The following is a 221992-nucleotide window of genomic DNA, read 5'->3' as shown; positions in this document are numbered from 1 at the left end:
GCCGGGCAGCACCGACATCGTGTGTCCCGCCCCCACCTTCAGGCCGGCGAGGTAGTCCGGCGAGCCGAGGACGACGAGCCGGGCGGCTCGGGCGGGCGTGAGCGTCAGGTCCTCGGCGAGCACTCCCGAGAGGGCGACCGCGTCGGCGGCCCCGCCGATGATCCGATTGCCGGTCAGCGACGACGGCAGCAGGGTGTCGCTCGAGATCCGGAGTGGATGGCCGGAGGCGCCTTCGACGGTGTTGCCGGTCACGACGAGACGACCGAGCGGCGAGAAGCGCGGAGTCGAGAGCGACGAGATCTCGACGTCCCCTCCCGTGAACCGGTTCCCGGTGATCCGCACCGTCGGGAAGATCGAGTAGTCCTCGGCGTCGTTCCGCGACGTCAGCGTGAGCCCGCCGTCGAGATCGGAGTCGACCAGAGTGACGTCACCGGAGAGGTAGGTCGCCCTCCCCGGCTGGAGGATCGCCGAGGACTGCAGGGAGAAGGGCCCGCCGGCGTTGACCTCTCCGTACCGGATCTGCGTGTGGGTCCCCGAGAACGCTCCGAGACCCGCCCCGAAGTACCCGTCCTGCACCGTGATCCCGTTCCAGTCCCCCGGGGCCGGAGTCGTCGCAGCACCGTCGCCGTTCGAGTCGCCACCCGCCGAGTCGTCCCGGATCGAGGTGATCACGACCGGCGCCGCGGCGGTGCCCTGCGCGAGGATCCGGCTCGGCGCGTCGACGACTCCGAGCACCGATCCGGGCTCGCCCTTGACGATCGCACCGGACTCGAGGGTGAGCGTCGCGCCCTCGGCGACGAAGACACCGCCGCCCCGGATCACGTGGACGCTGCCGGCCGTCCAGGTCTGATCGGTCGTGATGTCGTCCGAGACGACCACGACCGGCAGAGCCGCGTCGGCCGACGCTGCGGGAGAGAGCGCCGTCGCGGCGACCAGCGCGCCGGCGACGAGGGCGAGAGCGGTTCGGAGGCGCGACACGGGGAGCTCCCTTGATCGGCGGTGCGGAGAGAACGGCTGCGCACTCGAGCGGGTGCGGCTCCGACAGTAGAGCTCCGCGGCGGCGAGCGATCTCCCCCGAGAAGGGGTCAGCCCGGCGCAGCGTCCGCGCCGGTCAGCGCCCGGCGCGCTCCGACGCGACGCGCACCACGGCGTCGATCAGCGACGACGCCGAGCGCTCGTCGGCGACGACGTCGACGCGCAGGCCGGAGGCCCGGGCGTCCTTCGCCGTCTGCGGGCCGATGGCCGCGACCAGGGTCGTCTCGGGCACGGGGCCCAGCTGCAGCTGCACCTGCTCGGCGACGCTGCCCGAGGTCACCAGGATCGCGTGCACGGCCCCGCTCGCGACGTCCGAGACGACGCGGTCCTCGACCTGCACGCCCACGGTCCGGTAGGCGACGACCGAGCGGACGTCGTGACCGATGCGGGTCAGGCCCTCGGTCAGCAGGGGCTTCGCGATCTCGGAGCGGAGGGTGAGCACGCGGAGCGGATGACGTCCGCCGGTCGCCTCCGACCACTCGGCGAGGAGGCCGCGGGCCGAGTTGTCCTCGGAGGGGACGAGATCGACGGAGTAGCCGGCCGCGACGAGCGCCGCCGCCGTGGTCTCGCCGACGGCGGCGACCTTGGTGGTCGGAGGAACGGTCGTGCGCAGGAGCGAGAGCACGTCGACCGTCGTCGCGCTCGTCACGGTCATCCAGTCGAAGGCGCCGGCCTCGAGATCGGCGAGCGCCTGCTCGAGTGCCGGGAAGTCGTCGGTCGGCGCGAAGTTGATCATCGGGGCGACGAGGGGCGAGGCGCCCTTCGCGCGCAGTGCGGCGGCGACTCCGTCACCCCAGGGACCTCCGCGGGGGACGAGGATGCGCCACCCCTGCAACGGCTTCTCCCACTGGGAGTAGGCGGCGGGGACGATCACGAAGGGGCTCCCAGAGGTGCGAGTTCGGCGGCACCCGCACCGAGAAGCGCCTCGGCGAGCACAGAGCCGCAGCGGAACGCGGCTTCGACGACGGGCAGTTCGCGACCACCATACTGCGAAACCGCCAGATGTCGACCTCCGCCCCCCGAACCGTTACCGATCCGCTCCGACACCGATCGCGAGAGGGACGCGGTCCCGTCGGTCGCGAACACGACGCCGTGCAGCACGACCTCGTCGCCGTCCACGGACGCCGAGGCGCCGATCGGCGCGGCGCACCCCGCTTCGAGCGCGGCGAGCAGCGCACGCTCCGCCGTGATGGCGGCGCGCGTCTCCACGTGCTCGACGGCGGCGAGGGCCGCTCGGAGCTCGTCCGACGGCTCCTCATCGCGCACTTCGATCGCGAGAGCGCCCTGCCCGGGAGCATGCGGCGACACGTCGAAGTCGAGCAGCTCGGTGATCGCCTCGGTGCGACCGAGCCTGCGGAGCCCCGACACGGCGAGCACGATGGCGTCGAGGGGAGCGGCGCTCTCCTCCGTCACCCGGCGCAGCCTGGTGTCGATGTTGCCGCGGATGTCGACGATCTCGAGATCCGGCCGGGCGGCGAGCAGCGCCGCCCGGCGCCGCGGCGAGCCGGTGCCCACCCGGGCGCCGGCCGGCAGGGTCGCGAGCGTCCGGCCGTCGCGCGCGCAGAGGGCGTCGCGCGGATCCTCGCGCTCGGGCACCGCGCCCAGCAGAAGGCCCTCGACCGGCGCGGTCGGCAGATCCTTGAGCGAGTGCACGATCGCGTCGCAGCGGCCGGCGAGCAGCGCGTCGCGGAGGGCGCTGACGAACACGCCGGTACCGCCGAGCGACGCGAGCGATCCGCGCATCCGGTCGCCGTCGGACTCGATGCGCACGAGTTCGACGGGGACACCCGCCGCGGCGGCCATGCGGTCCGCCGTCATCCGGGTCTGCGCCACCGCGAGCGCGCTCGCGCGGGTGCCGACTCGGATGCTCACGGAACGAGGCCGCGCATCACGGGGCGACCCCGGCGAGAGCGGGCTTGAAGCCGGCGCGGACGTTCTCGCAGCAGCCGGGGCGGCACACGTCGTACCAGGGGCCGAGCGCCGTCATCGACGGCCGCTCCTCGGTCGGCGTGCCGTTGATCCGCTCCAGGACGAGGTCGACCAGGCCCGCGACGTAGACCGGGTCGGTCCCCGGCGTGGCGACGCGGATCGCGACCAGCCCGTTCTCCTCCGAGGTCTCGAGCGCCTCGTTGTCGAGGTCCCACATGACCTCCATGTGGTCCGACACGAAGCCGAGCGGCACGATGACGACGGCCTTGCGCCCGCGCGCGGGCAGCTCGGCGATCGCGTCGTTGATGTCGGGCTCGAGCCACGGCTGCGTGGGCGGGCCGGAGCGCGACTGGTAGACGAGCTGCCACGGCACGTCCACGGTGGTGGCGGCGGCCATCACGACCTCCGCGACCGCGAGGTGCTGCGCCTCGTAGGCTCCGCCGGGTCCGAAGCCGTTCACATCGACGACCGTGCCGTCGTCGTGCCGCTCGTGCGGCCCACTGCGCTCGGCGTCGGCCATCGGGATCGAGTGCGTCGAGAACAGCACCTCCACCTCGGTGGAGAGGTCGAGGCCCGGGAGGCGCCCCTGCAGCTCCTCGAGACCGTCGTGCAGTGCCGTGACGAACGGCATGACGAACCCCGGGTGATCGAAGAACTGCCGGACCTTATCGATCCGCACCTCGCCCTCGAGGCCGGTGGCGTCCAGCGCTGCGGCGTAGTCCTCGCGGTACTGCCGGCAGGACGAGAAGGAGGAGTAGGCGCTGGTCGCGATCGCGATCAGGTTCGAGAAGCCGCGCTCCTTCGCCTCCGCCACCGCCTCGCTCATGTAAGGGGCCCAGTTGCGGTTGCCCCAGATCACCGGCAGGTCGATGCCCCGGTTCGCGAGCTCGGCCTCGAGAGCGGCCTTCAGCGCGCGGTTCTGCGCGTTGATCGGGCTGACACCGCCGAAGTGGCGGTAGTGGTGGGCGACCTCCTCGAGGCGCTCCTCCGGGATCCCGCGGCCGCGTGTCACGTTCCGGAGGAACGGGATGACGTCGTCCTGCCCCTCGGGGCCGCCGAAGCCGGCGAGGAGGATCGCGTCGTAGGCGACGGGCACCTCGACGTGCTCGGGTCCGGAGGACGCCGCGGGCGTCGCCCCGCGGACGAGGATCTGAGCGGAGTCGGGGGTCGTGTCGCTCATCGGAGCACCTCTGCGATCTGGTCGGCCTCGATGCGCCGGCCTGTGTAGAACGGGACCTCTTCGCGCACGTGCCTGCGCGCCTCCGTCGCACGCAGATCGCGCATGAGATCGACGAGATTGACGAGCTCCTCGTCCTCGAGGGCGAGGATCCACTCGTAGTCGCCGAGCGAGAAGGAGGCGACCGTGTTGGTCAGCACGGAGCGGAAGCGGGAGCCCTGGCGGCCGTGCTGCGCGAGCATCGTGCGCCGCTCCTCCTCGGGGAGGATGTACCACTCGTAGGAGCGGACGAACGGGTAGACCGTGAGCCAGCGGGCCGGTGCCTTGCCGCGCATGTAGGCGGGCAGGTGGTTCGAGCTGAACTCGGCGTCGCGGTGGACGCCCATCGCGTTCCACGTCGGCAGCAGGCCTGCGAGCAGCACGGTCCGCCGCAGTTCGCGGTACGCGCGCTGGAGCTCCTCGGGCTCGGAGCCGGTCAGCCAGAGCATGAGGTCGGCGTCGGCCCGCAGCGCGGACACGTCGTAGGTGCCGCGAAGGGTGACACCCTCGTCGGCGAGCTTCGCGACGACGGACTCGTACTGCTTCACGGCCGTGGTGGCGGGGGCGGGGACGGTGAACGGACGTGCGGGATCCCTGCGGAGAACCGCCCAGAGCGTGTATCCCAGCGCCTGATCGGCGGGAGCCTGATCGGCGGGGGGCTGCGGCGCCGGAACGGCGGCGCTCGTGTCGGGGGCGGACTGAACGGGACCCGCCGGATCGGCGGTCTGATCGGTCATTGACCCATCATCCCTCCGCCCGTGCGGATGCACAAAAGCGGCGGAGGCTCTGGCGCCGGGGCCCTCCGGCCGCTAGCGCCGGAGCGGCGTCAGTCCTCGGTGACCGCGCGGACGATGCCCCAGGCGACCAGCCCGACCGCCGCTGCCGCACCGGCGGCGCCCGCGATCAGCGCCGTCGGGTTCTGCCGGCGGACGACCTGGATCTTGCGCTCGAGCGTGCGCTGCGCGTGCCGGAGCTTGCGGGGCACGTTCACCTTGTACTCGATGGCGTCGAGGGTCGCCGCCAGCTCGGTGCGCGCCCGCACGATGTCGGCCTTCAGCTGGTCGGGCTTGAGCTCGGCGGGGTCGACGAACCGGGGGGTGGTGGTGGATACCGCGCGATCAGTTGTCATAGCTGCCGACTCCCTTGAACGCCTGGACGTCCTTCTTGATGCTCTCGATCGAATCCTGCGGCACCGGCGGCACCGCCTTCTTGATCGACCTGACGCCGATCAGGGCGAGCACGACGGCCACCAGCAGGAAGAACACGGTGACGATCAGGGCCGACAGCCACGCGGGGAGCCACGAGGCGATGCCGATGATCGCGAACGTGACCAGCGTGGCCCAGGCGGTGAGGAGGAAGAACGCGGCGACGGCGAACAGCGCCACCGCGAGTCCTGCGCTCTTCGCCTTGCCCGACAGCTCGTTCTTGAGCGAGGCGATCTCGGCCTTCACGAGCTCGATGACGAGACCGGGGAGGTCGCCGACCAGCTCGCCCAGCGACCGGGCGTTCTTCGGATTGCGTTCGTTCACCACGGGAGCTCCTCGAGGGTGGGACGGGCCGGCCCTGGGCACCGGGCCGAGGGGATGAGGACTACGCCTTGCTGGTGGAGGAGGACGACGCCGCGCCTCCGGAGCCGGCCGATGCGGCGGCCTCGTCGACCTTGGCCGCGGCCTCGCGCGCAGCGGCGGTCGCCTCGGCGTCGGTGGCGCCCTGGCTCTTCCTGCTGCCGGAGACCGCCTTCACGACGACCGATCGCACGACCTCGTAGGCCTTGTCCGAGACGGTGCTGAGCTGCGTCTTCGCCGCTCCGCCGACCGCTCCCGCGACGTCCTGCACCGGCTGAGTCTGCCAGAACCGGTTCGCCGCCGCGGCGATCTGCTCGTACCGCTTGCGGCCGGCCCGTGCTCCCAGCACGTATCCGGCTGCGGCTCCTGCCACGAAAAGAATCTTGCCCTTCACGCCTACTCCTCGTCCTGACCCGCTCGTGCGGCTCGTTCACGCGGTCGATGACCACTCGTGTCGGGGCACGCCGCGCTCACGCGGATGCCTGCGACCCAGAGTAGCCGTCACCGTCATATCCTTCGCGCGGAATGCCGACGCCTTGACGCACCAGTCGGCGCCGGATAAGAGCCGAGGTCTCTGCGGCGTGCGGCAGGACGGAGGCGAGACCCGTGCCGGCCAGCCAGGTGCCGGTGACCGCGACCCCCTCCACCGGAGCGAGGGCCTCGCGGAACGCGTCGAGGTGCGCGCGCCGGCCCAGAGCCGCCGCGGGCCTGACGTTCGCCCAGCGCACGCGCGCGGAGTCGAGGAGGGACGCGGGGTCGAGCTCCAGGCCGAGCAGCACGGAGGCGTCCCGCAGGGCGATCGCCGCCGCCTCCGCGTCGCTCGCGCCCTCGAGCGGCGGCCGCTCGCCGGGTCTGCCGTAGGAGAGGCGGAGCACGTGCCTGCCGGCGGGCAGGCTGCGCGCGAGCCACTCCCACTTCGCGGTGGCGTGGGTGAGGGCCTTGGCCGTCACGTCGCCGGCGGTCGGGGCGACCAGCACTCCGGAGCCGCGGGGTGCCGCATCCAGGCGCGGATCGTCGACGACGAGGGTCACGAGCTCGACGGAGTCGTCGGTCGGCTCGCCCTCGTCCCGCACCGCGGGCACGAGACCGGCGAGCAGCGCGCGCGCGTCGCGCTCGGGAGTCGCGACGATGACGGAGCGGGCCGAGAGCCGGCCGTCGGCGGTCTCGAGCCGGAAGAGCCCGTCCGCGTGCCGGTCGAGGCCCGTCACGACCGCACCGACGCGGATCTCGCCCGACAGGTAGTCGATCCGCGCCACGAGGGCGTCGACCAGTCGGTGCATCCCGCCGTCGATCCCCCGGACCGCGACTCCTGCCGGCAGATTCGCGCGGAGCGCCGAGACCGCCCCCGCGAGCGAGCCGCGGCGGGTGATCGCGCCGTTCAGGCCCGGGGCGGCGACCTCGACGTCGATGTCCTCGGGCCGAGTCGAGTAGACCCCCGAGACGACCGGCGCGACCAGGTCCTCGAGCACGCGCACGCCCATCCGGGTGCGGACGAGCTCGGCCAGCGAGTGGGCGCGGCCGATGCGCAGCACCGGCATCAGCCCGTCGAGCCAGGCGCGGGCCGCACCGCGGCGGCCGATCGCGCGGACGACGTCGGGAGCCAGCGGGATGCCGGGGATCCCGAGGATCCCCGCCCGCGGCGACGGGACGGAGCGGCCGCCCGAGAGGTGCAGCCACGAGCCGCCGGTGCTCGGCTCGACCACGGACTCGACGAGGGGGCGCCCGTCGATCATCAGGGCCGAGAGCGCCGCCTCGACGTGACCGCCCCGAGTGGCGAAGCTCTCGGCTCCCGCGTCGAGCACGACTCCGGCGATGTCGAGCGGAGCGACGGAGCCGCCGACCCGCTCGCCCGCCTCGAGCACGACGACGCGCAGACCGATCCGGAGGCACTCGGCCGCAGCGGCGAGCCCCGCGACACCCCCGCCGACCACCACCACGTCGTAGTCGGCGGCGGGACCCTCCGCGGTCACGGCCGCCAGTCGTGCACGTGCGCGACCAGGCGCGTGAGCACGTCGGGATCGGTCTCGGGGGGCACGCCGTGCCCGAGGTTCAGCACGTGGGCCGGTGCGCTCAGCCCGCGGAGGAGGACGTCGTCGACGTGCGCCGCCAGGACCTCCCAGGGGGCCGACAGCAGTGCGGGGTCGACGTTGCCCTGCACGGGCACGAATCCGCCCAGCCGGTGGTTAGCCTCGTCGAGCGGGATGCGGTAGTCGACCCCCACCACGTCGGCGCCGATGCCGTGCATCGCCCCGAGCAGCTCGCCCGTCCCCACGCCGAAGTGCACGATCGGCACGTTCCTGCGGATCTCGCCGTGGTCGAACGCGAGATCGCGCACGTGGCCGAGCGCGCGCGCTGAGGCGGGGGCGACGTGGGCCGTGTAGTCGGCGAGCGAGAGGGCGCCCGCCCAGGAGTCGAAGAGCTGCGCCGCACTCGCCCCGGCGAGCACCTGCGCACGGAGGAAGCGCCCCGTGACCTCGGCGGTCCACTCCATGAGCCGCGACCACGCCTCCGGATCGGAGTGCATCAGGGTGCGGGCGCGGATGTGGTCCTTCGAGGGCCCGCCCTCGACGAGATAGGCGGCGAGCGTGAAGGGCGCACCGGCGAAGCCGATCAGCGGAGTGTCGCCGAGCCCCGCGACCGTGCGGCGCACACCCTCCCGGATGGGCTCGAGGGTCTCGTCGAGGACCGCGGGGTCGATCGCGCTCAGCTCCTCGACATCGGCGGCGGTGCGCACCGGCTTCTCGAGCACGGGACCGCGGCCGGGCACGATGTCGACGCCAACGCCCGCCAGACGCAGCGGGATGACGATGTCGCTGAAGAAGATCGCCGCGTCCACGCCGTGCCGGCGCACCGGCTGGAGGGTGATCTCGCTCGCGAGGGCGGGGTCGAGGCACGCGTCGAGCATCCGGGTGTCCGTGCGCAGGGCCCGGTACTCGGGGAGGCTCCTCCCCGCCTGGCGCATGAACCAGACGGGAATCGACTCCGGCCGGTCGGAGCGGTAGGCGCGCAGCAGCGAGGAGTCGGCGGTGCGCCCGGAGGCGAGAGGGTGCTGCTCGTCGAGCAGGCCGGCGGTGGGGGAGGTCACCGCGGCATTATTCCAGGCGCATCCGTGCATTCTTCCTCCGTCTCGGAGGTGCTGCCCATCGGCCGCGCGTACACTGCCCAGGTGCTTCTGTGTCTGACGGCGTCGCACAAGAACGCCAGCTTCGATCTCCTCGAGAAGCTCTCCGTCGACTCCTCCGCCGTGGCGTCCGCGCTCGCGGACGGCATCGACTTCGTCTCGGGGGCCGTGGTCGTCGCGACCTGCAACCGCTTCGAGGCCTATCTCGACATCGACGAGCCGCTGACGGCCGCGCAGGCCGTCGCGGTCGAGGCCGCCACCGCCGCGGTCAGCTCGGCGACCGGCGTCGACCAGGAGGATCTGCGCGGGAGCGTGGACGTCGTCTCGGGCGACCGCGTCGCCGAGCACCTCTTCGCCGTCTCGAGCGGACTCGAGTCGGTCGTGGTCGGCGAGGGCGAGATCGCCGGGCAGGTCCGCCGCTCGCTCGAGGAGGCGCGGCGCCTGGGCACCACGTCGTCCGAGCTCGAGCGGCTCTTCCAGCGGGCCTCGCAGACCTCCCGCGGCATCAAGAACCGCACCGGCCTCGGCAGTGCCGGCCGCTCGCTCGTGCGCCTGGCGCTCGATCTGGCCTCGAGCCGCATCACCGACTGGCGCGCCGCCCGGGTGCTGCTCGTCGGCACCGGCAGCTACGCGCGCGCCACGGTCGCCGCGCTCCGCGATCGCGGAGTCGTCGACATCGCCGTGCACTCCCCCTCCGGGCGCGCCGAGGGGTTCGCCGCGCGGCGGGCGCTCCGGGCGATCGATGCGGCGAGCCTCGCGGTCGAGGCCGTCGCCGCCGATGTCGTCATCACCTGCACCACGACGCAGGAGCCGGTGCTCGACGCGGCCCTGCTCGCCGACGGCCGACTCCGCGGCGCCTTCCTCGAGCGTCAGCTCGTGATCGACCTGGGGCTCCCCCGCAACGTCGCGGGCGACGTCACCGGTCTCGCCGGAGTCGAGCTGCTCGACCTCGAGACCATCAGCCTGCACGCCCCGCTCGAGGTGCTCGACGCCTCCACTCAGGCGCGAGCGCTCGTCGACAAGGCGGTGCGCAAGTTCTCGGACGTCGCCGACGAGAAGAGCCTCACCCCGGCGGTCGTCGCCCTGCGCGCCCACGTGTTCGACGCCCTCGACGCCGAGATCGAACGTGCACGCTCCCGCGGCGACGACGACGGACGCACGGAGCAGGCCCTCCGCCACCTCGCAGGTGTGCTGCTGCACACGCCGAGCGTGCGCGCCCGCGACTACGCCCGAGCGGGCGAGCAGGAGGCGTACCTCACCGGACTCGAGGCGCTCTTCGGCATCCAGGTGCCCGCCGAGCCCGCCGTGGCGCGCCCGCTCGACGAGACCGGCGAGTCCGCAGCGACCGCATGAGCGCGCCCGGCCTGCGGCTGCCGTTCGAGGCCGCGCCGATCCGCACCGAGCGGCTCCTGCTCCGGCCGCTGAGCCTCGAGGACGCGGCCGACCACGCGAAGTACCAGGGCGATCCGGAGGCGGTCCGCTACCTCCGCTGGCCGGTGCGGACGCCCGAGCAGTCGCGGGCCCACCTGCTCGTGCGGCTCCCGTCCGATCGCCTCGCGGCGGACGGCGACGTCGTCGTGCTCGCGATGGTGCCGGCCGACGGTCCGTCCGCGGGACGCGTGATCGGCGATCTGACCCTCATCGTCTCCTCGGCCGCCCAGGGCGCCGTCGAGATCGGCTGGGTGCTGCACCCCGAGGCGCAGGGCCTCGGCTTCGCGACCGAGGGCGCCCGGGCGCTCCTCTCGCTGGCGTTCGACGAGCTCGGCGCCCACCGGATCGTGGCGCAGCTCGACGACCGCAACACCGCCTCCGCCCGCCTGTGCGAACGGCTCGGCATGCGCCTCGAGGCGCACCACCTCGAGGACGAGCACAGCAAGGGCGAGTGGACCTCGACCCTCGTCTACGCGCTGCTCGCCCGCGAGCGCTGACCCCGCGCGCTCAGGCGCCGCGCAGACCCGTGAAGAGGTACGACTCGAGGTCGGTGAGCGGGATGCGCTCCTGCTTCATGGTGTCGCGGTCGCGCACCGTCACCGCGTCGTCCTCGAGGGAGTCGAAGTCGACCGTCACGCAGAACGGCGTGCCGATCTCGTCCTGGCGGCGGTAGCGGCGACCGATCGCCCCGGAGTCGTCGAAGTCGACGTTCCAGAGCTGGCGGAGCCGATCGGCGACCTGTCGCGCGAGCGGCGAGAGCGCCTCGTTGCGCGAGAGCGGCAGCACCGCGACCTTGACCGGCGCGAGACGCGGGTCGAGGTGCAGCACCGTCCGGGTCTCGACCTTGCCCTTGGCGTTCGGCGGCAGCTCCTGCTCCTCGTAGGCGTCGACGAGGAACGCCATCAGCGCGCGCGTGAGACCGAAGGACGGCTCGATCACGAACGGCACGTAGCGCTCGTTCTTGTTCTGGTCGAAGAACGAGAGGTCCTTGCCCGAGTGCTCCATGTGGGTCTTGAGGTCGAAGTCGGTGCGGTTCGCGACCCCCATCAGCTCGCCCCACTCGCCCGAGGCGAAGCTGAAGCGGTACTCGATGTCGACCGTGCGCTTGGAGTAGTGGGAGAGCTTGTCCTTCGGGTGCTCGTACTGGCGGATGTTCTCGGGGTCGATCCCGAGGTCGACGAACCAGTCCCAGGCGAGCTGCATCCAGGTCTCCTGCCACTCCTCGTCCGTGCCGGGCTCGACGAAGAACTCGAGCTCCATCTGCTCGAACTCGCGGGTGCGGAAGATGAAGTTGCCGGGAGTGATCTCGTTGCGGAACGCCTTGCCGATCTGGCCGATGCCGAAGGGCGGCTTCCTCCGCGCGCTCTGGAGCACGTTGGCGAAGTTCGTGAAGATGCCCTGCGCCGTCTCGGGCCGCAGGTAGTGCAGGCCCGACTCGTCGTCGACGACTCCGAGGTAGGTCTTCATCAGGCCCGAGAACTGCTTGATCTCGGTCCACTGGCCGATCTTGTCGGGGTGCTCGGGGTCGGGGATGTCGGCGAGGCCGTTCACGGGCGGGTGGCCGGTCACCTCCTCGTACTTCTCGAAGAGGTGGTCGGCGCGGTAGCGCTTGTGCGTGACCAGCGACTCCGTCAGCGGGTCCGAGAAGACCCCCACGTGACCGGAGGCGTGCCAGATCGCCGTCGGGAGGATCACGGCCGAGTCGAGGCCGACCACGTCGCCGCGGCCCTGCACGAACGCCTTCCACCACTGGCGCTTGATGTTCTCCTTGAACTCCACGCCGAGCGGGCCGTAGTCCCAGGCGGAGCGGGTGCCCCCGTAGATCTCCCCCGACGGGAAGACGAATCCCCGGTGCTGGGCGAGGGTGATGACCTTGTCGAGGGTGGTGGTGGGTTCTGCCACGGGGAGCTCCTCAGCTGTTCGGGCGCACGGGGCCCTGACGCGCGCCGGCTGCGCGCGTCCTGTCTTGTGTGCATCCATGGTAGCCGCGGGCATGATGGCCGGATGAGCAGCCTCCCGCCGATCCTCGTCTCCGCCGTCGCCGTCGTCCGCGACCGGCGGCTCCTGATGGTGACCGCGCGCGGGCGCGACGTGGTCTACCTGCCCGGGGGCAAGGTCGATCCCGGCGAGACGGGTGCGGAGGCGGCCGCTCGCGAGGCCGAGGAGGAGCTCGGCGCGGCGCCGACCCGGCTCGAGGAGCTCTTCACCGTGCGGGAGCAGGCGCACGGCGAGCCGGAGGGCCGGGAGGTGCACATGACGGTCTTCGCCGCCGAGCTGGGCGCCGAGCCGCGGGCGAGCGGCGAGATCGACTCCCTGCACTGGATCGACTCGAGCCAGGCGCACCGCTGCCCGCCGGCCGGCGTCGCCACGCTGACCCGCCTGCGCGCCCTCGGCCTCGTCGACTGACGACGCCGTCGTCGGGAGGCGACCGGGGCGGCTAGCCTCGTGCCGTGGAGACGAGACGACGCGCGAGGGACCGGACGGGGAGCGAGGGCGGGCAGCGGCTCGAGGCGGTGCGGATGGATGCGGCAGTGCCGATCCTGCGGATCTTCTCGGTCGCGAAGGCGGGCGAGTTCTACGTCGACTACCTCGGCTTCACGGTCGACTGGGAGCACCGCGCGAGCCACGAGGCGCCGCTGTACCTGCAGGTCTCGCGCTCGGGCCTCCGGCTCCACCTGAGCGAGCACCACCGCGACGGCAGCCCCGGAGCGGCGGTGCACGTCGCACTGCGCGGAGTCCGCGAGCTGCACGCCGAGCTCGACGCGAAGGAGTACCCCTACCTGAACCCGCGGATCACCAGGACGGCGTTCGGGTTCTCGCTCGATCTGATCGATCCGTTCGGCAACCAGCTGCGCTTCGCCGAGGCCGTACCGGAGCCGAGCGCCTCCTGAGAGAGCGGTGGTCGAGCGTTCACCGCCCGTCCATTCGATTCGAAGTGCGGTCGCCTAGCGTGGCGACGATGGCACTTCGGGGGACGACGGAACGACCGAGCAGGGTCGGGGCCACGGGGCGGACGCGCTGGGCGCTCCTCCGGGCCGGGCACGTCGCGCCTCTCGCGATGGGCACGGTCGCGTCGACCGCCGTCCTCATCGGCTCGCTGGGAGTCGGCTACCTGCCCCGCGACTCGTCGCTCCGGGCGTGGCCGCTGATCGCCGCGATGCGCTCCACCGGGTGGCTCACCGAGGCGAGCGCGATCGCGGTCGTGGGCGGCGGCGTCCTCCTCCTCGTCGCGTGGCTGCGGCTGCGCTCCGTCGCCCTCGACGACCGGCCCGGCTCGCTCCGGGCGGTCGTCGTGGCGGCCGTGGCCTGGGCGATGCCCCTGCTCATCGCCGTGCCCCTCTTCAGCCGCGACATGTTCTCCTACGTCGCCCAGGGCCGCCTGATGACCCAGGGGATCGATCCCTACACGAACGGGGTGGCGACGCTGCCCGGCTGGTTCGCGCTCGGCGTCGATCCGCTCTGGGCCGACACCCCGACGCCGTACGGGCCGCTCTACCTGCTCGCCGAGAAGACGGCCGTGCAGCTCGCCGGCTGGACCGCGCCCGAGCTGTCGATCGCGATGCTCCGCGCCCTCTCCGTCGCCGGAGTCGCGGTGCTCGCCGTCTACGCGATCCGCCTGGCACGCCTGCGCGGGCTCTCGACCTCGCTCACCGCGTGGACCGTCGTGGCGAATCCGCTCACCCTGGTCCTCTTCGTCGTCGCCGGGCACAACGACTCGGTCATGCTCGCCCTGATCCTCGCGTCGCTCTACTACGGCCACACCGACCGGAGGATCGTCGCCGTCGTGCTCATGGGCGCCGCCATCGCGGTGAAGCCCGTCGCGGTGATCGCGCTGCCGGTGCTCGCGCTGCTCTGGCTCCGGCACGACTCCTCGCTGCGCGAGCGGGTCAGGGCCTGGGTCTGGAGCGGCGTCGGCGCGCTCGCGTTCGTCGTCGTGATCGGTCTCGCGGCCGGAGTCGGGGTCGGCTGGGTGGTCGCGATGGTCGTGCCGGGCACGATCCTGCACTGGTACGCGCCGATGTCGTTCGTCTCGGTCGTCGTCTCGAGCGCGGTGGAGCTGACCGGGCACGATCCCGGAGTGGCGGTGACGCTCGTCAAGATCCTCGCGCTCGCCGTCGCCGCAGGCATCGCCGCCGCGCTGATGCTCACGCGTCGGGCGATCGATCCCCTCGCCCGGCTGACGAGCGCGCTTCTCGCGTTCGTGACCGCGTCGACCGCGATCCACCCGTGGTACGCGCTGTGGATCCTGCCGATCGCGGCGCTCTCCCGGCCCTGGACGAGCGCCCACCGCCATCTCGCCGTCTACGCCACGATCTTCCTGATGTGCGTGACCCTGTCGGAGCCGGTCGACGGCGGCGGCGGGATCGTCGACCAGGTCCCGGCGCGGGTCGCGACGATCGCCGCGATCGCCGTGGTGGGGCTGTACATCGTGCTCGGCTACTCCGAGGAGGAGCGGGTCGACCCGCGAGGCCTGATCCGGGCGGTCCCGTTCGGCTCGGAGTTCGTGCGACGGGTCAGCGGGGGGCGCCTGGGCGGCGTCCTCGTCGAGTCGCACGCACGGGAGTAGCGCGCGGGCAGCTCGCGTCAGGAGTCGGACGCGCCGCGCCTGCGGCGCTCGATCGCGGCGTCGGCCGCGGCGGCCGCGCCGTCGGGGTCGCCCCCGCCGATGACTCCGGAGAGGGAGGACAGCCAGTCGGCGTCGTCCCGGTGACCGCTCAGCGCGCCTGAGAAGAGAGGCAGCTCGCTGCGGGTCGCATGGATCGCGTAGTCCTCGCGGGAGTAGCCGTTGTCGGGCACGACGGAGGCTCGCCGTGCGGTCGGGGCGTCGCCCCGCCCGTCGAGATCCTCGTCGTGACCGTCCTGGTCGCCGTCGGTGTCGAGCACGGGCCCCTCCTCGGATCAGCGCCGCGGCGTCGGTGCCGTGCGCTCCGTCAGAGTACCCCCATCACGGGGTATCGGCCTCGTCGTCGTGGGCTCGGGGCAGCGGTCGCCAGACGACCACCTCGGTGCGGCGCTGGGCGCGGGTGCCGTGCCGGAGGGTCACGACGTCCCCCTCCAGACCCGCGGCGAAGACCCGGCGCCCCGGCCGGTTGAGCAGCTCGTCGGCGAGCGCGGACTCGAGCTCGCGGACGCGCTGCGACAGCGAGAGCACCTGGTTCTCGAGCTGCAGGATCCGCGCGATCCCCTCGAGGGACACGCCCTCGGAGGAGAGTCGCGCGACCTCCCGCAGCTGGACGACATCGCGCATCGAGTACCGGCGCGAGCGACCGGCGGTGCGGGTCGGGCTGACCAGACCGAGCCGGTCGTACTGCCGGAGGGTCTGCGGGTGCATGCCGGCGAGATCGGCGGCGACGGCGATCGCGAAGACGGGGGTGCTCTCGTCCACGTCCCCTCCTCTTCTCTCCGACCGCCGACCGGCCGGCCACCGCTGGTGGACGGCGGCGACCGGCTCCGCCTAGTAGCGGGCCTTCTCCAGGATGTCCTCGCGCGGGTTCTCCGCGGGCTCCGCTGCCGCGAAGGCCTCGAGGGCGTCGCGAGCGGCGGAGGAGAGGTGGTCGGGCACGGCGACCTGGATGACGGCGAGCAGGTCGCCCGTGCCCTTGCCGGTCGCCACCCCGCGTCCCTTGACCCGCAGGACGCGGCCGCTCGGGGTGCCGGGCGCGACCCGGAGCTTCACCGGGTCGCCGCCGAGAGTCGGCACCTCGATCGTCGCGCCGAAGACGGCCTCGACGAAGGTGACGGGAACGGTGACGCGGAGGTTCAAGCCGTCGCGTTCGAAGACGGGGTGCTTGCGCACGGCGACGGTCAGGACGAGATCGCCCGCTTCGCCTCCGTCGGGGCTGGGCCGCCCCTTGCCGCGGACGCGGATCTTCTGCTGATCGGCGACTCCGGCCGGGATGCGCACCGACAGTGCGCGGCCCTCGCCGGTCTGGAGCTGCACGGTGTCACCGCGCGTGGCGGTGCGGAAGTCGATGGTGGTGCTGGCGGTGATGTCGGCGCCCTTCTGCGGGCCGCCGAAGCCGCGGAAGCCGCCGCTGGGCTGCCCGAAGCGGCCGCCGCCCGCGTTGCCGAACATCCCGCCGAGGATGTCCTCGAAGCCGGCGGGCGGTCCCTGCTGCGTGCTGTAGCCGCTGCGTCCGGCGCCCTGGTTGAACACGTTGCCGAACACGTCGTCGAAGCCGCCGGGCTGGCCGCCCGCGGTGAACCGCGCGCCCCCGCCCATGGCCCGGATCTGGTCGTACTCCTTGCGCTGGTCGGCGTCGGAGAGGACGGTGTACGCCTCGCTGATCTCCTTGAAGCGCGCCTCGGCCTTCGCGTCACCCGGGTTGGAGTCCGGGTGGAACTGGCGCGCGAGCTTGCGGTAGGTCTTCTTCAGATCCGCGGCGGAGACGTCCTTGGACACGCCGAGGACCTTGTAGAAGTCCTTGTCGAACCAATCCTGGCTGGCCATGTGCCTCTTCCTGTGTCGAGTGCTGCGAGGGACCCCGGCCCGGCGACCCGGGTGCGGGCGCCGGGCGGGGTCCTCCGCGGTGGTGCGTGAGGGGGGATCAGTCGGCGGGAACGGCCACGACCACCCGGGCGGCGCGCAGCAGCGAGCCTCCGAGGTAGTAGCCCGACTCGACGACGTCGGCGACCGTGGAGGTCTCGGCGCCGGGAGTCGGCTGCTGGAAGATCGCCTCGTGGATGTTCGGGTCGAACAGATCGCCCACGGCACCGGTCTTCACCAGGCCGAGCTTCTCCATCCCGCCGCGCAGCTTCTGCGCGATGGCGGTGAAGGGGCCGCCCTCCGCCAGGTCGCCGTGCTTCTCGGCGCGGTCGAGGTCGTCGAGCACGGGGAGGATGACCTTCACCGCGTCGCCGATGGCCCGCTCCTTCTCGACCTGGCGGTTCAACTCGGTGCGCTTGCGGTAGTTCGCGTACTCGGCGGTCACCCGCTGGAGATCGGCGAGGTGCTCCGCCGCGAGCGTCTCGGCGTCGGACTGCCCCGAGAGGAAGGAGAGGTCGGCGTCGGAGAGGGTGGTCTCGACGTCGGGGCCCTCGGCCTCGATCAGGCCCTCGGAGTCCTGAGCGGCCTCGGCCGCCTCGGATCCCGTGGCCTCAGCACCGGTGGCCGGCTCCTCCTCGGGCACGCCCTCGCCCTGGGGCTGGTTGTGGCGCCCCATGACTACTTCGTGTCCTTCGGCTCGTCGTCGTCGATGACCTCGGCGTCGACGATGTCCTCGTCGTCCTTCTTCTCCTCCTCGGCCGGGGCGTCCTGTGGGGCGCCCTGGTCGGCCGACTGCTGCGAGTAGATGGCCTGGCCGATCTTGGTCTGCGAGGCGTTGAGCGCGTCGAACGCGGTCTTGACGGCCGTGTCGTCGTCGCCGGCGAGCGCGGTCTTCAGAGCGTCGACATCGCCCTGGACCTCGGACTTGACGTCCTCGGGCAGCTTGTCCTCGTTCTCCTTGATCAGCTTGTCGATCGAGTAGGCGAGGGTCTCGGCGTTGTTGCGGATCTCGGCGGCCTCGCGGCGCGCCTTGTCCTCTGCGGCGTGCTCCTCGGCCTCGCGCACCATGCGCTCGATGTCGTCCTTCGGCAGCGACGAGCCGCCGGTGATCGTCATCGACTGCTCCTTGCCGGTGCCCTTGTCCTTCGCGGACACGTGCACGATGCCGTTGGCGTCGATGTCGAAGGTGACCTCGACCTGCGGGATCCCGCGGGGGGCGGGGGCGATGCCGGTCAGCTCGAAGGTGCCCAGGTTCTTGTTGTCACGGGTGAACTCGCGCTCGCCCTGGAACACCTGGATCGCGACGGACGGCTGGTTGTCGTCGGCCGTGGTGAAGGTCTCGGACCGCTTGGTCGGGATGGCCGTGTTGCGCTCGATGAGCTTGGTCATGATCCCTCCCTTGGTCTCGATGCCCAGCGAGAGCGGTGTGACGTCGATGAGGAGGACGTCCTTGCGCTCGCCCTTCAGCACTCCGGCCTGCAGGGCGGCGCCGACGGCGACGACCTCGTCCGGGTTGACGCCCTTGTTGGGCTCCTTGCCGCCGGTGAGCTTCTTCACGAGCTCGGCCACGGCGGGCATGCGGGTCGAGCCGCCGACGAGGACGACGTGCGCGATGTCCTCGACCTTGACTCCGGCCTCGGCGATGACGTCGGTGAACGGCTTGCGGGTGCGCTCGATCAGGTCACTGGTGAGCTCCTCGAACTTGGCGCGGGTGAGCGTCTCGTCGAGGTTCGCGGGGCCGTTCTCAGTGAGCGAGAGGTAGGGCAGCTGGATGCTGGTCGAGGTGCTCGAGGAGAGCTCCTTCTTCGCCTGCTCAGCGGCCTCCTTGAGGCGCTGACGGGCGATCTTGTCCTTCGAGACGTCGACGCCGGTCGAGTCCTTGAAGCGCTTGACCAGGTAGTCGACGACGCGCTGGTCCCAGTCGTCGCCGCCGAGGCGGTTGTCGCCGGAGGTGGAGCGCACCTGGATGGTCGAGAAGTCGTCGTCCTTGCCCACCTCGAGGAGGGAGACGTCGAAGGTTCCACCGCCGAGGTCGAAGACGAGGATGAGCTCGTCCTCCTTGCCCTTGTCGAGGCCGTAGGCGAGCGCCGCCGCGGTGGGCTCGTTGATGATGCGGAGGACGTTCAGGCCGGCGATCTCGCCGGCGTCCTTCGTGGCCTGGCGCTCGGCGTCGTTGAAGTAGGCCGGGACGGTGATGACCGCGTCGGTCACCTTCTCGCCCAGGTACTGCTCGGCGTCGCGCTTGAGCTTGCCCAGGATGCGGGCCGAGATCTCCTGCGGGGTGTACTTCTTGTCCTCGACCGCGAAGGTCCAGTCGGTGCCCATGTGGCGCTTGACGGAGGCGAGGGTGCGGTCGACGTTGGTGACGGCCTGGCGCTTGGCGGTCTCGCCGACGAGTACCTCGCCGTCCTTGGTGAACGCGACGACGGACGGGGTGGTGCGGAAGCCCTCGGCGTTCGCGATGACGGTGGGCTCGCCACCTTCGAGGACGGCCACGACCGAGTTGGTGGTTCCCAGGTCGATGCCTACGGCACGGGACATATGCGTGTTTCTCCTTCGCGAGCGGCCGTCGGGCCGTTCAATCAGCTGGTGGGACGAAATCCTCTGCGGGAGTTGAGTCCCGCTCGCTCAAGTTTACGCACCGGGTGGTCGGAGTCAAGTCGAGAGTGCAGAACCTGAGTCGAGTCGACTCAACTCTCAGGAACCGGACTCCGCGGCGGGGCTTCCCGGTGTTCACCTGCGCGGCCTACGGTGATCGCATGCCTACGGTGATTGCATGACAGACCGCACCAGCCGCTGGCCGGTTCTCGCCTGGGGACTCTGGGACTGGGGCGGATCCGCCTTCAACGCGGTGGTCACCACCTTCGTCTTCACCGTCTACCTCACCACCGACGGGCTCTTCGGGACGCCGAGCGGCGTCTCCGCCGCGCTGGGCTGGTCCCTCGCGGGCGCGGGGCTCGTCGTCGCGCTCATCGCGCCGATCACCGGCCGGCGCGCCGACCTGGGCGGCCGCCGCCGACGGTGGCTGGGGATCCACTCCGCCGTGGTCGTGGTCTGCATCCTGCTGATGTTCTTCGTGCAGCCCGATCCCGCGTTCCTCTGGCTCGGGCTCGCCCTGCTCGCCGTCGGCACGGTCTTCTTCGAGTTCGCGAGCGTCAACTACAACGCGATGCTCACCCAGGTCTCGACGCGCGCGAGCATCGGCCGGGTCTCGGGCTTCGGCTGGGGGATGGGCTACGTCGGCGGGATCGTCCTCCTGCTCATCGTCTACTTCGGCTTCATCTCGCCCGAAGTGGGACTCTTCGGCGTGACGGGCGAGGGAAGCCTCGACGTGAGGGTCTCGATCCTGCTCGCCGGCCTCTGGTTCGCGGTGTTCGCGCTGCCCGTGCTGGTCGCCGTGCCCGAGACGCCGGCCACCGCCTCCGGAGCGAGCCGCGTCGGCCTGATCGCCTCCTACCGCGCGCTCTTCCGCCAGATCAGGGGTCTCTGGCGCGAGAGCCCGAGCACGGTCTCGTTCCTCATCGCGAGCGCCGTCTTCCGAGACGGGCTCACCGGCGTCTTCACCTTCGGCGGCGTCCTGGCCCAGGGCACGTTCGGCTTCGACGCCGGAGAGGTGATCCTCTTCGCGATCGCAGCGAACGTCGTCGCGGGGGTCGCCACGATCTCGGTGGGGGCGCTCGACGACAGGATCGGTCCGAAGGCCGTCATCGTCGCCTCCCTCGTCGGCCTGGTGATCTGCGGGACCGCGGTCTTCGTCCTCCACGACGGCGGCGCGACCGTCTTCTGGATCTTCGGGCTCCTGCTCTGCCTGTTCGTCGGACCCGCCCAGTCGGCGAGCCGCAGCTACCTCGCGCGCCTGATCCCGGAGGGGCGCGAGGGCGAGATCTTCGGCCTCTACGCCACGACGGGCAAGGCGGCGTCGTTCCTGGCGCCCGCCGCGTTCGCGGCGTTCGTATCGGTCGCCGCCGTCGCCTCGGGCGGCGACGAGGCGAACGTGCAGTACTGGGGCATCCTCGGCCTGGTGCTGGTCCTGGCGGTCGGGCTGGTCCTCCTGCTGCCGGTGCGACGCCCGCCGTCGAGCACCGCGACTCCCGCGCCGTCGGAGCGCGACGCCTCGCCGCTCCCCTAGAGTGTCGGAGCCGCCCGCCGCGGCGAGAGGACGACCGGCCCCGCCGGGAGACGGAGGAGGACGCGATGGCGCGAGGCGAGACGGCCCCCCGGAGGCCCGAGCGGCACACCCGCACCTCCGACGCCGCGGTCGACACGCCGTCGACGAGCCCCGCCTCCGAGTGGCCCACCGCCTCGGCCGCCGCGCCGGCCGATCGCTCCGATGCCGCCCGCCCTGCTGCCGCCCGCCCTGCGTCGATCCGCGTCAGGAAGAAGCGCAGGGCCTCCGGAACGGCTCGCGCACGCCGCCTGGCGAAGCGCGTCGGCTACACCGCGCTGGTGATCGCCCTGCTCGCGGGCCTCGCCGTCGTCGTCGTCCTGATCGTCGCTCCGCACCACCTCTTCTGAGCCCTGTTGTTCTGGGCCCCGCTGTTGTGGGCCCCGCTGTTCCGAGCACCGCTGTTCCGACCCCCGCTGTTCCGACCCCCGCTGTTCCGACCCCCGCTGTTCCGACCCCCGCTGTTCCGAGCCCCGACGGACGTCGGCGGCTCAGGTCGCGAGCCAGAAGACGATCAGCAGCAGCGTCACCAGGAACCCGGTGAGGAAGTTCAGCGCGAGGAAGCGCTTCCAGCCGGCGTTCGCGCGCTCGGCCTCGGCATCGGTGAGCGAGCGGTACGGCCAGATGCTGACGGCGTACGGCACGGCGAGGATCGCGGCGAGGGTGCCGGGCCACGGCAGCAGGAGCAGGAGCAACCCGCTCGCGACGTAGGCGCCGATCGCGAACCGGGTCGTCGTCTTCGCGCCGATCACGGTCGCGATCGACCCGATGCCGCCCGCCCGGTCCGCGAGGATGTCCTGCACGGCTCCGAACGCGTGGCTCGCGATCCCCCAGAGGAAGAACGCGACGAGCAGCGCCACGAGGCCGGGCGTCACCACCGTGCCCGCGAGGGCGATGCCGTAGACGGCGGGGCTCACGAAGTGCGTCGCCGAGGTCAGCGAGTCGATGAACGGGCGCTCCTTGAAGCGCAGTCCGGGAGCGCTGTAGGCGATCACTGCGAAGACGCTGATCGCCAGGACGAGCCACGACAGCGGCGACCCGAGCAGCACCAGGGCCACGAGGAACGGGACGTTCGTGACCACCGCGGCGACCAGGGTCGCGCGATGCTCTCCTCGGTCCAGGACCGCTCCCTCCACTCCGCCCTTGCGGGGGTTCCGGAGGTCGGACTCGTAGTCGAAGACGTCGTTGATGCCGTACATCGCGAGGTTGTACGGGATCAGGAAGTACAGGGTGCCGAGCACGAAGGCGAGGTCGATCTCGCGTGTGGTCAGCAGGTAGGCGGCCGCGAACGGGTACGCCGTGTTCACCCAGCTCAGCGGGCGGCTCGAGACGAAGAGCGCGCGGATCCGCTTCACTGCTCGCTCCGTCGCCGCGACGGCAGGAGCGCCCAGAGCGCCGGCAGCAGCAGTGCCGCCGCGATCGCGTACGCGAAGTCCTCGATCGGCGCCACGCCGATCCGGATCCCCGAGATGAGCTCGTCGTCGTAGGCGACCAGCAGGCCCACCCCGATCATCACGTTGTCGAAGACCGCCGTCATCACCAGCAGCACGACGAGCGTGCCGAGCAGGGCGGCGGGCCGGAGTCGTCCGCGCCGCCACGCGATCACCGCGACCGCGAGCACCACGGCGAGGAACACCGCGTTCAGAAGGGCGTAGGTCATGCGCGCACCTCCGCTCGCGTGCGGTCTCGGTCCCGGGCGCGGTTCGAGAGGAATCCGTGCACGTCCATGCTCAGGTAGCAGAGCAGTGTGAGGAAGAGGACCTCCTCGATCGGCAGCTCCGGCGTCAGCTGGATCCCCGTCATGTAGGGCGTCTCACCGCGGAAGAAGACGCCGAGGCCGATGCCGACGAGATCCCAGACGAGGAAGAACGCGACGCCGACCGGCAGCACGATCGCCGCGCGGCGCGCGTCGGCCCAGAAGAACAGGCGGAAGCGCCTGTCGAGCACGACCATCCCGGTGATCGAGACGGCGAGCGCCAGCAGGTAGACGACCCCCACCGCCTACTCCCCCGCGACCGCGAGCGACGCGGCGCTCGGCGCCTCCGTCACGATCGGTGCGACAGGAGGAGCGGGAGCATCGCGCACCGGGAGCGGCTCCGTCGAGACGTCGCCGCGCACGCGCTTGAGCATCACCTCGGCGCTGATCAGGCACATCGGCAGCCCGATGCCCGGGATCGTCGAGCTGCCCGCGAAGAGCAGCCCGTCGACGTGGGCGCTGACGTTGCCCGCCCTGAAGAACGCGCTCTGGCTGAGCACATGGGAGGGGCCGAGCATCGATCCGCGCCACGCGCCCAGATCGCTCTCGAAGTCGGCCGGCCCGATGGTGCGGCGGACGACGATGCGCTCGGCGAGATCGGTCGCACCGGTCCAGGTCGCGATCTGCTCGATCACCGCGTCGGCGATGGCCTCGACGCGTGCATCCCCCGCGCCGTCCACTCCGCCGTGGCCGATCGAGGTGTCGGCCGGGATCGGCACGAGGACGAAGAGGTTCTCGTGCCCCTCCGGAGCGACTCCCGGGTCGGTCGCGCTCGGTCGGCAGACGTAGAGCGAGGCGGGGTCGGGCACCGTCGGGTGCTCGCCGAAGATCTTGCCGAAGTTGTCCTGCCAGTCCTCGGTGAAGAGGAGGGTGTGGTGCTCGAGCTGCGGCAGCTCGCCGCGCACGCCGAGGAGGACGAGCACGGCGCTCGGGCCGGGCTCGCGCTTCTCCCAGTACGACGGGCCGTAGGTGCGCAGCTCGTCGGGCAGCAGCGACTGCTCGGTGGTGAAGAGGTCGGAGGCGTTCACGACCAGGTCCGCGGGCAGTCGCTCCGCGCCGTCGGGGCCCTCGAACTCGACCCCCACGACCTCCGCACCGCGGCGGCTGCCTCGGGGAGCGCGGGCGGTCAGGATCCGCGTCGCCGGCGACGAGGTGCGGATCCGCACCCCCGCCTCCTCCGCGACCTCGGCGACCGCCTCGATGAGGCGGGTGAACCCACCCATCGGGTAGAGCACACCGTCGGCGAGATCGAGGTGGCTCATCAGGTGGTACATGCTCGGCGCCGAGAACGGCGAGGAGCCGAGGAACACGGCCGGGTAGCCGAGGATCTGCCGCAGCCGGTTGTCGGTCACCGCGGTGCCGGCGAACGTGTCGAGGGGCGTCAGGAGGAGGCGGCCCAGCTTCCCGGTGCGGCTGAGCACGTCCCGGCGCAGCAGCGGCAGGAACGAGGAGAAGCTCGTGTAGAGGAAGCGGCGCTTGGCGACCTCGTAGGTGTCCCTGGCCGACTCCAGGTAGACCCGCATCCGGTCGCCGGCACCCGGTTCGATGCTCTCGAACAGGGCGATGTTCGACTCGTAGTCGGCGAGCACGTCGATCGGCTCGTCGACGCCCTCGCTGTAGACGCGGTAGCCGGGGTCGAGCTTCACCAGGTCGAGCCGCTCGGCGGCGCTCGTGCCCATCAGGCGGAAGAAGTGGTCGAAGACCTCGGGCATCAGGTACCACGAGGGCCCGGTGTCGAAGCGGAATCCGTCGTGCTCCCACGATCCCGCACGACCGCCCACGACCTCGCGCTGCTCGAGCAGCGTGACGTCGTAGCCGTCGCGGGCGAGGAGGGCGGCGGAGGCGAGCCCGCCGATCCCGCCGCCGATCACGACCGCGCGGTGCGACCCGGCCTGCGAGCGCGTGGCTCTCACCGGGCCCGGGCCCAGTCGCGGCCCGAGGGTCGAGACGGCCGCGCGGGCGGCGAGCGCCGCCTTCGTCGCCGTCGGCACACTGACCCGCGCCTGCAGGAGCTGCTCGGCGGGGGTCTCGCGGATCCGGTCGGCGAGCGCGGCGAAGAGGGAGTGCGCGAGGCGCACGGCGCGGCGGCTCGAGCGCGGGAGCTCGGGCACGATCGCCGCTGCCGCCTCGAGGTCGGCGTCGAGGTCGGCCAGGAGCACCGCCTTGTCCAGCTCCGAGAACGCGCGCGGGTCGACCCCGGGGAAGTAGCTGCGCCCCAGGCCCTCGACGTCGACGGCGAGGTCGCGGAGGAAGTTGACCTTCTGGAACGCCGAGCCAAGTCGGCGGGCGCCCGCGACGAGGCGGTCGCGCTGCGCCGGTGAGACGAGTCCGGCGTCGGGCGCCGCGAGGAAGACCTGCAGGCACATCAGCCCGACCACCTCGGCCGAGCCGTAGACGTAGGCCTCGAAGGACTCCGGCGTGTGCACCGTCCGGCGCAGGTCGGCGCGCATCGAGGCGAAGAACGGCAGGGTGAGCTCGGCGCCGAATCCCGTCGCGCGGGCCGTGCGGGCGAAGGCGTGGATCACCAGGTTCGAGCTGTAGCCGGTCAGGAGCGCGCGCTCGGTCTCGGCCTCGAACGCGTCGAGGGCCTCCTCGACGGCGGTGCGATCGAGCCGGGCCTCCTCGGCGACGCCGTCGACGATCTCGTCGGCGACGCGGACGAGGGCGTAGACGTCCTCGACGCGCTCGCGCACGCCGGGCCCGAGCAGGCGCGTGGCGAGCCCGAAGGACGTGGAGTAGCGCTTGATCACCTGCGCCGACGCCTCGTGCGCGACGCGGTCGTACAGTTCGCTCTGCCGGCTCATCGTGCCACCGTACGGCGGGAGTCGGCGGCGAGCGTCATCGGAGCGGCGGGCCGCGCGTGGCGGGCGCTCATCGGGTCCGCTCCACGACGCTGGCGACCAGCGGGCGCACCTCGATGCGGAACGCCTCCGGGACCACGGGTGCGGCGAGCGCCTCCCAGGCCCGGCTCGCGAAGTCGGCGGCCAGTGCCTCGGCGTAGCTGCGCGCGCCGCACTCCTCGAGGATCCTGCGCACGCGCTGGGCGGTCTCGTCGCCCAGGTGCTCGTCGCCGATCAGGCCCTCGATCTCGGGCCAGCAGTCGGTGTCGGCGGCGTGGGCGATCAGGACGGTGCGCTTGCCCTCACGGAGGTCGCCGAGCGTGGTCTTGCCGGTCTGCCCCTCCGAGCCGAAGACTCCGAGGAGGTCGTCGACGATCTGGTAGGCGATGCCGATGCACCGGCCGAACTCGCCCAGCGCCGCGACGACCTCGTCGTCGGCCCCCGCGAGGACCGCGCCCGCCTGGAGCGGCGCCTCGAACGAGTAGACCGCCGTCTTCAAGCGCTCCATCTCGAGGACCTCGTCGACCGAGGGCATCCCGGGCATGAGCGAGAAGTCGACGTCGGCCAGCTCGCCGGCCGCGGAGGCGAACACGGCCTCGTCGAGCAGGGTCAGCAGCCGCGAGCGCACGACGTCGTCGGCGCCGACTCCCTCGACGAGACGGTGCGCGCCGGTCAGCGCGAGGTCGCCGGCGATGACCGCCACCGAGGTCCCGCGATGCTCCGCGATCGGGATGGAGAGGCCCGCCGTCGTAGCCTCGTCGCGGTAGCTGCCCGAGACGTTGGGGCCGCCGCGGCGGACGAAGTCGCGATCGATCACGTCGTCGTGCACGATCAGCGCGGTGTGCAGCAGCTCGAAGGCCGCGCCGAGGTGGGCGGCCGCCTCCGGATCCCGACCGCCCAGGGCCTCGTAGGCCGAGATCACCATCAGCGGCCGGAAGCGCTTGCCCCCGCGGGTGTTGGCCTCGAGCGTCTTCCACAGGGTGAGGTAGCGCGGGCCGAGCCGGCCGGCCCGCGCCGTTGCGAGCGAGAAGAACCGGTCGAGGACGGCGTCGACGTGCTCCTGCCGTCTTCGGGACAGAATCACGGAGTCACGCGTATCCACAGACCAGAGGCTAACAAACTCGGTTCTCTAGCAATAAGCCGGCTGAGTTCTGGGATCGTGCTTGACTTACCGTCATGACTTCGGGAGGAATCGCGGTGCTGACCGACCAGATCGAGCAGGTGGTCCTCCTCAACGAGTCGGGGTCGGCAGTGGGCGTCGCCGACAAGGCGACCGTCCACGACACCGCCACCCCGCTCCACCTCGCCTTCTCCTGCCACGTGTTCGCCCCCGACGGAGCACTGCTGGTCACCCGGCGTGCGCTGGGCAAGCTCACCTGGCCCGGCGTCTGGACGAACTCGTTCTGCGGCCACCCCGCTCCGGGCGAGCGCATCGAGGACGCGGTCGTGCGCCGTGCCGAGCGCGAGCTCGGGGCGCGACTCGAGACGCTCGAGGTGGCGCTGCCCGACTTCCGCTACCGCGCCGTGGACGCCTCCGGCATCGTCGAGAACGAGATCTGCCCCGTCTACACCGCGACGCTGTCGAGCCGCGACGCGCTCGACCCGCGGATCGACGAGGTCATGGACTACGAGTGGGTCGACCCGGAGGCGACGCTCGCCGCTGTGCGCGCGACCCCGTGGGCGTTCTCGCCCTGGCTCGTGCTGCAGCTCCCGCGCCTTCTGGGCTGAGCGCCTGCCGGCCCGCAGGCGTCAGTCGGAGTAGACGTCGGTGCGGTGGAAGTTCAGCGACGAGCGCGACGCGGTCGGGCCGCGCTGCCCCTGGTAGCGCGAGCTGTACTCGGCCGAGCCGTACGGCTTGTCGGCGGGCGAGCTGAGGCGGAAGAAGCACATCTGCCCGATCTTCATGCCCGGCCAGAGCATGATCGGCAGGGTCGCGACGTTGCTGAGCTCGAGGGTGACGTGACCGGTGAAGCCGGGATCGATGAATCCGGCCGTCGAATGGGTGAGGAGGCCGAGCCTCCCGAGCGAGCTCTTGCCCTCGAGCCTCGCCGCGATGTCGTCGGGCAGCGAGACCTCCTCGTAGGTCGATCCGAGCACGAACTCGCCGGGGTGGAGGATGAACGCCTCGCGCGCCGGCGTCTCGACCAGGCGCGTCAGCTCGGGCTGGTCCTCGGCCGGATCGATGTAGGGGTAGCGGTGGTTGTCGAACAGCCGGAAGAAGCGGTCCAGGCGCACATCGACGGAGGACGGCTGGATCATCGCGGGGTCGTGCGGCGCCAGACCGACGCGGCCGGAGGCGAGTTCGGACTTGATGTCGCGGTCGGAGAGCAGCACGAGGAGATCCTAGCCGCGAGCCCGTTCGGCGCCGTCCGCGTGCCTTGCTACGATGGTCCGGTGCGCCTCCAGGGGCGCCGCGCGAGTGTAGTTCAATGGTAGAACTTCTGCTTCCCAAGCAGATGGCGCGGGTTCGATTCCCGTCACTCGCTCCCCGAGTCCCGGCCCCGCCTCCGCCCGACACGCCGAGCGGATCGGCGTGGAGACGCCGATCCCCGCCGATCCGGTGCAGGCTGGACGTGTGAGCGAGCTCGTGCAGATCCCGTCGCCGGGCGTCGCCCTCGAATTCGGGCGGCCCGGCCGCCCGGTCGTGGTGGTGCTGCACGACGTGTTCGGCCGGCTGCCGTGGATGGAGCCGTTCGCCGAGGCCGTCGCGAAGCACGGCTACCACGTGCTCGTCCCCGACCTCTACGACGGCTGGGCCACCCTCGCCCCCGAGGACGCGCGGGACCTGGCCGCGATGGCCGCTCAGGACAGGGCACTCGCCTCCGTCGTCGACGCGGTGCGCTCGGGAGTCGCGGCGGGCGCCGAGCGCAGCGGCATCGTCGGCTTCGGGTTCGGCGGGCGACTCGGGCTGCTCGCCGCTGCCACCGGCCTGGTCGACGCGGTCGTCGCCTACTACGCCACCCTCGGCCGCGACGAGCACACGCTGATCCCCTGCCCGGCGCTCCTGCACTACGCGCAGCGCGACGAGTGGCCGGAGGGGGACGACCCCGAGTCGTTCGTCGGCCGGCTCAAGGAGGCGGGCACGCCCGTCACCGCCCACACGTATCCGGACACGCGGAGGCACTTCGCGAACGGCAACCTGCACGACTCGATCGACCCGGCGTCAGCGGCGCTCGCCTACGCGCGGACCCTGTCGTTCCTGAATCCGCAGCTCATCGACTACTGAGGCTCATCGACTACTGAGGCTCATCGACGACCGAGGCTCGACGACGGGGGCGGTCGGCTCGTCGGGTCAGCCGTCGACGTCGTGCAGGTGGTGCCGGACGTCGTGGAGGTAGTACCGCGCCATGGTCGCGACCGTGAAGGAGGCGCCGTCGCTGCGGCGACCCGGTCGCTCCCACTGGGCGCCCGACACGCCCTCGAAGGCCGCGGCGATCAGATCCGCTTCCTCGACCAGCTCCCGGCCCACGACGAGCGGGTCCTGCCGGTCGTAGCGCTCCTCGACGGCGGTGACGTCCTGATCCCAGTTGGGGAACAGCGGGTCGTCGTGCTCGAGCATCAGGCCCAGGCGCATCCGGTAGATCCGGTGCACGTCGCGCACGTGGGCCGCGTACTCGAGCGGCGACCAGGTCTCGTCGTCCGGACGACCCGCTGCGCCCTCGCGCTCGAGGACGTAGGGCCAGGCGGCCGCGTTCTCGCGGATGAGGTGGGCGACGTCGACGGGGTCCACGAGGGAGGCGTCGAAGCCGCACTCGAGGCAGGGGCGCTCGGCCGCCCACGTCCAGTCCTTGGTGTCGGGAACGATCGGCATGACTCCAGGGTAGGGCGGCGGCGTCGCGCGGCACGGCGCGAGCCGGCCATCCGGCGTCGTGCTCCTGCCACGTCTCAGCAGCGGGGGTGACCGGCGAGGACCGCGTTGCGCTCGCTGTCGACCGACCACGGCAGCGTCGGCGTCCCCTCGGCCCCCGCGGCCTGGGCCACGGCGATCGCGGCGAGTCCGCGCGCGGCCTCGGCGGCGAAGTCGGCTCCCGCGGTCGAGCTGTTGAAGGACACGGCGACCGTGAGCCCGGAGCCGGGATCGGAGTAGGCGGCGGTGACGAAGCCCGGCGCGATCCCCGAGAAACCGAGCATCGGCCCGGCCTGGTGGCCGCCGAGCCCGGCGAGGAGCCAGTCGGGTCGGCCCTGCCCCTGGGGAACCGGCTCCGACCAGACGGCGTCGCCCGTCGGATCGGTCGCCAGGCCGACCGCGAGGCGGCGGAGGTCCTCGAGGTCGGTGACGGCGCCGCCGGCCGCGCCGAGAGCGGACGGCGACGCCGCGCCGACATCGCGCCGGACCCCGCACTGCACCGATCCGTCGGGCGCGAGCGCCGCCGAGTAGCCGCGCGGAGCGGGAGCCGGCAGGTCGACCTCACGGGCCGAGGGCAGCTCCGTGCTCCGCAGTCCGTAGCGGGGGACGACGTACTCGTCGTAGAGGGAGGCGACACTCCGGCCCGTCGCCTCCGAGACGACGAGACCGGCGAGCAGCGGCCCTGTCGAGGAGTCGGACCACGACTCCCCCGGAGCGGCCGCCGGCGACCGGACCTGCGCCGCCGAGATCAGCTCCATGGTGGGCCACTCGCGGGTGGGGTTCTGGATGACCGTCGGCCAGAGCACCGAGCGGAAGTCGGCGAGACCCGAGGTGTGCGCGCAGAGCTGGCGCAGCGTCGATCCGCCGATCCCGGGGAGCGAGCTCAGCGACTCGGCGATGTCGGCGTCGAGATCGACCCGGCCCTCGTCGGCGAGCGCGACGACGACGCTGCAGGTCATCGCCTCGGTCCCGCCCGTGCCCAGCCGGACGGAGGCGTCGGTGGTCATCGGAGTCGGGTCACCGTCGCCGAGGGTGCCGATCGCGGTCTCCCAGCCCCCCGCCCAGGGCGACCAGACACCGGCGACGGCGCCGGTGGCTCCGGCCGCGCCCTGCGCCTCGCCGAGGAAGCCCGAGAGGGCGATCGCGAGGTCGTCCGGCACCGGGCCCGCGGGAGCGTCGGGAACGGAGGAGGCGACTCCTCCCGTGCAGCCGGCGAGAGCCAGGACCAGCACGGGCACCACGAGCGCCCCGATCCGTGACCGTCTTCGTCGCACGACCATGCCCCTCGACTCCCCCCGGATGCCCTCTGGAATGCTGCTCACTGAGCTAGGGCCACCCTACGGGGCGGCCCTGAGGCGCCCGCGACCGGGACGGGCGCTGAGCGGATTCGTGTCCCGACCGTGACACGCTCCCCGCTCCGGGTTCCCAAACCGGCCGGGTCGGGGCTCCGAAGAGAGGATGTGGAGCGCGGATGCGCTGCTCGGAGGAGGTCAGTCGACGATGTTCACTTCACCCAACCGGCTGATCGGCACGGTCTTCGGAGCCGTCTACGTCGTCGTCGGCCTGCTCGGCTTCGTCGTCACCGGAGGCGTCGCCTTCCTCGCCACCGACGGTGGGTTGCTCCTCGGCATCTTCGAGGTCAATCCGTTCCACAACGTCGCGCACCTCCTGATCGGCGGCGCGCTGCTGATCGCGGGCCTGTCGACGGCACCGGCCGCGAAGACCGTCAACACGACGGTCGGCGCCGCGTACCTGCTCCTGGGTCTCGTCGGCTTCTTCCTCGTCAACACGTCGCTGAACGTGCTCGCGCTGAACACGGCCGATCACGTCCTCCACCTCGCCAGCGCCCTCGTGCTCCTCGGGGTCGGTCTCGGACTCGAGAAGCGCATCAGGCCGCGCGCGGCCACCGCATGACCCGGGGCGGCAGCGCCGCCCCCCTCCTACTCCGTCCGCCGCGGGCCCGCCGTTTTCCGCGGCGGACGGACTGCACGGCCCCGGACGACACGATGCGGTGTGTCGATCCGGGGCCTCCTCCTCTCCCGCCCCCTCAGGAGTCGTGATGACCGTCGTCGCCCGCTGCAACACCGCCCTCGTCGCCCTCGGCGCGGGCCTCGTGCACGTCTCGCTGGCGGCCGGCCGGGGCGACGCGGCGACGATCCCGCTCGCGGCCCTCGGACTCGTCGAGATCGCCTGGGCGGTCGCCGTCCTCACGCTCGGCCGCATCCCGGCGCCTCGTGCGGCCCTCGCGGTGGCCGCGGCGTCGACGGCGGGCCTCGTGCTCGCTGTGGCGGCGGGCCTGCTCCGCGAACCGCTGCCCACCCTCGCGGCAGCGCTCCTGCAGCTCACCGCCGCCGTCCTCGTCGCGTGGAGCCTCCGGCCGGTGCGGGGCGCCGAGAGGCCCGCCTCCGCCTCCCGCACCGTCGCCGGCCTCCTCGCGGGGGCGCTGGCCGTCTCCGCCCTCGCGACGCCCGCTCTGGCCGCCTCGTCCGAGGGCACGTCGGACATGGGCGGCATGATGACCGTGGTCGACGAAGGGCACGGGCACTGAGATCGCCCCTGGTGGGTCCGAGGCCGCTCGACTACGGTTAGGGCAACCTAACAAGCCGGACGGAGGCGATCGTGACGAATGTGATCCCGTTCTCGCAGGCGCTCCGTGAGCGGATCGGCCAGTCGGGAGCCGACGACGAGGGCGCGGTGTTCATGACCGCGCTGATGACGGGCTCCGGCAGCCGCGACGACTACATCGCGATGGTCTCGCAGCACTACTTCGTCTACGAGGCCCTGGAGGCCGTCGCCGACTCGATGACGGGCGATCCCGTCGCGGCCCCCTTCATCTCGCCGAAGCTGACGCGACTGCCGGCGATCGCCGAGGATCTCCGCTTCCTCGTCGGCGAGGACTGGCAGGAGCGCATCCGCCCGATGCCCTCGACCGCCGCCTACGTCGAGCGGATCCGGACCGTCGCCAGCGGATGGAGCGGCGGATTCGTGGCTCACCACTACACCCGCTACCTCGGCGACCTCTCCGGCTGCGCCATCGTGCGCGCGCTGCTCCAGCGCCGCTTCGGGTTCGAGACCAACGGTGTCGGGTTCTACCTGTACGGCGAGATCGCGACCCCGTCGGCGTTCCGCGCGGTCTACCGCGACCAGCTGGACGCGGTGGGATGGGACGACGCCGAGCGCGACCGGGTCATCGCCGAGGTGGCGGAGGCGTACCGCCTCACGACGGAGCTGTTCCGCGAGCTCGCGCGGTCGCGCGTCGCCGCCTGACGCGCCTCCTCCGCCCGGATCAGGCCGACTCGGCCCGGATCAGGCCGACTCGGCGTCGGCGACGGCGGCCGGCTCCGCCCGCCGCTCCGCCATGAAGCGCAGCACGTCCTTGTCGACGATGATGTCGCTCGGCCGCAGCGGCCGGGTGAGGTAGAGGCCCCCGAGACTCGTGATGCGGCTGAGCGCCACATAGGTCTGACCCGGCGCGAACGCGCGCTGACCGAGATCGACGACCGCGGCGTCGTAGGTCTTGCCCTGCGACTTGTGGATCGTGACCGCCCAGGCCAGCCGCAGCGGGAACTGGGCGAACTCGGCGACGATCTCGCGGGTGAGCTTCTTCGTCGCGGCCGAGTACGAGTAGCGGTAGCGCTCCCACGTCGCCGGCTCGACCTCGTGGACCTCGCCGTCGACCTCGACCCACACCGTGCCGGCGACCTTCGTCACGCGGCCGATCGTGCCGTTGACCCAGCGCTGCTCGGCGTCGTTGCGCAGGAACATCACGTGCGCGCCGATCTTGAGCTCGAGACTCTGATCGGCCGGGTACGCCCGGCCGCCGAAGTCGCCGCTGATCTCGGCCGTCGCCGTCTTCAGCGGGCCCTTCAGCCGGGCGAGGGCGGTCTGGTTGATGCGGTTGACGGTGTCGTTGCGGGTCGCGAGGGTGATCGCCTCGTTGTCGGGAGGGGTGCGCGCTCCCGCCTCGTTGAGCACGTCGGCGATCTCCTTCGTCACCATCCCGAAGCGCACGGCGTTGAGCATCCACTTGAAGCGCTCGTCGCTCTGACGGTGGATGCGGCCGAGCTCGACGATCCGCAGCGGCGCCTCCTGCCAGACGAGAGCGTCGAAGAACCAGAGCGAGCGGTAGCGGTCGGCGAAGTACGCGCGCTCCTCCGGGTCGCCGGGGACGGGAGCGAGCTGGAACGGATCGCCGAAGAGGACGACCTGGACGCCTCCGAACGGCTCGGACCGGCGCTGGCGCGCCTGGCGGAGGCTCCGGTCGATGCCGTCGAGCAGATCGGCGTTGACCATCGAGATCTCGTCGATCACCAGGGTGTCGATCGTGTTCAGGAGCTTGCGCAGCTCGGGCGGCTGGTCGAGGTCGGAGTCGGCGATCACACCGATCGGCAGGCGGAAGAGGGAGTGGATCGTCTGGCCGCCGACGTTCAGGGCGGCGACGCCGGTCGGCGCGCAGATGACGATCTGCTTCTCGGTGTTCCAGCTGAGGTGGTTGAGGAGCGTCGACTTGCCCGTGCCCGCGCGGCCGGTCACGAACAGGTGCTCGCGGGTGTTCTCGATGAGGTCGAACACCCGCTGCTGCTCGTGGGAGAGGGTCGGCTGGGTCACCGGTCCACTGTACCCGCGGGTCCGGCGGCGCGACCGGCGCGGCCACGGGTCGCCGACTCCGGTGGGCTGTGGAGGAGCCCCGGCGTCAGCCGCGCTTCTGCAGGGCGGCCAGCCGGTCGTTGTAGGCCGAGAGCTCGGCCTCGCCCGTGCGGTCGGCCTGGCGGTCGCGGCGCTTGGTCTCGCGCGCGTCGGAGCGGCTCCACATCATGGCGACGATGATCGCGAGCGCCAGCGTCGGGATCTCGCCGATGCTCCATGCGATGCCTCCCGCCGCCCGCTGATCGGCCAGGGCATCGGTGCCCCAGCCCATCGCGCCGTACCAGTCGGCCAGGAGCAGCCCCTCGCCCGTCATCAGCGCCAGCCCGAAGAACGCGTGGAACGCCATCGTGACCAGCAGCAGCAGCAGGCGCATCGGGTAGGGGACGCGGTGGACGCTGGGGTCGACTCCGATCAGCACGCTCACGAAGAGGTAGCCGGTGATCAGGAAGTGCACGATCATCCACTCGTGCCCGATGTGGTCGGTCGTGGCCCAGCGGAAGAGCGGGGAGTAGTAGAACCCCCACAGCGATCCGACGAACAGCAGGGCGGCGACGATCGGGTGCGAGATCGCGGTCGCGAACCGCGAGTGCACGGCCAGCAGCACCCACTCCCTCGGGCCCCGCGAGCCGTCGGTGCGCCGGGTCACCGCGCGGGCGATCAGCGTCACCGGCGCCGCGGGGACCAGGAGGAGCGGGACCGCCATCGTCAGCACCATGTGCGAGAGCATGTGGGCGCTGAACAGGTACTTCTCGTAGGCGTTGACCCCGCCGTTCGTGATGTACGCCAGCAGGAGCATGCCGGCGATCCAGAGGACCGTGCGGTGCGGCGGCCAGCGGTCGCCGCGGCGGTGGAGGCGGACCACCCCGGCCACGTAGAACGCGATGCCGAAGGCGCAGACGAGCAGCCACACGAGGTCGACGTTCCAGAGCGTGGCGAAGTTCAGCGCACTCGGCTCGGGCGGGAGCGCCTCTCCGGTCAGGAGCTCGGCGGGGGTGGGGTCGGTGAGCTGCGTGGCCGCGATCTGGTCGACGGGCGTCGCGGTGCGCGCGAGCGCGGCGGCGACTCCGGAGGCGATGCCCATGAAGGCGATCTCGGCGCCGACCAGCCACCAGAAGCTGCGGCCCCCCTCGCCGCCGGCCGCGCGCATCCGGGAGATGAGGACGCGGCGCTGCAGGACGCCGAAGAGGCCGAGGACCACGAGAACCGCGACCTTCACCAGCACGAGGATCCCGTAGCCCGTCAGCAGGTTGTCGAGGGTGGCCAGCCGGAGCTCGGCGCTGATGTAGCCGGAGGCGGCGACCACGACGAAGCTGACCAGCGCGAGGCTCGAGTAGCGCTCGATCACGGGCAGCAGCCTCGAACCGCCGAGGAGCGGTCGGAGCACGATGACGGTGAGCAGCCCGCCGAGCCAGATCGCCGCGAAGACGAGGTGCAGGCCCAGCGCGGTGACCGCCGCGTCGTGACCGCTCGTCCCCGCGGCATGACCCTGCTGCGCCATCGGCAGGAGGGTGAGCAGCGCGACGGCGGTGACGAAGACGAGCGCGGTCTGGTTGCGGACCGCGAAGCAGAGCACCGTGACGACGGCGGCCAGGAGGGTCGTGACCAGCCAGGCCTGCCCGACGGGGATGCTCCCGATGAAGTAGCTGAGCTTGGTCCCGAAGTCGCGATCGAAGCTCAGCGGCGTCTGGGTGACGTTGAGGAAGGTGAAGAAGCCGGTGACGGCGGCCGCCGCGGCGAAGAAGGCGGCGCTGGCCGCTGCGACGTCGAGCGCGACGGTGTACTCGGTGCGGGGCTCCGGCTGATCCGTCGCCCGCTCCTCGGAGGCGCGCGGGTCGCGACCGCCGGAGCGGGGCGCGCCCGGGGCGCCGGCGCCGACGAGGGCCGGGCGCTCGGCGGCGACGCGGGCCGACGCGGAGCGGGCGGACCGGCGGGTGGCGGCATGGGGGCTCAGCGCGAAGAGCGTCAGCACGAGCGAGCCGATCATGCCGGCGGCACCGAGATTGACCGCGAGCTTCGCCAGGGGGAGGCCGTAGCGGACGACGGGCCCGGGATCGTTGAGCAGCGGCGCGTCGGCACCCCGCCCGAACGCCAGCGCCGCGAGCAGCGCCGCGAGCGCCGCGGCGACGAGGAGCAGCGCCGGGGCGGCGATCCGGACGGTTCGATTCACCCGTCAAGCCTACGTTCTCGCGGCTGATGGGGAGCCTGGACGTGCAACGACGACGGCCCCGGCAGGAGCCGGGGCCGTCGTCGGAGTGCGGAGGCGGTGACTACTTGGCCGCGGCCTTGAGCTTGGTGCCCGCCGAGACCTTGACCGAGTGGCCGGCGGCGATCTGGATGGTCTCGCCGGTCTGCGGGTTGCGGCCGGTGCGGGCGGCGCGGGAGGTGCGCTCGACGGCGATCCAGCCCGGGATGGTGACCTTCACGTCGTTCGAGACGGAGTCGGCGAGGGTGGAGAAGAGCGAGTCGAGGACGCCGTTGACGGCGGCCTGGCTCTGGCCGGAGTCCGCGGCGATCTTCGCGACGAGCTCGGTGCGGTTGAGCGACTTGTCAGCCATTGGAGTGTCCTCCCAGGACGTTCGCGCTGTTGAGAACAGCTGGTGGTTGTGGATCGTCCTCGGCCGGGGACGGACTCCCTCAACCGGTCGGACCGTCCGTAACCTACCAGCCCCATCCACGTTTCCTCGCGAAACACGTGCTCAGAACCGCGGAATCACGGCGATCGGCGCCGACGAGCGGTCCTGCGGCGCCGATCGGCCTCCACAGGAGCCCCTTCCGCGACGGGTCCACCGATCGGGTGAGCGCCGGCCCGCGACCGTCCGCGGATCGCGAGGATCGGGTCATGTCGATCACCGCACTCTCCCCCCCTCCCGTCCTCGAGCCCGCCGCGCCGACCGCGGGCCCGCCCTCCCGAGTGCTGCGGCGGCCCCCGACTCGAGAACCGGGGCTCACCGCTGTGGCGCTCGGCCTGCTCGCCCTGACCTCCGCCGTGCACCCGCTCTGGGTGCTCGCCTCCGCGGGCCTCGCCCTGGCCGGGGCGGTTCACGGAGTCGTCGCGCTGATGCGACCCGGCGAGCGCCGGTGGGGCGCCGTCGGGCTGACGAGCGCCGTGCTGGCGTTCGCGGTGGCGTCGGTCACGGTGCCTGCGGCGCTGCGGGGCGCGGCAGCGGCTCTCGCCTGGGTCGCCGCCCTCCGGCCGGGAGGTGCGTGAGCCGTGGCGCGCTGCCCGGGGTCAGGCCCTGTCGCTACACTCGCGGCGGCCCGCGCTCGAGCGGGCCGGGAGGGCGGCGACCATGGCGCAGACGACGGACGGCTGGATCACGACGGCGATCTGGTGGCAGGTCTACCCGCTCGGCTTCGCCGGTGCCGAGGCGACGGCGATCGAGGGGCCAGGTCCCGGCGACGAGCCGCGGCACCGCCTCCTCTCGATCCTGCCCTGGCTCGACGACCTGCTCGCGCTCGGCTGCAACGGGCTGCTCCTCGGCCCGGTCTTCGCCTCGATGACCCACGGGTACGACACGGTCGACCACTTCCGGGTCGACCCGCGCCTGGGCGACGACGGCGACCTCGACGAGCTGATCGCCGCCTGCCGCGCACGCGGCATCCGCGTGCTGTTCGACGGCGTCTTCAATCACGTGGGCAGGGATCACCCCTGGTGGCGCGAGGCGGTCGCCGCGGGCCCCGGGTCGCCCGCTGCGGCGCGGTTCTCGCGGAGCGAGAGCTCGCGCGAGGTCGACGGGCTGCTGGTCGACGTCTTCGAGGGACACGAGGCGCTGGTCGAGCTCGACACCGCGAACCCCGAGGTGACCGAGTACGTCTCGTCGGTGATGGCGCACTGGCTCGAGCGCGGCATCGACGGCTGGAGGCTCGACGCGGCCTACGCCGTCCCGCCGGCGGCCTGGCGCTCGGCGATCGATCCTGTCCGCGAGCGGTTCCCCGAGGCGTGGTTCGTGGGCGAGGTCATCCACGGCGACTACTCGGCCTACGTGCGCGAGTCGGGGCTCGACTCCGTCACCCAGTACGAGCTGTGGAAGGCGGTCCGCTCCTCGATCGAGGAGGGCAACCTCTTCGAGCTCGACTGGACGTTGCAGCGTCACGGCGGGTTCCTCGACGAGTTCCTCCCGCTCACCTTCATCGGCAACCACGACGTGACCCGCCTCGCGAGCGCCATCACCGATCCGAGGCACCACGGCCACGCGACCGCGATCCTCGGCTTCGTCGGCGGCGTCCCGAGCGTCTACTCGGGCGACGAGCGCGGGCTCGAGGGAGTGAAGGAGGAGCGCGCCGGAGGCGACGACGCGATCCGTCCCGAGTTCCCGGCCGACCCGGGCGCCTGGAGCGGCGGGGAGGCCTACCGCGCCCACCAGGAGGTCATCGCCTTCCGGCGTCGCCATCCCTGGCTCGTCGACTCGAGGACGCGATCGGTCGACCTCTCGAACACCGCGGCGCTCCTGATCGCGGAGGGCCCCGACGGCGAGACCGCGCGACTCGGGCTCAACCTCGGCGACGACCCCGTCACGGTCGGCGGAGTCGTGGTCCCTCCGCACACGTGGGTGCTGCAGGACTGACGGCGGCGCCGAGCGTCCCCTACGCTCGGGGCATCAGCGGGTCGCCCCGCGAGAGCCCGTCCGGCGCACGCCGGACGCGACGAGGAAGGACGGTCGGCCGTGCAGGACGAGTCGGCGCTGCAGGACCAGCGCGGGAAAGAGACGACCGGCGGCCCGACCGGACTCGAGCAGGCGTTCGCCGCGCCGCAGGATCCCCTGGGCGACCCCGGCCCGGGAGAGCGCAGCGGACTCTCGAGCCGGATCGCCGAGGAGCTCCTCGACGGCGGCGCGGAGGTGATCGGAGCCGACACCGTCGGGACCGACCCGAACGGATCCGAGACGCCCGGAGCGGACACGTCCGGAGCGGACACGGCCGCCCCTCCCGTGCTGCGCGCGGTCGAGATCGACGACCCCGCACGAGCCGTCGGCGACGACCCGGCGAACCCGATCCACGGCTCGACGGCCGCCGAGTTCGAGCGGCGCTGAGCGCTCCTCCGCTCGCCTACGCCTCGGACGATCCGGCGGAGGGCCCGACCGAGAGGGCGGAGCTCACGAACCTCACCAGGCTCACCAGGAGCAGCTCCTTCGACTCGGCCCGGCGGTACTCGTGACCCTCGCCGTCGAGCTGCAGGTAGGTGACGGGTCGGCCGAGGTCCTCGAGCGCGGCGACGATCTGCCTCGCCTCCCCGATCGGCACGTTCGTGTCGAGCTCGCCGTGGACCACGAGCAGCGGCACCTCGATCGCCGACGCGCTGCCGAGGGGTGAGAGGCGCTCGATCAGCTCGGCGTCGTGCTCGGGGTGACCGTACTTCGTGACGGCCGCCGAGGCGATCCACGGCTCGGTGTCGCGGTAGAAGGTGCGCAGGTCCGACATCCCGCAGATGTCGACTCCTGCCGCGAAGACACCGGGCGAGAACGCGAGGGAGGCGAGGGTCAGGTACCCGCCGTAGGAGCGGCCGGTGACCGCGATCCGGTCGGGATCCGCGATCCCGGACTCGACGAGGAAGGAGGCGGACGCCAGGACGTCGTCGAACGCGTCCGAGCGCTTCTCGACGTCGTCGGCGTGCACGAAGTCGCGGCCGAAGCCGGAGGACCCGCGGACGTTCGGTGCGAACACGGTGACCCCGGAGGCCGCCACGGCCTGGTGCTGCGCCGCGAACGTCGGGCGCTCCTGCGACTCCGGACCGCCGTGCAGGCTCAGCATCGCGGGACCGGGGCCCTCGACCCCCGGCGCGCGGTAGAGCCACCCCGAGAGGGCGAGCCCGTCACGGCCCGTGAAGCGCTCCAGCGTCGGTACGACCAGCGGCTCGGCGGGCAGGGCGGGCACCTGCGTCAGGCGCGACCACTCGTGGGTCGTCGTGTCCATGCGCCACAGCTCGCGCGGCCGCTCCGGCCCCTCGACACCGAGGACCACGCTCCCGCCGTCGCGCGAGAGCACCGGAGTGGTCGCGACCAGCCCGGGGAGACCGGCGACGGGGACGCGCGCTCCCGTCGTGGTGTCGAAGAGCTCGATCTCGCTCGAGCCGGCGACGTTCCACACCAGCATGAGGAGCCGACCGGCGTCGTCGGCGTCCAGGCCCTCGAGCTCGGCGTCGTCGCGGGCGGCGAGGCGCCGGATCCGGCCGCGCCAGCCGTCGGGACCGAGCGGCATCGCGACCAGCTGCCGCCGCGGCAGATCGACGTCCGTCGCCAGGTAGGCCACGATCGGGCTCTCGTTGTCGTTCAGGGCCGAGGGCCGCAGGAGTGCGACATCGGTCGAGCCGGTGCCGGAGTCGGGGAGCAGCGCGTGGTTCTCGTTGGTGAGGCGGTCGACGACGACGCAGTACTGGTGGCCGCGCTGACCGTCGCGGACGACGACGAGGCGCTCCTCGACCGAGAGGTCCAGGACCGAGATGAGGTCGCCGTCGACGAGCGGCTGGCGCTCCCCCGAGGCGGGATCGACGAGGAAGGAGCGCGTCGGCTGCTCGGGCTCGGCCGAGGGGATCGTGACGACGACGTGGTGCCCGCTGCGCGTCCACGGGCCCAGCTCTGCGTGGGCGTCGCGGGAGCCCGCGATGCGGCGGGCGTCGGTGCCGTCGGGCCGGACGACCCAGACCTGGGTGCGCACGCCTCCGTCCGTCGCGACGAGGCACGCGAGCCAGGCGGAGTCGGCCGACCACGAGACCGAGACCACCGGATCCTCGGTGAAGCGGATGCAGCGCGCCTCGGGGGGCTCACCGTCGAGGACCACGTCCTGGAGCCACACCTCCGGGGTGCCGCTGCGGTCGCTGATGAAGGCCATCCGCGCGGCGTCCGGGGTCATCGTGGGGCCCCAGCTGCCCCAGGCGTGCACGAGCTCGAGTCCGAGCTGCTCGGCGGCGGCGAGCCGGTCGGGGGCGAGGAGCGTCATGACTCCATCCTTCTGCACCGGCCGGGCCCGGTGTTGCGCGGCGGGCGAACGGGGTGCGAACAGCGGCTCAGCCGACTCCGTGCTCCTGGAGCCACATCTCGAGGAGGGCGAGCTGCCAGAGCTCGTTCGATCCGAGGCGGGTGCGTGTCGCGTTCGGGTCGGCCAGGAGGGAGTCGACGGTCGCGGGATCGAAGACCGCGCGGGCTCGGGCCGACGGATCCGTCAGCGCCGCGCGCACCCGCTCGAGGTACGGGCCCTCGAGCTGACGGATCGCGGGCACCGGGAAGTAGCCCTTGGTGCGGTCGATCACCTCGTCGGGCACGATGCCGCGCACCGCGCGCTTCAGCACGCCCTTGCCGCCGTCGGCGAGCTTCAGCTCCGGCGGGATGCGGCCGACGAGCTCGACGAACTCGTGATCGAGGAACGGCACGCGCGCCTCGAGACCCCAGGCCATCGTCATGTTGTCGACGCGCTTCACCGGGTCGTCCACGAGCATGACGGTCGTGTCGTTCCGGAGCGCTGCGTCGACGGAGGTGTCGGCCCCCGGCCGGCCGAAGCGCTCGGCGATGAAGGCCGTCGCCGCGTCCTCCCCGCGCCACTCGGGGGTGAGCAGCGCCTGGAGCTCGGGGAACCGCCGGTCGAAGAACACCGAGGCGTACGCCTCCGCCGCCCCTGCGCGCGGGACGTCCGAGAGGGGCGGGTACCAGTCGTAGCCGCCGAGGACCTCGTCGGCGCCCTGCCCGGACTGCACCACCTTCACGTGCTGCGAGACGTCCTCGCTGAGCAGGTAGAAGGCGACCGCGTCGTGCGACACCATCGGCTCGCTCATCGCGGCGATCGCCCCGTCGATCCCCGGCAGCAGGCGCGAGGAGTCGATCGCGATGCGGTGGTGGTCGGTGCCGAAGCGCTCGGCGACCAGGCCCGAGTACTCGAACTCGTCGCCCGACTCGCCTCCCGCCGAGTCGAAGCCGATCGAGAACGTCTGCAGCCCCGTCTGACCGGCCTCGGCGAGCAGCGCGACGACGAGGCTCGAGTCGATGCCCCCCGAGAGCAGAACGCCGACGGGCACATCGGCGACCATGCGGCGCTCGACGGCGGTGCGGAACGACGCGATGAGCGCCTCCTGCCAGTCGCGCTCCGACCAGTCGGCCCGCGAGGGGTCGCGGGCGAAGACGGGCTCCCAGTAGACGTGCTCGTGACGGGAGCCGTCGGGCTCGATCACGCGGACCGTCGCGGGGGGCAGCTTCGTGACTCCGGAGAGGATCGTGCGGGGCGCCGGGACGACGGAGTGGAAGCTCAGGTAGAACATCAGCGCAGTGCGGTCGATCGAGGTGTCGGCGACCCCGCCCGCGAGCAGCGCCTGCACCGTGGAGGCGAAGCGGATCCGCTCGGGCGTCTCGTCGAGGTAGAGCGGCTTGATGCCGAGGCGGTCGCGGGCCATCACGACGCGGCCCGAGACGTGCTCGACGATCACGAAGGCGAACATGCCGAGGAAGCGGTCGACGCAGTCCGTGCCCCACTCGGCGTAGGCCTTGCCGATCACCTCGGTGTCGGAGTGGGAGAAGAAGCGGTGGCCCTTCGCCTCCAGCTCGGCGCGCAGCTGCTCGTAGTTGTAGATGCAGCCGTTGAAGACGATCGAGAGCCCGAGCGCGGAGTCGATCATCGGCTGCGAGCCGGCGGGCGACAGATCGATGATCGACAGCCTGCGGTGGCCGAGAGCGACCGGCCCGCGGGCCCAGAGGCCGTCGCCGTCGGGCCCCCTGTGCACCATGCACGCCGTCATCCGCTCGACCGCGGCGGCGTCGGCGCGCCGCCCGTCGAGCCTGATCTCGCCGCCGAGTCCGCACATGCGTCAGGCCCCCACGATCCAGGTGTCCTTCGCGCCGCCGCCCCGCGACGAGTTGACGATCATGCTGCCCTCTGCGGCGACCCTGGTCAGCGCGAGGTCGGCGAGCCGGATGTCGCCCGGCCCGGTGCCCGTGACGAAGACGAAGGCGCGGAGGTCGACGTGCCGGGGCTGCAGCTCCGTGCCCGAGAACGACGGCAGCGACGACAGCCGCACGACCTCCTGGGCGACCCACGCCTCCGGTTCGGCCGCGATCGCCGCGCGCCGCTCGGCGACGCGCGAGGCCGCGGCGGAGGGGCCGATCATCACGCCGCGCCCGCCGTAGCCGTCGACGGGCTTGGTCACCAGCTCGCCCACCCGCTCGAGCACGATGCGGCGCTCCGCCTCGTCCTCCGGACGGTAGGTGGGCACCGACTCGAGCAGCGGGCGCTCATCGAGGTAGTAGCCGATGAGCTCGGGCACCGCGCAGTAGAGCGCCTTGTCGTCGGCGATGCCGTTCCCGGGCGCGTTCGCGAGGAACACGCCGCCCGCCGACGCGACCACGAGCACCTCCTGCCCGATGGCGCGATCCTCGGCGACGAGGTCGGCGAGTTCGACGTCGAGCCGGAGGTAGAGGGCGTCGACGACGACCCCGCGTGCGCGGACCCGCCCGCCCTCGACCGTGAGATCCTCCGCCTCGAGCAGGAGCATGCCCGCGCCCTCGGCAAGAGCGCGGTGCTCGAACCAGGCCGAGCTCGACGCCCCGCTCGAGAGCAGGGCCAGCACGGGCTCGGGGACGCGCTGATCGACGCCGTGCAGAAGCGTGCGTCGCAGCTCGGCGAACGCGCTCGACGGGTCGAGCAGACCCTCGGGCCGCGGCAGGTCGGGGAGGAGGTCGTCGACCAGCGAGCGGATGCCCATCGCGTAGGCGAGACCGCTGGGATTGCGCAGGTTGTCCTCGAGCACGCGCCAGCCGCCGAACTCGTTGCGGACGAGATCGAAGCCCATCACGGCACCGCGGACGGTGCCCGGCGGGAGGCGGGTCGCCTCCTCGCGCCAGCCGGCGGTTCCGCGCAGCGTCCGCACGATGCCGTCGCTCTGCGCCCTGCCCTCGCCGTAGGCGTCCTGGAGGAAGCACTCGAGCGCGCGCGCCCGCTGCTCGAGCCCCGCCGCGAGCTCGGACCACTCGTGCGACTGGAGCACGCGCGGCACGAGGTCGACCGGGAACGGGCGGTCCTCGTCGCCCAGGCGGAAGGTGATCCCCGCGGCCTCGACCAGGCGGTCGCGGGACTCGTGCAGCTCGCCGAGCCGCTCGGTCCCGAGATCGCGGAAGTGCTCGAGGATCGGCTGGTAGGCGCTGCGGGGCCGGCCGCCGGTGGCCACGGCCTCGTCGCCCGCCCGCACCCGGTAGGTGCGCAGGCTCGGGGCCGGCAGGATGGGCCCGCTCGCCGGGCCGTGCGTCTCGGCGACCACCGAGTCGACCACGGCGTCGAGCGTGCCGCGCTCGGCGAAGACGGCGCGCTGGCGGTCGGCCGAGTTGCCGCGGGCGATGAGCGCCTCGGCGAGATCGCGCACCTGCTCGAGGTCGCCGAGCTCGTCGAGCGCGGGCTGGAGGCGCGCGATCATGCTGCGCAGCGCCTCCGCCGCGGGGACGGGCCGGGGGTGCTCGGTGTGGTCGAGGAGCTGACCGACGAGGCCGCCGCGGGCCGCCTGCCACGTCGCCGCCCGCTGGATCGGCGGCGGGGTGTGCCGGAACGGCCGCCCGGCCTCGATGTCGAGCTCGGCCGCCCGCACGAGGCCGCGGAAGAGGCCGGCGACCAGCACCGCGTCGTCGACGATCGGCATCGCGTCGCAGACCCGCAGCTCGAGCGTGGGGGCGTGCGAGGAGGGGCGGACGTCGAAGTACGCCATCTTGGAGTCGGCGATGACGCCGGTCGCGATCAGGTCGTCGAGCAGGCGGTCGTACTCGGCGGCGGAGGCCAGCGGCCCGGTCGCCCCCGCGCTCGGCCAGCGCTGCCAGATGATGGTCCGGATGCTGGCGTAGCCCGTGTCCTGGCCGTTCCAGTAGGGGCTGCTCGCGCTCGCCGAGAGCAGCACGGGCAGGTCGCGCGCGATCCGCTGCGAGATCTGGATGGCGAGCTCGCGATCGGAGACGCCGACGTGGATCTGCGTGCCGCAGATCAGCTGCTCGTCCACGAGCATGCGGTACTGCTCCTGCATCCGCCCGTAGCGGCCGGTGCTGGTGAGCTCGAAGTCCTTGTGCTCGGATCGCGGTGCCGTGCCGACGGCGGCGATGCCGATGCCATCGGGAGCCGCGGCGTCGATGACCGCCTTCCGGAGCGTGATCAGCTGCTCGCGGAGCCCGTCGAGCGAGTCGACGACGGGCGTGTTGGTCTCGACCGTGGTGCGCTGAAGCTCGGCCGAGAAGCTCTCCTTCGGCAGCCGCGCCAGCACCTGGGGAGCGTGCGCCGAGAGCTGCCTCGTCTCGAGATCGATCAGATGGAGCTCTTCCTCGGCACCGAGTGTGAGTTCTGCCCGCATGCGCCCACCGTACGACGCTCATGTTTCGGGCAGCTACGGGTTGCCTGCACCTCGGATCGGTGGGTGGGCGCCCGTCAGCGCGCGGCGCGCCCCCTCAGCTCGATGTCGATCTGCGACGCGTCGAGGGCGGCGAGCACCGATTCGAGCACGTCGGCGTCGAAGGTGCCGTCGTCGCGCGCGTCGAGCAGGGCCGAGCGCTGAGCCGCGATGACGGCCAGGCGGTGGCGCCTGGCCGCCTCGAACGCCGCGGTCCCGCGCTCCTCGGTCGCGGGCGGCGGCTCCTCGATCGCCTCCGCGCTGGTCTTCAGGAGGGCGAAGACCCGCGAGCGCTCCTCGTCGGCGTCGCGGGCGAGCGCCTCCCGGTCGACAGGGGGAGCGATGCGGCGCAGGAGCGGCCCGATCGTGCCGCCCTGCAGCGCGAGCGACATCGTCGCCACCGCGAAGGCGACCAGCACGAGCACCGACCGCTGCGGCGTGCCCTCGGGCAGCGTCTGAGCCGCCGCCACGGTGACGGCTCCCCGCATCCCCGCCCAGACGACCGCCGCGCCCTCCCGCCAGCCGAGGGGTGCGCGGACGAAGTACTCCATGTCGGCCAGGATCCGGGTCAGCCGGACCGAGAACCGGTCGAGATCGCGTGCGGAGCGCGCGCGGCCGCGCTGGGACTCGAGGGTCTCCTGCCGGCCCTCCGGCGTGTTCATCCGCTCGTGCAGATCCTCGACCCGGGGCCGCATGCGCTCGCGCAGCCGCGACCTCCCCGCGAGCACACCGAGAAGCGGAGCGACGTAGGCCGCCCGCACGAGGATCGTGAGCAGCAGGGCGCCGGCCGCGACCAGGACAGCGGGCCCCACGCCGGCGTGGTCCTCCTCGACGCTCGTCACGATCGCCCTGACCTGCAGGCCCATCGTGAGGAACACGGCCCCCTCGAGGACCAGCTCGACCGTCCGCCAGTTCTGCGAGTCCGAGAGGCGGTTCTGCGGCGAGAGCTCGCGCGGCGCCCGGATGCCCGTGACGACTCCGGCGACGACGGCGGCGACGAGGCCCGAGCCCCCGAGGAGCTCCGCGGGGACGGAGGCGAGGAAGGGCACCGTGAACGACAGGATCGTGTTGACCGTGGGGTCGCTCAGCCGCCGCCGCACCGCCAGGTTCAGCCAGCCGGCCAGGGCGCCGATCGCGACGGCGACCGCGACGGAGTAGGCGAAGGAGCCGACCGCTCCCCAGAGCGAGAACCCGGCGGCGGCCGCCGCGATCGCGGTGCGCAGGAGCACGAGCGCCGTCGCGTCGTTCAGCAGGCTCTCGCCGTCGAGCATCGCCACGACGCGCCGCGAGACGGTCGTGCCCTTCACGATCGAGGTCGCCACCGCGTCGGTCGGGCTGACGATCGCGCCGAGGGCCACACCCCACGCGAAGCCGAGATCGGGCAGGACGAGCAGGAAGAAGAGGCCGAGCACGAGCGAGGTGCCGATCACGAGCAGCACCGAGAGGCCGCTGATGGCGCCGAACTCGCGACGGAAGTTCATCGCCGGCATCGACACGGCGCTCGAGTACAGGAGCGGGGGCAGCACGCCCTGGAGGATCCACTCCGGTTCGATCTCGACGGTGCCGACCAGGGGGAGGAAGCTCGCGCCGACTCCGATCGCGACGAGGACGAGGGGCGAGGCGATGCCGAGGCGGGGGCCGAGGACCGCGGAGGCGGCGATGACCACCAGCGCGGTCACGATCACGACGAGGAGTGCGGTCACCGGCCCAGCCTGGCAGCGATCGGCTGCGACCGGCGCGACGCGTCAGTCGGCCGGGAGCTCCCCGTCGCCCGTGCCGCTGAAGTACCGCCGGGTGAGCTGCACCGTGAGCGCGAAGGACGCGCCGGTCGCCCGCAGCTCCTGCGGAGTCTCCTCCGTGATGGTCCCCTCGTAGGACACGCGGTTGTACCCCTCGGCCAGAGGGAGACCGTCGACCTGGAGGCGCGACGCGTCACCGAGCAGCCACGTGATCGAGGCCGCGTCGCCGGGTCCGGCGCCTCCGAAGACCTCCGGGCCGGCCAGCAGATCCTGTCCGCCGACGGCGTCGACGACCGATCCGTCGGACGACTGCAGTCCGTTGCGCGCCAGGAACGCGTCGACCTCGGCGGCGGCGGTGCCCTGGTCGGCACCGTGCACCGCGTACACCACAGCCCCCTCGAGGAGGCAGACGGTGCTGTACTCGGCGCCGGTGGGGACGAGCGAGATCCCCGTCGGGCCGCCCTCGGCGAAGCACCAGTCCTCGTCGGCGCGCGCGATCTCCTCGACCCCGTCGGTCGCCTCCAGCTCGAGAGCCGCGGCGAACTCCCGCGCCGCCTCCTCGCGGGCGCGGGTCACGAGCGGAGAGGTCGGCGAGGGGCCGGGGACGTCGGGCGTGCACCCCGTGATCGCCGCCAGGACGACCGCCGATCCGGCGATCAGAGCCGCAGCGCGGATCCTCATGCCGTCTGGCGCACGCCGAGCCCCTCGATCACCTCGACCCCTGCCAGGCGCCCGAGCACCGCACCGGGGAGCACGATCTTCGATCGGCGGACGCCGCTGCCGATGACGACGGCCGGACGCTCGAGGACCCGTGCGTCGACCAGGAGCCGCCACGAGGCGGGGAGGCCGATCGGCGTGATGCCGCCGTACTCCATGCCCGACTCGGCGACGGCGCGCTCCATCGGGAGGAACGAGGCCTTGCGGACGTCGAGGAGGCGGCGGACCGCTCCGTTGACGTCGGCGCGCGAGTCGGCCAGCACCACGCAGGCCGCGATGCGCTCCTCCCCCGCCCGGGATCCTGCGACGACGACGCAGTTGGCGAGATCGCGCTCGTCGAGTCCGTAGCGCTCCTTCGTGGTGGCGGTCTCGGAGTCGGCGGCGTCGATCTCGACCACGCCGAGCTCGGTCAGCAGGGCGTCGCGCTCCGCCCCCGCGAGGACGGCCGGGGCGAGGAGGTCGGGACGATCCGCGGCGGGCAGGGTCGTCAGCGAACCGAGCGAGAGGGGCATGGCGGACTCCGAGGGGTGCGAGTGAGGCGGACGGGGGTCTCCATCGTCGCGCAGAGCGGCGTCAGGCGGGGCGACCGGCGGTGTCCGGCCCGATCCGCCCGGCCTGCACGTCGTCGAAGAAGTCGGGGCGGAGCACGAGCCGCTCGATGGGGAGGCGGCCGGAGGTCCAGCCGTCGCCGAGGGGGTGCGCGGGGTCGAGCCGGACGTGGCCCGGGGTGGAGGTGCGACCGAGTGCGGCGGCGACCGTGCGGTCGGGGTCGTAGAGGGCGTGCTCGACGAGCGGAGCGAAGACCTCGTGGGCGGCGAAGACCTCGGGGCGTCCCAGGAGGACGGGCACGAGATCCTCCCCCTCGCGCAGCCCGTGGGGCCACCAGCGGAACCGCTCGACGAGCTCGTGGCACGAGATGCAGTTCGGCGAGAAGAAGACGAGGTGCGTGGGAGGCTGCGCGAACTCGGCCAGCGCGATCCGCTCGCCCGAGAAGGTGCGCAGCTCGAGGCCGTCGGCGCTCGGCGCCACGGCGACCTGCGGCGCCGGCGCCGGCGCGCGCGTGTCGCGCCGATCGCGGACGAGGACGAGGACGACCGCCGCGAGTGCTGCGGCGAGCGCCGACGCGGCCGGGCTCGCGACCCCGGAGCCGGGCACCGCCAGCAGGGCGGCGGGCGCGGGGCCGGCGAGTCCCGCCAGCGCGAGGGCGAGCAGCACGGCGTTGCGCACGACCGTCCGCCCGGTCATCCGCGACTCGCCGAGACCGCCGAAGCACTCGCAGTCGACCGGCTCCGGCGCGAGTGCCGCGCGGACGGCGACCACGAGGAACACCGCGTAGAGCAGCGCCGCGGCCGCGAGGGCGGCACGGTGCAGCGGCGACGGAGCGAGGACCACGCCGAGCCCGAGCACGATCTCGACGACGGGGAACACCCGGGCGACGAGCGCTCGACGCGACAGGAGCGCCGGGAGTCCGAGGGCTGCGAGGCTGGCGCGGAAGGCCTCGGCGCGCCCGAGCTTCAGGGAACCGCTGACGACGAGGACCGCTCCCGCGGCCCATCCCGCGATCGCGAGGATCGCCTCCGGCATGGTCATCCCCTCCATGGTCGTCCGCCCCCGTCCTGCCGCCGCCCGCTGTGCAAGCTACCGGAGCGGAGCGGCCCTCGGGCGCGAGCGGCGGGGAACGGCGGACAGGAGGGCGCGCTCAGGAGTCGAAGCCGAGCCCGAGGGCGTCGAGCGTCTTCAGGAGGAGGTTGCGCCTGCCCCCGTCGTGGTCGGCGCGGTCGAGCGACCAGCGCGTCGCCTGGATCCCGATCGACGCGAGAGGCTCGGGAGGGAAGGGCAGCGGCCGGTTCCGCACCATCGCGAGCTCGGTCCGCTCGGTGCGCTCGCCCGAGAGCAGATCGAGCATGACGTCGGCGGCGAAGGCGGTCGTCCCGACTCCGAGTCCCGTGTAGCCCGCGGCGTAGGCGACGCGGCCCCCGAGGGCCGTGCCGTAGAACGCGGCGAACTGGGTGCTCGTGTCGATCACTCCGCCCCAGCGGTGGCTGAACCGCAGACCCTCCAGCTGCGGGAACGTGGTGAAGAAGTGCGAGGCGAGTGCCCGGTAGGTCTCGGGGCGCTCCTCGTAGCTCGAGCGGATGCGCCCGCCCGGGTGGTAGACGGCGTCGTAGCCGCCCCAGAGGATGCGGTCGTCGGCGGTGCGCCGGTAGTAGTGGAACTGGTTCGCGACGTCGCTCAGCCCCTCGCGCCCCTCCCAGCCGAGAGCGGCCGACCGGGCGGAGTCGAGCGGCTCGGTCATCAGCACGTAGTCGTAGACCGGCACGGTCATCAGACGCGTCCGGGCGAGCAGCGACGGGAAGGCGCTGGTGCCGAGGATCGCCTGATCGGCCGTCACCGACCCTCCGGCCGCGCGCACCCGCACACGGTCGCCGCTCGCCTCGAGACCGAGGACCCGGCTGTCCTCGTGGACGACGACGCCGAGCTGCTCGGCGAGGCGCGCGAGCTCCCGCGCCAGCTTGCCGGGATGCACGAGCGCGCACTGCTCGGCGGGCGCGGCCAGGCCCGCGAGGAAGGTGGGCGAGTCGACGACGGCGCGCACCGCGGCGCCGTCGAGGAACCGGCCCCCGGCGACCCCGTCCCCCTCGGCGAGCCACTCGACCTGGTGCTCCTCGACCGCGACCGCGAGCGAGCCGGTGCGCTCGAAGTCGCAGTCGAGGTCGTAGCGCGCGACCGTCTCCTGGATCCCGTCGAGGTTCTGCACCCCGAGTCGCTCGAGGGTGTCGAACTCGTCGGGCCAGCGGGCGAGTCCGTTCTCGCGGCCGTGGGTGAGGCTCGACTCGACGAAGCCGCCGTTGCGTCCGGAGGCGGCCCAGCCGATCGACCGCGCCTCGAGCAGCACCACCCGGCGCCCGGGATCGCGTTCCTTGGCCCGCACAGCGCTCCAGAGACCGGAGTAGCCCCCGCCGACGACCACCAGGTCGGCGGTCGAGGAGCCGGAGAGTCGGGCGCGGGCCGGCGGGGCGTCCTCGAGCCAGAAGACGCCGCGGCGGGTGGTGGAGAGGGAGTCGTCCACGAGCGCCGGCGCGGGGGCCTCACGTTCGAATACCGTTGTCCTTGTGGGCATAGTGCCTCTATTACGACACCGAACGAGCATTTTGGCAACCGGATCCGTCGACGCGACCGCATCGCTGCGCAGGCACCCGGTCGCGGGTCGCCCCTCCGTCCTACACTGCGGAGGAGATCGGAGGGGCCATGGCAGGACGCGACGACGTCACCCCCGGCATGCGGATCGCCGCGGCCTGGAGCTGGCGCTTCCTCGCCGTCGCCGCGGCCCTCTCCCTGGTCGTCCGACTCGTCTCCCTCGTCCCGGTGGTCGTCGTGCCGGTGCTGATCGCGCTGCTGCTCACCGCTCTGCTCACGCCCCTGCGCGACCGGCTCGAGACCCTCCGGTGGCCGCGCTGGCTCGCCGTCCTCGTCTCGATCCTCGCGCTGCTCCTCGCGCTCCTCGGCCTGATCGCGCTGGTCGTCGTGCAGTCGCGCAGCGGCTTCAGCGGGATCGGGCAGCGGACCCTCGACGCCGTCGACGACGTGGAGCAGTGGCTGCAGGGGCCGCCGCTGTCGTTCAGCGACGTGCAGCTCGGCGACTGGGCGCAGCAGGCCGTCTCGTGGGCCGACATGCAGGCGGCGACGGTCGCCTCCGGTGCGCTCGCGGTCGGCTCGCAGGTCGTCGAGGTCTTCGCCGGCACCCTGCTGACGCTGTTCTCGCTGATCTTCCTGCTGCTCGACGGCCGGCGGATCTGGGACTGGCTCCTCCGTCTGCTGCCCGCGAGAGCGCGGCCGCCGCTCGAACGGGGAGGCGCGGCCGGGTGGCGGACGCTGAGCCAGTTCGTCCGTGCACAGCTCGGCGTCGCGGCGATCAACGCGATCGGGATCGGCATCGGCGCCCTGGCCCTGCAGCTCCCGCTCGTCGTCCCCATCGCGATCGTCGTGTTCCTCGGATCCTTCGTGCCGATCCTCGGAGCGATCATCACGGGTGCGCTGGCCGCCCTGGTCGCCCTGGTCTTCAGCGGACCGGTCGCCGCGATCGTGATGATCGGCGTCGTGGTGCTCGTGCATCTGCTCGAAGGGCACGTGCTGCAGCCGCTCATCCTCGGGACCGCGGTGAAGGTGCATCCGCTCGCCGTCGTGCTGGGCGTCGCGACCGGCCTCGAGGTGGCCGGACTCGCCGGTGCGCTGTTCGCCGTGCCGGTGATCGCGACGGTCAACGCCGGGATCACGGCGATGCGCGAGGACCCTGCGTGAGCGCGTTCGACCCCGACTCCCTGCCGGGATCGGTCGTGCTGCCGGCGCTCGCCTGCCCGGTCTGCGCAGGCGCGCTGGCGCCCGACGCGCTGCCCCGGCCCTCGCTCCTGCGCTGCGCTCTCGGGCACAGCGCCGATGTCGCGCGGCAGGGGTACGCGTCGCTGCTGCGGGGGCGCCACGCCACCTCCGGAGACACCGCGGCGATGGTGCAGGCGCGCGAGGAGCTGCTCGGCTCGGGGCACTACGGGCGCATCCAGGCGGCCGTCGCGGAGGCGGTGCCCGCCGAGGCGCGGCTCGTCGTCGATCTCGGCTGCGGCACCGGGGCCTACCTCGCGGCGGTGCTCGAGGCCCGACCGGAGGCGTGCGGGCTCGGGCTCGACCTCTCGGCGGCGGCGGCTCGACGTGCCGCGCGCGCGCACCCGCGGGCCGCGATCGCGACCGCCGACCTCTGGCAGCCGCTGCCGCTCGCGGACGCGTCCGCAGACGCGCTGCTCACCGTGTTCGCGCCGCGGAACGCGCCGGAGATGCTCCGGGTGCTGCGGCCCGGAGGCGTCGCAGTCGTGGTGACACCGCGCGAGCGGCACCTGCACGAGATCCGCGACGACCTCGGGATGCTCGGGATCGACGCGGGCAAGGCGGAGCGGCTCGACGAGCAGCTGGCGGGGTTCTCCCTGGTCTCGCGAGTGGAGCTGGACTACACGGTGGCGATGACTCCGGGCGAGCTGCGGGCGGAGGTGCTGATGGGGCCGAGCGCGCACCACGTCGACGCCGCCGCGCTCGACGCGGCACTCGCGGAGCAGCCGGACGCGACTGCGGTCACGGTCGCCGTGACGGTGTCGGCGTTCCACCGGCCGCCGGCGGGGTGAGCTCGGGCTGACGGGGTGAGCTCGGGCTGACGGGTGGGCTCAGTACGACTCGCGGTGGCGCTCCTGGTCGACGACGGCCTCGCGATCGGAGAGGCGGCGGAGCCCCGCGAGCGGCTGCGCCATCCGGTGGTTGCCGCGGAGGACCGGCTCGACGCGGTCGAGGAACGCCCAGTAGCCCGCGGTCACCGGGCACGCGTCCTCGCCGAGGCGCACCTTCGGGTTGAAGCGGCAGCCGCCGCAGTAGTCCGACATCTTGTTGATGTAGGCGCCGCCCGACGCGTACGGCTTCGTCGCGACGATCCCCCCGTCGGCGTGCTGCGACATGCCGATCACGTTCGCCGGCATCACCCACTCGGTGCCGTCGACGAAGACGTCGACGAACCAGTCGTTGAGCTGCCCCGGCTCCCAGCCGCGCTGCAGACCCCAGTTGCCGAGGACCATCAGGCGCTGGATGTGGTGCGCCCACCCGTGCCTCCGGACGTCGTCGAGCGTCTCGTGCAGGCAGTTCGCCTCGATGCCCGACGCGTCGAGGGTGAGCAGCGCCTCCGGGAGCGGCGTCGTCGCGCCCAGCGCCGTGCTGCGTTCGCGGTAGCCGGGCCCGAGGTGCCAGTAGAGGTGCCAGACGTAGTCGCGCCAGCCCATCACCTGCCGGACGAATCCCTCGACGCCCGAGAGCGGTGCGCCTCCGGAGGCGTACTCGGCCTCCGCCGCGTCGACGACGGCGCGCGGGTCGAGCAGCCCGAGATTGAGCGGGGCGCTCAGCAGCGAGTGCGCCATGGTCCAGTCGCCCGAGAGCATCGCGTCCTCGTAGGTGCCGAAATCGCCCAGGCGCGACGTGACGAAGTCGGCGAGCGCCGCCTCCGCCTCGGCGGGAGTCGCGGCGAAGCGGCGCGGACCGTCCTCGCCGACCAGGCGCACCGCCCCCTCGCGCTCCCACCGCGCCAGGTCGGCGCGCACCTCCTCGTCGATGTCGTCCTCCTCCGGCCACCACGGGTCGGGCAGGCCGAGCCGCGAGGCGCCCTTGGGCGGCGGGTTGCGGTTGTCGTGGTCGTAGTTCCAGCGGCCGCCCTCCGGCTGATCGCCGCGCATCAGGACGCCGGTGCGCTCGCGGCTCCACCGGTAGAAGTCCTCGAGCAGGAGCCGGGAGCCGGCGCGCGCGAGCGCCCACTCGCGGAAGTCCTCCTCCTCGGTCACGAAGCCCCGGCTGGGGAGGATGCTCATCCCGAGCCGGCGCGCCGTCCGGCGCCCACCCCGCGTCGGCGGATCGATCACCTCGAGGTCGTCGCGACCCGCCAGGCCCTCGGCGAAGGTCTCGGTGCGGACGTACTCGACCCGGTCGCCGAGCTCGCGACCGCGGTGCCGCAGCGCCGAGAGCAGCAGCTGGGCCTTCGCCCGGTGGATGGGCCGCCGTCCGAACGCCGATCGGGCCTCGACGAGCAGCATCGGGCCGCCGTCGTCGAACAGGGGTCCGAGCTGGCCGATGACACTCCAGCGGGTTCGGGTCGGTGCGCTCATCCGGGAAACGCTAGGCACTGGGACTCCTCGCGGAAAGGAGTTGCGCCGGCGAGGACCGGCACGGATGTGCAGCCGCAACGTCTTGCACCGCCCGCCCCGATGCAAGATTCTCGGGAGTGAACAACCCTGAAAGGGGCGCGTCCCGCACGGTGCGCGCCGACTCCCGACGCGATGAAGCGAGGACCCCCGTCATGGCACACGACGACGAGACCGGCCGGAACGACCAGGCCGGCGCCTACGACCAGGCCGGCGACAACGACCAGGCCGCCGAGACCGACCAGGCCGCCCGGCGCGGCCGGCACCTCGCCGACGAGGCGAACACCACCGAGACCCCCGACGGCGAGTACACCTCGACCGACGGCGTCTCGCACACGGCCGGCGACGAGCAGGGCAGCTACGTCGACACCTCCGAGCACGAGGAGGACACCTCGGTCGAGGGCAGCTACGTCGACACCGAGGCCGCGCACGCCGACTCGGACGTCGAGGGCGAGTACACCGACCGCGACGAGTGAGCGCCCCGGCTCCGGGGCTCAGCGCGAGGGCGCACCCCGGAGCCGGACCAGGCGGTAGGCGATGCCGACCGCGAAGACCGCGACCCCGCCGAGGATCGACGCGAGCGGCAGGGTCGCGACCAGCAGCACGCAGCCGAGCGCTCCGCCGACCGCGACGGCGCGGGGATACCGCCGGAACCGCCGCTCCTGGCTGAACGCCGACAGGTTGGCGACCAGGTAGTACACGAGGACCCCGAACGACGAGAAGCCGATCGCCGAGCGCAGGTCGACGGTGAGCACCAGCGCGATCACCACGACGCCCAGGACGATCTCGGCGCGTCGCGGGACGCTGCGGACGGGGTCGATGCGGGCGAGGGGCCGCGGCAGATCGCCCTCGCGCGCCATCGCGAGGCTCGTGCGCCCGATGCCGGCGATCAGCGCGAGCAGCGCACCGAGGCTGGCCGCGGCCGCCCCGACGCGGACGACAGGGCCGGTCCACGGCCAGGCCGCGGCGGCGTCCACGAGCGGCTCGGTCGACTCCGCGAGCCGATCGGGACCGAGGGCGGCGAGGAGGGACGCTCCGACCACCGCGTAGACGAGCACGGTGAGGGCGAGCGCGCCGAGGATCGCCCGCGGGATGGTGCGGGCGGGGTCGATCACCTCCTCCCCCATCGTCGCCAGGCGCGCGTAGCCCGCGAAGGCGAAGAACAGCAGACCGGCCGACTGCAGCACCCCGTAGGCGTCGAACGCCGAGTCGCTCCCGATCGCCGGTGCGGGCCCGCCCGAGACGGAGGCGGCCACCGCCACCGCGAGCACCACCAGCACGATCGAGACGATGATGCGCGTGGCGAGCGCGGTGCGGGTGACTCCGAGAGCGTTCACGGCGACCAGGGCGGCGACGGCGAGCGCCGCGACCGGCCGCTCCCACCCCGGAGGCGCCGCATAGGCCGCGAAGGTCAGCGCCATCGCCGCGCAGCTGGCCGTCTTGCCGATGACGAAGCCCCAGCCCGCGACGAACCCGGGCCACTCGCCGAGGCGCTCGCGGCCGTAGAGGTAGGTGCCTCCCGAGCGCGGGTACTGCGCGGCGAGCTGCGCCGAGGAGGAGGCGTTGGCCCAGGCGACGAGTGCCGCGAGCGCGAGGCCCGCGAGCAGCCAGGTGCCCGCCGCGGCGGCGGCCGGGGCGAAGGCCGAGAAGAGTCCGGCGCCGATCATCGAGCCGAGGCCGATCGCGACGGCGTCGCCGGTGCGGAGGCGGCGCTGCAGCGAAGGCGGGTCGGTCACGCGACGTTCCTACCGCATCGGGGCGAACGCGACGTGCCGGAGGGGCGAGCTCGGGCCCGTCGGATCGCCGTCGGCTCGCAGGAACGGGCGGATTCCGCGAGTCGAACGTGATCCTGCGAGCCGGAGAGGTCCGCGGGGAGGATCAGCCGTTCCCGTTCCCGTTCCCGTTCCCGTTCCCGTTCCCGTTCCCGTTGCCGTTGTTCCCGTTGCCGTCGTTGCCGTTCCCGTTCCCGTTGCCCGGGGAGTCGGCGGCGGGCTCGGTCTCGACGGGCGCCGGGTCCTCCTCCGGCTCCTCCTCCTCGGGCTCGGTCTCCTCGGGTGCAGGCTCCTCCTCCGGGGTGTCGACCGGTGCCGGAGTCTCGACGGGAGTCTCCTCGACCGGCGCCTCCTCGACGGGCGCCTCCTCGGCGGGCTCCTCCTCGACGGGCGTCTCGTCGACCGGGGCCTCCTCCTCGGGAGTGGTCTCGTCGGCGGGCGTCTCGGCGGGCGCGGGCACCGCGGCGAGCAGTGCGTCGAGATCGGCGCGCACCGTATCGACCTCGATCTGGATCTCGGCGCCGCGGTCGGCGGTCACCCCGCCTCCGGACACCGCGGCGTCGAGCGCCGCCTCCAGGGCGTCGAGCTCGGTCAGGGCGCCGGCGTAGTCGTCGACTGAGGCGCGCTCGGCGACCGCCACGACCGCCTCGTCGAGGGTCTGCGCCGTCGTGTCGTCGATCGAGGGGTCGGCCGCCGAGCAGCCCGCCAGGACCAGGACGGCAGCGAACACCATCCCCGCTCGAGGTCGCAGCGCGCTCACGGGCGGATGCTCTCGCGCAGGCGCTGCAGGTGATCGCCGAGATCTCCGTCGACCGCGGGGAGCGGAGCCTGCTGATCGCCGCCGAACAGGATGACCGCGAGCCCGACGGCCACCGCGACCAGGGCGAGGACGAGCACCAGCAGCCACGGGTTGGGCCCGCCGCGCCTCGCCGGAGCCGGCGGGACGGGCGTCACCGGGGCCGGGGTCACCGCAGCGGGGGTCGCGGGAGCAGCTGTCGCCGAGGTCGCCGGAGCCCCGACGGGATACACCGCGGTCGCGTCGGCGGCGGCGGGCATCAGCTCGGTCGCAGCGCCGGTCGCCGGCATCAGCTCCGTCGCGGCACCGGGCGTCGGCATCAGCTCCGTCGCCGGGCCGGCAGGTGCGCCGAGCACGTCGGGCAGGATGATCGCCGTCGGCGGACCGTCCCGCCGCGGGTCGATGAGAGCGCGCGCCGACTCCGCGACCTCGATCGCCGTCGGCCGCTCCTCCGGCTCGCGCCGGGTCATCGCACCGAGGAGGGACGACCAGCCGCCGCCGAGCGACTCCGACACCTCCGGATCGCGCAGGAGGCGCGCCATCGTCACCTCGATCGCGGAGCCGGTGAACGGTCGGCGCCCGGTCAGGGACTCCAGGAGCACCAGGCCGAGGGAGTAGATGTCGCTCGCCGAGGTCAGCGGATCACCGTGCGCCTGCTCGGGGCTGAGGTAGGCGGCGGTGCCGATCAGGGTCCCGGGCGACGTGATGCGGGTGGCGTCGATGAGGTAGGCGATGCCGAAGTCGGCGAGCTTGGGCCGGAACTCGCGGCTCGTCAGCGGGCTGGGCACGAGGAGCACGTTCGACGGCTTGACGTCGCGGTGCACGACTCCGGCCGTGTGGACGGTGTGCAGGGCCTCCCCGAGATCGGCGGCCATCGACGCGACGTCGTTCGGTGCGACCGGTCCGGAGGCGAGACGCTCCGCCAGACTCGGCCCCTCGGCCAGCTCCATCACCATGTAGGCCTGACCGCCGGTGTCGTCGCCGCCGTCGTCGGCGTCGTAGAGAGTGACCAGGGCCGGGTGGTTGAGCGCGGCGAGCAGGCGGATCTCGGAGGACTTGCGCTGCAGATCCTGCGCGTCGTCGATCCCGGGGGCGAACATCTTCAGCGCGACGGAGCGGCCGAGGATCTCGTCGCGGGCCCGGTACACGGTCGCCATGCCGCCCTTGCCGATCAGCTCCTCGATCGTGTAGCGGTCGCCGACGGTCGTTCCGACCACGCGGGTCTCGCCCGTTCGATGGGATGCCACTGTTCCTCCTCGCGCGGGTGCGGACGTCCGGCTCGCACCCGGCTGCGACCTCCGCCCCAGGGTAGTACGTCCACCCTTCGGGGTGCAGTGCTCGGCCGGGGGCTGGCGGAGGCGCTCCCGGGAGCTGTCAAGCAGGTGCCGGGTGCCGGCACCGCACGTAGCGTGGAGGGCTCCGACGAAGGGTGACGACTATGGACGACGCAGACCAGGGTTCGACGATCGGCGCTCCGGACGGGGCCGCCCCGGCCACGTCGACGAGCAGCGAGCAGGTGCAGAAGGACCGCGCGGAGTCGCCGGGCAGCGAGCGCGAGACCGAGGCCAAGCAGGACCAGGACCAGACGACCACCAGGACGGAGACGACGGGCTCTGCGGACATCACGACGGTTCCGGGAACGGGTGGACCGGACGACGTGGGCACGGTCGAGGTGGACCCCGACGAGGTCTCCCTCAACGGCAAGCCGTTCCCCGGTCATGCCGGATCGAAATGATCCGGCACGACCGGGGAATGTGCCCTTCACCCGGCTTCGCCGGAGGGGGTCACGCCGGATCGAAATGATCCGGCACGACCCGGGAATGTGCCCTTGAGCGACTCCGCCGAGGGAACCCGTTCTCGCCGAGGTGCCGCGCTCTGAGCGGTGCCTCGGCGAGAACGGGTTCCCTCGCGCTAGAGGGCGAGCGGCGTCAGCAGTGACGGGTCGTGGCGGTCGACCGTGCGGGAGTTGTTGACCCGGCGGTCGACGGGGTAGGCCGTGATCGTGCCGGCGACGGCCACCGAGGCGCGGTCGAGCGTCGCGAGCATCTCCTCCGCAGAGGCGAGCGGCTCGGAGCTGAGCCACTCGTCGCGGACATCGGGCGTGAGGAAGACCGGCATGCGGTCGTGCACCTCTCCGGAGGCGTCACGGGCCTCGCGGGTGATGATCGTGAACGAGACCTGCCACTCCTCCGCCACCTTGCGCGCGGTGTACAGGCCCGCCGCCGCGAGGATCGGCTCGTCGCCGTGGAGGAAGAAGGGCTGCTTGCCGTCGGCCCGTGCCTCCCACTCGTAGTAGCCGCGCATCGGCACGATGGCCCGCTGCTTCGCGAAGGCGCTGCGGAAGAGGCCGTTCGACGCGACGGACTCGAGGCGGGCGTTGATCGGCGAGCGCCCCTTGCCCTTCGACCACGCGGGGGTGAAGCCCCACGAGGCGAGCTCGATCTCGCGCTCGGCGGCGTCGTCGCGCACGCGCTCGCGCACGATCGGCGCCGAGTCGGTCGGCGCGACGCTGAAGTCGGGCGCCCAGTCGGACGCCCTGCCCCCCGCCGCGACGAACTCGCGGATCAGCTCGTCGGTCTCGGCATCCATCGCGAATCGTCCGCACATACGGGCAACGCTACGCCGCACCTCCGACAGCGGCACGTGGCAGCGGAACCTCGCGAGCACCGCCGCGGCGGATCGTGGCGACGGCGAGCCCGGCGACCATCACGGCGCCTCCGATCAGCTCGCCGAGCGACGGCGCCTCGCCGAGCAGCGCCCACGCCGAGAGGACGCCGATCACCGGGACCAGCAGCGTGAACGGCACGACCGCGGCCGCGGGATAGCGGGCGAGCAGCGAGTTCCAGATGCCGTAGCCGATCAGGGAGGCGAACACGGCCGTGTAGAGCGTGCTGAGCACCGCGGCGAGCGACAGACCCTGCAGCGCCGTCGCGATCGCGGGGCCGCCGTCGACGAGGAGCGACAGCAGCAGCGCGGGCACCGGGACCACGAGGGCCGACCACACCACGAGCGAGAGCCCGGAGGCGCCCTTGGCCCGGCGGGTCAGCACGTTGCCGATCGCCCACGAGAGGGCGCCGCCGACGCAGACGACGAACGGCAGCCAGGGCGCGACCGCCCCGTGCGAGACGGCGACCACGACGAGACCCGCCACCCCGACTCCGAGACCCGCGAGCTGGCGCGGAGTCGGCCGCTCGCGCAGCGCGACGGCGGCGATCAGCACGGTGAAGACGATCTGCGCCTGCACCACCAGCGAGGCGAGCCCGGCGGGCATGCCGAGCGCCAGGGCGAGGTAGAGCAGGGCGAACTGGCCGAAGCTCATGAACGCCCCGATCAGCGCGACCGTGCGGAACGGCGCCTCCGGTCGCTTCACGAAGAACACCGCCGGCACCGCGACGGCCGCGAAGCGCAGGGCGAGGAACAGCAGCGGCGGCACGTCCGCGAGCCCTACGTCGATGACGACGAAGTTCAGCCCCCAGAGCACGACGACGACGAGGGCGAGGAGGCTGTGCCGGCGGGTCATGCTCCGAGCCTCGCGCAGATGAACCGACAGCACCAGCGAGGTCTCCTACCGCCGACCCGGTAGCGTTCGTTCATGATCGAACCTGCGGCACTGCGCGCCCTGATCGCCGTGCGCGACTGCGGCACCGTCGCCGCCGCCGCCGAGGCGCTCGGCTTCACCCCCTCGGCCGTCTCGCAGCAGCTCAAGCGGTTGGAGCGGCAGTCGGGTGGATCCGTCGCCGAGCGGTCGGGTCGCACCGTGTTCCTCACCGAGCACGGGCGCTCCCTGGCCGACCGCGGCGAGCGCCTCCTCGCCGAGCTCGAGTCGCTCGAGCACCTCGGCGTCGCGCCGGCGGAGGAGGTGACGGGCACCCTGCGCATCGTCGCGTTCTCGACGGCGATGCGCGGCCTCCTCGTGCCGGCGCTGGCCGGGATCCGCGAGCGGGCGCCGCGCCTCCGGCTCACGCTCGACGAGCTCGACCCGTGGGAGGCGTCGGGCAGGCTCGAGCGCGGGGCCGCGGACCTCGCGGTCCTGCACGACTGGCCGGGACTCTCCCTCGACCTGCCGGCGTCGATCGAGAGCGAGACGCTCCTCGAGGACCGCGCCGACGTGCTCCTCCCCCGCGCCCACCCGCTGTCCGGGAGCGCCGAGATCGCGCCGAGCCGGCTGGCCGACGAGACCTGGGTGAGCATCCCGGCCGGAGCGATCTGCCACGCGTGGCTGCTGCGCACCTTCGCCGGCACCGGGCGCCAGCCCGACATCGCGTTCTACGACGAGGACTTCAGCACCCACATCGCGCTCGTCGAAGCGGGAGCGGCGGTGGCGCTGGTGCCGCGGCTCGGGCGCGAGCCGCTCCCGGAGGCGGTGGTCGCGGTGCCCGCGGTCGACCCTGTCTCGACGCGCGTCGTCAGCGCGGCGTGGCGGCGCTCGGGCAGCGGGAGCCCCGCGCTCGCGCTCGTGCTGGAGGCGCTGCGCGCGGTGGCGGCGGACCCCCGGTGATCGAGGAGAGCGGCGCGGGCTAGCGGGTGGCGACGAGCATGGCGTGGCCGTCGGTCGTCGAGACGCGGACGGTCGCGTAGCCGTCGGCCCAGTCGACCTCGAGCTCGCGGCCCTCGGGCTGCAGGTGGACGGCGCGCGGTCGCGACCCCAGGCGCAGCGACACCGGCACGTCGACGAGCGGGAACGCGTCCTCGACGACGTCGAGGCCGAGCTGGCCCGGGCCGTGCGCGGCCGTCGCCGTCGCCACCCGCGCGGCGACGAAGCTCAGCAGGTGCACGACGACCGCGTCGTCCGTCTCGACGACCGTGGTCTCGAGGTGCACCGGACCGCCGGCGCGCACCAGCGGCTCCGGCAGCAGCCGGTCGAGCACCGCCCGCACCAGGTCGCGGAACGCCGGGGCGCCGTGGGCGCCGAACGTCTCGAACGCCGCGGTCGACGAGACGGCGACCGATCCGCTGACCGCCAGGGCCGACCAGGGCGACACCTCGAGGCTCGGCGGCGTGTACTCGTGGCCGCTGAAGCGGTCCCAGGTGCGCTCGAACGGCGGCTCCACCACGTCGACCAGCGAATCGGCCGGGGCCTCGACCCGGAGGCGCAGCGACCGCTCGTACTGCACGTGGTCGAAGCCGTGCGTGCCGGCGACCCCGTCGCGCGGGCGGAGGAAGACGTGGCTGAACGGCGACGGCCCCTCGACGCTCAGGCCGGGGATCTCGAGAGCCTCGAGCCCCGTCGCGCCGGACCGTGCGCCGCGGCTGACGAAGACCGCTCCGCCCGCGGCGATCCGCTCGCGCAGCACGGCCGCCAGAGCGTCGTCGATGAGCGTCGTCTCGGGCACGATCACCAGGGAGTGCGCCGAGAGCTCGGCCCCGGGCGGGACGAGGACGAACTGCTGCCGCAGCTGCTGCAGCGAGCGCACCACTCCGAAGCCGGCGGCTCCCGGGTCGTCGCCGAGCGAGGGATCGACGATCACCGCGATGTCGGCCTGCGGGCGGCCGTCGCGCACGAACGGCTCCGAGGCCGCGATGTGCGAGTAGACCGACCCGATCAGCTCGTAGGTCACCGGGTTCAGCGCGCCGGACGGGTGCAGGAGGTCGCCCACTCCCCCGGTCATGCCCTGCGCGAGGATCTGCGAGCACTCGTAGAGCAGCGCCGCGCGCGGCTTCAACCCGCCGTTGTCTCCCCAGCTCTTGTAGAAGCGCCCGGTGTGACTGAGCGTCGGCTTGTCGAGCGGGCGGACGAAGCGCGAGACGTAGGGGAAGTAGCTGTAGCCCCAGCCGCCGGAGGGGAGCGCCTCGATCTCGATGTGCCGCACGAAGCCCGACTCCTCGGCCAGCGCGGTCTTCGGGCGGCTGTTGAACCAGACCCCGGAGGCGACGTCGTCGGCGAGGTGCGGCTCGACCAGATCGCGGAACCTGCCCATGTAGGCGTGGGCGACCTGCCGCGCGTAGGTGCCGCGGTCGACGGCGTCGGCGGGGTCGAGGCCGGCCGCCGCCATCCCCGCCTTCGCCCAGACGGAGGAGCTCGGCTGGTCCCAGCACATGTCGAGGAAGAGACCGTCGAGCGGCGCGAACCGGTCGATCACCGCCTGGACCTGCTCGACGAGGAACTCCTGGTAGGGGCTCGACATGTCGAGGATCTGCCAGCCCGCCTCGTAGGGCAGGCCCGCCCCGAACTTCACCTGCCTGCCCGTCGCGTCCAGTGCGATCCACTCCGGGTGCAGGTCGGCGGCGTACTCGTCGCACTGCACGCTGAGGTAGATGGGTGCGCGGATGCCGACGGCGTGCAGCGCGTCGACCTGCCGGGCGAGCAGGTCGAGGTCGCCGGCGAGTCCCGGATGGCGCTCGTCGCGGCCGGTGTCCGACTCCGACCCGTCGGCGGTGCCGAAGTAGAGGCGCCCGTGGTGGCACTTCGCGAAGACCGTGACGCTGTCGACTCCCGCCTCGACGAAGGTGCGGGCGAACGCGTCGGGGTCGAAGGCGGCGCCGACTCCCTCGACGGCCGGCCCGGTGTGGAAGTCGAGGTGCACCGTGCGGTGGGGGAAGGCGTCGAGCGCCGCGGGCGTGGTGGAGGTCATGACGGATCCTTCGAGATCAGAGGAGGGTGCGAGCGAGGAGCGGGTCGGCGCGTCACTGAGGGCGGACGCGCAGGGTCGTGACTCCGCCGTCGACGGAGAGGGAGGTGCCGGTGGTCGACCCGGAGGACGGGCTCGCCAGGTAGGCGATCGCGAGGGCGACCTCCTCCGGCGACACCATCCGGCCGGTCGCCTGGCGGGCGTCGAGGGCGCGGCGCTCGGCTGCGGGGTCGTCGAAGCCCTCGAGCATGCGGGCGACGAACGGGGTGTCGACCGTGCCGGGGCTGACGCAGTTGACCCGGATGCCCTCGCGGACGTGGTCGGTCGCCATCGCGAGCGTCAGGCCCCAGACCGCGCCCTTGCTCGCCGAGTAGAGGGCGCGCTGCGGGAGTCCGTTGAAGGCCGCGATCGAGCATAGGTTGACGACCGAGGCCGCCCCGGAGCGGCGCAGCAGCGGCAGCGCGGCCGAGGTGACGCGGGCGATGCCGACGACGTTGACGTCGAGCACCCGGTGCCACTCCTCGGGGTCGACCCGCTCGACCGTGCCCACCGCGCTGATGCCGGCGTTGTTGACGAGCACGTCGAGCGCCCCGGTGCGCCGGGCGAGCTCGTCGAGCGCGGCGATCACGTCGTCGCCGTCGGTGACGTCGCAGCGGATGCCGGTGAGACCCTGCGGGAGATCGTCGACGGCCCGGTCGAGGACGATCACGCTCGCCCCCCTGCGGGCGAGCTCGAGAGCGGTGGCCAGTCCGATCCCGGAGGCGCCGCCGGTGACGGCCGCGACGAGACCGGAGAACTCGGGGGTGCTCACGACGCCTGCTCGAAGCGGTGACGGGCCGTGCCCAGGCCGTCGATCGACAGCTCGACGACGGAACCCGCCCGGAGGTAGGGGTGATCAGGCAGCCCGAGGGCGACGCCGGCCGGCGTCCCCGTGTTGATCAGATCGCCGGGGTGCAGCACCATGAACCGGCTGAGGTACCAGACCAGGTGGGCCACCGGGAACACCATCGAGGCGGTCGTGCCGTCCTGCCGCAGGACGCCGTCGACCGAGAGCCGGAGCCCCAGATCCTGCGGGTCGGCGACGGAGGCGGCGGGCGCGATCCACGGGCCGAGCGGGTTGAAGGTCTCGCAGCTCTTGCCCTTGTCCCACTGGCCGCCGCGTTCGAGCTGGAACTCGCGCTCCGAGACGTCGTGCGAGAGGACGTAGCCCGCGACGTGCGCGAGGGCGTCCTCGGGCGAGTCGAGGTAGCGCGCCGTCGTCCCGATCACGACGCCGAGCTCCACCTCCCAGTCGGTCTTGGTCGAGTCGCGCGGGATCAGCACGGGGTCGAACGGCCCGCCGATCGTCGACGGGTCCTTCAGGAACACCACCGGCTCCGCCGGCAGCTCGGCGCCGGTCTCGGCCGCGTGGTCGCGGTAGTTCAGGCCGATGCAGACGATCTTGCCCGGCGCGGCGAGCGGGGCTCCGACCCGCATCGCCTCGGCGTCGGGGAGGGGCGCGAGGCGACCCTGGGCGTGCGCCGCCAGGGCGTCGGCGAGCGAGACCTGCCGGAGCTCGGCCGGGGTGATGTCGGAGAGCACCGGTCGCAGGTCGAAGGCGACGCCGTCGACGGACAGGACGGGCACCTCCGCGCCCCGCGGACCGAGCCGCTGCACGACGGCTCCCGCGGGGAGGGGCTGGGGGGTCTGGCGGTGGTTCACACGGTCTCCTCGATCGATGGCGTGGCGCGAGTGCGCCGTTACAGTGGCGGGATGAACGCTCAGACGCCCCCGGAGCCCGGGTCCGCGCGGAGGAGCGACGCGCGTGCGTCCTCTCCGCGGTCGCAGACCGACGTGGTGGTCGAGGAGATCAAGGCGATGATCATCAGCGGCCGGCTGGCCCCGGGTTCGCGGCTGCCGATCGAGAAGGACCTGGCGACGCTCCTCGGCGTCTCCCGGAGCCCGCTCCGGGAGGGTGTGCGAGCACTGGCGATGATGGGCGTGCTCGAGAGCCGCCAGGGCGACGGCACGTACGTGACCTCGCTCGACGCGTCGCTGCTGCTGGCGCCTCTCGGATTCCTCGTCGACCTGCAGTCGCCCGACGAGGCGGCGAACCTCGCGTCGGTCCGCCGCCTGCTCGAGGTCGAGGCTGCCGCGCGAGCGACGCTCCGGATCACTCCGGAGGAGATCGCCGACGCGGAGGAGCTGCTGGGCTCGATCGCCGAGATCGTCGACGCACCGGTCGAGGGCCACGACGCGGCGATCATGGATGTCGACATCCGCTTCCACCGGCTGATCGCCCGGGCCTCGGGCAACGCCGCACTGGAGGCGCTGATCGAGGCCTTCGCGAGCCGCACGGTCAGGGCGCGCACCTGGCGGGCGCTCACCGAGCAGGGCGTCGTGCCGCGCACCCACCGCGAGCACCACGACATCGTCCGGGCGCTCGCCTCCGGCGACCCCGACCGCGCGCGGCTGGCGATGTCGGTGCACCTGATCGAGGTCGAGGACTTCATGGCCGCGCACCCCGAAGCGACCTGACGCCGCGTCACTTCAGGCCGCGTCACTTCAAGAACAGCTCGATGACCGGCACCGCGACGTCGGGTCGCACGACCGGCAGGGTGAGCGTGAGCGTGCCGGGGGCCTGCCCGCCGATCCCCGTGGTGAGCGGCTTCACGTCGGGGTCGATCTCGCGAAACGGGATCTCGGAGGCGTCGTTCAGCAGCTGCGCGTAGGCGACCCGCCCCGCCAGACCCGGCAGGTGCACGTGCTCGAACGGCCACGCGAACAGGTGCAGGTAGAGGCGGTCACCGCGCTGCGTGTAGCGGGAGTCGACCGGCGGCGTGAACTCGGAGGCGCCGGCTCCGTAGATCGAGCGCGCGTGCAGGTGCATCCAGTCGCCGAACGCCGAGAGCGTGCCGAGGGCGACCGGATCGAGCTCGCCCCGCCCGTTGGGCCCGACGTTGAGCAGCATGTTGCCGTTCTTCGAGACGCCGTCGATCAGCATCCGGATCACGAGCTCGGGCGCCTTGTGGTTGTGGTTGTCGCGGAAGTAGCCCCAGCTGCCGTTGATCGTCTGGCACGCCTCCCAGGCGACAGGCACTCCGTCGACCTCCATCGGCCGGTCGGGCTGGTACTGCTCGGGGGTGACGATGTCGCCCGGGATCTCGAGGCGGTCGTTCACGACGATCCCGGGCTGCAGCTCGCGGGTCAGCGCCATCAGCTCCTCCGACCCCCAGTCGTCCCTGCCCTTGCCGCCCCAGACGGGGTGGTGGTGGTCGTTCGCGTAGGAGAAGTCGTAGAAGAGGTAGTCGATCCGCCCGTAGCCGGTCAGCAGCTCGCGGATCTGGCCGTGCAGGTACTCGCGGTAGCGCGCCATGTCGCGGCCCTCATCGAGCGCGGCGATCTCCTCCGGCGAGTCGTCCCGCCGCGGGTGGCGCCCGTCGATGGTGAAGTCGGGGTGATGCCAGTCGAGGAGCGAGTGGTAGAAGCCGACCTTCAGACCCTCGGCGCGCACGGCGTCGACGAACTCGCGGACGAGGTCGCGGGCCGCGGGCGTGTTCATCGCGGTGTAGTCGGTCAGCGCCGAGTCCCAGAGGCAGAAGCCCTCGTGGTGCTTCGTGGTCAGCACGACGTAGCGCATCCCCGCCTCGCGGGCGGCCCGAGCCCAGGCCCTCGGGTCGTAGAGGTCGGGATCGAAGTAGGCGGCGTAGCGCTCGTACTCGTCGGTCGGGGTCTTCTCGAAGTTCATCACCCACTCGTGCCGGGCGGGGAGGGCGTAGAGCCCCCAGTGGACGAACATGCCGAACCGGTCGTGGGTGAACCAGGCTGCAGGGGCAGAACTCATGGTCGAGTGTTCCTTTCAGGAGGTGGAGCGAGCGGAGGTGGAGCGGAGGAGCGCGGCGCCGGCCGCAGCTCACTTGCCGCCCATGCCGCTCGAGAGCGCGATGCCCTTCACGAGGTAGCGCTGGAGGAGGATGGCGAGCCCCGCGGTCGGGATCATCGAGATCGTCGACGCCGCCATGATCAGCTGCCACTGGCGGCCGCCCTGGCCGAGGAAGTTGTTCAGGCCGAGGGGCACGGTGGCGTAGGAGGCGTCGTTGATGACGATCAGCGGCCAGAGGAAGCTGTTCCAGTAGTTGATGAACGTGAAGACGACCAGCACGGCGATGGTCGGCTTGACGACCGGCACGATGATGCCCAGCAGGATCCGCAGGTGCGAGGCGCCGTCGAGCTTGCCCGCCTCCTCCAGCTCCATCGGCACCGACAGCATCGCCTGGCGCAGGAGGAAGGAGCCGAACGCCGTGAACGCCCACGGCACGATCAGGGCCTGGTAGGAGTCGACCCAGCCCAGCTGCGTCATGAACAGGAACATCGGGATGACGACGACCTCCTGCGGCACCATCAGGGTGCCGAGGAAGACAAAGAAGATCCCGTCCCGGCCGCGGAACCGCAGGCGCGAGAAGGCGTAGGCCGAGAGGACGCTGGTCACCACGACGAGCAGGGTGCCCAGGACCGAGACGATCGCGCCGTTGATCATGTACGTGCCGAACGGCACGTAGCTCCAGACGTCGGCGTAGTTCTCCCAGCGGATCTCGCTTCCGAGCAGCGACGGAGGCGACGAGAAGACCTCGGCTCCCGGCTTGAGCGACGTCGAGACCATCCAGATCAGCGGCACCATGAACAGCAGCACGAAGATCGTCAGGAGCACCTGCGAGAGGATGTCGTTCCTCCGGCGCCGGCGCGCGAGGGCCGACAGCGACAGCGCCGACGATCGGGCGGCGGCATCGGCCGATCGGGTCGCCGTGCGGCTGCGCGGGGCGGCGATCGAGGCGAGGGAGGCGCGCTCACTCATAGTGCACCAGCTTCTTCTGGGCGAGGAACATGAGCCCCGTGATCGCCAGGATCATGATGAAGAGGATCACGCCCACCGCCGAGGCGAGGCCGAGGTTGAAGTACTGGAAGCCCGTCCGGTAGAGGTACATCACCATCGTGGTCGTCGAGCTGTCCGGCCCGCCGTTGGTCAGGACGAACGGCTGGGCGAAGACCTGGAAGGAGGTGATCAGCGTCATCGTCGCCGCGAAGAAGATCGACGGCGACATGAGCGGGATCTTGATGCTGAAGAACCGCCGGAACGCTCCCGCTCCGTCGATCGAGGCGCTGTCCATCAGCGTCTCGGGGACCGCCTGGAGCGAGGAGGAGAAGATCAGCAGGTTGTAGCCGAAGCCCTGCCACAGCGACATCAGCACCACGCAGAGCATCGCCGTCGAGGTCGAGCCGAGGAAGTTCGGCGCCGAGACTCCGAACACCGACTGCCAGATGCTGTCGATGAGACCGCTCGGGATCAGCATGATCTGCCAGACCGCGGCATTGGCGACCATCGGCGTGACGACGGGGATGAACAGGAGCACCCGGTAGACGTTCCCCCCGCGGATCCGCGGCGAGATCCAGGCCGCGATCGCCATCGAGAGCGCCAGGTTGATCGGCACGTAGACGACGACGAAGAGGAGCGTGTTGCCGATCGTCCTGAGGAACGCGGGGTCGCGGGTGAGCAACTGGACGAAGTTGTCCAGCCCCGTGAAGGTCGGCGAGCCGGCGAGCGGCCACACCGTGAAGGCCACCGCGACCGAGGCGAGGATCGGCAGAGCGGTGAAGATCGCGAAGCCGCCGAGGCTCGGCGCGAGGAACGCCGCCGCGGCAGGCCCGTCCCCCCGCCGACGCCGTCGCGCGCTGGTGGGGGCGGGTGCCGGCGGCGGGCCGGCGACCGCCTGGCCCGTGGCCGGGGAGGTGGCGAGTGTCATGGCGCTCCTTCGCGTCGTTTCTCGAGGGGGGTGCGGCGGTGCCGCGGCGCAGTCGGGGCGGGGCGCTCGGAGGTGAGCGCCCCGCCCCGATCACTCAGCCCGCGCTTCCGCTGCTGCTCTGCACGCTCTCGAGGAACGAGGTCGGGTCGGTCTGGCCGTTGATCACCGAGATCGAGCCCTGCGAGTAGCTCAGGCCGTCCTGCGTCCACGTCGGGGTGGAGAGGTAGGGGACGCCGGTCTCCAGCGCCGCCTCGAGGGTCGGCTGGGCGCCCTCGACCGCAGAGGCGTACCAGGTCGACTGCTCGGAGGTGCGAGCAGGGAACGCGCGTCCCGCCTCGCCGAGCGAGGCCTGGGCCTCGGTGCCCGTGATGATCGCCAGCGCCTTCGCGGCGACCTCGGGGGTGCTGCACTTGGTCGTGATGCCGAAGCCGGAGCCGCCGATCGCGGTGGCCGCGCCCTCGTCGCCCACGGGGACGGTCACGATGCCGATGTCGAACTTGGCCTGGTCCTTCGCGTTGATCATGTCCCAGGGGCCGGTGACGTACATCGCGGCGTTGCCGCCGAGGAACTGCGACCCGTCGCTCGAGTCGGTGGCGAGCTCTGCGGCGACGCCCTGCTCGTTGACGAGGCCCGCGTACCAGGCCATCGTCTTCTCCTGGCCGGGGCTGGTGAGGTTGAGCGTGCCGTCCTCGGTCGCCGCCTGGTCGCCTCCGATGGTCGGGCCCCACTGGTTCAGGGCGTCGATCTGGTTCGTGGTGGCGAAGCCGTACTTGCCGTCCTTGGTCAGCGCCTTCGCCGCCGTCTCGAACTCCGCGATCGTCCAGCCGTCCTTCGGGTTCTCGAGGCCGGCCGCGGCGAACATGTCCTTGTTGTAGAAGACGACGTAGGGGCCGAGGTCGTAGGGGATGGCGAGCTGCTCGCCTCCGGCCTGGAGCGCGCTGATGATCGAGGGGTCGAAGTCGGCGGTGTCGATGCCGGCCGCGTCGAGCTGGTCGTCGAGCGGGATGAAGTAGTTCGCGAACTGCTGGACGCGCGCCATCTGGAGGCCCGCGATGCAGGGCGCGTCGTTGCCGGCGAGGGTGGTCGGCAGCTTCGTCCAGTAGTCGGCCCAGGCCGCCGTCGTCAGCTCGACGGTGATCGTCGGGTCCTCCTCGTGGACCATGTCGGCCAGCTTCTGCCAGGCCGCCGTCTCGACCTCTGAGCCGGCCCAGACCGACCAGTTGATCGTGGTGTTGCCGTCGGCGTCGGTTCCTGAGGACCCTGCCGAGCTGCATCCCGCGAGCGGGAGCGCGAGGGCCGCGGCGATGGCCGCGAACCGGAGATGCCTGAGTGTCACTGTTCCTCCTCATTGAGGTGTCCGGGCGGCTCCGCGGCTGTGCGGTGCCTCCTGAACGGTGGTCATCGATCGAAATGGATCAGATGATTCTTCAGTCTGCGAGCCTCCATCGCGGCTGTCAAGGAAATTTCAGCCCCTGAGGGTCCCTGAAGATCACGATTGATAGTATCTATCCAGCAATTGCACGCCGACCGCACGATCGAAGGACGATGATGACCACTTTCGACAGCCCGCTGCACCGCACCCGCCTCGCCGAGGTCGCGCGCGTGATCGACGAGGGGCCGCTCAGCGCCTCCTGGGAGGCGCTGACGACGACCCCGCCGGACTGGTACGTCGACGGCAAGTTCGGCGTCTTCATCCACTGGGGCCCCTACGCCGTGCCGGCCTTCGGCTCGGAGTGGTACCCCCGCAACATGTACCTCGAGGGGACCCCGGAGTACGCCCACCACCGCGCGACCTACGGCGACCAGTCGGAGTTCGGCTATAAGGACTTCATCCCCTCGTTCACGGCCGATCGGTTCGACGCCGCGGAGTGGGCGAGGATCTTCCGCCGGGCGGGCGCCCAGTTCGTCGTCCCGGTCGCGGAGCACCACGACGGCTTCCCGATGTACGACTGCTCGTTCACCCGGTGGAAGGCGACCGAGATGGGCCCCCGCCGCGACGTCGTCGGAGAGCTCGCCGACGCCGTCCGCGCGCAGTCGATGGTGTTCGGCGCCTCCTCGCACCGAGCCGAGCACTGGTTCTTCTTCAACGGAGGCACGGCCTTCGACAGCGACGTCACCCAGACCGAGAGCCTCGACCTCTACGGCCCCGCGCAGCGCGAGGAGACCCAGCCGAGCAAGGAGTTCCTCGAGGACTGGCTCGTGCGCACGACCGAGCTCGTCGACCGCTACCGCCCCCAGCTGATCTGGTTCGACTGGTGGATCGAGCAGCCGGCCTTCGCGCCGTACCTGCAGACGTTCCTCGCCTACTACTACACCCGCGCGATCGAGTGGGACCGCCCGGTGGCCGTCAACTACAAGTACGACGCGCTGCCCGCCGGAACGGGCGTCTTCGACGTCGAGCGCGGCCAGCTCGCCGAGACCCGCGCCGACTTCTGGCAGACCGACACCTCGGTCTCGAAGAACTCGTGGAGCTACGTCGACGGGCACGACTACAAGCGGACCGACGACCTGATCGCCGACCTCGTCGACATCGTCAGCAAGAACGGCGCGCTCCTGCTCAACATCGGCCCGAAGGCCGACGGCACGATCCCCGCGCCCGAGGTCGAGATGCTCGAGACGATCGGCGCGTGGCTCTCGCGCAACGGCGAGGCGATCTACGGCTCCCGACCGTGGACGATCGCGGGAGAGGGGCCGACCAGGGTCGCGGAGGGGGCGTTCACGGACACGCACCGCTCCCCCTTCACCGCCGAGGACATCCGCTTCACCGCCTCGCGCGGACACGTCTACGCGACGGTCCTCGCCCCGGTCGGGGCGACGGTCGGGATCGGCTCGCTCGGATCCTCGTCGGGGCTCCTGGCGGCCGAGATCGAGAGCGTCGCGCTCCTCGGGCACGACGGCCCGATCACCTGGCGGCGGGAGGCGGGCGCCCTCGTGATCGAGGTCCCCGAGCAGGCCGTCGGCACGATCGCGGCGTTCCGCGTGACGCCGCGGGTCGAGGCGACGCGTCCGCGCCGCATCGACATCCTCGGGCTCGGCGACTGAACGCGATCGGCTCCTGCCCGAGCAGCGGGCAGGAGCCGATCCTCACGCCGACGCGCGCGCCGAGGCCTCGAGCGCCGCGGCGATCAGCGCGTCGTCGAAGCGGTAGAAGTCCTGGGCCGTCCCGCCCCAGAGGCGAGCGGAGTCGGCGTCGCTCCAGCCGCCGGTCACCTCGTGCAGCGCCGCCCAGATGCGGTCGTAGCCGCCGGCCGTCAGCGAGACCGGCCAGTCGCCTCCGTACATCAGGCGCTCGGCGCCGAACGACTCGAGGGCGTGCTCGATCACGGGGGCGAGCTGGTCCGTGGTCCAGGCCGCGGCGTCGGCGGTCGCCGAGTAGAGCCCGGAGACCTTGCCGAAGACCCGCGGGTTCTCGGCGCCTCGGGCGATCAGAGAGCGCCACGGCTCGCTCGACGGGAGGCCGATCGGCGGCTTCGACAGATGGTCGATGACGATCGACAGGTCGGGGTGCCGCTCGGCGAGCACGGGCAGGTGCTCGAGGTGCCGCGGCAGCACGGCGACGTAGTCGAAGGGGATTCCGGCGGCCTCGAGCACCCCGAGCCCCTCGTCGACATCGGGGCGGAGGATCCAGTCCGGATCCGGCTGATCGTGGATGAGGTTCCGCACGCCGACCACGTGCGCGTCCCGGCGCAGCTCGACGAGGCGGTCGTGCGCCTCCTGCGGGCGGTCGAGCGGGACGAAGACGACCACTCCGACGATCTCGGGTGCGGACGCTGCGACCCGCAGCATCTCGTCGGTGTCGGCGGCCTCGTCCGCCGACTGCACCAGCACGGTGGCGTCGACCCCCGCGGCGCGCAGCTGCGGTCTCAGCTCGTCGAAGCCGATCGAGCGGTCGATCTCGGGCAGGTGCGGACCCAGCCAGTCGTAGCGGGCCTTCGTCCTGTCCCAGACGTGCTGGTGCGCGTCGACGACGAGCGCGGGGGCGCTGCTCACGCGACACCGACGCGGGTCGCGTGAGCCGAGTGCTCCTCGAGCGGCACGACCGGAGTGGTGACGACCGGGTGGGAGCGCCCGGCCCAGTAGCTCCCTCCGGGGAAGGTGTACTCGTCGAGCGTCGACTCGAACATCTCGGCGCTGTAGCCGGGGGCGCCGGGCAGGCGGTAGGCGCCGTCCTCGACGATGCAGGGCTCGACGAAGTGCTCGTGCAGGTGGTCGACGAACTCGGTGACCCGGCCCTCGAGACTCCCCGAGACCGCGACGTAGTCGAAGACCGACAGGTGCTGGACCAGCTCGCAGAGGCCGACGCCTCCGGCGTGCGGGCAGACGGGGACCCCGAACTTCGCGGCCATCAGGTACACGGCGAGGATCTCGTTGACGCTGCCGAGCCGTGCGGCGTCGAGCTGGCAGAAGTCGAGCGAGCCGGCCTGGAACATCTGCTTGAAGAGCACCCGGTTCATCCCGTGCTCACCCGACGCCACGCCGATCGGCGCCACCGCCCGGCGCACCGCCGCGTGGCCGAGGACGTCGTCGGGGCTCGTCGGCTCCTCGATCCAGAGGGGCTGGAACTCGGCGAGCGACTGCACCCACTCGATCGCCTCCGGCACGTCCCAGACCTGGTTCGCGTCGATCATCAGGTCGGCGTCCCAGCCGATCACCTCGCGGGCGATGCCCAGTCGCCGGTGGTCGTCGGCGCGGTCGGCGCCGACCTTGAGCTTGATGTGGCGGTAGCCCTGGTCGACGGCCTCCTGGCAGAGGCGCCGCAGCTTGTCGTCGCTGTAGCCGAGCCATCCCGCCGAGGTCGTGTAGCAGGGGTAGCCGTCGCGCTCCAGCTCGGCGATGCGCTCGCCGCGGGTGGGCTCGAGGCCGCGCAGGAGGTCGAGCGCCTCGTCGCGGGTCAGCGCGTCCGAGAGGTAGCGCAGGTCGGCCGCGTCGACCAGCTCCTCCGGGGTCATCTCGACCAGGAGGCGCCAGAGCGGCTTGCCCGCCACCCGCGCGGCGAGGTCCCACACGGCGTTCATGACGGCCGCGAGAGCCAGGTGGATGACGCCCTTGTCGGGGCCGAGCCAGCGCAGCTGGGAGTCGCTCTGGAGGCCGCGGTACACGCCTCCGAGGTCGGCGACGAGCTCGCCCACGTCGCGACCGATCAAAGGCTCGGCCCGCTGCAGGGCGGCCGCCACGCAGAGGTCGTTGCCGCGCCCGATGGTGAAGGTGAAGCCGAAGCCCCGCAGCTCGGGGTCGTCGGTGCGCAGGACGACGTAGGCGGCGGAGTAGTCGCCGTCCTTGTTCATCGCGTCGCTGCCGTCGGCACTGAGGGAGGTGGGGAACCGTACGTCGTACGCGTCGACGGCTGTGATGGTGGTCATGCGGGGAGTCCTCTCGTGGTGGTGACGGCCTCGAGGCCCGGGCGGGCGCCGCGGACCTCCGGGCGGAGCAGGCCCTCGTCGACCAGGTCGGTCCAGAGGGCGGCGGGGACGTCGACCGAGGCGCGCCGCGCGTTCTCGACGGCCTGCGCCCGGGTTCGCTGGCCCACGACCACCGAGACGACGGCGGGGTGCAGCCACGGGAAGGCCAGGGCGGCCTCGGGGAGGGTGACGCCGTGCCGCTCGCAGACATCGGCGAGCACGTTCGCCCGGCTCACCAGCTCCGCGGGGGCCGAGTCGTAGTCGTACTTCGCGTCGGCCGGCGGTCGATCGCGCGAGAGCAGGCCGGAGTTGTAGGCGCCCGCGATGACGATGCCGACGCCGCGCTCCTCGGCGAGCGGCATCAGGTCGTCGAGCGCGCCCTGCTCGAGCAGCGAGTACCGGCCCGCGAGCATGACGAGGTCGATGTCGGCCTCGGCCACGAACCGCGCGGGGAGCGCGGACTGGTTCATCCCCGTGCCGATGGCGCCGATGACTCCCTCGTCGCGCAGCCGCGCGAGAGCCGGGAGTGCCTCGGCGATCACCTGGTCGCCGAAGTCGTCGGGGTCGTGCACGTAGACGATGTCGATCCTGTCGAGGCCGAGGCGCTCGAGGCTGGCCTCGAGCGAGCGCTTCACGCCGTCGGCACTGAAGTCCCAGCGCCGCACGGTCGAGGCCGGCACGGCGAAGCCCTCGGTGTCGTCGCGCTCGGCGCCGCGCGGATCGGGATTGGGCTCGAGGAGCCGGCCGACCTTCGTCGAGATCGTGTACTCGTCGCGGTGCCTGCCGCGCAGCAGCGCCCCGAGGCGGCGCTCGCTCAGGCCGAGTCCGTAGTGGGGGGCGGTGTCGAAGTAGCGCACCCCGGCGTCCCAGCTCGCCTCGAAGGCCCCGGCGACGTCCTCGTCGCTGGTCGGCCGATAGAGGTTGCCGAACTGGGCGGCGCCGAGCCCGAGAGCTGTGACGGGAACCCCGTGGCCGACGATGGTGCTGTGCATGGATCCTCCATGATCGCGATAGATATGATGATTCAACACTCACTGGTGTCGATTACTCAACCCTCCCCGGCCGATCCGCCCGGGCCGGGCTCATTCAGCAGACAAGGCCGCCCGAGCCTCGACGATCGCGCGGTCGAGTCGCGACGCCCCGTCCACTCCGCGCCAGACGACGTCGTCGACGAGGCGGTTGAGGATCTGCACCAGCTCCGGCAGCTCGGGGATCATCGGGAGCGGCCGGGAGGCGCGATGCGCCTCCTCGAACAGCGAGACGGTGCTCGAGGCGGCGAGCACCCGGGGGTCGCGCCAGGTGTCGAGCCTGGTCCCGGAGGAGCCCGCCAGCGTCGTGCGCACGTCGGCCTCGGCCGTCGCGAGGCGGCGCACCGCGTCCCAGGTCTCGGGCACCGAGACCGCTCCGGCCGTCACGGCGAGCGCCCAGAAGGCGTTCACCACCGGGAGGGCCGTCCCGTCGGCGAGGGCGGGCGCGAGCCCGACGCCGACCCGCCCGTGCACCGCGCTGCCCGGGCCCTGGGCGCGCTGCGCGTAGCCGGCCCAGTTGACCATCAGCGCGACCCGGCCGTCGGCGAAGGCGGCGCCGCTGCCGACGCTGTCGAGCTCGCCCGACCACGGAGGCACGCGGCCGGCGACCACGTGCCCGCGCAGCCACGCGAGTGTCCGCAGCCCCGCCTCCCCGCCGAAGCCGGGTGCGCCGTGCTCATCGAGCACGTCGGCCCCGCGCACGCGGAGCTGGGTGACGAAGTCGTAGACGTTGTTGTGCCCGTCCGGCGCCCCCGCGAGCACCGTGCCCCAGAGCTGCTGCTCGGGGCGGGTGAACCAGGCTGCCTGGCGGTCGAAGTCGACCCACGAGCGAGGAGGCTCGAGGTCGCGCCCCGCAGCCTCGCGGTAGCGCGCCCGCTCCTGCGGCGAGTCGTAGAGGTCGCTGCGCCACACGAGCAGCGGCGGTCCGTCGTGGAAGGGCACGCCCCAGACCGCGCGGGCGTGCGAGGGGACGGCGAAGGCGACCACCTCGGTGAAGGCGGACGACCACGCCGAGGGCCAGCCGTCGAGCGGCGCGCCCTCGAGCAGGTCGTCCAGCGGCCTGATCGACGCGTTGGCCGCGAGGCGCGGGAGCCAGTCGGCCGGGACGAGCACGAGATCGGCGCTGCCGTCGACGCAGACCGGGGTCTCGAACAGGGCGTGCTCGAGCTCGGGGAGGCCCAGCCAGTGCTCGTCGAGGATCAGGCCCGGGTCGACTCCGGGCCCGCGCTGCGCGGCGATCGACGCCTGGAACCCGTCGCCCGAGCGGCCCCAGAGCGAGGCGGTCACCGCTGCACCGGTTCGGTCGCGGTCAGCAGAGCGAGATCGGCGCGCCGGGGCAGCCCCTCCCAGTCGCCGGGGGCGAGGCACTGGAACGCCCCGACCGTCACGGCGGTCTCGAGGCAGCGGTCGACAGGGAGCCCTCGGACGAACTCCGCGAGGTAGCCGGCGACGAAGGCGTCGCCGGCGCCGACGGTGTCGACCACGGACACGCGCACCGCCGGCACGCGCCGGTCGACACCGTCGACCACGGCGACGCAGCCCTCGGCGCCGAGCTTGACGACCGCGTGGCGGGGGCCGAGCCCCGCGAGCGACCGGGCCAGCTCGAGCGGGTCGTCGTCGACGTCGGCGCCCACCAGCAGGCGCGCCTCCTCCGCGCCCGCGAAGATCAGCGTCGCGGAGGCGGCGACGTCGCGGTACGCCGCCGCGGCGTCCCTCCCGAGCCAGAGCGAAGGGCGGTGGTTGACGTCGAACGAGACCGGCACCCCGGCCTCGACGGCCAGGCGGACGGCCTCGCGCGCCGCGTCGCGGGCCGAGTCGGACAGCGCGAGGGTGATCCCCGTCACGTGCAGGCAGGAGGCGCCGCGGATCAGCTCGGCGGGCACGTCGCCGCGGCCGAGGCGGCTGCCCGCGCTGTGCCGGCGGTGGTAGGTGACCCGCGCGGTCACGGGAGTGGGCCGCTCCTTGATCATCAGCGCGGTCGGCGCCTCCGGATCGCGGCGCACCACGAGGTCGACGCCCTCGCCGCGGAGCTCGCGGACGACGCGCTCGCCCGCGCTGTCCGCACCGACGACACCGATCCAGGCGGCCGGCGTCCCGAGGCGCACCAGGGCGACGGCGACGTTCGACTCGGCCCCGCCGATCCCCACCGCGACGCTCTGCGCGTGCGCGAGGGAGCCGTCGGTGTGGAGGAGGGCGAGTGTCTCGCCGAGCGTGACGACCGGGCCCTCGGGCACGCGATCCGTCGCGACGGGGCGCGCGGGAACGGCCCTGACCCGCTCCACCGCCGCCCGCGCACGCTCCGCGAGTGCTGCGGAGTCGCCCTCGGCGATGTCGGACCGCGAGGCGAGCCAGCTGGCGCCGACCGCCATCACGAGGGGGCTGGCGAGGAGGCGGCGGGCCTCGTCGATACCCACGCCTCCGCTCGGGAAGAAGCGCACGTCAGGGAAGGGCCCGGCGAGCGCCTCGAGGGCGGGGAGGCCGCCGAGGAGGGAGGAGGGGAAGAACTTCACGATCGAGAGCCCGAGACCGACGGCGCGCTGGAGCTCGGTGGCCGTGGCGATCCCGGGCAGTGGGAGGACGCCCAGGGCGAGGCAGCGCTCGACCACTGCGCTGTCGAGGCCGGGGCTGACGACGAACCGCGCCCCCGCCTCCGCGACCTGGTCGACCTGCTCGACGGTGAGGACGGTGCCCGCGCCCACGACGAGATCGCCCCGGCTCGCGAGCATCCGGAGCGACTCGAGACCGGCCGAGGTGCGCAGCGTCACCTCGACCGCGCCGACCCCCGCCGCGACGAGCGCGTCGCCCAGGTCGTCGGCGCGCTCGACGTCGTCGATCACCACGACCGGCACCACCGCCGTGCGGGCCAGCGCCTCGGCGACGGCCGTCATCGACTCCTCGGGGCCGCTCACCGGCCGAGCCACCCTCCGTCGACCGGGAGGGTGATCCCGCTGACGTAGGCGGAGGCGTCGCTCGCGAGGAACACCGCCGCGCCTCCCAGATCCTCCGCCGCTCCCCAGCGACCCGCGGGGATGCGCTCGAGGATGGAGCGGGAGCGGTTCTCGTCGTCGCGCAGGGCCGCGGTGTTGTCGGTCGCGATGTAGCCGGGGGCGAGGGCGTTCACCCTGACTCCTCTGGCGGCCCACTCGTTCGAGAGCGCCCTGACGAGCCCGGCGACCGCCGACTTCGAGGCCGTATACCCGGGGACGGTGATGCCGCCCTGGAAGCTCAGCAGCGAGGCGGTGAACACGATCGAGCCGCGGCCGCGCTCGAGCATCGGCCGGGCGAGCACCTGGGTGAGCGCGAAGGGACCGGAGAGGTTGACCTCGAGCACGCGGTCCCAGAGCTCGAGCGGATGCTCGGCGGCGGGGACGCGCTCGATGGTCCCCGCGTTGTTGAGGAGGACGTCGATCGGCCGACCGAGGTCGTTCAGCGCGGCACCGAGCTCGAGGGTGGCGTCGCGGTCGGAGAAGTCGCAGCCGATCCCGCGGAAGTCGCGGCCCAGGGCCCGCACCCGCTCGCCGATCTCCCCGCCGTCGGCCGGCATCGCCGCGCTGACGCCGACGATGTCGGCACCGGCGCGGGCGAGCGCCTCGGCCATGGCGAGCCCGATCCCCCTCCGCGCCCCGGTGACGACGGCGAGGCGGCCGGTGAGGTCGAACGGCCCGGTCATCGCGCACCCTCGGCCGACGGCGCCCCGCCGACGTCGATCAGGATCTTCATCGCCCGACCCGCGTCGAGCTCGGCGAACGCGTCCTGGACCGCGGCGAGCGGCTCGATGCGGGTGATCAGCAGGTCGGCGGGCACGACTCCGCGCGCGAGCAGCTCGACGGCCGTCTCGAAGTCGGCCCGCTCGTAGACGCGGGCCCCGATCAGCGTGAGCTCGCGCCAGAACACGCGCTGCAGATCGATCGGGCGAGGCTCGGTGTGGATCGCGACGACGACGACGCGGCCGCGGACGCGCGCGAGCGACGTCGCTCCGAGCACGGCCGCCGCGGCTCCGGAGACCTCGAACACGACGTCGGCGCCCGCACCGCGAGTCCACTCGTCGACCCAGGCGACCTGGTCGACGGCGCGCGGGTCGAGCACCTCGAAGCCGAGCTCGGCGACGGCGGCGCGGCGGGTGGCGTCCAGCTCGACGACGACGACCTCCGCTCCGAACTCGCGGGCGGTCGTCGCGATCAGCACGCCGATCGGGCCGCCGCCGATCACGACGGCCCGCTCTCCCGGAACGAGCCCCGAGCGGCGGACGTCGTGCACCGACACAGCGACCGGCTCGACGAGGGCGGCGTGGTCGAGGCTCAGCCCGTCCGGCAGCCGGACGAGAGTCCGGGCGGGGACGTTCCAGTACTGCTGGAGCGCACCCGGGGAGTCGATCCCGATGAAGTCGAGGTTCTGGCAGATGTGCTCATTGCCGGCGAGGCACGCCTGGCAGGTGCCGTCCCAGTCCAGCGGCATGACGGTGACGCGGTCGCCGACCGACCAGCCGTCGACTCCGTCGCCGATCGCGGCGATCGTGCCGCTCATCTCATGACCGATCACCGCGTCGTGGGCGACCCGGCCGTCCATGGAGCCGTGGAAGATGTGCAGATCGGTGCCGCAGAGACCGACGAAGCCGACCTCGATCTCGACGGAGCCGGGCTCCGGCGCCCGCCTGACCTCGTCGACCACGGCGAAGCTGCGGTCTCGGCGGTACTGGACGGCGCGATACGGATCGGTGAGCACGGTGTCTCCTTCGACAGGCTGATTCATATTACGTATCAGCCTATATCGGCCCGCCCGGGAGGCCAAAGCCCGCCCGGCTCCGCTTTGCTCACATCTTTGCCGCGGCCGACCCGCACGCGGGTCAGTCGGAGGAGCGCACGACGCGGCTCTTCGCCGACCAGAAGCGCATCAGCGCGCCCGCCAGGATCGACCCCGCGGCCCCCGCAGCCAGGTCGCCGAGCGTGTCCTCGTAGGCGACGAAGATCGTCGGATCGACGAAGCGGTGACCCGCCCACTCCCCCCACTCCCAGACGACGCCCGCGGTCGTGCCGAAGCACGCGCACAGCACGACCGCCGGTGCGAGCGGCCCGCGATCGCCCGCCACGGCGGGCACGACTCCGGCCCGCGCAGCGACGACGTAGGCGACGGCCGCCACCAGCCCGTTGAGCACGAAGTGCACCACGACGTCCCACCACGCCCACGCCTGGTACAGGTCGAGCACGCTGCTCCAGGAGGCGACGAGCAGGGCGCCGCCGAACGCCGCGTCGAGCGCGGGGCGGATGCCGAGGAAGCGCGGGATCACGAGTCCTATCGCCGAGAGGGCGAAGACCATCACGTCGACGAAGCCCCAGCCGATGCCGGCCGCGACCATGCTGGCCACTCCGGCGAGCCGGACCGCGTCGGCGAGCCACTCGCCGCGGGTGCGCGGGGGCTCGAGGAACGTCTCGACGAGAGCGGCGCCGCTCACGACGTCGCAGCGAAGCGCAGCAGCGCCTGCACCGGCTCGTGGTCGGAGGGGGCCGCGCCGTCGTAGCGCACGGCGTTGATGCCGGCCGCGACGACCTCGAAGGCTCCGGCCGAGACGGCGAGCCAGTCGATCCTGCGCCCCGGCTTCGGCGGGTGGTAGTTCGAGTAGGTGCCCCACGACGGGCTGAGGTGCCGGCCGGCCACGACCCAGGAGTCGGCGAGCTGCGCGCCGTCGAGCAGGGCGCGGTAGGGGGCTGTCCCCGCATCGGTGTTCGCGTCGCCCATCACGATCGCCGGGCGGCCGAGCGCGGTCACCCTCTGCGCGATCAGCTCGGCCGAGCGCAGACGCGAGCGCCGCGAGAGGTGGTCGAAGTGCGTCGACACGACCGTCAGCTCGCGGTTCGTCCCGTAGTCGGTGAGTTCGGCGATCACCGCGGTGCGCGGGATCCTGTTGCCCCAGGTGCGCGAGCCAGCGGTGTCGGGAGTGTCGGACAGGGCGATCTGCGACCAGTCGCGCACCGCGAAGCGGCTGCGGTCGACGAACAGCATCACCCGCTCGCCTCCCCGGTCGGGATCGCGGCCGAACCCCATGCCCTCGAAGGACGAGCCGAGGACGTCGTGCACCAGTGCGGCCTGGTCGGGCAGCGCCTCCTGCACGGCGAGGATCGACGGGCGCTCGGTCTCGAGCAGGCGGCGCACCAGCGGCGCACGGCGCTCCCACTGGTCGACCGAGCGCGAGGTGAGCCGGGGCATCCTCCGACGGATGTTGTAGCTCATCGCGTGCAGGTCGGGCGCCCCGGTCGGACCGATCAGAGGCGTCGGGACGGTCATGCTCTCAGCCTAGGCGGGCGCCGACGGGTCGCGGTGAGGGTTGCGGAGGCGGCCACGCGCCCACCTACTCTTCGGAGATGACCCTCTCCCCCGCCCTCTCGGCGCTCGCCGACGAGTCCTTCGTCTCGCTCACCACGTTCCGCAGGTCCGGAGTCGGGGTGTCGACTCCGGTCTGGATCTCGCGCGACGGCACGGAGCTGATCGTCACCACCCCGCGGAAGAGCGGGAAGGTGAAGCGCCTGCGCAACGACCCCCGGGTGACCCTCGTCCCGTGCGACCGGCGCGGGAGGGTGAAGGAGGGAGCGGCGGTCGTCGAGGGCTCCGCCCGCATCGTCTCGGACGAGGAGACGGTCGAGCGGCTCGGCAAGGTCTTCGCGCGCAAGTACCGGCTCGAGTACCGCGTGTTCCTCTTCATCGAGGGGATCGTCACACGAGGGGACCGCACCCGCGTGATGCTGAGGATCTCGGACCGCTGAGCGGCCCTACACGCTGCGGGCCCGCGCAGGAAGGGCCTCCGGAGCGCGTCGCGCCGGGTCTAGCGTGGGGGCGATCGATCGCCGGTGCGGTTGCGCGCGACCGCTGCGCACACCGGCGCACGCAGAAGGAGCACGTATGAGCATCGGAGCAGGCATCTTCCTCCTCGTCGTCGGCGCGGTCCTCGCGTTCGCCGTCGACGTCCAGCTGGCCGGAGTCGATCTGAAGCTGATCGGCTACATCCTGATGGCCGCAGGGGCCGTCGGCCTCGTGCTCGGCCTCGTCCTGATGACCCGCCGGCGCCAGGCCGTGTCGACCACCCGCTCGGCGGTCGACCCCGCCAGCGGCGAGCAGGTCACGCGCCGCACGAGCGAGAGCGACGGACCGGTGGTCTGACGCACCGGAGAGACACGCACGAGGGGCGGGACCGGCCGAGCCGGTGCCCGCCCCTCGCTGCGTCCGCAGCGGGGCGCCTACTCGTCGGCGTCGCCGCCCGAGACCGTGTCGGTGTCGCCGCCGCCGGGAGAGTTGTCGGTCCCGGAGCCGTCGGGGAGCTCCTCGGTCTCGTCGCCGTCGTCGCCGGTGGGGCGGGTGTCCTTGTCCATGGTGGTCTCCCTTCGGCCGGCGAGAGGCCGCCGACGCCTCCACTCTCCTCCGGGCCCGCGGGGCCGGGCAGGGGGTAGCGGAGGCGGCCCTCACGTGTCAGGAGGCCGGTGCGGCGTCCCGCCTCAGGCGGCGTCGTCCCAGCCGAGGTTCGCGGCCATCAGGCGCAGCGTCACGAGCGTCCGCTCGTAGTCCTCCTCGGTGAGGCCCGTCATGACCGCGGTCCGCTCGGCGCCGACCACCTCCTCGAGTCGCCCGGTCGCGACGGCGCCGCGGTCGGTGAGCGAGAAGAGCTCTCCCTCGACCGCCACCCAGCCGCTCTCGACCAGTTCGGCGAGGTGGACGACCGCGCCCTCGCCCTGCGGCTCCTCCTCGCTCGGCGGTCGCAGGAACGGCGCGAGCACCCGGTCGAGCTCGGCGGCCGGCGACGGCCCGCGCCGCAGGGTCTCGAGCAGCTGCCACTGCCTCCGGGTCACGCCGTGCTCCTCGAGGATCAGCGCGAAGCGCTCCTCGATGAGGCGGTCGACGAGCGCCAGCCAGTATCCGATCGGTCGTTGATCAGCCATGCCGTCACGATACGCCGGGGCACAAGGCCCAGCGCAGAACGCCCCGCTTCCGCTTGACTGGACGCGCTCCGCCGACAGACGGCGGCACCCGGGAGGCGACATGGCGAACCACCGTTTCGAGCTGCGGTCCGGCCGCGGGATCGGCGTCTCGGCGGCGGGCGATCCCATCGCCGACCGCCTCGTGGTCTTCTGCCACCCCACCCCCGGAGCGGGCGGCTTCGATCCCGATCCGCTCGTCACCGGCCCCTGGGGGCTGCACCTGCTCATCCTCGACCGCCCGGGCTACGGCGCCTCCGACCCCGTCGACGCGGCGCACGGCAGCGTGCAGGACCGCGCCGACGACCTCGCGGAGTACCTGCGCCGATCCGAGCGCACCGCGCGCATGGTCGACGGCGCCCGGTTCGGCAGTGTCGGCGTGGTCGGCTGGGGCTCGGGAGGCGTCTTCGCGCTCTCCCTCGCGGCGCGCCACCCCGATCTGGTCGATCGTCTGGCGATCGTCGGCACGCCCGCGCCCCCCCAGGCCGGCGTCCTGGTCCGCCCGACCGACGCGTGGGAGCGCCGCGAGGTGCTGCCCGGCGAGGACGCGGCGGCCATCGGCGCGGCGCTCCCCGCCGACGTGCCGGGGATCGACTCGCTCGGCATCGAGTCCGGCGACCCGGTGCTCGCGGCGCACGGCGGGGTCCGCAATCGCCTCGAGCGCATGCTCGGCGAGGGATGGCGGCAGGGGCCGGGCGGCGCCGCGACCGATCTCGCCGCCCTGCGCGACGGATCGTGGGCCGACGAGCTCGACCGGGTGACCGCCTCCGCCCTCATCGTGCACGGCGACGCCGACCCGGTCGCGAGCGCGGAGGACGGCCGCTGGTACCGCGGCCGCCTCGCCGACGCGCGGACCGCGACCGTCGACGGCACGGGGCGCCTCGCCCTCGTGCGCGAGTGGCGGCGGATCCTCGACCACGTCGCGCCGCTCGAGCGCGGCGCGGAGGACAGATGACCCAGCGGCCACTCGGCACCGGCCCGCTCGTGCTCGCCTCGGCGATGGCGGTGTCGGGAGTCGTCCACCTCGCCCACCCGAGCACCTTCGACGCGGTCGTGCCGCGCGGGATGCCTGGGTCGGCCCGCGGCTGGGTCCTCGCCTCCGGTGCCGCCGAGATCGCCTGCGCGGCGGCGATGCTCTGGCCGCCCACGCGGAGGGCCGGCGGCCTCGCCTCCGCCGCGCTGATGGCCGCCGTGTTCCCCGGCAACGTGCAGATTGCCCGGGATGCGCGACGCCCGCGCACCCGCGCGATCACGCTCCTGCGCCTCCCGCTGCAGATCCCGCTCGTGCTCTGGGGGCTCGAGGCGGCGCGGTCCACGGGGCGCTGAGCACCCGGCGCAACCCCACGCGGCCGCGTCGGACGCGCTGATACCGTCCTGGGATGAGCGACCAGACGGCGGACGATCGCCGAGACCAGTTGACCAGTGCGCCGAAGGCGACCGAGGCCGATGCCGCTCCCCGCATCGACGTCTCGACGACCGATGCGGGCGACACGCACATCGAGATCCGCGACGACGCCGCCGTGCGCCCGGGCCGGATCGACGACGACGAGGACCAGGACGAGAGCGGCTCGGATGTCTGAGCGCCGCCGTGCCGCGATGGTCTACAACCCCGTCAAGGTCGACCTCGAGGCGGTGAAGGCCGCGGTGACGCGCGCCGAGGAGGCCGCGGGCTGGGACGAGACTCTGTGGTTCGAGACCTCGGTCGAGGATCCGGGAGCCGGCCAGACGCGCGAGGCCCTCGAGGCCGGCGCCGACATGGTGATCGCGGCCGGAGGCGACGGCACCGTGCGCGTGGTCGCGGAGGCACTGCAGGGCTCCGACGCCTCGCTGGCGCTGCTGCCCTCGGGGACCGGCAACCTGCTCGCCCGCAACCTCGACCTGACCCTCGACGACGTCGACAACGCCCTGACCGTCGCCTTCACCGGCAAGGACAGGCCCATCGACGTCGGCATGATCGAGATCGAGACCAGCGAGGGCCGCGACCGACGCGCCTTCGTGGTCATGGCCGGGCTCGGGATCGACGCGAAGATGCTCGCGAACACCGACGACGACCTCAAGAAGCGCGCGGGCTGGCTCGCCTACGTCGACGCGCTGCGGAAGGCGCTGCTCGACAAGAACCAGCTCGAGTTCCGCTACCGCCTCGACGGGTCCAAGACCCGCAAGGTGCGTGCGCACACGATCATCGTGGGCAACTGCGGGTCGCTCCCCGCGAACATCCTCCTGCTGCCGGACGCCGCGGTGGACGACGGCGAGTTCGACATCGTCCTGCTGCGCCCCGAGGGCTTCGTCGGCTGGGTGCAGATCATCTTCAAGGTGGTCTGGGAGAACGGCGTCCTCCGCCGGACCGGTGTCGTCGGGCAGAAGCTGATGGGTCTGACGAAGGAGGTGGCGGCCCTGCGCTACGTGAAGGGCCGCGAGCTCGTCGTGCGGCTCGATCGCCCGCAGGAGATCGAGCTCGACGGCGACCCCTTCGGCTCGACCTCCGCGTTCCGCACCTGGATCGAGCCCGGCGGGCTCACGGTCAGGGTGCCCGCCTGATCAGGACGTCTGATCAAGACGCCTGATCAGTACACGTCGTCGCCCCAGCTCGGCGCGACGACCGGGCCGGCGTTCGGCGCGGAGGCGGTCGCCGACAGCTGCACCCGGCCCGGGACGGTCGCGGTCAGGGTGTAGGCGAGCTCCGGAGTGGCCTCGAACAGTCCGAGGGCGGGACCCCGCCAGGTGAAGACGTACTCGACGGCGCCCTTCAGGTCGGCCGTCGCGGTCGTGAAGCTCCAGCCGGCGCCGGTGAGGGCGATCGGGCGGCCGCCGACCCACGTCGACGCGGGGTAGCGCACGCGCACGGCGAGTGTCGCCGCGGGGGCGCCGACGCGGATCCGGATCCGGGTGTCGATCCCGGTGCGGTGGCCGGCCGCGTCCCAGTGGGCGCGGCTCTGCCAGACGTCGAAGACGAGGGCGGCGGGAGTCCTCGGCGGAAGCGCGGCGTACTCCGGTGCGCGCGACGGCGCACCGGAGTCACCTCTCAGGGAGGTCGTGGGCACAGGGGTACTACTCCAGGGTGGCGGGTGTTGTGGGGGTCCGCTGACCGGGGCAGGGAGTTTCGGGTTCCCGCCCGGCTCGAGCGCGGAGCACGGAGGCGCGGTACTGCAGTGCGGCTTCGGGTGCCGCACCCCATTCATGCGCCTGCATGGACATCGTGACACTAGTGCGAATTCCGTCGAGAAGGCAATGAGATCCGCACAGTTCTCGGTGATTCGCCCTCTTGGGGGGGCATTTACCTTTGCAATACCCCGCGGCGGCAACGGATTTCGCAGTGGGAGCGCCTGACCGAGCTCGTCCGCCCGCGGCGCGGGCCGGTCCCGTCAAGCCGCGGCGCGGGATCCGCCGCTCGCGTACCTTTCCCCCATGGGCTTCTTCGACCGCACCGACCCCGTGACCCCGCCACGAGAGCCTCGGCCCGAGCAGCCGCCGACGGTGTGGCGGGACGGCCTCGGCCGCTTCGCTCTCCGCTGCCTCCAGGTGATCATCGTGCTCTCCCTCGCGACGGTGCTCGTGCTGGCCATGACGCAGCTGACGCTCGTGCTGATCCCGGTGCTGATCGCGCTCATCCTCGCCTCCGCGATCTACCCCCTCCTGGCGTGGCTGCGCCGGAAGGGTGTGCCGTCGATCCTCGCGACCTGGCTCGCGCTGCTCAGCATCCTGGCGGTCCTCGGAGCGGTCGCATGGCTCATCACCGTCGCCGTGCGCAACCAGTGGGACGAGCTGGTCAGCAGCGCCTCCGACGGCATCGCCTCGCTGCAGGACTACGTGCAGCACCTGCCCTTCCAGATCGACGAGCAGCAGATCGCCGACGCCCAGCAGAGCGTCGTCGACTTCCTCACCTCGAGCTCCTTCGGCTCGGGTGCGCTCGCCGGCGCCGCCGCCGCCGCGAACTTCGTGACCGGTCTCGTGCTGATGATCGTCGTGCTGTTCTTCTTCATGAAGGACGGGCCGAAGATCTGGGAGTTCCTCCTGCGCCCCTTCACCGGGTCGAGCTACGACCGCGCCCGCCGGGTCGGCGACAAGTCGGTCGACGTGCTGGGCAGCTACATCCGCGGCACGGCGATCGTCGCGGCGGTCGACGCGATCGGCATCGGAGTCGCCCTCGCGATCCTGCAGATCCCGCTCGCCATCCCGCTCGCCGTGGTCGTGTTCCTGACGGCCTTCATCCCGATCGTCGGGGCGACGGCGGCGGGGATCCTGGCCGCACTCGTCGCTCTCGTCTCGGCGGGACCCGGCCCTGCGCTGATCGTGATCATCGTCGTCATCGGGGTCAACCAGCTCGAGGGCAACTTCCTCCAGCCGGTCGTGATGGCCCGCTCGCTCAAGCTGCACCCGCTCATCGTGCTGATCGCCCTGACCATCGGCACCGTGCTCGCCGGCATCGTCGGAGCCGTTCTCGCGGTGCCGATCGCAGCGGTCGTCTGGGGCATCGTCTCGGTCTGGAACGGGCCGGACCGGCCCGCGGAGCCGGCGCGGCAGAAGCGGCGCGAGACCGTCTGACGGGCTGCCCCCCGTTAATGCCGGACCCTCGAAAAGGGGACGCGGGCGTGGCAGGATCGCTTCTGCGACGGACCCGATACGCCGCACAGGACCTCCGGCCGGAGCCCTCCCCACCCTTCGGGAACGACCACCACGACAGCCTCAGGGCCGCCGACCGATGATCCCGTCGCGCAGCGCCTGACGACGGAGCGCGATCTTCGTGCTCACGCTCATACCGGCAGCCCGGTACTTCGCCCGGGCACTGCGCAGCGAGCTGCGCGCCGCGTCCTGCGTGACGCCCAGCTCGGTCGCGACCTGCTTGAGCGAGGACCCCTCGACGTACAGGCCGACCACCTGCCGCTCGCGGTGCGTCAGCGAGCCGACCGCGGAGTCGCCCAGCAGCGCGCGGGTCTGCGCCGTCACGAACCTGCCTCCGTCGGCGGCCCGGCGGATCGCGTCGATGATCACCTCCGTCCGCTCGCTCTTGACGAGGTAGCCGGAGGCGCCCGCCGCGAGCGCTGCGGTGATGGTCGCCGCATCCGAGTGGGTGCTGATGATGATGACCGCCGCGCCGGCGGCGGTGATGGTGCGGATCTTCATCCCGAGGTCGAGGTCGTCGCCCAGCTCGATGTCGAGCAGGACGACGTCGGTCGGGAACCGGGGATGCGCGAGCAGCGCGGTCCAGCTGCTCGCGGTGGCGACGACGCGGATGTCGGAGTCGGAGCGGTTGATCCACTCCGTCAGCGCACTCAGCAGGATCGGGTGGTCGTCGAGGATGGCCAGGTCGATTCCCGGGCTGTCGGTGAGGGTCATGGGGCCGGCTTCCGCGCGAGGTGGTGGTCGAGGTGAACGGCGGTCCCGCCCGGGTGGACGACGACGCGGGAGCTGCCCAGTTCGCCCAGGATGCCCCAGATCGCCTGGTCGAGATCGCGGGGCCTTGCTCCGCGAGCCGTCACGGTGATCCCGACGGCGGCGGGTCCCGGCGGCCCCGGGGCGAATCCGAGCTCTATCTCGGGTCGCACGACGGCGGCCGGCGCCGTCAGCAGCCAGAGCAGCGAGAGGAGGCGCCCCCTGGCGGACGCGTCGAGCACCCCCGCGAGTCCGGCCGGATCGTCGATCGAGACCGCGTCCGAGAGGTGCGACGACTCCTCCACGGCGATCCGGAGCCAGGTCCGGTCGCGACTGAGGGCCAGCACGCCGCGGAGCTCGTCCCCGAGGATCCGTCCGCGCTCGCCGAGCGCCGGATCCAGCGGAGCGGATCCGGGGTGCCGAGTCACCTCCTCGAGGAGCTCCTCGACCCGCGCGTCGACGCGCGACAGCTCCGACGCCGCGAGGCTGCCGGGGCCGGTGGCGGGTGCGTCGATCATGCTGTCGATGAGGGTGCGGTCGAGCTTGCGGTGGACGTGGTCGTCGAGCGTCGAGAGGATCACGGCGCAGACGGCGAGGGGCGCGAGAGCGGTCAGGATGTTGTTCGAGGGGTACGTGGGGCGATCGGGCAGCAGGACCACCTGCAGGAGCACCACCGCGGCACTCGTGGCGATCAGGACGACGATCGCCGCAGTGGTGCGCGAGAGCGGATGGAACGACACGACTCCGAGCGCGGTCGCCGCGACTCCGATGCAGACCGAGGGGTAGTAGAACGGCGCCGAGTCCGACAGAGCGACGTCGGCGAACTCCATCCCGAGTGCCACGACGTCGATCGCCACGATGCCCGCGAACAGGGGGCGGGGCAGGTCGCCGCGCCGCCGGATCGCGACTGCGACCGCGACGGAGAAGCCGAGCAGCACCAGCACCCAGGCCGCCGCCGTGAGCGCGCCGACCGCTCCGGCGTTCACCCCCCAGACGAACGAGACGATGCCCCTGACCGTCAGGAGGACGCCCATCCCGACGAAGCCGACCCCCATGTAGCTCGCGCTGAGCTGGTGCGCGCGCTGGATCCGCGCGCGCACCGCCCGCAGGGTCGCGGGTCCGTGCTCGGCCGCGCGCACGAGGGCGAGGAGCGTCCCCTCCTCGCCGTCCCCGCGCCGGTCGCTCATCGGGGCACGCTCAGCAGGACCGTCGTGCCGGCGCCCGGCGCCGAGAACACCCTCACCGCTCCCCCGACGGCCTCCATGCGGCCGATGACCGACTCGGCGAGCCCGAGTCGCCCACCGGGGACCGCCGAGAGGTCGAAGCCGGTGCCGGCGTCCGAGACCGCCACGCGGACCTCCTCCGCGCCCCTGGCGAGGGTGACGTCGGCCGCGAGCACCCCCGAGTGCCGGCGCACGTTCTCGAGGCACTCGCCCGTGGCCCGGGCGAGCGCCTCCATGCTCGCCTCGGGGAGCCGGATCGCGTCGTCGACGTGCCAGACCACATCGAGGTCGAGCGAGCGGAAGCGGCGCTCGACGGCGGCGAACGGCTCCGGCAGCTCGGCGCGGCCCGAGACTCCCGCCGACGGCGGCAACGAACCGGTGTCGTCGAGACGCCTCAGCAGGTCGAGATCGGCGGCGGCCTGGGCGCGGAGGGTCTCGGCGGGGACGCCCTCGCCGCGGTGGGCGACCAGGGTCAGCGTCGCGAGGATCGTGTCGTGCATCAGGCGGGCGTCGTAGCGGCGCCGCGCCTCGCTCTCGCTGGATCGCCGCTCGGCGTCGTGCGCGGTGAGCAGCCGCTCGGTCCCGATGTCGGCGCGCTCGACGCTCGAGGCGAGCCAGCGCGCCGCCGACACCAGCACGATCCAGCACGCGATCACCGACACCGCCACGAAGGCGGCCCGTCCCGACTCCCAGCTCGCCGCCGCACTCAGGGCGATCACCGGGAGGCAGGCGGCCGACGCGATCAGCGGCAGGCGGCGGGAGGCGCCGAGCGCCATGAAGGCGCACGGCAGAGCCATCGAGGCCAGCATCGTCACGGCGGCGAGGACCGCCGGGGCGCGGTCGTCGACGCCGGGGATCAGGAACGCGACCAGCGCGAGCGCACCGAGCGTATAGCCGGCGACCACGACGCGATCGGCCTCCAGTCGCAGCACGTGGCGCCCGAAGAGGACGACCGTCGCGGCGAGGAGGAGGATCAGGATCGGCGCGGTCCCCGCCAGCTCGCGGGGCGGGAGGATCAGCAGGTTGGCCGCGGTCGCCCCGAAGAAGACCCCGCCGGCCCGGCGGGCGGCCCGCACGCCGACCTCGGTCTGCTCGCGCCGGAGGTCGCTGCGCTCCGGCGCGATCGCTGGTCCGCTCGTGGGGGGCATCGTCGTCTGGCCTCGCCGGAAGGGGGCTCCCGACGCCTGCGAAGCGGCGGGAGGCGGTGGACGGGGAGGCGTCCGCCGGCGGACGCCCTCGGGTGCATGCTGCCACACGGAGGGGTCCGAGCGGGACGCCCGCCGCGCCCGAGTGCGACGGGCGGTCGCGCTCGACCGCTCCGATCGCGTAGGCTGGGGACATCTCCTGGGCGATCGCCCGAATTCCACGGCTGAGAAGTCGCACCACGACGAAGAGACTCAGCCCCTGATAGAAGCCGCAGTGATCGAGCGCATCAACCTCGATCAGCCGGTTCGAACGCCCGCCTCGCACGCGGGTACCGCCCTTCACAGGACGCCGCGGAAGCCGCGCCGTTCCTCGTTCGACCCCCGCACCACCGACTCCGTCGGCTCGCGGGACGTTCTCCCCCGCGGAGACGTTCTCCCCCGTGGAGATGTCCTCCGCCCCCACAACGACCCGAACGACTCCCTCCCGACGCGTGATTCATCCGCGCAGAGGCGGAGCCGAGCGGGTACCGCACACTCGTGCGGAATCTAGACGACGTCCGCTCCGGCAGACGTCACCATCACGTAAGGAAAAGACATGCCTACTGGCACCGTTAAGTGGTTCAACTCCGAAAAGGGCTTCGGCTTCATCGCTCCCGACGACGGAGGCGCCGACGTGTTCGCGCACTTCTCCGCCATCGCGAAGCAGGGCTACCGCGAGCTCGTCGAGAACCAGCACGTCGAGTACGACGTCGAGCAGGGCCGCAAGGGCCCGCAGGCCGCGAACATCCGCGGCGTCGGCGAGTAGTCTCCGACTCCGTTCTTCGAACCGCCGACGCCTCGTCGGCCGTGATCCCAGGATCCGGCCGGCGGGGCGTTCGTCGTTCCCGCACTCCGCCCGGCCCGGCGTAGGCTCCAAGCGGCGTCTCCTCCCGGCGTCGTCGTGAGCAGCACAGGAGCGGAAGCGATGGGACTACTGATCTACGGGCCGCAATCACTCGAGATCGATCTCGAGGATCGCCTGCTGGCCCACCTGAAAGTCGCCATGTTTACGAAGATGCGCCGCAACGAGTCGTTCAGCCTCTCGTGGAGCGAGTCGCCCGCGACCGGCTCCGGGCGCAGCTCCGTCTGGGTCCACCCGACCACGCCGCTGCACTTCCGCTTCGCCGGCAGCAAGCGCCCCGCGCTCAACCGCACCTGGATCGAGCAGCTCGTGGCCGGCGCGAACAACACGGGAGAGATGGTCGTCTCGCCCGAGCCCGCCGACGACGAGGGCTGAGTACGACCCTCAGTCCACGCAGGGCTCAGACCGCACAGGCCTCAGACCACGCAGGGCCGGGCGGTGTGCACCAGCTCGTCGTGCGGCAGCTCTCGGAGCCGCTGCGCGATCTCGCCACGCGCCGCGGTGTCGACGCTCGCCCGGGCGTACTCCTCCGGCCACAGCGGCGTGACCGTCACGAGCTCGGCGTGCCCGGTCGCCAGGTCCATCCGCTCGGGGAGCCCCGCACCGCGCAGGCCCAGCAGGACTCCGACCGCGCCGTCGCGATCGGTCCACGACTCCGGCGCAGCGGCACCCCTGAGGAGCGCGGTGTCGAGCCCGGTGCGGCAGCAGACGCCCTGCTGGGCGGCGAGCCGTGCGGACTCGTAGAGGAGCCGGAACTGCCAGTGGTTCCAGAGCTCTGCCGTGGGCACCCCGCGCAGCGCGGAGGTTTCGAGGCACAGCTCGAGTCCGAGCCCCGTGCCCGGGCTGGCGAGGCGGTCGAAGGGGTCGCTGAGCCCGTCGGTGGCCAGCACCACGGAGGCGCCGCGATCGACCCGGAGGAACGCCCGGTGATCGGTCGGCCAGCGGGCCCCGCCGCGGGTACCCGGATCCTCGGTCGAGACGACAACGGTGCGGTCCAGCTCGCCGATCGCTCGCCAGAGCTCGGCGCGATCCTCCGCGACAGCCTCCGCGAGCGCACGACGTTCGTCGGGCGTCCAGCGGTCCTCCCGGGTGCGGTTCAGGAACAACGACATGGCACTCCCCGTCCGCGCGACCGATCGGGCGCGCTCCCGGCACGCTACGGGGCGCGCCGGGACGCCTCCTCCGAGCAACCGGGGTACTTCCTGGACGCGGCGCGCGACCCGGGCCTCGTCCGGGTCGGATCAGGCGAGGGGGTCGACGCCGTTCTGGCGCCAGCGCTCGTCGGCGAGCTGCCCGGAGGAGCCCTCCGCGCTGAGCGGGCGGGCCTCGCGCGCCGCCTCGGCGGGGACCGCGCCGAGGGAGGTGCCGCTCCCCTCCGCTGTGCTGCCGGGGGCGAGCAGGCCCTCCTCGTCCTCGGAGTCGCTCACCTCGTCCTCCGGCGCGTTCTCGGAGCCGCTCTCGCTCATCGGGTCGTAGCCGTGGTCGGGGTCGCGGCTCTCGTCGGCGGTCGTGTTCTCCTCGACCTCGGGGCCGGCGGGGCGGACGTCGTCGGGGGCCTCGGCGTCCGGTCCGCTCGGGTCTGCACCGCTCGGGTCTGCACCGCTCAGGCCTTCGCCGGTGAAGCCGGAGAACTCGGGGGTCGTGTCTGCGCTCATGGGGGCACCTCCGCCGGTCACGGTAGCACCGGCCGGGCGGGCGCTCGGAGGGGTGGACGGCGGCCCAGCACCTAGGCTCGATCGGGAGCCGGACGACGGCGCGGAGGGCGGGAACGATGCGACGACTCGGATACGAACGGTTCGGCGGACCGGACGTGCTCTCGTGGCGGAACGCTCCCGTGCCGATGCCGGGGCGGGGCGAGGTTCTCGTGCGCACCCGCGCCGCGAGCATCAACGCGACCGACGAGAAGATCCTCGCGGGCAGCGCCCGGATCATGAAGATCGGCAAGCGCCGCCCCTTCGGGTTCGGACTCGACATCGCCGGCACGGTGGAGGCGCTCGGCCCCGGGGTCGGCGGCGTCGCGATCGGCGACCGCGTCGTCGGCATGACCCGCGACGGCGACGCGTTCGCCGACGCCTCGATCGCCCGCGCGAGCGCGCTCGTGCCGGTGCCCGACTCCCTCGACTTCGCCCAGGCGGTGACCCTGGCCATGTCGGGGGGCACGGCGATCGGCGTGGTCGACGCGCTCCGGGTCGGCCCGGGTGAGCAGGTGCTCGTCGGAGGCGGCTCGGGAGCCATCGGGTACCTCACCGTGCAGCTTCTGGTGCGCGAGGGCTGCCCCGTCGCCGCGACCGGATCGGCCGCCTCCGCGGGCCTGCTGAGGAGCCTCGGGGCCGAGCCGCACGACTACCGCGCCCTCGATCTGAGCGTGCTCGCCGGTCGCTTCGACGCGGTCGTCGACATCTCCGGCCACCTCCGCGCGGCCGACGCCGGGATCCTGCTGGTCGACGGCGGCCGCTTCACCACTCTCGTCCCGAGCGGGCCCGCGCTCGGAGCGCAGGCGGCCGGCGTCGTCCGTCGCGGCGGCCCGCGGGTGCAGAACCTCATCCTCACGGCGACCGCGGAGCGGATCGGCCGCGCGATCGCACTGGCCGCGGCCGGCGAGCTGCGACCGCAGCCCGGGGCCGTGCATCCGCTCGAGGACGTCGTGGACGTGCTCGCCCGCCGAGCCGCCGGCGCGGACGGGACGATCGGGAAGATCGTGTTCACGGCGGGCGACGACGCCCGGCTGACCTGACGACGGCAGGATCGCCGACGGCGACGGCCTGGAACAGTACCGGCAGCGGGGGCGGCCGACAAGCACGAGAAGCCGCGGGACCGGCCCCGTCAGGATGGACGCATGCCCGCAACCCCCCGCTCCTTCCCTTACCCGCTCGGCGTCTCCCTCCGCGGTGACGACGGCGCCAACGTCGCCCTCTACTCCGAGACCGCGGACAGCGTCGAGGTCTGCCTCTTCGACGCCTCCGGAGCCGAGACCCGCGTCACCCTGACCGACCGCACCGGTCACGTCTTCCACGGCATTGTCCCCGGCATGGGAGTCGGCACCCGCTACGGCCTGCGCGTCGACGGCCCGTGGGACCCGGCCAACGGACTCCGCCACAACGCCGCGAAGCTCCTGCTCGACCCGCACGCCACCGCGATCGAGGGCGGCTACACCTGGAGCGAGGACGTCTTCGGGCAGTTCTACGAGGACGCCGACACGCGCAACGACGCCGACGACGCGTCGGCGGTGCCGCGCTGCGTGGTGACCGACCCCGCCTCCTTCGACTGGAGCGGCGACGTCGCGCCCCGGATCCCGCTCGAGGAGACCGTCGTCTACGAGGTGCACGTGAAGGGCTTCACCAAGCTGCACCCCGACATCCCGGAGGACGTCCGCGGCACCTACCGCGGGCTGGCGCACCCCGCCGCGATCAAGCACTTCACCGACCTCGGCGTGACCGCGGTCGAGCTGCTCCCCGTGCACCAGTTCGTGCAGGACTCGCACCTCGAGGAGAAGGGCCTGCGCAACTACTGGGGCTACAACTCCCTCGGCTTCTTCGCGCCCCACAACGAGTACTCGCACGCGGGCGACGACGGCTCGCAGGTCGACGAGTTCAAGGCGATGGTCAAGGCGTTCCACGAGGCGGGGCTCGAGGTCATCCTCGACGTGGTCTACAACCACACCGCCGAGGGCAACGACAAGGGGCCGACGCTCTCGTTCAAGGGCATCGACAACGGCTCCTACTACCGCCTCGTCGAGGACGACCGCGGCAACTACTTCGACACCACCGGCACCGGCAACAGCCTGAACGTCGCCCACCCCGCGGCACTCGGTCTGATCATGGATTCGCTGCGCTACTGGGTCACCGAGATGCACATCGACGGCTTCCGCTTCGACCTCGCCACCACCCTCACCCGCCAGACGGGCGAGGCCGAGGTGCACAGCGCGTTCCTCGACCTGATCGCGCAGGACCCGGTGCTCGCACCCGTCAAGATGATCGCCGAGCCGTGGGACACCGCGGGCTACCAGGTCGGCGGCTTCCCGGCCGACTGGTCGGAGTGGAACGGAAAGTTCCGCGACGACGTGCGCGACTTCTGGCACGGCGCCGACTCGGTGCTGGGCACGACCGCGCAGCGGATCCTCGGCTCGCCGGACGTCTACGAGGCCGACAAGCGCAGCCCCGTCTCGAGCGTCAACTTCGTCACCGCGCACGACGGCTTCACCCTCGCCGACCTCACCGCCTACTCGCGCAAGCACAACGCGGCGAACGGCGAGGACAACAACGACGGCGAGAGCGACAACCGCTCCTCGAACAACGGGGCGGAGGGCCCGACCGAGAACGAGGCGGTGAACGAGCGCCGCGCGCGGATGCGCCGCAACTTCCTCGCGACGCTCCTGCTCTCGGCGGGCGTCCCGATGATCCTCGGCGGCGACGAGATCGCCCGCACCCAGGGCGGGAACAACAACGCCTACTGCCAGGACGACGAGATCTCGTGGTTCGACTGGGAGAACGCCGACCGCGAGCTGCTCGCCTTCACCCGCGAGCTGATCGCGCTCCGCGCCGCCCAGCCGGCGCTGCGCCCGAAGTGGTTCAGACGCGCCCCCGGCGACGGCGGGCCCGACACCGTCGACATCCTGCGCTCCGACGCCGAGGGCTTCGCCGACGAGGACTGGGACAACCCCGACGCGCGCTCGATCGCGTTCGTCTTCACCCACGAGGGCAGCGACTCCTTCGCCCTGCTGATGAACGCGGCCGAGAACGGCGTCGAGTTCACCGTCCCGAAGGCGCCGGGCGCGGAGTGGACGCTCGCCTCCTCGAGCGACCCCGGTCAGGTCGTGGAGGGCGAGGTCACCACGCTCATCGTGCGCGACGGCTCCTTCACCCTGCTGCGCTCGGCCGCATGAGTTCCGGCCGGGCCCTGCGACGCCTGCGCTTCACCGGGCGCATCGCGGGGTTCGGCACGGCCTCCGGCACGCGCGTGGTGCTGGGGCTGTGGCAGACGACTCCCTTCGGCGCCTTCGCCGACGCGATGGTCGAGCGGGGCGACGGGCACCGGATGCTCGTCGCGCCCTCGCCGGAGGTCGCCGAGTTCATCGCCGACACCTACGCGTTCGACGAGCTGCGGGTCGAGCCGGTGTCGTGGCGCCGCATCGACGGCGGGCTCGCGGCCTCGGCCGGCCCGCTCTCCGTGTCGCTCCGGCTGGGCGGCCCGACGCCGCTGGGGAGGCTGCTGCGCATCGTCCCCGGACCGGTCGCCGAGCATCCGGTCTGGCTCACCGCGATCTCGCCCGTCGCGTCTCTGCTGGTCGAGGGAGTCGGCACGGCGGGATCGGCGGGTCACGGCCGCCGCGAGTACTACGGGGTCCGCACGATCCGGCGGATCCACGGGGTCGAGGCGACGCTCGAGGGAGCCGACCTCGGCGGGCTGCGGCCGCTGTCGCCTCCCGTGCACTTCGGGTTCTCGTCGGCGCCCGCCACCCCGGCGATCGTCGACGTCACCACCACGATCGCGCTCCCGCGCGATTCGAGACCGGCGCCCACCGCGCCACGAGAGAGAGGACGCTCCTCATGAAGAAGGGCGACACGATCAGCTGGAACACCTCGCAGGGCGAGACCCACGGGGAGCTCGTCGAGAAGAAGACGAAGGAGTTCCACTTCGAGGGCCAGAAGTTCAACGCCTCGGACGACGACCCGTACTGGATCGTGCAGAGCGAGAAGACCGGCGCCAAGGCCGCCCACAAGGAGTCGTCGCTCACGAAGAAGTAGGACGTGTACTGACTCAGGCGTCCCGCGCCGTGAGGTCGAGGAGACTCCCGACGAGCTCGACGAGCGCATCGGGGGTCTCGATCTGCGGCAGGTGCCCTGAGTCGGGGATCACTGCGAGGCGCGCTGCCGGGATCGCGGCGGCGTACGCCTCCCCCACCGCGGGGTCGCCGATGCGATCTGCGTCGCCCCAGACGACGAGCGTCGGGACCTCGATGCGCGGGAGCCGGTCGGCGAGCGTCGGGTCGGTCATGTCGCCTCCGTAGTACGCGATGACCGGACGGTTCGCGGCCATCACGGCTCGGGCCTCGGGAGGGAGCGCCTGCGGGTCGATCCCGAAGCGCTCGGGATCGTGGTAGCTGCGTTGAGCGAGCTCGGCGGGTGTCAGAGAGAAGAAGTCGGCGTAGGGGTGGCCGTCGACGACCAGGCCGACGGCGTCGATGACGACGGCGCCCGAGACACGCGGAGATCGCGCGGCGGCGATCTCGGCCGCGATCCAGCCGCCGATGGAATTGCCGGCGACCGTCACGTCCTCGAGGTCGAGCCGCTCGAGCAGGCGGAGGTAGAGCGCGGCGAGATCGCGGACGCTCGCCACCGAAGCGGCTCGCGGGGTGCCGTCGAAGCCGGGATGAGCGGGCACGAGGACCCGTACGCCGCGGGCCTCGGCGAGCAGGCCCGCCCAGCGCAGCACGGTGGCGGTCCCACCTCCGCCGTGGAGCAGCAGGATCGTGCGACCCTCGCCGACGGCGGTCAGGCGCAGGGTGACGCCGTCGATGTCGATGTCCTGGGTGGTGGTCATGCCGATCTCCTTCTGAAGGTTCCTGATATACGGAACCTTATACGAGCTATGAGCCGTGATACAAGGAACCTGATACCTTGGCTCGCATGGCCACGACAGTCGACGACGTCGCCCTCGCTGTGAAGCGGCTGCAGTGGCGGCACCACCGCGACGCGAACCGGCGCCTCGCCTCCCTGCGCCTCTCCCTCGTGCAGTGGGACGTGATGCGGCACCTCGACCGGGAACCCGACGCCTCCCTGCACCGTCTCGCCGTGCTCACCTTCCAGACGGATCAGGCCATGGGCGAGCTCGCGCGCCGGATGATCGACCGCGGACTGCTCCGCCGCCGTGAGGGCACGGGACGCATCGTTCGGCACGAGCTCACCGACGAGGGCGAGCGCCTCCGGTCGGACGGCGCCCGGATCGTGCACGGCGTGTTCGACGAGACCGTCGGCCGCCTCGACGACGAGGAGCGCGCCACGCTGCTGCGGCTCGCGACCCGCGCCCTCGGCGACGACGCACCCTGAGCGCGCGGTCGGCGGGCCGGCCACTCGCTCGGCCCTCCGATCCGGCGGAGAAGGCCCGTCCGAGCACTGCTCGACGGGCCGTTTGTGACGGGTCGATCCGCGTCGGACGGATCCAGCCGGGCTGCTCCGGATCGAGTAGCCCGCTTGCGGGCGCATCGAGATCCGCGTCCCTCAGAAGGCGCGGTCAGCGGTCCGAGCTGCTGAAACGGGGGTTCTCGATACGCCTCTGCGGGGCTGCGGGCTCGACCAGCATGGATGGCGGCGGGCGCAGTCTTCTTCTCTCCTACTCAGACGCGAAACGACCACGCCGCTCGCTACGCCGTCGCGGGCTTCGCACTCGACCAACGGGGCTGTGCGGAGCACACTGGCGGAATGAGCAGCGACGACGACGTGCGCCGGCTGGCGCTTCAGCTCCCGGGAGCCGAGGAGCGGACCGCCTACGGGACACCGGCCTTCTACGCGGGGCCCATGATGTTCGCGCGGCTGCATCAGCAGCCCGGAGTGCTGGTGCTGTGGCGGGCCGACCTCGGCGAACGCGAGGCGCTTCTGCAGAGCGACCCCGACGCGTTCTTCACCACGAGCCACTACGACGGGCACCCGAGCGTGCTCGTGCGCCTCGACCGCGTCGCGTCCGACCGCCTCGCCGAGCTGCTCCGCGAGGCCTGGGACGCCCGCGCCCCGAAGCGCCTCCGCAACGAGGCCTGACGCTCGAGGCGCTCACCGCGCGCGACAGCGGCGCTCAGAGCCAGCCGCGCTCAGAGCCAGCCGCGCTCCTCCGCGACGAGGACCGCCTGCTGGCGGGTGCGAACCGCAAGTTTCGCGAGCACGGCCGAGACGTGGTTGCGGACGGTGCCGGGAGCGAGCGACAGGGCCCGAGCGATCTGGCCGGTGGTCTCGCCTCGACGGCCCGCGCGCAGCACGTCGAGCTCGCGGTCGGTCAGGGGGCTGCGCTGGTCGCTGAGCGCGTCGGCGGCGACCTCGGGGTCGACGTAGCGGCCGCCCGCCGCGACCCGGCGGATGACGGCGGCCACCTCGTGGGCGTCGCGCGACTTGGGGAGGAAGCCCGAGACTCCGGAGGCGAGAGCTCGGCGCAGCACACCCGGTCGCGCGTGCCGCGTCACCACGATGCACCGGGTCGCGACGGTGCGGAGCAGCCTCTCGGCGACGTCGACGCCGTCGAGCCCCGGCATCTCGAGGTCGAGGAGGCAGATGTCGGGAGCGAGACGGGCGGCCTCGACGAGCGCCTCCTCGCCGTCGGCGCACTGCGCGACGACCTCGATGTCGTCCTCGAGAGCGAGGAGCGAGGCCAGCGCCGAGCGGATCATCGCCTCGTCGTCGGCGATCAGCACGCGGATCACGGCTCGAGCCCCGCCGGCACTATGACCGTCACGCGGAACGCCTGCCGGCCGCGATCGACCTCGAGGGTGCCGCCCGCCTCGGCGACGCGGCGGGCGACGCCCTCGAGCCCCGCGCCTCCGGAGTCGTCGGCGGGCGCCTCGGACTCGGGATCGTTCTCGATGTCGAACCGCCACGACGCCTCCGCGGGCTGCAGCGAGAGCCGCGCCCAGTGCCCGCCGCCGTGGCGGAGGACGTTCGTGGTCGTCTCGCGGACGACGGGGCCGAGCACCGCGGCCGGCGCGAGGTCGGCGGAGGGATGCACCGACGCCTCCGCGGAGACGCCCGCCGCCCGCAACAGGTCGACGGCGTTCGCCAGCTCGTCGCCGAGCGGCACCGAGCGGAACCGGGTCGCGAGATCGCGCGTGCCCTGCCGGGCCTCGTCGACGCTGGTGCGTGCGGCGCGCAGCTGGGCGAGTGCCGCCTCCGGATCGGCCGCCATCAGACGCTCGGCGAGCTCGAGCTGCAGGGCGATCACCTGCAGGTGGTGCCCCTGCAGGTCGTGCACGTCGGTCGCCACCCGGAGGCGCTCCTGGGTGGCGCCGAGCCGCGCTTCGGAGGCCCGCGCACGGTCGAGCATCGCGAGGACGTCCCACCACCAGAGCGAGAGCACCGTCATCGCGGGCAGGGCGGTCGAGTAGAAGCCCAGGAGGAGCGCGCCCTCGTGATCGGTGCGGATCGCGCCGAGCCGCAGGTCGATGATCCAGAGCGCGGCCAGCACGGCGGTCGCGGCGATCACGATGCGGACGCGGAGGCCGGGACCCCAGTCGAGCAGCACGAGCACCTGCACCACCGGGAACGCCGCCATGACCCACGAGCCCGTGACCACGGCGGCGAGCGCGCCGTAGCCGACGGCGATCGCCAGGGGCACGAGGGAGCCGGCCGAGAGCAGCGGTGTGCTCGATCCCGAGCGGAGGCGGTAGCCCAGCAGCAGAGGCACCTGTGCGGCGAGCCAGACGAGCCCGCCGAGACCGACCGCGGCGACGGCGGCAGGGCCGGCGGGGAGCTGCGACGACGTCCAGACCAGTACGAGCACGGTGTCGAGGAACAGGACGCCGGTGAGGGTGTACCACCAGGTCGCGGTGATGCTCCGGGTGAGCAGCACGGTCGAGCGCGCGACGTCGATCCCGGGCCCCGCCTGCATGCTCACGCGCCCACCCTACGGGCGTGACAGATGTCACGGATCGGACGGGAGGAGCGCCCGCCCGGCGGTGACAGAGGGGCACTTCCGTCGCCTTCCGGACCCCGCTGGACTGGAGGCACGACAGGACGAACCCGTCCCCGACTCGTCAGGAGCCCGCCATGAGCGTCATCACCACCTTCCAGGATCTCGTCGCGCAGGTCCCCGACCTCGTCCAGCCGATCATCGTCGCCGCCGCCGGGGCGGTGCCGTTCGTCGAGGGCGAGGGGGCGGCCACGATCGGCATCATCGGAGGCGTGCACCCGGTGATCGCCGCGCTCGCCGCCGTCGTCGGCAACTTCGCCTGCGTCGCGCTGGTCGTACTGCTGAGCTCCGGGGCACGGCAGGCCGTCGTGAACCGCAGGCGAGTGTTGGTCACCGCCGGCGGCCCGGGCGAGCCCGCCCCCGCGCCGACGCCCCGCCGGGCGAAGTTCCAGCGCGCCTTCGAGCGCTACGGGGTTCCCGGAGTGAGCCTGCTCGGCCCGCTGCTGCTGCCCACTCAGTTCACGGCCTCGATGCTGGCGGCCGCCGGGATCGAGCGGGTGCGGATCCTCGTCTGGCAGGGCATCGCCATCGTCGCGTGGACGACGATCGTCTCGGTCATCGTGTCGGGCGTGCTGTCGACGGTCGGCTGACGCCCGGGGCAGTGCGACCCGTCGCAGACGGCCCGTCCGAGCGCTGCTCGACGGGCCGTCTGCGACGTGTCAGAGCGCGCCGACGAGGTGCCCCTGGCGGCCGTCGCGCGCGAAGACCGGGATGACGTCGAGGGGCGCAGCGGCGGAGATCCACTGGCCACCGTCGTACTCGGCGCCACTGGACAGCTCGGTCCAGCTCGCCCCCGCCGGGAGGTAGACCTCGCGCGAGACCGCCCCCGCCTCGGTGACCGGCGCGACGAGCAGGTCGGGGCCGAACAGGTACTGGTCGGCGAGGGTCCAGGCGATCGGATCCCCCGGGAACCCGTGGAAGACGCCGCGCATGACCGGCTGACCGGCCTCGTGCGCCTCCCGCATCACCTCGCGCGTGTAGGGCCGGAGCAGCTCGCGCAGCCTCAGGAGCGCCTCGAGCACCGGAGTGGTCTCGTCGCCGAAGCTCCAGATCTCGTTCGCGGCTCCCGACGGGGCTCGCCGCGAGCCGTCCGCGGCCCGGACGGGTTCCGACGGAGCCCGGTCGCCGTGCAGGCGCATCACCGGGCTGAAGGCTCCGAACTGGAACCAGCGCACCAGGAGCTCCCGGAACGCCGGGTCGCCCGGGTCTCCTCCGGCGAAGCCGCCGATGTCGGTGGTGAACCACGGGATGCCCGCCACTCCCATGTGGATGCCCGCCGTGATCTGGTGCCGCAGGTCGGCGAACGTGGAGTGGATGTCTCCCGACCACACCAGTGCGCCGTAGCGCTGACTGCCCGCCCACGCGGTGCGGACGAGGTTCACGATCTCGGTCTCGCCGCCGGCCCGCTGCCCCTCGTAGAACCCTCGGGAGAACGCCTGGGGGTAGATGTTGCCGACCTGCACGGTCGGACCTGCGGCGTAGCGGTAGTTGTCGTAGTCGTAGACGCCGAACTCGGGCTCGGCCTCGTCGAGCCAGAACAGCCGGATGCCGTGCTCTCCGTAGTTGCGACGGCACGCCTCCCAGACGAAGCGGCGCGCGTCGGCGTTGGTCGCGTCGTAGAAGGCGCTCGGACCCTCGAACTGCATGTGCAGGTCGAGGCCGCGCTCGGCCTTGACGAGGAGGTTGCCCCTCTTCATCGCGACGTAGTTCTCGGACTCGACCGAGACCTGCGGCCAGACCGAGACCATCAGCTCGATCCCCAGCTCGCGCAGCTCCGCGACCATCGCGGAGGGATCGGGCCAGAACTCCTCCTCGAAGCGGAAGTCGCCCATGTGCGGCCAGTGGAAGAAGTCGGCGACGATCACGTCCATCGGCAGCCCACGGCGCTTGTGCTCCCTGGCGACCTCGAGCAGCTGCTCCTGGTTCCAGTAGCGCAGCTTGCACTGCCAGAAGCCGAGCCCGTGCTCGGGCATCATCGGCACGTGGCCGGTGGCGTCGGCGTAGGCCCGGGTGATGGCCGCGGGGGTGTCGCCCGCGGTCACCCAGTAGTCCAGCTGCTTCGACGACTCCGCCGTCCACTCGGTGCGGTTCGAGGCGAACGTCGCCCGGCCGATCGCGGGGTTGTGCCAGAGGAACCCGTAGCCCCGGCTCGAGAGCACGAACGGCACGCTCGACTGGGAGTTCCGGTGCGCGAGCTCGAGCGTGCATCCCTTGAGGTCGAGGATGTCCTGCTGGTACTGCCCCATCCCGTAGAGCTTCTCGTCGGCGGCCGTCTCGAAGAGGGCGGTCAGCCGGTAGTCGCCCCCGAGGTGCGGTCGCTGCTCGCGAGCGCGCAGCTTGAGAGCGCCTCCGCTGCCGAGCTCCGAGAAGAGGAGCTCCCCGCGGGCGTCGAAGAAGGAGAGCGCACAGGAGGTCTCGTGGTAGCCGGTCTGGTACCCGTAGCCCTCCTCCTGCTCGAGGACGACGGTGAGACCGCCGTTGCGGAGCGTCGCCCGCGAGCCCTCGATCCGCACCTCCGGCTCGATCGGCTCGGGCGCGACGAGCGCCCAGTCGGTGTCGAGCACCTCGCCCATCCTGACGGCGCGGACCCGGACGCTGTCGGCTCCCCACGGCTCGACGACGATCGTCTCGCCGTCGCCCCGCCAGACGAGGCGCGTGCCCTCGAGGTCGAATGCCTGCTGGTTCATCTGTTCCTTCGAGTCGGTCATCTCAGTCCTTGACCGCGCCCGCGGTCACGCCTGCCGAGACGTAGCGCTGCGCGACGATCAGCAGGACGGCGGCGGGGATGGAGGCGATCACGGCGGTCGCCATGATCCCGTTCCAGTTGGTGGTGGTCGATCCGATGTAGCGGTAGAGCCCGAGCGTGAACGGGACGATGCTGTTGCCCGACGTGAGCGAGTTCGCGTTGAGGAAGTCGGCCCAGGCGAACAGGAACGAGAACAGCCCCGCGGTCACGATCGAGTTGCGGCTGAGCGGGATCACGATCGAGACGAACGAGCGCCAGTTGCTCGCACCGTCGATCCGCGCAGCCTCGATCAGCTCGTCCGGGATCCCGAGCATGAAGGCGCGCAGGATGATCACCGCGAACGGGACCGACGCGGTCGCGTCCGCCAGGATCAGGCCGGGATAGGTGTTGAGCAGCCCGAGCGCGTTGTAGATCGCGAACAGGGCGGTCACCAGGACGATCCCGGGGATCATCTGCGCGAGCAGGAACACGAACATCACGAGGCCCGTGCCGCGCACCCGGAACTTCGCCATCGCGAAGGCGGCGGGGAGCGCGATGGCCAGCGTGAGGATCACGCAGCCGATCGAGATCACCAGGCTGGTGATCAGGTTCGGCAGCTGGGTCGAGAAGGCCTGGACGTAGCCGTCGAGCGTCGGGTCGGAGGGGAACAGGCTCGGCGGGGACTGGATGAGGTTCTGCGGCTTGGTCAGCGAGACGTTGACCATCCAGTAGAGCGGGAAGAGCAGGAACCCGCAGAGGACCATCGCGATGACGACGTCGATCCCGCGTCGCAGCGGGGTGGTGATCTGGTTCATCCGAAGGTCTCCTTGCGCTGAGCGCGGATGTAGACGACTCCGAAGACGAGGGCCACGATCACGAGGATCTGGCCGGCCGCGGCGCCGACGCCGAACTCGAGGTCGGTGAAGGACTGCTCGTAGGCCCAGGTCGCGAGCGTGTGCGAGCTGTTGGCCGGGCCGCCCTTGGTGAGGATCCAGATCACGTCGAACACCTTGATCGTGTAGACGAGACCGAGCAGGAGCGTCACCGAGGTGACCGGTCGCAGCAGCGGCCAGGTGATGCTCCAGAAGGTGCGCCAGCGGCTCGCTCCATCGAGCGCCGCCGCCTCGTAGAGGTTCTCGGGGATGCCCTGGAGACCACCGTGCAGCAGCACCATGTTGAACGGGATGCCCAGCCAGATGTTCGCGATGATGACCGCCCAGAGCGAGACCGACGGGTCGGTCAGCCAGCCGATCTGGGAGCCGAGCGCGGCGTTGAGGACTCCGAACTGCTGGTCGAAGATCCAGCGCCACGCCGTCGCCGAGACGATCAGCGGCAGCAGCCACGGCAGGAGGATCAGCGAGCGGAACGTCGCCGACAGCGGGAAGCGGCGGCTGAAGAACAGGGCGAGGGCCATGCCGATCGTGAACTGGCCGGCGAGCGACACCACCGTGAAGACGACCGTGTGCCAGGCGATGCTGCCGAAGATCGGGTCGGTGACGACGGTGAGGTAGTTGTCGAACCCGACGAACGGGGCATCACCCGTGACGAAGGCGGCCGGTCCGAAGTCCTGGAAGCTCAGGACGACGCCCCGGATGATCGGGTAGACGAAGAAGACGGCGAGGAAGACCACCACGGGCGCCATGAAGGCGATCGCGGCGAGCCTCAGGTGGGAGCGCGGCCGACGGCGGGCGGGCGGCCGGGTGGCCGCCTCGCCCGCGACCGGCGCCGTGAGGACGGCGGGGTCGGTCATCCGCTGCTACTCCAGGCTCGCTGCGGCGTCGTCGAGAGCGGCCTGCGGCGTCTTCGAGCCGGTCAGAGCCTCCTGGAGCGCCGTCCACAGCGCCTTCGAGGTGTCGGGGTAGGCGACGCCGAGATCGCTCGTGCGTCCCTGGGCGACCGAGATCGCCTCGACCCACGGCTCGAGCGCCGGATCCTCGGTCGCCTGCTCGGCGGCGGCATCGGCGTACGGCATGATGTACGACTGCCCCGCGGCCCAGGCCTTGAGGTTGTCGGGCTCGATCATGCACTGCGCGAACTCGGCGGCGAGCGTCTGCTTCGCCTCGTCGGAGGCGACGACCTCGACGAACTCCCCACCGAGCGGGCTGGGAGCGGCGCCGCCGTCCTTCGCGGGGATCGGGACGACTCCGTAGTTCATGCCGGCCTCGTCGAGGGCGGAGAGCTGCCAGGTGCCGTTGACCATCATGCCGAGCTTGCCGGCGAGGAACTGGTCGCGGACGTCCTGCTGGTTCGCGTTCACGTTCGCCTGCGAGGCCGAGCCGTCCTGCACGAGGTCGGTCCAGAGCGCTAGCGCCGACACGGCGTCGTCCGACGAGATGTCGTCGAGCGTCGCTCCCGAGCCCCAGAAGAACGGGAGGAACTGGAAGGTGCCCTCCTCCGTGGCGTTCGCCGAGAAGCCCAGGCCCTTGACGTCGCCCGAGGTGAGCGCGGCCGCCGCGGCGGACAGCTCGTCCCACGTGGTCGGCGGCGTGACTCCCGCCGCGTCGAGGAGATCCTTGTTGTAGAAGAGCGCGAGCGTGTTCGCTCCGATCGACGAGCCGTAGGTCTTGCCGTCGAGCTGCCCGGCGGCGAGCACGTTCGGCAGGACGTCCGACGTGTCGAGCCCCGAGACCGAGTTGTCGACGAGGAGGCCGGTGTCGGCGAACTTCGCCACGTTCGGGTTGTCGAGGATGACCAGGTTCGGGGTGGTCTTCGACGAGGCGGCCTGCAGCAGCTTCGTCGTGAGGTCGGGGTCCGAGGTCCGCTCGAGGGTGACGCCGGTCGACGTCTCGCAGGCGGACAGGAGCTTCCCGTAGGGCGACGACTCGTCGTACTGGGTGAAGCCGTCCCAGATGGTCAGGGAGCTGTCCGAGCTGTCGGAGCCTCCACCCGCGCTGCACGCGCTGAGGGCGACTCCGGCGAGGAGGACGAGGGAGGCGGCGCCTGCTGCTCGTCGGGTGCTGTTCTTCACGGTATTCCTCTCTGAATACGGTCGGTTCGAGCGGTGGCTCGTGCCGGAGGGCGTGCTCGGAGGGGATCCGTCGGTGGCATCCGCTCGAGAACGTGGCGAGCCTAACTGAGTTGGAGAACCGGTTCAATAGATTTCGGAGAACCGGTTCTCCAGCGCACCGCGGAGAGCGAGCGACGGGCGTCGGGAGTCAGGATCCGGCGGGCCGCCGCGACGCGAAGATGCTGCGCTTCTCCCCCGCGACGAGGGGAGCCGTCGTGCCGAAGTCGTGCACCACGGCGGGCAGGAGCTCCGTGACTCCGGGGGCCGCGACGCCCGAGAGCTCGTCGAGCACGAGGTTGACCGCGCGGGAGACCATCTCCTCGCCCGGCAGATCGATGACGGTGACCGGCCGCTCGGCGTTCCTCATGACCGCCTCCGGTGCGACGGTCAGGATCGAGCAGTCATCCGGAATGGACAACCCGAGCGCCATCAGCCGCTCGACGAACGGCTCGAGCTCGCCGGGACCGTGAGTGATCACCGCGCTCAGCTCGGGCAGCACCGTCTGGGCCTGCTCGAGCCACACGTCGATGTCCTCGGTGCTCGGGATGACCGCGCCGCGCACTCCCCGGATCCTGCACTGATCGAGGAACCCCGCGCGGAAGCGCAGGGCGAAGGCGTACTCGCGCCCGTGGACGTCGGGGCCCAGTCCGAGGACCGCGATCTCCTCGTGGCCCAGCCCCACGAGGTGATCGACGGCGACGCGCCCCGCGCTCTCGAAGTCGAGGTCGATCGCGCTGAACGGGCCGCCCTCCCCCGGGTACCCCACGAGGGCGGTCGGCAGGCCGATGCTCGCGAGCACCGGCAGACGCGGGTCGTCCTGCCGGATGTCCATCACGACGAGCGCATCGGCGAGCACGTCGCGCGCCAGCTCGTCCTCGCCGGTGCCCATCATCAGCAGATCGAAGCCGCGGGCGCGGGCCGCGTACATGGCCGCGCGCACGAAGCGCATGAAGACGTCGACGTCGGTCTGCCGCGACTCCGGGTCGACGGAGGCGAAGAAGCCGAGGATGTTCGTCCGCCGCAGCGCGAGCGCCCTCGCCATCGGGTCCGGACGGTAGCCGAGCCGCGCGACGCTCTCGAGGACCCGCCGGCGCGTCGCCTCCGGCAGCTTCTTGTTGCCCGAGAGGACGTAGGAGACCGTGCTCCGTGCGACCCCCGCATCGGCCGCGACGTCCCGGATGGTCACCATGTCCTCAGCGTAACCAGCGCGGAGTGATCGTCGGCCCCCGAGACGACCGGGCACCCGAGGCGCATGATGGTCGGCATGAGCGATCAGCCCGAGCGGTGGACCCGTGCGACGACCTACCCGGACATGTGGACCGACCCCGAGGAAGACCCCCGCGAGGGCGTGAGCCCCGACGGAGAGCTGCCCACCCTCCAGGACTACCTGTCGGCCTACCGGCAGACGCTCGTGATGAAGTGCGACGGGCTGACTCCGGAGCAGCTGGCCCGGCGCTCGGTACCCCCGTCGACGATGTCGCTGCTCGGACTCCTCCGCCACCTGGCCGAGGTGGAGCGGGACTGGCGTGGGTGGCTCACGATGGAGGCGCCTCCCTCGAAGATCTACGGCGCCCGCGACGCCGACTTCGACGGGGCGGTCGGCGACCAGGAGGTCGTGGATGAGGCGCTCGAGTCGCTGCGGCGGGAGCAGCGGGACACCGACGCCGCGCTCGCCGAGCACTCCGACCTCGGCGAGCGGGTCGGACGCGACGGGATCGCGATCCGGGAGCTGCTCGTGCACCGGATCGAGGAGTACGCCCGGCACTGCGGGCACGCCGACCTGCTGCGCGAGTGCGTCGACGGCCGCGTCGGGCAGTGACGGGCAGGGACGGGAAGGGAAGGGCAGGGAAGGGCGGTGAAGGGCGGTGACGGCGGCGCGCCGTCAGCCGGGCGGAGGGACCGACGTCAGCGGCGGTCGAGGAGCGCGACCAGGGCCGGTTCCACCTCGGCCTCGGTGATGTGGCCCGCGACGACGAGCTCGGCGAGACCGTGGACCGCCCCCCAGACCGCGGTGGTCAGCGCGGCGACCGCTGCGGAGGAGGCGTCCGCGGGCAGGAGCGCGGCGGCGGCGCGGGCGAGGACCTCCTCGACCTGGTCGATCAGCGGAGCCATCGCGGCGCTCGGCGACCCCGGGACGCAGACCTCGGGGTCGTAGACGACCCGGAAGCGCTCGGGGTGACGGGCGGCGTAGCCGACGTAGGAGACTCCGATCAGCACCGCGCCCGCCTGGGCCGACCGTCCGGCCGCCCGCCCCTGCGCCTCGGTCACCGCTGCGAGCAGCTCGGCCATGCTGACCTCGCTGAGCCGCTTCAGCAGCGCCGTGCGGTCGCCGAAGTGATGGTAGGGCGCGTTGTGGCTGACCCCCGCCGCTCGCGCGACCTCGCGCAGGCTCAGCGTGGCGTGCCCCTGCGTGCGGAGGAGCTCGAACGCGGCCGCCTCGAGAGCGGGGGCGAGGTTCCCGTGGTGGTAGGCGGCAGGTGATCTTGACACGAGCAACATCGTAGCCCTAGCCTCGGAACCGCTGATATGGACACTGTCCACATTCTGGGCGTCGTCCAGATCGGCACTCATCCCAGATCGGCATTCAGCCTTGGAGGAACCGTGCACACCCTGATCATCGACGGACACCCGAACCCCGGTTCGCTCTGCGCCGCGCTCGCCCGGAACTACGCCGACGCCCACGGCGACGCGAGGGTCCTCGCCGTGCGCGATCTCGAGTTCGACCCGGACATGCGCTTCGGCTACACCCGCCGGCAGGAGCTGGAGCCCGATCTCGAGCGGGCCTGGGAGCTGCTGGACGAGGCGCGCCACGTGGTCGTCGTCACGCCCGTCTGGTGGGGCTCGGTTCCCGCCGTGCTCAAGGGGTTCTTCGACAGAGTCCTGCTGCCGCGCCGCGCCTACCGCACGAAGGAGAACGGCTTTCCGGAGGGACTGCTGACCGGGCGGACGGGTCGCGTGATCGTGACCTCCGACTCGCCGCGCTGGTACCTGCGGCTGGTCGGGGACACCACGGTGCGGCACGTCCGGCAGACGACCCTGCGCTTCTGCGGGGTCCGGCCGGTGCGGGCGACCCGGTTCGGGCCGGTGAAGGCATCGACTCCGGAGCAGCGGGACACGTGGCTGGCCGAGGCCGGCCGACTCGGCCGACTCGATGCGAAGCGGAGCGGTCGCCCCCGTCAGCGCGAGCGGCGCACCAGCTCGTGCACCCAGGCCAGCTTCTCGGCGATCACCGGAGTGATCACGAACGGGTAGAGGTCGTCCTTGCCCATCGAGCGGTTCACGCTGTTGAGGGCGAGCGAGAAGGCGTGCCACCGGCTGAGGATCTCGGGCATCTCGAGCCCCGACACCCGCTCGGCGCCGGTCGCGTGCTCGCTGCCGACCAGCGACTCCGGGATGCGGCCCCACGGACCGGCGACGCTCACGCCGACCGTGGCCGTCGTCTCGAGCGCGTCGGTGATGTGGAGGTAGTGGGCGAACGTCTCGGCGAAGTCCTCCCAGGGGTGGGTGGTCGCGTACTGCGAGATGTGGTCGCGCGCCCAGTCCTCGCCCGCCGAGCCGCCTCCGTAGTGGGAGTCGAGCGCCGCGGCGTAGTCGGCCCTCTCGTCGCCGAAGAGCCCGCGGAAGGCGGGGACCAGGTCGGTGCCCTCGACGAGCAGCTGCCAGTAGTAGTGGCCGATCTCGTGGCGGAAGTGGCCGAGCATGGTGCGGTAGGGCTCGCCGAGGCGCGCCTTGAGGGCCTCGCGGTGCGCGTCGTTCCCCTCGGAGAGGTCGACGGTCACGACTCCGTCGGCGTGCCCCGTGGTGACGTTCTGCCCCTGCGCGGACGACAGGAGCTCGAAGGTGAGCCCCGCGGAGCCGGTGCGGCGCTGCACGGGCAGGTCGAGGTGGCGCAGCTGGCGCACGAGGCGCCGCTTCGCGAACTCGGCGACGGTCAGCTGGCTCAGGGTCGCCGCGTCGTAGACCGCGGGCCGCACGCCCGTGAGAGCGCACGACGCGCAGGCGCCGCCGGTCCCCTCCCCCGCGAGCCAGCTGCAGCCGATGGTGTCGCGGTAGCGGCAGAGCTGCCGCCCCGCGGCCTCGGCCAGCTCGTCCCCGTCGAGGTCGTAGGCGAGTGCGGTGCGGCAGCGGAGGCACACCGCGTCCTCGAACTCGACGCGGGCCTCGCAGTGGGGACAGCCGAACACGCGCATGCCCTCGACCCTAGCCAGCCGCGCGGGCGCCCGTGGGGGGTTGCCCGAACCGACTAGGCGATGCGGATCAGCTTCTTGTTGACGAACTCCTCCAGTGCGCTCCGGCCCATCTCGCGGCCGGTGCCCGAGCGCTTCACGCCGCCGAACGGGAGCTCGGCGGCATCGCCGAGGACGAGGTTGATCCAGACCATGCCGGCGTCGATCCGGTCGGCGAGACGCAGCGCCTGCTCGCTGTCGGTCGTGTAGAGGTAGGAGCCGAGGCCGTAGGGCGTGTCGTTGGCCAGCGTGATCGCCTCGTCCTCGTCGTGCACCCGGTAGAGCGCCGCGACGGGGCCGAAGAACTCCTCGCGGTAGGCGTTCATCGCGGGGGTCACGTCCTCGAGGACGGCGGGCGGGAAGAAGTTGCCGGTGACCTCGCCGCTCGCGCGCACCGTCGCGCCCTGCTCCACGGCGGCGGCGAGCTGCGACTCGAGCCGCTCGGTGGCGGCGGAGGAGGAGAGCGGCCCGAGCAGCGTCCCCTCCGCGAAGGGGTCGGCCGGCTGGGCGGCGGTGAACGCCTCGGTGAACTTCGCCGCGAACTCGTCGTAGAGCTCGTCGATGACGATGAAGCGCTTGGCGGCGTTGCACGACTGGCCGTTGTTGTCGAGCCGGGCGGCGACCGCGTCCTCGACCGCCTTGTCGAGGTCGTCGGTCGACAGCAGGATGAACGGGTCGGAGCCGCCCAGCTCGAGCACGACCTTCTTGAGGTGACGGCCGGCGATCTCGGCGACGGCCGCTCCCGCGCGCTCGGAGCCGGTGACCGAGACCCCCTGCACGCGCGGGTCGGCGATGACGGTCGCGGCCTGGTCGTTGCTCGCGTAGAGGTTGACGTAGACGCCGGAGGGGGCGCCCAGCTCCTCGGCCGCGGTGCGGAAGATGTCGGCGATGGCGGCCGCCGACTCCGGGCACTGCGGGGCGTGCTTCAGCAGGATCGTGTTGCCCGCGACGATGTTCGGCCCCGCGAAGCGGGCGACCTGGTAGTAGGGGAAGTTCCAGGGCATGATGCCCAGCAGCACGCCGAGGCCCGCGCGGCGGACGAACGCGGAGCCCGTGCCGTCGGAGAGCGCGATCGGCTCGTCGGCGAGGAAGGCTTCGCCGTTGACGGCGTAGTAGCGGTAGATGTCGGCGGCGAAGCCGACCTCGCCGGCCGCCTGGTCGAGCGGCTTGCCCATCTCGCGCACGATGATCTCGGCGAGTGCATCGGCCCGCTCGACGTGCAGGTCGGCCACGCGCGCGATCAGAGCGGCGCGGGTCGCGACGGGGACGGTGCGCGACCAGGAGGTGTAGGCGTCGTGGGCCGACCCGATCGCGGCGGTCAGCTCGGCGTCGTCGATGCCCGGGTACTCGCTCAGAGTGGTGCCGGAGGCGGGGTCGATCACGGCGTAGTGGGTGCTCATGCGGGCAGTGCTCCTTCGCGGTGGTGGGCTCGCGCCCCGGTGTCGTGCGGGGCGCCGTCGTCCTCGTCGAGGATCTCCTGCGCCAGTCGGCGTCCGACGCGGATCGCGCCGTCGACGTGCTGGTAGCCCTCGGCAGCGAGGTCGCTCGACCCGAAGCGGAGGGGCCCGACCGGCTCGAGCTGGAGCGCGCCGTAGCGGGTCAGCCCGCCCAGGTCGAAGCTCGCGGCGTAGGCGCCCTGGGTCCACTCCTCCGAGGCCCAGTCGCTCTCGTAGTAGACGACGGGATCGAGCGCGGCCGGGCCGTAGTAGGCGGCCAGGGAGTCGAGGATCGCGGCCTTCCGCTCGGCCTCGGGGAGGCGCAGCATCCGGTCGGCCTTCTCGTCCGAGACGAAGCCGACCAGGGTGCCGCGCTCCTCACCGGCGTTGGAGTTGTCGTAGGCCTCGTGCACGAGCGCGTGCGGGCTGAACGCGGTGCCCGACAGACCGTCGGCCCGCCAGAACGGCGTCGCGTAGGTCGCGTGGACCTTGATCACGAGCCCGAGCGACTGGTGCTGCAGCGCCTGCTGGCGCAGGCGCGGGAGGGGAGGATCGAACGCGATGCGGCCGACGAGGTTCGGCGGCACCGCGACGATCGCGTGGCGGGCGTGCACGGTCAGCGCGTCGGTGCGCACCTCGACTCCCTCGTCGGTCCAGTGCACGGAGCGGACCGGCTGCCCGAGGAGGACGCGCTCGGCGCCCAGCCGCTCGGCGAGCAGCTCGGGAACCCGCTGGAGCCCGCCGAGCACGCGCTTGTCGAGGATGAAGTCGGCGTCGACCAGGTGGCTGAACGCGCCGGCGCTCGCCGCCATCAGGAGCGCCTGCAGCAGCGAGAAGGAGTGCGCGGGCTTGGTGAGCATCGCGTCGGCGACGAAGAGCGCGATGTTGGCGCGCGCCTCCGCGTCGTCGGTCTGCTCCTCGAGCCAGGCGCTGAAGCTGATGCGGTCGTAGTCGTGGGCGAGCGGATGCGCCCACGGCGCGGCCGGGTCGGTCTCGGCCACCAAGCGGTCGAGCAGGGCGATCAGGCGGGCGATCTCGGCCTCGGTGGCCGCGGTGCCGGGGAAGATGTCGCCGGTGAAGCGGCGCGCCCGGCCGTCGGCGCCGATGTAGACGCTCTCGCCGTCGCGGTAGCGGGAGTAGGTGTCGAGGCCGAGCTCGGCGAGGGTCTCGAGCAGGGCGGTCTGGTCGGGCGAGACCCACTGCCCGCCGATCTCGAGCAGCTGGCCCTCGACCTCGCGCGTCTCGAGCCGGCCGCCGACGCGGTCGCGGGCCTCGAGGACGACGACGCCGCGGCCCTGCTCGTGCAGGCGGAGGGCGGCGGTGAGCCCGGTGGCTCCGGCTCCGATCACGACGACGTCGTGCTCGATTCGGGTCATGACAACTCTTTCCGTCGGCGATCGCCGTATTGCGCAAGGGATCACGGATGATTTTGGCACAGGAACAGCCGAAATGGGCGGTGCGCTGGCAGCAGCCCGGTATTACATAGGCGTGCTATCTTTATGGCTCTGGGGCTCCTGTCCCCGAGAAAGGTCCCACGCCGTGACCACCTCCTCCTCCCCCGCAGCAGGCGGCTCGATCCTCAAGCAGCCGCTCGCCGTCTGGGCCGTCGCCTTTGCCGCGGTCATCGCCTTCATGGGCATCGGCCTGGTCGACCCGATCCTCCCCGCGATCGCCGAGAGCCTCGAGGCGACGCCGACCGAGACCTCGCTGCTGTTCACCAGCTACCTGGTGATCACCGGTGTCGTGATGTTCTTCACCAGCTGGCTCTCGAGCCGCATCGGCGCGAAGAAGACGCTGATGATCGGCCTCGTGCTGATCGTGGTGTTCGCCGCTCTCGCCGGCACCGCGGGCAGCGTCGAGGGTGTCATCGGGTTCCGCGCCGGCTGGGGCTTCGGCAACGCGCTCTTCATCTCGACCGCGCTCTCGACCATCGTCGGCGCGGCCAGCGGAGGCTCGTCGGCCGCGATCGTGCTCTACGAGGCCGCACTGGGCATCGGCATCGCGATCGGGCCGCTGCTGGGCGGCCTGCTCGGCAGCGTCTCGTGGCGCGGACCGTTCTTCGGCACCGCGGTGCTGATGGCCGTCGGCTTCGTCGCCATCGCGACCCTCCTCCGCGAAGACGGACCCCGCCCCGCGCCGACCCCGCTCTCGGCTCCCTTCGCCGCGCTGAAGGTCCCGGCGATCCGCACCCTGGCCGGCGCCGCGCTCTTCTACAACATCGGCTTCTTCGTGTTGCTCGCCTACACGCCCTACCCGCTGGGGCTCGACGAGATGGGCCTGGGCTTCACCTTCTTCGGCTGGGGTCTCGGAGTCGCGATCACCTCGGTGTTCGTCGCGCCGCTGCTGACGAGGCGGTTCCCCCGCACGCTCGTCCTGCGCGCCGTGCTCGTCCTGCTCGCGCTCGACCTCGTCGCCGGTGGCCTGGCGATCTCGTCGCGGGTCGGGCTCATCGTCTGCATCATCGTCGGCGGCCTGCTGCTCGGCGTCGTCAACACCGTGCTCACCGAGTGCGTGATGGAGGCGACAGACCTCCCGCGGTCCGTCGCCTCCTCCGCCTACTCGGGTGTGCGGTTCCTGGGCGGTGCGATCGCCCCGCCCGCCGCCTCCGCCCTCGCCGCCGCGATCTCGCCCGCGTTCCCGATGTACGCCGCCGCGGGCGCCGTGCTGGTCGCGTCGCTGATCGTGCTGCTCGGTCGGCGCACCCTCGCGCGCGCCGACTCCCACGGCGAGGAGCCGGTGGTCGTCGAGGCCGAGTCCATCACGTTGGGCGAGTAGCCGACCCCTGTCGTATCGCGACCCCTGGATCCGCGAGCGCAACGCGGAATCGCGTGCCAAGCGATTCCGCGAAGCGAACGCACGACGCTCTGCGGTACTTCACCGCCTCGAGAAGCCGACTGCGGGAGGGGCGGCGGGGACGCCCCTCCTAGAGAGCACTGCCGAGCTGGGGGTAGACCGCCTCAAGAGGGCCGGACAGCCCGGCCTTCACCTGGCGGCTGGTCTCGTCGGCCAGGACCTCGAAGGCCCCGGACTCGAGTCCGTCGTAGGTCTGCCCCACGACGTCGACCGGGCTCGACTTGGGGCCCTCGACCCCGGCGGCCATCGGGGTGTCGACATAGCCGACGTGCAGGCCGAGCACGTGCACGCCCTGCGGCGCCAGCTCGAGCCGCAGCGAGTTCGTGGCCGACCAGAGCGCCGCCTTCGAGGCGCTGTAACCGCCGGCCACCGCGAACCAGCTCAGCGCGGAGTGGACATCGACGATCGCCGCGCCGTCGGCCTCGACGAGACGCGGCGCGAACGCCGTCGCGAGCAGCACCGGCGCGAAGAAGTTCGTCTCCATCACGGCGCGCAGCTCGTCGGCGCTCAGCTCGAGGAGGCTGCGGCTCGCCGCGGAGACACCCGCGTTGTTGACGAGGACGGTCACGTCGGGCGCGGCCTCGACGGCCGCGCGCACCGACTCCGCGTCGTTCACGTCGAGCACGAGCGGGACGATCCGCTCGTCGCCCCACTCCTTCGGGCGGCGGGCGGCGGCGTAGACCTTCGCGGCTCCGCGCGCGAGCGCCTGGGTGACGAACTCGGACCCGAGACCGCCGTTGGCTCCGGTGACGAGGACGACGGCTCCGTTGAGTGATGACATGGTGGGTGCTCCCTGGGCTCGGGTCGCGACGTCCGCGACCAGTGCTCTCGACAACCCGGATCCAGTAGGTTGGTATTCCCAACTCACTCGCACACCGAAGGAGCACCGATGGCCGCCCTCGAGATCACCCCCCGCGTCTGCCCGATCGCCGCCGGCCTCGAGGTCCTCGGCGAGCGCTGGAGCCTCCTCGTCCTCCGCGAGATCGCCTTCGGAGTGCACCGCTTCGACGGCATCCGGGCCTTCACCGGAGCTCCGCGCGACATCCTGACCGCGCGCCTGCGCAGCCTCGAGGAGCACGGGGTCATCGAGCGGATCCGGTACTCCGAGCACCCGCCGCGCTTCGAGTACCACTTCACCGAGGCGGGCCGCGAGGCGGTGCCGGTGCTCATCGCCCTCGCCGCGTGGGGCGAGCGCTGGGCGCGCGACCCCGAGGCGCGGCAGCCCTACGCGCACGACTGCGGCGCCCGGCTCGATCCGCGGCTGCACTGCGCGGAGTGCGGCGAACCGATGGGCGCCGACTCGATCGAGCTCGTCATCGGCTGAGCTCGTCGTCGGCTGAGCTCGTCGTCGATTGAGCTCAGGCCGCGACCTCGAACATCCGCGGCCGCAGCGGAGCCGTCAGCGGATCCGCGGCGCACGCCGCCAGCGCCGCCGCGAGCACTCCGGGCGCGGGTCGCGGAGAGCGCACGTACACGTCGACCCCCGCCGGGGTGAACGGAGTGCGCGCGAACCGCGTCAGCGCCCACCCCGCCTCCGGATCGGCCGCGACGAACGACCACCGGCTGCGCGCGAGAAGCGTCAGCGGCTCGACCCCGCGCCAGCGGAAGCCGAGCGGATCCGCGGGGTCGGGCGCGTCGATCCCGACCACGTAGCGCGTCGAGCGCCTCCCCCGCCAGCTCACCACGTCGCCCACCTCACCGCTCGGCAGCGGCGCGTAGGTGATCGCGACTCCGGCCCGCGAGCGCCAGAGCGGCAGACTCGACCCGCGCACGAACCACGTGCCCGTGGCCAGCGCCTCCCGGTCGATCACCGCAGGGCGTGCTCGACGTTGGAGCGGGCGAGCGCGATGGCCTCGCCCGCGCCCCCGTTCATCACGATCTTCGACATCGCCAGCGCGAAGCCCTTCACCTGGGCGCCCGTGATGGTCGGCGGCAGCGAGAGGGCGAGCGGATCGGTCACCACGTCGACGAGGACCGGTCCGCCGTCGGCCAGCGCCTCGCGCAGCGCGCCCTCGACCTCGCCCGGATCCTCGACGCGGATGCCGCGGATGCCGATCGCGGTCGCGACCTGCGCGTAGTCGACCATCGGCACGTCGACCGCGAAGTCGGGGAAACCGTCGACCAGCATCTCGACCTTCACGAGCCCCAGCGTCGAGTTGTTGAAGACGACGATGGTCACGGGCAGCCGATAGGCGGCCACTGTCACCAGCTCGCCCATCAGCATCGACAGTCCGCCGTCTCCGCTCAGCGACACGACCTGCCGGCCCGGGTGCGAGAGCTGCGCGCCGACCGCCTGCGGCAGGGCGTTCGCCATCGATCCGTGCAGGTAGGAGCCGATCAGGCGGCGCCGCCCGTTGGGGGTGATGTAGCGCGCCTGCCAGACGTTGCCCATGCCGGTGTCGGCGGTGACGATCGCGTCGTCCGACAGCAGTCCGTCGAGGGTGGAGGCGACCAGTTCGGGGTGGATCGGGCGCCGCTCCTTCACATCCGTGTACTTCCCGACGACTCCGGTGACGAGCTTCTCGTGCTTCTTCAGCATCTTGTCGAGGAAGCGGTGGTCCTTCCGCTTCACCAGCGGAGTGAGGGCGGTGAGCGTGGCCGCGACGTCTCCGTGAACCGGGTGCGCGACGCTCACCCTCCGGCCGAGCTTCGAGGCGTCGGAGTCGACCTGGGCGATCACGACCTCCGACGCGTCGGGCAGGAACTGCTCGTAGGGGAAGTCGGTGCCCAGCAGGATCAGCAGGTCGGCGTCGTGGATGCCGGCGTGGGCGGCTCCGTAGCCGAGGAGGCCGGTCATGCCGACGTCGTAGGGGTTGTCGTACTGGATCCACTCCTTGCCGCGCAGCGTGTGGCCGACGGGAGCGCCGACCAGCTCGGCGAAGGCGACGACCTCGTCGTGCGCGTTCTGCACTCCGGCTCCGGCGAAGATCGCCACGGTCCGGGCCTTGTCGATGGCGGCGGCGAGCGCCTCCACATCGGCCGCCGCCGGCACCAGGGTCGGAGTCGCCGGCAGCACGAACGCCGGGAACTCCCCGACCGCGTCGAGCTCGGCGATGTCGCCCGGGAGGGTCACCACGGCCACCCCGCGCAGGGCCACCGCACTGCGCATCGCGGCGTTGACCACGCGCGGCGCCTGGGCGGCGGTCGAGACCAGCTCGCGGTAGTTCGAGCACTCGACGAAGAGCCGGTCGGGGTGCGTCTCCTGGAAGTAGGAGGAGCCGATCTCGTTGCTCGGGATGTGGCTCGCGATTGCGAGGACGGGCGCTGAGGAGCGGTGCGCGTCGTAGAGGCCGTTGATCAGGTGCAGGTTGCCGGGGCCGCAGCTGCCCGCGCAGACCGCGAGCCTGCCGGTGAGCTGGGCCTCCGCGCCGGCGGCGAACGCGGCCGCCTCCTCGTTGCGCACGTGGATCCAGTCGATGCCTCCCTTCGCCGAGCCGCCGCTGCGGCGGACGGAGTCGACGATGGGGTTGAGGGAGTCCCCGACGATCCCGTAGATCCGGGAGACCCCGGCGTCGATGAGCTGAGCGATGAGCTGGTCCGCGACCGTCTTCTGAGCCATCTCCCTATTCGACTACCGACGGCAGCGGATCCGCTACCGGGTCGAGGAGAACAGCGGGACGCACACGCGCGGGCCCGTCTCGCCCTAGCCTGGGCCTGATCCTGTCACCGCTGCCTCGTCTGGAGTCGCTCATGAACCGCCGCCGTTCCTCCCTCGCCCTCGCCGCAGTGCTCGCGCTCGGCCTCACCGGCTGCTCGGGCCTGAACAGCCTGATGGGCGGCGAGACCCGCGACGAGTCGTCGGGCGAGATCACCGAGGGCGGGACGACCGACGTCTTCCAGCTGCGCGTCGGGGACTGCCTGAACGACGAGCTGACCGAGACCGCGACCGAGGTCACCGACGTCCCGACGGTTCCGTGCACCGAGCCGCACAGCTACGAGGTCTTCCAGAACGTCACGATGGCCGAGGCCGACGCCTACCCGGGAGAGGACGCGACCGTCGCCCAGGCCGAGACCGACTGCACGGCCGCGTTCGAGGGCTTCGTCGGCCTGAGCTACGAGGAGTCGCAGTACGACTTCAGCTACTACTACCCGACCGAGCAGAGCTGGGGCGGCGGGGACCGCGTCATCAACTGCCTGATCACCGACCCGGCGGGCCCGAACACGGGCAGCCTCGCGGGCGTCGCCGCCTGATCCCGTCGACCGGCGGTCAGGGAGCGGAGGGGCGCGGGAACAGGCGCAGCAGCAGGCCCGAGACGATCCAGATCGTCGCGATGCCGACGACCAGCCAGCCGGCCGGCAGCCCCGAAGCGGCACCCGCGAGCACCGCACCGACCGCGGCGGCCGCGGCGCGCAGGCCGGCACCGATGGTGAACACCTGCGAGCGCACGGTCGCCGGGCTCTCCTGGTCGCGCAGGAGCAGCATCGCGGCGTTCGCCGGCGCCGTGAAGATCCCGGCCGCGGCGAACGCGGCGACCGTCGCGATGATGCCGAGGTCGGGTGCCGCCACCAGCAGCGAGACGCCCGTCGCGACGAAGCCCGCCCCCATCACCCAGGCGGGCGGCCGGTGCGTCCACCTCCGGGCCGCAACGGCGATCGCGCCGACCAGCCCGCCGACGGCGAAGGCGGTGAGGATCCAGGCGGCGGCAGCCGTGGTGCCGAGCCGCTCGATCGAGAGGCCGATCGCGGCGACCCCCGCGGCGCCTCCTCCGACCTGGCTGAGCGTGCCCGACAGGGTCACCACGGCGATCGGCCGATGGCGGACGAGGTGCGTGATCCCGGCGGCGATGGTGGCGCGGACCCCGATCGTCGGGGCGGGGCGCGCGTCCATCACGAGGACGAGCGAGCCGAGGACGCCCACGAGCGCCAGCCCGGCCATCGCGAGCATCGCGACGCGCGCCGAGCCGACTCCGATCGCGAGCCCGGCGATCGCGGGGCCGCTGATCGAGGAGACCGTGTACGAGAGCGAGTCCTGCGCGTAGGCCCGGCGCGGATCCGCGATGGCGCTCGTGACGAAGCTCGACATGCCGCCCATGTAGACCGGTGTCGAGAGTCCCGCGAGCACGAGCAGGAGCGCGATCAGCGGAGTCGGGACGTCGCCGAGGAACGCCGCGAGGGCGAAGGCGGCGGCGGTCGTGATCGCCGCCGCCACCAGCAGACGGCGCGGGCGCCGGATCCGGTCGAGCACCGTGCCCACGAGCGGAGCCGCGACGACGCTGGGGAACAGCGCCGCTCCCGTCAGCAGGCCGCCGAGCGCGACGTCGTCGAGCCGTTCGACGGCGAGGACGGGGAGGGCGACGACCATCCCCGCGCTCGCGAGACGGAGGGGGATGGACGCGGCCTGGTAGGTGAACGCGCTCATGCGGATCCGGAGGTCATCACCCTCGATCGTGTCACGGCTTCGGGGGCCGTCGTGCACGCACGACCTCCCGGACTCACGGCAGGAGGATCACCTTGCCGTTCAGCGTGCGCGACTCGGCGAGCTCGAGGGCGGCGACGACCTCGGTGAGCGGGAAGCGCGCGGCGATGTTCGCCGTCACGGTCCCGTCGGCGAGGAGCGCGAAGAGCCGGCCGAGATCCTCCTGGAGGCGGGCGCGGAAGCGCGCGGGACGCAGGGAGTGCCCGGCCCAGAAGTTGTAGAACGTGGCGCTGCGTCCGTTGGGCGCGAGGTTCCAGAGCGCGATCCGCCCGAGCGCCCTCATGAACGGCACCGCGACGCTGCCGGTGGTCGGGGCGGAGGCGATCGCGTAGGCGACGAGCGCACCTCCGGGGGCCAGGAGCGACCAGGCGACGCGGGTCGTCTCTCCGCCGACGTTGTCGAACGCCGCGTCGACCCCGCCCGGTGCGAGTGCGCGCACGGCGGCGGCGAGGTCGGGATCGGCGTAGTCGACGGGATCGACTCCCGCGGCTCGCAGCGCCTCGTGGTGACGGGGAGACGCGGCGCCGATGACGCGGATGCCCGCGTGGCGCGCGAGCTGGATCAGGATCCCGCCGACTCCGCTGTTCGCCCCGAACAGCAGGATCGTGCCGCCCCGCCGGACGCGGGCCGACCGGTGCAGCATCTGCCACGCGGTGACGCCGTTGACCGCGACGGTCTCGGCGTCCTCCGACGCGACGTCGTCGGGCACGAGGACGCACTCGAGCTCCTGGACCAGCGCGTACTCGACCCAGCCGCCCGTCTTCGTGATCGAGGCGACCCGCCGGCCGAGGAGTCCGCGGTCGCCTCCCGCGCCGACGCCGACGACGCGGCCGACGAGATCGTAACCGGGTGTGAACGGGAAGGCCGGCTGGTCGTAGTAGCGGCCGCGGCGCATCGCCTGCTCGGCGAACGAGATGCCGGTGGCCTCGACGGCGACGAGCAGCTCGCCTGCGCCGGGCTGCTGGAGGGGCACGCGCTCGAGCTCGAGGCCCGACGGCTCGACGAGACCGGGGAGGACGATGCGAAGGGCGGTGGCGGGGAGAGTGGACATGTGACTGATCGAACACTAACAACTTGGGGCTGTCAAGGATCCGAGCGCATCCGCCTCCCCTTCAGCACCAGCTGGACGGCGGCGAGCACGAGCAGGCCGGCGAAGAGGTACCCCGAGAGGCGGGCCGGCAGCAGGAACGACAGCGCGACTCCGGCGAACGAGAAGGCCGTCGCCGTCAGGCCCACGACGAGCCCCGCCCGCACCTCGAGCAGCCCGCGCCGGGCGTTCGCGATCGAGCCGGTGATCGCCGTCGGGATCATCGCGGCGAGCGAGGTGCCCTTCGCGAGCAGATCGGCGAGACCGAACGCGCCGACCAGGACGGGCACCGCGATCGCGCCCCCGCCGATGCCGAAGAGACCGGAGGCGACGCCCATCCCGATGCCGAGCCCCGCGAATCCCGGCCAGACCCCCCAGCCCTCCGCGACCTCACCCGTCTCGTTCGAGCCGAACACCGCCATCCGCACCGCCGCCGCGAGCAGCAGGGCGACGAACAGCCAGCGGAGCACGCCGAGCGGGAGCCGTGCCAGCAGCCAGGAGCCGCCGACCGCGCCGAGCACGGCGGCTGCGGCGATCACCGCGGCGGGGAGCCACGCGACCTGACCGGCGAGCGCGTAGCCGAAGGCGCCGGCGACCGAGGTCGGCGCGATGGCCAGCAGCGACGTCGCGGAGGCGCGGCGCTGGTCCATCCCCGCCCAGGCGATCAGCATCGGCACCATCACGATTCCGCCGCCGACCCCGAAGGCGCCCGAGAGCACTCCGCCGATCGCGCCGATGAGCGCGAGCACCAGCATCGTCCTCGCACGGAGGGGGGCGGCAGTGGCCTCGGGGGTCGCGTCATCCGTCACGACCCCATGCCACCACAGCGGCGACGGGAGGGCGAACCGCAGCCCCGTCGCACGGCCGAAACATGGGATGCGTAGCCTCCTGGGTGGCGGGACGCGGCCGGGGGGCTCATCGCGGGGAGGGGCACGGGCATGGGACGTGTGGCGGCACTCGCGATCAGGGCGGTCTTCGAGCGGGAGGCGCGGCGCACCGCCGCGGCGATGCGCCCGAGGGTGCCCGAGGGCGTGACCCGGGTCGCGGAGCCGATCCCCGCCCGGGCGGGAGCACCCGCGACGACCGCGGACGTGTTCCGCTCACCGGGAGCGGGTGCCCGCGCGACCGTGGTCTGGATCCACGGCGGCGGCTGGGTCTCCGGCCACCGCCGCGATGTCGAGCCCTACCTCCGCCTGCTCGCCGGCGCCGGCTACACGGCCGTCGGCCTCGACTACGGGCGCGGGCCCGAATCGGTGTACCCGACCGCGCCACGGCAGCTCCTCGCCGCGCTCGAGCACCTGCGGCGCAACGCCGGCCGACTCGGGATCGCCCGCGACCGCATCGTGCTGGCCGGCGACTCCGCGGGCGCGCAGCTGGCCAGCCAGCTGGCCACCGCGATCACGAACCCCTCCTACGCGCGCGACGCGGGGCTGACCACGACGCTCCCGGTCGACGCCGTCCGCGCGGTGGTGCTGCACTGCGGCGTCTTCGACCTGCCGGCGCTGGCGACGGCCACCGGAGTCGCCGGCTGGGGCCTCCGCTCGGCGCTGCGCTCCTACACCGGGCAGAGGAACTGGCCGGAGTCGACGGCGGCCGCGCAGATGTCGACCATCGACCACGTGACACCGCGCTTCCCTCCGGTGTTCATCAGCGGAGGCAACGCCGACGCCCTCACGGCCGGCCAGTCCCGCCCGTTCGCGGCCCATCTGCGCTCGCTCGGCGTCCCCGTCACCGAGCTCTTCTGGGGCGAGGGCCACGAGGCGCAGCTCGGACACGAGTACCAGTTCCACCTCGACCTCCCCGACGCCCGGGCCGCCCTCGACCGCACGCTCGCCTTCCTCGCCCACGCCACCTCCCGCTGACGAGGCGCCTCCTGGCAGTTCCCTGGACGCTGTGGGACTCGGCGTGACGATCGAGCGCCGGCGCGCGTCCTACCCGCAGAACCGCCCGATCGGAGTGATCGGGGAGCGAGCGAAAGAGGAGACCATGGCCGAGAGCATCACCACCACCACCAGCGGCGCTTCCGGAGCCGGCGCTTCCGGAGCCGGACGCACCGTCATCGACGACGGCGTCATCGCGAAGGTCGCCGGCATCGCCGCCCGCGAGGTCCCCGGTGTGCACGCCCTCGGTGGCGGAGCCGCCCGCGCGATCGGCGCGCTGCGCAGCGCGATCGGGACGGACGACCGCGGCCAGGGCGTGAAGGTCGAGGTCGGCGAGCGCCAGGTCGCCGCCGACGTGGTCATCGTCGCCGAGTACCCCGCGCCCCTCCAGGACGTCGCCGAGGGAGTGCGCTCGGCCGTCGCCGGCGCGATCCAGCAGATCGTCGGGATGGAGGTCGCAGAGATCAACGTGACCGTTCAGGACGTGTTCATCCCCGAGGCCGACGCTCCGGAGGCCCAGCCGCGGGTCGCCTGACCCCCAGAAGTAGTCCATACGTACGACGCCTCGCGGTCGGAGGGCCGCGAGGCGTCGTCCGTGCGCCAAGATCGAGAGCGCGCGATCCCCGGACCCGGATCCCTGTCCCGCCCGATCCCGAATCCGAACAGGAGGTGCGTCGTGCAGCAGGACAGCGCCCGACCCCTGCAGGTCGACGATGCCGTCGCTCTCGTCGCCATCCTCGCCGCCCTCGAGGCACTGGTCGCTGCGGGGCGCCTCGCCGACTCCGAGGTGGACGTGCTGCGGCACGGCCTCGAGCTGGGCGGCACCGTCCTCCTCGGCTCGGACGCGGACGAGATCGCCGCCGCGATCGGCGCTCTGAACGGGCGACTCCGTGACTCGATCGGCTGACCCCTCCGACCCTCGTCGCGCAGTAGTCTGGGCTGACCCACCGATGAGGGACAGCCGTGGGTGGCCAGGTCGCGTGTCGACCGGCACTGACGGGGAGGACCACCGGTGAACGGAGACCACTACGTGCTCCTGACGGCCACCCCGTGGGACGACCGCACCGAGATCATCGGCGTCTACGCCTCCGAGGCCTGGGCCAGGGAGGCCGCAGCAACGTGGCTGCGCGACCCCGACCGGGAGGCCTTCCCCCGCTGCGTGATCGAGGCCTGGAGCGGGGCGCACCTGCTCGAGCGCTCCGTGATCGAGGGGATCACCGGCGAGGAAGTCGACGAGGGCGCGCGGGCCGACTGACCGACCAGGGCTCGAGCAACCAGTGCGACGGCCTCGTGAAGTCCGGAGGCAGCACCGTCGCCGCATCGCCCCGCATGCTCGAGACCTGCGACTGGGTCAGGTAGATCGCCTCCGAGAGGTCGGCCCCCGAGACGTCCGCGTCGCGCAGGTCGGCCCCGAGCACGTCGCAGGCGCGCAGATCCGCCCCGCGCAGGTCGGCGGCGAGCAGCAGAGCGCCCCGCAGGTCGACGCCGCGCAGATCGGCGCCGGCGAGGGAGGCCCCGGCCAGGTCGGCGCCCGGGACCAGCTCGGCGCCGCGGCGGAGGCGCCCCGACGGCCGACCCGTCCCCCTCGCTCCGCCGCGCCCCGCCCGCGCTGCAGCACTCGCGGTGATCAGGACGGGGCGCGACGCCGCGAACTCGGCGTCGACGTCGAGCGCGAGGACGTCCTCCGCCCGCCCGAGCGTGAGCGCGTGCACGGCGTCGAACCGGTCGCGCAGACTCGCGCGGGCCGCCGCATCGCCGCCCGGCAGAGCCAGCGCCGACTCGAGGTACCAGAGCAGCTCGTGCAGTCGCCGCATCAGGGGGAACACCGCGAACATCCGGCGCCGGACCTCCTCGTCACCGCGCCACGAGACGCCTCCGAACGTCTGCATCGAGACCTTCTGGCCCGCGCCGAAGCAGTCGAAGACGGTGCAGCCCACGAAGCCGCGCGGCCGGAGGGTGCGGTGGACGGAGCAGGAGTCGTCATCGTCGAGGTTCACGCAGGGGTCGCCGGCGGCCTTGTCGAGCGGGAAGTCGGCCGAGCGCGAGAACGCGAGCGCGACGCAGCACAGGGCGAAGCAGCGGGAGCAGTCGGCGCCGAGATCCTCCCGGCGCCCGAGATCGACCCGGGTGCGTGACATGAGCCCCGAGCCTACGCTCGGGTCAGTGCGCGAGGGCCAGCACCGCGACGACGACGGCGCCGAGTCCGACGATGCCCGCCAGCGAGACCAGGCTCTGCCGCCAGCTGAGCCCGGCGCGCGCGACCGCGATCAGGGCGATGCCGGCCAGGGTGACGACGTAGACGCCGACGGCGATGCGCAGCGCCGCCAGCGGTTCGAGCCAGCCGAGGACGGCCGCGAGCAGCGCGAGGACGGGGAAGGACGCCGAGGCCAGCGCCCCGGCGGCGATCTGCAGCATCGTCCGGACCTCGGCGCCGGAGGGGAGGGCGGCGTGCGCGACCTGATGGGCGATGATCTCGGCCACGAAGCCCGCGGCCGAGATGCCGATGATCGAGACGATCAGGCTGTTGAGCGCGTGCCCGGCGTCGGGATGGTCGTCGACGGCGTAGATCATGACGACGGCGAGTCCGGTGAAGGCGGCGTACACCCGCTCCTTGAGCGCTCGCGCGATCTGGTCGAGCGGAGCGCCGTGGCCCCGCCCGCGGCGGCGCGAGCCGCCACGGAAGCCGGTGCGTGCGTCACCGGGAGCCGCCGATTCTCCCGTCACGTCAGTAGGAGCCGGAGTCGACGCGGGCGGCGGAGGAGTCGCCGGCGAGGCGGGCCGCGAGGTCGCCCAGGATCGTGGCCGAACCGCTCGTGCCGAAGCGCGTCACGCCGAGCGCGCGGTAGGCGAGGAGCGTGTCGAGGTCGCGGACGCCTCCGGACGCCTTCACCTGGACGGCGTCCGAGACGGCCCCGCGCATCAGCCGCAGGTCGTGCTCGTTCGCGCCGCCGCCTCCGAAGCCCGTCGCGGTCTTGACGAAGTCGGCGCCCGCTCGCTCGGACGCCTCGCTGCCGGCGACGATCTGCTCGTCGTCGAGGTAGCTCGTCTCGAGGATCACCTTGACGACGTGGCCGGGGGCGGCCTCGACGACCGCGCGGATGTCGTCCTCGACGTCGGCGAGGAGTCCGCTGCGCAGGCGGCCGATGTTGACGACCATGTCGAGCTCGGCCGCGCCGTCGGACAGCGCCTGGCGTGCCTCGGCGACCTTCGCGGCGGTCGAGGTGGTGCCGTGCGGGAACCCGATGACGGTGCCGACGAGGACGCCGGAGCCCTCGAGGCGGGCGACCGAGTGCACGATGTCGGAGGGGCGCACGCAGACGCTGAAGACCCCCGACACGCGGGCCTCGTCGAGCTGGGCGTCGACCTCGGCGCGGGTCAGCTCGGGCTTGAGGATCGCGTGGTCGATGAGCGCCGCGACCTCGGCGACGCTCGGAAGGCTGGTGTCGGTCATGCCTCCATGTTAGGAGGGGCGACCGACCCGCCGCCCCGGGCCACCGGGCCCCACCCGCCCCAGCGCGGCTCCTGGACGAGCGAGACGGGCCTCCCCCGCCGATCCGTCACGAACGGCCGCCTTCGCCGAGCCGAGGGAGCCACGTGCGCCGGATCGCCCTGAGAAGAGAGGGACAGCCTGAGAAGAGGTGGACAGCAAGCCGGACGTGCGAGCGCATCGCGAAATCGCGTGCCAAGCGATTTCGCGCAGCGGACGCAGGACGCTCTGCGGGACCCGGCCACCTCGGCGAGCCGACTGCGGCGAGGGGCGGCGGGGACGCCCCTCGCACGGGAACGCCGAAGGCCCCGGATCGCAGGATCCGGGGCCTTCGGTCGTTCACGCAGCTAGCACGCTGGGAGAAACCGGCGCGTTGCGCCGGTCTCTACCAGCTCGACTTGGTGATGCCGGGCAGTTCGCCGCGGTGGGCCATGTCGCGGAAGCGGACACGCGAGATGCCGAACTTCGAGAGGTTGCCGCGGGGGCGGCCGTCGACGGCGTCGCGCGAGCGGACGCGGACGGGCGACGCGTTGCGGGGGAGCTTCTGGAGGCCGACGCGGGCCTCCTCGCGGCTCTCGTCGGTCCCGGCCGGGTCGACGAGGGCCTTCTTCAGCTCTAGGCGCTTGGCCGCGTAGCGGTCGACGACGATCTTTCGCTGCTCGTTGCGGGCGATCTTGCTCTTCTTAGCCATACTTAGCGCTCCTCGCGGAAGTCGACGTGCTTGCGCACTACGGGGTCGTACTTCTTGAGCACGAGACGGTCGGGGTCGTTGCGACGGTTCTTCTTGGTCACGTAGGTGTAACCGGTTCCTGCCGTCGAACGGAGCTTGATGATGGGACGGACGTCCTGCTGCTTTGCCATTAGATCTTCACCCCACGAGCGAGAATGTCCTTGACGACGGACTCGATGCCACGGGCGTCGATGACCTTGATGCCCTTGGCCGACAGCGTCAGGGTGACGTTACGGCGGAGCGAGGGGACGTAGTACGTCTTCTTCTGCACGTTCGGGTCGAAGCGGCGCTTGGTGCGCCGGTGCGAGTGCGAGATGGCGTGTCCGAAGCCGGGGACGGCTCCGGTCACCTGGCAGACTGCTGCCATAGTTTCCTCCATATGTGGTTACCGTGGGCCACGCGCGGCACGAGGCCTCGCCCGACCCACCCAAGGTCACTTGTCGGCGCGCGCCCGGAGGGCAGCACGCGAGCGCATGCAGATGCACGCAACCTGAGTAGCTTAGGCGAGCGGCGGGCCCGCCGCAAGGAGGCTCACGCGGGCGCCCTGGGCGATCGCGGCGGCCACCGCCTCGAGGCTCGGCGTCCGCAGCGCCCACTGCTGCCAGAAGAGGGGGACGTCGACGGGGCCGCCGCCGAGCGGGACGAGTCCCGGTGCCCCGACGGGCGACTGGAGCTCCGGCAGCATGCCCCAGCCGAGCCCGAGTCGCACCGCCGCCTCGAAGTCGGTCGACCCCGGCACGCGGTGCTGCGGCGGACGGCCGTCGACGCCCTGCGCCGCGAGGAACCGCTCCTGCAGCCGGTCCTTCTCGTCGAAGACCACCGCCGGCGCCGTGGCGAGCGCCGCGAGATCTCCGGAGGGGAACCACCGGTCGGCGAAGGCCGGCGCCGCCATCGCGCGGTACCGCATGACGCCGAGGGGGGCGACGGTGCAGCCCAGCACCGCCTCCGCCTCGGCCGTGACGGCCGCGAGCACCGTGCCGTCGCGGAGGAACGCGGTGGTGTGCTCCTGATCCTCCCGGTGCAGCTCGAAGACGACGTCGGGGACCGCGGCGAGCGCGGGCAGGACCCAGGTCGCGAGCGAGTCCGCGTTGACGGCCAGCGGCACGACGACCGGGCCGGCGGAGTCGCCGTCGTCGCCGAGGGCGCGCACGGCCTCGTCGGCCAGCAGCTCGATCTGGCGGGCGAGGCGGAGGAGTCCGGCGCCCGCCTCCGTCGCGACGACCGGCCGCGAGCGCACCAGCAGCACTCGGCCGGCGGCGGACTCGAGCGCCTTGATCCGCTGGCTCAGCGCCGAGGGGGTGATCCGCAGCGCGCGAGCGGCCGCGTCGAAGGAGCCGTGCCGGACGGCGGCAGCGAGGGCGCGGAGGCGGGAGAGGTCGAGATCGTCGGTCTGCATCAGTTCTGCTTACGGTACTGAAGGAGCATGAGCTGGTCTACAGAGATGGCCCGTCGTAGCGTCGGGTCGTGTCCTTCCTCCTCGCCGCCGCCTCCGGGCTCGGGTTCGGCCTCTCGCTCATCATCGCCATCGGAGCCCAGAACGCCTTCGTGCTCCGGCAGGGTCTTCGCCGCGAGCACGTGCTCGCGGTCGTCGCGATCTGCGCGCTCGCCGACGCGGCGCTGATCGTCCTCGGCATCGCCGGGATCGGGGCCGTCCTCGAGTCGGCCCCGTGGCTGCTCGTGGTCATCCGGTGGGGCGGCATCGTGTTCCTCCTGGCCTACGCGGTGCTCGCGGCCCGGCGCGCCCTGCGACCGGGGACCCTCGACGGCGATCCGGCCGGCGCCTCGACCACGCTCCGCACGGCCGTCGGGACCTGCCTCGCGCTGACCCTCCTCAACCCGCACGTCTACCTCGACACGGTCGTGCTGCTCGGGTCGGTCGCGAACACCCACGGCGACGAGCGCTGGTGGTTCGGCGCGGGCGCCGCCCTCGGGAGCGTGCTCTGGTTCACCGCGCTCGGGTTCGGCGCCCGAGCGCTGCGCCCGCTGTTCCGGAGTCGCGCGGCCTGGCGGGTGCTCGACGCGGGCGTCGCCGTGGTGATGGTGGTGCTGGCGGTGTCCCTCGCGCTGAGCTGAGGCCCCGTGGCGAGGCGGAGGGAGGCCTCAGCTCGCGACCGCCGGCAGTTCGGCGACCGCGACGGCGCCGCCGCGGGCATCGGTGATCTCGATGGCGGTCACGGAGGCGCGGAGGACCGCGGCGTTCATCTCGCAGTCGATCGCGACGGCGCTGCCGAGGAACGACCCCGACGCGAGGCGCTCCCCCGTGTCGGTGACGAGGACGAGCGAGTAGCTCTCGCCGACGGTGAAGCCCGTGCCCTCGAGGATCGTCTCTGTGCCCCAGGTGTGGGCGACGACCGAGCCGTCGAGCTCGATCCCCGCGGCGCGGTCGTCGAAGGCGATCGTCTCCACCGCTCCGAGGGTCCCGGCCGGGCCCTCGACGGGACGATCGCCGAGCGAGAACAGGGCCGGGCCCGCGACGGCGCCGAGCACGAGGCCGGCCGCCGCGGCGCCGACCGCGAGGGCGATGCGACCGCGCCGCGGCGTGCGGGACGCGGCGGGTGACGCCTCCTCGACGGCGAGGATCCGCGAGCGCAGCTGCTCGCTCGGCACCGCCTCGTCCCAGTCGCCGAGCGCGCGGAGATCCGCGAGGACGACGCCGAACGCGGCGAGCTCGCGGTCGATCGTCGGGTCGGCCGCGCGCAGCCGGTCGAGCTCGGCGGCTTCGACGTCGGACAGCTCCCCCGCCAGGGCGGCGGCGATGAGCTCCTCGCGGCGGCCCGGCGTCTCGGTCATGGTGTCTCCTCGGTCATCCGGCGCTCCTCGGCAGTGGGCTCGGTGTCCGCGAGATGCTCGCGGAGCGCTCGGAGGGCGTAGAACGCTCGGGTGCGCAGGGTCGCGACGGGCACTCCTGTCGCCTCCGAGACCTCGGCGTAGCTCTCACCGCGCACATGGATGGCGACGACGACGGCGCGGTGCTCCGCCGAGAGACGGGCGAGCGCCTCGACCAGCATCAGCGGCTCGAGCGGGTCGGCCTCGTCACCGGGGACGTCCTCGAGCACGTCGCCCGCGACCAGTCGGGGCAGGCGCTGCACCGAGCGGTGCACGTCGATGACGACGTTGCGCGCGATCGCGAACAGCCAGGTCCGCAGGCTCGCCCGCTGCGCCGAGTAGCTCTCGCGGGAGCGCCAGGCGCGCAGGAACGTCTCCTGCACGCAGTCCTCGGCCAGCGAGCGATCGCGCAGCGCGTTGACCGCGAACCCCAGCAGCGCGCCTCCGTGCTCGTCGAAGGCCGCCGCGAGATCGAAGTCCGGCGGTTCGCCGGCGCGCGTGCGGAGCCGGGCGACGGCTGCCGGAGCGCGATCGGAGGAGGACTGCGTCATCGCGGGCTCCTCCGATCGTCGCGTCACTGCCGCGAATGCCATCGGCGCCTCCTGACGGGGCCGCTCGGTCCCTCGGAGGGGATACGACCCGCGAGGGCGGTCCGTTCATCCGGATGCTGGAGTCGATTCTATGAGAGGGAGTTCAGGCGCAGGACGACTCCCGCCTCGGCTCAGAGCGTGACGACGAACTTCTCGGCGCGGGCTCCCGCGCGCAGCCGGGCGAGCGCCTCGGGAATCGCGGCGAGCCCGTGGCCGACGACCCTCGCCTCCGGTGCGGCGCGGTGCCGGCCGTCGGCGAGCGCCGCCGGGAGGTAGTCGTTCCAGACGGCCGGTCCGACCGCGGTGTCCTTCGGGCTGCCGCCCCAGATCGCCGACACGTGCACTCCGCGGCGTCGGGCGAGGGCGGCGCGCAGCGCGGTCACCGGAGTCGGATGCGCGGAGGCGATGCGGCGCCTCCCGCCCACTCCGCGGGCCCGGTCGAGGGCGAGCGCGATCGGCAGCGATCCGCCGGCGACCGCCAGGGTGCCCACGAGGTCGTGACCGTCGAGGATCCGCACGAGCTGATCCACCGCATCGGCGTCGTGGTAGTCGACGACGGACTCGGCACCGAGTTCGCGGAGGAGGCCGGCGTTGCCGAGCGACGCCGTGGCGACGACGCGATGGCCGGCGCTGCGCGCGAGCTGGACGGCGTTCATGCCCACGCTCGTCGCCGCTCCGAGCACCAGCACGGTCGTGCCGCGCGCGGGGCCCCCGAGGGCGGGGAGCTCGAGGCCGAGCTGATCGGCCTCGAAGAGACCGGCCGCGGCCGTCGTGAGCGCGAGCGGAAGCACGGAGGCGTCCTCGAACGAGAGCGTGTCGGGGAGCCGCGCGCACAGCGTCGCCAGCAGCGTCACGTGGCTCTGGAACGCGCCCTCGGCGGGCGAGTCCCGACTCCGCTCCGCCCCGACGGCGAAGCCGGCGACCCGGTCGCCGACGGCGAGGGTCGTGACGCCGTCGCCGACCGCGACGACCTCACCTGCGACATCCGATCCGAGGACGGCGGGGTAGCTCAGCCACGGGTAGACGACGCGGCGGGCGATGCCGTTCATGGCGTCGACCGGGTTCACGGCGACGGCGCGAGCGCGGACGACCACCTCCGAGGGCCCGGGAGCCGGAACGGGGGCCTCGCCCACCTCGAGGGAGCCGAAGCGGGTTCTCAACCAGAGCGCTTCGTGCCAATCGGGGGCTTCGTGCTGGGCGGGGTTCGTCATGGCTGCTCCTTCGTGATCCGGCGGACCGATGACACGCCGTGTCATGAGCATGGGTGATGACACGTCGTGTCGTCAAGTACCCTGGGTGTCATGACGCGATGGGCACCGGATGCGGCGAGCAGGCTCCACGAGGCCGCTCTCGAGCTCTTCCTCGAGCAGGGCTTCGCCGCGACGACCGTTCCGCAGATCGCCGAGCGCGCGGGACTGACCACGCGGAGCTTCTTCCGCCACTACGCCGACAAGCGCGAGGTGCTCTTCGTGGGCGAGGACGAGCTGCCGGCGGTCGTCGCCCGGGTGGTCGACGAGGCCGACCCGTCGCTGCCGACGATGGCGGTCATCCACGACGGGCTGCGCAGAGTGGTGCTGCCCCGCCTCGAGCTGTACCGCGACGAGCTGCTGCGGCGCTGGAGCATCGTGCGTACCGACGAGGCGCTCCGCGAGCGGGAGCTGCGCAAGCTCGCGATCATCCACGACGTCGCCACGGAGGCGTTCGCGCGGCGGGGTCTGCCGCCACTCGAGGCGCAGGTCGCCGGGCGGCTGGCGGTCGCGGTCTACGACATGACGCTGGAGTGGTGGCTCGCGGGCGGGGCCGAGGCGCCGCTCGCGGACATCCTCGCGGACGTGGTGCGGGTGGTGTCGGCGACGGCGCATCCCCCGGCGTGAAGCGGCCGGGTCACGAGCCCGGTCTCGGCCCGCTTTGCACGAGCACTCGCGGCCCGCAAGTCCGAGACAGCGCGCTCGCGCTGTGGTCGCATGAGAAGCGCGCCCCGAGGTCGAGGCATCACCCTGTCGAGCGAGGAGCCTGCATGCCCACGAGTGCCGCCGAGGCCGCCCGGCCGACCCTCTTCGCCCTGCACGGGCTCGGGTTCGGCCGCCAGCTCTTCGACCCGCTGATGCGGGAGCTCGACGGTGTCGTCGAGGTGGTGGCGCTCGATCTGCCCGGCTTCGGCGACGAGCGCGACAGCCCCGAGAACTCGCTGGAGCAGACGGTCGCGTTCGTCGTCCGCCGCATCCGCGCGCACGGGTCGACCCGCTGGATGATCGCCGGCCACAGCATGGGCGGCAAGGTCGCGTCGCTGGTCGCCTCCCGGACGATGTCCGGCCGGGCCGGTCTCTTCGGGCTCTCGGGGGTCGTGCTGCTGGCCGCCTCACCGCTCTCGCCCGAGCCGATGGACGAGGAGCAGCGGCGCACCATGCTCGGCTGGGTCGACGACGGCCCGCTCACCGAGGAGCAGGCGCACGAGTACCTGGAGCAGAACCTCGGCGGCGATCTCCCGGACGAGCTCCAGCGGACGGCGGTCGCGCAGCTGCTCCGCGCCTCCCCGACCGCCTGGCGCGACTGGCTCGAGACCGGGAGCCGGATCGACAGCACCGCTGAGGCCGCCGTCGCGTCGCTCCCGGCGCTCGTCGTCGCGGGCGGGGCCGACGGCGACCTGGGCACCGACGGGCAGGAGCGCACCAACCGCCCGCTCTACCCGCGCTCCCGCATGCTGACCCTCGACGGCGCCGGGCACGTGCTGCCGTTCGAGCGCCCGGCCGAGATCGCCGCTGCGATCCGCGCCTTCTGGGAGGAGGAGGCCGGCACCGCCCCGGTCGTCCCGGCCGACGCGGCCAGCACCATCGCCTCCGCCCGCACCAGCACGCGCGTGCGCTCGATCCTGTCGGAGCGCGCCCTCCCCGACGACCCCGGCTACACGCCCCGAGCGCTGACCCCGGAGCAGCTGGGCACCCTGCGCGCGATCGCCGACCGGGTCGTGCCGCAGGACGGCCCCCGGATCGACCTGGCCGCCCGCGTCGACGCGCAGCTCGCCGAGGGGATCGGCGACGGCTGGCGCAACGCCGAGCTGCCCGCGGACCCCGTCGCCTACGCTCTCGCCCTTGACCGGCTCGCGGGCTTCGAGACCCGCACCGCCGACGAGCAGGACGCCGAGCTGACGGCGCTGGCCGCCGGCCGGGCTCCGGCCGACGACGGGGCTCCGGCCGACGGCCCGGCCGGGCGCCTCTCGCCCGAGCAGCTGAGCGCCTGGTTCGAGGACTGCCGCGTCGACCTCGTGCGGCAGTGGCTCGCCCACCCCGCGATCCAGGCGCGCGTCGGCTACGACGGCTACGCGACCGGCGGCGACACGGCGCTCATCCCCGGCTTCCGCCTGCTCGGCGCGGGCGAACGGGAACCCTGGGAGCCGAGCACGAGGAGTCACCGATGAACACCACCGGCATGCGCCGCTTCGCCCTCGACGAGGTCGTCGACGCCGTCGTCATCGGGACGGGGGCGGGAGGCGCGCCCCTCCTCTCGAGTCTCGCCGCACGCGGCCTCCGCGTCGTCGCCCTCGAGGCCGGCCCGTTCTTCGATCCGATCGACTACACGGCCGACGAGGACGCGGCCGCGCAGATCAACTGGATGCAGGAGCGCCTGAGCGGCGGCGAGACCCCCACCGCGTTCGGCCCGAACAACAGCGGTCGCGGAGTGGGCGGTTCGACGCTGCACTGGGGCGCGTTCACCCCGCGGCCCGATCCGCGCGATCTGCTCCTCCGCTCGGAGTCGGGCGTCGGCCGGGACTGGCCGGTCGCGCACGCCGAGCTGACCGCGTACCTCGAGCAGGTGGAGGCGACCATCGGCGTCTCGGGGCCGGCCGACTACCCGTGGGACCCCTCCCGCCGCTACCTCCAGGGGCCGGTCGGGCGCAACGCGTCGGCCGACATGATGCTCCGCGGCTGCGAGGCCCTCGGCATCCGGGCCACCGACGCGCCCGCCGCCGTGCTCAGCGGGGGTCGGCATCAGGGCGGGTTCGGCGACCGCCCTGCCTGCGTCAACTGCGGCCAGTGCCACCAGGGCTGCCGCACCGGCGCCAAGGCGAGCATGGAGAACACCTATCTGCCGCTCGCGGTGCGCGCGGGGGCCGAGATCCGCGCGGAGTCGTTCGTGCACGGGATCGAGCTCGACGCGGCAGGGCGGGTGAGCGCGGTCGTCTACACCGCCGACGGAGTCGAGCGGCGTCAGCGCTGCTCGGCCCTGTTCCTGTGCGCGGGCGGAGTCGAGACTCCGCGCCTGCTCCTGCACACCGGTCTCGCCAACAGCAGCGGGCAGGTGGGCCGCAACTTCCTCGCGCACGGGGCGACCCAGGTCTGGGGCACCTTCGAGACCGAGATGCGCGGCTACCGCGGCTACCCCTCCTCCGTCATCACCGAGGACACGGTGCGGCCCGCCGACGCCGACTTCGCGGGGGGCTACCTCATCCAGAGCCTCGGGGTCATGCCGCTCACCCTCGCCACCTCGATGGCGCGCGGCGCCGGGCTCTGGGGGCGCGCCCTCGTCGACGCGCTCGACGGCTACCGGTTCCTGGCCGGGGTCGGCATCAACGCCGAGTGCCTGCCCGCCGACGGCAACCTCCTCGAGCTGACCGACGAGCTCGACGAGCACGGCGTCCCGAAGGCGCGCATCTCGTTCTCGGCCGGCGCCAACGAGGAGGCGATCGACGCGCACGCGATCCGCACGATGACCGCGATCGTCGAAGCGGCGGGCGCGACGAGCACGCGAGTGCTCGCCCGCACGGCGCACACGATCGGCACCTGCCGGATGGGGACCGACCCGGGGGACGCGGTGATCGACCCCGACGGCCGCAGCTTCGACATCCCGAACCTCTGGGTCTGCGACAACTCGGTCTTCCCGAGCGCCGTGATCGCCAACCCGGCGCTCGCGACGATGGCGCTCTCGCTGCGCACCGCCGACCGCTTCCTGGCGGCGTAGCGCCGGGCGCCGCTCCGCGAGGGCGCGCAATCGCCCGCGCGGCGCGGATCGACGCGGGCCGGAACGGCGCAATACGACTGGAAGCGGCAGGTCATCGGGCCGAAACGCCGGACGGGTTGACTGGCGGCACACCATAGCCGAGGAGACCGCCATGAGCCCCGAGCCCCACCAGACCCGCACCGACGCACCGGAGGAGACGGCGGTCGTGTCCGGAGTGGTCGTCCCGGGCGACCAGCGCGGCCGGCTCCTCGGCTTCCCGACCGCGAACCTGCCGCTCGACGACGGGGACGGCCGGCACGGAGGCATCACCGACGGCGTCTACGCCGGCACCGTCATCGACGAGACCGACGGCTCCTCGCACCTCGCCGCCGTCTCGGTCGGCCGCCGCGCGAGCTTCTACGGCCGCGACGGCGAGCGCCTCCTCGAGGCGCACCTCCTCGACTTCTCGGGCGACCTCTACGGCCACGCGATCCGCGTCGAGCTGCACGTGAAGCTCCGCCCGCAGCGCCGCTACCGCGGAGCGGAGGCGCTGGTCGAGCAGCTGCAGCGCGACGTCGCCGCGACGCGCACCTGGTCGCGCGAGCGCGACGCCGAGCCGGTGCACCGCGGCCGCCGCGGCCCGGTCCGCTCGCGGCGGATCCTCGACGCCGACGAGACCGAGCGCAGGCGGGCCGCGCGCGAGTCCCACCGGCTCGCGGCCCTCGCCCGCTCGGTCGACGACCTGCTCGACGGCGGGGAGGCGCGCGAGGCGACCCACGAGCTCGTCGCCGAGCGCAGCCGCATCCCGGTCGCCTACCTCCGCTGGGCGTACCCGACCACGCAGGACCTCCTCGCCGCGGCGCGCAGGCCCTTGTAACGCAGGGTTAACGCAACGCGCGACTGGCCGTGCAAAACCCCACATACGTTGGGTATTCGGGCCGGAGGCCCCCTGAGGAGGCACGCGATGGACGACGATTTCGAGCTCGCCGAAGCACTGGGTCGCGCCCGCGAGGGAAGCCAGCGCCGCATCCGCGAACTGCTCCAGAGCAGTCCGCGCCGCGCGCACGCCCTGCTGCGCGCGAGCATCCGCCGCGGCCTCATCACCGAGTCCGACCTGGTCGAGGAGCACGACCTCGTCATGTCGATGATGATGAGCCGCAACTCCATCCGCAGCGCTCTGCAGCAGCTCGGCTCCGAGGGCCTGATCCGTCGCCGGCAGCGCATCGGCACCAACGTCGTCGGCAGCATCTGGGAGCTTCCCCTGCTCTCGCTCCTCCCGACGAGCGGCTGGGTGATGGGCTCGGAGTCGGTCCAGCACCCGGGCGGACTCGAGATGACCTGCGAGGTCACCGACGTCAGCGAGGTGATCGCCCACCGCCACATCCGCGAGCGCCTCGAGCTCGAGGGCGACCGGGTGGTGCTGGCCGAGCAGCTCGTGTCGATCGAGGGCGTGCCCGCCGGGATCATCGTCGGCTACCACCCCCTCGCGGGAGCGACTCCCCCGGGCGTCCGACCCGACCCGCTCGGGCTCGCCGACTCGGTCCGGGTGTTCATCGACTCGGTCCGCGCCGCGCCCGGCAACCAGGTGGAGGCGACGGTCGAGGCGGTCAACGCCGACGAGCGCACCGCGCGCATCCTGGGCCTCAAGGAGGGCGCCGCGATCCTGACCCGCGAGACGCTCGTGCGCGACGCGGCGGGCGTGCCGCAGATCCTCGCCTACGGCCACTACCGCGGCGACCGTGTCGCGCTCTGGGCCGAGGACCCGGACGTGGAGGCGATGCGCTTCACCACCGCTCCCGCCGACCGCGCGACGGACACGGCACCGGCGAATTGACGGCCCCTCCGATCGAAATCCCTGGTCAGGATCTGTTTCCGTTCAGATGACGCGATGCGCAATCAGACGTTGACGGCGACGACGCGGTGCCGAAATACCCACCCGCTGTACTGATCAGGCACCTGTACTGATCAGGCACCTGTACTGATCAGGCACCTGTACTGATCAGGTACCTGTACTGATCAGGCAGCACCTCCCCACCGGTCACGTCTCGAGCGTCGCCCCCAGCGAAAGGAGCCCGAGTGGTCCGCTTCGTCTCACGCCGGCTCGTCCAGGGCCTCGTCACGGTCTTCGGAGTCGTGACGGTCGCCTTCTTCCTCGTCCGCCTGTCGGGCAACCCCGCCGCCCTGCTCCTCGGGCCGGAGGCGTCGCAGGAGGACATCGCGCGCCTCTCGGCGAGCCTCGGCTTCGACCAGCCGCTCCTGTTCCAGTACACCGGCTTCCTCGCGGGGGCGATCACCGGCGACTTCGGCGACTCCCTCCGCCAGGGAACGCCCTCGCTCGAGCTGGTGCTGCAGCGGATGCCCGCCACGCTCCAGCTCGCGCTCACCAGCTTCGTCCTCGGGCTCGCGCTCGCGTTCGTGGTGGTGCTGATCCTGCAGCTGTCGGACTCGTCGCGGCTGCGCAACGCGGTGCTCTGGTTCGCCAGCGCCCGCCAGGCGATCCCGTCGTTCTGGTTCGGCATCCTGCTGGTGATGGTGTTCGCCGTGAGCCTGGGCGTGCTGCCCGCGCTGGGCAACAACTCGCCGCTGTCGATCATCCTGCCGGCGGTGACGATCGCGACCCTCGAGCTCGCGCTCTACATCCGCCTCCTCGACACCGGCTTCGCCGAGCAGTACCGGATGGACTACGTCCGCACCGCCTACGCGAAGGGGCAGCGTCGGAGCGTCGTCATCCTCCGCCACATGCTGCCCAACGCGCTCCTCCCCGTGATCACCGTCGCCGGCCTGAACCTGGGCGCCCTGCTGGGCGGCACGGTGGTCGTCGAGCTGGTCTTCAACTGGCCGGGAGTCGGGCAGCTGCTGATGCAGTCGATCTCGAACCGCGACTACACCGTCGTGCAGTCGGCGATCCTCGTCATCGCGCTGTTCTTCGTCCTCGTCAACTTCCTCGTCGACCTCGTCTACGCGGCACTCGACCCGAGAGTGAGACTGCAGTGAGCCCCGACCCGATCCTGGTGCCGACCCCCGCGTCCGCGCCGACCTCCACCCAGACCCTCGCGATCCAGCGGGTGCGCTGGCTGTTCCGCAGGCCGCAGCCGGGCTCGTCGCGCACGCCGCTGAGCGCCTCCTTCTACGTGGCCACCGGGCTCGTCGTCATCGTCGTGCTGACCATCGTGCTCGTGCCGGTGCTGCCCTTCTTCGACCCCGACACGCAGGATCTGCGCGCCCGCTTCCTCCTGCCGTTCGCCGACCCGGCGCACCTGCTCGGCACCGACGCGCTCGGCCGCGACCTGCTCTCGCGGCTCGCCGTCGCGGGCCGCGTCTCGCTCTCGATCGCGGTGCCGGCCGTCGCGCTGAACCTGCTGATCGGCGTCACCCTCGGGCTCATCGCGGGCTACTTCGGCGGCCGGCTCGACAACGTCATCTCGGCGCTGTCCGACATCCAGCTCGCCATTCCGATCATGCTGCTGCTGATCGCGATCGTCTCGGCGGTCGGCCCGAGCGTGATCACCCTGATCGTGGTCATCGGAGTCGCCAACTGGGTCGGCTACGCTCGCGTCGCCCGGGCGACGGCCTGGTCGCTCCGGGAGCGCGAGTTCATCTGGGCGCCGAAGACCCACGGCGCGACGCACGGCTGGATCCTCCGCAAGCACCTCGTGCCGAACGTCGTCCCCGCCCTCGCCGTGCTGGTGCCCTTCGACCTCGGCGTGATCGTGCTGCTCGAGGCGGCGCTGTCGTTCCTGGGCCTCGGCATCCAGGCGCCCACCCCCAGCTGGGGCGGGATGATCGAGGAGGGACAGACCTACCTCCGCGACAGCCCGATGATCACGATCCTCCCCGGCGTGATGCTGTTCATGCTCGTCGCCGGGCTCCAGTTCATGAGCCAGCGCCTCACCGGCGTCCAGTCGCAGAAGGCGGAGTAGCGCATGTCCCCCGAAGAAGCCGTCCCGGTCCTCAGCGTCCGCGACCTCGTCATCGAGGCCGGCCCGAAGGACGCACCCGTCCGCCTCGTCGACGGCATCGGCTTCGACGTCATGCCCGGAGAGGTCGTCGCGATCGTCGGCGAGTCCGGCTCGGGCAAGTCGATGACGATGCTCTCGACGATGGGCCTCCTGCCCCGCGGGGTGCGGGTGACCCGTGGCGAGATCCTCCTCGGCGGAGTCGACCTGCGCTCGGTCGACGAGGCGGCGCTCCGCTCGATCCGCGGCGGCTCGCTCTCGATGATCTTCCAGGACCCGATGACCTCGCTGAACCCGGTGATGCGCATCGGCACTCAGATCGCCGAGATGATCACGCTGCACGAGAAGGGCCTCTCGAAGGCCGAGGTGCGCGCGAAGTCGCTCCGGCTGCTCGATCTCGTGCACCTGCCCGAGCCCGAGCGGAGGCTGCGGTCGTACCCGCACGAGCTCTCGGGCGGGCAGCGCCAACGCGTCATGATCGCGATGGCCATCGCCCACGAGCCGGGCATGCTCATCGCCGACGAGCCGACGACCGCGCTCGACGTCACCGTGCAGGCCCAGGTGATGGGCGTGCTGCAGGAGGTGCGCGAGCGCCTCCGATCCTCGCTCGTCCTCGTCACCCACGACCTCGGGCTCGTCGCCGAGAACGCCGACCGGGTGCTCGTCATGCACCAGGGCCGCATCGTCGAGAGCGGCACGACGCTCGACATCTTCCGCGACCCGCAGGACGACTACACGAAGCGACTGCTCGCGAGCATCCTCCCTGTCACGGGCACGGAGGCACGGGCCGTCGCCCCCGTCGTCACCGGGGTCGACCACCCGCACGCCGAGGCCGTCGTCGAGGTGTCGGAGGTGCGCGTCCACTTCCCGCAGCGCGGCGCCTGGGGCCGCTCGGCGGAGCCGTTCCGCGCGGTCGACGGCGTCTCGTTCCGGCTCGAGGCCGGCCGGACCCTCGGGCTGGTCGGCGAGTCGGGCTGCGGCAAGTCGACCCTCGTCCGCACGATCCTGGGCATGCAGAAGCCGACGTCGGGCTCGATCAGCTACCGCGGGACCGTCGTCTCCGAGCTGAGCGACCGCGCTCGCAGGCCGCTGCGCTCCTCGATCCAGGCGGTGTTCCAGGACCCGTACTCCTCCCTCGACCCGCGGCTCACGGTGCACGAGATCGTGGCCGAGCCGCTCAGGATCAACCGCGTCTACTCCGCGGCCCGCGTGGCCGAGGTGCTCGACCAGGTCGGCCTCAGCCGCGAGATGGCGGGCCGCCGCCCGTCCGACTTCTCGGGCGGACAGCGCCAGCGGATCGGCATCGCCAGAGCCCTGGCGCTCAAGCCCGACGTGCTCGTGCTCGACGAGCCCACCTCGGCCCTCGACGTGTCGATCCAGGCCCAGGTGATGGCTCTGCTCACCGAGCTGCAGTCGGAGCTCGGCCTCGCCTACCTCTTCGTCTCGCACGACCTCTCCGTCGTCCGCGCCCTCGCCGACGACGTGGCGGTCATGCACCGCGGCGTCTTCGTCGAGACGGGGCCGACCGCCTCGGTCTTCGACTCCCCGCAGCACGACTACACGCGCTCCCTTCTCGCCTCCGCCCCCGTTCCCGACCCGACCCGCCGCCGGCGCACCCTCCCCGCCGCCGCCTGACCCACCACAGCACCGACCCACCGCAGCACCGACCCACCGCAGCACCGCAGCACCCAGCTCCGCCTTCACGACCCTCCCGCGCGTCCCCGCGCCGGTCGGGTGCCGCCCCCGCGCGCCCGCCCCTCGACGAAAGGCACTCCCCCATGCTCCGACGCACCCGGCTCTCGGCCGCGGCGGCCTCCGCCGCCGCCGTCGCACTCCTGCTCACCGCCTGCAGCGGCGACGCCTCCTCGAGCGAGGGCGGCGCGACGAAGGACTCGATCGTCGTCGCCCAGCCGAGCGACCTCGCCAACGCCGACCCCGTGATCGACAACGGGCTCTACAGCACCAACATCTTCCACGCGGTCTACGACCAGCTCACCACCGTCGACGGCGAGGGCGAGCTGCAGCCGCGGCTCGCGACCGAGTGGACCGCGAGCGAGGACGCGAAGACCTGGACCTTCACCATCCGCGACGACGCCACCTTCACCGACGGCACGCCGGTCACCGCGGAGGACGTGCGCTTCAGCTTCCAGGCGGTCATCGACTCCCCCGACTCGCTGAACAAGATCTACACGAACAACATCGCGAGCATGGAGGTGACCAGCGACACCGAGATCACCTTCCAGCTCACGGCCGGCGACTCCGTCTTCACGCGCCGGGTCTACTACATCTCGATCGTCCCGGAGGCGTACTACACCGAGGTCGGCTCCGCCGGCTTCGCCGAGGCGCCGATCGGCTCGGGCCCCTACACCTTCGAGAGCTGGACGCCCGGAGTGTCGACCGAGCTCGCCGCGAACCCCGACTACTGGGGCGGCGAGCCGGCGATCGCGAACGTCACGGTCGAGCCCATCGCCGACGCCGACGCCCGCCTGAACGGCCTGCTCTCGGGTGACATCGACCTCACCGCGATCACCCCCGCGCAGGTCGCCTCGGTCGACGGCTCCGGCTACACGGTCGCCGAGAGCCAGTCGAACCAGCTGATCTACGTCGGCTTCAACGAGACCTCGGGCGGCCCGCTCGCGAACGAGGACCTCCGGAACGCGATCAGCATGGCGATCGACCGCGAGACCATCATCGAGACCATCCACGACGGCTACGCGACCGTCGCGAACGCCTCCTCGGTCGCCCCGAACGTGAACGGCTTCGACGACGAGCTGCCCGACCTCGAGTACGACCCGGATGCGGCCGCCGAGCTGGTCGAGTCCTCCGGCTACGACGGCAGCGCGATCACCTTCCAGTACCCCACGGGCGGCAACGTGCCGAACTCGGCCGAGGTCGCGCAGGCGATCGCCTCGCAGCTCGCCGAGGTCGGCATCACCGTCGAGCTCGAGGGAGTGGAGTACGCCTCGTACGTGCTGCTCACCTCGTCGAAGTCGCACCCCGGGATGTACATCACCCAGTTCTCGCCGTCGATGATGGACGCCTCCACCACGCTGAACTACCTCTACGGCCCGACGGGCTACGCCATCTTCTCCGACCCCGATGTCGACGCGCTGATCGTGGAGGCGAACGCCACGGTCGACGTCGACGCCCGCAACGACGTCATCGCCGAGATCTGGCAGCTGAACGCCGAGCGCACCCACCTCGCGAACATCGACTACACCGTCGGCACCTACGGAGTGGCCCCCGGGCTCGACTGGACTCCGCGCGCCGACGGTCACGTCGACTGGCGCGAGGCGAGCTGGGAATGAGGGGGGCCGCGCATGTACCTCGCTGACGACACCGGAGCGACCCACGACTTCATCTGGATGGTCAAGAACGCGGTGGTGCCCCGGCCGATCGCCTGGGTCGGCACCGAGAGCGCCGAAGGAGTGGGCAACCTCGCCCCCTTCTCGTACTTCACGCTCGTGACGATGGACCCGCCCACCCTGATGATCTCGTTCACCGGCGAGAAGGACTCGCACGACAACATCGCCGCGACGGGCGAGTTCGTGGTCAACCTCGTCACCGACGGGCAGGCCGAGGTCCAGACCGCGACGGCCGCGATCACGCCTCCGTCGGTCGACGAGGCGGCGCTGCTGGGGCTCGAGCTGCTCGACTCCACGCGGGTCCGCCCGAAGCGGCTCGCGATGGCGAAGGTCGCGCTCGAGTGCGTGCTGCTGCGCGAGACCGAGGTGTACGACGCGCACGTCGTGTTCGCTCAGGTGCTCGCGGTGCACGCCGACGACGGGATCCTCGACGGGAGCGGTCGCATCGACATCGCGAAGTACCGCCCGGTCGCCCGCCTCGGCGGCTCGCTCTACACGACGGTCACGAGCGACTACAAGCACCCCGTGCCCGTGGCGACGGAGGAGTGGCTCGCGTCCCAGCCCGGCGGTGCGGTGGCCGCGCCCGTCGACCCCGACGAGCTCGCCGCGGCCGCGGCCTGGTCGCGCGAGCAGGCGGCCGCCGCGGTCTGACCCGCGCGCCCTGCCGGCCTCCCAGCCGGCCGGTAGCGGATCTCGAAATGCCCACTGCGCGGCTGCTCGATCAGCAGGCATCAGGCACACCCTGGCGCTTGCTGGTCGAGTAGCCGCGCAGCGGCGTATCAAGACCCACCTTCCTACGAACGTCAGAACGGTGGCAGCTCGTCATCGAAGCGTGGCCCGGGTGGTCGCCCGGGGAGTGGCGGCGGGCTCGTGGTGACCCGGCGTCCCGTGGGGGTGGACCACTCCGCGGTGCCGTCAGGTCGGAGGAGGTAGGTCCAGCGGTCGCCGTGGCGGACGTGGTGATGGGCGGTGCACAGCGACGCGAGGTTCTCGAGGCGGGTCTCGCCGCCGTTGCGCCACTCGAGAGTGTGGTCGGCCTCCGCCGTGGACCCTGACCGGGTGCAGCCGGGGAAGCGGCAGGTCTGATCCCGCAGCTGCAGGTGCAGGCGCATGCGTGGCGGAGGGACGCGGTGGGTGCGTCCGACGGAGGCGACCCTCCCGGTGTCCGGATCGGTCAGGACCCGGGTGAAGGACGCGCCGATACCGACCAGGTCGCGGGCGACGTCGGCGGGGATCAGGCCGTAGCCGTCGAGATCCGCCGGGGTGTCGTCCAGACCCGCAGCAGTGCTCGCGGGCAGTGTGATCCGCACTTCCGCGCGCACTCCGGGGACGAACGTCGCGGTGAGGTCCTTCCCGCCGCTGACCGGAGTCGTTCCGGCGACATCGCCGTCGCAGAGCAGGTCGGCCAGCGCATCCGCCCGCAGCTGCGCGAGCGTCCGCTCATCACCGCCATCGCCTTCGGTGCCCTCGCGCAGCGTCCGGGCGATGCGGTCGATCCGATCGAACGCGCCCATCGCCACCGGCGCGGGCAGCAGCGCACTGAGGGTCGCCATCCCGTCGATCTCCGGGCTGACCCACACCGTGCGATCTTGACGGGCGCGCGCATGCCGCTGCACGAGCGGTTCCTCGTGCAGCTGGTCCCGCATCCGGCCCACGGCCTTGCGCAGCTGCGTCGGAGTCATCACCAGCGCCGCCTCCGCCGCCCGCGCATCCAACGCACCCCGCGACGCGGCCGGAAGGGTGCTCGCCGCGGCGCAGATCACCTCGGACGCCTCCCACAGGATCCGCGCGTCCCGGAGGGCCGCCCGCGTGCACGGCAGGTCCTCCATCAGCAGCTGCGCATGCTCGAGCACCCGACACGCGGCCGGCTCGGACATCCCCAACGCCACCGCGAACTCCGCCCGGATCGACCGCTCCACCAGATCGCCCGCCTCGCTGCGGGAGAGCCGGGCGCCGCGAGCGAACGACTCCGGAACAGCGAGCGCCGCGAGGTAGGCCGCATGCAGCGCCGCGGCCCGCGCGAGCAGCATCTGCGCCGACGAGCGACCCAACTGCGCCGCAAGATCAGCGAGCCCACCGACCGCGCCGAGTGTCCCCTCCGCTGCTTGGATCTCACCCGCATCTCTCATACCAGTATTGAACCAGCGACCACCGACACCAGACCCGCCGCGCCCACCGAACCCGACAACCCGACCCTCATCCAGCCCTGTGGAGGAACGACCTCCGCTGCACCCATCCGGCTCCCCCTCGCGGCGGATACGGCAGCGAGCGCCGACCGGCGGCTACCCGCCGCCAGCGCGTCCCCGGCGAATTCGCGAGCGCGACCGAGCAGAACCCCTGGTCAGGCCCCGATCCCGCCACCGCTCTCGCGCGCAATCAGATCGGCACCCCGTGGCTCCCCCGGCGAAATCTGCGCCCTGTGGAATGGCCTCCAGAGCGCAAGCACGGCAGCACCGCGTCCGCGCACGACTGAAGAAGGAGCCCGAACGCATGGTCACCCCGTTCCACCTCGCCTGGTTCACCCCGTTCAAGACCCCCGCGTGGAAGAGCCCCTGGGCCGCCGACACCCCGATGACCTGGCTCAACGGCGACTACTACATCGACATGGCGCGGCAGCTCGAGCGGGCCGGCTTCGACTTCATGATGTTCGAGGACTCGACGCTCGTGTCGGACACCTACGGCGGCACGACCGAGAACGACCTCAAGCACGGACTGCACTCGCCCAAGGGCGACCCCGTGCCGCTGCTCCCCGTGCTCGCGCAGCACACCTCGAAGATGGGCTTCATCGCGACGATGTCGACCAGCTTCTACCCGCCGTTCATCCTCGCCCGCACCATGGCGACGATGGACCACCTGACCAAGGGGCGCGTCGGCTGGAACATCGTCACCTCCTCCGAGGACCTCGCCGGCCAGAACTACGGCCTCGACCATCTGCTCCCGCACGACGAGCGCTACGCGATGGCCGAGGAGTACGTCAGCGTCGTGAAGGCGCTCTGGGACTCGTGGGAGCCCGGCGCGATCATCGCCGACCGCGAGACCGGCGTCCTCGCCGACCACACGAAGGTGCACCCCATCCACCACGAGGGCAAGTACTTCAAGGTGCGCGGGCCGCTCAACCTCCCGGCCGGCCCGCAGGGGCACCCCGTTCTCTGCCAGGCGGGCGGCTCCCCCGCCGGTCGCGACTTCGCCGCCAAGCACTCGAACGTGCTGCTCTCGCAGCCCAGCGGAGTGGAGGGGATGAAGGAGTACCGCGACGACATCCGCGCCCGCGCCGCCGCCCACGGCCGCAACCCGGACGACGTGAAGGTGATGTACATCATCCAGCCCGTGCTCGGCGAGACGCAGGCCGACGCGGACGAGCTCGCGCGCCGCCGCTACGAGCTCACCCAGGACCAGATCGAGACGGTCCTCGGCATCATGTCGATCACCACCGAGGTCGACTTCAAGCAGTTCGACCTCGATCAGCCGCTGCCCGACGACGTCTCGACCAACGGGCACCAGTCGGGGCTCGCGTCGTTCAAGAAGCGGGCGGCGGGCAAGACGATCCGCGAGGCGCTGATGGGCCAGTCCTCCGAGTCCGTGAAGCTCGTCGGCACCCCCGATTCGGTCGCCGAGCAGATGGAGGAGGTCGTCGACTTCGTCGGAGGCGACGGGTTCCTCGTCCGCGGCGAGCCGGTCCGCACGCACTCGCGCCGCTACATCGACGAGATCGCGAGCGGGCTCGCCCCGGCGCTGCGCCGTCGCGGCCTCATCCGCACCTCCTACGACGAGCCCACCTTCAAGGCGAACCTGGCGGCGTTCTGATGGGCGGCGGCGTCGCCCCGTTCCACCTCGGCTGGTTCCTCAACGGCACCTCGGTGCCGGCCTGGGGGCAGGAGTTCTCGGGCGCGATCGGCACGCAGTGGCAGCAGGCCGAGATCTTCGTCGATCTCGCGCGGGCGATGGAGCGGGCGCGCTTCGACTACGTGCTGATCGAGGACAACACGTTCGTCGGCGATCGCTACGGCGACTCGATGGAGCTGTACCTCAAGCACGCGTTCCAGACGCCGCGGCAGGATCCGATGGTCACCGCGACCCTGCTCGCGCAGGCGACCCAGCACCTCGGGATCGTCGCGACAGCGGGCACCTTCGCCTACCACCCCTACATGCTCGCGCGGCTCTCCGCGTCGATCGACCAGCTCTCGGGCGGCCGGATGGGCGTGAACGTGGTGACCGGCACCTCCGATCGGGCGCTGCAGAACTACGGGTTCGACGGGATGGACGAGCACGACTCGCGCTACGACGTCGCCGAGGACTTCCTGAAGGCGGCCATCGCCCTCTGGGACACCTGGGACCCGGACTCCGTGGTCGCCGACTCCGAGACCGGTTACTGGGCCGACCACACGAAGGTGCGGCGGGCCGACTACCGGGGCAGCCACTACTCCACCCGCGGGCCCCTGAACACCGGGCCCCTCCCCCAGGGCCGGCCGGTGATCTCGCAGGCCGGAGGATCGCCCCGCGGCATCGCCTTCGCCGCGAAGTACGCCGACACCATCGTCGCGATCCACGCGACGGCCGAGTCGATGAAGACCTACCGCGACAAGGTGCGCGCCGCCGCGCTCTCGTTCGGCCGCGACCCCGACGACATCAAGGTGCTCTTCGGCGTCGGCCCCATCGTCGGGTCGACGCAGGTGGAGGCGGACGAGCGGGTGCGCCTGCGCCGCGACGACATCGCCGAGAACATCGAGGTGCACCTGGCCGCGATGGCGAAGTCGACCGACATCGACTTCGCGCAGGTCCCGCTCGACGTGCCGCTCGGCTCCCTCGAGCTGCAGACGAACGGCACCCAGCAGCTCAGCGACTTCGTCTCGCGCAACGCGACCAAGACGCTCCGGGAGGCGGTCGTCTCGCGCGGAGTCGGCAACGGCCCCGTCATCGCCGGCACTCCCGAGTCGGTGGCCGACCAGATGGAGGAGATGATGCGCGTCGCCGGCGGCGACGGCTTCCTCATCTCGACGAGCGGCGTCACCCGCCGCTTCATCGCCGAGATCTGCGACGGCCTCGTCCCGGAGCTGCAGCGGCGCGGCCTCACGCGGCGCGAGTACTCGTTCGACCAGCTGCGCGACAACCTGCTCGAGTTCTGAGACATCCCACCCGTACCCAAGGAGAGAGACCATGCGCGGATACGTCGACACCGACTGGGGTCAGCTGCACTACCGCAGGAGCGGCTCGGGAGGCCCGGCGATCGTGCTGCTGCACGAGTCGCCCCGCACCTCCGCCGTCTACGAGCCCGTGATGGAGGCGCTCGGCGAGCACACGACGACCCTCGCCTTCGACACCCCCGGCTTCGGTCAGAGCGACTCGGCCCCCGCCGGGCAGCCGCTCGCCGAGTACGCGCGGATCCTCGTGCAGGCGCTCGATGCGCTGGGGGTCGGCGAGTTCGTGCCCGTGGGCATGAAGACCGGCAGCTCGCTCGCGACGGCGATCGCCGTGTCGCTGCTGGGCACCGGACGGGTGCAGCGGGCTGTGCTCTACGCCCTCGAGGAGCCCGACGAGGAGTCGACCGAGTTCTGGGCCGAGAACTGGGCTCCCGAGCTGCCGGTCACCGCCGACGGCTCGGTGCTGCAGTACCTGTGGGAGAAGAACGTCGGCCTCTACGGCACCGACGACCCGCGGGCGCTCCTGGGCTGCGTCGCCGACACCCTCGGCAATCTCGAGCGCTACAACTCGATCTACCCCGCGGTGTTCCGCGGGCGGGCGAAGACCTGGGCCGACAACCTCGCGCTGGTCGAGGCGGGCGTCGAGCTCACCGTGCTGCGCCCGCCGTGGGCGCGGATGACCCTCGACATCCCGATCGAGTTCACCGACATGCCCGGCACCCGCGTCGTCGAGATGCCGGTGAGCGGACAGTTCCCGAGGCGCGCCCCTCGAGAGTTCACCGCCGCCGTGCTCGAGGCGGTCGGCACCCGGGTGCCGGCGTGAGGTCGTGACCGCCGGCACTGCCGTCCGGGAGGCGCCGCCGTCGCTCCGCGGTGCCCGCTGGCCCCTCGCGGGGCTGATGATCGCGCAGTTCGTCGCCGGCCTGTCGGCCACGATCGTCGCGACCAGCGTCCCGACCGTCATGCGGTCGCTGGAGGGAGCCGCCGGCCTCTCGACCTGGCTCGTCGCCGCCACGATCCTCGGCAACACCGCGACGACTCCGCTCTGGGGCCGCCTCGCCGATCTGGTGGCGCCGAAGCGGATCCTGCAGTGCGCCATCGGCCTCTTCATCGCCGGATCGGTGCTCGCCGCCCTCGCCCCGACCACCGCCGTGCTGCTGACCGGCCGCGCCGTGCAGGGCGTGGGCCTCGGAGGCACCGCCGCCGTGTCGATCGCGGCCGTCGCCCTGCTCGTCCCGCAGCGCGAGCGCGGCCGCGTGAACGGCTCGCTGCAGGCGCTGCAGACCTCGGCGACCATCCTCGGCCCGATCGTCGGAGGCGTCGTGGTGCAGTCGCTCGGCTGGCGCTGGTGCTTCGTCGTCGCGCTGCCGCTCGCCGTCGCCTCCTTCGCGGTGCTGACCGCGACCCTGCACGTGCGCCTCCCCGTCGCCGCGCGCGGCGGGCGGACCGACTACGCCGGCGCGCTGCTGATCGCGACGGGGATCCCCTCGGCGCTGATCGCGCTGACCCTCGTCGGCGAGGGCGCGACGGGCGTGGCCTTCACGGCGTTCGGGTCGTTCGGGCTGCTCGCCCTGATCGCCCTCGTGATCGTCGAGCTCCGGGTGGCCGCGCCGATCATCCCGCTGCGCCTGCTGGCGTCGCGCGTGCCGCTGGTGTGCGCGGTGGCCGCCGTGCTGCTCGGTTCGACGCTCTTCGGAGGCTCGGTCTTCGTCACGCAGTACCTCCAGATCGGGCTCGGCATCGATCCCGCGCCGGCCGGTCTGCTGCTGGCGCCGATGGCGGTCGGCGCGGTGATCGCCTCCTTCGCCGCCGGCCGGGCGATCACGAGGCGCGGGCGTGTGAAGGGCGTGCTGCTCCTCGCGGCGGCGGCCATGCTCGTCGGCAACGCCGCCCTCGCCCTGGCGCCCCTCGCTCCGCTGCCCCTCGCGCTGACCGGCGCCCTGCTGCTCTCGGCCGGCCTCGGCATGTCGCTGCAGAACCTCGTCCTCGCGGCGCAGACCGTGGCGCCTCCGGGGCGGACCGGCTCGGTGAGCGCGGCGATCGTGTTCTTCTTCACGCTCGGCGGCACCGTCGGGCTGGTGGGGTACGGAGCGGCGCTGTCGGCGCGGATCGGAGTGCTGACGCAGGCCGGGGCGACGGAGGCGGAGGCGTACGCGCTCGGGCTGCCGCTGGTGTTCGCGCTGTCGGCGGCGGCGGCGGCAGTGGCGCTCGGGGCGCTGGTGATGCTGCCGACGGTGCGGTTGCGCAACGGCGCCTGAACGCGCTGAGCGTTCGCCCTAGCCGAGCAGGCCTTGACGGTGGCCTCATCATCGACGGTTGCGGACCGCTGAGTCCCGCCCGCTCGGCGTGGCGACCGGTCGGATTCGGCGCGCGCGCCTCCGATGTGAGGGAATCGAGTGAGGCGAACGACGATGTCGCCGAAACGGGGGGCCGACGCGATCGCGCGCGCATCCCGTCCACTCCTCTCAGAAGGCCAGGTCAGTCATGACTCTCAGCGTGTTGTTCATCGGTGGGACCGGGATCATCAGCTCGGCGTGCGTCGTCCGATCCCTCGGGGTCGGCTTCGACGTCACCGTCCTCAACCGCGGGACGACGGCCGTGCGTCCCGTACCGGACGGCGTCCGCGAACTGCAGGGCGACATCCGCGATGCCGAGTCGGTGCGCGCGGCGCTCGGCGACGAGCAGTTCGACGTCGTCGTCGAGTTCGCCGCGTTCACTCCCGAGCACGTGCAGCAGGACATCGACCTGTTCGCCGGGCGCACGGGCCAGTACGTCTTCATCAGCTCGGCGTCGGCCTATCAGACGCCGCCGAACCGGCTGCCGATCACCGAGTCCACGCCGCTGCGCAACCCGTTCTGGCAGTACTCGCGCGACAAGATCGCCTGCGAGGACCTCCTCGTCGACGAGTACCGCCGCACCGGCTTCCCGGTCACGATCGTGCGGCCCTCGCACACGTACGACCGAACCTCGCTCCCCGTCGACGGAGGCTGGACGGTCGTCGACCGGATGCGCCGCGGTCTCGAGGTGGTCGTCCCGGGAGACGGCACCTCGCTCTGGACGCTCACGCACACCGACGACGTCGCGGTCGGGCTGGTCGGGCTCTTCGGAGCGACCGCCGCGATCGGCGAGGCCTTCCACATCACGGGCGACGAGACGCCGACCTGGGACAGGATCCACCAGGCCCTCGCCGCCGCCGCGGGAGTCGAGGCGAGGATCGTGCATATCGCCTCCGACGCGATCGCTGCGGCCGACCCGGCGCTCGGAGCCGGCATCATCGGCGACAAGGCCCACTCGATGGTCTTCGACAACGCGAAGATCCGGAGTCTCGTCCCGGCCTACTCCCCCTCCGTCCGCTTCAGCGACGGTGCGCGCGAGATCGTCGAGTGGTACGACGCAGACCCGGCGCGCCGGGTGGTCGACGAGCGGATGAACGCCCTGTTCGACTCGCTGATCGAGGCCTACCGGCCGCGCGCGCTCTGACGACGCGGCCGGCGACGAGGAGGCCGACGGGGGACGGCATCGCGCCTCCGATCACGGAGGATCAGGGCGCTGACTCGCGCGTCCAGTAGTCGGCGCGGACGACGAGGAGCCGTCCCTGCGGGTCCGAGCTCAGCGAGATCGTCCGCGGGTCCCAGAACGAGCCGGGGAGGCGCGCGCCCAGCTCGCTCGACAACTCCTCCGGCGACATGCCCTCCGGCGGCCGGACCGCGAGGAGGGACCAGCATCCGCCCGAGGCGCACTCGACGCTCTCGCGGACGACCTCGCTCCCGGCGGGGAGGCCGATCGACGAGGCGGGCGGGACGTCGCCCTCGGTCGCCCCCACGAAGAGCACGCCGAGTCGCCCGAGGTACAGCACCGCGAGCAGTCCGACGACGACGATCGCGGCGACGACGGCGCCTCTGCTCTGTGATCCGCCCATGGCCTCGCGACTCTACCAACGCGGCGCACGCTCCCGGGCGGGCTCAGGCGAAGAGCCGCAGCAGGCGCTCGCACTTCGGCGGGTCGAGGGTCAGACCGTGCCGGAGCCCCCAGAGCAGGTACGACATCGAGCGCACGAGGACCCAGGCCCGCGCCCGCTCCGGAGGCACCTCGGCGGCCGCGACGAAACCCTCGAAGGCGCGGTGCACGTCCGCGTCCTGCTCGAGCTCGTCGAGTCGCGACCAGAGGATCCGTCCGAGGTCGTACTCCGGATCGCCCTGCAGCAGCACGGGATCGACCACCACCCAGGGCGAGCGGCTCCCCGCGAGGACCTGCTCGAAGTGCAGATCGCCGTCGACCGACAGCGGCGGTGCGTGACGATCTCCGAGCCAGGAGGCGGCACCCGTCGCCGCGTCGAGCAGGGCGCGGGAGGTGGGGCGGCCGAGCGCCTCCCACTCGGCGGGGAAGGCGACCGACTCCTCCCGGGCGATGACCCGCGTGCTGGGCGCGCTCGTCGGCGCGGGCACCGCCAGCAGGCGCGTCAGCTCCCCCAGCGTCACGACCGCCGTGTGGAGCGGCTCGGCGAGCAGGGAACGCGTGTGGTCGAGCCGCTCGAGGAGCGAGGCCCCGGCCTCCGGCGCCGAGTCGAGGAGCCGCACGACTCCGCGGCCGTCCCAGTGCGTCAGTGCGGCCAGCTCGCTCGACACGTCGTCCCCGGGCGGAGCGAGGCGGAGGACCGCCGCCTCGCGCCCGCGCCGCACCGGAACGACGAGCGCGTTCGAGCCGTGCAAGGGCTCGCCGTCGATGTCGAGACCCCAGCTCGAGCACCGGCTCTCGACGATCCGGGGAAGCTCGTCGAGCCACGCGCGGCCCCGCTCGTCGCCCCACCATCTCGGCATCGCCCGGAAGGACTGCGGAACGGCGATCATGGCCGCAGCCTAGGCGGCGCGGCGCAGCCGAGCCCATCGCTGACAGAATCCGGAGGATGGACGATCCACAGCGGGACGAGCTCGCGGAGCTGCGGCGACGGGCCTACGGACGGAGTCCGGACATCACCGAGGACCCCGGGGCGCTCGCCCGGCTGCACGCCCTCGAAGCGCGCTCGCCGGGGACGCGCCCGGTCGCGCCTCCGCACGCCCCGGCCACGCCGGACGTCCTGCTCGACGGCTCGACACCGGAGGCGGCGGATCCCGCGGCCCCGCCCCCGGCGCGGGTCACGAGGATCGCGCTGCTGTGGGCGGCCTCGCTCCTCGTCACCGCGGTCGTCACGGCGCTCGTCACCGCCGGCGCGACCCTCTGGGCCGGCGGGTCGAGCGATCGGGAGGTGGCGATCCTCCGGCTCTCGGACACCGGGGAGCTCCCCGGGTGGGTGAACAGCGGGACGGCGGACTCGCTCACCTCGGAGGACTTCTACGGGCTGAGGGTCCTCAAGCAGCCCAGCGGAGCCGACGGCGGCTCGTGCATCTCCGTCCTCCAGGCGTCCGGCGAGGGCGACGGCGCCTACAGCGGGGTCGCGTACAGCGGCTGCACGGCGGGCACCTACGCTGCGACGGCGCAGCTCACCGTGTCGCCGGCGCTGCCGACACGGTTGCGCGAGGCCTTCTCCGACGGCACCGGGCTCCGGTTCGTCCTCGAGGGCGAGACGGTGCACGTCCGAACCGGCTCACGGTGATGCCGACCGGTCAGAGCGGCAGGCCGACTCCGGCGAGCTCCTCGAGCTGCCGCCACACGCGAGCCGCCTCGTCGCCGGCCGGGGTCGCCGTGCGCGGCGTCGGGTCGACGGCGACGGGGACTCCCCGGGTCCCGTCCCTCGGCGCGTAGTAGTCGCCTCCCTCGACGGCGGGGTCGGTGAGCGCGCGGACGGCCGGCCAGGCCGCCGTGTCCTTGCCCTGGGCCCAGGGCGTGTAGGGATTCCGGCGGTAGGGAGTCGTCGCGTCGCGGATGCCGGGCCTCTCCGGGGTCCGCGCGTCGACTCCGACTCCGGGACGCGTCACCACCGAGACGATCGGGAGCCGGGCGGCGCGCAGGCGCCGGTCGAGCTCGAACGCGAAGACCTCGGTCGCCGTCTTCGCCTTCGTGTAGGCGCCGATGCCGGTGCGGGGCACGCGGCCGAGGTCGTCGAGTCCGAACCGGAAACGGCTCACGAAGCCGGTCGACGTGTGGACGATGCGGCCGACGGAGTCGTGGGCGGCCGCGCTCGCCGTCATCGCCGGGAGGATCCGGGCGAGGAGCCGGACGTTCGCGGTCACGTGGGTGCCGAGGAGGAGCGGGGCGCCGTCGTCGGTCACGGCACGGCGGTCCATCGTCATCGCCCCTCCGTTGAGCAGGACGCCGTCCAGGCGCGGCAGGGCGGCGAGCTCCGCGGCCGCCTCGTCGACGGAGGCGGGCGAGCCGAGGTCGATCACCACCGACCGCAGCGATGCGCCGGGCACCTGCGCGCGGATCGCCGATTCGGCGACGCGGAGCTTCGTCGCCGACCGGGAGGCGAGCACCGCGTCCGCTCCCGCTGCGGCGAGCTGCTCCGCCGCGAAGTAGCCGATGCCGGCCGTGGCGCCGGTGACGATGAGCGTGCGGCCGGTCTGCTCCGGCGGTCGTGCGGGGTCCCAGGTCATGATCCTCCTTCAAACGGATGCTTCATCCGCAGACCGTAGCACGAGCGGATAGAGAATCCGTTTCGGGTACGCTTCCTCCATGACCCCCGTCCGCTCCGACGCCGAGCGCAGCCGCGCCCGCATCCTGACGGCCGCGCGCACCCACGCCGCCGACGACCTGCGGCTCAACGAGATCGCCCGGGAGGCGGGCGTGGGAGTCGCGACCGTCTACCGGCACTTCCCGACCGTGCACTCCCTCGTCGAGGCGCTGACCCTCGGGACGGTCGAGCGGATGCTCGCCCTCTCGCAGCAGGCCGCGGACGACCCGGACCCCGGCGCGGCGTTCTCGACCTACCTCCGCTCGGCGCTCGCCCTCCACCTCGAGGACGACGGACTCCAGAGGATCCTGCTGGCCGATCGCGACGAGGACCCCGCGATCCACGCGGTGAAGGTCGAGATCGTCGCGGCCGCCTCCCGCCTGCTCGCTCGCGCCCAGGACGCGGGCGACGTGCGCGCGGATCTCACCCTCGAGCAGCTCGAGCACCTCGTCTGCGGCATCGAGCTCGCCCTGCGGCTCGGCGTCCCCGACGACCGGGAGCTCTTCACGGAGGTGCTGTTCGCGGGGATCCGCGCGCGCCCGTCGGACTGCTAGCGGTCCCCGAGGAACGCGAGCAGCTCGGCGAACGCCCGGTCGGCGCGGGCGGAGTCGCCGGTGGCGTCGAGGTCCATCAGCAGACCGCGGATCACCGCGAGGACGAGGGTCGCACTGTCGGCCCGCCCGATGCTGTGCAGGCCCGCCTCGAGCGGACCGAGCCAGTCGGTGGTCGCGACGCGACGGAAGCCCGGCCACAGGGTCTGCTCCGCGTCCTCGCGCAGCTGGGTGAACAGGCGCACGAAGGGTCGCCCCTCCTGACCGCTCATCACGCCCCACGCCCGAGCCAGCGTCTCGGTGTAGGGCTCGTCGGCGCGCTCGCTCAGCGCCGCGGTCCAGCGCTCCCGCTGGCGCTGCCGCGCCCTCCGGAGGATCGCGCGCAGCAGATCGTCGCGGGTCCCGAAGTGGTAGAGCAGCATCCGCGCCGACGTGCCGGTCGCCTGGACGAGAGGCTCGAGCCGGCCGGGGAGCCCGGACTCGAGGGCGTGGTCGGTGCAGCGGTCGAGGAGCCTGTCCGCGATCTCCGGTTGCTGCTGCCTGCCCACTCCGTCATCTTTTCACGTAACGAGCGGTACAGATACCGTGGAAGGACGACGACTGCTCGGTGAGGAGAACCCGATGGACCTGATCTTCGTGCACGGCGCCCTGGTGCGGGACGGCGAGTGGTGGTGGCGCCCGAGCGCCGACCTCCTGCAGGAGCGCACCGGCATCCGGAGCCGCGCCCTCGCCCTCCCGTCCTGCGGCGAGACCGCGTCCGATCCGTCGTCCGCGGGCCTGGCCGCCGACGCCGAGGCGCTCCGCCGCGCGCTCGACGACGTCGACTCCGCGATCGTCGTCGGGCACTCCTACGGCGGCACGGTGATCGCCGAGGCGGGACACCACCCCGCAGCCCAGCGGCTGGTCTACGTCTCGTCGTACCTGCCCGACACCGGTCTGTCGCAGGGCGCGATCATGAGCGGCGAGAGCGACCCGGTCTCACTCGTCGGCGGCGACGACGGCCTGCTGAGGCTCGCCGGCTCCGATGCCGACGCCTTCGGGGCCCGGTTCCTGCAGGACGCCGACGCCGCGACCCGGCGCGCGGCCTGGGAGCGGGTGACCGCGCAGTCGGCCGCCGCCTTCACCGCACCGACGAGCGCGGCCGGCTGGCACGGAGTCGACTCCACCTACCTCGTCTGCACCGAGGACCGCAGCACGTCGGTCGCCCTGCAGCGCTTCCACGCGTCCCGGGCCACGCGCAGCGTCGAGCTGCCGACCGGCCACCACCCGTTCCTCACCCGCCCCGACCTGATCGTCGAGCAGCTCGAGGCCCTGGTGGCATGAGTGCGAGACTTCCGCCATGGATATCGAGGTGTGGTGGCCGAAGCTGAGCGACTCCGCGAGGGAGTGGTTGATCGCCAACAACGGCGATGCGATCCCGGAGGCACTGGTGCGTGAGATCGTCGCCGCCGGCGGTGCCGTGCGGGCGGAGTCCGATGCGGACGATTCCGACGGGCCGACCCTGTCGGACGACTCCGTCGACTGGATCGAGGCGCGCGCGAACGACGAGACCTGACGCGAGAGGATGCCAGGGTCGAGTGATCGGATCTCAGGGCTTCCCCTGATCCCCTCCGCCGCCGCGAGTCCGGAGAATCGCCTCATGCCCTCCGCACCGGCCCGCCGCCCGCACGCCCCGCACCTCCTCCGCGGCCTCGTCCTCGCCGTCGTCGGGGGGCTCGTCCTCGGTGGCCTGACCAGCCTCCTGCAGAGCTCGCTGCCGTTCTCGGTGACCGCGTTCGCCAACTCGTCCGGAGGCTGGTCGATGCTGGTCTTCGCGCTCGTCCGGCTCGGCGGGGTCCGGCCGGTGGCCGGTGCGGTGCTCGGCCTGCTCTCGTTCTGGTTCCTGCTCGAGGGCTACGACCTCGTCACCGCCTGGCGCGGCTTCGGCTACTCGCCGCCGTTCACCGACCTCTTCTGGCTGCTGGCCGTTCCGGCCGGACCGATCCTCGGAGCGGCCGCGGCGCTCACCCGGCACGGATCGAACGCCTGGCGGGTGCTCGCGGTGGCGCCGCTCTCGGGTGTCCTGAGCGGCGAGGGGGTCTGGGCTCTCGGCGCGATCGCCGAGACCACGAGTCCCGTCTACTGGTGGATCGAGATCGTGCTCGGGGTGGGGTTCCTGAGCCTCGCGGTGATCAGGCGACGACCGCGCGGGCTCGTCGTCCTGGGCGCGGTCGCCGTCACCGCTGCCGCCGCGGCCGCCTTCGTCGCGGTGTACTCGCTCGCGTGACCGCGGGGCGACCGACGTGTGCCGGCGCTCACGCCTCCGGGATCGAGCGCTCGAACAGGGCGGGGCGCTCGACGTCGGGGTCGGGTCCGCTGCGCACGCCGGTGTCGAGGGCGTCGATGCGGGCGAGCTGGTCGTCGGTGAGCTCGAAGTCGAAGACGTCGAAGTTCGCGGCGATCCGCTCGGGGTTCGTCGACTTGGGGATCGCGGAACGGCCCTGCTGCAGGTGCCAGCGCAGCATCACCTGCGCGGGGCTCCTGCCGTGCTCGGACCCGATCGCCGCGATCGCCCGGTCGTCCATGACGCTGCGTCGCTCATCACCCCAGCCGGGGTAGAAGGTGATGCCGCCGATCGGCGACCAGGCCTGGGTGAGGATCCCGCGCTCCGCGTCCTCGCGCCGCACATCGGGCTGCGAGAAGTAGGGGTGCAGCTCGACCTGGTTGACGGCGGGGATCACGTCGACCTCGGCGAGGAGCCGCGCCAGGTGGGCGGGCGTGAAGTTGCTGACGCCGATCGCGCGGACGCCGCCGTCGGCCAGGAGCTTCTGGAGCGCACGGTAGGCGGCGATCGTCGTGTCGAAGCGGGAGGGGACGGGCTGGTGCAGGATCAGCAGGTCGAGCTGCTCGACGCCGAGCTTGCCGGTCGCCTTCTCGAAGGCGTGCAGCGTCTGGTCGTAGCCGTAGTCGGTGACCCAGACCTTCGTCTCGATGAACACGTCCGAGCGGTCGAGACCGGAGCGGCGGATGCCCTCGCCGACCTCGCGCTCGTTGCCGTACGCGGCCGCGGTGTCGATGTGGCGGTAGCCGACCTCGAGAGCGGACTGCACGGCGGCCGTCGTCTCCTCGGGGGCGCTCTGGAAGACGCCGAGGCCGAGGGCGGGCAGGGTGACGCCGTTGTTGAGGGTGAGTCGAAGGGTCATGGCTCCACGCTACGACCGGATCCCGCGGTCGTGGGAGGGTCCGGCAGGACAGCGTCGGCAGGGGACCACTCCGGGTGTCGGAACGGCGGCGGGGCGTCGTGGAATCGCGGTCGCGGAGGTGGTGCCGCCGGGCTCCCGGGGAGGACGGGCGGCCTCGTGGTGACCCTGCGGCCCGTCGGAGTGGTCCAGTCGGCCGTGCCGTCGGGATGGAGGACGTAGGTCCAGCGGTCGCCGTGGCGGACGTGGTGGTGGGCGACGCAGAGGCTCGCGAGGTTCTCGAGGGCGGTGGAGCCGCCGTTCCGCCACTCGACCGTGTGGTCGGCCTCGGCGCGCGCGGCGGTGCGGGTGCAGCCGGGGAAGCGGCAGGTCTGGTCGCGCAGCTGCAGGAGGAGCCGCATCCGCGGAGGAGGGACGCGGTGGGTGCGGCCGACGGAGACGACCGTTCCGGTGCTCGGGTCGGTCACGACCGCGGTGAAGGAGGTGCCGACGCCGACCAGGTTGCGCGCGACCTCGGCCGGGATGAGACCGTAGCCGTCGAGGTCTGCGGCGGTGTCGTCGAGCCCGGCGGCAGTGCTCGCGGGCAGCGTGAGCCGCACCTCGGCGCGCACGCCGGGGACGAACGTCGCCGGAGGCTCACCGGGGTCGCTGATCGGCGTGGTCCCGGCGACGTCGCCGTCAGAGAGCAGATCGGCCAGCGCGTCGGCGCGCAACTGCGCGAGCGTGCGCTGGTCTCCGGAGCCGTCCGCGTCGTCGCGGAGCGCACGCGCGATCCGGTCGAGACGGTCGAACGCTCCGACGGCGGCCGGCGCGGGGACGAACGCGCAGAGGGTCGCCATCCCGTCGAAGTCCGGGGTGAGCCAGACGGCACGGTCCTCGCGCGCGCGAGCATGGCGCTCGGCGAGGGGCTGCGCGTGCAGTTCGTCGCGCAACCGCGCCAGCAGCTGCCGCAACCGCGTGGGCGTCACCGAGACCGCGAGCTCTGTTGCGCGCTCGTCGAAGGCGGCGCGCGACTCCACCGGCAGCGTGTCGGCGACCGTGCAGATCGCCTGACCGGCCTCCCATCGCAGGCGCGCCGCCGCGAGTGCGGCGCGGGTCAGCGGCAGGTGCTCCACGAGCAGCTGGGCGTGCTCGAGCTCCCTCGTCGCGACCCGCTCCGACACCCCCAGCGCGACCGCGAACTCCGCCCGGATCGACCGCTCGACGAGATCCTCCGTCTCGCTGCGGGACAGGCCGCGAGCGAACGACTCCGGTGTCGCGGTCGCCGCCCGGTATCCCGCGTAGAGCGCTTCAGCGGAGGCGAGGTGCAGCGGTGCTGCGGAGCGGGCGAGCTCGGCGGCGCGGTCGCCGTGCCCGCGCACCTCGGCGAGCGCCGCCTCCGCCGAATCGATCCCTGCCATACGAGTATTGAATCAGCGACCACCGACACCGGAGCATCGGCGGCTGCTCGACCGCCATCCGTCCGGTCAGCGCTCCTCGAGCGCGAGGCGACCGGCGAGCAGCACGTAGGCCGCGGCGAACGTGCGGCGCATCCACGACACGACCCGCGGTCGCGAGAGGACGAAGGTGCGCACCGCCGCGGCGAAGAGGCCGTAGAGCGCGAAGACGACGAAGGTGACCGCCATGAAGACTAGGCTGAGCGCCACCATGTGCAGCGTCGCCCCCGACCGGTCGGTGGCGACGAACTGCGGGAGGAATGCGAAGAAGAAGATCGTGAGCTTCGGATTGAGCACGTTGATCAGGACGGCGCTGCGGATGACCCTCCCCGCCGACTGCGGCGCCGCCTCCTCGTCGACGGCGAGCGGGCTCCGGTCGCGCCAGGTCTGCCAGGCGAGGTAGAGCAGGTAGGCGACCCCCAGGTACTTGAGGGCCTGGAACGCGATCGCCGAGGCGTTGAGCAGGGCGGAGAGCCCCGTGATCGCGGCGACCATGTGCGGGACCACGCCGAGGGTGCAGCCGACCGCGGCGATGAGGCTCGACCGCGACCCGCGCGACAGCCCCGCCGCGATGGTGAACAGGGCGCCCGTCCCCGGGGTGACCACCACGACGAGGGTGGTGAGGAGGAACGCGATGCTCATGAGGGCTCCCTCGAACGGGTGTGCCTGCACAGTATCGGAGCCGCCGCCGTCCCGCGTCAGCCGGCCTCGCTCCTCTACCCTTCAGGGAGTCGCGTCGGGAACGCAGACGACGACGCCCGCGGAGGCCCACCGGATGATCAGCACCTTCCTCGCCGAGAACGTCGTGCTCGTGCGGATCCTCTTCTGGGTCGGGATCGTCGCGAGTGCCGCACTCGGCCTCCTGCTGGTGCGCACGCGACGCGCTCGCACCCTGTCGGTCCTGGCGGTGCTCGCGCTCGTCGCCGGACTCGCGGTCGCCCTGTCGCCCGAGGACAACCGCGCGCCGGCCCTCTGCACGGTGCAGTTCTCGATGCCGTTCCAGGGGCTCGACACCCTCGCGAACATCGCGATGCTCCTGCCGCTGACCCTGTTCGCCGCGCTGCGCGTCGGGCGTCCGCTGCCTGTTCTCGCAGCGGTCTCCGGCCTCTCGGCGCTCATCGAGCTCGTCCAGGCGCTCGCACCGGCGCTGGGTCGCTCCTGCGACACCGACGACTGGTTCATGAACACCGTGGGAGCCGCGATCGGCGCGGCTCTCGCCACCGGGATCCTCGGCGTCGAGAGGCGGCGCGGGCTCAGGCGGCACTCCGCAGGCACCCGGTGACGGCCCCGGCAGCGGCGGAGTGACGCGGCGGACCCGTCAGTCCGCGCCTCCGAGCAGCGGCAGAAGCTCCCGCAGATCCGAGACGACGTGGTCGGCCCCCGCCGCCCGCAGGACATCCGGCGGGTTGTAGCCGCCCGCCACCGCGACCGCGAGGTAGCCCGCCCGCCGCGCACAGCTCACGTCGTAGGCCGTGTCGCCCACGTAGACCGCTCGCTCGCGTCGCCCGCGGTAGCGCTGGAGCACCGCCAGCTTGTCGACCGTCGGCGCCTCCACCGCGTCCCACTCCACCGCGAAGCCGAGGCTGTCGAGGTCGTACTCGACGCTGACGCGGGCGGCGGCGGAGACGATGCCGAGGAACGCCCCGCCCTCGGCCAGTGCGCCGAGTGCCTCGTGGGCGCCGTCCCTGGCGACGGACGGACGCGTCGCCATGTGCGCGTTCCACTCCTCCTCCGCCGCGACAGCGTCCTCGGCGCCGAGCCGGCCGAACATCGCCGACATCGGGAGAGAGAACTCGGCGCTGAAGCCGGCGAGACTCAGCTCGGGGCGGGCCCGCGACAGCAGCACGGCGTTCAACGCGTCACGAGCCCGGTCGGCGTCGAGCACGACGGTGCCGTTCCAGTCGAACAGCACCGCCGTGTCCGACAGGCTCACGCGGTGACCCGCTCGACGGGCAGCAGTCCGCGCTCCACCGCGTCGCCGAGGCGCGCGCCGGTGAGGGAGTCGTAGACGTGGACGTCCGAGCGCCCGCAGACGGCGCTCACCGCGGAGCCGACCCGCGGCGACTCGACCACGTCACAGCGCAGCGCGACCGCGGCGCCCTCCGCCGTGCGCAGGTGCACGACGCGGTCCTTGCCGGTCGGCTCGACCAGCTCGACGACTCCCGTGATCGACCAGCCGTCGCCCGGGCCGCTCGCGAGCCGCAGCTGCTCGGCGCGCACGCCAAGCGTCAGACCGGCCGCACCGCGGACCGCGCCGAACGGCGACGCCTGATCCTCGCCGACGGTCATCAGGTTCATCGGAGGGGTGCCGATGAACCCGGCGACGAAGAGCGTCGCCGGTGCCGCGTAGAGCTCGTCGGGCGTGCCCAGCTGCTCGATGCGTCCGTCGCGGATGACCGCGATGCGGTCGGCCATCGCCATGGCGTCGAGCTGGTCGTGCGTGACGTTGATCCCGGTCGCACCGACCGAGCGCAGCAGGGTCGCGATCTCGAGACGCAGGACGGCGTGGAGCTGAGCGTCGAGGCCCGAGAGCGGTTCGTCGAGCAGCACGATGCCGCTGCGGCGGGCCAGGGCCCGCGCGAGAGCGATGCGCTGCCGCTGCCCGCCCGACATCTGCTTGGGCCGGCGGTCGAGGAGGTGCTCGACCTGCATCCGGCCGGCGATGTCCCTGGCCCGCGCCTCCGCCTCCTTCTTGGGGAGGCCGAGGCCGTGCCGGAGCCCGAGGGTGATGTTCTCGAGCGAGGACAGGTGGGGGTAGAGGGCGAAGTGCTGGAACACGATCGCCGCGTCGCGCTGGTGGGCCGGGATCCCGGCCTGCGAGACGCCCGCGAACGAGACGGTGCCGGAGTCGGCGTCCTCGAGGCCCGCGATCACCCGGAGGAGCGTGGACTTGCCGGAGCCCGAGGGCCCGAGGACGGCGACGTGCTCGCCGTCCTCGATGCGGAGGTCGATGCCGTCGAGCGCACGGACGGCGCCGAAGGTCTTGGTCAGGGAGGCGAGCTCGACGGAGGCCATCGTCGTCACTTCCCGACGATGCCGTCGATGGTGGTGACGGCCGCGCCGACCGTCTCGGCCGCGTCCGCTCCGGTGGCCAGCCTCTGGGCCATCGAGCGGAACGTGTCGTTCACCTGGACGGTCGTGTCGCCGGCGAAGCCGCCCCAGGGGGTGAGGTCCTTGTCGTAGCTCCAGGCGTAGGTGAGCTGGGGAGTCGCCGCGTCGCTCGCGAGCAGCTCGGCCGCGGCGGCGGAGTCGACGGGGATGTAGCTGTAGGCGGTCCCGGAGGCCTTCAGCACGGCCTCGGTCGAGAGCAGCTCTGAGACCAGCGCGCTCGAGAAGGCGGCCTGGCAGGCGTCCTCCGAGAGGACGACCCAGCCGTTGCCGCCGGCGGGCAGCGCACCGCCCTCGCCGCCGACGCTCGGCAGGTCGACCGGGGTCCAGTCGAACGCTCCGTTGATCGTGGTGCTCATCGTGGCGATGAGCGAGGTGGTGGTGACCATGAAGGCCGCGTTGCCGCCCGCGAACTGAGCGATGGCGTCCTGCTGGCCGACTCCGAGCTCGAGCTTCTCGGCCCCGAGGGTGGACCAGATCGAGAGCGCCTCGACACCGGTGTCGTCGCCGAAGCCGGCGGTGCCGTCCTCGTTCACGAACGTGCCGCCGGAGCCCTGCACGAAGGCCTGGCCGAACCAGTCGGCGAGTCCGTCGGTGGGGATGGTGACGGAGGGGGACCCGGTGACCGCGGTGACCTTCTCGGCCGCGGCGACGAGTTCGTCGAGCGTGGAGATGTCGGCGGCGTCGACTCCGGCCTCGTCGGCCAGCTGCTCGTTCACGAGCAGCACCGGAGCCGAGATCTGAGCGGGGGCGAGGTAGACCGTGTCATCGACGGTGCCGGCGCCGAGGAACTGCGACTGGTAGGTCTCGGGCAGGGTCGACGGGTCGATCGGCATCGGCGCGTAGGTGTCGACCCAGAAGCGCAGCTGGCCGAGGCCGGTCATGATCACGTCGGGGCGCTTGCCCACCGCGATGTCGGCGACGATCTGCTTGGTCAGCTCGTCATAGCTGGTGGTCTGCTGCGGGGTCGCGTCGATCGTGAGGCCGGGGTACTCGGCCTGCAGGTTCGCGGCGGCGACGGTCATCGCCTCCGTGGCCTGCTGGCCGAAGACGGCGCTGATGGTCGTGGCGGCGGGGTCGCAGCTGTCGATCGCGGCTGCCGCGGCGACGCTCGCGTCGGGGTCGGAGGCGGCGGACGAGCCGGAGCAGGCCGAGAGGAGGAGAGCCGAGGACAGCGCGAGGGCGCCGACGGCGAGGAGACGGGGTGCGGACATGACGGTGGAGCTCCTTGAGTCGAAGAACGTGGGGGTGAGAGGAGGGAGGGGTCTCAGCCGGGGATCTCGCTGCCGCTCATCCCCTGCACGAAGCGCTTCTGCGCGACGAGGAAGAGGATGACGACGGGCGCCGTGACGATGGCGGCCGCGGCGGCGAGCGCGGAGTAGTCGTAACCGATCTCGGCCTGCTGGAACACAGCGAGCGCGAGAGGAGGGGTGGCGATCTCGGGGCTGCGGGCCACCAGCAGCGGCCACAGGTACTCGTTCCAGTGCACGAACACCGAGAAGACGCTGAAGGCGGCGATGCCGGGGCCGGCCATCGGGATCACGACGTGCAGGAGAGTGCGACCGTGCCCGAGCCCGTCGGTGCGCGACGCCTCCATCAGCGACTCCGGGATCGACATCATCTGCTGGCGCAGGAGGAAGATCCCGAACGCGCTGGTGACGAACGGCAGCACCAGCCCGGCGAGCGTGTCGCCGAGGCCGACCATGTTGATCCCGATGAAGGTCGGGATCAGCGTCACCTGACTGGGGACCAGGAGGCAGCCGAGCACGAGGGCGAGCACCAGACCGGAGCCGCGCATCCGCACCTTCGCGAGGACGTAGGCGGCGGGGATGCAGGTCAGCAGCTGCGCCGCGAGGATCGCGACGGTGACGAGTGCCCCGTTGAGCACCGCCGTGCCGAGGTCGGCCTTCGTCCAGGCGCGGACGAAGTTGCCGAGATCGATGCTCGAGGGCAGGAGGGAGATCCCGTCGAAGTAGACCTCGTCGGCGGGCGCGACGGCGGTGCGCAGCATCCAGTAGAAGGGGAACACCGAGATGAGCACGGCGAGGGTGATCAGCAGCCACTTCAGCGGGCGGTAGGCGGCGCTCATCGCGAGCCTCCGGCCAGGACCTTGCGCTGCAGGACCCCGACGCCGATCAGCACCACGAGCAGCAGCAGCGAGAGCGCCGACGCCGCGCCGAGGTCGAAGTACGAGAAGCCGAGCTTCCAGATCATCGTGAGGACGGTCTCGGAGGAGCCCTGGGGGCCGCCCTGCGTCATCACGTTGATCGTGTCGAACGCCTGCACGGAGCCGAGGATCGTGATCACCGCGGCGAACACCACCGTCGGCTTCATGATCGGCAGGGTGATCCGCGTGAGCTTCGTCCAGCCGCGGATGCCCTCGGCCCTCGTCGCCTCGTGGATCGTGCCCGGCACGGTGGCCAGGCCCGCGAAGAAGATCATCATCGCGAAGGAGGCGCCGCGCCAGACGCCCACGAGCGCCACGGTCACCAGCGAGGTCGACGTGTCGCCGAGCCAGTTCACGGCGCCGATGCCGACGAAACCGAGCAGCTGGTTCACGAATCCGCCCTGGAAGGCGAACACCCACCGGAACACGACGGCCATCGCGACCAGGTTGGCGGTCATCGGGAGGAACAGCAGCGTGCGCACGAGCGCGCGACCGGTGGTGACGCTGTCGGCCAGGAGCGCGAGCGCGAGGCCGATCGCGAGGCTCGGCACGATCGTGATCAGCGAGTAGAGGAGGGTGTTGCCGATCGACTGCAGCACGGCGGGATCGGAGAGGATCCGTTCGAAGTTGGCGAGACCGACGAAGCTCCACTCGCCACCGGCGAGCGGGACGGAGAAGAAGCTCGCCACGAGCGACAGCACGGCCGGGACGACCACGAACAGGGTGATGCCGATCACCGCCGGCGCGACGAAGAGGATCGGTGCGAGGCGCGAGCGACCGCGACGGGGCCGGTCGGGAACCTCCGGGGCGTCGGTCTCGGGACGCTCGAGGAGGGCGGTCACGAGACCGACTCCTGCGCGAGCACGCGGGCACCGGCGACGGTGCGCTCCAACGCCAGCACGCCGCCGTCGACCCCGACCGCCACGAGCGCACCGCCGGCGTCGGTCAGGCTCGAGGCGAGCGGCACACCGAGTGCGCTCTCGCCGATCTGCCGGCCGTCGAAATCGACGCGGCGGATCACTCCGTCGAGGCCCGGCAGCAGCAGCTCGCCGTCCACCAGCGTCGGAGCGGCCAGGACCGGGTGCGGGATCTTGGTGTACGACGCCATCGGGAACGGAGCGTCCCCGGCGATGTCGAGGTCCCAGATCGTCGCTCCGGTCTCGCTGTCGAGCATCCGGATCCCCTGGCCCGCCGCCGTCGCGACGATGCCGCGCTCGGTGACGAGCGGAGTCGAGGGGCTGAACCCGCCGGGGTGCTCGGCGATCCACCGCACGGCGCCGGTGGCGCCATCGACGCGGGTGGTGCCTCCGAAGGCGGGGAGGTAGGCGGCGTCGGTCGCCGGGTCGAACGCTGCGGTGCCCATGATCAGCAGGCGCTTGAAGGTCTTGAACGCCTGAGCGGTGTCGGGCTCCTCGGTCGCCCAGACGCTCTCGCCGGTGCGAGCGTCGAGGCCGACGGGGTGCTGCGGCGTGGGCCAGAAGCCCATCACGAGCAGGTCGCCGACGATCAGCGGGGCCGCGTGGTTCACGAGGTTGTGGTGCGGCGAGAGGTCCGTGCGGCGCCAGATCACGGCTCCGGTGGCGGCGTCGAGGCAGCGCAGGTCGGCCTGGTCGCCGACGAAGACGCGGCCGTCGGCGAGAGCGAGCCCGCCCCACGCGAACCGGCGGAGCGGATCGCTCGACGGCGTGCGCCAGACGAGGTCGCCGGTCTCGCGGTGGTGGGCGGTCACGTCTCCGCTGACCTCGGCGGCGATCACGAGGTCGCCGGCGGCGAGCGGAGTCGTCTTCACGGCCGAGGAGGTGGCGGCGCTCCAGACCCGCTCGCCCGAGGCGAGGTCGAACGCCTCCACGGTGCCCGCCGCGCGGTCCTCGATCTGGGAGCCGGCGAGGACGAGGGTGCCGTCGATGCTCGCGGACTGCCGGTGCGCTGCTCCGGTGAGCTGCGAGCGCCAGAGCACCTCCCCCGAGGCGGGCTCGGCGCGGGAGGCGGCGAAGGTGGCCGTGCGGACGCTCGGCTCGCTCTCGGCCGTCAGGGTGCGGGTCTCGAGGGCGATGCCCGTGCCGTCCCAGGTGACGATGCGGTAGGCCGGGGGGCTGTAGTCGAGGCTGGCGAAGAAGGTGGTGGGCGAGTTGACGTGCATCGTGCCCTCGACGTCGACGACGCGCGAGGTGTGCCAGTGGCCCGAGAACGAGGCGATCGGCTGCCAGGGCAGGTGGTCGACGAGCGAGCTCCCCGGCTGGTCGTGGAAGAGCAGGATCCAGGGGGCGCCCGGGGTGAGCGCGGCGAGGTCGTTCGCGACCCACGCGTTCTGCTGCTCGTGGTCCAGGCCGAGCTCGTGGCTGTGCCAGTCCATGGCGACCACGTGCAGTCCGGCGACGTCGAAGCTGTACCAGCGGGGTCCGACGAAGCGCTCGTAGTTCTCGACGGTGCCGGCGTTGGTGAGGTAGTTGTTCCGGCTCACGACGGTGTCGTGGCCGCCGTTCATGTGGTCGTGGTTGCCCGGGATGAGGTGCACCGGCACCGGGCTCGTCGCCATGACCTCGAGGTAGGCGCGGTACTGCGCCGGCAGGCCGTGGTCGACGAGGTCTCCCGTGATCATGATGCTCTGCACGTCCGGTGCGTGCCGGTCGAGCTCGGCGAGGAACTCGTCGATCTGGGCGGGGAGGCTGCCCTCGCGGTAGAGGAGGAAGTTGTCGCGGTGGGCGTCGGCGTCGGGGTCGACTCCCTCCGGGACCGTCATGTGGGTGTCGGTGAGGTGGACGAAGCGGTAGGGCAGCGGCTGATCGACGGCGGTGAGCGCGAAGTCGGCTCGCCCGGTGCCGTCGAGCTCGGCGCGGCGGCGCCACCAGGTGGCGGCCGTCGTGCCCGAGGGGCGGGTGATGACGACGAAGTCGCCGCGGTCGGGCAGGTCGTAGCGGCCGTCGGCGTCGGTCGCGGTGACGTCGACGCCGTTGGTGACGACGACTCCGGAGCGCGGGGCGCCGGTGTCGCCGTCGGTGATGTGTCCGTGCACAGGGGTGTCCTTCGCTAGGGGTGAGGGCTGGGCTCCGGGCGCGCTGGAGGCATCGACGGGCGGGGTCCGTCGAGTGGGAGCGTTCCGGGGGGGGTGTGGCCTAGATGCGGTGCTCGATGAGCACGTCGGCGGTGAGGTTCTGGTAGTCGGCGCTGTCGGGGCTGCGCAGGGTGAGCAGCACGAAGATCGCGTCGAAGAGGGCGAGGTGCACGATCCGGCTGGCCATCGCCTCGACCCGGTACGCGACCTCCGGGCTCCCGGCGATCACGGCGTGGTCGACGACGTCCAGCAGGGGCGAACTGGCGAAGCTGGTGAGCGCCACGATCGTCGCACCGGCGGCCCGGGCCGCCTTGGCGGTGGCGAGGGTCTCGAAGGTCGAGCCGGTGTGGCTGATCGCGAAGAACACGTCCTCGGGGCCGAGCATCCTCGCGCCGACGTGCTGGGCGTGCACGTCCGGGTGGAAGGTGGCGTCGATCCCGATGGTGGTGAGTCGGTAGGCGGCATCGGAGGCGAGGGGGGCGGAGGTGCCGACCGCGCCGAAGTGGACACGGCGGGCGCCGAGGATGGTGTCGGCGATGCGCGTGACCGCGCCCGTGTCGACGGAGGAGACGGCCTGCTCGAGCGCGGCGATGGAGCCGCCGAGCACCTTGCGGACGATGTCGCGGTCGTCGTCGTCGGGGAGGATCGCGCCGAGCACGCGCTGATCGGTGGGGATGGTCTCGCGGGCCAGAGTGATCTTGAGGTCCTGGAACCCGCGCAGACCGACGCTCGTGCAGAGCCGGACGACGGTGGCCGCCGACGTCTCCGCGCGCAGCGCCAGCTCGGTGACGGACTGGTGGATGACGGCCTGCGGGTCGCGCAGCAGTTCGGTCGCCACTCGCCGTTCAGCGGGTGAGAGGGTCGGCAGCGTCGCACGGATGTGCTCCGTGATGCCTGTCGCGCGGTCCGTGATCGTCATGCGTCCGACGCTAGACCCGCCTCGTGACGCTCAGAGGCCGGCCAGGTGAACGGTGAACAAAGTTTTCAGAGACGTCCGAATCACGAAAATCGGTTTCTTCACGCCTCGCGGTCACCGCCTCGGCACGGCAGGCGTCACGCCAGCAGCCGCAGCCGGCCGACGATCTTGTCGATGCGGTTCTTCGGGCCGACGAGGCTGACCGCGAGGTAGTCGACCTCGTCAGGGGTGCTCGTCGAGACGGCGTCGAGGTACTCGTCGTAGACGCGGGTCGCCTGCGCCGCGGCGGGCATGTCGGCGACGAAGGTGCCCTCGTGCGCCTCCGCCCTCTCGCGGATCGTGCGGAGGGTCGCCGCGTCGGCGGCGAGCACCGTGCATCCGGCCCAGGGCAGCCCCGGATGCGGGGAGCCCGCTGCGTCGCGGACCGAGGGGCCGAGCAGCCCGTCGACCCCGGCGGCCGTCGCCGCACTGACGCAGACCGCGGCGTTGACGGCGCGACCCGGAGGCAGCGCCTCGTCGACGACGACGACCCACTTGAGCCGCGCGGAGCGGGTCGGGGCGGAGGTGTCGATCTCGTCGGGACTGAACCCGACGCGGGTGGGGGGAGTGTCGGTCATGGGGATCCTCGAGTCGTCGTTCCTCCGGTGGGATGGGACGAGACTAGGCACGGCGACTCATGCGCGAGAAGATCACCGTATGAATGACCAGCGGAAACCCCGAGAGGCGGTGCTCGACGAGCTCGACGTCCGGATCCTGCGCGTTCTCCAGTCGGATGCACGGACGACGAACCGCGACCTCGCGACGGCGGTCCACGTCTCGCCGACGACCGCGCTCGATCGGACGCGGAGCCTCCGGAACCGCGGCGTCATCGAGCAGGCGACCCTCGCGGTCGATCTGGCGTCGATCGGCCGCGGGGTCCAGGCCCTCATCGCCGTGCGGATCCGGCCCCCGTCGCGGGAGGTCATCGAGGCGTTCCGCGACTGGGTGAGCGGCCTCGACGAGACCGTCGGCGTGTTCGTCACCGCCGGCAACGAGGACTTCATCATCCACGTCGCCGTCCGCGACAACGACGACCTCTACGCCTTCGTCATCGACGAACTGACCCAGCGCCGCGAGGTCGCCGACGTCCGCACCTCGGTGGTCTACCAGCACCTCCGGGAGCACGTCGTGCTGCCGCTGTCCGACCGGAGCGCGCGGCCGCGGCGCGGGAGCGGCCGGTGACCGCCGAACCGACGCCCCAGCCGCGACCCGTCACCGTCGAGTACGGCGTCCCGAGCGAGGGCGCGACCCTCGTGTTCCTCCCGGCGCTCGGGGTGCCCCTCGCCTTCTACGACCCGCTGCTGACGCACTGGGCCGACCGCGGGCGCCGCATCGTCGCCGTCGAGATGCGCGGCATGCCGTCCTCGACGCCGCGCGATCTGAGGCGCGCGCCGTTCGGCTACCGGCACCTCGTCCGGCACGACCTGCCCGCTGTGCTCGAGCTGGTCGGCTCCGAGGGGCCGGTGGTCGTGGTCGGCCACAGCCTCGGCGGTCAGGTCGCGCTCCTCGCGGCGGCCTCGGGGGCGATCTCCCCCGACGGCGTCGTCACCCTCGCGGCCGGCACCAGCTCGGTGCCGCGCGACTCCGCTCCGGGTCGACGGTCTCCGGGTCGGAGGTCTCCGCGCCGGAGGTCTCCGCGCCGGCGGGTCCAGCGCGGCCTCCAGATCGCGATCGTCCGGGCGACGGCGGCCGTGCTCGGCTACTGGCCGGGGCACCGCCTCGGCTTCGCCGGCAGGCAACCGCGCGCCCTCATGCGCGACTGGGCGTTCGAGGCCCGCCACGGCCGCTACCGCCTGCACGGCGACGACACCGACTACGAGACAGCCCTCGCCTTCCTTCGCCCGCCGGCTCTCCTCGTCGCCGTCGAGGGCGATCCGCTGGTCCCCGCCGGCGCCGTCGCCCATCTCGCCGCGCGCCTGCCCCCGACGGCCGAGTCGATCAGCGTCCGTGCCGGTTCGACCGACCACTTCCTCTGGGCGCGTCGGCAGCCGGGCCTCGTCGTCGACGCGGTGGAGGACTGGCTGACCGACCTGGGCCTGTCGCGGAGCAGTGGGGGGAGCACGCGTCCGGAGTGACCGGTGAGGCGACGCGTCCGTCCTGACCGGGACCCTGCACCGCGCCTTCGCTCAGACCCGATCGGGATCGGAGGCGCGTCGAGCCCCGGCCTCCGTCTCCGCTCGGACACGGAGGCGGTGGACACCGGCGATACCGCCGACGACCCCGAGCGCGGCGATGAGCAGAACGAGCGGGGTCGGGGCGCCCAGGTTGAGAGCGGCGACGATGACGAAGCCGTCGAACAGCGAGATCAGGGTGAACCCGACGTGATCGACGAACGCCGGGCGCCACTCGCCGCCCGCCGCCCTCGAGACCCGCAGCGCACGCACCGCCCGGTGCAGGGTGTACAGACCGAGGAGGATCAGGCCGACATCGACGAGACGTCGCGAGGCCTCCATCCCGGACCAGTCGGCGATGACGGCGGCGGCGAGGCCCGCGACGAGCACCACGATGAGCCCGACGTAGACCCGGACGACCGGTCGGCGCCGGCCCGCGAGACCGGGCCGGCACGCGAGGAGCAGGCCGAGGACGAAGCCGGCTGTTCCTGCCGTGGCGTGAATCGCGATCGCGGTGGCGTACATCGGGACCCCTTCGGTCGCGGCGGGCTTGCCACGGCTCAGTAAACACGTCAATATTTGACTATGCAAGAGTCACTGGCCGGAGTGCTGCACGAGGTCGTCGGACTGCTGGACCGCTCCGCCGCCGCCATCCTGAAGCGCGAGACCGGCCTGTCGTATCGGCAGTACTACGTACTGTCCGCCGTGGCGAGACTCGGGCGCACCCATCAGCACGAGCTCGCCGAGCACATCGGCCACAGCGACGCCGCCGTGAGTCGGATGCTGGTCACCCTCTCCGAGGCCGGCTACGTGACGGTCGCCGCCGACCTCGCCCACCGCCGCCGGAACACCGTCGCGCTGACTCCGACCGGAGCGGCGCGGGAGCAGCAGGCCGGCACGCTGCTCGATGACGCCCTGACGGACCTCCTTCGGCAGCACGACATCGACGACGACCAGCTCCTCTCCCTCGCCGCGGCGCTGAGAGGCGCACTCAGGGGCGCCGGCTGGTCGGCCCGGCCTCTGCGGCACGAGCCCTCGTGACGATCCGCCGGCTGTCGCTGATCGCCGCCGCGTCGGTCGTCGCCGTCCTCGGGTCCGGTGTCGCCCTCACCGCCGCCCGGGCGGCCGATCACCCCCGCTACTGGCGCGAGCTCGCCGCGCGCCCCGCCGCTCCCGACGCACTGCGCATGGTCGCCTTCGGCGACTCCTGCGTGGTCGGCGTGGGTGCGCTCGACCCTCGGAACAGCCTCGTCGGCCGCATCGCGCGCGACCTCGAGCAGCGCACGGGCCGTTCCGTGCACGTCACCAACCTCGCCGCCGCCGGAGCCACGACCGACGAGATCCTGCGCGACCAGGTTCAGCGCGCCGACCTGGCCACGGCGGATCTCATCGTCGTCGCGACGCCCAGCGATCTCGAGTCCCGGGTGCCCCTCCCCGACTACCGGCGCGACCTGCTGCGCTTCACAGCGCTCCTCCCCGCCGACCGCACGGTCATCAGCGACCTGCCCCTCGAGCCCGGCCGGAACGCCTATCAGAGCGTCCTCGCCGACGTCGCCGACGAGCGCCGCATCCGCCGGGCCGACTTCGCCTCCGTGTTCACCGGTCCGGGGAGGCGGCTCGACATCTTCTCCCTCCTCCCGCCCCACCTCAACGACCGCGGCTACCGGTACTGGTCCGACGCGTTCCAGCGGCCGACGCGGGAGATCGTCCCGGGCGGGTGACCGGGCGGCCGGGGCGGTGGCGGATCGCCAGGGACACTGCTCCGAGAGCGCCTCAGCCCGCGCGGGACGCGAGGACGGGCACTCCGGGCCCGGTCAGCTCGGAGCAGTAGTCCCCCCGTCCGGTCATCGCCATGATGAGCGCGAGGGTGCGGCCGCGGACCGGCTCGCCGACTCCGAGCGAGACCCCGCTGTCGACGGCCTCCAGCCGGAGGCCCCGCACGCGCTTCTTCGCGAGCACCACCTGATCGGTGCCGGCGTAGTAGCGCAGCAGCGCGACCAGAGCAGCGGGAGGGTGCTCGCGGGCGAGGCCGAGCGGGCGACGGATGTCCTCCCCGTGCACGACCGTCTCACCCAGGAGCGCCAGCCCGGGCAGCGGGGGCGACGTTCGGCTGCCGATGGTGCCCCGGAACCGGCTCAGCGTCTCCTCCGGCGTGGCGCCGAGCTGCTCGCGCAGGCGATCCTCGAGCTGCCGGTCGAAGTCGAACCGGGCGCGGACCACTCCCGCGAACCAGCGCGGGCCCGAGACCGCTCCGCTGGCCGTGAGGTGCGCGAGCACCTCGCGCACCGTGAGGCCCGTGCAGAGCGAGGGCGTGATCCAGAGGGAGGCGTCGAGCCCGTCGAGCTGGTCGGCCAGCGCCTCCCGCTCGGCGTCGATGCTCTGCCAGACCTCGCTGCGGTCCATCCGGTCGTCCTGACGCAGGGCGCGGGTCAGGAGCGGGCGATCGCCGTCACGGGCGGGCCTCGCGCCGGAAGGTGAGGTGCGTGACGCCGCCGGGGGCCGCCTCCGAGCTGACGACGCACCCCGACTCGAGACCGCGCAAGTCGTCCCAGAGCCGCACACCGCTCCCGAGGACGATCGGCGCGACGGCGACGTGGAGGTCGTCGACGAGGCCGGCGCGGAGGAACTGCCGGACGGTCGAGGCGCCGCCGCCCACCCGCACGTCGCCGTCGCCGGCGACCTCGACGGCCGAGCGGAGGACCTCCTCCGGCGAGGCGCTCACGAAGTGGAAGGTGGTGCCTCCCGCCATCTCGAGCGGCGGACGGGCCGTGTGCGTGAGCACGAAGACGGGCACGTGGAACGGAGGCTCGTCGCCCCACCATCCCCGCCAGTCGGGGTCGTCGGGGTTCGCGTGCAGCCCGAACATCCCGGCGCCCATGATCTCGGCGCCGATGCCCTCGAAGTAGTGCGCGGCGTAGCGGTCGTCGACGCCCGTCGTGCCGCCTCCGCTCGTGTCGTGCAGCACGCGCTCGCGGAAGGTGCGCGTCGCCACGTAGGCGGCGGTGAGGCGACCCCAGTCGTCGCCGAACGGGTTCTCGGGCGTCTGATCGGTCGTCGTGGCGAAGCCGTCGAGCGAGATGTTGAGGTCGACGCGGACACGGGTCACGGTTGTGCCTCCTGGTTCGGCATGAGCCCCAGGGTCCCGACGAGGGAGGCCCGCTGTCAAGGGACGCACTACCTCGATCGGCGCCGCGACCGCAACCACCCGCGCCTCCCGGCCTGCTCCCCAGGCGGCCCTGGCACGATCGGAGGATGCCGCGCCCCCGATTCCTCCGCCGCGATCTCCTCAGCCGGGTGATGACCAGGCTCCAGCACTCGCAGGACGTGCCGCCGGCGACCGCCGACGGACCCCAGCCCGCGCTGATCACGCAGGACTCGGTCGAGCAGAGCACCCTCGTGGCGCAGTCGCTCCTCGAGAGCGGCGGCCTGAAGGCGGGCCAGACGATCACCATCGAGGGTCACCGCTCGATGACGGTCACCGTCGAGGCGGATCGGGTCGTGCTCGTCCCCGTCGTGCCGCCCGCCGAGACTCGCGAGCCTCCGACCGAGGACTGACGCGCCGGGGCCCTGAGCTCAGGCGACCGAGCGGAGGTGGCGGAACGCCGAGCCGTGGAAGACCAGCGGCTCGATCGTCTCGTCGTTGTGCAGAGCGGTGACCTCGAGCAGCACCACGTGGTGGTCGCCCGCCGGGATCTCGCCGAAGATCGAGCACTCGAGCCACAGCGGTGACCCGTGCACGAACACCGCGCCGGCCTCGCTCTTCTCGATCTCGAGGCCCTCGAACCGGCCCGCCTTGTTGCGGGAGGCGAGCTGGCGCGCGGCTCCGTCGTGGCCGGCGCCCATCACCGAGACGCCGACGCGGCCGGCCGAGCGCAGCACCGGCCAGGTGGTCGACGAGTTCTGGATCGCGAACATCACCAGCGGCGGGTCCATCGACACGCCCACCGAGAAGGAGGAGGCGACCATCCCCTCCAGCTGCCCGTCGACCTCGGCGGCGAACGCCGCGACTCCGGAGGGGAAGTGCGAGAAAGCCTGGCGGAGCAGCTGCGGGTCGGGCGAGTAGGTCTCGAGCGTCATGACGAGGAGGTCCTTCCGGAGGAGTCGGTGAGTGCGGTGATGACGGGAGCCCAGCGCGCCGTCCAGGCGGCGAGGGCGGGATCCTCCAGGAAGGAGGAGTCGAGCTGGTACAGACCGGGGGTGGCGCAGATCCCGCCGATCTCGACGAGGACGGGCTTGAGAGTGAGGTCGGGCGCCAGCGCGTGGTTCGGCGCGGCGCCGAGCATGAAGGGGATCGCGACGACGCCCGCGAGTCCGGTGCCTCCGGCGAACTGGTCGAGGAAGAGCTTGAGCAGGCCCGAGTAGGTCGCCTTGAAGGTGGGTGAGGCGAAGACGGCGACGTCGGCCGACTGCACGAGCGCGACCGCCTCCTTCACCGCTGGGTCTCCCCAGCCGAGGAGCCCCGGGCCGAGGTCCGACAGCTCGATCACCTCGGGGGCGGGCAGGCCGAGCTGCGCGAGGAGGTTCTCGGCGGCGGCGCGCGTCCGGGACTGCGGTTTCGGATTCCCGACGACGACCACGCTGCGCACGGCCACTCCCTCCACGGCGGGAGGGATCCCGCCGTCTGGGCACGATCTTGACACCCGGATGTTGAATCTGGATTGCGCCGGTCGACACAGTGCGGACGGTGTTCCGGGGTTCGCTCAGCGCCGGCCGCGAGGGGCCGAAGCGCCCGGAATCACGCGGAAGTCGCGGAGATTCCGCCGCCCGGGACGCGACCGGGAGCACCCCTGACGCGATCGACCGCGTCGAATCCGCCACCGAGGAGGCGATCGCCCGCCGCGACGACCGGTCGCCCGTGCACCGTCCTGTCCTCCCGCGAGCGGGCAGCGCAGTGACCGCGAGCGCCGGCGCCGCGCCCGCACCGTCCGGCGAGCCCGTCTCCGCGGTGCTCGGGGGCGGCCGTCGAGCGGTGGCGGACAGCGCCCGGATCGCCGCCCCGCCGCGGATCGATCGTGCGCAATCCAGTCTTCACGCCCCCGCAATCAGGCAGCGAGTCCGGTCCTCCTACGCTCCTGACTCATCGACGGACTCCCCGCTCGACACACCATCGCCGACACCGAGAGAGGGGTGACGACATGCTCCGATTCCTCGGCTGGAGGGCCGTGAGGGCCCTCGCGACTCTGCTCGCCGTGCTCACGTTCGCCTTCGTGCTGGCCCGCCTCACCGGCGACCCGGTCCGCCTCATGCTGCCCGATCAGGCCACCGCCGAGGACGTCGCCGACGTGCGCCGGTCGCTCGGCCTCGATCAGCCGCTGCTCGTGCAGTACGGCACGTTCCTCGCCGACATCCTGCGCGGCGATCTCGGCGAGTCGATCCGCCAGGGGCAGCCCGCCCTCTCCCTCGTCCTCGACCGGCTGCCGGCGACCCTCGAGCTCGCGATCGTCTCGTTCGTGATCGGGATCGTGATGGCCACGGGCCTCGCCGTTCTGGCCGAGGTGACGGGCGACCGCCGGCTCCGCGGGGTGATGCTGTGGGCGGCGACGCTGCGGCAGGCGATCCCGCCGTACCTCTTCGGGATCCTGATGATCCTGGTCTTCTCGGTCGGCCTCGGGCTGCTGCCCGCGCTCGGCCGGACCTCCTACGCGAGCTACGTGATCCCGGTGATCACGATCGCCACCTTCGAGGTCGCCCTCTACCTGCGCCTGTTCAACGCCTCCTTCGACGAGAGCCGCTCGCTCGACTTCGTCCGCACCGCCCGCGCCAAGGGCGTCTCGAAGGGGAGGATCGTCGTCCGCCACATGCTCCCCAACGCGCTCCTGCCGATCATCACGGTCGCGGGGATCAACCTCGGGGTGCTCGTGGGCGGCCTGGTGGTGCTCGAGACGGTCTTCAACTGGCCGGGGCTCGGGCGCCTGATCGTGCAGGGCGTCACGCAGCGCGACTACCCCGTCGTCCAGGCGGGAGTCGTCGTCATCGCACTCCTGTTCATCGTGATCAATCTGGTCGTCGACCTGCTCTACGCGGTCCTCGACCCGAGAGTGAGGCTGTCGTGACGACCGAGGTCATCAAGACCCGCACCCGCTGGCAGCTCGCCTCCTCCCACCTCTCGACCCCGTCGCTGGTGCTGGCCGTCGCGATGCTCGCGGTCGTCGCTCTCGTCGTGGCCGTGGTCCCGTTCCTCCCGACGTTCGACCCCTACTCGCAGGATCTGGCGGGCAGCCGGGCCGTGCCGTTCACCGACCCCGCGCACCTGCTCGGAACCGATGCGCTCGGCCGCGACACGCTCAGCCGGCTCGCGGTCGCGACCAGGGTCTCCCTCCTCGTCGCCCTGGGCGCCGTCGCCATCAGCGCGGTCGTGGGCCTGGCGATCGGACTCCTCGCGGGGTGGCGGCGCGGACGCCTCGACAGCTTCCTGATGGCCGTCGGCGACGTGCAGCTCGCGATCCCCGTCGTGCTCCTCCTGATCGTGCTGGTCGCGGCGCTGGGCTCGAGCCCGCTGCTGCTCGTGACGCTGCTCGGGCTGACGAACTGGGTCGGCTACGGCCGGGTGACCCGGTCGCTGGCGGTGTCGCTGCGCGAGCGCGAGTTCGTCGCCGCCGTGACCGCGGCGGGAGGAGGCGGCTGGTGGATCGTGCGCAAGCACCTGCTCCCCAACGTCCTCCCGCAGGTGCTCATCCTCGCAGCGTTCGAGATCGGCGTCGTGATCACGATCGAGTCGTCGCTGAGCTTCCTCGGCCTGGGCATCCAGCCGCCCACCCCGAGCCTCGGTCTGATGATCAACGAGGGCCAGAAGTACCTGCAGACCGACCCCGCCCTCACCCTCCTGCCCGCCCTGATGATCCTCTTCGTCATCGGAGGCATCCAGTTCGTCTCGCAGGGCATCGCCGGCCGCTCGCGCCGCTGATCCCCGTCCCCACCTCCCGAAAGGCATCCCCCTCGTGACTCCCGCACCCCTCCGCCGCCCCCTCGGCGCCGTCGCGCTCGTCGGCGCGGCCGCGCTCGCCCTCGGCGGCTGCGCCTCCTTCGACGACGGCTCGGCCTCGGCCGCCGACACGACGAGCATCACCGTCGCGCTGACCGGCGAGCCCTCGTCGCTCGACCCGCTCTACGACACCCAGCTGCCGGCGCTGAACATCTTCTACAACGTGTTCGACCAGCTCGCGCAGGTCGACGCCGACGGCAGCGTCTCGCCGCGCCTCGCCTCGGAGTGGACCCACGACGACTCCCTGACCAGCTGGGTCTTCACGCTCCGCGACGACGCCACCTGGCAGGACGGCACCGACGTCACCCCCGAGGACGTGGTCTTCACCTACGAGACAGCGATGGGCGACCCCGCCTCGAACCTCGGCGGCTACCTGTCGGCCGTCGACTCCGTCGAGGCCACCGGAGAGAACGAGGTCACCTTCACGCTGAACACGCCGTTCGCCCCCTTCGACCGCCAGGTCACCCTCGTCCCGATCGTGCCGAAGGCCGCCTACGAGGAGACGGGCGCCGACGCGTTCGCGAAGGCCCCCGTCGGCTCCGGCCCCTACTCGGTCGAGTCGTGGGTGAACGGCGACTCGATCACCCTCGAGCGCAACGACGACTACTGGGGCGAGAAGGGCGCCTACCAGGAGGTCGTGTTCCAGCCCGTCCCCGACGAGACGACCCGCGCCAACTCCGTGCAGTCCGGCGACCTCGACCTCGCGCTGCTCGGTCCGTCGAACGTGGCGGCCGTCGAGGGCTCCGGCACCGTCGACGTGGTCGAGCAGGAGTCGAACCGCGTCCTCTACACGGGCTTCAACGCGACCGCACCGTGGCTCTCCGACCCCGAGGTCCGCGAGGCCGTCGATCTCGCGATCGACCGCACGGCGATCAGCGACGACCTGCTCAACGGCTCCGTCACCCCCACCGCCCAGCTGATCGCGCCGGTGTCGTTCGGTTACGACGACGCTCTCGCCGCCACCGAGACCGACGCCGACGCCGCCCGCGAGCTGATCGCCGCCTCCGGCTACGACGGCAGCCCGATCACCCTCTCCTACCCCTCCTCCGGCCTCCCCCAGATCGACCAGATCGCCCAGGCGATCGCGAGCCAGCTCGAGGACGTCGGGCTCACCATCGAGCTCGACGGCCAGGAGGCGAACACCTTCAGCGGCAACTGGTTCTCGGCGTCGCTCCCGGGTCTCTACCTCTACGCCTTCGCGCCGTCCGTCATGGACGCCGACCTGCCGCTGACGATGCTGCTGAAGTCGGGCGGACAGGGCTACACCTCGGACCCCGCGATCGACGAGCTGCTCGTCGCCGAGACCGGAGAGGCCGACGAGACCGCCCGCGCGGAGGACTTCGCGCAGATCTCGGCCCTCGTCGACGAGAACACCTACTACGCCCCCCTCTTCACCGACACCTACACCTACGGCGTCGCCCAGGGCCTCGAGTGGACCCCGCGGCCCGACGGGATGATCGTCTTCAACTGACGCACCCCACCCCGATACCGAATCCGATCAGGAGAAACGCCATGACCACCATCCCCCGCGAGAACACCGCCCTCATCGTCGTCGACATGCAGCGCGCCTTCTTCGACAACGACGACTCGCTCGGCCGCTCGGGCATCGACGTCACCCCGCTCCGCGACGCGATCCCCGGCACCGTGCGCCTCGTCCGCGACGCCCGCGCAGCCGGCGTCCCGGTCATCTTCACCCGCTACGTCTACATGCCCGGGATGGTCGACTTCGGGCCCGTCCGCGGGGCGAAGGCCGCCGAGCGGATCGCGTCGAACTCGCTCGGCGCGGGAACCGACGAGATCGAGCTGATCCCCGAGCTCGAGGCGCGACCCGACGAGATCGTCATCGACAAGTCGCGGCCGAGCGCCTTCTACGGCACCCGGCTCGAGCCGGTGCTGAACGGCATGGGCATCCGCAACGTCGTGATCTGCGGAGTGACGACCAACATCTGCGTCGAGTCGACGGCGCGCGACGCCGGTCAGCGCGACTACGGCACCTACGTCGTCCGCGACGCGGTCGCCGAGTTCACCGCCGAGCGCAACCACTACGCGCTCTTCGGGATCGCCTGGTCGTTCGGCGAGGTCGTCGATCTCGCCGAGATCGAGGAGTCCTGGGCGCTCGAGACCGTCTCCGCCTGACCACACCGGGTGCCGTCGCCCCCTCGGCGGCACCCGCCCCACCCCCCGCGAAAGGCTCCGCCGTGTCCGCTCCGCTCCTGTCCCTCCGCGACGTCACGATCTCGTTCAGCACGCCCACCGGCGAGATCGACGCCGTGCGCGGCCTCGACCTCGAGCTGAGCGCGGGCGAGACGATCGCGATCGTCGGCGAGTCCGGCTCCGGCAAGTCGACGACCGCGGCGAGCATCAACCGCCTCCTGCCCGACAACGGCCGCATCTCCTCGGGCTCGATCCTCTTCGACGGCGAGGATCTGGCGCAGGCGACCGAGAAGCGGATGACCGCCCTCCGCGGTGCGGGCATCGGGCTCGTCCCCCAGGACCCGATGTCGAACCTGAATCCGCTGCAGCGGATCGGGACCCAGATCCGGGAGGCGCTGCTCGTGCACGGCCGGCTGAGCGCGGCCGCCGCGAACGACCGCGTCGTCGAGCTGCTCGAGATGGTCGGCATCCCCGAGCCGGCACGCCGGGCGCGGCAGTATCCGCACGAGCTCTCCGGAGGGATGCGGCAGCGGGTGCTCATCGCGATCGGCCTCGCCTGCCGTCCGCGCCTGCTGATCGCCGACGAGCCGACGAGCGCCCTCGACGTCACGGTGCAGCGCGGGATCCTCGACCAGCTCGAGCGGCTCACCGCCGAGATGGGCACGGCCGTCATCCTGATCACGCACGACCTCGCGCTCGCGGCCGAGCGCGCCGACCGCGTGCTCGTGCTGTTCCGCGGCGAGGTGGTCGAGCAGGGCGAGGCGGAGCGGATCCTCCGCTCGCCCGAGCACGAGTACACGCAGCGCCTGCTCGCCGCCGCGCCGAACCTGACCTCGAAGCGGCTCGTCACTGCGGAGGCGGCCCCGGCGTCGGAGGAGGCGCCGCTCGTCTCACTGACCGAGGTCGGCAAGCAGTACCCGGTGCGCACGGGCCGGATCGGCCGGTCCTCGTTCACCGCGGTCGAGTCGTCCTCGTTCGACATCCCGCGGGGCAGGACGATCGCGGTGGTCGGCGAGTCCGGCTCGGGCAAGTCGACGACGGCGAAGCTGGTGCTGCGACTCGAGGAGCCGACCAGCGGCACGATCGAGTTCCGCGGGCGGAACGTCGCGCACCTGCGCGGAGGAGAGCTGACGGACTTCCGCCGGCACGTGCAGCCCGTCTTCCAGAACCCCTACAGCTCGCTCGACGCGCGCTACACCGTGTTCCGCAGCATCGAGGAGCCGCTCCTCCTGCACCGCATCGGCGATCGCGAGAGCCGCCGGAAGCGGGTGGAGGAGCTGCTGTCGCAGGTCGCGCTCCCGCAGGACGTCGCGTCCAAGCTGCCGCGGCAGCTCTCGGGCGGCCAGCTGCAGCGGGTCGCGATCGCCAGGGCGCTCGCCCTCTCGCCCGAGCTCGTGGTGCTCGACGAGGCGGTGTCGGCGCTCGACGTGCTCGTGCAGGAGCAGATCCTGGAGCTCCTGGCCGGACTGCAGCGCGAGCTCGGCCTCAGCTACCTCTTCATCAGCCACGACCTCGCGGTGGTGCGGATGATCTCGCACACCGTGCACGTCATGCAGCAGGGTCGCATCGTCGAGTCCGGGACTCCGGAGCAGATCTTCGACGCCCCGCAGCACCCCTACACGCGGGCCCTGCTGGCCGCGATCCCCGACCCGTGGGCCGCGCCCGTTCCGTGATCCCCTCCCCCGGAAGGGCGGCCCAGGGTTTTACACATCGGAAACCCCTCAGAAACTCCCCGACTTCTTCACACGGTTGAGTGGAGGCACACGCGTGACCGCCCCGACAGCACGGGGCGAGCGCCCCTTCTGACCTTCGGAGCCCGCCATGCCCCCGTCCCGTTCCCTCCTGCGCGCCCTCGCCCTCGGTGCCGTCCTCGCCACCGCCGTCCCCCTCGCCGCCTGCTCGGGTGCGAGCGACGCGGGCGACGCCTCCGGCGACACGGTCACCGTGACCGTCGGCACCCTGCGCGGCCAGCCGCACTTCTACCAGCCGTTCCTCTACGAGCAGTTCGCCGAGGAGGGAGTCGAGTTCGAGGTGATCACGCTCGACACGACCCCCGCGCTCTCGGACGCGCTGGTCGCCGGCACCATCGACTTCGCCATCTCGGGAGTGACGCCCACCATCTCGTCCGTCGCGCAGGACCGCGACCTGAAGATCGTCGCCTCGGCGGCGGACGGCGGCTCGGGCTTCATCGGAGGCGAGGGCATCTCGTCGGTCGAGGACCTCGCGGGCAAGAAGGTCGGCTACATCCAGGGCTCGGCCCAGGAGGTCGCTCTGCGCTACTACCTCGAGCAGGCGGGTCTCACCGACTCCGACCTCGAGCTGACCACGATCCCCGTCCCCGAGATGGCCTCGGCCTACACTAGCGGGTCGATCGACGCGTTCTTCGGCGTCGAGATCGGCGTCTCGATCGCGGAAGCGGCGGGCGGCACCGAGATCGCCGACCCCTACGACACCCCGATCGGCCGCGTGAACATCGGCCTGGTCACCACCGGCGCGATGATCGAGGAGCAGCCGGAGGTCGTGCAGAAGGTCGTCGACACCCACGCGGCGACCACCGAGTACATGAGCGACAACGTCGACGAGTGGCTCCCCGAGATGATCGCCGAGTTCGGAGGCGACCAGGACGTCCTCGAGTCGGCCCTCGAGAACTTCTGGCTCCGCTCCGACCTGACCGAGGAGTACCAGGGTCAGCTCGAGGCGCTCGCGACCCAGATGCAGGGCCTCGGCTTCATCGACGAGGCGCCCGCCATCGAGGACGTCGTCGACACCACCTTCGCGCCGACCTCGTGACCACCACCTCCCGGGTCGAGCCCTCGACCGCCACCGAGCGCCTCGCGACGACCTCGAGGAGGCGCCGGCCCGGTCGCTCCGGCTGGACCACGTTCCTCCTCGGGCTCCCCGTCCCGATCCTGTTCGTGCTGCTCTGGCAGCTCGGGCGGGCGGGAGAGTGGGAGCTGCCGTTCGGGATCCGGATGGCGTTCCTGCCCTACCCGGGAGACGTCCTCGTCTCCCTGATCGACTACGCCGTCGGGGGCCTCCGGAACGACGCGTTCAGCGGGCTGCTCTGGACCGACCTCGCGGCGAGCGCCGGTCGCGTCTTCGGCGGATTCGCCCTCGCGACGCTGATCGCGATCCCGCTCGGCGTGCTGATGGGCCGCTATTACGTGGTGAACTCGCTCTTCGACCCGTTCATCAACCTGTTCCGGCCGGTCCCGGCGACCGCCTGGGTGCCGCTCGTCGCGCTGCTGATCGGCTACGGCGACCAGGCCTCGATCTTCCTGATCACGCTGTCCGCGTTCTTCCCGATCGTCCTCGGCACCATCAGCGGGGCGCGCCAGGTCCCGCCGCGGCTGATCGAGGCGGCCCGGATGCTGGGCACGGGCCGGGCCGGCGTGCTCGCCCGCGTCGTCCTGCCCGCCTCCGCCGCCGCGATCGTCAACGGCATGCGGGTCGGCCTCGGGCTCGCCTGGGTGGTGCTGGTGCTGAGCGAGACGACGGGAGTCGCCACGGGCCTCGGCTCGACGATCTTCCTCGCGCGCGACGTCGTGCGCACCGACCTGATCGTGGTCGGGATGATCTGCATCGCGATCGCGGGCTTCGCCTCCGACCGCCTGCTCCTGCTCCTGTTCCGCGTGCTCTTCGGCCGCCGGCCGCTCATCAAGTGAGGTTCGGATGACTCTCCCGACTGCTCCGGTCCGCACCGCGGACGTCCACGTGCTCGATCTCGTCAAGCGCTACGAGACGGCGGGCGGCGGCGTGCTGGCGATGGCCGACGTGACGCTCGACATCCCCTCCGGCGAGTTCGTCGCGGTGGTCGGCGCGAGCGGCTGCGGCAAGTCGACGCTGCTGCGCATCCTCGCGGGCTTCGAGGAGGCGACGGAGGGCGTCGTCGAGGTGGGCGGCACGCCGATCTCGACACCCGGCCCCGATCGGGGCGTGGTGTTCCAGGACTACGGCCTGTTCCCGTGGCTGACCGTGCGCGAGAACGTCGCCTACGGTCCTCGCCGCAAGAAGCTGTCGAAGGCGGCCGCGGCGGAGGTGACCGACCGCTTCATCGAGGCGGTGCGGCTCACCCGCTTCGCCGACCGGTTCCCGGGCGAGCTGTCCGGAGGCATGCAGCAGCGCGTCGCGATCGCCCGCGTCCTCGCGAACGAGCCGTCGCTGCTGCTGATGGACGAGCCGTTCGGCGCGCTCGACGCGCTGACCCGCTCCGATCTGCAGACCGAGCTCAAGCGCATCCACCGCGAGACCCGCACCACGGTGCTCTTCGTCACGCACTCCATCGAGGAGGCGGTGTACCTGGCCGACCGCGTCGTCGTGATGACGGGCGGCGCCTCCCACGGCGTGCCCGGTCACATCAGCGAGGTCGTGACGATCGACCTGCCCGAGCCGCGCGACGTGACCGCACCCGAGTTCAACGAGTACAAGCGCCGGATCTCGGAGCTCGTGCACGCCCCGGCGTGAGTGGCCGCACCGAGATCCTCCGCGCCCAGCACTCCCGGCGACGCGGTGCGGGCGCCGCCTAGAACAGGCCGCGCGGCGACTCCACCGACGCGAGCACGCCGGGCGCCGCGACGACCGTGAGCCGCCCGACCTCCTCCGGGGTCAGCTCGGGCAGGCGCTGCGCGAGCTCGAGGAAGCGCTCGATCTCGACGGCCTCCAGCACCCCCTCGGCCAGCGTCCGGAACTTCGACACGTACTGCTCGCGCGTGAACGGGTGCGCCCCGAGCGGGTGCGCGTCCGCCACCGCGATCTCGTCGACGATCGTCGAGCCGTCGGTGAGCACGATCTCGACGCGAGCGCCGAACGCCTTCTCGGCCGGGTCGGTGGAGTGGTAGCGGCGCGTCCACTCCGCGTCCTCCTCCGTCGTCGTGCGGTGCCAGAGCGCGACGGTGTCGGGGCGAGCCGCCCGCTCGGGCGCGTAGCTGCGCTCGTGGTGCCAGGCGCCGTCCTGCAGCGCGACCGTGAAGATGTAGGGCACGGAGTGGTCGAGCGTCTCGCGCGAGGCGGTCGGGTCGTACTTCTGCGGGTCGTTCGCTCCCGATCCGATCACCGAGTGGGTGTGGTGCGAGGTGTGGATGACGATGCGCTCGACACGGTCGGGATCGGCCGCCTCGGGGTGCGCGTGGTGGAGGCGGCGCGCCAGGTCGATCAGGGCCTGCGCCTGGTACTCGGCCGAGTGCTCCTTCGTGTACGTGTCGAGGATCGCGCGCTTCGCCTCGCCCGCGTCGGGCAGCGGCACGTCGTAGGAGGCGTCGGGGCCGTCGAGCAGCCAGGCGATCACGCCGTCCTCGCCCTCGTAGATCGGCGACGGGCTGGTCTCGCCGCGCATCGCCCTGTCGACCGCCTCGATCGCCGCCTTGCCCGCGAAGGCGGGGGCGTACGCCTTCCAGCTCGAGATCTCGCCCTTGCGCGACTGCCGGGTCGCGGTCGTGGTGTGCAGCGCCTGCGCGACCGCCTGCTCGATGGTGGCGACGTCGAGGCCGAGCAGGGTGCCGATCCCGGCGGCGGCCGAGGGGCCGAGGTGCGCGACGTGGTCGATCTTGTGCCGGTGCAGGCTGATCGCGCGGACGAGGTCGACCTGGATCTCGTAGCCGGTGACGATGCCGCGGAGCAGCTGCGCGCCCGGGAGGCCCGCGTGCTGGGCCACCGCGATCAGCGGGGGGATGTTGTCGCCCGGGTGCGAGTACTCGGCCGCGAGGAAGGTGTCGTGGTAGTCGAGCTCGCGCACGGCGACCCCGTTGGCCCACGCCGCCCACTCGGGCGAGACGCGCCGGGCGGGGTCGACGCCGACGACGTTCGCGCCGTCGCCGCCGATGGAGGCGGGGTGCGCGAGGGCCTGCGAGCGCGCGGCCACGACGGGGGGGCGCAGCAGGGAGGCGGTGGCGACGGCCGCGTTGTCGATGACGCGGTTGACGACCATCTCGGCGACCTCGGAGTCGACCTCGACCGGGTCGGCGGCCACCTGGGCGATCGCGTGGGCCAGCTGCCCGTGTCGCGGGAGCTCCTCGTCGCTGCGGTGGACGCGGACGTGGTGTTCGTGCACGGGTGCTCCTTCGGCTCGTCCCGCCCAATCTATCGTCGCGCTCCCGCGCGCGAGGCCCGCCAGAATGGGCGCATGCCCACCCGCGTCGCCGCCTTCGACTGCGGCACGAACTCCCTCCGACTGCTGATCGCCGACGTCGACGGAGGCCGGCTCGTCGACATGCTGCGACGCACCGAGATCGTGCGCCTCGGCCACGGAGTCGACCGGACGGGGCGCTTCGACCAGCACGCGCTCGAGCGCACCCTCGCGGTGACCCGCGAGTACGCCGTGCTCGCCCGCGAGAGCGGCGCCGAGCGCCTGCGCTTCGTCGCGACCTCGGCGACCCGCGACGCCGCGGACCGCGACGAGTTCCTCGACGAGGTCGAGCGGATCATCGGCGTGCGACCCGAGACGATCAGCGGCGAGGAGGAGGCGGCGCTGTCCTTCCGCGGAGCGGTCTCGGCCGTCGACTCCGCTCGGCCCGTGCTCGTCGTCGACCTCGGCGGAGGCTCCACCGAGCTGGTGCTCGGAGACGCCGAGCCGATGGAGGCGCACTCGATGGACGTCGGCAGCGTGCGGCTCACCGAGCGGCACCGGCGGGCCGCCGCTCCGACGGCCGAGGAGCGGGAGGCGATCCGCGGCGACGTCCGCGCGGCTCTGGCCGCCTCCTCCGTCGATCTGACGCGGGCGCGGAGCGTCGTCGGAGTCGCGGCCACGGTCCTCACCATCACGGCGCACGTGCTGCGGCTCGAGAGCTACGATCGCGCGGCTCTGGAGGCGGCACTCCCGCTCGCCGAGGTGATCAGGGCCTGCGACGAGCTCGCCGCGCTCTCGCCCGCCGAGAGCGCCGCGCTGCCCTACGTCCGGAGCGGACGCGAGGACGTGCTCGCCGCCGGGGCGCTGATCTGGAGCGAGGTCCTGAGAGCGGTGCAGGAGGCGTCGCCGGCGCTCGACTCGGTCACGACCACCGCGCACGACATCCTCGACGGGATCGCGCTCGGGCTGGGCTGATCACTGCGGGGTACGGTGGGCGGACCGCCTCTGGAAGGAAGCTCCATGACCGAGCCCGTCGTCGTCCACGTCGTCTTCACCCCCGCCGAGGGAGCTCTGGACCGGATGGTCGAGGCGCTCCGCGCGGGCATCGCCGAGGTGCACACCGAGCCCGGCTGCGAGCTCTACTCGATCCACTACGCTCCCGACGGCACGGTCGTGATGATCGAGAAGTGGTCGAGCGCCGAGGAGCTCGACACCCACGGAGCCGGCGAGCCCGTCGCCCGGATGAACGCGTCCCTCGAGGGCCTGCTCGCCGAGCCGCCGCGCATCGTCCGCCTCGCCCCCATCCCCGCCGGAACCCCGGAGCAGGGCGCTCTCTGACCCCCGCCCCGCGAGCAGGCGTTCAGCCCGTGAGGGCGCTGCCGGAGTCGCGGGACAGGCGGGCGGCGGCGATCAGCGGGACGAGCGTCAGCGCCGCCATCGCGAGGAACGCGAACCGGTAGGGCACGAGGCCGGGGCCCAGCGCCGACCCGACCGCGAGCGCGATGCCGCCGGCCGCGACTCCGAAGCCCGCCGCGACCTGCTGAGTGGTCGCGCTCAGCGTGTTGGCGCCCGACATCCCCTCGGGCGTCACCTCGGCGAAGGTGACGGTGTTGTAGGCCGTGAAGCCCGCTGATCGTGCGACTCCGCTCAGCACCAGCAGGGCGACGATCGCCGCGACCGGGACGTCGTCGGTCAGGAACGCCATCGCGACCATGCAGGCGATCCCGACGGCGTTCGAGGCGACCAGGACGGCCCTGAACCCGGCGGTGCGCAGCAGCCAGGTCGTCGCCGGCTTGATGGCGAGATTGCCGACGAAGAGCGCGAGCACGATCGAACCCGCCTGCACGGCGTCCCAGCCGAACGCGTCCTGGAACAGCAGCGGCAGCAGGAACGGCACGGCGCTGATCGTCGCCCGGTAGAGCGACCCGCTCGCGTTCGCGACGCGGAAGGTCGAGAAGCGGAAGGCGTCGAGACTCACGAGCGGGTGCGGCGTGCGGAGGAGGTGCCGCACCGCGACGATCGTGACGGCCGCGCCTCCGACGGCCAGGGCGAGCGCGAACGGGTCGGCCGCGTCGGCCGAGACGAGGCCCGACGCCCCGACCAGCGCGCCGAGACCGACCGCGACCAGCAGCAGTCCGGTGACGTCGAGCGGAGGCGGCGCCGCCTCTGTCCCGACCGGGATGATGCGCCGGGCGATCACGAAGGCGACGACACCGAGCGGCAGGTTGATCAGGAAGATCCAGTGCCAGGAGGCGTAGGTGGTCAGGAGCCCGCCGATGAACGGCGCGAGGATGGGCGCGACGAGACCCGGCCAGACGAGGATCGCGATGGCCCGGATGATCCCCTCCCTCGGCGTGACGCGGAGCACCGCGAGCCGCCCGACCGGCACCATCAGCGCACCGCCGACACCCTGCAGCACTCGGGCGGCGACGAGCAGCGGCAGCGTCGGGCTGAGTGCGCAGAGGAGGGAGGCGAGGGTGAAGATCGCGATCGCGAGAGTGAAGACGCGGCGCACGCCGAAGCGCTCGCTGAGCCAGCCCGAGGCGGGGATGAGCACCGCGACCGTCAGCAGGAACGCCGTCACCGTGATCGCGACCGCGGCGGAGTCGACGCCGAGGTCGGCCGCGATGGCCGGCGCGGCGGTGGTCACGATCGTGCCGTCGAGGTTCTCCATGAAGAAGCAGCCGGCGACGAGGAACGCGATCGCGCGTTGGCGGCGGGGATCCAGGCGTGCCTCCTCGGAGTGACGGGAGCGTGCTCGCGCACCCGGAGGAGCGTAGCGCGGGCGCGCCCCTCCCGGCCGCGCGCTCGGGTAGCGTCGACGGCATGAGCGACGCCGCCGAGACCAGGACCATCCAACTCCGACGCTACGAACTGGTGGACGGGGTGATGGACGACTTCCTCGCCTGGTACACCGCGAAGATCATCCCGGCCCGCGAGGCCCACGGGTTCCGCATCGAGTTCGCCTACGCCGACCGCGAGGTGAACGAGTTCATCTGGGCGGTGAGCGCGCCGGGCGACGCCGACGCCTACGCGGAGATCGAGAAGACGTACCTGGCGTCTCCCGAGCGCGAGGCCGCCTTCGCCGGTGAGCCCGTCCGGGTGGCCGTGCACCACGTGAGGCTCATCGAGCGCATCGTCTGAGCGGCGAGGCCGCCGCGACGCCCGGAGGCGCGGCGGGTCAGCTCCGCGCGCGTCGCGCCGCCGCCAGCAGGGCGCGGACGACGAGGGATCCCACGGCCACCGAGGCGAGGGTCCCGAGCAGCCGGGGCAGCACGTGCTTCGGCGTCGGCAGCCCCTCGCGATCGCGGGGTGAGGCCAGGGCGGTCGGCTCGAGGGTCCTCCCGTTCGCGCCGGCCTCGGCCATGTGGGCGAGCCTCCGGAGGGTCTCGATGTTGCGGACCCAGAGGAACGAGTGCAGGAGCGGCTTGGGGATGAGGGTCCCGGGGCCCTTCACCGCCGCCTCGTGGATGCGGACGCGGCAGCCCTTCGGGTGCGGCTCGACCTCGAGGCGGACCCGCGCCTCCCCCATCGGCCAGCCGGCCGCCTGGATGATGAAGCGGCGGGACGGGTCCCACTCGAGCACCGTCGTCTCGTCGTCGATGACGAGCGGCCAGACGCCGAACGAGTGGTGGAGCTTCGAGCCGACGTGCGGCCAGTCGCGCCCGACGCGCCGCATCCTCGAGGAGCCCACCACCCAGCCGGGGAAGAGCCATCCGTTCGCGAAGACGGCGAAGACGGATTCGGGCGGGCAGTGGAAGACGCGGGTGTTGCGGGACATCGCGGGCTCCTTCTGGTTGCGGGCGGAGGTGCCGCCGTGCGTCCGGCGGCCCGCCTTCAGGGTGCCAGGTCGGGCGCCTGCCTGATACCGAACTCGTGCCTGAGGGCGCTCCGGGCGGCGTGCCAGCCCGCCATCCCGTGCACTCCCGGCCCCGGCGGGGTCGAGGAGGAGCACAGGTAGAAGCCCTTCGCCGGGGTGCGCCACGGGTCGGGAGAGGGGACGGGGCGCGAGACGAGTTGCGCGACGCCGGCGGCTCCGGCGGCGATGTCCCCGCCGAGGTAGTTGGGGTTGTACGCCTGCATGTCGCGCGCGGTCATCGACGAGACGCCGAGGATGCGATCGCGGAACCCCGGGGCGAAGCGCTCGATCTGCGCGGTGATCGCCTCGCGCTGGTGAGCGGGCGAATTGCGCGGCACGTGGGTGTAGGCCCAGAGGACGTGCTTGCCCGCCGGCGCTCGGCCGGGATCGGCCAACGAGGGCTGCGCGACGAGCACGTAGGGGTTCTCGCTGTGCCTGCCCTGGGCGACGTCGCGCTCCGCTGCGGCGATCTCGCCGCGCGTGCCCCCGACGTGGAGGGTTCCCGCGCGGGCGAGCTCGGAGTTCGTCCACGGCACGGGGCCGTCGAGGGCGAAGTCGACCTTGGCGACTCCGTTGCCGTAGCGGAAGAGCCGCAGCGCCTTCGCGTAGGGCGCGGGGAGGCGGCTTCCTGCGAGCTCGAGCAGAGCGTCGGGCGTCAGGTCGAACAGCACCGCCTTCGCCGCGGGCAGCTGCGCGAGGGAGGTGACCTCGACTCCGGTCTCGATCGTGCCCCCGTGCGCACGGAGGTCGTCGGCCATCGCGTCGACGATCGCCTGGCTGCCGCCGATCGGCACCGGCCAGCCCCGCGCGTGGGCGTAGGTGCCGAGGGCGAGCGCCGCGGCGGCCGTCGACAGGCTCGGCAGGGGGCGGATCGCGTGCGCGGCGACACCGGCGAGCATCGCGGGCGCCACCTCCTCCGAGAAGCGCAGGTTCCAGAGCGGCGAGCCCTGCTCGAGCACTCGGAGTCCGAAGCGGAGGAGGATCGCCGGGTCGGTCGGGATCCGCAGCAGCGCGTCGTTGGTGAATCCGGCGACGCGGTCGGCCCTCTCGGCGAGCGGACGCATCAGCGACCGCCAGGCCGCCCCGTCGCGGCCGAGGCGCCCGGCCGTCCTCTCGATGTCGCGGTAGGCGACTCCGGCGCGACCGCCGTCGAGCGGATGCGCGTAGGAGATCTCGGGCACCCGCAGCTCGATCCGCTGGTCGAGACCGAAGCTGCGGAAGAACCCGGAGGCGAGCGCCATCGGATGCACCGCCGAGCAGACGTCGTGATGGAATCCCGGCAGCGTCAGCTCGGCCGTCCTGGCCCCGCCGCCGATGGTCTCGTTGCGCTCGAGCACGGTCACCGAGAGACCGGCCCTGGCGAGGGTGACCGCGGCGGCGAGCCCGTTCGGGCCCGCGCCGACGACGACGGCGTCGACCACGCTCACCTCCTCCGCAGAGCGGCGACGGCGCCGACGGCTCCCGCGGCGACGGCGACGGCCGCGCCCGCGTAGCTGAGCGCCCGGTGCCTGATCATCCAGATCTGGGGAGTCATGGTGTGCGCCCGGTCGCTGAAGAGTCCGCGCGCCCCGTGGTCGCCCGGGACCGGCTCGTAGACGTTGTTCGGGAGCATCGGCTCCTTCTTGTCGGGCGCCTGCTGACCGTCGAAGGCGCTCCGGGCGAGGTACCAGTCCATGAACGCACCGGCGAAGCGGTCGCCGAGGATGGTCCCCGCGGTGGGCTCGCCGACCCAGGTGCGCCGACGCGGCTTGTCGGCGACGTCGGCGATCGCGATGGCACCCACCTCCGGCTCGTAGATCGGCGGCACCGGCTGCGGGTGGTGCGGCAGCTGCGACTTCACCCAGTTGAACTGGATCGTGTTGAGCGCCGGCATGTCGACCTCGGAGAGCCGGATCCTGCTCTTCGAGTGGAGCAGCTCGGCGGTCACGGACTCGGTGAAGCCCCGCGCACCGAACTTCGAGGCGCAGTAGGCGGCCTGCAGCGGGATGCCGCGGTGGGCGAGAGCGGACCCGACCTGGATCACGTGCCCGCGCCCGCGCGGCGTCATCCGCGAGAGGGCGGCGCGGGTGCCGTTGACGAAGCCGAAGAAGTTGACCGACACGGCCCGCTCGAAGTCGGCGGGGTCTGTCGACAGGAACTCGCCGAACACGCCGACCATGGCGTCGTTCACCCACAGCTCGATCGGGCCGAGCTCGGCCTCGATGCGATTGGCGGCCGACTCGACCGCCTCGCGGTCGGCCACGTCGGTCGGGATCGTGAGCCCGCGTCGGCCGGCCTGCTCGATCTCGGCGAGAGTCGCCGCGAGCCCGTCCTCGCCCCGGGCGAGGACCGCGACGTCCCATCCGCGGGAGGCCAGTTCGCGCACGGTCGCCCTGCCGAGCCCCGCGGTGCCACCGGTGACGACGGCGACGCCGCGGCTCATGCGGCTGCTCGCGAGGAGGCGGTCGGGCGGGGATCCTGCGTCATGGTCGAGCTCCTTCGTGAGGGTGCCGGCGGCGTCTTCGTTCTTCCACGCTAGGCCGGAGGAGAGCGCTCCGCGCGGGGTTGCGCCCGATCTGCGGGAGGGTCGGGAGATCGGCGCTCGGGGAGGAGAACCCGGGGAGACGGGGTGTCGATCCGTCCAGGAGACGTCCAGACCACCTCCAGACGTCGGCGGGAGACTGACCGCCGCCGCCCCCTCCGGCGGCCCAGACGACTCGACGACCGGATCGACGCATGAACACACTCCTCGGGCTCAGCCTCGTCTCCGGACCCCTCGTCATCGGCGTCTACGCGATCGGCGGAGCGGCCCTCCTCCTCCTCGCCGCCGCCTTCGTCCGAGCCCGCAGGACCGGCCGGCGTCGCCGGCTCGCGCTGACCGTCGCCGTCCTCCTCGTCGGACTCCTCGGCGGCGTCGCGCTGGCGGCCCTGGTCGACGGAACGGACGGCCCCTTCGGCGTCGACTTCACCCCGGTGACGCGCGTCTGGATCGGCCTCGGGCTCGGCGGACTCGCGCTCGTCGCGATCGTGCTCGTGCACGCCCTCTCCGCGCGCCGGCTGCGCCGCGCCCTCGCCTCCCTCGGCGTCGGAGTGCTCGTCGTCGCAACCGCCGCGATGGCCGTGAACATCGACTTCGGCCAGTACCCGACGGTGCGCAGCGCGCTCGGCATCAGCGCCTACCCCACGGTCGCCGACCCCGTCCCGACACCGAGCGGCGACCACCCGAGCCTCGCCGACTGGACGCCGCCCGCCGACATGCCGGCCGTCGGCACGGTCTCGACCGTGACCATCCCGGCCACCGCCTCGAACTTCTCCGCCCGTGACGCGGTCGTCTACCTGCCGCCCGCCGCGCTCACGGCCGACCCGCCGCTCCTGCCCGTGATGGTGATGCTCTCGGGGCAGCCGGGCGTCCCCTCCGACCCGCTGTCGACCGAGAACCTGCAGAAGACCCTCGACGACTACGCCGCCGCGCACGCCGGGCTCGCTCCGATCGTGGTCTCACCCGACCAGCTCGGCGACCCCTCGGCCAACCCGATGTGCGTCGACTCGCCGCTCGGCGCCTCCGCGACCTATCTCACGGTCGACGTGCCGAACTGGATCCGCGCGAACCTCCCGGTGCTCGGTGACGCGCACGACTGGGCGATCGGCGGGCTCTCGCAGGGCGGCACCTGCGCCATCCAGCTCGGCGCCGGGTATCCGCAGCTGTTCGGCAACATCATCGACGCGTCGGGCGAGCTCGCACCCACCCTCGGCGACGACGCGACCACGATCGAGAAGGGCTTCGGAGGCAGCGCCGCGGCGTACGAGGCGGCGAAGCCCGCGAGCCTGCTCGCGGAGAACGCCCCCTACGCCGACTCCTTCGCCGTGTTCGGCGTGGGCGCGAACGACGCCGCGTTCGTCGACGGCGTGAAGACGCTCTACGCCGACGCGCAGGCAGCGGGGATGCAGGCGACCTACATCGAGGTGCCGGACAGTGCGCACGACGTGACGGCCTGGTCGACGGTGTTCGACAAGGGCCTGGAGCTGCTGGTCGCGCGCTGGAACCTCGTCCCCGCGTCCTGACGCGGTGAGCGTCCCGGCGCCCTGCAGAGTCAGCCGCGCCGGGACGCCTCGTCCTCGAGGAACCGCGGACGGCACGCCACGATGCCGCTGACCAGCAGCACCACCAGGCTCGCGAGGAGGAAGACGGAGGCGCCTCCCCAGCCGCCCTGCGCCTCGTAGAGCAGCCCGATCACCAGCGGCCCCGCGCACGCGAGCGCGTAGCCGAGACCCTGGGTCGCCCCCGACAGCACCGACGAGCCCGCGGTGGTGCGGGTGCGCGCATTCACGAGGGTGAGCGTCAGGGGGAACGTGCTCACGCCGAGCCCGAGGCAGACGACCCAGGCGACGGCGCCCTCGAGCGGCGCGACGAGGAGCCCGAGGTAGCCGACGGCGAGCAGTGCGACGCAGACCACGACGATGACGACCGGATTCCGCATCCCCAGCGTCAGCGGCGGGACGACGAAGGCGGCCCCCAGTCCGAAGATCGAGAAGAGCGCCAGCAGCGCGCCTCCCAGAGCCGGATCCGCTCCGGCGTCGACGAGGATCGTCGGCAGCCAGGTGATCACGGCGTAGGTGTTCAGCGCCGTCATCCCGAGCAGCAGCACCATCGCCCAGAGCAGCGGTGTGCGCCATGCGCCCGTGAGCCGCTCGGCGTGAGCCGCGGGCGCGGTGGTCGCCGTCTCGCGGGTCGCCAGCGCCAGCCATAGGAGGCAGGCGGTCGCCGTGAGCAGGGCCCAGCCGCCGACGGCCGAGCGCCAGCCCAGCGACTGGGCGAGCGGGACGGCGACGAGCGGCGCCACGAACTGGCCGACCTGGAGCAGCGCGAGGTAGAGCGAGCTCACGGCCCTGAGGCGGTCGGCGAAGTAGCGCTTCACGATCGGGATGATCAGCACGTTCGACATCCCGACCCCGGCGAGCGCGACGACGCTCGAGAGCACCAGCGCGAGCGGAGCCGGGCTGAGGGCGCGCAGGATCAGACCGGCGGTCGTGACGAGCGTGGCGGCAGCGAGGGTCCGCTCGAGTCCGAGGCGTCGCGCCGCGGCCGAGGCGACGAACCCGAAGACGGCGAACGAGGCCGTGACGATGGTTCCGAAGGCGCCGTAGAGGGCGGGGCCGAAGCCGAGGTCGGCGCCGATCGTCTCGAGCAGCGGACTGAAGCCGGTGACGGCGGTGCGCAGATTGAGCGCGGTCATCACGACCGCGGCGAGCGCCAGGGACGCGGTGGCGCCCCGGGTGCTCGTGATGACCGGACTCGACACGCTGAACCACCTCGGTAGGATGATGGGATGAATTCAGGCGAGCCTACCGCTCCGACGGCCGCCCCGTTCGAGCGCGAGAGCGTCATCGACCACGTCACCGCGCTCTTCCACGAAGAGATCAGCTCGGGGCGATGGAGGGTCGGGGGCAGGATCCCGGTCGAGACCGAGCTCGTGCGCTGGACGGGCGCCGGGCGCAACTCGGTCCGCGAGGCGGTCCAGGCCCTGGTGCAGGCCGGACTCGTCCGGCGGGAGCAGGGCCGGGGCACCTTCGTGATCGCGCGGTCGCAGCTCACCCAGTCGCTGCGGAGGCGGCTCCCCAGCGCCGGGCGCCGCGACGGACTCGAGCTGCGGTTCGCGATCGACGGGGCGACCGCTGCGCTGGCGGCCGAGCGGCGCACCGCCTCCGACATCGCGATCCTGCGCGAACTCCTCGACCGGCGGGCACGCTCGTGGGTCGGGTCCGACCTCTCCGAGCGGATCGCGGCGGACACCGCCCTGCACCGGGCCGTCGCCGTCGCCACGCACAACGAGCTGTTCGTGGAGCTCTACGACGGGCTGGTCGAGCTGTTCGAGTCGGTGCTCAGCGTCGATGTCGTCGGCGAGGTCGACGAGCACGCGCGCCGGCACGAGCTGCTGGTGCGGGCGATCGCGGCCGGTGATCCTGTGGAGGCGCGTCGTCAGATCGAGGAGCTGCTGACTCCGCTGGTCGATCGGGCCTCGTGACGGCACCCCGGCCTCGTGACGGCACCCCCGCCTGCCGTGCGGGTCGCCCTCTCTCGGCCGCCGGAGCGAAGCCGATCAGGCCGTCGGGCGCCGGGTCGACCAGAGGGCCCAGGCCACCAGCACGGGCTGGAACAGCAGCCGGACGGCGCGCTTGCGGTCGGTGTCGAGACCGAACGCGCTGGTGCGGGTGAGCCACTGCGAGACGTTGCCGGGGAAGATCGCGGTGAAGAAGGCCGCCGCGGCGGTACCGACCAGCGGAGCGCGGCGACGCGCCAGCACGAGCGAGGCACCGAGCGCGATCTCGACGACTCCGGAGGCGAGCACCACCGTGTCCTTGTCGAGCGGCACCCACTCGGGGACCTGAGCCTGGAACTCCTCGCGTGCGCGGGTGAGGTGGCTCACCCCCGCGAAGACGAGGGCGGAGCCGAGGAGCACTCGGGCTCCGGTGCGGACGACGGACGACGCGGAGGAGGACATGGGCTCCATCGTGACGGATACGCTCGACGCGATCGGAGCGTCCCGCGGTTTCCGCACGGATGTGCTCGGCGGGGGGTGTGCGGTGACCCGAGCCGGTGTCGGTGGCCGCCCGTACGCTGATCGGGTGACAGACCGCATCCTCGTTCTCACCACCGGCGGCACGATCGACAAGGAGTACTCGCTCGCGGGCGAGCTCGAGATCGGCGAGCCGACCGTGCCGCGCCTCCTCGAGCCCGTGCTGTCGACGCTCCGGTTCCGCATCGAGCCGGTGCTCGCGAAGGACAGCCTCGACCTCGACGACGACGACCGAGCGCTCATCCGGGAGCGGGTCCTCGGCGCCGAGGAGGACCGCATCGTCATCACCCACGGCACCGACACCATGACGACGACGGCCGAGGCGATCGGCGTCGTCCGCGACCGCGTCGTCGTGCTCACCGGCGCGATGCAGCCCGCGCGGATGCGCGACAGCGACGCCTCCTTCAACCTCGGCGTCGCTGTGGCGGCGGTCCAGCTGCTGCCCCCGGGCGTCTACCTCGCGATGAGCGGGCGGGTGCTTCCGGCCGGCTCCGTCGTCAAGGACCGAGCGGCGGGGGTCTTCCTCCCGGCGTGAAGGAGGCTCCGTCCCGCAGCCGTCGCAGCTTCGCCAGCCCGATGACCGCCGCGATCGGCTTCACGAGGAGGATCTCGCCGAGCCGGTACTCGTCCGCGCGCACCAGTCGCCGCGCGAGATCGGGGCGCTGCCGCCAGAGGTACGCCCGAGCCTTCTCGGCGTGCAGCGAGTGCGAGACGATCTTGATCGTGTCGCACGACGCGATCAGCGGCACCGCGTTCGCGATGTTCTCCCACGTCGTCCGACTGTCGCAGTCCAGCAGGACCGGGCCGGAGCAGCCCCGATCCTCGCGCGCGTACCGCGCCATCAGCACCGCCTCGGGCACCGCGCCTCCGACGCTCCCGCCGCAGAGCACGAGCACGCTCTCCACGGCCCGCGGATCCCTCGACCGCAGTCCCGCACGGACTCGGTACCGGTTGGCGGCGTTCGCCCGCACTCCGCGATTCCGGAAGCCGAGGACGACGACGGCCTCCCGCCCGGGCGAGGGGCTCGGGCTCCCGAGTCGCCGACACGACGCCCGCCAGTGCTGCCACTCGGCCCAGCCGAGGACGGCCGCGACGAGGCCGACCGGCAGCAGGAGGAGGCGACCGCGCATCCGCCCACGATAGGACGCTCGTACAGCAGGACCCCCGCCCTACGCTCGGAGCATGGCCACGATCTTCGACGCCCTCGACGAGTCCCTCACGGCGTGGATCCGGGCGCAGCCGATGTGGTTCGTCGCGACCGCTCCCCTGTCGGCGGACGGGCACGTCAACATCTCGCCGCGCGGCCTCGACTCGTTCTCGGTGCTGAGCCCGCACCGGGTCGCCTGGGTCGACTACACCGGCAGCGGCGTCGAGACGATCGCGCACCTCCGCGAGAACCGGCGCGTCTGCCTGATGTTCGCCTCGTTCGACACTCGCCCGCGCATCGTCCGGCTGCACGGTCTCGGGTCGGTGTCGCTGCCGGGCGAGACCGCGTTCGACGAGGTCGTCGCGTTGCATCCCGGGCACCCGAGCACGAGGGCGGTCATCACCGTCGACCTCACCCGCATCAGCGACGCCTGCGGCTGGGGAGTGCCGATCATGGAGCTGACCGGCGAGCGCGACCTCCTCCGCCTGCAGGCCGAGAAGAAGGGCCCGGAGGCGATGGCCGAGTACCGTGCCACGAGGAACGCGCGGAGCATCGACGGGCTGCCCGGGTTCCCGCTCGACGGCTGAGCCGCCCGGTGGCGAGCCTTGCGCGGCCGTCGCGGGATGTGGTGCGGTGGAGCATGGACTTCTTCCCCGCCGACCCGCCCCAGGACGAGAGCGTCGCCGTCGAGAGCGAGCCGGAGCCGTGGCGCGCGCCGCCCGAGAACGAGGTCCCCGCCCTCTTCCCGCTCTCCGAGGTGCTCGCGGTGGCCGAGGACGTCGCGATCATCGCCACCGGCGTCCGCGTCTACAGCACCGGCGTCGAGTTCTCGATCGAGCGCCGGATGAGGCGCGGCGGGATGTCGGAGGAGGAGTGGCAGCTGGCGCAGATGGGCTTCCACGGCCACCACGGCGTCGGTTCGCCCGGCAGGATGCGGTACGGACTCGGCCTCTCCGACGGTCAGCACCTCGTCCTCGACCGGTCGTGGGGCGGCGAGCAGGAGCCGCGTGACGGCTCGCGGCACGTGCTCACGATGACCGGCGGAAGCGGGGGCGGCTCCGATCGCTTCCACACCTCCGAGGAGGGGCTGTGGCTCTGGCCGCTGCCCCCGGAGGGCCCGCTCGAGCTCGTCGTCCAGTGGCCCGACCGGGGGGTGCCCGAGTCGCGGACCGTGATCGACGCCACGTCCCTGCGGGCGCTCGCCGCCGAGGCCGCGCCGATCTGGCCGTGAGTCGCGCCCGCATTCGAGAGCACAGGAGGTGACCGTGTCCGACGCCAGGGACAGGGCCGCGCGCTACGCCGCCGAGCGGGGTGCCGGTGACGACTCCACCGCCGGCTCCCTGCCGGAGAACGCGGAGGACCGGGCCGCGTTCATCGAGACGACGATCCAGCAGGCCATCCGGCGCGGGGAGTTCGACGACCTCCCGGGAGCCGGCAAGCCGCTCCAGGGCCTCGGCGCCTCGCACGATCCGGACTGGTGGATCCGCCGCAAGATCGAGACCGAGAACCTCACCGGGCTCGGGCCGGCAGCGTTCCTCCTGCGTGCGGAGGACCGGCGGCTGGACGGCGACCTCGACCGCCTCAACCGCGAGTCCGAGGTCCGAGCGATGCTCGTCGACTTCAACAGCCGGGTCGTCGAGGCGCGGCGGCAGCTGCTCGGCGGCCCGCCGGTGGTGACACCGCTGCGCGACGTCGACGCCGAGGTCGCGGCGTGGTCGGAGCGCCGGGCCGCGAGGCGGGCCGCCGTGGTCGAGCCGGAGCCCCCGCGTCGCCGACGCTGGTGGCGGCGGGGCTGACGCGCACCACTTCGGGCATCCCCGTCCGTAGGCTCGACCCGTGGCGGCATCGCGGACGGACGTGCTCGTGGTCGGCGGTGGGCCGGTCGGGGTGTTCCTCGGCGCGCTGCTCGCCCGCGCGGGGGTCGCGGTGCAGGTCTGGGAGCGGCGCACCGACGTGCCTGCGGGATCGCGCGCGATCGGCATCCACCCGCCGTCGCTCGACGCGTTCGCGGCCATCGACGCCGCAGGGCCGGTGCTGGCCGAGGCCGCCCTGGTGCGGCAGGGTGTCGCGCGCAGCCGCGGGCGCACCCTCGGCACCCTGTCGTTCGCGCGGGCCTCGAGCACGCACCCCTACGTCGTCACGCTCGACCAGCAGCGCACGGAGGCGATCCTCCGCGATCGCCTGCTCGCGCTCGATCCGGGGGCGCTGCGGCCGGGTGTCGCGGTGACCGCGCTGCGGCGGCACCGCGACCGCGTCGAGGTCACCGGCACCGACCAGAGCGGCGGAGGCGTCGCGATCAGCGCGTCGTTCGTCGTCGGCGCCGACGGGGCGCGCAGCACCGTGCGCGAGCTGCTCGGCATCGCGACCACCGGCCGCGACTACCCCGACCGCTACCTCATGGGCGATTTCGCCGACCCCGAGGAGGCCTCGTGGCTGTCGTCGGCGCTGGTCGACGTCGGCCCGGCCGGCGTCGTCGAGTCGTTCCCGCTGCCGGGCGGGCGGAGGCGGTACGTCGCTCTCCGGGCCGACGGCGATGCGGGAGACCCGGCCTGGGGGCCCGAGCCCGACCCGCAGGCGGCGGAGGCGCTCGCCTCCATCGTGCGCGCGCGGACCGGCGCGGCCCCCGACCCGGCGAGCTGCACGATGACCAGCGGCTTCCGGGTCCGCCGCCGCGCCGCCGAGCGCACCGGAGTCGGCAGGGTCGTGCTGATCGGCGACGCGGCGCACGAGATCAGCCCGATCGGCGGGCAGGGGATGAACCTCGGCTGGCTCGACGCCGCCGAGCTCGCGCCGATCCTGGCCGACGCCGTCCGCACCGGTGCCGAGGGGCCGTGGCCCGCCTTCGCGCGACGCCGGAGCGTCGTCGCGGGTCGTGCGGCGCGGCAGGCGGAGGCGAACATGGCGCTCGGGCGTCCGGCCGGCGGCCTCGCGCTGCTCGGCCGGGAAGCGGCGCTGCGATCGGCCCTGGCGCTGCCCACGGGCGAGCTGCTCGCTCGGGTCTACGCGATGCGCTGGTCCTGACCGCGCGGCGCGACTCCGCTCGGCGCGACTCCGTGCGGCGCGACTCCGGAGCGGCCGCTCAGGCGACGAGTCGCGCGCCCGACAGGCCCAGCTCGACCACGAGCACGAGCGACGCGATGATCACCAGCCGGAACAGCGTCCTGGTCGGCGGCCCGGTCGTCACGAGGCGGATGCCGAGGGCCGCGAGCACGACCACCGCGGCGGTGCCCACAGCGGCGAGAGCGACTCCGACGCCGCGCACCGGCTCGTCGCCGACGAGCTGCCCGAGCAGCACCAGCACGGCCGCGACGACGAGGGAGCCGAACGCGACGACTCCCGAGAGCCTCAGCCCGAGCCGGTGCGGGAAGCCGCGGACCCCCGTCGCCGCGTCGTCGACGAGATCGGGGAGGACGTTCGTGCAGTGGATCGCCACTCCGAACACCGCGCCCGTCGCGATCGCCCACCAGGCGGGGAGCTGACCGCCGCCCGCCGCGACCGCCACCACCGGGAGCAGCCCGAACGCGACGACGAACGGAGCCACCGACCACGCGGTGCGCTTGAGCCCGGCGTCGTAGGCCCAGCCCGCGCCGACGAGCACCAGGTGCGCGACGGCCGCGACCGGGCCGAGGAGGAGCGAGAGCACCACGGCCGCCGCCGCGGTGCCGAACGCGGCGGCACGCACTGCTCCGACGCTGATCCGACCGAGGGCGACCGGCTTGTCGGCGCGGCCGACCGCCCGGTCGCGATCGGCGTCGATCCAGTCGTTCGCGAGCCCGATCGAGAGCTGCCCGGCGAGCACCGCGAGGGCGACCAGCAACACGGTCCCGAGCGGGTGGCCCGAGGCGGCCGCGATCACGGTCGCGAGGACCGTCACCGTGAGGGTCGGCCCGGGGTGCGACGAGGCCAGGAGGAGGCGCACCCGCGAGATCATCCCGCCAGCCTACGGGCGGAGGGAGCGGGCCCATCAGGCGGTTGCGCTCCCCTGCTCCGACCTCCCGGCGATGTACTCGGCCGAAACATCGGCGTGGGAGCCTTGCCCTGACGGAATGGGCCGGCCCGCGCTGTCGTTGCACGGGTGGGTTCGAAACAGATCCGAGGGAGACCACGTGGACGTCGTGCGCTGGCTGTTCGACGCGCAGCTCGTGATCGGAGACCAGACGATCCTCTGGCGGGAGGTCATCGGCAACATCTTCGGGCTCCTCAGCGCCCTCGGCGGCATGCGCCGGAAGGTCTGGGCGTGGCCGGTGGGCCTCGTCGGCAACGTGCTGCTGTTCACCGTCTTCATGGGCGCGCTGTTCGACACCCCGAATCCCGTCAACCTCCTGGGCCAGGCGGGACGCCAGGTGATGTTCATCATCGTGAGCATCTACGGCTGGTACCGCTGGACGCACCGCCCCGACGCCGCGACGACCATGATCGAGCCGCGCTGGGCCTCCTGGCGTACCCGCGGTCTGCTGGTGGCCGGGATGGTCGGCGGCACCGCGGTGCTCACTCCGGTGTTCCGCGCGCTCGGCTCGTACGAGCCGGTGTGGAGCGACGCGTGGATCTTCGTCGGGTCGCTGCTGGCCACGTACGGCATGGCCAAGGGCTGGGTCGAGTTCTGGCTGATCTGGGTGGCGGTCGACCTCGTCGGGGTGCCGCTGCTGTTCTCGGCGGGCTACTACGCCTCCGGCCTGATGTACGTCTTCTACGGCGCGTTCACGCTGACCGGCTTCTTCGTCTGGCTGCGTCAGGCGCGGCGTCCGGTGCCCCCGCTCGTCACCGTCGGCTGACCGGGCTCCGCTCCGCTCCGCGGGATCAGAGCGCGCGCGTGCAGTCCGCGCAGAGGCCGAAGACGTCGACGACGTGGTGCGCGTCGGTGAATCCGTTCTGCGCCGCGACGGAGCGCGCCCAGGTCTCGACCTCGTCGGCCGCGATCTCGACCGTGAGTCCGCAGCGCCGGCAGATCAGGTGGTGGTGGTGCGTGCCGGGCGTGCACGCGCGGTAGAGGCTCTCGCCCTCGGGCGACTGCAGCGAGTCGGCCTCGCCCTCCCCCGCGAGGTCCGAGAGCGCTCGATAGACGGTCGCGAGTCCGATCGGCGATCCGGAGGCGTGCAGCGCGCTGTGCAGACCCTGCGCGCTCACGAAGTCGTCGCGCCCCGTCAGCGCCTCGCGCACGGCCTCGCGCTGCCACGTGTTCCGCTTGACCACCGGGCCACCGTCCTTCCGCATCCCGCCGGCCACGCTACGCGCCCGCCCCGACGGCCGGCCGGGAGCGGCCCCTCCGGATGCCCTTGCGGCCGGCGATGCGGCACACCACGTAGATCGTGAACGAGATCGTGGTGACGTAGGGGCTGATCGGCACGGAGCCGCCGAGCGCCAGCAGGATCCCGCCGACCAGGGAGCCGACCGCGAAGAGCACGCTGAGCAGCGGCACCACGATCGGCGAGGCCGAGAGCCGCAGAGCCGCGGCGGCGGGAGTCACCAGGACCGCGAGGACGAGCAGCGAGCCGACGATCTGCACCGAGACGGCGACGGCGAGACCCAGCAGCAGCATGAAGGCGATCGACAGGCCGCGCGTCGGGATCCCGCGCGCGGTCGCCACGTCGGCGTCGACGCTCGCGAAGGTGAGGGGTCGCCAGATCAGCGCGAGGCCGATCACGACCACGACCGAGATCGCGATCAGCCAGCCGAGCTGCGGGTCGTCGACGGCGACGATCTGCCCGGTGAGCAGGCCGAACTTGTTCGCGCTGCGGCCCGGGTAGAGCGCGAGGCAGAGGATCCCGAGGCCCAGGCCGAACGGCATCAGCACCGCGATGATCGAGTTGCGGTCTCTCGCGCGCGTGCCGAGCAGCCCGATCAGCAGGGCGGCGACGAGCGAGCCGACGATCGAGCCCTGCACCACTCCGATGCCCAGCAGCAGTCCCGCGGAGGCACCGGCGAACGACAGCTCGCTGATCCCGTGCACCGCGAACGCCATGTCGCGCGACATCACGAAGACGCCGATGAGCCCGCCCACGACGCCTAGCACGGCTCCCGCGATGACCGAGTTCATCAGCAGCGCGAGCAGCGCGCCGTAGTCCGAGAAGTCGAAGATCTGCGACCAGACGTCGTCGCTCATGCGCGCTCGCCCTCGTGAGCGTGACCGTGCTCGTGCACGTGGGAGTGGTCGGGCGCGCCCACCACGATCACGCGGCCGCGCGCGCGGATGACGTCGACCGGGGCGTCGTAGAGCTCGCTGAGCACCTCCGAGCGCAGCACCTCGTCGGGTGTGCCGACGCGGAATCGGCCGCCGGCGAGGTAGAGCACCCGGTCGACCATCCCGAGCACCGGATTCACGTCGTGCGTGACGAAGAGGACGCCGAGGTTCCGCTCCCTCCGGTGCCGGTCGATCAGCTCGCTCACCGCGCGCTGGTGCGCGAGGTCGAGCGCGATCAGGGGCTCGTCGCAGAGCAGGAGCGCGGGGTCGCCCGCGAGCGCCTGGCCGACGCGGACCCGCTGCTGCTCGCCTCCGGAGAGGCTGCCGATGGGGGCGTCGCCGAAGCCGCTCGCGCCGACCGCCGCGAGCAGCGCGTCGACCTGCGCCCGCCGCGAGCGCGAGGGGAGCGGCAGGCCGAAGCGGTGGCCGTCGATGCCCAGGCCGATGAGATCGCGCGCCCGCAGCGGCGTGCCGTCGTCCGCGAGCTTCTGCTGGGGGACATAGCCGATGCGGCGGTTGCCGCGGTGCACCGGGCCGCCGAGCACCCTCAGCTCGCCCGCGCTCAGCGGCTGCTGCCCGAGCACGGCCTTGAGCAGACTCGTCTTGCCGGATCCGTTCGCGCCGAGGACGGCGATGAACTCGCCCGCCCGCACGTCGAGGTCGACGCCGCTCCAGAGCTCGCGGTCGCCGAAGCGGAGCCCGGCGCCGCGAAGCTGCAGCACCGAGGGGCCCGCCTCCTCGGAGACGGGCCCGGACGGCGAGGTCGAGGTCACGACGAGAGCGCCCCCTCGAGCGCGTCGAGGTTCGCCGTCATCCAGGCGACGTAGCCGTCGCCCTCGGGCAGCGTCTCGGTGACGCCGACCGCGGGGATCCCGGCCTGCTCCGCCGCGTCGAGCACGGCGTCGGTCTGCGCCCCCTCGGTCTGCTCGTTGTAGACCAGGGCGTCGACGGTCCCGTCCGAGAAGAGCGCGAGGGTGTCCTGCAGCGTGGTCGCCGGCACGTCGGTGCCCTCCTCGATCGCTTCGCTGAACGCCTCCGGAGTCTCGTTCACGAGCCCGAGGGCATCGGTGAGGTAGAGGGGCACCGGCTCGGTGATCGCGATCGATCGGCCGCCCAGCGTGCCCGACAGCTCGCCCTGACGCTGGACGAGGGCGTCGATCTGGCCGCCGAGGGTCTGCACGTTCGCCGTGTAGGTGGCCGTGTTCGCGGGGTCGATCGTCGAGAGCTGGTCGCCGATCACGGTCACCACGTCGCGCACGGCGGCGAGGTCGTACCAGACGTGCTCGTTGTAGTCGGCGTGCTCGTGGCCGTCGGTGTCGTCGTGGGCGTCGGTGTCGTCGTGGGCGTCCTCGCCCTCGCCCTCGTGGTCGTGCTCGTCCTCGAGCCCGGCGGCGACCGTCGCGGTGATCACGGCGGCGTCCGAGGAGGCGGCGTCGAGCATGGGCTCGATGAAGGAGTCGTAGCCTCCGCCGTTCTCGATCACGAGCGCGGCGTCCGAGAGGGCGAGCTGGTCGCGGGCGGTCGCCTCGTACTCGTGCGGGTCCTTGTCGGGGCTGTCGATGATGCTGGTGACCTCGACCAGGTCGCCGCCGACGCTCTGGGCGAGGTCGCCGTAGACGTCGGTGGAGGCGACGATGCGGACGGGGCCGCCGTCGCTCGCGGTGTCGGAGGCGGCGCCGGTGCCCGAGCAGGCGGACAGGGCGAGGACGGTGGCGCCAAGCAGGGCCGCGAGGGCGGGCGTGCGGCGCTTCGGAGTGTCGTGCTTCGAAGTGTCGTGCTTCGGGGTGCGGGTCGTCACGGTGCGGGTGATCGCCGAGGAGGTGTTCACGGGGAGAGCCAATCTAGGTCCGGAGTCGGACGGTCGGTGTGGCCCCACGGTAGCCACTATTGATAACGATTGTCAAAATCGCGTCGGCGCAGCTCCCGCCCTGACCGCTCGGGGTCGCGACCGGCCGGCACCGGGGCTTGTAGCGTGGGAGGCCGAGCGGAGGAGGACCGTGGCCGTCACCCTGCACGACGTCGCCCGCGTCGCCGACGTCTCGATCAAGACGGTGTCGAACGTCATCAACGACTACCCGCACATCCGCCCCGCGACGCGGGCGCGCGTCGAGGCGGCGATCGCCGAGCTCGGCTACCGGCCCAACCTCTCGGCGCGCAGCCTCCGCCGGGGTCGCACCGGCGTGATCGGTCTCGCCCTGCCCGAGCTGAGCCTCCCCTACTTCGCCGAGCTCGCCGACAGCGTCATGCGCGCCGCCGACAGGCGCGGCCTCACCGTGCTGATCGAGCAGACCGAGGGCGACCCCGAGCGCGAGCGGAGCGTCCTCACCAGCGCGCGGCGGCAGCTCACCGACGGACTGCTCTTCAGCCCGCTCGGACTCGGCAGCGCCGACGAGGAGGCGCTCGCGGTGGACTTCCCGCTCGTCCTGCTCGGCGAGCGCATCTTCACCGACCGCACCGACCACGTGACGATGCAGAACGTCGCCGCCGCCCGGGCCGCGACCGCGCACCTCCTCGAGGCGGGGCGCACGAGGATCGTCGCCCTCGGCTCGCACGCCGACAGCGGGGTGAGCTCGGCCTCGCTCCGCCTGCAGGGCTACCGCGAGGCACTCGCCGCCGCGGGGATCGCCCCCGACGACCGGCTCATCGGCGCCTCGGGGCCGTGGCGCCGCTCGGGCGGGGCCGAGGCGATGCGGCGGATCCTCGACTCCGGTCTCGCCTTCGACGGCGTCTTCGCCCTCAACGACACCCTGGCGCTCGGCGCGATCCGCGCGCTCCAGGAGGCGGGCGTGCGGGTACCCGAGGACGTGGCCGTGATCGGCTTCGACGACATCGACGAGGCGCGCTACTCCTCACCCAGCCTCTCGAGCGTCGACTCCGGCCGGGACGAGATCGCGCAGACCGCCGTCGACGTCCTCCAGTCGCGGATCGACGGCAGCGCGACCTCGTCGCCCGGGCTGCACGAGGCCTCCTTCACCGTCGTGCCCCGGGAGTCGAGCGCTGCCGGCTGAGCCGGCGCGGCCGCTCAGCCGCAGGCGCAGACCTCTCGGCGGATCCACTCCCCCGCCTCGGAGCCCGCCAGCTCGCCCCGGCGCAGGAGGCGACTCCACTCAACCGCGCGACGGGTGAGGCGGTCGTCCGCGGAGCCCTTCCTGTCGCCGCCGGCCGTGCGCAGGAACAGGCGGGCGAGTCCACCGCCGAGGTAGAGCGTCGCCCCCGCGACTCCGGCGAAGTGCCGAGCCTGGCCGCGGGTCCCGTCGTCGTACGGACCGAGGAAACCCCGGCCGCGGATCCGGTTGCGGCCGCCGCCGAGCAGGTCGATCGCGCCGAGGGGGCCGGGCCGGATGCCCGCGACCTCGGTCGCGACCGAGCGGATCAGCGCGCGGGGAGGCGGCGACGACGCGGCGAGCGCGTCGACGCGGTCGGCGAGGATCAGGCAGGCGTTCGAGGGGGCCACCCGTCCATCCGAGCACAGCGCGACTGGACGCGAGCGGAGAGCTTGACAGGGAGGAGCGGACCGCGCACCATCGCTTGTACAACGTTAGAAACGACGGGCGGCGCTCACCGAGGAGCGCCACCTCCGCAGACGGCGGAGCCCGTCGTCGCCCCGAAAGGCTCCCCCATGACCGACGCCTCCCGCGCCGCCGCGCGCATCACCCTCGATCCCGCCGCGGTCGTCGCGCCCGTGAATCCCCGGCTGTTCGGCTCGTTCGTCGAGCACCTCGGCCGCTGCGTGTACGACGGCATCTACGAGCCCGGGCACCCCACCGCGAACGAGGACGGCTTCCGCCTCGACGTGGTCGAGCTGGTCAAGGAGCTCGGCTCCACGACCATCCGCTACCCCGGCGGCAACTTCGTGTCCGGCTACCGCTGGGAGGACGGGGTCGGCCCGCGCGAGGGGCGACCGCGCCGCCGCGACCTGGCCTGGCACTCGCTCGAGACCAACGAGGTCGGGCTCGACGACTTCGCGAGGTGGGCGAAGCTCACGGGCAGCGAGATCATGTACGCCGTGAACCTCGGCACGCGCGGGGTGATGGAGGCGCTCGACGTCCTCGAGTACGCCAACGGACCCGCGGGCACCGCCCTCGCCGACCAGCGCATCGCGAACGGCGCGGCCGAGCCGCACGACATCCGGATGTGGTGCCTCGGCAACGAGATGGACGGGCCCTGGCAGGTCGGGCACATGAACGCCGAGGACTACGGCAAGCTCGCCTCGCGCACGGCCAAGGCGCTCAAGATCGCCGACCCGTCCCTCGAGCTGGTCGTCTGCGGCTCGTCGGGATCGAGCATGCCGACGTTCGGCGAGTGGGAGCGCGTCGTGCTCGAGCACACCTACGACGACGTCGAGTACGTCTCGTGCCACGCCTACTACCAGGAGTACGGCGGCGACCTGGGCTCGTTCCTCGCCTCGTCGCTCGAGATGGAGTACTTCATCACGACGGTCGCCGCGACGGTCGATCACGTGAAGCACAAGCTCCGCAAGACCAAGGACATCAAGCTCTCCTTCGACGAGTGGAACGTCTGGTACCTCGAGGAGTGGCAGGCGAAGGAGAAGGCGGACGCGGAGGGCGACCAGACCACGCGCGAGTGGGCCTACGCCCCGCGCCTGCTCGAGGACGTCTACTCCGTCGCCGACGCGGTCGTCGTCGGCAACCTCCTGATCACGCTGCTGAAGAACTCCGACCGGGTCACCTCCGCCTCGCTCGCGCAGCTCGTCAACGTGATCGCGCCGATCATGACCGAGCCCGGAGGCGCCGCCTGGCGTCAGACCACCTTCTTCCCGTTCGCGACGACCGCGCGCCTCGCCTCCGGGTCGGTGCTCAGGCCGCGCATCGAGGTCGGCTCCTACCCGACCGCCCGGCACGGCGACGCGCCGCTGGTCGACTCGGTGGCGACGCTCGACGACGGTCGCGCGTCGGTGTTCCTCGTCAACCGCTCGACGAGCGAGTCGCTCGAGGTGTCCGTCGACGTGAGCGGCCTCGGCGTCACGAGCGTCGCAGAGGCGGTCGCCCTGTTCGACGAGGACCCCTATGCGAAGAACACGAAGGACGACCAGGAGCGCGTCGGCCTCCGCGCCGCGTCGGCCGAGCTGGTCGACGGCGTGCTGACGCTGACCCTCCCGCCCGTGTCGTGGACGGCGGTCGCGCTGACGGCGTAGCCGCTCAGCTCTGGTTCCGCAGGCGGCGAGCGACCAGGCCGCGCAGATCGGCGAGCGTCCGCCCCGAGAGGCTCGGCCAGATCGTCCGGTCGCCGCCCTCCTCGAGGACGGCGTCGTGCGGCACTCCGACAGGGACGGCTCCGGAGGCGATCGCGGCGGCGAGCCCGGTCGGCGAGTCCTCGACCGCAATGCAGTGCGCGACGTCGACGCCGAGACGTGTCGCCGCCAGCAGGTACGGCTCCGGATGCGGCTTGCCCTGCACGACGTCGTCGCCCGTCACGACGGTGGCCAGAGGCACCTCTGCCGCGAGGGCGTCGACGACGACCTGCGCGACCGGGCGCGACGAGGTCGTGACGATCGCCTGGGGGATCCCGGCGCCCGCGACCTCGCGCATCAGCTCGCGCGCACCCGGCCGCCAGGAGAGCTCGCGGTGCATCTCGGCGAGCACGTCGTTCTCGAGGGAGGAGGCGAGCGCGTCGTCCTCGAGCGCGACGCCCGCCGCCTGCAGCGCCTCCACGGTCTGCTGCATCGTGCTGCCGATCAGCGTGACCGCGTCGGCCTGAGTCCAGACGCAGCCGAACCGCTCCGCGAGGGCGGCCTGCGCACGGATCCAGGCGGGCTCGGAGACGACGAGTGTCCCGTCCATGTCCCAGAGGACGGCGGCGGGGTCGGTGGGGTCGTGAGGGGGCATGCCCCGACGCTACACATCGGCGCCCGCGCACTCCTGACCGGCCGCTCACCCTCGTCTGCGCCGGCTCGCGTACGCCGATCCGCGCCCCGGCCCGCGGCCCCTCTTCCGCCGAACGGAGATTCCTTCTAAGATCATGACCGTCGATGACAAATCGTTTTGTCAACCGAATCGCGCGGACTGATCCGCCGCGATCTGCACTCGAAGAGGAGCCAGCATGCACATTCCCGTTCTCACCCGACGGACCGTCCTCCAGGCGGTCACGACCATCACCGCCGTCGGCACCGCCTGGGCGCACCAGCCGGCGGCAGCCGCCACCTCGATCGAACCGGTCATCGAGACCGCGATCGGTCGCTACGTCATGGTGGGCCTGCTGTGAGCGGCACCGCGGTCGACCTGAAGAACGCGGCGGCCGATCTGGCCAGGGGGATCTTCGCCTCGAACGTCTACGACGTGACGCTGTGGAAGGTCCGTGGTCGCGCGGTCACCGCGCAGGACGACCTCGGCGCCGTGATCAACGACATCATCAGCGACGTCAAGCGGAAGCAGCCCGACCAGGCCGACAAGCCGGGCGCCGTCGTCTACATCCCGCCGGGCACCTACTCCCTGAAGACGCGTGTCGTGGTCGATGTCAGCTACCTCACGATCCGCGGATCCGGGCACGGCTTCACCTCGCTCAGCATCCGGTACAACTCGGGCGACACCTCCGCGTGGAAGGAGGTGAACCCGGGCGGGAGCCACGTGCGGGTCGAGAACACGGACGGCCACTCGGAGGCGTTCCTCGTCTCGAGGACAGCAGACCCGCGGCTGAGCTCGGTGACGTTCGAGAACTTCTGTCTCGACGGGGTCTCGTTCGGTGCGGACCAGAACTCCTATCGCAACGGCAAGGTCGGCATCCGCTTCGCCACGGCGACGGACGCGACGCGGGTGCGCGGGATGGGCATGGTGTACCTCGAGCGCGGCCTGATCGTGCAGGACGCCGACGCGCTGGACGTCTCGGGCAACTTCCTCGCCGAGTGCGGCAGCTGCATCGAGCTCGTCGGCTCCGGGCAGGCGTCGAAGGTGGCCGACAACCACCTCGGAGCCGGACCGATCGGCTTCTCACTCTTCGCCGAAGCCCACAACGGGCTCCTGATCACGGGCAACAACGTGTTCCCGCGGGGCATCGACTCGGTGCACCTGAAGAACTGCTACCGCTCCGCGATCACCTCGAACCGACTGCACTCCTTCTACCCCGGCATGATCACGCTCGAGGGCAACTGCAAGGAGAACCTGATCGGGGCCAACGTGCTCGAACGGCAGGTGGAGACCTACGGGCCGTTCATCGGCGTCGGCAACGGCCGCGACGACCTGTTCGGAGTGGTGCAGGTGAACGGCGACGGCAACACGATCACCGGCAACCACGTGTCGCTGATCATGCCGCCGGAGCAGGTCGCCCCCGCCGGCGCGACAGCGGCCGTCTTCCGGGTGCAGTCGGGCGATCAGAACCAGATCGGTGCGAACCACGTGATCACGAACCTCGTCGTCCACACCGTGGTCCTCGACGCGGGCACGACGAACTCGCACGTGTTCGACAGCGGCACCGAGGCGCAGTTCAGCACCGCGACGACCAGCTACGGCTTCCGCCCCACCCCCTGACCCCGTCGAGAGAGCACGGAGGGGTGGCGGCGCCACCGGCCGCCTCCCCTCCTACGTCCATCCGCAGTACTGCACGAGAGCGAGCACCGATGCCCAGCGCCCATTACTACGACGTCACGACCTGGCCCGTCGGCGATCCGACCGAGGACGTCGGCGAGGTGCTGAACAGCATCCTCGACGACATCCGAGCGCGGCAGACGGCCACCGATGAGCTCGACGGCGGGAAGCCCGGAGCGGTGATCCACCTCCCGCCCGGCGATTACCCCCTCCGCACCCAGGTCGTCATCGACATCAGCTATCTGAGGATCCAGGGGTCGGGTCACGGCTTCACGTCCTCCAGCATCCGCTTCAACGTGCCCGAGGAGGAGTGGGCCGGTCTGCACGAGCTGTGGCCGGGCGGCAGTCGGATCCTGGTGCAGCTCGACGCAGGCGCGGACCAGGAGGCGGGCGCCGCGTTCGTCGTCCGCCGAGAGGGCAGCCCGCGGATCAGCTCGGTCGAGTTCGTCGACTTCTGCCTCGACGGCCTGCACTTCGTGGCCGACGAGTCGGACGCACTCCCCGAGAACACGTATGTCAACGGGCGCACCGGGATCCTCGTCGCGAGCGCGAACGACTCGTTCCGCATCAGCGGGATGGGCTTCGTCTACCTCGAGCACGCGCTGACGATCCACCACGCCGACGCGCTCTCCGTGCACGACAACTTCCTCGCCGAGTGCGGCAGCTGCATCGAGCTGCTGGGCTGGGGGCAGGCGTCGAAGATCACCGACAACCTGCTCGGTGCAGGGCCGCGCGGTCACTCGATCCGGGCCGAGAACCACGGCGGGCTGCTGATCACCGCGAACAACGTGTTCCCTCGGGGCGCGAGCAGCGTGCACCTCAGCGCGGTGACGCGCTCGAGCGTCGTCTCGAACCGCCTCCACTCGTTCTATCCCGGCATGGTGCGGCTCGACGCCGGGAGCTCCGAGAACCTCGTCGCCTCGAACCACTTCCTGCGCGATCACGAGCCGTGGACGCCGTTCCTCGGGGTCGACAACGGCCTGGACGACGACTTCGGCCTGCTGCGGATCGACGGCAGCGACAACTCCGTGCTCGCCAATCACTTCTCGGAGGTCGTGGACGCCCGGCAGGTCCGACCCGGGGGGACCGCGCCGGTGATCGTCCTGCTCGTCGGCGGCAGCGGCAACCAGGTCTCGGGGAACCACATGGTGGGCAAGGACGTCCGTGCCGCCTCGGGCGGATCCGCCTTCGAGGCGCAGGTCGACGCGCTCCTCTCGACGGAGGCTTCCGACCACCTGCCTCTGACGACCGTGCTGGTCGAGGCCGGGTCGGCGCGCAACACGATCCTCGACTCCGGCACCGAGACCGAGGTGCTCGCCGACCGCGCCGTCAACGCCGTTCGGGCCACGCCCTCGATCCCGTCCTGAGGACGCGGAGGGAGTCGCCCGCGGCTCCCTCCGCGTCAGTCGAGGGCGGACGCGGACGCCCGGCCGCCGTGCACCCGCACCGACACCGCCGGCGCGATGGGTCCGCCCAGAACTCCGGCCGTGGTCACCGCCTCCAGCACCGGCCCGTCGAGGACCACGGCGACGGGGCCGCCCGCGTGCGGCGCGGTCCACGGCTCCGATCCCTCCCGCTCCAGCACGAGCTCCCCCGCGCTCCACACGAGCGCGGTCGACGGAGCGATCTCGAGGCGATCGCCGGAGTGCTCCGGCGTCCAGTCGATGCGCACGGGGCCGTCCCCCGCCTCACCCGGCTCGACCGGACGGACACCCGACCACGCCGGGTGAGGCAGCAGCACGAGCCTCTCCTCGCGCACTGCGAGCAGGTGCGGGAGGCTGAGCGCGCTGCTCCAGCCGGCCTCCGCGTCCTCGACGTCGCGCATCCAGAACATCAAGCAGGGGCGGCCCTCGGCGTCGCGGAAGAACGAGGGCGCATAGTAGGAGTCGCCGAAGCTGAGCCGTCCCCAGTCGCGCGCCTCGAAGCGCCCCTCGGCGTAGTCGCCGATCCCGTAGGCCGCGTAGTGCAGCACGTCCGCGTCCCAGACCGAGCTGATCAGCACGTGGCGGCCGTCGACCTCGACGACCTGCGGGCACTCCCACAGCGCCCCTGTCCACACGGGTTCGCGCTCGCTCGAGGAGCGTCGCGCGGCGACTCCGTCGTACTCCCACGAGGCGAGATCGCTCGACGTGTAGGTGATCGCCTGCGCTTCGCCCGTCGACGTGCCGGCCCCGACGAACATCCGCCAGCCGTCGCCCTCGCGCAGCACGAAGGGGTCGCGGAAGACCACGACGTCCGCCTCCGCCGGCGCGTCGAGGAGCACCGGCCCCTTCTCCCAGCGGTCCCAGCTCTCGTCGACCGGTCGTGCGACGCGGATCCGCCCCCGCGCGTAGTCGTCTGCGACGGTCGAGGTGTAGAGGATCCTCGCGCCGTCCTCGGCCACCACGAGGCTGCCCGTCCAGATCCCGCCGTCCCCGTCGCCCGGAGCGAGCGCGATCGGACGGTGCTCCCAGTGCAGGAGGTCCGTCGCGACCGCGTGACCCCAGTGGCAGTTCGGCGCCCAGACGGCCGAGCCCGGGACGTACTGATGGAAGAGGTGGTAGCGCCCCTCGTGGAAGGTGATCCCGTGCGGATCGTTGATCCAGCCGGTCGCGGCCGTGAAGTGGATCCGGGGGCGGACGGCGGCGGAGACGGCGCGCTCGGCGGCATCCGGAGAGGTGGTGGTCATGGAAGTGACAATACGTTTTGGCAAAACGTATTGTCAATCTTCGGGATTCGTTGCATGCTGGGGTCCCGGGGCCGTCGTCGACACCGGCCCACCCCCTCCCTCCGCTCAAGCGCTCTCGATTGGAGCCGAAGTGATGTCGCTTCGCAGACCTGCTTCCCGCCCTGCCCGCCGACTCCTCCAGGTCGGCGCCGTCGCCCTCACGGCCGCCGTCGTCCTCACCGGCTGCGGTGCCGGCGGCGGCACCGGCGCCTCCGGCGACGCCGACACCGTGACCGTTCTCGTCGAAGCGGGCGGCCACGGCGAACTGCAGCCGATCGCCGACCAGTACGCCGAGGAGACCGGAACCTCGATCGAGTTCGTCGAGCTCCCCTACGACGGCCTCTACAACCGCCTGAACAGCGAGTTCTCCTCAGGCAGCGTCTCGTTCGACGTGGCCGCCCTCGACGCCATCTGGCTGCCCGCCTTCGCCGGCGCGGTCACTCCGCTCGACGACCTCTACACCGATGACGTCGTCTCCGACCTGTTCCCCTCCCTCGTCCAGGAGGCGCAGGTCGACGGCAGCTACGTCGGCATGCCCGCGTGGACCAACTCCGAGATCCTCTACTACCGCACCGACCTCTTCGAGGACCCGGCGCAGCAGGCGGCGTTCAAGGACGAGTACGGCTACGACCTCGTGCCGCCCACCACCTGGCAGCAGTACACCGACGCCGCCGAGTTCTTCACCCAGGACACCGACGGCGACGGCACCCCCGACCTCTACGGCACCGACGTCAAGGGCGCCGTCGAGACGGAGTGGCTCGCCACCCTCTCGCAGACCGGAGAGACCACCATGGTCACCGACACCGACGGGACCGTCTCGCTCGGCGACGCCGACAGCAAGAAGGCGCTCGACTTCTACACCAGCCTGCTGCCCTACTCCCCTCCCGGCGCGGCGCAGCTCGACTGGGCCGGCGCGCAGAACCTGTTCAACCAGGGCAAGACCGCGATGATGCGCTTCTGGGCGCACGCCTACCGCCAGATCCCCGCCGACGCGGCCGTCGCCGGGAACGTGGGCGTCGCCCCGATGATCGGCGGCGACGCCGGACCCGCGGGAGTCCCCGGAGCCTGGTACCTCTCGGTCGCGAAGGCGAGCCAGAAGCAGGAGAAGGCGCTCGAGTTCGTGCAGTACGCCTTCGACCACAACGAGCTGAGCGCCGACACGAGCCTCGGGCTCGCGTCCCGCATCTCGGTGCTCGAGAAGTACGCCGACGTCGAGGGCTACGAGAACTACGGGCCGCTGCTCGACACTCTGAACTCCCCCGCCACGCTGCCCCGCCCGGCGGTGGCCGAGTGGCAGCAGATCGTCGACACCGTGCTCGTGCCGATGCTGCAGAAGGCCGTCGAGCCGGGAGCCGACAACCAGGCCCTCCTCGACGCGGCGAAGCAGCAGGTCGAGTCGCTGGTGGCCCAGTGACCTCCACGACCGGCGCACCTCCGGTGACCGCCGCCCGGCCGGGGACGTCCCCGGCCGGGCCCGGGCGCCGGGCCCCGCGCCGCGGCCTCACCGATCGCCGCTTCGCGGCGCTGCTGATGGTACCCGCCGCCCTCTTCCTGGCGGCCTTCGTCGGATGGCCGCTCCTGCAGTTCGTCGGCGACTCCTTCTTCGAGATCGATCCGATCGCCGGCAGCCGCGCGTTCGTCGGTCTCGGCAACTACCTCACCGCGTTCGGCTCGCCCGACTTCCTCAACGCGTCCTGGCGGACGCTCGTCTACACGGTCGTGGTGGTCGCGCTCGAGTTCGTCCTCGGCCTGGGCGTCGCCCTGCTGTTCACGGCGCTCGGCGACGCGTCGCGGGTGTTCCGGACGATCTTCCTGTACCCGCTGATGATCGCCCCGATCGTGGCCGGACTGCTCTGGCGGTTCCTCCTGATCGACAACTTCGGCATCGTCAACGAGGTCCTGAGCCGCGTCGGCATCCTGTCCTCGCCCGGGCAGATCGCCTGGCTGAGCGACCCGTCGATCGCGCTCTTCTCTGTCGCGATCCCGGACATCTGGCTGACCACGTCGTTCATCACCCTGGTGCTGTTCGCCGGGCTGCAGAACATCCCCGGTGACGTGATTGAGGCCGCGCGCCTGGACGGCGCCCGGTACCACTCGATCCTCTTCCGCATCGTCATCCCGCTCCTGCGGCCGGTGATCGCGGTCGCGCTCATCCTGCGCGGGATCGACGCGGCGCGGGCGTTCGACGTCATCCTCATCCAGACCAACGGTGGACCGCAGCAGAGCACCGAGACGATGTCGCTGCTGATCTACCGCACCATGATCCGGTTCGGCGATCCGGGGCTCGCGAGCGCGATGGGCACGGTGTACCTCGTCGTGATGCTCGCCGTCGCCCTCGTCGCGATCCTCACGATCTGGCGACCCGGAGGAGAGAGCACCTCGTGAACGGACTCGAAGCCACCCGCGTCGGCCCGCGGACGATCATCTGGATCGTCCTCGCCCTCGCCGTCGTCCTCTACGGATTCCCTTTCGTCTACATGCTGCTGACGTCGTTCAAGACGCCGCTCGAGACGATCGCCGTCCCCCCTCGGATCCTGCCCACGCAGTGGACACTCGACAACTACGCCGCGGCTCTCAGCCGTGACGGCGTGGTCGCCTCGTTCATCAACAGCGTCGTCACCGCGATCCTGAGCACCGCCGTCTCGCTCGTCCTGGCGATCCCCGCGGCCTACGCGGTGACGCGCTTCCGCACGCGGCTCGGCAGGATCTTCATCGTCGGCGCGCTCGTGATGCGCATGGTCCCGCCGATCGTCGTGGGCGCTCCGATGATCTCGATCTTCCGCACGCTCGGCATCGCCGACACCTCCCTCGCTCTGGCGATCGCGCACACCACGATCTCGCTCCCTCTCTCCATCTGGCTCATGTCGAGCTTCTTCGAGGCGGTCCCGGGCGAGCTCGAGGAGGCGGCCAAGATCGACGGGGCCTCGAGACTCGGCGCGCTGTGGCGCGTCGTGATCCCGGTCACGGCGGGCGGAGTCGCGGTCACCGCGATCTTCGCGTTCCTCGCGTCCTGGAACGAGTTCCTCTTCGCCCTCCTGCTCACCGCGGTGCGCGCCCAGACGACTCCGATCGTGATCGCCAACTTCCAGACGCAGTTCGGGCTCGACTGGGGCGCGATGACAGCACTCGCCGTGCTCTACTCGCTCCCCGTCATCCTGCTGACCCTCGTCCTGCAGCGGCACATCGTCGCCGGCCTCACCCTCGGTGCGGTCAAGGGATGAGCGGCTCTGCGGGCGATAGTCTCGACGCCTGAGCGACGAAGGATGTGGGAGACGTGACCCAGAAGGCAGTCGGCATCCGCGACGTCGCTCGTGAGGCGGGCGTCTCGGTGACGACCGTGTCCCACATCCTCAACGACGTCGAGTCCGCGCGGGCGAGCGAGGAGACGCGGGAGCGGGTCCGGGCGACGGCCGCGCGCCTGGGCTACGGCGCCAACCGGATCGCCAGGAGCCTCCGCCGTCAGCGCTCGGAGATGATAGGCCTGATCAGCGAGGAGATCGCGACCACGCCGCACGCCGGTCGCATCATCCTCGGAGCCCAGGAGGCGGCCCAGGCGCACGGGCTGACGCTCGTCGTGATCAACACCATGCGCGACTCCTCCGACCTCGGCGCCGACATCCGCGCGCTGATGGACAACCAGGTCGACGGCATCCTGTTCGCCACGATGTTCCACCGGGAGGTCACGCTCCCGGAGTCGCTGCACGCCGTGCCCTCGGTGCTGATCGACGCGCGCGACACCGAGGGCCGCATCCCCTCCGCGGTGCCGGACGAGCTGGGCGGCGCGAGGGCCGCGGTGACGGAGCTCGTCGCCGCGGGGCACCGGCGCATCGGCTTCCTGACGAACCGCGACGACGTCCCCGCGACCCGGCTGCGGCTCCAGGCCTACCGGGAGGTCCTCGCCGAGTCCCACATCCCGGTCGACGAGTCGCTCATCGTCGAGGAGGTCTCCGAGAGCCCCGGAGGCTACCGCGCCGGCACCCGGCTCCTCTCCCGCCCCGACCGGCCCACCGCCCTGTTCTGCTACAACGACCGCATGGCGATGGGCGCCTACCGAGCCGCGGCCGAACTCCGCATCGACATCCCGGGGGACCTCTCCATCGTCGGCTTCGACAACCAGGAGATCATCGCGGAGGGCCTCCACCCGCCGCTCACCACCGTCGCCCTCCCCCACTACGAGATGGGCGCCTGGGCGGTCGACACCCTGGTGCGGCTCATCGCCGGATCCGGTGAGGAGCTGCTCCTGGCCTCCCATCCCGTCTTGCTGCCCTGCCCGCTCGTCCCCCGCGACTCCGTCCGACCGCCCGCAGCGGCTCTCTGACTCGGAGCATCGCTTCTCCGTCCCGCCCGGGGCGCCGTCCGGCGCGCCCGCACTCCTCGTCGAAAGGCGCCATGTCCGCCGAATCGCTCTCCAGCTCCTCCGCCCGCGTGCTCGTGCTGGGCGACGTCCTCATCGACGAGATGCGGGACCGCGCCGGCTCGCTCGACGTGCCGGGCGGCTCCGCGCTGAACGTCGCGGTCGGGCTCGCCGTCCTCGGAACACCGTCCCTGCTCGTGGGGATGGTCGCCGACGACGCTGCCGGACGACTGCTCCGCGACCATCTGCTCGCGCACGGCGTGCCCCTCCTCGCGACCCCTGCGCCTCGAGGCACCGGCCGCGCCGTGTCGGACAGGACCGATGCGGAGCCCCGCTACTCCTTCTCCGACGCCTCGCGCTCGCGCACCCTGGTTCCGACCGACGAGCTGCGCGCCGCCGCCGCCCGCGCCGATCTGATCGTCGTCAGCGGCTTCCCGTTCGATGATCCGGCCGAGGCGGCGATGCTCTCGGACCTGGTGCCCGCGGCGACCGGGCTCGCGATCGACGCGAACCCGCGGCCGGGCCTGCTCCGCGACCCCAGCGCGTTCGCCGAGGCGCTCCTGGCGCTGTCGGCCCGCGCAGACCTCGTCAAGCTGGGCGCGGAGGACGCCGACCTCGTCTTCGGCACCGGTCTCGCGGAGGCCACGGACCGGATCCTCGCGACCGGAGCCCGTGCAGTGCTCGAGACCGCAGGACCGCTCGGCGCGGCACTCGTCGGGCGGTCGACGCGCACCTCCGCCCCGGTCGCCGACGCTCCGGGCGCCGTCGTCGACACGATGGGGGCGGGCGACGCGACCTTCGCCACGGTCGTGGCGGCGATGGCGGAGGGCGCCGTCGATCCGGGCGCCGTGCTCACGCGCGCGATGACGGTGGCCGCGGCGACCATCCGCTCCCCCGGCGGCCTGCTGCGGCTGCCGGGGCCGACCCGTGCTCAGGAGGTGAGCTGACCGCCGCGCGTCCCCTTGGGATCGCGGATGCTCGCCCACCGCGTCAGCGGAGCGGGACCCCTCCCCCCGGTCGCACCGCGCTGGTGCACTCTGTCGTGATCCGCTCACTCGAGCACCGCTGAGCTCACCACCGAGTCGCGACCCCGCGATGCGCCGTAAAGGTACGCGACCCGCCCTACGCATCGCGCCCACCTACGCGAGCCGACCGCGAAGTCGTCGACGAGGGAGGAATCCGCTCACACGAACAAGGCCGAGCTCACCGGTGAATCGCGTCCCAGCGATTCGCCGTAGCGGTACGTAACCCGCTCTGCGAATCGCAACCACCTACGAGGGACGACCGCGGAGCGGATGACGACGAAGGAGGAATCCGCTCAATCCAACAACAGCCCGACCGCGGAGCGGATGACGACGAAGGAGGAATCCGCTCAGTCGAGCAAGGCCGAGCTCACCGCCGAATCGCGTCCCAGCGATTCGCCGTAGCGGTACGCAACCCGCTCTTCAGAACGCGACCACCCACGAGAGCCGACCGCGAGGTCGT

The 221992-nt window shown here is 72.4% G+C and carries 233 protein-coding genes and 1 tRNA gene (1 of these 234 only partly in view); 104 read left to right on the top strand and 130 right to left on the bottom strand.

The features are described from left to right. The 10 genes from B9Y99_RS01415 to hemE all read right to left on the bottom strand — a co-directional run. A protein-coding gene (locus B9Y99_RS01415; RefSeq protein WP_085474828.1) for a hypothetical protein crosses the window boundary here: on the bottom strand, positions 1-978 show its 5' portion. It extends 318 nt beyond the left edge of the window; only the first 978 of its 1296 coding nucleotides appear in the window; it begins with the start codon at positions 976-978; the stop codon falls past the left edge of the window. A gap of 133 nt (positions 979-1111) precedes the next feature. Next, a complete protein-coding gene (locus B9Y99_RS01410; RefSeq protein ID WP_085476182.1) occupies positions 1112-1906 on the bottom strand; it encodes a uroporphyrinogen-III synthase in 795 nt (264 codons plus the stop codon). Then, entirely contained in the window at positions 1906-2907 is a 1002-nt protein-coding gene (hemC, locus tag B9Y99_RS01405; RefSeq protein ID WP_085474827.1) for a hydroxymethylbilane synthase, read from the bottom strand. Before hemC ends, B9Y99_RS01410 begins: the two co-directional genes overlap by 1 nt. A 16-nt stretch (positions 2908-2923) precedes the next feature. After that, the gene (locus B9Y99_RS01400; RefSeq protein WP_085474826.1) at positions 2924-4144 is read right to left on the bottom strand and encodes a ferrochelatase; all 1221 of its coding nucleotides are present in this window, start codon (positions 4142-4144) and stop codon (positions 2924-2926) included. Next, positions 4141-4917 (bottom strand): hydrogen peroxide-dependent heme synthase, encoded by a 777-nt coding sequence (gene hemQ / locus B9Y99_RS01395; RefSeq protein ID WP_085474825.1) that lies wholly within the window; start codon positions 4915-4917, stop codon positions 4141-4143. Before hemQ ends, B9Y99_RS01400 begins: the two co-directional genes overlap by 4 nt. An 89-nt stretch (positions 4918-5006) precedes the next feature. Continuing rightward, positions 5007-5309, bottom strand: coding sequence for a DUF3618 domain-containing protein (locus B9Y99_RS01390; RefSeq protein ID WP_085474824.1), 303 nt, complete (start codon positions 5307-5309; stop codon positions 5007-5009). Then, positions 5299-5712 carry a phage holin family protein gene (locus B9Y99_RS01385; protein ID WP_085474823.1) on the bottom strand — a complete coding sequence of 138 codons (414 nt, stop codon included), beginning with the start codon at positions 5710-5712 and terminating at the stop codon, positions 5299-5301. The genes B9Y99_RS01390 and B9Y99_RS01385 overlap by 11 nt, the downstream gene beginning before the upstream one ends. 58 nt (positions 5713-5770) lie before the next feature. Continuing rightward, positions 5771-6139 carry a hypothetical protein gene (locus B9Y99_RS01380; protein ID WP_129587849.1) on the bottom strand — a complete coding sequence of 123 codons (369 nt, stop codon included), beginning with the start codon at positions 6137-6139 and terminating at the stop codon, positions 5771-5773. A 76-nt stretch (positions 6140-6215) separates the two neighbouring features. Next, positions 6216-7715 (bottom strand): protoporphyrinogen/coproporphyrinogen oxidase, encoded by a 1500-nt coding sequence (locus tag B9Y99_RS01375; RefSeq protein WP_280157819.1) that lies wholly within the window; start codon positions 7713-7715, stop codon positions 6216-6218. Next, positions 7712-8860: a uroporphyrinogen decarboxylase gene (gene hemE / locus B9Y99_RS01370; protein ID WP_085474820.1), complete on the bottom strand. Its 1149-nt coding sequence runs from the start codon at positions 8858-8860 to the stop codon at positions 7712-7714. The genes B9Y99_RS01375 and hemE overlap by 4 nt, the downstream gene beginning before the upstream one ends. A gap of 51 nt (positions 8861-8911) precedes the next feature. On the opposite strand from hemE, the gene B9Y99_RS01365 reads away from it, so the two are divergent. Further along, a complete protein-coding gene (locus tag B9Y99_RS01365; protein WP_085474819.1) occupies positions 8912-10219 on the top strand; it encodes a glutamyl-tRNA reductase in 1308 nt (435 codons plus the stop codon). Next, a complete protein-coding gene (locus B9Y99_RS01360; RefSeq protein ID WP_085474818.1) occupies positions 10216-10794 on the top strand; it encodes a GNAT family N-acetyltransferase in 579 nt (192 codons plus the stop codon). The genes B9Y99_RS01365 and B9Y99_RS01360 overlap by 4 nt, the downstream gene beginning before the upstream one ends. A 10-nt stretch (positions 10795-10804) precedes the next feature. On the opposite strand, the gene B9Y99_RS01355 is transcribed toward B9Y99_RS01360, so the two are convergent. Continuing rightward, positions 10805-12199 carry a glycine--tRNA ligase gene (locus B9Y99_RS01355; RefSeq protein ID WP_085474817.1) on the bottom strand — a complete coding sequence of 465 codons (1395 nt, stop codon included), beginning with the start codon at positions 12197-12199 and terminating at the stop codon, positions 10805-10807. A 102-nt stretch (positions 12200-12301) separates the two neighbouring features. Between B9Y99_RS01355 and B9Y99_RS01350 the strand changes: the two genes are divergently transcribed. From B9Y99_RS01350 to mptB, 3 genes are all read left to right on the top strand, one after another. Continuing rightward, a complete protein-coding gene (locus B9Y99_RS01350) occupies positions 12302-12703 on the top strand; it encodes an NUDIX domain-containing protein (RefSeq protein WP_085474816.1) in 402 nt (133 codons plus the stop codon). 44 nt (positions 12704-12747) lie between these two features. After that, entirely contained in the window at positions 12748-13188 is a 441-nt protein-coding gene (locus tag B9Y99_RS01345) for a glyoxalase superfamily protein (protein ID WP_208856868.1), read from the top strand. Between the two features lie 68 nt (positions 13189-13256). Then, positions 13257-14864: a polyprenol phosphomannose-dependent alpha 1,6 mannosyltransferase MptB gene (gene mptB / locus B9Y99_RS01340; RefSeq protein ID WP_129587848.1), complete on the top strand. Its 1608-nt coding sequence runs from the start codon at positions 13257-13259 to the stop codon at positions 14862-14864. Between the two features lie 17 nt (positions 14865-14881). On the opposite strand, the gene B9Y99_RS01335 is transcribed toward mptB, so the two are convergent. The 5 genes from B9Y99_RS01335 to dnaK all read right to left on the bottom strand — a co-directional run bounded on the left by B9Y99_RS01335 (position 14882) and on the right by dnaK (position 19325). Next, a complete protein-coding gene (locus B9Y99_RS01335; protein WP_085474813.1) occupies positions 14882-15181 on the bottom strand; it encodes a hypothetical protein in 300 nt (99 codons plus the stop codon). 61 nt (positions 15182-15242) lie between these two features. Then, on the bottom strand, positions 15243-15683 hold the full coding sequence (locus tag B9Y99_RS01330; protein WP_085474812.1) for a heat shock protein transcriptional repressor HspR: 441 nt from the start codon (positions 15681-15683) through the stop codon (positions 15243-15245). Between the two features lie 69 nt (positions 15684-15752). Next, positions 15753-16748, bottom strand: a complete 996-nt coding sequence (locus tag B9Y99_RS01325) for a DnaJ C-terminal domain-containing protein (RefSeq protein ID WP_085474811.1) — start codon at positions 16746-16748, stop codon at positions 15753-15755. A 97-nt stretch (positions 16749-16845) separates the two neighbouring features. Then, complete coding sequence (locus B9Y99_RS01320; protein WP_085474810.1) at positions 16846-17460, bottom strand: nucleotide exchange factor GrpE; 615 nt, start codon at positions 17458-17460, stop codon at positions 16846-16848. 2 nt (positions 17461-17462) lie between these two features. Then, positions 17463-19325, bottom strand: coding sequence for a molecular chaperone DnaK (gene dnaK / locus B9Y99_RS01315; RefSeq protein ID WP_085474809.1), 1863 nt, complete (start codon positions 19323-19325; stop codon positions 17463-17465). A 235-nt stretch (positions 19326-19560) separates the two neighbouring features. Between dnaK and B9Y99_RS01310 the strand changes: the two genes are divergently transcribed. Further along, positions 19561-20913, top strand: a complete 1353-nt coding sequence (locus B9Y99_RS01310) for an MFS transporter (RefSeq protein ID WP_085474808.1) — start codon at positions 19561-19563, stop codon at positions 20911-20913. A 65-nt stretch (positions 20914-20978) separates the two neighbouring features. Then, positions 20979-21299 carry a hypothetical protein gene (locus tag B9Y99_RS01305; protein WP_085474807.1) on the top strand — a complete coding sequence of 107 codons (321 nt, stop codon included), beginning with the start codon at positions 20979-20981 and terminating at the stop codon, positions 21297-21299. 141 nt (positions 21300-21440) lie between these two features. Here the strand turns inward: B9Y99_RS01305 and B9Y99_RS01300 are convergent, their stop codons facing one another. From B9Y99_RS01300 to B9Y99_RS01280, 5 genes are all read right to left on the bottom strand, one after another. Beyond that, positions 21441-22304, bottom strand: coding sequence for a prenyltransferase (locus tag B9Y99_RS01300; protein WP_244274736.1), 864 nt, complete (start codon positions 22302-22304; stop codon positions 21441-21443). Further along, positions 22301-22609, bottom strand: a complete 309-nt coding sequence (locus B9Y99_RS01295; protein WP_085474806.1) for a lycopene cyclase domain-containing protein — start codon at positions 22607-22609, stop codon at positions 22301-22303. The genes B9Y99_RS01300 and B9Y99_RS01295 overlap by 4 nt, the downstream gene beginning before the upstream one ends. Further along, positions 22606-22947, bottom strand: a complete 342-nt coding sequence (locus B9Y99_RS01290; protein WP_085474805.1) for a lycopene cyclase domain-containing protein — start codon at positions 22945-22947, stop codon at positions 22606-22608. Before B9Y99_RS01290 ends, B9Y99_RS01295 begins: the two co-directional genes overlap by 4 nt. A 3-nt stretch (positions 22948-22950) precedes the next feature. Further along, entirely contained in the window at positions 22951-25509 is a 2559-nt protein-coding gene (crtI, locus tag B9Y99_RS01285) for a phytoene desaturase family protein (protein WP_085474804.1), read from the bottom strand. Between the two features lie 67 nt (positions 25510-25576). Continuing rightward, positions 25577-26629: a polyprenyl synthetase family protein gene (locus tag B9Y99_RS01280; RefSeq protein WP_244274735.1), complete on the bottom strand. Its 1053-nt coding sequence runs from the start codon at positions 26627-26629 to the stop codon at positions 25577-25579. A gap of 116 nt (positions 26630-26745) precedes the next feature. Here B9Y99_RS01280 and idi point away from each other — a divergent pair, with 116 nt between their 5' ends. After that, entirely contained in the window at positions 26746-27273 is a 528-nt protein-coding gene (gene idi / locus B9Y99_RS01275; RefSeq protein WP_085476179.1) for an isopentenyl-diphosphate Delta-isomerase, read from the top strand. 21 nt (positions 27274-27294) lie between these two features. Here idi and dcd read toward each other — a convergent pair whose 3' ends face one another. Further along, entirely contained in the window at positions 27295-27879 is a 585-nt protein-coding gene (dcd, locus tag B9Y99_RS01270) for a dCTP deaminase (protein ID WP_085474803.1), read from the bottom strand. Positions 27880-27960: 81 nt separating this feature from the next. Here dcd and B9Y99_RS01265 point away from each other — a divergent pair. Together B9Y99_RS01265 and B9Y99_RS01260 are read left to right on the top strand one after the other, a co-directional pair. Then, positions 27961-28031 (top strand) — tRNA-Gly (locus tag B9Y99_RS01265). A gap of 89 nt (positions 28032-28120) precedes the next feature. Next, positions 28121-28771 (top strand): dienelactone hydrolase family protein, encoded by a 651-nt coding sequence (locus B9Y99_RS01260; RefSeq protein ID WP_085476178.1) that lies wholly within the window; start codon positions 28121-28123, stop codon positions 28769-28771. A 66-nt stretch (positions 28772-28837) separates the two neighbouring features. On the opposite strand, the gene B9Y99_RS01255 is transcribed toward B9Y99_RS01260, so the two are convergent. Beyond that, complete coding sequence (locus B9Y99_RS01255; RefSeq protein WP_085474802.1) at positions 28838-29356, bottom strand: DinB family protein; 519 nt, start codon at positions 29354-29356, stop codon at positions 28838-28840. A 74-nt stretch (positions 29357-29430) separates the two neighbouring features. After that, positions 29431-30666 carry a serine hydrolase domain-containing protein gene (locus B9Y99_RS01250; protein WP_165759503.1) on the bottom strand — a complete coding sequence of 412 codons (1236 nt, stop codon included), beginning with the start codon at positions 30664-30666 and terminating at the stop codon, positions 29431-29433. 226 nt (positions 30667-30892) lie between these two features. On the opposite strand from B9Y99_RS01250, the gene B9Y99_RS01245 reads away from it, so the two are divergent. The 3 genes from B9Y99_RS01245 to B9Y99_RS01235 all read left to right on the top strand — a co-directional run bounded on the left by B9Y99_RS01245 (position 30893) and on the right by B9Y99_RS01235 (position 32659). Next, on the top strand, positions 30893-31306 hold the full coding sequence (locus B9Y99_RS01245) for a DUF4383 domain-containing protein (protein WP_085476177.1): 414 nt from the start codon (positions 30893-30895) through the stop codon (positions 31304-31306). Between the two features lie 145 nt (positions 31307-31451). Beyond that, the gene (locus B9Y99_RS01240) at positions 31452-31940 is read left to right on the top strand and encodes a hypothetical protein (protein WP_085474800.1); all 489 of its coding nucleotides are present in this window, start codon (positions 31452-31454) and stop codon (positions 31938-31940) included. Between the two features lie 71 nt (positions 31941-32011). Then, on the top strand, positions 32012-32659 hold the full coding sequence (locus B9Y99_RS01235; protein ID WP_085474799.1) for a biliverdin-producing heme oxygenase: 648 nt from the start codon (positions 32012-32014) through the stop codon (positions 32657-32659). 39 nt (positions 32660-32698) lie between these two features. On the opposite strand, the gene B9Y99_RS01230 is transcribed toward B9Y99_RS01235, so the two are convergent. The 3 genes from B9Y99_RS01230 to B9Y99_RS01220 form a co-directional block, all read right to left on the bottom strand. Then, complete coding sequence (locus B9Y99_RS01230) at positions 32699-34000, bottom strand: ATP-dependent DNA helicase (RefSeq protein WP_085474798.1); 1302 nt, start codon at positions 33998-34000, stop codon at positions 32699-32701. 85 nt (positions 34001-34085) lie between these two features. After that, a complete protein-coding gene (locus tag B9Y99_RS01225; protein WP_085474797.1) occupies positions 34086-36206 on the bottom strand; it encodes a bifunctional copper resistance protein CopD/cytochrome c oxidase assembly protein in 2121 nt (706 codons plus the stop codon). 100 nt (positions 36207-36306) lie between these two features. Then, complete coding sequence (locus B9Y99_RS01220; RefSeq protein ID WP_055786347.1) at positions 36307-36594, bottom strand: HU family DNA-binding protein; 288 nt, start codon at positions 36592-36594, stop codon at positions 36307-36309. Between the two features lie 284 nt (positions 36595-36878). Between B9Y99_RS01220 and B9Y99_RS01215 the strand changes: the two genes are divergently transcribed. The 3 genes from B9Y99_RS01215 (at position 36879) to B9Y99_RS01205 (ending at position 39069) form a co-directional block, all read left to right on the top strand. Continuing rightward, complete coding sequence (locus tag B9Y99_RS01215; protein ID WP_085474796.1) at positions 36879-37247, top strand: hypothetical protein; 369 nt, start codon at positions 36879-36881, stop codon at positions 37245-37247. 82 nt (positions 37248-37329) lie between these two features. Next, positions 37330-38604 carry an alpha-amylase family glycosyl hydrolase gene (locus tag B9Y99_RS01210; protein ID WP_085474795.1) on the top strand — a complete coding sequence of 425 codons (1275 nt, stop codon included), beginning with the start codon at positions 37330-37332 and terminating at the stop codon, positions 38602-38604. A gap of 99 nt (positions 38605-38703) precedes the next feature. After that, positions 38704-39069 carry a hypothetical protein gene (locus B9Y99_RS01205; RefSeq protein ID WP_085474794.1) on the top strand — a complete coding sequence of 122 codons (366 nt, stop codon included), beginning with the start codon at positions 38704-38706 and terminating at the stop codon, positions 39067-39069. 16 nt (positions 39070-39085) lie between these two features. Here B9Y99_RS01205 and B9Y99_RS01200 read toward each other — a convergent pair whose 3' ends face one another. The 8 genes from B9Y99_RS01200 to B9Y99_RS01165 all read right to left on the bottom strand — a co-directional run bounded on the left by B9Y99_RS01200 (position 39086) and on the right by B9Y99_RS01165 (position 50951). After that, the gene (locus B9Y99_RS01200; RefSeq protein ID WP_085474793.1) at positions 39086-40972 is read right to left on the bottom strand and encodes a S9 family peptidase; all 1887 of its coding nucleotides are present in this window, start codon (positions 40970-40972) and stop codon (positions 39086-39088) included. A 67-nt stretch (positions 40973-41039) separates the two neighbouring features. Beyond that, on the bottom strand, positions 41040-42821 hold the full coding sequence (locus B9Y99_RS01195; RefSeq protein ID WP_085474792.1) for an N-acetylglutaminylglutamine amidotransferase: 1782 nt from the start codon (positions 42819-42821) through the stop codon (positions 41040-41042). A 3-nt stretch (positions 42822-42824) separates the two neighbouring features. Further along, positions 42825-45338: a glutamate--cysteine ligase gene (locus B9Y99_RS01190; RefSeq protein WP_085474791.1), complete on the bottom strand. Its 2514-nt coding sequence runs from the start codon at positions 45336-45338 to the stop codon at positions 42825-42827. 74 nt (positions 45339-45412) lie between these two features. Then, positions 45413-47077, bottom strand: a complete 1665-nt coding sequence (locus B9Y99_RS01185; RefSeq protein WP_085474790.1) for a cation:proton antiporter — start codon at positions 47075-47077, stop codon at positions 45413-45415. Between the two features lie 42 nt (positions 47078-47119). After that, positions 47120-47794 (bottom strand): hypothetical protein, encoded by a 675-nt coding sequence (locus B9Y99_RS01180; protein ID WP_085474789.1) that lies wholly within the window; start codon positions 47792-47794, stop codon positions 47120-47122. Continuing rightward, complete coding sequence (locus B9Y99_RS01175) at positions 47791-48342, bottom strand: YbaK/EbsC family protein (RefSeq protein ID WP_085474788.1); 552 nt, start codon at positions 48340-48342, stop codon at positions 47791-47793. The genes B9Y99_RS01180 and B9Y99_RS01175 overlap by 4 nt, the downstream gene beginning before the upstream one ends. A gap of 61 nt (positions 48343-48403) precedes the next feature. Next, the gene (locus B9Y99_RS01170; protein ID WP_085474787.1) at positions 48404-49420 is read right to left on the bottom strand and encodes a MauE/DoxX family redox-associated membrane protein; all 1017 of its coding nucleotides are present in this window, start codon (positions 49418-49420) and stop codon (positions 48404-48406) included. Positions 49421-49529: 109 nt separating this feature from the next. After that, positions 49530-50951 (bottom strand): NAD(P)/FAD-dependent oxidoreductase, encoded by a 1422-nt coding sequence (locus tag B9Y99_RS01165; protein ID WP_085474786.1) that lies wholly within the window; start codon positions 50949-50951, stop codon positions 49530-49532. 128 nt (positions 50952-51079) lie between these two features. Here B9Y99_RS01165 and B9Y99_RS01160 point away from each other — a divergent pair, with 128 nt between their 5' ends. Continuing rightward, positions 51080-52129, top strand: coding sequence for an AI-2E family transporter (locus tag B9Y99_RS01160; RefSeq protein WP_085474785.1), 1050 nt, complete (start codon positions 51080-51082; stop codon positions 52127-52129). Then, on the top strand, positions 52126-52995 hold the full coding sequence (locus B9Y99_RS01155; RefSeq protein WP_208856866.1) for a methyltransferase domain-containing protein: 870 nt from the start codon (positions 52126-52128) through the stop codon (positions 52993-52995). Before B9Y99_RS01160 ends, B9Y99_RS01155 begins: the two co-directional genes overlap by 4 nt. A 39-nt stretch (positions 52996-53034) precedes the next feature. Here the strand turns inward: B9Y99_RS01155 and B9Y99_RS01150 are convergent, their stop codons facing one another. Further along, complete coding sequence (locus B9Y99_RS01150; protein ID WP_085474784.1) at positions 53035-54510, bottom strand: cryptochrome/photolyase family protein; 1476 nt, start codon at positions 54508-54510, stop codon at positions 53035-53037. A 191-nt stretch (positions 54511-54701) separates the two neighbouring features. Here B9Y99_RS01150 and B9Y99_RS01145 point away from each other — a divergent pair, with 191 nt between their 5' ends. After that, positions 54702-55022, top strand: a complete 321-nt coding sequence (locus B9Y99_RS01145) for a hypothetical protein (protein ID WP_085474783.1) — start codon at positions 54702-54704, stop codon at positions 55020-55022. A gap of 18 nt (positions 55023-55040) precedes the next feature. On the opposite strand, the gene B9Y99_RS01140 is transcribed toward B9Y99_RS01145, so the two are convergent. From B9Y99_RS01140 to B9Y99_RS01130, 3 genes are all read right to left on the bottom strand, one after another. Beyond that, positions 55041-56282, bottom strand: a complete 1242-nt coding sequence (locus B9Y99_RS01140) for an APC family permease (protein ID WP_085474782.1) — start codon at positions 56280-56282, stop codon at positions 55041-55043. Between the two features lie 142 nt (positions 56283-56424). After that, positions 56425-57078, bottom strand: a complete 654-nt coding sequence (locus B9Y99_RS01135) for a hypothetical protein (RefSeq protein ID WP_129587845.1) — start codon at positions 57076-57078, stop codon at positions 56425-56427. Then, positions 57075-58361 (bottom strand): serine/threonine-protein kinase, encoded by a 1287-nt coding sequence (locus B9Y99_RS01130; RefSeq protein WP_129587844.1) that lies wholly within the window; start codon positions 58359-58361, stop codon positions 57075-57077. The genes B9Y99_RS01135 and B9Y99_RS01130 overlap by 4 nt, the downstream gene beginning before the upstream one ends. Before the next feature lie 191 nt (positions 58362-58552). Between B9Y99_RS01130 and B9Y99_RS01125 the strand changes: the two genes are divergently transcribed. Further along, positions 58553-58849: a hypothetical protein gene (locus tag B9Y99_RS01125; RefSeq protein ID WP_129587843.1), complete on the top strand. Its 297-nt coding sequence runs from the start codon at positions 58553-58555 to the stop codon at positions 58847-58849. 176 nt (positions 58850-59025) lie between these two features. Here the strand turns inward: B9Y99_RS01125 and B9Y99_RS01120 are convergent, their stop codons facing one another. Together B9Y99_RS01120 and B9Y99_RS01115 are read right to left on the bottom strand one after the other, a co-directional pair. Continuing rightward, positions 59026-59721: an SOS response-associated peptidase gene (locus B9Y99_RS01120; RefSeq protein ID WP_085474779.1), complete on the bottom strand. Its 696-nt coding sequence runs from the start codon at positions 59719-59721 to the stop codon at positions 59026-59028. A gap of 10 nt (positions 59722-59731) precedes the next feature. Further along, positions 59732-60634: an EamA family transporter gene (locus tag B9Y99_RS01115; RefSeq protein ID WP_085476174.1), complete on the bottom strand. Its 903-nt coding sequence runs from the start codon at positions 60632-60634 to the stop codon at positions 59732-59734. A 72-nt stretch (positions 60635-60706) separates the two neighbouring features. On the opposite strand from B9Y99_RS01115, the gene B9Y99_RS01110 reads away from it, so the two are divergent. Beyond that, positions 60707-61612 (top strand): LysR family transcriptional regulator, encoded by a 906-nt coding sequence (locus tag B9Y99_RS01110; RefSeq protein WP_085474778.1) that lies wholly within the window; start codon positions 60707-60709, stop codon positions 61610-61612. Between the two features lie 19 nt (positions 61613-61631). Here B9Y99_RS01110 and B9Y99_RS01105 read toward each other — a convergent pair whose 3' ends face one another. From B9Y99_RS01105 to B9Y99_RS01095, 3 genes are read right to left on the bottom strand one after another with little or no spacing between them, the layout of a single operon-like run. Then, positions 61632-63686: an alpha-amylase family protein gene (locus B9Y99_RS01105; protein ID WP_085474777.1), complete on the bottom strand. Its 2055-nt coding sequence runs from the start codon at positions 63684-63686 to the stop codon at positions 61632-61634. Between the two features lie 52 nt (positions 63687-63738). Next, entirely contained in the window at positions 63739-64494 is a 756-nt protein-coding gene (locus tag B9Y99_RS01100; protein WP_085474776.1) for an SDR family NAD(P)-dependent oxidoreductase, read from the bottom strand. Continuing rightward, a complete protein-coding gene (locus B9Y99_RS01095; RefSeq protein WP_244274733.1) occupies positions 64491-65384 on the bottom strand; it encodes a fumarylacetoacetate hydrolase family protein in 894 nt (297 codons plus the stop codon). The genes B9Y99_RS01100 and B9Y99_RS01095 overlap by 4 nt, the downstream gene beginning before the upstream one ends. 51 nt (positions 65385-65435) lie before the next feature. Between B9Y99_RS01095 and B9Y99_RS01090 the strand changes: the two genes are divergently transcribed. After that, positions 65436-66200, top strand: coding sequence for a FadR/GntR family transcriptional regulator (locus tag B9Y99_RS01090; RefSeq protein ID WP_085474775.1), 765 nt, complete (start codon positions 65436-65438; stop codon positions 66198-66200). 22 nt (positions 66201-66222) lie between these two features. Here the strand turns inward: B9Y99_RS01090 and B9Y99_RS01085 are convergent, their stop codons facing one another. The 4 genes from B9Y99_RS01085 to B9Y99_RS01070 form a co-directional block, all read right to left on the bottom strand. Further along, positions 66223-67506 (bottom strand): alpha-L-fucosidase, encoded by a 1284-nt coding sequence (locus B9Y99_RS01085; protein WP_085474774.1) that lies wholly within the window; start codon positions 67504-67506, stop codon positions 66223-66225. A gap of 69 nt (positions 67507-67575) precedes the next feature. After that, the gene (locus tag B9Y99_RS01080) at positions 67576-68514 is read right to left on the bottom strand and encodes a carbohydrate ABC transporter permease (RefSeq protein ID WP_085474773.1); all 939 of its coding nucleotides are present in this window, start codon (positions 68512-68514) and stop codon (positions 67576-67578) included. Then, positions 68507-69460 (bottom strand): carbohydrate ABC transporter permease, encoded by a 954-nt coding sequence (locus B9Y99_RS01075; protein ID WP_085474772.1) that lies wholly within the window; start codon positions 69458-69460, stop codon positions 68507-68509. Before B9Y99_RS01075 ends, B9Y99_RS01080 begins: the two co-directional genes overlap by 8 nt. 94 nt (positions 69461-69554) lie before the next feature. Then, positions 69555-70796: an ABC transporter substrate-binding protein gene (locus tag B9Y99_RS01070; protein WP_085474771.1), complete on the bottom strand. Its 1242-nt coding sequence runs from the start codon at positions 70794-70796 to the stop codon at positions 69555-69557. Between the two features lie 212 nt (positions 70797-71008). Between B9Y99_RS01070 and B9Y99_RS01065 the strand changes: the two genes are divergently transcribed. Then, on the top strand, positions 71009-72502 hold the full coding sequence (locus B9Y99_RS01065) for an alpha-L-fucosidase (RefSeq protein ID WP_129587842.1): 1494 nt from the start codon (positions 71009-71011) through the stop codon (positions 72500-72502). Between the two features lie 42 nt (positions 72503-72544). Here the strand turns inward: B9Y99_RS01065 and B9Y99_RS01060 are convergent, their stop codons facing one another. The 9 genes from B9Y99_RS01060 to B9Y99_RS01020 form a co-directional block, all read right to left on the bottom strand. Further along, positions 72545-73450 (bottom strand): amidohydrolase family protein, encoded by a 906-nt coding sequence (locus tag B9Y99_RS01060; RefSeq protein ID WP_085474769.1) that lies wholly within the window; start codon positions 73448-73450, stop codon positions 72545-72547. Continuing rightward, positions 73447-74820: an L-fuconate dehydratase gene (locus tag B9Y99_RS01055; protein ID WP_085474768.1), complete on the bottom strand. Its 1374-nt coding sequence runs from the start codon at positions 74818-74820 to the stop codon at positions 73447-73449. The genes B9Y99_RS01060 and B9Y99_RS01055 overlap by 4 nt, the downstream gene beginning before the upstream one ends. Beyond that, positions 74817-75851, bottom strand: a complete 1035-nt coding sequence (locus B9Y99_RS01050; protein ID WP_085474767.1) for an aldo/keto reductase — start codon at positions 75849-75851, stop codon at positions 74817-74819. The genes B9Y99_RS01055 and B9Y99_RS01050 overlap by 4 nt, the downstream gene beginning before the upstream one ends. Before the next feature lie 90 nt (positions 75852-75941). After that, positions 75942-77174 (bottom strand): extracellular solute-binding protein, encoded by a 1233-nt coding sequence (locus B9Y99_RS01045; RefSeq protein WP_165759502.1) that lies wholly within the window; start codon positions 77172-77174, stop codon positions 75942-75944. Further along, entirely contained in the window at positions 77171-78796 is a 1626-nt protein-coding gene (eda, locus tag B9Y99_RS01040; protein ID WP_129587840.1) for a bifunctional 4-hydroxy-2-oxoglutarate aldolase/2-dehydro-3-deoxy-phosphogluconate aldolase, read from the bottom strand. The genes B9Y99_RS01045 and eda overlap by 4 nt, the downstream gene beginning before the upstream one ends. Beyond that, positions 78793-79557, bottom strand: coding sequence for an SDR family oxidoreductase (locus B9Y99_RS01035; protein WP_085474764.1), 765 nt, complete (start codon positions 79555-79557; stop codon positions 78793-78795). The genes eda and B9Y99_RS01035 overlap by 4 nt, the downstream gene beginning before the upstream one ends. After that, on the bottom strand, positions 79554-80609 hold the full coding sequence (locus B9Y99_RS01030; protein ID WP_244274732.1) for a zinc-dependent alcohol dehydrogenase: 1056 nt from the start codon (positions 80607-80609) through the stop codon (positions 79554-79556). Before B9Y99_RS01030 ends, B9Y99_RS01035 begins: the two co-directional genes overlap by 4 nt. Before the next feature lie 121 nt (positions 80610-80730). Next, a complete protein-coding gene (locus B9Y99_RS01025) occupies positions 80731-81336 on the bottom strand; it encodes a DUF2238 domain-containing protein (RefSeq protein WP_085474762.1) in 606 nt (201 codons plus the stop codon). Next, complete coding sequence (locus tag B9Y99_RS01020) at positions 81333-82166, bottom strand: endonuclease/exonuclease/phosphatase family protein (RefSeq protein ID WP_085474761.1); 834 nt, start codon at positions 82164-82166, stop codon at positions 81333-81335. The genes B9Y99_RS01025 and B9Y99_RS01020 overlap by 4 nt, the downstream gene beginning before the upstream one ends. A 77-nt stretch (positions 82167-82243) precedes the next feature. Here B9Y99_RS01020 and B9Y99_RS01015 point away from each other — a divergent pair, with 77 nt between their 5' ends. Then, entirely contained in the window at positions 82244-82642 is a 399-nt protein-coding gene (locus B9Y99_RS01015) for a PPOX class F420-dependent oxidoreductase (protein WP_085474760.1), read from the top strand. Positions 82643-82778: 136 nt separating this feature from the next. After that, positions 82779-83036, top strand: a complete 258-nt coding sequence (locus B9Y99_RS01010) for a DUF6458 family protein (RefSeq protein WP_085474759.1) — start codon at positions 82779-82781, stop codon at positions 83034-83036. A 77-nt stretch (positions 83037-83113) separates the two neighbouring features. On the opposite strand, the gene B9Y99_RS19335 is transcribed toward B9Y99_RS01010, so the two are convergent. Both B9Y99_RS19335 and B9Y99_RS01005 read right to left on the bottom strand, forming a co-directional pair. Continuing rightward, positions 83114-83245 carry a hypothetical protein gene (locus tag B9Y99_RS19335; RefSeq protein WP_280157787.1) on the bottom strand — a complete coding sequence of 44 codons (132 nt, stop codon included), beginning with the start codon at positions 83243-83245 and terminating at the stop codon, positions 83114-83116. A gap of 123 nt (positions 83246-83368) precedes the next feature. Then, on the bottom strand, positions 83369-83809 hold the full coding sequence (locus B9Y99_RS01005) for a transcriptional regulator (protein WP_085474758.1): 441 nt from the start codon (positions 83807-83809) through the stop codon (positions 83369-83371). A gap of 100 nt (positions 83810-83909) precedes the next feature. Here B9Y99_RS01005 and B9Y99_RS01000 point away from each other — a divergent pair, with 100 nt between their 5' ends. The 4 genes from B9Y99_RS01000 to B9Y99_RS00985 are packed head-to-tail and all read left to right on the top strand — an operon-like array spanning position 83910 to position 86383. Then, positions 83910-84800: an alpha/beta fold hydrolase gene (locus B9Y99_RS01000; RefSeq protein ID WP_165759501.1), complete on the top strand. Its 891-nt coding sequence runs from the start codon at positions 83910-83912 to the stop codon at positions 84798-84800. Then, positions 84797-85171, top strand: a complete 375-nt coding sequence (locus B9Y99_RS00995; RefSeq protein ID WP_085474756.1) for a DoxX family protein — start codon at positions 84797-84799, stop codon at positions 85169-85171. The genes B9Y99_RS01000 and B9Y99_RS00995 overlap by 4 nt, the downstream gene beginning before the upstream one ends. Positions 85172-85224: 53 nt before the next feature. Then, positions 85225-85425, top strand: a complete 201-nt coding sequence (locus tag B9Y99_RS00990; RefSeq protein WP_085474755.1) for a hypothetical protein — start codon at positions 85225-85227, stop codon at positions 85423-85425. Then, complete coding sequence (locus B9Y99_RS00985) at positions 85418-86383, top strand: diacylglycerol/lipid kinase family protein (protein ID WP_085474754.1); 966 nt, start codon at positions 85418-85420, stop codon at positions 86381-86383. Before B9Y99_RS00990 ends, B9Y99_RS00985 begins: the two co-directional genes overlap by 8 nt. Positions 86384-86409: 26 nt before the next feature. On the opposite strand, the gene B9Y99_RS00980 is transcribed toward B9Y99_RS00985, so the two are convergent. After that, on the bottom strand, positions 86410-86886 hold the full coding sequence (locus B9Y99_RS00980; protein ID WP_085474753.1) for a hypothetical protein: 477 nt from the start codon (positions 86884-86886) through the stop codon (positions 86410-86412). Between the two features lie 364 nt (positions 86887-87250). Between B9Y99_RS00980 and B9Y99_RS00975 the strand changes: the two genes are divergently transcribed. Beyond that, positions 87251-88387, top strand: a complete 1137-nt coding sequence (locus B9Y99_RS00975; protein ID WP_085474752.1) for an AI-2E family transporter — start codon at positions 87251-87253, stop codon at positions 88385-88387. 141 nt (positions 88388-88528) lie between these two features. Here the strand turns inward: B9Y99_RS00975 and B9Y99_RS00970 are convergent, their stop codons facing one another. The 3 genes from B9Y99_RS00970 to B9Y99_RS00960 are packed head-to-tail and all read right to left on the bottom strand — an operon-like array spanning position 88529 to position 91586. After that, complete coding sequence (locus B9Y99_RS00970) at positions 88529-89179, bottom strand: response regulator transcription factor (RefSeq protein ID WP_085474751.1); 651 nt, start codon at positions 89177-89179, stop codon at positions 88529-88531. After that, positions 89176-90402 carry a hypothetical protein gene (locus tag B9Y99_RS00965; RefSeq protein WP_085474750.1) on the bottom strand — a complete coding sequence of 409 codons (1227 nt, stop codon included), beginning with the start codon at positions 90400-90402 and terminating at the stop codon, positions 89176-89178. Before B9Y99_RS00965 ends, B9Y99_RS00970 begins: the two co-directional genes overlap by 4 nt. After that, complete coding sequence (locus tag B9Y99_RS00960) at positions 90399-91586, bottom strand: sensor histidine kinase (RefSeq protein ID WP_085474749.1); 1188 nt, start codon at positions 91584-91586, stop codon at positions 90399-90401. The genes B9Y99_RS00965 and B9Y99_RS00960 overlap by 4 nt, the downstream gene beginning before the upstream one ends. Positions 91587-92178: 592 nt before the next feature. On the opposite strand from B9Y99_RS00960, the gene B9Y99_RS00955 reads away from it, so the two are divergent. Together B9Y99_RS00955 and B9Y99_RS00950 are read left to right on the top strand one after the other, a co-directional pair. Further along, positions 92179-92388 carry a cold-shock protein gene (locus tag B9Y99_RS00955; protein ID WP_055786246.1) on the top strand — a complete coding sequence of 70 codons (210 nt, stop codon included), beginning with the start codon at positions 92179-92181 and terminating at the stop codon, positions 92386-92388. 159 nt (positions 92389-92547) lie between these two features. Next, positions 92548-92859, top strand: coding sequence for a DUF7882 family protein (locus B9Y99_RS00950; protein WP_085474748.1), 312 nt, complete (start codon positions 92548-92550; stop codon positions 92857-92859). A 41-nt stretch (positions 92860-92900) separates the two neighbouring features. Here B9Y99_RS00950 and B9Y99_RS00945 read toward each other — a convergent pair whose 3' ends face one another. Together B9Y99_RS00945 and B9Y99_RS00940 are read right to left on the bottom strand one after the other, a co-directional pair. Beyond that, on the bottom strand, positions 92901-93596 hold the full coding sequence (locus B9Y99_RS00945; RefSeq protein WP_085474747.1) for a hypothetical protein: 696 nt from the start codon (positions 93594-93596) through the stop codon (positions 92901-92903). 129 nt (positions 93597-93725) lie between these two features. After that, complete coding sequence (locus B9Y99_RS00940; RefSeq protein WP_085474746.1) at positions 93726-94139, bottom strand: hypothetical protein; 414 nt, start codon at positions 94137-94139, stop codon at positions 93726-93728. Between the two features lie 116 nt (positions 94140-94255). Between B9Y99_RS00940 and B9Y99_RS00935 the strand changes: the two genes are divergently transcribed. From B9Y99_RS00935 to B9Y99_RS00920, 4 genes are all read left to right on the top strand, one after another. Beyond that, entirely contained in the window at positions 94256-95218 is a 963-nt protein-coding gene (locus tag B9Y99_RS00935) for a quinone oxidoreductase family protein (protein ID WP_085474745.1), read from the top strand. A gap of 102 nt (positions 95219-95320) precedes the next feature. Beyond that, on the top strand, positions 95321-97366 hold the full coding sequence (gene glgX, locus B9Y99_RS00930; protein ID WP_085474744.1) for a glycogen debranching protein GlgX: 2046 nt from the start codon (positions 95321-95323) through the stop codon (positions 97364-97366). Then, positions 97363-98034: a hypothetical protein gene (locus tag B9Y99_RS00925; RefSeq protein ID WP_085474743.1), complete on the top strand. Its 672-nt coding sequence runs from the start codon at positions 97363-97365 to the stop codon at positions 98032-98034. Before glgX ends, B9Y99_RS00925 begins: the two co-directional genes overlap by 4 nt. After that, a complete protein-coding gene (locus B9Y99_RS00920; protein ID WP_085474742.1) occupies positions 98031-98228 on the top strand; it encodes a hypervirulence associated TUDOR domain-containing protein in 198 nt (65 codons plus the stop codon). Before B9Y99_RS00925 ends, B9Y99_RS00920 begins: the two co-directional genes overlap by 4 nt. Before the next feature lie 13 nt (positions 98229-98241). On the opposite strand, the gene B9Y99_RS00915 is transcribed toward B9Y99_RS00920, so the two are convergent. Continuing rightward, on the bottom strand, positions 98242-99024 hold the full coding sequence (locus tag B9Y99_RS00915; protein WP_085474741.1) for an alpha/beta fold hydrolase: 783 nt from the start codon (positions 99022-99024) through the stop codon (positions 98242-98244). 86 nt (positions 99025-99110) lie between these two features. Here B9Y99_RS00915 and B9Y99_RS00910 point away from each other — a divergent pair, with 86 nt between their 5' ends. Both B9Y99_RS00910 and B9Y99_RS00905 read left to right on the top strand, forming a co-directional pair. Next, entirely contained in the window at positions 99111-99530 is a 420-nt protein-coding gene (locus B9Y99_RS00910) for a MarR family winged helix-turn-helix transcriptional regulator (RefSeq protein WP_085474740.1), read from the top strand. A 372-nt stretch (positions 99531-99902) separates the two neighbouring features. Continuing rightward, positions 99903-100235: an MmcQ/YjbR family DNA-binding protein gene (locus tag B9Y99_RS00905; protein ID WP_085474739.1), complete on the top strand. Its 333-nt coding sequence runs from the start codon at positions 99903-99905 to the stop codon at positions 100233-100235. A gap of 50 nt (positions 100236-100285) precedes the next feature. Here B9Y99_RS00905 and B9Y99_RS00900 read toward each other — a convergent pair whose 3' ends face one another. After that, a complete protein-coding gene (locus B9Y99_RS00900) occupies positions 100286-100888 on the bottom strand; it encodes a response regulator transcription factor (protein ID WP_085474738.1) in 603 nt (200 codons plus the stop codon). Beyond that, a complete protein-coding gene (locus B9Y99_RS00895) occupies positions 100885-102069 on the bottom strand; it encodes a sensor histidine kinase (protein WP_085476172.1) in 1185 nt (394 codons plus the stop codon). Before B9Y99_RS00895 ends, B9Y99_RS00900 begins: the two co-directional genes overlap by 4 nt. Before the next feature lie 158 nt (positions 102070-102227). On the opposite strand from B9Y99_RS00895, the gene B9Y99_RS00890 reads away from it, so the two are divergent. Next, positions 102228-102740, top strand: coding sequence for a small multidrug efflux protein (locus B9Y99_RS00890; RefSeq protein WP_085474737.1), 513 nt, complete (start codon positions 102228-102230; stop codon positions 102738-102740). A gap of 69 nt (positions 102741-102809) precedes the next feature. Here the strand turns inward: B9Y99_RS00890 and B9Y99_RS00885 are convergent, their stop codons facing one another. From B9Y99_RS00885 to B9Y99_RS00865, 5 genes are all read right to left on the bottom strand, one after another. Next, the gene (locus B9Y99_RS00885) at positions 102810-104837 is read right to left on the bottom strand and encodes a glycoside hydrolase family 31 protein (RefSeq protein ID WP_129587839.1); all 2028 of its coding nucleotides are present in this window, start codon (positions 104835-104837) and stop codon (positions 102810-102812) included. A gap of 22 nt (positions 104838-104859) precedes the next feature. Next, on the bottom strand, positions 104860-105690 hold the full coding sequence (locus B9Y99_RS00880) for a carbohydrate ABC transporter permease (RefSeq protein ID WP_085474735.1): 831 nt from the start codon (positions 105688-105690) through the stop codon (positions 104860-104862). After that, on the bottom strand, positions 105687-106625 hold the full coding sequence (locus B9Y99_RS00875) for a carbohydrate ABC transporter permease (RefSeq protein ID WP_085474734.1): 939 nt from the start codon (positions 106623-106625) through the stop codon (positions 105687-105689). The genes B9Y99_RS00880 and B9Y99_RS00875 overlap by 4 nt, the downstream gene beginning before the upstream one ends. A gap of 6 nt (positions 106626-106631) precedes the next feature. Then, positions 106632-107843: a sugar ABC transporter substrate-binding protein gene (locus tag B9Y99_RS00870; protein WP_085474733.1), complete on the bottom strand. Its 1212-nt coding sequence runs from the start codon at positions 107841-107843 to the stop codon at positions 106632-106634. Positions 107844-108030: 187 nt separating this feature from the next. Further along, positions 108031-109071: a LacI family DNA-binding transcriptional regulator gene (locus tag B9Y99_RS00865; protein ID WP_085474732.1), complete on the bottom strand. Its 1041-nt coding sequence runs from the start codon at positions 109069-109071 to the stop codon at positions 108031-108033. Between the two features lie 75 nt (positions 109072-109146). Here B9Y99_RS00865 and B9Y99_RS00860 point away from each other — a divergent pair, with 75 nt between their 5' ends. After that, a complete protein-coding gene (locus tag B9Y99_RS00860; protein WP_208856865.1) occupies positions 109147-109701 on the top strand; it encodes a DinB family protein in 555 nt (184 codons plus the stop codon). 86 nt (positions 109702-109787) lie between these two features. Here the strand turns inward: B9Y99_RS00860 and B9Y99_RS00855 are convergent, their stop codons facing one another. Beyond that, on the bottom strand, positions 109788-110372 hold the full coding sequence (locus tag B9Y99_RS00855; RefSeq protein WP_085474730.1) for a TetR/AcrR family transcriptional regulator: 585 nt from the start codon (positions 110370-110372) through the stop codon (positions 109788-109790). Between the two features lie 111 nt (positions 110373-110483). Between B9Y99_RS00855 and B9Y99_RS00850 the strand changes: the two genes are divergently transcribed. Further along, positions 110484-111134 carry an NAD(P)H-dependent oxidoreductase gene (locus B9Y99_RS00850; protein ID WP_208856864.1) on the top strand — a complete coding sequence of 217 codons (651 nt, stop codon included), beginning with the start codon at positions 110484-110486 and terminating at the stop codon, positions 111132-111134. Here B9Y99_RS00850 and B9Y99_RS00845 read toward each other — a convergent pair. The 3 genes from B9Y99_RS00845 to B9Y99_RS00835 are packed head-to-tail and all read right to left on the bottom strand — an operon-like array spanning position 111059 to position 114920. Beyond that, on the bottom strand, positions 111059-112072 hold the full coding sequence (locus B9Y99_RS00845) for a zinc-binding metallopeptidase family protein (RefSeq protein ID WP_085474728.1): 1014 nt from the start codon (positions 112070-112072) through the stop codon (positions 111059-111061). The genes B9Y99_RS00850 and B9Y99_RS00845 overlap by 76 nt on opposite strands. 53 nt (positions 112073-112125) lie before the next feature. After that, complete coding sequence (locus B9Y99_RS00840) at positions 112126-113508, bottom strand: NAD-dependent succinate-semialdehyde dehydrogenase (RefSeq protein ID WP_085474727.1); 1383 nt, start codon at positions 113506-113508, stop codon at positions 112126-112128. After that, positions 113505-114920 carry a flavin monoamine oxidase family protein gene (locus B9Y99_RS00835; protein ID WP_085474726.1) on the bottom strand — a complete coding sequence of 472 codons (1416 nt, stop codon included), beginning with the start codon at positions 114918-114920 and terminating at the stop codon, positions 113505-113507. Before B9Y99_RS00835 ends, B9Y99_RS00840 begins: the two co-directional genes overlap by 4 nt. Before the next feature lie 163 nt (positions 114921-115083). Between B9Y99_RS00835 and B9Y99_RS00830 the strand changes: the two genes are divergently transcribed. Continuing rightward, positions 115084-116319, top strand: coding sequence for an MFS transporter (locus B9Y99_RS00830; RefSeq protein ID WP_244274731.1), 1236 nt, complete (start codon positions 115084-115086; stop codon positions 116317-116319). A 148-nt stretch (positions 116320-116467) separates the two neighbouring features. Here the strand turns inward: B9Y99_RS00830 and B9Y99_RS00825 are convergent, their stop codons facing one another. Then, positions 116468-117178, bottom strand: coding sequence for an SDR family oxidoreductase (locus B9Y99_RS00825; protein ID WP_085474724.1), 711 nt, complete (start codon positions 117176-117178; stop codon positions 116468-116470). 108 nt (positions 117179-117286) lie between these two features. On the opposite strand from B9Y99_RS00825, the gene B9Y99_RS00820 reads away from it, so the two are divergent. Next, the gene (locus B9Y99_RS00820) at positions 117287-117721 is read left to right on the top strand and encodes a winged helix-turn-helix transcriptional regulator (RefSeq protein ID WP_085474723.1); all 435 of its coding nucleotides are present in this window, start codon (positions 117287-117289) and stop codon (positions 117719-117721) included. Positions 117722-117755: 34 nt separating this feature from the next. Here the strand turns inward: B9Y99_RS00820 and B9Y99_RS00815 are convergent, their stop codons facing one another. Continuing rightward, positions 117756-118208 (bottom strand): hypothetical protein, encoded by a 453-nt coding sequence (locus B9Y99_RS00815; RefSeq protein ID WP_085474722.1) that lies wholly within the window; start codon positions 118206-118208, stop codon positions 117756-117758. Next, the gene (locus B9Y99_RS00810; RefSeq protein WP_085474721.1) at positions 118205-119956 is read right to left on the bottom strand and encodes a pyruvate dehydrogenase; all 1752 of its coding nucleotides are present in this window, start codon (positions 119954-119956) and stop codon (positions 118205-118207) included. The genes B9Y99_RS00815 and B9Y99_RS00810 overlap by 4 nt, the downstream gene beginning before the upstream one ends. A gap of 131 nt (positions 119957-120087) precedes the next feature. Here B9Y99_RS00810 and B9Y99_RS00805 point away from each other — a divergent pair, with 131 nt between their 5' ends. After that, complete coding sequence (locus tag B9Y99_RS00805) at positions 120088-120588, top strand: septum formation family protein (protein ID WP_085474720.1); 501 nt, start codon at positions 120088-120090, stop codon at positions 120586-120588. A gap of 16 nt (positions 120589-120604) precedes the next feature. On the opposite strand, the gene B9Y99_RS00800 is transcribed toward B9Y99_RS00805, so the two are convergent. The 3 genes from B9Y99_RS00800 to B9Y99_RS00790 form a co-directional block, all read right to left on the bottom strand. Then, the gene (locus B9Y99_RS00800; protein ID WP_085474719.1) at positions 120605-121756 is read right to left on the bottom strand and encodes an MFS transporter; all 1152 of its coding nucleotides are present in this window, start codon (positions 121754-121756) and stop codon (positions 120605-120607) included. Positions 121757-121829: 73 nt separating this feature from the next. Beyond that, positions 121830-122864, bottom strand: coding sequence for a zinc-binding dehydrogenase (locus B9Y99_RS00795; protein WP_085474718.1), 1035 nt, complete (start codon positions 122862-122864; stop codon positions 121830-121832). 32 nt (positions 122865-122896) lie between these two features. Then, positions 122897-123709: a sulfite exporter TauE/SafE family protein gene (locus B9Y99_RS00790; RefSeq protein WP_129587837.1), complete on the bottom strand. Its 813-nt coding sequence runs from the start codon at positions 123707-123709 to the stop codon at positions 122897-122899. Positions 123710-123838: 129 nt separating this feature from the next. Between B9Y99_RS00790 and B9Y99_RS00785 the strand changes: the two genes are divergently transcribed. From B9Y99_RS00785 to B9Y99_RS00770, 4 genes are all read left to right on the top strand, one after another. Further along, the gene (locus B9Y99_RS00785) at positions 123839-124762 is read left to right on the top strand and encodes an alpha/beta hydrolase (protein WP_085474716.1); all 924 of its coding nucleotides are present in this window, start codon (positions 123839-123841) and stop codon (positions 124760-124762) included. A 124-nt stretch (positions 124763-124886) separates the two neighbouring features. Beyond that, positions 124887-125315, top strand: a complete 429-nt coding sequence (locus tag B9Y99_RS00780) for an Asp23/Gls24 family envelope stress response protein (protein WP_085476171.1) — start codon at positions 124887-124889, stop codon at positions 125313-125315. 141 nt (positions 125316-125456) lie between these two features. Then, entirely contained in the window at positions 125457-125687 is a 231-nt protein-coding gene (locus B9Y99_RS00775) for a hypothetical protein (protein ID WP_085474715.1), read from the top strand. Positions 125688-125792: 105 nt separating this feature from the next. Further along, complete coding sequence (locus tag B9Y99_RS00770; RefSeq protein ID WP_085474714.1) at positions 125793-126035, top strand: hypothetical protein; 243 nt, start codon at positions 125793-125795, stop codon at positions 126033-126035. On the opposite strand, the gene B9Y99_RS00765 is transcribed toward B9Y99_RS00770, so the two are convergent. The 7 genes from B9Y99_RS00765 to B9Y99_RS00735 form a co-directional block, all read right to left on the bottom strand. Further along, a complete protein-coding gene (locus B9Y99_RS00765) occupies positions 125995-126918 on the bottom strand; it encodes a pentapeptide repeat-containing protein (RefSeq protein ID WP_085474713.1) in 924 nt (307 codons plus the stop codon). The genes B9Y99_RS00770 and B9Y99_RS00765 overlap by 41 nt on opposite strands. 22 nt (positions 126919-126940) lie before the next feature. Next, entirely contained in the window at positions 126941-127504 is a 564-nt protein-coding gene (locus B9Y99_RS00760) for a hypothetical protein (protein ID WP_085474712.1), read from the bottom strand. A gap of 1 nt (position 127505) precedes the next feature. Beyond that, positions 127506-128231, bottom strand: a complete 726-nt coding sequence (deoC, locus tag B9Y99_RS00755) for a deoxyribose-phosphate aldolase (RefSeq protein ID WP_085474711.1) — start codon at positions 128229-128231, stop codon at positions 127506-127508. A gap of 421 nt (positions 128232-128652) precedes the next feature. After that, on the bottom strand, positions 128653-128958 hold the full coding sequence (gene rpsN / locus B9Y99_RS00750; RefSeq protein ID WP_056038146.1) for a 30S ribosomal protein S14: 306 nt from the start codon (positions 128956-128958) through the stop codon (positions 128653-128655). A 2-nt stretch (positions 128959-128960) separates the two neighbouring features. Then, the gene (gene rpmG, locus B9Y99_RS00745) at positions 128961-129128 is read right to left on the bottom strand and encodes a 50S ribosomal protein L33 (protein WP_027692168.1); all 168 of its coding nucleotides are present in this window, start codon (positions 129126-129128) and stop codon (positions 128961-128963) included. Further along, entirely contained in the window at positions 129128-129364 is a 237-nt protein-coding gene (gene rpmB, locus B9Y99_RS00740) for a 50S ribosomal protein L28 (RefSeq protein WP_055786157.1), read from the bottom strand. Before rpmB ends, rpmG begins: the two co-directional genes overlap by 1 nt. Positions 129365-129496: 132 nt before the next feature. Continuing rightward, positions 129497-130393 (bottom strand): ArgP/LysG family DNA-binding transcriptional regulator, encoded by an 897-nt coding sequence (locus B9Y99_RS00735; protein ID WP_085474710.1) that lies wholly within the window; start codon positions 130391-130393, stop codon positions 129497-129499. 68 nt (positions 130394-130461) lie between these two features. Here B9Y99_RS00735 and B9Y99_RS00730 point away from each other — a divergent pair, with 68 nt between their 5' ends. Continuing rightward, positions 130462-131070 carry a LysE/ArgO family amino acid transporter gene (locus tag B9Y99_RS00730; RefSeq protein WP_085474709.1) on the top strand — a complete coding sequence of 203 codons (609 nt, stop codon included), beginning with the start codon at positions 130462-130464 and terminating at the stop codon, positions 131068-131070. 27 nt (positions 131071-131097) lie between these two features. On the opposite strand, the gene B9Y99_RS00725 is transcribed toward B9Y99_RS00730, so the two are convergent. From B9Y99_RS00725 to B9Y99_RS00715, 3 genes are all read right to left on the bottom strand, one after another. Next, entirely contained in the window at positions 131098-131787 is a 690-nt protein-coding gene (locus tag B9Y99_RS00725; RefSeq protein WP_085474708.1) for a hypothetical protein, read from the bottom strand. Beyond that, positions 131784-132374: a sigma-70 family RNA polymerase sigma factor gene (locus B9Y99_RS00720; RefSeq protein ID WP_085474707.1), complete on the bottom strand. Its 591-nt coding sequence runs from the start codon at positions 132372-132374 to the stop codon at positions 131784-131786. Before B9Y99_RS00720 ends, B9Y99_RS00725 begins: the two co-directional genes overlap by 4 nt. A 170-nt stretch (positions 132375-132544) precedes the next feature. Further along, positions 132545-133624 (bottom strand): zinc-binding alcohol dehydrogenase family protein, encoded by a 1080-nt coding sequence (locus B9Y99_RS00715; RefSeq protein ID WP_085474706.1) that lies wholly within the window; start codon positions 133622-133624, stop codon positions 132545-132547. A 90-nt stretch (positions 133625-133714) separates the two neighbouring features. On the opposite strand from B9Y99_RS00715, the gene B9Y99_RS00710 reads away from it, so the two are divergent. The 10 genes from B9Y99_RS00710 (at position 133715) to B9Y99_RS00665 (ending at position 145320) form a co-directional block, all read left to right on the top strand. Further along, on the top strand, positions 133715-134287 hold the full coding sequence (locus tag B9Y99_RS00710; protein WP_085474705.1) for a TetR/AcrR family transcriptional regulator: 573 nt from the start codon (positions 133715-133717) through the stop codon (positions 134285-134287). 143 nt (positions 134288-134430) lie between these two features. Continuing rightward, on the top strand, positions 134431-135828 hold the full coding sequence (locus B9Y99_RS00705) for an alpha/beta hydrolase (RefSeq protein WP_085474704.1): 1398 nt from the start codon (positions 134431-134433) through the stop codon (positions 135826-135828). After that, positions 135825-137369 carry a GMC family oxidoreductase gene (locus B9Y99_RS00700; RefSeq protein WP_085474703.1) on the top strand — a complete coding sequence of 515 codons (1545 nt, stop codon included), beginning with the start codon at positions 135825-135827 and terminating at the stop codon, positions 137367-137369. Before B9Y99_RS00705 ends, B9Y99_RS00700 begins: the two co-directional genes overlap by 4 nt. Before the next feature lie 151 nt (positions 137370-137520). Next, a complete protein-coding gene (locus B9Y99_RS00695; protein WP_085474702.1) occupies positions 137521-138225 on the top strand; it encodes a riboflavin kinase in 705 nt (234 codons plus the stop codon). Positions 138226-138312: 87 nt separating this feature from the next. Further along, positions 138313-139182: a GntR family transcriptional regulator gene (locus B9Y99_RS00690; RefSeq protein WP_085474701.1), complete on the top strand. Its 870-nt coding sequence runs from the start codon at positions 138313-138315 to the stop codon at positions 139180-139182. Positions 139183-139424: 242 nt separating this feature from the next. Continuing rightward, on the top strand, positions 139425-140342 hold the full coding sequence (locus B9Y99_RS00685) for an ABC transporter permease (protein WP_085474700.1): 918 nt from the start codon (positions 139425-139427) through the stop codon (positions 140340-140342). After that, on the top strand, positions 140339-141268 hold the full coding sequence (locus B9Y99_RS00680; RefSeq protein WP_085474699.1) for an ABC transporter permease: 930 nt from the start codon (positions 140339-140341) through the stop codon (positions 141266-141268). Before B9Y99_RS00685 ends, B9Y99_RS00680 begins: the two co-directional genes overlap by 4 nt. 3 nt (positions 141269-141271) lie before the next feature. After that, positions 141272-142939, top strand: a complete 1668-nt coding sequence (locus B9Y99_RS00675; protein WP_085474698.1) for an ABC transporter ATP-binding protein — start codon at positions 141272-141274, stop codon at positions 142937-142939. A gap of 143 nt (positions 142940-143082) precedes the next feature. Continuing rightward, positions 143083-144612 (top strand): ABC transporter substrate-binding protein, encoded by a 1530-nt coding sequence (locus tag B9Y99_RS00670; protein WP_085474697.1) that lies wholly within the window; start codon positions 143083-143085, stop codon positions 144610-144612. 12 nt (positions 144613-144624) lie between these two features. Then, entirely contained in the window at positions 144625-145320 is a 696-nt protein-coding gene (locus B9Y99_RS00665; RefSeq protein WP_085474696.1) for a flavin reductase family protein, read from the top strand. 152 nt (positions 145321-145472) lie between these two features. On the opposite strand, the gene B9Y99_RS00660 is transcribed toward B9Y99_RS00665, so the two are convergent. Beyond that, the gene (locus B9Y99_RS00660) at positions 145473-146798 is read right to left on the bottom strand and encodes an HNH endonuclease signature motif containing protein (RefSeq protein ID WP_085474695.1); all 1326 of its coding nucleotides are present in this window, start codon (positions 146796-146798) and stop codon (positions 145473-145475) included. Positions 146799-147159: 361 nt separating this feature from the next. Here B9Y99_RS00660 and B9Y99_RS00655 point away from each other — a divergent pair, with 361 nt between their 5' ends. The 5 genes from B9Y99_RS00655 (at position 147160) to B9Y99_RS00635 (ending at position 153287) form a co-directional block, all read left to right on the top strand. Then, a complete protein-coding gene (locus tag B9Y99_RS00655; RefSeq protein ID WP_085474694.1) occupies positions 147160-148473 on the top strand; it encodes an NtaA/DmoA family FMN-dependent monooxygenase in 1314 nt (437 codons plus the stop codon). Further along, the gene (locus B9Y99_RS00650) at positions 148473-149792 is read left to right on the top strand and encodes an NtaA/DmoA family FMN-dependent monooxygenase (RefSeq protein WP_085474693.1); all 1320 of its coding nucleotides are present in this window, start codon (positions 148473-148475) and stop codon (positions 149790-149792) included. Before B9Y99_RS00655 ends, B9Y99_RS00650 begins: the two co-directional genes overlap by 1 nt. A gap of 31 nt (positions 149793-149823) precedes the next feature. Next, the gene (locus B9Y99_RS00645; protein WP_085474692.1) at positions 149824-150630 is read left to right on the top strand and encodes an alpha/beta fold hydrolase; all 807 of its coding nucleotides are present in this window, start codon (positions 149824-149826) and stop codon (positions 150628-150630) included. A 4-nt stretch (positions 150631-150634) separates the two neighbouring features. Continuing rightward, on the top strand, positions 150635-152065 hold the full coding sequence (locus B9Y99_RS00640) for an MFS transporter (RefSeq protein ID WP_085474691.1): 1431 nt from the start codon (positions 150635-150637) through the stop codon (positions 152063-152065). A 226-nt stretch (positions 152066-152291) separates the two neighbouring features. Continuing rightward, positions 152292-153287, top strand: a complete 996-nt coding sequence (locus B9Y99_RS00635; protein ID WP_085474690.1) for an NAD-dependent epimerase/dehydratase family protein — start codon at positions 152292-152294, stop codon at positions 153285-153287. A gap of 61 nt (positions 153288-153348) precedes the next feature. On the opposite strand, the gene B9Y99_RS00630 is transcribed toward B9Y99_RS00635, so the two are convergent. Next, entirely contained in the window at positions 153349-153726 is a 378-nt protein-coding gene (locus B9Y99_RS00630) for a hypothetical protein (protein WP_085474689.1), read from the bottom strand. A 43-nt stretch (positions 153727-153769) separates the two neighbouring features. Beyond that, positions 153770-154654, bottom strand: coding sequence for an aminoglycoside phosphotransferase family protein (locus B9Y99_RS00625; RefSeq protein WP_085474688.1), 885 nt, complete (start codon positions 154652-154654; stop codon positions 153770-153772). 56 nt (positions 154655-154710) lie between these two features. Between B9Y99_RS00625 and B9Y99_RS00620 the strand changes: the two genes are divergently transcribed. Further along, a complete protein-coding gene (locus B9Y99_RS00620; protein ID WP_085474687.1) occupies positions 154711-155397 on the top strand; it encodes a hypothetical protein in 687 nt (228 codons plus the stop codon). Between the two features lie 10 nt (positions 155398-155407). On the opposite strand, the gene B9Y99_RS00615 is transcribed toward B9Y99_RS00620, so the two are convergent. After that, entirely contained in the window at positions 155408-156337 is a 930-nt protein-coding gene (locus B9Y99_RS00615) for an SDR family NAD(P)-dependent oxidoreductase (RefSeq protein WP_085474686.1), read from the bottom strand. 79 nt (positions 156338-156416) lie between these two features. On the opposite strand from B9Y99_RS00615, the gene B9Y99_RS00610 reads away from it, so the two are divergent. Then, on the top strand, positions 156417-156968 hold the full coding sequence (locus B9Y99_RS00610) for a TetR/AcrR family transcriptional regulator (protein ID WP_085474685.1): 552 nt from the start codon (positions 156417-156419) through the stop codon (positions 156966-156968). Here B9Y99_RS00610 and B9Y99_RS00605 read toward each other — a convergent pair. After that, positions 156965-157513, bottom strand: a complete 549-nt coding sequence (locus B9Y99_RS00605; protein WP_085474684.1) for a TetR family transcriptional regulator — start codon at positions 157511-157513, stop codon at positions 156965-156967. The genes B9Y99_RS00610 and B9Y99_RS00605 overlap by 4 nt on opposite strands. A 73-nt stretch (positions 157514-157586) precedes the next feature. Between B9Y99_RS00605 and B9Y99_RS00600 the strand changes: the two genes are divergently transcribed. The 3 genes from B9Y99_RS00600 to B9Y99_RS00590 all read left to right on the top strand — a co-directional run bounded on the left by B9Y99_RS00600 (position 157587) and on the right by B9Y99_RS00590 (position 159231). After that, the gene (locus B9Y99_RS00600; protein ID WP_085474683.1) at positions 157587-158288 is read left to right on the top strand and encodes an alpha/beta hydrolase; all 702 of its coding nucleotides are present in this window, start codon (positions 157587-157589) and stop codon (positions 158286-158288) included. A 16-nt stretch (positions 158289-158304) separates the two neighbouring features. Then, positions 158305-158520, top strand: a complete 216-nt coding sequence (locus tag B9Y99_RS00595; protein ID WP_085474682.1) for a hypothetical protein — start codon at positions 158305-158307, stop codon at positions 158518-158520. Between the two features lie 84 nt (positions 158521-158604). Next, positions 158605-159231 carry a DUF6518 family protein gene (locus B9Y99_RS00590; protein ID WP_085474681.1) on the top strand — a complete coding sequence of 209 codons (627 nt, stop codon included), beginning with the start codon at positions 158605-158607 and terminating at the stop codon, positions 159229-159231. A 28-nt stretch (positions 159232-159259) separates the two neighbouring features. Here B9Y99_RS00590 and B9Y99_RS00585 read toward each other — a convergent pair whose 3' ends face one another. The 3 genes from B9Y99_RS00585 to B9Y99_RS00575 all read right to left on the bottom strand — a co-directional run bounded on the left by B9Y99_RS00585 (position 159260) and on the right by B9Y99_RS00575 (position 162222). Next, positions 159260-160147, bottom strand: coding sequence for an aldo/keto reductase (locus B9Y99_RS00585; protein WP_085474680.1), 888 nt, complete (start codon positions 160145-160147; stop codon positions 159260-159262). After that, positions 160144-161544, bottom strand: a complete 1401-nt coding sequence (locus B9Y99_RS00580; RefSeq protein WP_085474679.1) for an HNH endonuclease — start codon at positions 161542-161544, stop codon at positions 160144-160146. The genes B9Y99_RS00585 and B9Y99_RS00580 overlap by 4 nt, the downstream gene beginning before the upstream one ends. Before the next feature lie 66 nt (positions 161545-161610). Next, entirely contained in the window at positions 161611-162222 is a 612-nt protein-coding gene (locus tag B9Y99_RS00575; RefSeq protein WP_085474678.1) for a LysE family translocator, read from the bottom strand. 133 nt (positions 162223-162355) lie between these two features. Between B9Y99_RS00575 and B9Y99_RS00570 the strand changes: the two genes are divergently transcribed. Then, positions 162356-162862, top strand: coding sequence for a VanZ family protein (locus tag B9Y99_RS00570; protein WP_165759500.1), 507 nt, complete (start codon positions 162356-162358; stop codon positions 162860-162862). 36 nt (positions 162863-162898) lie between these two features. Here B9Y99_RS00570 and B9Y99_RS00565 read toward each other — a convergent pair whose 3' ends face one another. The 8 genes from B9Y99_RS00565 to B9Y99_RS00530 all read right to left on the bottom strand — a co-directional run bounded on the left by B9Y99_RS00565 (position 162899) and on the right by B9Y99_RS00530 (position 171440). Further along, positions 162899-163513 (bottom strand): HAD family hydrolase, encoded by a 615-nt coding sequence (locus B9Y99_RS00565; protein ID WP_165759499.1) that lies wholly within the window; start codon positions 163511-163513, stop codon positions 162899-162901. Beyond that, a complete protein-coding gene (locus tag B9Y99_RS00560; protein WP_085476170.1) occupies positions 163510-164595 on the bottom strand; it encodes an ABC transporter ATP-binding protein in 1086 nt (361 codons plus the stop codon). The genes B9Y99_RS00565 and B9Y99_RS00560 overlap by 4 nt, the downstream gene beginning before the upstream one ends. Positions 164596-164600: 5 nt before the next feature. After that, positions 164601-165902: an extracellular solute-binding protein gene (locus tag B9Y99_RS00555; RefSeq protein ID WP_085474675.1), complete on the bottom strand. Its 1302-nt coding sequence runs from the start codon at positions 165900-165902 to the stop codon at positions 164601-164603. A gap of 53 nt (positions 165903-165955) precedes the next feature. Continuing rightward, a complete protein-coding gene (locus tag B9Y99_RS00550; RefSeq protein WP_085474674.1) occupies positions 165956-166777 on the bottom strand; it encodes a carbohydrate ABC transporter permease in 822 nt (273 codons plus the stop codon). Then, positions 166774-167697: a carbohydrate ABC transporter permease gene (locus B9Y99_RS00545; RefSeq protein ID WP_085474673.1), complete on the bottom strand. Its 924-nt coding sequence runs from the start codon at positions 167695-167697 to the stop codon at positions 166774-166776. Before B9Y99_RS00545 ends, B9Y99_RS00550 begins: the two co-directional genes overlap by 4 nt. Continuing rightward, a complete protein-coding gene (locus B9Y99_RS00540; RefSeq protein ID WP_085474672.1) occupies positions 167694-169868 on the bottom strand; it encodes an outer membrane protein assembly factor BamB family protein in 2175 nt (724 codons plus the stop codon). Before B9Y99_RS00540 ends, B9Y99_RS00545 begins: the two co-directional genes overlap by 4 nt. Positions 169869-169968: 100 nt before the next feature. Further along, the gene (locus B9Y99_RS00535) at positions 169969-170826 is read right to left on the bottom strand and encodes a MurR/RpiR family transcriptional regulator (RefSeq protein ID WP_085474671.1); all 858 of its coding nucleotides are present in this window, start codon (positions 170824-170826) and stop codon (positions 169969-169971) included. Between the two features lie 134 nt (positions 170827-170960). Next, complete coding sequence (locus tag B9Y99_RS00530) at positions 170961-171440, bottom strand: DUF2000 domain-containing protein (protein WP_085474670.1); 480 nt, start codon at positions 171438-171440, stop codon at positions 170961-170963. A 79-nt stretch (positions 171441-171519) separates the two neighbouring features. Here B9Y99_RS00530 and B9Y99_RS00525 point away from each other — a divergent pair, with 79 nt between their 5' ends. Together B9Y99_RS00525 and B9Y99_RS00520 are read left to right on the top strand one after the other, a co-directional pair. Continuing rightward, the gene (locus tag B9Y99_RS00525; RefSeq protein WP_085474669.1) at positions 171520-172044 is read left to right on the top strand and encodes an Lrp/AsnC family transcriptional regulator; all 525 of its coding nucleotides are present in this window, start codon (positions 171520-171522) and stop codon (positions 172042-172044) included. After that, positions 172041-172937, top strand: coding sequence for an alpha/beta fold hydrolase (locus tag B9Y99_RS00520; protein ID WP_085474668.1), 897 nt, complete (start codon positions 172041-172043; stop codon positions 172935-172937). The genes B9Y99_RS00525 and B9Y99_RS00520 overlap by 4 nt, the downstream gene beginning before the upstream one ends. A gap of 51 nt (positions 172938-172988) precedes the next feature. Here the strand turns inward: B9Y99_RS00520 and B9Y99_RS00515 are convergent, their stop codons facing one another. Further along, complete coding sequence (locus B9Y99_RS00515) at positions 172989-173498, bottom strand: hypothetical protein (RefSeq protein WP_085474667.1); 510 nt, start codon at positions 173496-173498, stop codon at positions 172989-172991. A 60-nt stretch (positions 173499-173558) separates the two neighbouring features. On the opposite strand from B9Y99_RS00515, the gene B9Y99_RS00510 reads away from it, so the two are divergent. Then, entirely contained in the window at positions 173559-174014 is a 456-nt protein-coding gene (locus tag B9Y99_RS00510) for a MarR family winged helix-turn-helix transcriptional regulator (RefSeq protein WP_085474666.1), read from the top strand. After that, positions 174011-174694, top strand: coding sequence for an SGNH/GDSL hydrolase family protein (locus B9Y99_RS00505; RefSeq protein ID WP_085474665.1), 684 nt, complete (start codon positions 174011-174013; stop codon positions 174692-174694). Before B9Y99_RS00510 ends, B9Y99_RS00505 begins: the two co-directional genes overlap by 4 nt. A gap of 52 nt (positions 174695-174746) precedes the next feature. Here B9Y99_RS00505 and B9Y99_RS00500 read toward each other — a convergent pair whose 3' ends face one another. Both B9Y99_RS00500 and B9Y99_RS00495 read right to left on the bottom strand, forming a co-directional pair. Then, positions 174747-175376, bottom strand: coding sequence for a maleylpyruvate isomerase family mycothiol-dependent enzyme (locus tag B9Y99_RS00500; RefSeq protein ID WP_085474664.1), 630 nt, complete (start codon positions 175374-175376; stop codon positions 174747-174749). 46 nt (positions 175377-175422) lie between these two features. Then, on the bottom strand, positions 175423-176079 hold the full coding sequence (locus B9Y99_RS00495) for a dihydrofolate reductase family protein (RefSeq protein WP_085474663.1): 657 nt from the start codon (positions 176077-176079) through the stop codon (positions 175423-175425). A 146-nt stretch (positions 176080-176225) separates the two neighbouring features. Between B9Y99_RS00495 and B9Y99_RS00490 the strand changes: the two genes are divergently transcribed. Continuing rightward, entirely contained in the window at positions 176226-176528 is a 303-nt protein-coding gene (locus tag B9Y99_RS00490; RefSeq protein WP_085474662.1) for a hypothetical protein, read from the top strand. 18 nt (positions 176529-176546) lie between these two features. Here B9Y99_RS00490 and B9Y99_RS00485 read toward each other — a convergent pair whose 3' ends face one another. Next, positions 176547-177050: a flavin reductase family protein gene (locus B9Y99_RS00485; protein WP_085474661.1), complete on the bottom strand. Its 504-nt coding sequence runs from the start codon at positions 177048-177050 to the stop codon at positions 176547-176549. Then, positions 177047-177559 (bottom strand): NADPH-dependent FMN reductase, encoded by a 513-nt coding sequence (locus B9Y99_RS00480; protein ID WP_085476169.1) that lies wholly within the window; start codon positions 177557-177559, stop codon positions 177047-177049. The genes B9Y99_RS00485 and B9Y99_RS00480 overlap by 4 nt, the downstream gene beginning before the upstream one ends. Before the next feature lie 549 nt (positions 177560-178108). Between B9Y99_RS00480 and B9Y99_RS00475 the strand changes: the two genes are divergently transcribed. The 8 genes from B9Y99_RS00475 (at position 178109) to B9Y99_RS00440 (ending at position 186573) form a co-directional block, all read left to right on the top strand. Then, a complete protein-coding gene (locus tag B9Y99_RS00475) occupies positions 178109-179026 on the top strand; it encodes an ABC transporter permease (RefSeq protein ID WP_085474660.1) in 918 nt (305 codons plus the stop codon). Next, complete coding sequence (locus B9Y99_RS00470) at positions 179023-179877, top strand: ABC transporter permease (protein WP_085474659.1); 855 nt, start codon at positions 179023-179025, stop codon at positions 179875-179877. The genes B9Y99_RS00475 and B9Y99_RS00470 overlap by 4 nt, the downstream gene beginning before the upstream one ends. 34 nt (positions 179878-179911) lie before the next feature. Further along, positions 179912-181426: an ABC transporter substrate-binding protein gene (locus B9Y99_RS00465; RefSeq protein ID WP_165759498.1), complete on the top strand. Its 1515-nt coding sequence runs from the start codon at positions 179912-179914 to the stop codon at positions 181424-181426. A gap of 41 nt (positions 181427-181467) precedes the next feature. After that, positions 181468-182091, top strand: coding sequence for a cysteine hydrolase family protein (locus B9Y99_RS00460; protein WP_085474657.1), 624 nt, complete (start codon positions 181468-181470; stop codon positions 182089-182091). 62 nt (positions 182092-182153) lie between these two features. Then, complete coding sequence (locus B9Y99_RS00455) at positions 182154-183782, top strand: dipeptide ABC transporter ATP-binding protein (RefSeq protein WP_085474656.1); 1629 nt, start codon at positions 182154-182156, stop codon at positions 183780-183782. 148 nt (positions 183783-183930) lie between these two features. Next, positions 183931-184899 carry an ABC transporter substrate-binding protein gene (locus tag B9Y99_RS00450; RefSeq protein WP_085474655.1) on the top strand — a complete coding sequence of 323 codons (969 nt, stop codon included), beginning with the start codon at positions 183931-183933 and terminating at the stop codon, positions 184897-184899. Beyond that, complete coding sequence (locus B9Y99_RS00445) at positions 184896-185774, top strand: ABC transporter permease (protein ID WP_085474654.1); 879 nt, start codon at positions 184896-184898, stop codon at positions 185772-185774. The genes B9Y99_RS00450 and B9Y99_RS00445 overlap by 4 nt, the downstream gene beginning before the upstream one ends. Before the next feature lie 7 nt (positions 185775-185781). Beyond that, a complete protein-coding gene (locus tag B9Y99_RS00440; protein ID WP_085474653.1) occupies positions 185782-186573 on the top strand; it encodes an ABC transporter ATP-binding protein in 792 nt (263 codons plus the stop codon). A gap of 58 nt (positions 186574-186631) precedes the next feature. On the opposite strand, the gene B9Y99_RS00435 is transcribed toward B9Y99_RS00440, so the two are convergent. Next, positions 186632-188155, bottom strand: coding sequence for an MmgE/PrpD family protein (locus tag B9Y99_RS00435; protein WP_085474652.1), 1524 nt, complete (start codon positions 188153-188155; stop codon positions 186632-186634). Positions 188156-188227: 72 nt separating this feature from the next. Here B9Y99_RS00435 and B9Y99_RS00430 point away from each other — a divergent pair, with 72 nt between their 5' ends. Then, positions 188228-189145 carry a Ppx/GppA phosphatase family protein gene (locus B9Y99_RS00430; RefSeq protein ID WP_085474651.1) on the top strand — a complete coding sequence of 306 codons (918 nt, stop codon included), beginning with the start codon at positions 188228-188230 and terminating at the stop codon, positions 189143-189145. 45 nt (positions 189146-189190) lie between these two features. Then, the gene (locus tag B9Y99_RS00425; RefSeq protein ID WP_085474650.1) at positions 189191-189508 is read left to right on the top strand and encodes a putative quinol monooxygenase; all 318 of its coding nucleotides are present in this window, start codon (positions 189191-189193) and stop codon (positions 189506-189508) included. Between the two features lie 22 nt (positions 189509-189530). Here the strand turns inward: B9Y99_RS00425 and B9Y99_RS00420 are convergent, their stop codons facing one another. Further along, the gene (locus B9Y99_RS00420; RefSeq protein WP_280157982.1) at positions 189531-190874 is read right to left on the bottom strand and encodes an MFS transporter; all 1344 of its coding nucleotides are present in this window, start codon (positions 190872-190874) and stop codon (positions 189531-189533) included. A 122-nt stretch (positions 190875-190996) separates the two neighbouring features. Between B9Y99_RS00420 and B9Y99_RS00415 the strand changes: the two genes are divergently transcribed. Beyond that, entirely contained in the window at positions 190997-191314 is a 318-nt protein-coding gene (locus tag B9Y99_RS00415; RefSeq protein WP_085476168.1) for an NIPSNAP family protein, read from the top strand. A gap of 37 nt (positions 191315-191351) precedes the next feature. Here the strand turns inward: B9Y99_RS00415 and B9Y99_RS00410 are convergent, their stop codons facing one another. From B9Y99_RS00410 to B9Y99_RS00400, 3 genes are read right to left on the bottom strand one after another with little or no spacing between them, the layout of a single operon-like run. Continuing rightward, positions 191352-191951 (bottom strand): SRPBCC family protein, encoded by a 600-nt coding sequence (locus B9Y99_RS00410; protein ID WP_085474648.1) that lies wholly within the window; start codon positions 191949-191951, stop codon positions 191352-191354. Between the two features lie 56 nt (positions 191952-192007). Then, positions 192008-193456 carry a phytoene desaturase family protein gene (locus B9Y99_RS00405; protein WP_085474647.1) on the bottom strand — a complete coding sequence of 483 codons (1449 nt, stop codon included), beginning with the start codon at positions 193454-193456 and terminating at the stop codon, positions 192008-192010. Then, positions 193453-194451, bottom strand: a complete 999-nt coding sequence (locus tag B9Y99_RS00400) for an SDR family oxidoreductase (protein WP_085474646.1) — start codon at positions 194449-194451, stop codon at positions 193453-193455. Before B9Y99_RS00400 ends, B9Y99_RS00405 begins: the two co-directional genes overlap by 4 nt. Positions 194452-194744: 293 nt before the next feature. On the opposite strand from B9Y99_RS00400, the gene B9Y99_RS00395 reads away from it, so the two are divergent. After that, a complete protein-coding gene (locus B9Y99_RS00395) occupies positions 194745-196070 on the top strand; it encodes an alpha/beta hydrolase (protein ID WP_085474645.1) in 1326 nt (441 codons plus the stop codon). A gap of 29 nt (positions 196071-196099) precedes the next feature. Here the strand turns inward: B9Y99_RS00395 and B9Y99_RS00390 are convergent, their stop codons facing one another. Continuing rightward, positions 196100-197308 carry an MFS transporter gene (locus B9Y99_RS00390; protein WP_208856863.1) on the bottom strand — a complete coding sequence of 403 codons (1209 nt, stop codon included), beginning with the start codon at positions 197306-197308 and terminating at the stop codon, positions 196100-196102. Between the two features lie 27 nt (positions 197309-197335). On the opposite strand from B9Y99_RS00390, the gene B9Y99_RS00385 reads away from it, so the two are divergent. Next, a complete protein-coding gene (locus tag B9Y99_RS00385) occupies positions 197336-198031 on the top strand; it encodes a FadR/GntR family transcriptional regulator (RefSeq protein WP_085474644.1) in 696 nt (231 codons plus the stop codon). A 75-nt stretch (positions 198032-198106) separates the two neighbouring features. On the opposite strand, the gene B9Y99_RS00380 is transcribed toward B9Y99_RS00385, so the two are convergent. After that, positions 198107-198508 carry a DoxX family protein gene (locus B9Y99_RS00380; protein WP_085474643.1) on the bottom strand — a complete coding sequence of 134 codons (402 nt, stop codon included), beginning with the start codon at positions 198506-198508 and terminating at the stop codon, positions 198107-198109. A 124-nt stretch (positions 198509-198632) separates the two neighbouring features. Here B9Y99_RS00380 and B9Y99_RS00375 point away from each other — a divergent pair, with 124 nt between their 5' ends. Next, the gene (locus B9Y99_RS00375; protein WP_244274730.1) at positions 198633-199118 is read left to right on the top strand and encodes an asparaginase domain-containing protein; all 486 of its coding nucleotides are present in this window, start codon (positions 198633-198635) and stop codon (positions 199116-199118) included. Here B9Y99_RS00375 and B9Y99_RS00370 read toward each other — a convergent pair. After that, positions 199081-199713 carry a YdcF family protein gene (locus B9Y99_RS00370; protein ID WP_085474642.1) on the bottom strand — a complete coding sequence of 211 codons (633 nt, stop codon included), beginning with the start codon at positions 199711-199713 and terminating at the stop codon, positions 199081-199083. The two genes, B9Y99_RS00375 and B9Y99_RS00370, sit on opposite strands and share 38 nt — an antisense overlap. Before the next feature lie 52 nt (positions 199714-199765). Here B9Y99_RS00370 and B9Y99_RS00365 point away from each other — a divergent pair, with 52 nt between their 5' ends. From B9Y99_RS00365 to B9Y99_RS00350, 4 genes are read left to right on the top strand one after another with little or no spacing between them, the layout of a single operon-like run. Then, positions 199766-200317, top strand: a complete 552-nt coding sequence (locus B9Y99_RS00365; protein ID WP_085474641.1) for a pyridoxamine 5'-phosphate oxidase family protein — start codon at positions 199766-199768, stop codon at positions 200315-200317. 53 nt (positions 200318-200370) lie between these two features. Then, the gene (locus B9Y99_RS00360; RefSeq protein WP_085474640.1) at positions 200371-200961 is read left to right on the top strand and encodes a hypothetical protein; all 591 of its coding nucleotides are present in this window, start codon (positions 200371-200373) and stop codon (positions 200959-200961) included. A 34-nt stretch (positions 200962-200995) separates the two neighbouring features. Further along, the gene (locus tag B9Y99_RS00355; protein WP_085476165.1) at positions 200996-201526 is read left to right on the top strand and encodes a DnaJ family domain-containing protein; all 531 of its coding nucleotides are present in this window, start codon (positions 200996-200998) and stop codon (positions 201524-201526) included. Positions 201527-201566: 40 nt separating this feature from the next. Then, positions 201567-202751, top strand: a complete 1185-nt coding sequence (locus B9Y99_RS00350; RefSeq protein WP_129587835.1) for an FAD-dependent oxidoreductase — start codon at positions 201567-201569, stop codon at positions 202749-202751. A 58-nt stretch (positions 202752-202809) separates the two neighbouring features. On the opposite strand, the gene B9Y99_RS00345 is transcribed toward B9Y99_RS00350, so the two are convergent. Then, positions 202810-203661 carry a UbiA family prenyltransferase gene (locus B9Y99_RS00345; RefSeq protein ID WP_085474639.1) on the bottom strand — a complete coding sequence of 284 codons (852 nt, stop codon included), beginning with the start codon at positions 203659-203661 and terminating at the stop codon, positions 202810-202812. A 175-nt stretch (positions 203662-203836) separates the two neighbouring features. On the opposite strand from B9Y99_RS00345, the gene pnuC reads away from it, so the two are divergent. Further along, on the top strand, positions 203837-204502 hold the full coding sequence (pnuC, locus tag B9Y99_RS00340) for a nicotinamide riboside transporter PnuC (protein WP_129587834.1): 666 nt from the start codon (positions 203837-203839) through the stop codon (positions 204500-204502). 25 nt (positions 204503-204527) lie between these two features. On the opposite strand, the gene B9Y99_RS00335 is transcribed toward pnuC, so the two are convergent. Genes B9Y99_RS00335 through B9Y99_RS00320 form a run of 4 tightly spaced genes read right to left on the bottom strand, consistent with a single transcriptional unit; the run spans position 204528 to position 207736 of the window. Continuing rightward, on the bottom strand, positions 204528-204941 hold the full coding sequence (locus B9Y99_RS00335; protein ID WP_244274729.1) for a Fur family transcriptional regulator: 414 nt from the start codon (positions 204939-204941) through the stop codon (positions 204528-204530). Positions 204942-204954: 13 nt separating this feature from the next. After that, positions 204955-205830, bottom strand: coding sequence for a metal ABC transporter permease (locus tag B9Y99_RS00330; RefSeq protein WP_085474636.1), 876 nt, complete (start codon positions 205828-205830; stop codon positions 204955-204957). Then, positions 205827-206681 (bottom strand): metal ABC transporter ATP-binding protein, encoded by an 855-nt coding sequence (locus tag B9Y99_RS00325; RefSeq protein ID WP_085474635.1) that lies wholly within the window; start codon positions 206679-206681, stop codon positions 205827-205829. Before B9Y99_RS00325 ends, B9Y99_RS00330 begins: the two co-directional genes overlap by 4 nt. Beyond that, positions 206678-207736: a metal ABC transporter solute-binding protein, Zn/Mn family gene (locus B9Y99_RS00320; RefSeq protein ID WP_244274728.1), complete on the bottom strand. Its 1059-nt coding sequence runs from the start codon at positions 207734-207736 to the stop codon at positions 206678-206680. Before B9Y99_RS00320 ends, B9Y99_RS00325 begins: the two co-directional genes overlap by 4 nt. Before the next feature lie 169 nt (positions 207737-207905). On the opposite strand from B9Y99_RS00320, the gene B9Y99_RS00315 reads away from it, so the two are divergent. Then, positions 207906-208916: a LacI family DNA-binding transcriptional regulator gene (locus B9Y99_RS00315; RefSeq protein ID WP_085474634.1), complete on the top strand. Its 1011-nt coding sequence runs from the start codon at positions 207906-207908 to the stop codon at positions 208914-208916. Between the two features lie 14 nt (positions 208917-208930). On the opposite strand, the gene B9Y99_RS00310 is transcribed toward B9Y99_RS00315, so the two are convergent. Then, positions 208931-209362 (bottom strand): hypothetical protein, encoded by a 432-nt coding sequence (locus tag B9Y99_RS00310; RefSeq protein ID WP_085474633.1) that lies wholly within the window; start codon positions 209360-209362, stop codon positions 208931-208933. 165 nt (positions 209363-209527) lie between these two features. On the opposite strand from B9Y99_RS00310, the gene arfA reads away from it, so the two are divergent. After that, the gene (gene arfA, locus B9Y99_RS00305) at positions 209528-211063 is read left to right on the top strand and encodes an arabinosylfuranosidase ArfA (RefSeq protein ID WP_085474632.1); all 1536 of its coding nucleotides are present in this window, start codon (positions 209528-209530) and stop codon (positions 211061-211063) included. Between the two features lie 4 nt (positions 211064-211067). Here arfA and B9Y99_RS00300 read toward each other — a convergent pair whose 3' ends face one another. Further along, positions 211068-211754, bottom strand: coding sequence for an HAD family hydrolase (locus B9Y99_RS00300; protein ID WP_085474631.1), 687 nt, complete (start codon positions 211752-211754; stop codon positions 211068-211070). Positions 211755-211968: 214 nt separating this feature from the next. Here B9Y99_RS00300 and B9Y99_RS18675 point away from each other — a divergent pair, with 214 nt between their 5' ends. The 3 genes from B9Y99_RS18675 to B9Y99_RS00290 all read left to right on the top strand — a co-directional run bounded on the left by B9Y99_RS18675 (position 211969) and on the right by B9Y99_RS00290 (position 214813). Continuing rightward, positions 211969-212130, top strand: coding sequence for a hypothetical protein (locus B9Y99_RS18675; RefSeq protein ID WP_165759497.1), 162 nt, complete (start codon positions 211969-211971; stop codon positions 212128-212130). Continuing rightward, positions 212127-213389: a NosD domain-containing protein gene (locus B9Y99_RS00295; protein WP_244274727.1), complete on the top strand. Its 1263-nt coding sequence runs from the start codon at positions 212127-212129 to the stop codon at positions 213387-213389. Before B9Y99_RS18675 ends, B9Y99_RS00295 begins: the two co-directional genes overlap by 4 nt. Before the next feature lie 89 nt (positions 213390-213478). After that, complete coding sequence (locus B9Y99_RS00290) at positions 213479-214813, top strand: NosD domain-containing protein (protein ID WP_085474630.1); 1335 nt, start codon at positions 213479-213481, stop codon at positions 214811-214813. Between the two features lie 35 nt (positions 214814-214848). Here the strand turns inward: B9Y99_RS00290 and B9Y99_RS00285 are convergent, their stop codons facing one another. Next, the gene (locus B9Y99_RS00285; protein WP_085474629.1) at positions 214849-216114 is read right to left on the bottom strand and encodes a glycoside hydrolase family 32 protein; all 1266 of its coding nucleotides are present in this window, start codon (positions 216112-216114) and stop codon (positions 214849-214851) included. Between the two features lie 133 nt (positions 216115-216247). Here B9Y99_RS00285 and B9Y99_RS00280 point away from each other — a divergent pair, with 133 nt between their 5' ends. From B9Y99_RS00280 to B9Y99_RS00260, 5 genes are all read left to right on the top strand, one after another. Then, on the top strand, positions 216248-217567 hold the full coding sequence (locus tag B9Y99_RS00280; RefSeq protein WP_085474628.1) for an ABC transporter substrate-binding protein: 1320 nt from the start codon (positions 216248-216250) through the stop codon (positions 217565-217567). A gap of 116 nt (positions 217568-217683) precedes the next feature. After that, positions 217684-218538, top strand: a complete 855-nt coding sequence (locus B9Y99_RS00275; RefSeq protein ID WP_085476162.1) for a carbohydrate ABC transporter permease — start codon at positions 217684-217686, stop codon at positions 218536-218538. After that, positions 218535-219374, top strand: coding sequence for a carbohydrate ABC transporter permease (locus B9Y99_RS00270; protein ID WP_085474627.1), 840 nt, complete (start codon positions 218535-218537; stop codon positions 219372-219374). Before B9Y99_RS00275 ends, B9Y99_RS00270 begins: the two co-directional genes overlap by 4 nt. A 53-nt stretch (positions 219375-219427) precedes the next feature. Then, on the top strand, positions 219428-220471 hold the full coding sequence (locus B9Y99_RS00265; protein ID WP_085476161.1) for a LacI family DNA-binding transcriptional regulator: 1044 nt from the start codon (positions 219428-219430) through the stop codon (positions 220469-220471). A 71-nt stretch (positions 220472-220542) separates the two neighbouring features. Beyond that, positions 220543-221454: a carbohydrate kinase family protein gene (locus tag B9Y99_RS00260; protein ID WP_085474626.1), complete on the top strand. Its 912-nt coding sequence runs from the start codon at positions 220543-220545 to the stop codon at positions 221452-221454. Positions 221455-221992: the final 538 nt, after the last annotated feature.

The organism is Rathayibacter oskolensis, assembly GCF_900177245.1.
Taxonomy (GTDB): Bacteria; Actinomycetota; Actinomycetes; order Actinomycetales; family Microbacteriaceae; genus Rathayibacter; species Rathayibacter oskolensis.
Note: the sequence above shows the minus strand (reverse complement) of the source record. Positions and strands in the feature narration are given on the sequence as shown.

Bases quoted from the DNA above. Each gene is read 5' to 3' on its own strand.
- B9Y99_RS01200 (WP_085474793.1), bottom strand. From the start codon at position 40,972: ATGACGCTCCTCGCCCCCGACCGGCTCGCCGCCGCCGAGCAGCTCGGA.
- B9Y99_RS00400 (WP_085474646.1), bottom strand. From the start codon at position 194,451: ATGAGCCGCGGCGTCGCCGTCGTCACCGGTGGCACCGCGGGGCTCGGC.
- B9Y99_RS00580 (WP_085474679.1), bottom strand. From the start codon at position 161,544: ATGGCAGGGATCGATTCGGCGGAGGCGGCGCTCGCCGAGGTGCGCGGG.
- B9Y99_RS00965 (WP_085474750.1), bottom strand. From the start codon at position 90,402: ATGAGCGACCGGCGCGGGGACGGCGAGGAGGGGACGCTCCTCGCCCTC.
- B9Y99_RS00950 (WP_085474748.1), top strand. From the start codon at position 92,548: ATGGGACTACTGATCTACGGGCCGCAATCACTCGAGATCGATCTCGAG.
- B9Y99_RS00415 (WP_085476168.1), top strand. From the start codon at position 190,997: ATGAGCGACGCCGCCGAGACCAGGACCATCCAACTCCGACGCTACGAA.
- B9Y99_RS00595 (WP_085474682.1), top strand. From the start codon at position 158,305: ATGGATATCGAGGTGTGGTGGCCGAAGCTGAGCGACTCCGCGAGGGAG.
- B9Y99_RS01310 (WP_085474808.1), top strand. From the start codon at position 19,561: ATGACAGACCGCACCAGCCGCTGGCCGGTTCTCGCCTGGGGACTCTGG.
- B9Y99_RS01120 (WP_085474779.1), bottom strand. From the start codon at position 59,721: ATGTGCGGACGATTCGCGATGGATGCCGAGACCGACGAGCTGATCCGC.
- B9Y99_RS01145 (WP_085474783.1), top strand. From the start codon at position 54,702: ATGGCACACGACGACGAGACCGGCCGGAACGACCAGGCCGGCGCCTAC.
- B9Y99_RS00835 (WP_085474726.1), bottom strand. From the start codon at position 114,920: ATGACCCGAATCGAGCACGACGTCGTCGTGATCGGAGCCGGAGCCACC.
- B9Y99_RS00910 (WP_085474740.1), top strand. From the start codon at position 99,111: ATGGCCACGACAGTCGACGACGTCGCCCTCGCTGTGAAGCGGCTGCAG.
- B9Y99_RS01050 (WP_085474767.1), bottom strand. From the start codon at position 75,851: ATGCACAGCACCATCGTCGGCCACGGGGTTCCCGTCACAGCTCTCGGG.
- B9Y99_RS00995 (WP_085474756.1), top strand. From the start codon at position 84,797: ATGACCCAGCGGCCACTCGGCACCGGCCCGCTCGTGCTCGCCTCGGCG.
- B9Y99_RS00990 (WP_085474755.1), top strand. From the start codon at position 85,225: ATGAGCGACCAGACGGCGGACGATCGCCGAGACCAGTTGACCAGTGCG.
- B9Y99_RS00735 (WP_085474710.1), bottom strand. From the start codon at position 130,393: ATGCAGACCGACGATCTCGACCTCTCCCGCCTCCGCGCCCTCGCTGCC.
- B9Y99_RS00825 (WP_085474724.1), bottom strand. From the start codon at position 117,178: ATGTCATCACTCAACGGAGCCGTCGTCCTCGTCACCGGAGCCAACGGC.
- B9Y99_RS00895 (WP_085476172.1), bottom strand. From the start codon at position 102,069: ATGCAGGCGGGGCCCGGGATCGACGTCGCGCGCTCGACCGTGCTGCTC.
- B9Y99_RS00645 (WP_085474692.1), top strand. From the start codon at position 149,824: ATGCGCGGATACGTCGACACCGACTGGGGTCAGCTGCACTACCGCAGG.
- B9Y99_RS01105 (WP_085474777.1), bottom strand. From the start codon at position 63,686: ATGACCTCCACCACGCCCGCGGCGCTCGACGCCTTCCCCCACCGCACG.
- B9Y99_RS01400 (WP_085474826.1), bottom strand. From the start codon at position 4,144: ATGAGCGACACGACCCCCGACTCCGCTCAGATCCTCGTCCGCGGGGCG.
- B9Y99_RS19335 (WP_280157787.1), bottom strand. From the start codon at position 83,245: ATGGACAAGGACACCCGCCCCACCGGCGACGACGGCGACGAGACCGAG.
- B9Y99_RS01005 (WP_085474758.1), bottom strand. From the start codon at position 83,809: ATGGCTGATCAACGACCGATCGGATACTGGCTGGCGCTCGTCGACCGC.
- B9Y99_RS00800 (WP_085474719.1), bottom strand. From the start codon at position 121,756: ATGAGCGCGTTCACCTACCAGGCCGCGTCCATCCCCCTCCGTCTCGCG.
- B9Y99_RS00280 (WP_085474628.1), top strand. From the start codon at position 216,248: ATGTCGCTTCGCAGACCTGCTTCCCGCCCTGCCCGCCGACTCCTCCAG.
- B9Y99_RS00865 (WP_085474732.1), bottom strand. From the start codon at position 109,071: ATGGTGACCATCCGGGACGTCGCGGCCGATGCGGGGGTCGCACGGAGC.
- B9Y99_RS01295 (WP_085474806.1), bottom strand. From the start codon at position 22,609: ATGACCTACGCCCTTCTGAACGCGGTGTTCCTCGCCGTGGTGCTCGCG.
- B9Y99_RS00485 (WP_085474661.1), bottom strand. From the start codon at position 177,050: ATGACGCTCGAGACCTACTCGCCCGACCCGCAGCTGCTCCGCCAGGCT.
- B9Y99_RS00300 (WP_085474631.1), bottom strand. From the start codon at position 211,754: ATGCCCCCTCACGACCCCACCGACCCCGCCGCCGTCCTCTGGGACATG.
- B9Y99_RS01350 (WP_085474816.1), top strand. From the start codon at position 12,302: ATGAGCAGCCTCCCGCCGATCCTCGTCTCCGCCGTCGCCGTCGTCCGC.
- B9Y99_RS00620 (WP_085474687.1), top strand. From the start codon at position 154,711: ATGGACGATCCACAGCGGGACGAGCTCGCGGAGCTGCGGCGACGGGCC.
- B9Y99_RS00635 (WP_085474690.1), top strand. From the start codon at position 152,292: ATGACTCTCAGCGTGTTGTTCATCGGTGGGACCGGGATCATCAGCTCG.
- dnaK (WP_085474809.1), bottom strand. From the start codon at position 19,325: ATGTCCCGTGCCGTAGGCATCGACCTGGGAACCACCAACTCGGTCGTG.
- arfA (WP_085474632.1), top strand. From the start codon at position 209,528: ATGACCGACGCCTCCCGCGCCGCCGCGCGCATCACCCTCGATCCCGCC.
- B9Y99_RS00920 (WP_085474742.1), top strand. From the start codon at position 98,031: ATGAAGAAGGGCGACACGATCAGCTGGAACACCTCGCAGGGCGAGACC.
- B9Y99_RS01080 (WP_085474773.1), bottom strand. From the start codon at position 68,514: ATGAGTGAGCGCGCCTCCCTCGCCTCGATCGCCGCCCCGCGCAGCCGC.
- B9Y99_RS01115 (WP_085476174.1), bottom strand. From the start codon at position 60,634: ATGACCCGCCGGCACAGCCTCCTCGCCCTCGTCGTCGTCGTGCTCTGG.
- B9Y99_RS00275 (WP_085476162.1), top strand. From the start codon at position 217,684: ATGGTACCCGCCGCCCTCTTCCTGGCGGCCTTCGTCGGATGGCCGCTC.
- B9Y99_RS00925 (WP_085474743.1), top strand. From the start codon at position 97,363: ATGAGTTCCGGCCGGGCCCTGCGACGCCTGCGCTTCACCGGGCGCATC.
- B9Y99_RS00765 (WP_085474713.1), bottom strand. From the start codon at position 126,918: ATGTCACGCACCCGGGTCGATCTCGGGCGCCGGGAGGATCTCGGCGCC.
- B9Y99_RS00670 (WP_085474697.1), top strand. From the start codon at position 143,083: ATGCTCCGACGCACCCGGCTCTCGGCCGCGGCGGCCTCCGCCGCCGCC.
- B9Y99_RS00985 (WP_085474754.1), top strand. From the start codon at position 85,418: ATGTCTGAGCGCCGCCGTGCCGCGATGGTCTACAACCCCGTCAAGGTC.
- B9Y99_RS01160 (WP_085474785.1), top strand. From the start codon at position 51,080: ATGGCAGGACGCGACGACGTCACCCCCGGCATGCGGATCGCCGCGGCC.
- B9Y99_RS00365 (WP_085474641.1), top strand. From the start codon at position 199,766: ATGGCCACGATCTTCGACGCCCTCGACGAGTCCCTCACGGCGTGGATC.
- hemQ (WP_085474825.1), bottom strand. From the start codon at position 4,917: ATGACCGATCAGACCGCCGATCCGGCGGGTCCCGTTCAGTCCGCCCCC.
- B9Y99_RS00700 (WP_085474703.1), top strand. From the start codon at position 135,825: ATGAACACCACCGGCATGCGCCGCTTCGCCCTCGACGAGGTCGTCGAC.
- B9Y99_RS01065 (WP_129587842.1), top strand. From the start codon at position 71,009: ATGACCACTTTCGACAGCCCGCTGCACCGCACCCGCCTCGCCGAGGTC.
- B9Y99_RS00955 (WP_055786246.1), top strand. From the start codon at position 92,179: ATGCCTACTGGCACCGTTAAGTGGTTCAACTCCGAAAAGGGCTTCGGC.
- B9Y99_RS00360 (WP_085474640.1), top strand. From the start codon at position 200,371: ATGGACTTCTTCCCCGCCGACCCGCCCCAGGACGAGAGCGTCGCCGTC.
- B9Y99_RS01090 (WP_085474775.1), top strand. From the start codon at position 65,436: ATGAACGCTCAGACGCCCCCGGAGCCCGGGTCCGCGCGGAGGAGCGAC.
- B9Y99_RS01165 (WP_085474786.1), bottom strand. From the start codon at position 50,951: ATGCCCACAAGGACAACGGTATTCGAACGTGAGGCCCCCGCGCCGGCG.
- B9Y99_RS01020 (WP_085474761.1), bottom strand. From the start codon at position 82,166: ATGACCGTCCCGACGCCTCTGATCGGTCCGACCGGGGCGCCCGACCTG.
- B9Y99_RS00260 (WP_085474626.1), top strand. From the start codon at position 220,543: ATGTCCGCCGAATCGCTCTCCAGCTCCTCCGCCCGCGTGCTCGTGCTG.
- B9Y99_RS00795 (WP_085474718.1), bottom strand. From the start codon at position 122,864: ATGTCCACTCTCCCCGCCACCGCCCTTCGCATCGTCCTCCCCGGTCTC.
- B9Y99_RS00460 (WP_085474657.1), top strand. From the start codon at position 181,468: ATGACCACCATCCCCCGCGAGAACACCGCCCTCATCGTCGTCGACATG.
- rpmB (WP_055786157.1), bottom strand. From the start codon at position 129,364: ATGGCAGCAGTCTGCCAGGTGACCGGAGCCGTCCCCGGCTTCGGACAC.
- B9Y99_RS00630 (WP_085474689.1), bottom strand. From the start codon at position 153,726: ATGGGCGGATCACAGAGCAGAGGCGCCGTCGTCGCCGCGATCGTCGTC.
- B9Y99_RS00610 (WP_085474685.1), top strand. From the start codon at position 156,417: ATGACCCCCGTCCGCTCCGACGCCGAGCGCAGCCGCGCCCGCATCCTG.
- B9Y99_RS00380 (WP_085474643.1), bottom strand. From the start codon at position 198,508: ATGTCCTCCTCCGCGTCGTCCGTCGTCCGCACCGGAGCCCGAGTGCTC.
- B9Y99_RS00615 (WP_085474686.1), bottom strand. From the start codon at position 156,337: ATGACCTGGGACCCCGCACGACCGCCGGAGCAGACCGGCCGCACGCTC.
- B9Y99_RS00335 (WP_244274729.1), bottom strand. From the start codon at position 204,941: ATGCGGAAGGACGGTGGCCCGGTGGTCAAGCGGAACACGTGGCAGCGC.
- B9Y99_RS01000 (WP_165759501.1), top strand. From the start codon at position 83,910: ATGGCGAACCACCGTTTCGAGCTGCGGTCCGGCCGCGGGATCGGCGTC.
- B9Y99_RS00535 (WP_085474671.1), bottom strand. From the start codon at position 170,826: ATGACGATCACGGACCGCGCGACAGGCATCACGGAGCACATCCGTGCG.
- B9Y99_RS00655 (WP_085474694.1), top strand. From the start codon at position 147,160: ATGGTCACCCCGTTCCACCTCGCCTGGTTCACCCCGTTCAAGACCCCC.
- B9Y99_RS00285 (WP_085474629.1), bottom strand. From the start codon at position 216,114: ATGACCACCACCTCTCCGGATGCCGCCGAGCGCGCCGTCTCCGCCGCC.
- B9Y99_RS00665 (WP_085474696.1), top strand. From the start codon at position 144,625: ATGTACCTCGCTGACGACACCGGAGCGACCCACGACTTCATCTGGATG.
- deoC (WP_085474711.1), bottom strand. From the start codon at position 128,231: ATGACCGACACCAGCCTTCCGAGCGTCGCCGAGGTCGCGGCGCTCATC.
- B9Y99_RS00555 (WP_085474675.1), bottom strand. From the start codon at position 165,902: ATGTCCGCACCCCGTCTCCTCGCCGTCGGCGCCCTCGCGCTGTCCTCG.
- B9Y99_RS00975 (WP_085474752.1), top strand. From the start codon at position 87,251: ATGGGCTTCTTCGACCGCACCGACCCCGTGACCCCGCCACGAGAGCCT.
- B9Y99_RS00425 (WP_085474650.1), top strand. From the start codon at position 189,191: ATGACCGAGCCCGTCGTCGTCCACGTCGTCTTCACCCCCGCCGAGGGA.
- B9Y99_RS00525 (WP_085474669.1), top strand. From the start codon at position 171,520: ATGAATGACCAGCGGAAACCCCGAGAGGCGGTGCTCGACGAGCTCGAC.
- crtI (WP_085474804.1), bottom strand. From the start codon at position 25,509: ATGAGCCGGCAGAGCGAACTGTACGACCGCGTCGCGCACGAGGCGTCG.
- B9Y99_RS00515 (WP_085474667.1), bottom strand. From the start codon at position 173,498: ATGTACGCCACCGCGATCGCGATTCACGCCACGGCAGGAACAGCCGGC.
- B9Y99_RS00330 (WP_085474636.1), bottom strand. From the start codon at position 205,830: ATGAGCGACGACGTCTGGTCGCAGATCTTCGACTTCTCGGACTACGGC.
- B9Y99_RS01195 (WP_085474792.1), bottom strand. From the start codon at position 42,821: ATGTGCGGACTCGGCGGCGAGATCAGGCTCGACGGGCGGCGCGCCGAC.
- B9Y99_RS00845 (WP_085474728.1), bottom strand. From the start codon at position 112,072: ATGCGCGTGTTCGGCTGTCCCCACTGCGAGGCCCGCGTCGAGTTCGAG.
- rpsN (WP_056038146.1), bottom strand. From the start codon at position 128,958: ATGGCTAAGAAGAGCAAGATCGCCCGCAACGAGCAGCGAAAGATCGTC.
- B9Y99_RS01245 (WP_085476177.1), top strand. From the start codon at position 30,893: ATGTTCACTTCACCCAACCGGCTGATCGGCACGGTCTTCGGAGCCGTC.
- B9Y99_RS18675 (WP_165759497.1), top strand. From the start codon at position 211,969: ATGCACATTCCCGTTCTCACCCGACGGACCGTCCTCCAGGCGGTCACG.
- B9Y99_RS00385 (WP_085474644.1), top strand. From the start codon at position 197,336: ATGAATTCAGGCGAGCCTACCGCTCCGACGGCCGCCCCGTTCGAGCGC.
- B9Y99_RS01190 (WP_085474791.1), bottom strand. From the start codon at position 45,338: ATGCGGGCAGAACTCACACTCGGTGCCGAGGAAGAGCTCCATCTGATC.
- B9Y99_RS00960 (WP_085474749.1), bottom strand. From the start codon at position 91,586: ATGCCCCCCACGAGCGGACCAGCGATCGCGCCGGAGCGCAGCGACCTC.
- B9Y99_RS00915 (WP_085474741.1), bottom strand. From the start codon at position 99,024: ATGACCACCACCCAGGACATCGACATCGACGGCGTCACCCTGCGCCTG.
- B9Y99_RS01170 (WP_085474787.1), bottom strand. From the start codon at position 49,420: ATGACCATGCCGGAGGCGATCCTCGCGATCGCGGGATGGGCCGCGGGA.
- B9Y99_RS00970 (WP_085474751.1), bottom strand. From the start codon at position 89,179: ATGACCCTCACCGACAGCCCGGGAATCGACCTGGCCATCCTCGACGAC.
- B9Y99_RS00885 (WP_129587839.1), bottom strand. From the start codon at position 104,837: ATGAACCAGCAGGCATTCGACCTCGAGGGCACGCGCCTCGTCTGGCGG.
- B9Y99_RS00905 (WP_085474739.1), top strand. From the start codon at position 99,903: ATGAGCAGCGACGACGACGTGCGCCGGCTGGCGCTTCAGCTCCCGGGA.
- B9Y99_RS00560 (WP_085476170.1), bottom strand. From the start codon at position 164,595: ATGGCCTCCGTCGAGCTCGCCTCCCTGACCAAGACCTTCGGCGCCGTC.
- B9Y99_RS01210 (WP_085474795.1), top strand. From the start codon at position 37,330: ATGGCGCAGACGACGGACGGCTGGATCACGACGGCGATCTGGTGGCAG.
- B9Y99_RS01325 (WP_085474811.1), bottom strand. From the start codon at position 16,748: ATGGCCAGCCAGGATTGGTTCGACAAGGACTTCTACAAGGTCCTCGGC.
- B9Y99_RS00715 (WP_085474706.1), bottom strand. From the start codon at position 133,624: ATGACGAACCCCGCCCAGCACGAAGCCCCCGATTGGCACGAAGCGCTC.
- B9Y99_RS00875 (WP_085474734.1), bottom strand. From the start codon at position 106,625: ATGACCGACCCCGCCGTCCTCACGGCGCCGGTCGCGGGCGAGGCGGCC.
- B9Y99_RS00450 (WP_085474655.1), top strand. From the start codon at position 183,931: ATGCCCCCGTCCCGTTCCCTCCTGCGCGCCCTCGCCCTCGGTGCCGTC.
- B9Y99_RS00440 (WP_085474653.1), top strand. From the start codon at position 185,782: ATGACTCTCCCGACTGCTCCGGTCCGCACCGCGGACGTCCACGTGCTC.
- B9Y99_RS01035 (WP_085474764.1), bottom strand. From the start codon at position 79,557: ATGACCGGGCCGTTCGACCTCACCGGCCGCCTCGCCGTCGTCACCGGG.
- B9Y99_RS01305 (WP_085474807.1), top strand. From the start codon at position 20,979: ATGGCGCGAGGCGAGACGGCCCCCCGGAGGCCCGAGCGGCACACCCGC.
- B9Y99_RS01125 (WP_129587843.1), top strand. From the start codon at position 58,553: ATGGACGACGCAGACCAGGGTTCGACGATCGGCGCTCCGGACGGGGCC.
- B9Y99_RS00890 (WP_085474737.1), top strand. From the start codon at position 102,228: ATGAGCGTCATCACCACCTTCCAGGATCTCGTCGCGCAGGTCCCCGAC.
- B9Y99_RS00785 (WP_085474716.1), top strand. From the start codon at position 123,839: ATGGGACGTGTGGCGGCACTCGCGATCAGGGCGGTCTTCGAGCGGGAG.
- hemE (WP_085474820.1), bottom strand. From the start codon at position 8,860: ATGCACGGATGCGCCTGGAATAATGCCGCGGTGACCTCCCCCACCGCC.
- B9Y99_RS00695 (WP_085474702.1), top strand. From the start codon at position 137,521: ATGAGCCCCGAGCCCCACCAGACCCGCACCGACGCACCGGAGGAGACG.
- B9Y99_RS01255 (WP_085474802.1), bottom strand. From the start codon at position 29,356: ATGCCGATCGTTCCCGACACCAAGGACTGGACGTGGGCGGCCGAGCGC.
- B9Y99_RS00810 (WP_085474721.1), bottom strand. From the start codon at position 119,956: ATGGCTCAGAAGACGGTCGCGGACCAGCTCATCGCTCAGCTCATCGAC.
- B9Y99_RS00530 (WP_085474670.1), bottom strand. From the start codon at position 171,440: ATGACCGACACTCCCCCCACCCGCGTCGGGTTCAGTCCCGACGAGATC.
- B9Y99_RS00660 (WP_085474695.1), bottom strand. From the start codon at position 146,798: ATGAGAGATGCGGGTGAGATCCAAGCAGCGGAGGGGACACTCGGCGCG.
- B9Y99_RS00860 (WP_208856865.1), top strand. From the start codon at position 109,147: ATGAGCGATCAGCCCGAGCGGTGGACCCGTGCGACGACCTACCCGGAC.
- B9Y99_RS01360 (WP_085474818.1), top strand. From the start codon at position 10,216: ATGAGCGCGCCCGGCCTGCGGCTGCCGTTCGAGGCCGCGCCGATCCGC.
- B9Y99_RS00820 (WP_085474723.1), top strand. From the start codon at position 117,287: ATGGCCGCCCTCGAGATCACCCCCCGCGTCTGCCCGATCGCCGCCGGC.
- B9Y99_RS01110 (WP_085474778.1), top strand. From the start codon at position 60,707: ATGATCGAACCTGCGGCACTGCGCGCCCTGATCGCCGTGCGCGACTGC.
- B9Y99_RS00345 (WP_085474639.1), bottom strand. From the start codon at position 203,661: ATGATCTCGCGGGTGCGCCTCCTCCTGGCCTCGTCGCACCCCGGGCCG.
- B9Y99_RS00395 (WP_085474645.1), top strand. From the start codon at position 194,745: ATGAACACACTCCTCGGGCTCAGCCTCGTCTCCGGACCCCTCGTCATC.
- rpmG (WP_027692168.1), bottom strand. From the start codon at position 129,128: ATGGCAAAGCAGCAGGACGTCCGTCCCATCATCAAGCTCCGTTCGACG.
- B9Y99_RS00725 (WP_085474708.1), bottom strand. From the start codon at position 131,787: ATGACCGAGACGCCGGGCCGCCGCGAGGAGCTCATCGCCGCCGCCCTG.
- B9Y99_RS01150 (WP_085474784.1), bottom strand. From the start codon at position 54,510: ATGAGCGCACCGACCCGAACCCGCTGGAGTGTCATCGGCCAGCTCGGA.
- B9Y99_RS00550 (WP_085474674.1), bottom strand. From the start codon at position 166,777: ATGAGCGCCGCCTACCGCCCGCTGAAGTGGCTGCTGATCACCCTCGCC.
- B9Y99_RS01085 (WP_085474774.1), bottom strand. From the start codon at position 67,506: ATGAGTTCTGCCCCTGCAGCCTGGTTCACCCACGACCGGTTCGGCATG.
- B9Y99_RS00585 (WP_085474680.1), bottom strand. From the start codon at position 160,147: ATGACCCTTCGACTCACCCTCAACAACGGCGTCACCCTGCCCGCCCTC.
- B9Y99_RS01175 (WP_085474788.1), bottom strand. From the start codon at position 48,342: ATGCCCCTCTCGCTCGGTTCGCTGACGACCCTGCCCGCCGCGGATCGT.
- mptB (WP_129587848.1), top strand. From the start codon at position 13,257: ATGGCACTTCGGGGGACGACGGAACGACCGAGCAGGGTCGGGGCCACG.
- B9Y99_RS00940 (WP_085474746.1), bottom strand. From the start codon at position 94,139: ATGAGCGCAGACACGACCCCCGAGTTCTCCGGCTTCACCGGCGAAGGC.
- glgX (WP_085474744.1), top strand. From the start codon at position 95,321: ATGCCCGCAACCCCCCGCTCCTTCCCTTACCCGCTCGGCGTCTCCCTC.
- B9Y99_RS00490 (WP_085474662.1), top strand. From the start codon at position 176,226: ATGCCGCGCCCCCGATTCCTCCGCCGCGATCTCCTCAGCCGGGTGATG.
- B9Y99_RS00590 (WP_085474681.1), top strand. From the start codon at position 158,605: ATGCCCTCCGCACCGGCCCGCCGCCCGCACGCCCCGCACCTCCTCCGC.
- B9Y99_RS00625 (WP_085474688.1), bottom strand. From the start codon at position 154,654: ATGATCGCCGTTCCGCAGTCCTTCCGGGCGATGCCGAGATGGTGGGGC.
- B9Y99_RS00410 (WP_085474648.1), bottom strand. From the start codon at position 191,951: ATGTCCCGCAACACCCGCGTCTTCCACTGCCCGCCCGAATCCGTCTTC.
- B9Y99_RS01220 (WP_055786347.1), bottom strand. From the start codon at position 36,594: ATGGCTGACAAGTCGCTCAACCGCACCGAGCTCGTCGCGAAGATCGCC.
- B9Y99_RS01055 (WP_085474768.1), bottom strand. From the start codon at position 74,820: ATGACCACCATCACAGCCGTCGACGCGTACGACGTACGGTTCCCCACC.
- B9Y99_RS00945 (WP_085474747.1), bottom strand. From the start codon at position 93,596: ATGTCGTTGTTCCTGAACCGCACCCGGGAGGACCGCTGGACGCCCGAC.
- B9Y99_RS00935 (WP_085474745.1), top strand. From the start codon at position 94,256: ATGCGACGACTCGGATACGAACGGTTCGGCGGACCGGACGTGCTCTCG.
- B9Y99_RS01390 (WP_085474824.1), bottom strand. From the start codon at position 5,309: ATGACAACTGATCGCGCGGTATCCACCACCACCCCCCGGTTCGTCGAC.
- B9Y99_RS00500 (WP_085474664.1), bottom strand. From the start codon at position 175,376: ATGGACCGCAGCGAGGTCTGGCAGAGCATCGACGCCGAGCGGGAGGCG.
- B9Y99_RS01075 (WP_085474772.1), bottom strand. From the start codon at position 69,460: ATGACACTCGCCACCTCCCCGGCCACGGGCCAGGCGGTCGCCGGCCCG.
- B9Y99_RS00710 (WP_085474705.1), top strand. From the start codon at position 133,715: ATGACGCGATGGGCACCGGATGCGGCGAGCAGGCTCCACGAGGCCGCT.
- B9Y99_RS00690 (WP_085474701.1), top strand. From the start codon at position 138,313: ATGGACGACGATTTCGAGCTCGCCGAAGCACTGGGTCGCGCCCGCGAG.
- B9Y99_RS01180 (WP_085474789.1), bottom strand. From the start codon at position 47,794: ATGAGGATCCGCGCTGCGGCTCTGATCGCCGGATCGGCGGTCGTCCTG.
- B9Y99_RS00805 (WP_085474720.1), top strand. From the start codon at position 120,088: ATGAACCGCCGCCGTTCCTCCCTCGCCCTCGCCGCAGTGCTCGCGCTC.
- B9Y99_RS00475 (WP_085474660.1), top strand. From the start codon at position 178,109: ATGCTCCGATTCCTCGGCTGGAGGGCCGTGAGGGCCCTCGCGACTCTG.
- B9Y99_RS00370 (WP_085474642.1), bottom strand. From the start codon at position 199,713: ATGCGCGGTCGCCTCCTCCTGCTGCCGGTCGGCCTCGTCGCGGCCGTC.
- B9Y99_RS00575 (WP_085474678.1), bottom strand. From the start codon at position 162,222: ATGAGCATCGCGTTCCTCCTCACCACCCTCGTCGTGGTGGTCACCCCG.
- B9Y99_RS00430 (WP_085474651.1), top strand. From the start codon at position 188,228: ATGCCCACCCGCGTCGCCGCCTTCGACTGCGGCACGAACTCCCTCCGA.
- B9Y99_RS00880 (WP_085474735.1), bottom strand. From the start codon at position 105,690: ATGAACCAGATCACCACCCCGCTGCGACGCGGGATCGACGTCGTCATC.
- B9Y99_RS01320 (WP_085474810.1), bottom strand. From the start codon at position 17,460: ATGGGGCGCCACAACCAGCCCCAGGGCGAGGGCGTGCCCGAGGAGGAG.
- B9Y99_RS00675 (WP_085474698.1), top strand. From the start codon at position 141,272: ATGTCCCCCGAAGAAGCCGTCCCGGTCCTCAGCGTCCGCGACCTCGTC.
- B9Y99_RS01015 (WP_085474760.1), top strand. From the start codon at position 82,244: ATGACCCTCTCCCCCGCCCTCTCGGCGCTCGCCGACGAGTCCTTCGTC.
- B9Y99_RS01240 (WP_085474800.1), top strand. From the start codon at position 31,452: ATGACCGTCGTCGCCCGCTGCAACACCGCCCTCGTCGCCCTCGGCGCG.
- B9Y99_RS01215 (WP_085474796.1), top strand. From the start codon at position 36,879: ATGTCGATCACCGCACTCTCCCCCCCTCCCGTCCTCGAGCCCGCCGCG.
- B9Y99_RS00570 (WP_165759500.1), top strand. From the start codon at position 162,356: ATGATCAGCACCTTCCTCGCCGAGAACGTCGTGCTCGTGCGGATCCTC.
- B9Y99_RS01010 (WP_085474759.1), top strand. From the start codon at position 82,779: ATGAGCATCGGAGCAGGCATCTTCCTCCTCGTCGTCGGCGCGGTCCTC.
- B9Y99_RS00510 (WP_085474666.1), top strand. From the start codon at position 173,559: ATGCAAGAGTCACTGGCCGGAGTGCTGCACGAGGTCGTCGGACTGCTG.
- B9Y99_RS00720 (WP_085474707.1), bottom strand. From the start codon at position 132,374: ATGACGCAGTCCTCCTCCGATCGCGCTCCGGCAGCCGTCGCCCGGCTC.
- B9Y99_RS00840 (WP_085474727.1), bottom strand. From the start codon at position 113,508: ATGAGCACCCACTACGCCGTGATCGACCCCGCCTCCGGCACCACTCTG.
- B9Y99_RS00650 (WP_085474693.1), top strand. From the start codon at position 148,473: ATGGGCGGCGGCGTCGCCCCGTTCCACCTCGGCTGGTTCCTCAACGGC.
- B9Y99_RS00780 (WP_085476171.1), top strand. From the start codon at position 124,887: ATGGCCGAGAGCATCACCACCACCACCAGCGGCGCTTCCGGAGCCGGC.
- B9Y99_RS00290 (WP_085474630.1), top strand. From the start codon at position 213,479: ATGCCCAGCGCCCATTACTACGACGTCACGACCTGGCCCGTCGGCGAT.
- B9Y99_RS00705 (WP_085474704.1), top strand. From the start codon at position 134,431: ATGCCCACGAGTGCCGCCGAGGCCGCCCGGCCGACCCTCTTCGCCCTG.
- B9Y99_RS00600 (WP_085474683.1), top strand. From the start codon at position 157,587: ATGGACCTGATCTTCGTGCACGGCGCCCTGGTGCGGGACGGCGAGTGG.